The organism is Streptomyces griseoluteus (assembly GCF_004784465.1).
Taxonomy (GTDB): Bacteria; Actinomycetota; Actinomycetes; order Streptomycetales; family Streptomycetaceae; genus Streptomyces; species Streptomyces griseoluteus.
In genome coordinates this window covers 113,927-342,425 of record NZ_SRRU01000002.1, presented here as the reverse complement: position 1 = coordinate 342,425, position 228,499 = coordinate 113,927, and the positions used below count along the sequence as shown (strand labels likewise).

Genomic DNA, 228,499 nt, shown 5'->3' with positions numbered 1-228,499 from the left:
GGAGCGAGCGGGGCGTCGAATGCCCCGGCGATCTGCCCGAGCCGTCCGACCCGGACCTCGTGGCGCGCGCCCGCGCGGCCAAGGAGAAGCTCGGCAGCAAGGTCTTCGTCCTCGGCCACCACTACCAGCGGGACGAGGTCATCCAGTTCGCGGACGTCACCGGTGACTCCTTCAAGCTGGCCCGTGACGCGGCCGCCCGTCCGGACGCCGAGTACATCGTGTTCTGCGGTGTGCACTTCATGGCCGAGTCGGCGGACATCCTCACCACCGACGACCAGAAGGTCGTCCTGCCGGACCTCGCGGCCGGCTGCTCGATGGCCGACATGGCCACGGCCGAGCAGGTCGCGGAGTGCTGGGACGTGCTGACCGAGGCGGGCGTCGCCGAGCAGGTCGTACCGGTGTCGTACATGAACTCCTCCGCGGACATCAAGGCGTTCACCGGCAAGCACGGCGGGACCATCTGCACCTCCTCCAACGCCGAGCGGGCGCTGGAGTGGGCCTTCCAGCAGGGCGAGAAGGTGCTGTTCCTGCCCGACCAGCACCTCGGACGCAACACCGCCGTCCGGGACATGGGGATGTCCCTGGAGGACTGCGTCCTCTACAACCCGCACAAGCCGAACGGCGGACTCACCGCCGAGCAGCTCCGGGACGCGAAGATGATCCTGTGGCGCGGGCACTGCTCCGTGCACGGCCGCTTCAGCCTGGAGTCGGTGGAGGACGTGCGTGAGCGGGTGCCCGGTGTGAACGTCCTGGTGCACCCCGAGTGCCGGCACGAGGTCGTGGCCGCGGCGGACTACGTCGGCTCCACGGAGTACATCATCAAGACGCTGGAGGCTGCCCCGGCGGGCTCCAAGTGGGCCATCGGCACCGAGCTGAACCTCGTCCGGCGGCTGGCCAACCGGTTCGCGCCCGAGGGCAAGGAGATCGTCTTCCTCGACAAGACGGTCTGCTTCTGCTCCACCATGAACCGCATCGACCTCCCCCACCTCGTCTGGGCCCTGGAGTCCCTGGCCGAGGGCAACCTGGTCAATCGCATCGAGGTCGACCGCGAGACGGAGGCCTTCGCCAAGCTGGCGCTGGAGCGGATGCTGGCGCTGCCGTAGGGCTCCCCCGTACGACGAAAGGCCCGTCGGACACCCACAAGGTGTCCGACGGGCCTTTCGCCTGTGTGGTGCCGGTCAGACTCCGGCCGTCTCCGGCTCGTCCGAGCTGTCCGGCTCGGTCTCCGGGGCCCGCTTCGCCGCCTTCTTCGCCGCTCGGCGTTCCTTTCGCAGCTCCACCATCGCGTAGAGCGTCGGGACGAGGAGGAGGGTCAGGAGGGTGGAGGTGATCAGGCCGCCGATCACCACGACCGCCAGCGGCTGGGCGATGAAGCCGCCCTCGCCGGTGACGCCGAGCGCCATCGGGAGGAGGGCGAAGATCGTCGCCAGAGCGGTCATGAGGATCGGGCGGAGCCGGTGGCGGCCGCCTTCCACGACGGCCTCGACGACCCCGTACCCCTGCGAGCGGTACTGGTTGATCAGGTCGATCAGCACGATCGCGTTGGTCACCACGATGCCGATGAGCATCAGCATGCCGATCATCGCCGGAACGCCCATCGGGGTGCCGGTGAGGATGAGCAGGCCGATCGCTCCGGTCGCCGCGAACGGGATGGAGACCAGCAGGATCAGCGGCTGGACCAGCGAGCGGAACGTCGCCACCAGCAGCATGAACACGATGGCGATGGCCGCCAGCATGGCCAGACCGAGGTTCTTGAAGGCGTCGTCCTGGTCGGAGGAGACCCCGCCGATCTCGGCCGTGGCGCCCGCCGGGAGCTTCAGGGCCTTGATCTTCGACTGGAGCTGGGCGCTGACCGCGCCGGTGTTGTCCCCGGTCGGCTTGGCCGTGACGGTCGCCGCGCGCTGACCGTCGATCCGGGTCATGGACACCGGCCCGTCGACCAGCTTCACGGTGGCGATGTCACCGAGCTTCACCGCACCGAGCCGCAGGCCCTTCAACTGGGCCAGCGTGGCGGCCGGGCGGGCGGACCGTACGACGATGTCACGCTCGGTGTCGTCCAGGACGGCCTTGCCCGCCGGGACACCGCGCACCGACTGCGCGACCGCCGCGCCGAGCTTCTGCTGGTCGAGCCCGGCCGCGGCCGCCTTGGCGTTGGCGCGCACCGAGATGCGCGGCACGCTCTGCGCGAGGTCACTGGTGACGTCGGTGACGTCGTCCAGGCCGGCCACGGTGGAGCGCACCTTCTCGGCCGCCGTGCGCAGGGTCGCGGGGTCGGCGGCCTTGACCACGACGCTGAGGTCCTGGTTGCCGAAGGCCGCGCCCGCCGAGACGGTGGTGGTGCCCGCGCCGTCCAGCTTCTTCAGCCCGTCCTCCAGCTTCCGCTGCACGTCGGCGGCGGAGCCGGAGTCCTTCAGCATGATCTGGTACGACGCCTGGTTGGTGTCGGTGCCGCCGCCGAAGGCGGCCATGAAGCCGGAGGAGCCGACGGTGACCTGGTAGTCCTTGATGCCGTCGATCCCGCCGAGCAGCTTCTCCACCCGCTTGGCCTGCGCGTCGGTCGCGGCGAGGCTGGTGCCGGGCTTCAGCTTCTGCCTGACGGTGAGCACCTGCTGCTCGCCCTGGTCGAAGAAGTTGGTCTTCAGCAGCCCGGCCATGCCGAAGGTGCCGAACAGCACGACGACCGCGATCAGCAGACTGACCAGCCGGCGCCGGGTGGCGAACCGCAGCACGGGGACGTAGAGGCGCTGGAGGCGGCTGTCGGCCTCCTTCTCCTCGGCCCGGCGGCGGGCCTCCTCGGCGTCCTCGGGGGTGCCCTTGGGGGCGCGCAGGAACCAGTACGACAGCACCGGCACCACGGTCAGCGACACCAGCAGCGAGGCCAGCAGGGCGGCCGTCACGGTGATGCTGAACGAGCCGAACAGGGCGCCCACCATGCCGCCGACCAGGCCGATCGGCAGGAAGACGGCCACCGTGGTGAGGGTGGAGGAGGTGACCGCGCCGGCGACCTCGCGGACGGCGCCGAGGATGGCCTCCCTGCGCTCCTCGCCGTAGCCGAGGTGCCGCTTGATGTTCTCCAGCACGACGATCGAGTCGTCCACGACCCGGCCGATGGCGATGGTCAGCGCGCCCAGGGTGAGCATGTTCAGCGAGAGACCGCGCGTCCACAGCACCAGCAGCGCCAGCACCACGGAGAGCGGGATGGAGACCGCGGTGACCAGCGTGGAGCGGACCGAGGCCAGGAAGACCAGGATGATCAGCACGGCGAACAGCAGGCCGAGCGCGCCCTCGGTGGTCAGGCCGTCGATGGCCTTGGACACCTCGGGCCCCTGGTCGCTGACGACCGTGAGCCTGGCGTCCTTGCCGAGGTCGGCCCGGAGCTTCGGCAGCTGGTCCTCGACGGCGTCGGAGATGGCGACCGCGCTGCCGTCGTGGTCCATGGTGACGTTGACGGCGAGGCTGGGCTTGCCGTCCGTACGGGTCAGCGAGTCGGCCGGGGCCGGCCGCTCCGCGACGGTCGCCACGTCGGCGAGGCGTACGGGCTTGCCGCCCTGGCCCGCCACGCGCAGGTCCTTGATCTGGTCCAGCGAGGTGAAGCCGCCGCCGACCTGAACGGTGCGGTTGGCACCGTTCTCGTCGAAGGAGCCCGCCGGGACGGACGCGCCGCCCGCCTGGAGCGCCGGGATGAGCGCGGCCGGGCTGAGACCCGCCTTGGCGAGCTTGGCGTCGTCAGGGGTGACGGCGACCTGGAGGTCGCGCACCCCGGTGACCTGGACCCGCCCGACACCGTCGATGTCCTTCAGCGCCGGGACGACCGTACGGTCCAGCTTGTCGGCGAGCGCCTGCTGGTCGGTGCCGGAGGACGCGGCGAGCACCACGGTCGGCATGTCGTCGGTGGAGCCGGAGACGACCTGGGGGTCGACGGTGTCCGGGAGCTGGGCGCGGGCCCGGTTGACGGCCTGCTGGACGTCGGTGACGAGCCGCTTGGTGTCGTTGCCGTAGTCGAAGGACGCCATGATCACGGCGTTGCCCTCGCTGGCGGTGGAGGTGACGGACGTGACGCCGTCGACGCCCTGGAGGCTGTCCTCGATGGGCTCGACGACCTGCTTCTCCACCACGTCGGGCGAGGCGCCCTGGTAGGGGGCGATCACCGAGACCATGGGCAGGTCGATGGTGGGCAGCAGTTGCTGTTTGATCTGGGGTATCGCGATGAGTCCGAAGACCAGCGCGATGAGCGACATCAGGCCGATGAGGGCCCGTTGCGCGAGGCTGAACCGGGACAGCCAGGACATGGGACAGGGTCTCTCTTCTGTGAGCGGCAGAAGCTGCGGCGGGACGCGTCTGTGCGCCCACCCCACACCCTGGTCCATCCTCGGGGGCCGACCCGTAGCCCCCAGGTCCATTTCCGGGGCGGGCCGGTACTCCCCGCGCAGTAGGCCGGCCGGAGCTCAGTCCGACCTCGGGCGGACCAGCCCGGACTCGTAGGCGGTGACGACGAGCTGGGCCCGGTCGCGGGCACCCAGCTTGGCCATGGCCCGGTTGACGTGTGTCTTCACGGTGAGCGGGCTGACCTCCAGCCGCTCGGCGATCTCGTCGTTGGAGTGGCCGCCGGCCACCAGCACGAGCACCTCGCGCTCCCGGACGGTGAGCGCGTCGAGTCTGGCCAGCCGGGCCGGGTCGGGGGCCGGGGCGTCGGACTGGGCGAGGAAGCGGGCGATCAGGCCCTTGGTGGCGGCCGGGGACAGCAGCGCCTCCCCGCTCGCGGCGAGCCGGATCGCGGTCAGCAGCTCCTCCGGCTCGCTGCCCTTGCCGAGGAATCCGGAGGCGCCCGCGCGCAGCGCCCGTACCACGTAGTCGTCGACCTCGAAGGTGGTCAGGATGACCACGCGGACGTGGGCCAGGGCCGGGTCGGCGCCGATCATGCGGGTGGCGGCGAGGCCGTCGGTGCCGGGCATCCGGATGTCCATCAGGACGACGTCCGCGGCGCACTCCTTGGCCAGCCGGACCGCCTCGGCGCCGTCGGACGCCTCGCCCACCACGGCCATGCCGGGCTCGGAGTCCACCAGCACCCGGAACGCGCTGCGCAGCAGCGCCTGGTCGTCGGCGAGCAGGACGCGGATGGTCATACGGGCTTCCTCTCGGCTCCGGCGCGGGTCTGGACGGGCAGGATGGCATGGACGCGGAAGCCGCCGCCGTACCGGGGGCCGGTGGTGAGGGTGCCGCCGAGCGCGGTGACCCGCTCGCGCATGCCGAGCAGCCCGTGCCCGCCGCCGGTGCCGGTCGCCCCGGTGGCCCCGGCGCCGTCGTCCAGCACGCTGACCTCGATGTTCGGCCCGACCCGTACGACGCTGACCTCGGCCTTGGCGCCGGTCCCGGCGTGCTTCTGGGCGTTGGTGAGGGCTTCCTGGACGATCCGGTAGGCGGCCAGGTCGACGGCGGCCGGGAGTTCGGTGCCCTGGTCGGCGCGGGCCACCTGGACGGGGAGTCCGGCGTTGCGGAAGGTGCCGGCGAGTTCGTCGAGGCGGCCGAGGCCGGAGGCGGGCTCGGTGGGCGCGGCGGGGTCGTCGGACTGGCGGAGCAGGCCGACCGTGGCGCGCAGTTCGTCCAGCGCGGAGCGGCTGGCCTCGCGGACGTGCGCGAGGGCCTCCTTGGCCTGGTCGGGACGCCGGTCCATGACGTGAGCGACGACGCCTGCCTGCACGTTGACCAGGGCGATGTGGTGGGCGACCACGTCGTGCAGTTCGCGGGCGATGCGCAGCCGTTCCTCGGCGACCCGGCGCCGGGCCTCCTCCTCACGGGTGCGCTCGGCGCGTTCGGCGCGCTCCCGGATGGCCTGGACGAAGGCACGGTGGCTGCGGACGGCGTCGCCCGCGGTGGCGCCGATGCCGGTCCAGGCGACGAGGGCGACGTTCTCCTGCGCGTACCAGGGCAGTGGCCCGGCGAGCATGGCGGCGGCCGTCAGCACGGTCATGGTGAGCAGGCCGACCCGCCAGGTGGTGGCCCGGTCGGTGGTGGAGGCGACGGTGTACAGGGCGATGACGGTGGTCATCGCCACGGGGGCGCGGGGATCACCGGTTACGCACTCGATCAGCGCGAAGGTGCCGGTGGCGGCCAGTACGGCGAGCGCGGAGCGGCGGCGCAGCACGAGGGCGGCGGCGGCCAGGACCATCAGCAGCAGGCTCAGCGCATTGGGCGGCCGGGCGCCCCAGTCCACGCCGTGGTCGCCGTCCGGTGCGGCGAAGGCGCTGCTGATCATGCACAGCAGCACGGCCGCCGCGATGACCGCGTCGAGTGTGAGGGGGTGCGCCTTGAACTGGCACCGGGCGCGTCGGAGAGTGCTCACCCGGTGAACAGTACGGGTCGCCGGGAAAGTCCGGGTATAGGGACGACCGGGACGGGCCGGGGAACAGGACGTCAGGTGTCGGGCGGTGTTCGCCGGGGATACCCGTGGCGGACGCCCGCCGTTGGCCGGGCGGCCCGAGCCTTCTCGTCGGCATGCGGGCCGCCCGGACCGGATGCGTCGTCGTCGAAAGGCAGTGACCGTGCGCCCTCCCGCCTCCCGTCTCCTCCCCACCGCCACCGCCGTGGCCCTGCTGGCGGTTCTCGGCCCGGCCGCCACGGTGCACGCGGCGTCCACCGGCACCCCGACGATCAGGCTCTCGGCCGCCTACCTGTCCGGCGCCGTCGGCGCGAGTGGCGACCCCGTGGTCACGGTGACCGTGGCGCAGAGCGGCGCGGACGCCTCGGGGCTGACGGTGACGCCGTCCACCAGCAGCCGGAGCACGGTGGCGGGCACCGGGGACGTCCGGGTCACCGGCACCGGCGGCAGCCGTACGGTCGCGGTGACCGCCCGCGCCCGGGGGTACGCCGACCTCACGCTCAAGGTGACCGGCACCGACGGCAAGTCCGCCACCACGACCCTGCACTACGCGGCCTCCCCCGCCGTCCGGCACGCGGCCGACGCCCGCTACCTCACCGGCGCCTCGGACGCCTCCGCCGCCGTGGACGCGGGGGGCGGCTACGTCCTGGTGGCCAACGACGAGGACAACACCCTGCGCCTGTACGACGGCTCGGCCTCGGGCGCGCCGGTGAGGAGCTGGAGCCTGTCCTCCGCGCTGGGCGCCTCCAAGGAGGTCGACATCGAGGGCGCGGCCCGCGTGGGGAACACCGTGTACTGGACCGGCTCGCTCGGCAACAACAAGGACGGTGAGTACAAGGCGGACCGGAACACGGTCTTCACCACCACCCTCTCCGGCTCCGGCGCCGCGACCTCGGTGGCCTTCGGCACCGCCGGGCACAGGCTGCGGGACGACCTGGTGGCCTGGGACAAGGCGAACGGGGACCGGTACGGCTTCGCGGCCGCCACCGCCGACGGCCAGACCCCGAAGCAGGTGGACGGCTTCAACGTGGAGGGCCTGGAGTTCGCGCCCGGCTCCACCACCACCGCCTACGTCGGCTTCCGCGCCCCGCTGGTGCCGCCAAGCGAGGGCGGGAAGGCGCTGCTCGTGCCGGTGACCGACATGGACCAGGTTGCCCGCGGCGCGAAGGCGGCCTTCGGCACCCCGGTCGAGCTGGACCTCGGCGGTCTTTCGGTGCGTGACCTGCGCCGGAACGACAAGGGGCAGTACCTGATCGTCGCCGGGTCCTGGGCGGCCGAGGACAACAGCGCGCCCTACGCCCTGTACCGCTGGGACGGGGTGGCCGGGCACCAGCCGGTGAAGGTGCTGGACCTGCCCACGGCGGACGCGGGCGGCTGGGAGTCCGTGGTGTCGGTGCCCGACCTGGACGTGTCCGGCGGCCGGGTCCAGCTCATCACCGACGACGGCAGCGCCGACCTCTACGGCGACGGCACCCAGGCCAAGGACCTCGCCCACCCGGAGTGGCAGAAGTCCCGCTCCACCTTCTTCACGCTGGGCTGATCAGCCGGGGATCAGCCCGTCGTCGCTGAGCATCTCCCGGACCTCCGCCACGGTGGCGTCCGGGGCGGGCAGGATCAGCTCGGAGGGCTCCAGGGAGTCGTCCGGAAGCGGGGTGCCCAGCTTCCGGACGGCTTCCAGCAGGGCGTGCAGGGTGCGCCGGAAGCCCTCCTCGTCACCGCCCTCGACCTCGGCGAGCAGTTCGTCGTCCAGCTTGTTCAGCTCAGGGAAGCGGGAGTCGTCCAGCCTCACCTGGCCCTCACCCATGATCCGTACGATCACTACGGCCTCCTCGGCGCGGGTCCCGGCGGCGGGCTACTGCTTGTCGAAGCGGGGGGTGTCCTGCGGCTGCTGCTGAGCCTGCTGACCGCCCGTGCCGCCCTCGATGGCCTGCTGCCGGCCGGAGGAGCCGCCGGCCAGCTCGGCCTTCATCCGCTGGAGCTCCAGCTCGACGTCCGAACCGCCGGAGAGGCGGTCCAGCTCGGCCTGGATGTCGTCCTTGGCCATGCCGGACTGGTCGTCCAGCGCGCCGGAGGCGAGCAGCTCGTCGATCGCGCCGGCCCGCGCCTGGAGCTGGGCCGTCTTGTCCTCGGCCCGCTGGATCGCCATGCCCACGTCGCCCATCTCCTCGGAGATGCCGGAGAACGCCTCCCCGATGCGGGTCTGCGCCTGGGCCGCGGTGTAGGTGGCCTTGATGGTCTCCTTCTTCGTACGGAAGGCGTCCACCTTGGCCTGGAGGCGCTGGGCCGCGAGGGTCAGCTTCTCCTCCTCGCCCTGGAGGGTGGCGTGCTGCGTTTCCAGGTCCGTGACCTGCTGCTGGAGGGCGGAGCGGCGGGACAGCGCCTCGCGGGCGAGGTCCTCCCGGCCGAGCGCGAGGGCCTTGCGGCCCTGGTCCTCCAGCTTCCCGGACTGCTGCTGCAACTGGTTGAGCTGGAGCTCCAGGCGCTTGCGGGAGGTCGCCACGTCGGCGACCCCGCGCCGCACCTTCTGGAGCAGCTCCAGCTGCTTCTGGTACGAGTAGTCGAGGGTCTCGCGCGGGTCCTCGGCCCGGTCAAGGGCCTTGTTCGCCTTCGCGCGGAAGATCATCCCCATACGCTTCATGACACCGCTCATGGGCTTCGCGCGCCCCCTTCTGACGGACTCCAGCTCACCGATCCTGCGACAGAACCCACAGTACGGGCCCTGCCACCATTACCGCACCGTTCGGGGAGCGATGCGCTCCTCCCCGAGAACGAGCCCCGGCCCGGCCACTCCGGCGTGAGGAGTAGGTGATCCCCGGGGGTGACGCCCCGCGGGGTGTACGACTCGCCCGGGAAGCGTCCAGGACGTCCCCTCTGTACCCCGATAGACGTCCGGCGTTGCCGGATCGTTCCCCGAGGGACTGGGGTCCATGCCGGTGATGCCCGTACCCTTGGGTTTTGTGTTCCGTAGCCGTGCGAAGGAAGAGAAGGCACCCGCCGACAAGGCGCAGGTGACCGGCTCCATGCAGCCCCGCGACCCGCAGGCCCCCAAGGGTCGGCCCACGCCGAAGCGCAGTGAGGCCCAGACCCAGCGCCGCAGTGTCGCCAGTACGCCCGTGTCCCGCAAGGACGCCGCGAAGCGGCAGCGCGAGGACCGCCGTCAGGCCCTGGACCGGCAGCGCCGCGCGCTCGCCGGGGGCGACGAGCGGTACCTGCCCGCCCGGGACAAGGGGCCGGTGCGCAAGTTCGCCCGTGACTGGGTCGACTCGCGGATCAACGTGGCGGAGTTCTTCCTGCCGCTGGCCATCGTGATCCTGGTCCTCAGCGTGGTGCGGGTGCCCTCGATCCAGAGCATCGCGCTGCTGCTGTGGCTGATCGTGATCGTGCTGATCGTCGTCGACTCCGCCTTCAGCGGCTACCGGCTGAACAAGCGGCTCGGCGAGAAGTTCCCGGACGTCAACCGCCGGGGCGCGGTCATGTACGGCCTGATGCGCTCCCTGCAGATGCGCCGGCTGCGGCTGCCCAAGCCGCAGGTCAAGCGCGGAGAGCGGCCCTGAGCGCAGACGCCGCTCCCGGCACGGCGGCCCTCACGGGGCCGCACACGCCGGGCGAGCTGATCCGGGAGCGCCTGGTCACCCGGCAGCTGGACGAGCAGCTCGCCCGCGCCTTCTCCGTCGGGCGGCGGCTGCGGGTGCTCGACGTGGGCATGGGCCGGGGCGCGCAGGCGCTGCGCCTGGCCCGGCTCGGCCACCTGGTCACCGGGGTCGAGCGCGACCCGGAGCTGGTCGCGGCCGCGCGCGCGGCGCTGACCGGTGAGCCGGACGGCATCCGCGAGCGGGTCCGGCTGGTGCAGGGCGACGGCCGGGACACCGGGGTGCACTTCCTGCCGGGCAGCTTCGACGTGGTGCTGTGCCACGGGGTGCTGATGCATGTCGAGGAGCCCGACGCGCTGGTGGCCGGGCTGGCCCGGATGCTGGCGCCCGGCGGGCTGCTGTCCCTGCTGGTGCGCAACGGCGACGCCCTCGCCATGGGGCCCGGTCTCGCCGGCGACTGGGCCGGTGCACTGGCCGCGCTGGACAGCGCCGCCCTGCTCCCCCGTTCCCGCACCGAGGCCGACGGCGACAGCCCGCCGGCGCCCGCCCCCGAGGGCCGCGCCGACCGCCTCTCCGCCCTGACGGCCACCCTGCACGGCATCGCCGCCCCGCTGCACGCCTGGTACGGCGTCCAGGTCTTCGCCGGCCGTGTCCCCTCCGCCCCCGTCTCCCCCGACGACCTGGAGGCCCTCCTCGCCGTCGAGGAACGCGCGTGCCGCACGGACCCGTACCGGGGGATCGCGGAACTGCTGCATCTGTGCGGGGTGCGGGGCTAGGTCCTGTCTGACGATTCGCGTCGTCGCCCGAAGGGCGGCCGCGCGGCGAGTGGGGGTACCCCCTGCTCGAGCGGAGCCGAGAGCTTGGGGGAGCGTGCACGGTGTCGCGCGGCAGACAGGAATTGTCAGAAGGCCCCCGTCCCGTTCGGCCGTATCCGGCGGGCCCCTGTCTGTGACCCGTGGGGAGACTCGTCCATGGACGCTTCCCGTATCCGGGCCGGGCGCAGGGGTGCCGTGGCCGTCGTGCTGGTGTGCGCCGCCGTCCTCGGGGGCGGCTGCTCCAGCCCGGCGGCCAAGGCCCGGAAGGACGGGCCGCCGACCGCCCAGGCGGCGCTGCCGATGGCGGCGGACGACCTCCAGGACCAGTACCAGAAGGTCATCAAGGACGTCCTGCGCTCGGTCGTGCAGATCCAGGCGGGCCCGTCTCTCGGTTCGGGCGTGATATACGGCGACAAGGGCCACATCGTCACCAACGCGCACGTGATCGGCTCGGAGAAGACCTTCCGGGTGACCACGGCCCGCAGCGAGGACCCGCTGACGGCGACCTTGGTCTACTCCTATCCCGAGCAGGACCTCGCGGTGATCAAGCTGGACAAGGCCCCGGCGGGCCTGCACCCGGCGGTGTTCGGCGACTCGGACAAGGTGGAGGTCGGCCAGATCGTGCTCGCCATGGGCTCCCCCCTCGGGCTGGCCTCCAGCGTGACCCAGGGCATCGTCTCGGCCACCGGGCGGACCGTCAGCGAGCCGGGCGGCGACGGGAGTCCGGGCGCCACGATCCCCAACATGGTGCAGACCTCGGCCGCGATCAATCCGGGCAACAGCGGGGGCGCCCTGGTGAACCTGAACAGCCAGGTCATCGGCATCCCGACGCTGGGCGCGACCGACCCCGGAATGCAGGGCGGCGCGGCGCCGGGAATCGGCTTCGCCATCCCGGCGTCCATGGTGCGTACGGTCGCCGGGCAGATCATCGCCACCGGCAAGGTCACCGACTCGGGCCGGGCCGCGCTGGGCGTCACGGTCCGCACGGTGGTGGACGAGGGCTACCGGCCCGCCGGAGCGGCGGTGGTCACGGTGCAGCGGGGCGGCCCCGCGGCGAAGGCGGGACTCGAGGCGGGCGATGTGATCACCCGGCTGGGCGACAGCCCGGTCGACACCGCCACGGAACTCGCCGCGGTGCTGGCGGGGAAGAAGCCCGGCGAGAAGGTCACGGTCACCTACGAGCGCTCGGACTCCCGGCACAGGGCCGAGGTGACGCTCGGGGAACAGTGAGGGCACCCCGACGGGAGCGGGAGTGGTCCCGCCCCCGCTGGACCGGGGCTACACCGCTTCGGCGTCGAGGCTCATCGGCCCGTAGATCTCGGTGCCCTCCTCGAAGAGGCGCACCTGGTCCGCACCGCCCTCGAGCAGCGCCTTCCAGTTCTCGCCGACCCAGGACTCGGCGTCGCCCTGCGTGGTGAACTCCTCGGGCTCCACGGCGGGCGGGACCTCCGTCCCGTCGGCCTTCTCGAACCGCCACGTCCAAGCTGTCATGCGGGCCTCCTTCGATCCGACTCCTGCGGGCAGGGTATGCGGTCCGCGGCGCCGCCCACAGGACATCGTGGATCATCGTCCGCTCAGGTGGCCCGGTGCGCGGCGTCCGCCGGGACAGGCGAAAATCGGTTCCGTGGACGTCACTCTGCTCGGCACCGGTGCCCCCTCGGGACTGCCCCGCCCCGACTGCCCCTGTGCCGTGTGCGCGAGCGCGCTCGGCCCGGACGCGCGGGCGGCCACCGCGCTGCTGGTGGACGGGGCCCTGCTGCTGGACCTGACACCGGGCGCCGCCTTCGCCGCGGCCCGCGCCGGGCACTCGCTGGGCCGGGTCCGCCAGGTGCTCCTCTCCCACCCGCACGACGGGCCCGCCGTGGAGGTCCCCGCCGGACTCCCCCAGCCGGTCCGGGTGCCGGACGGCCGCGATCTGACCCTGCTGACGGGGCATCGGGTCCGGGCCCTGGCGATGGACGCGGGCGGTACGGGGTACGAGGTGACCGGGCCGGACGGGCTGAAGCTGCTGTACCTCCCGCCGGGCGGCTCCCCGGCGGGCCTGGAGCGGGTGGCGGAGCCGTACCACATGGTGCTGGCCGACATCGTGGGGCGCCCGGACGCGCTGGCCCGGCTGCGGGCGGCCGGCGGAGTGGGTCCGGCGACCGATGTCGTCGCGGTCCACCTGGACCACGACGTGCCGCAGGCGACGGAGTTGCCCCGGCGGCTGGCGGCGGCCGGGGCGCGGACGGTGCCGGACGGGCTGACGCTGGCGGTGGGCGCGTACGACGAGGTCCCGGACGTGCCGCGCCGGACGCTGGTGCTGGGCGGCGCCCGCTCGGGCAAGTCGGTGGAGGCGGAACGGCGTCTGGAGTCCTTCCCGGACGTGGTCTACGCGGCGACCGGCGGCACCCACGCCGGGGACCGCGAGTGGGCGGACCGGGTCGCCGCGCACCGCGAACGCCGTCCCGGCTCCTGGCGTACGGCGGAGACGACGGACCTGGTCCCGCTCCTCGCCGAGGACGGTCCGCCCCTCCTCGTCGACTGCCTCTCCCTCTGGCTCACCGACGTGATGGACGCGGTCGGCGCCTGGGACGACGCCCAGTGGGCCGACGGCGGCGAGAAGGCGCTGCGCGACCGCGTCCATGAACTGACCCGGGCGGTCCGCGAGACCCGGCGCACGGTCGTCGCCGTCTCCAACGAGGTCGGCTCCGGCATCGTCCCGGCCACCCCCTCCGGCCGCCGCTACCGCGACGAACTGGGCCGCCTGAACGCGGCGTTCGCCTCGGAGTGCGAGCAGGTCGTGCTTGTGGTGGCGGGTCAGGCGCTGGTGCTGCGGGGCTAGGACCGTCCTGGTCTGCGGGCCACGACCCGGTAGGTGTTGGCGAAGCGGGTCCGGCGGGTGAGGGGGCCCAGGAGGTGGTCCAGGGCGGTGGCGGCCCTCAGGGGGGCGCGCAGGGGGCGGGGGAAGGCCGTGGTGAGGTCCTGGGGCTGGTGGACGCGGGCCGTGGTGGTGACCGTGCAGCCCAGGGCGTGCAGTTCGGCCTCCAGGTTGGGCAGCGGGAGCAGGTGGGCGTGCCGGTGCGGGGGCCAGAGGGAGCCCAGGAGGGTGGCGTAGGCGCTGTCCGGGGCCGGGGCCTCGACGACGAGGTGGCCGCCGGGGCGGAGTACGGCCAGCGCGGCGCGCAGTTCGGCGCGGGGGTCGGGGACGTGGGCCAGGTGGTGGAGCATGCTGACCACGTCGTAGCGGGCGCGCAGCCGGTCGGTGACGCCGGGCGTGGTGAGCAGCCCCCGGTGGGCCTCCTCGACCCGGCCCTCGGCGAGCGCCCGTTCGACCCGCGCGGTGGGGTCGAGCCCGTCGAAGCTGGTGTACGGGAAGAACTCCCGCGCGGCCTCGGGGAAGTGGCCGTGCCCGGTCCCGACGTCGAGCCAGCTCTCGGGATCGGCCAGCCCCGCGAGGGCGAGGGCGCGGGCGGTGGCGCGGTGGGAGCGGCCGGGCGACGAGGGGGCGTCGGCGGGCGACCGGGGGTTCTGGAAGGCGTGGGCGCACGCCTCGCACTCGTCGAGGGCGACGGCTCGGGGTCCGCGCAGCCGGGTGCGCAGGCGGGCCGAGCCGCACCAGGGACAGTCCCCGCGGCGCGGGCCGGGGAACCGGTCGCTGACCTGCGGGGCGGAGGGCGGGGACGGCATGGCGGCTCCTGTACGGCATTTCGCGGTAAACCGGAACGTATGGGATGCCGATCTTGGGTGCAATGACGTGCGCCGGGCGTGGTGGCGGTGTGGCGCGGGGCGCCTCGCGCGCGGGCGGTACTGTTCCGCGAATGGACAGCCTTCAACTCGACGACTTCACCGATCTGATCGAGCGCCCGGACGGCGGCGTGCGCCGGGACGCCGAGGCGCGGCGGGAGCGCCTGGCCGTACCGTCCGGCGCGCTGGGCCGGCTGGACGAGCTGGGCGAGTGGCTGGCGGCCGCGCAGGGCGCGGTGCCGGTACGGCCCGTCGAGCACCCGAAGCTGGTCCTCTTCGCCGGTGACCACGGCATCGCCGCCCTCGGCGTCTCCAGGCGCCCGGAGGGCGGCGCGGCCGCCCTGGTCCGGGCGGTGCTGGAGGGCGCGAGCCCGGCCGCGGTGCTGGCCCGCCGGCTGGACGTGCCGGTACGGGTGGTCGACCTGGCCCTGGACTGCGACCCGGACGCCTTCCCCGCCGAGGTGACCCGGCACCGGGTGCGGCGCGGCAGCGGCCGGATCGACGTCGAGGACGCGCTCACCGCCGAGGAGGCCGAGGCGGCCTTCCGGGCGGGCATGGCGGTGGCCGACGAGGAGGCCGACTCCGGTACGGACCTGGTGGTGCTCGGCGATGTGAGCGTGGGCGGCACGACGGCGGCGGCGGTGCTGGTGGCCGCGCTGTGCGGGACGGACGCCTCGGTGGTGACCGGGCGCGGCGGCGAGGCCATCGACGACCTGGCCTGGATGCGCAAGTGCGCGGCGGTTCGGGACGCGCTTCGCCGGGCCCGTCCGGTCCTCGGCGACCAGCTCGAACTGCTGGCGACGGTGGGCGGCGCCGACCTGACGGCGATGACCGGGTTCCTCCTCCAGTGTGCGGTGCGCAAGCTGCCGGTGATCCTGGACGGCGTGGTGGCCGCGGCCTGCGCGCTGGTGGGCCAGCGGGTGGCGTTCCGGGCGCCGGACTGGTGGCTCGCGGGCCACGACAGCGGTGAGCCGGGCCAGGCGAAGGCGCTGGACCGGATGGCGCTGGAGCCGCTGCTGACCCAGGGCGTACGGGTCGGCGAGGGCGCGGGCGCGCTGCTGGCCCTTCCCCTGGTCCGCTCGGCCGCGGCGCTGGCCGCCGAGCTTCCGGAGCGGCCGGAGGCGGAGAAGACCGAGGAGCACCCGGAGTCCGCGGAGTCCGAGCAGAGCGTCTAGCCCGGCCGCGTCCCACGACGCCGATGAGCGCGGTTCACGGCAAATCCGGACATATGATCCCCGCTCATGGGAGATGCCCGAGTTGCCGACCGGTCGTGCGAGCCGGACCGACGGACGGAACCGGACCGGCGGACCGAGCAGCCGGGACGGCGGCCGGGCGGGGTGTCGTCCCGCCGGGCCGCCGCCGGTGCCGTCTGGTACCTGCGGGCCGTCGCGTTCGTCAACTTCCTCAGCGCGGTGTGGGTGTCGCTGGGCCAGGACGTGCGCCGCCACAACCAGGAGAACCTGTTCACGCCGTATCTGCTGACGGCCGGTTTCGCCTCGGGCGTGTTCACCGCGTTCCTCGCCATCACCATGCGGCGGCGCAAGCGGGCCGCGTGGATTCTCAACCTGGTGCTCAGCGGGGCGTTCCTGGCGCTGTTCGCGGTCGCCATGGCCTTCCCGGAGATCCGCCGCTCCCCGCAGAACTGGGTCTCCCTGGCACTGACGGCCGCCTTCGTCGCCGTCCTGCTGCTCGGCCGCCGGGAGTTCTACGCCAAGGGCGACCGCGCCAATCCCCGCCTCGCCACGGCCGTGGCCCTCGGCGGCGGTACGGCGGCCTCGCTGCTCGCCGCCCTGCTGGTGACGGCCACCAACCAGGCGCCGGACGCGGCCCGTTCGACGTTCTGGGAGCGCTGGCAGTACGGCACGGCGCGACTGGTGTCGGTGGCCACCGAGGAGTCCGGCTTCCCCGGCATCGACCCGCCCAACTGGGCCGACGTCAGCGTCAACGTGCTCAGCACCGCCCTCCTCCTCGCCGTCCTGTACGCCGCCTTCCGCTCCCGTCGCGCCGTCGACCCGCTCACCGAGGACGACGAGAAGCGGCTGCGGGAGCTGCTGGAGCGGCACGGCGAACGCGACTCCCTCGGCTACTTCGCGCTGCGCCGGGAGAAGAGCGTGCTGTGGTCCCCGACCGGCAAGGCGGCCGTCGCCTACCGGGTGGTGGGCGGGGTCAGCCTGGCCTCCGGGGACCCGCTCGGCGACCCCGAGGCATGGCCCGGCGCCATCGCGCCCTGGCTCGCCGAGGCGCGGGCCCACGGCTGGATTCCCGCGGTGATGGGCGCGAGCGAGGAGGCCGGGACCGTCTACGCCCGGCACGGCCTGGACGCCCTCGAACTCGGCGACGAAGCCGTCGTGGAGGTCGCCGAGTTCACCCTGGAGGGCCGCGCCATGCGCACCGTGCGGCAGGCGTACAACCGGGTGCGGCGGGCCGGGTACGAGGTGCGGATGCGGCGGCACGAGGACATTCCGGCGGCCGAGATGGCCCGTCTCGTGGAGCGGGCCGACGACTGGCGGGACGGCGCCACCGAGCGAGGCTTCAGCATGGCGCTGGGCCGGCTCGCGGACCCCGGGGACGGCCGGTGCGTGATGCTGGAGTGCACCGACGCCGGGGGCCGGCTGCGCGCCCTGCTGTCGTTCGTGCCCTGGGGTCCCGGCGGGCTCTCGCTGGACCTGATGCGCCGTGACCGGGACAGCGACAACGGGCTGATGGAGTACATGGTGATCGACCTCCTGCGCCGGTCGCGGGAGATCGGGGTCACCCAGGTCTCGCTGAACTTCGCCGTGTTCCGCTCGGTGTTCGAGCGCGGCGCCCGTCTCGGCGCGGGGCCGGTGCTGCGGCTGTGGCGCTCGCTGCTCAGCTTCTTCTCCCGCTGGTGGCAGATCGAGTCGCTGTACCGGGCCAACGCCAAGTACCGGCCCATCTGGGAGCCGCGCTTCCTGCTCTTCGAGAAGAGCGCCGACCTGCCCCGCATCGCCCTGGCGGCGGCCCGCGCGGAGGGATTCCTGGAGGCGCCGGGCCTGCCGAAGTGGCTGCACCGCAGACAACTGGAGACCCACCGGTGAGAGCGTGGGCGCGCGCCGAGTGGGGCCCGCTGTACGCGGCCCTGCGGACGGCGCTGCTCGCCCGCGGCCCGCTGCTCGGGGCGCCGCTGACGCTCGGCGCGGTGGGCCTGACCGCGCTGCTCCAGTTCGTGCAGAACCAGCCCTGGGGCTTCGCCCTGGTGGAGACGGCCGGCGCCGTACGGGCCGCCGACCCGCTGTGGCTGGCCCTGCTGCGCACCCCGCTCTCGCTGTTCGTGCCCGCCCTGGACCTGCCGGTGTGGGGCGCGCTGGCCCAGGTGCTCTGCGTGTTCGGCATCGCGGAACTCTCCCTGGGCCGCCGCCGCACCCTGCTCATCGCCTACACCGCCACGCTCGCCGGGACCTTGTACGCCCGTGCAGGCATCGCCCTCGGCCCGCACGCCCCCTTCGGCCTGCCCGCCTCGGACGCCCTCGTGGTGGACACCGGCCCGTCGGCGGCCGTGGTGGGCCTCGCGGTGTACGTCGCCGTACGGCACCACGCCCGCGTGACGGCGGTGGCGGTACCGGCGGCGATGGTGATCGAGGTGCTGCTCAAGGACAACCTGGCCGGCAAGGAGCATCTCGCGGCCCTGCTCGCCGTGGGCGCCCTGTGCCTGGCGGAGCTTCAGTCGCCCCTGGGCAGCCGGGCCGGGGACGGATCGGGCTTGCCGCCGATCCAGTCCTGAACCACCCGCTGGGGCCCCGCCCAGCGCCGGTCGTGCCGGTAGGCCCGCAGCAGGGACCGGGCGCGGGCACGCGGGCGCCGGCCGTAGAAACGCCGCGCCCAGAACGAGGCCGGCCGGGCCAGCCGGATGGCGCCCGCCAGGGCCAGCAGCGGCACGATCGCGCCGAACACGGCGGTACGGGCCTTGCCCTTGCTCAACGCGACGAGCGAGACGAGGAAGTTGGCGGTGACGAAGGCGATGACCTCGCCCCGGTCCTGCAGCTCGTCCTGCGAGAGGTCGTTGACCCCGAAGGGGGAGAAGCCGGCGAGCAGCAGCCCGACCAGCGCGGCGGTGACGACCACGACCTCGACGCTCTTGCGCCCCTCCGCGCTCCAGTACACGTCGTCCAGATGCAGGATCAGCGCGAACTCGTCCAGCACCAGCCCGGCGCCGATCCCGAAGACCACCGCGGCGATCGCGCCGCCCGCCCCGTGCCGGTCGCTGGCGACGGCGCCGAAGCCGCCGACGACGGTCAGCACCACACCGGGCACCACGTGATGGATGTGCACCCCGCCCGCCCGGACATTGCCGAACGGCCCCTTCCCGGCGCGGATCAGCCGGACGATGATCCGGGTGACGACGAAGGTGAGCACGAACGAGAAGAGGGCCAGCAGCAGCGGAAGCTTGCCCGGTTCCAGGATGTTCCGCTCCCACCAGTGCCCCATGTGCGCACTTTATCCCCGGCCCGCCGACCGGGCCCGGCGACAGCCCCGGTAGCCTGCGCCGATGCCCGAGACCCCGCCGCCCGACCCGCTCGACGGGCCCCGCTTCGCCTTCGGCACCCTCACCGTGATCCCGGTCCGGGTGCACCGCTGGGACCGGACGGCCGCGCGGGCGGGCATGCTGTGCGCACCGCTGACCGGACTGGCCGTCGGCCTCGCGGCGGCCGCGCTCGGGGTGTTGCTCCTGCTGCTGGGCGCGGGCCCGCTGCTCGCCGCCGTCGCCTCCGCCGCCGTACCGGCCGCGCTCACCCGCGGGCTGCACCTGGACGGGCTCGCCGACACCGCCGACGGGCTGGGCAGCGGCAAGCCCGCCGAGCAGGCCCTCGCCATCATGAAGCGGTCCGACATCGGGCCGTTCGGCGTGCTCACCCTGGTGCTGACGCTGCTGGCGCAGGCCGCCGCGCTCGCCGGGCTGTACGGCGAGTCGTGGGCGCGGGGCGCGCTCGGGGCCGTCGTCTCCGGGGCCGCGGCCCGGCTGGCGCTCACGCTGGCCGCGCGCACCGGGGTGCCGGCCGCCCGTCCGGAGGGGCTCGGGGCGGCGGTGGCCGGCGTGGTGCCGGTGCCGGGGGCGCTGGCGGTGGGGGCGGCGGTGACGCTGGCGGCCGGTGCGGGCGGGGCGCTGCTCGGGCCGTGGGAGGCGGTGCGCGCGGCGGCGGCCGTACCGCTCTGTCTGGTCCCGGCCGAACTCCTGCTGCGCCGCTGCGTCTCCCGCTTCGGCGGGGTCACCGGGGACGTGTTCGGCGCCCTCGCGGAGACCGCGGCCACGGCCGCACTGCTCGTGCTGTGCCTGGGAGGCACCGCCCCGCCGGCCGGCTGAGGACCGCAACTGTGCCGTACCCGGGGCCAGTTGTCCCACCCGCCCGACAGGGGTGCCCGGAGTGCGGGTGGCCGGGGTGGTCCTCGGCAATGAGCGAACGCGCGTACGCGCGTACTCTCGTGGCGGGTGTTCGCCGACAGGGAGTCGACCCACCCCTTGCGGCGGTCGCCCCTCGCGGACGACCGGCTTGCGCAAACGGCACCAGCAAACTTCACATCGGAAGCGAGATTTCACCACCGTGACTGCTCTGACTCTCAAGCCGGCCGCGGCGCCGGGCCCGCGGGCCGACGCGATCGTGATCGGTGTCGCCAAGGCCGGCACGGGCCCCGTCGTGGCGCCCGGCGCCGAGGCCGTGGACCAGGCGTACGACGGCGGGCTGGCCGGCGTCCTGAAGACCCTCGGTGCCTCGGGCGCCGAGGGCGAGCTGACCAAGCTGCCCGCCGCCGCCGGTCTCGACACCCCGCTCGTGGTGGCGGTGGGCCTGGGCGCCGAGCCCGAGGCGGACGCCGGGTACGACGCCGAGGCGCTGCGCCGGGCCGCCGGTGTGGCCGCCCGCGGCCTCTCCGGCACCAAGAAGGCCTCCTTCGCGCTCCCCGTCGACGGTCCGGGCGCGCTGGCCGCGATCGCCGAGGGCGTGCTGCTCGGCGCGTACGCCTTCGACGCGTACAAGGAGAGCTCGAAGGACGACAAGGCGAAGGACGACGGCGGCCCGCTCGGCGAGGCCGTGCTGCTGGGCGGCGAGGAGGGCGAGGCCGGTTACCAGGCCGCCGTCGACCGCGCGACGGCGGTCGGCGAGGAACTGAACCGCGCCCGCGACCTCGTCAACACCCCGCCGAACGACCTGGACCCCGCGGCGTTCGCCGCGATCGCGCAGGCCGCGGCCGACGAGCACGGCCTCACCATCGAGGTGCTGGACGAGCAGGCCCTGAAGGAGGGCGGCTACGGCGGCATCCTCGGCGTCGGCGCCGGCTCGGCGTCCGCCCCGCGCCTGGTGAAGCTGGCGTACCGGCACCCGGAGGCGGACAAGCACCTCGCCTACGTGGGCAAGGGCATCACCTACGACTCGGGCGGCATCTCGCTCAAGCCCGCCGGGCACAACGAGACGATGAAGTGCGACATGGCCGGCGCCGCCGCCGTGTTCGCCGCCGTCGTCGCGGCCGCCCGCCTCGGCCTCAAGGTGAACGTCACCGGCTGGCTGGCGCTCGCCGAGAACATGCCGTCGGGCTCCGCCACCCGCCCCGGTGACGTGCTGCGCATGTACAGCGGCAAGACCGTGGAGGTGCTCAACACCGACGCCGAGGGCCGCCTGGTGCTGGCCGACGCGCTGTGGGCGGCCTCCGCCGAGGAGCCGGACGCGATCGTGGACGTGGCCACGCTGACCGGCGCGATGGTGCTGGCGCTGGGCAACCGCACCTTCGGGATCATGGCCAACGACGACGCCTTCCGCACCTCGCTGCACGAGGTGGCCGAGGAGTCCGGCGAGCCGGCCTGGCAGATGCCGCTCCCCGAGCACCTGCGCAAGGGCATGGACTCCCCCGTCGCCGACATCGCCAACATGGGCGAGCGGATGGGCGGCGGCCTGGTCGCCGGCCTGTTCCTGCGCGAGTTCGTGGGCGAGGGCATCACCTGGGCCCACCTGGACATCGCGGGCCCGGCCTTCAACGAGGGCGGCCCCTTCGGCTACACGCCCAAGGGCGGTACCGGCACCGCCGTGCGCACCCTGGTGCGGCTGGCCGAGCAGACCGCCGACGGCGAACTCGGCTGACCCCGCGGGACGCCGCCGGGGGCGCGGACCGGGCCGGTCCGCGCCCCCGGCGTGAGGCGTCCGGCACGGACGTGGGGCGTCTCACACCCCGGCCCGGCGTCCGTCGCACCCCCGACAGGTGCAAAGATGGAGCCCGGCAGGACAGGGCCCCCACCACAGGGCCGAAGCATTGAGCGGCCGGACACCAGCCGCCTGCCGGTCATCGGAGACCGGCACAGGCGCACATGCATGGAGGACGTGACGTGGCGAACGACGCCAGCACCGTTTTCGACCTAGTGATCCTCGGCGGTGGCAGCGGTGGTTACGCCGCGGCCCTGCGCGGAGCGCAGCTTGGCCTGGACGTCGCCCTGATCGAGAAGGACAAGGTCGGCGGCACCTGCCTGCACAAGGGGTGCATCCCCACCAAGGCCCTGCTGCACGCGGGCGAGATCGCCGACCAGGCCCGCGAGAGCGAGCAGTTCGGCGTCAAGGCGACCTTCGAGGGCATCGACGTCCCCGCCGTCCACAAGTACAAGGACGACGTGATCTCGGGCCTCTACAAGGGCCTCCAGGGCCTGATCGCCTCCCGCAAGGTGACGTACATCGAGGGCGAGGGCCGGCTGTCCTCCCCCACGTCGGTGGATGTCAACGGGCAGCGGATCGAGGGCCGCCACGTCCTGCTCGCGACCGGCTCCGTGCCGAAGTCGCTGCCGGGCCTGGAGATCGACGGCGACCGCATCATCTCCTCCGACCACGCCCTCGTCCTGGACCGCGTGCCCAAGTCCGCGATCATCCTCGGCGGCGGTGTCATCGGCGTCGAGTTCGCGTCCGCGTGGAAGTCCTTCGGGGCCGACGTCACCGTCATCGAGGGCCTGAAGCACCTGGTGCCGGTCGAGGACGAGAACTCCTCCAAGCTCCTGGAGCGCGCGTTCCGCAAGCGCGGCATCAAGTTCAACCTGGGCACCTTCTTCGAGAAGGCCGAGTACACCCAGGACGGCGTGAAGGTCTCCCTCGCCGACGGCAAGGAGTTCGAGGCCGAGGTCCTCCTCGTCGCCGTCGGCCGCGGCCCGGTCTCCCAGAACCTCGGGTACGAGGAGCAGGGCGTCAACATCGACCGGGGCTACGTCCTGGTCGACGAGTACATGCGCACCAACGTGCCGACCATCTCGGCCGTCGGTGACCTCGTCCCGACCCTCCAGCTCGCCCACGTCGGCTTCGCCGAGGGCATCCTGGTCGCCGAGCGGCTGGCCGGTCTGAAGACCGTCCCGATCGACTACGACGGCGTCCCGCGTGTGACGTACTGCCACCCGGAGGTCGCCTCCGTCGGCATCACCGAGGCCAAGGCCAAGGAGATCTACGGCGCGGACAAGGTCGTCGCCCTGAAGTACAGCCTCGCGGGCAACGGCAAGAGCAAGATCCTCAAGACCGCGGGCGAGATCAAGCTCGTCCAGGTCAAGGACGGTGCCGTGGTCGGCGTCCACATGGTGGGCGACCGCATGGGTGAGCAGGTCGGCGAGGCCCAGCTCATCTACAACTGGGAGGCACTGCCCGCCGAGGTGGCCCAGCTCATCCACGCCCACCCGACGCAGAACGAGGCGCTCGGCGAGGCGCACCTGGCGCTGGCCGGAAAGCCGCTGCACGCCCACGACTGAGCCTTCGGCCCCCGGGCGCGACGACACAGACTTCCGCAATTCCTAAGGAGCAACAGAAACCATGGCGGTTTCCGTAACCCTTCCGGCGCTCGGTGAGAGCGTCACCGAGGGCACTGTCACCCGCTGGCTGAAGGCCGAGGGCGAGCGCGTCGAGGCCGACGAGCCGCTGCTCGAGGTCTCCACCGACAAGGTCGACACCGAGATCCCGGCCCCCGTCGCGGGCGTGCTGGCCTCCATCAAGGTCGCCGAGGACGAGACCGTCGAGGTCGGCGCCGAGCTGGCCCTGATCGACGACGGCTCCGACGCCCCCGCCGAGGCCGCGGCCCCGGCCGCCCAGGCCCCCGCCGCCGAGGCTCCGGCCCCGGCCGCCCAGGAGGCCCCGCAGTCCGCCCCGTCCACCGAGCAGGAGGCGCCCGCCCCGGCGCCGACCGCCGAGGCGGCCTCCGGCGGCGGTTCCGCCGAGGGCACCGACGTGGTCCTGCCCGCGCTGGGCGAGTCGGTCACCGAGGGCACCGTCACCCGCTGGCTGAAGTCGGTGGGCGACTCCGTCGAGGCCGACGAGCCGCTGCTCGAGGTCTCCACGGACAAGGTCGACACCGAGATCCCGGCGCCCACCTCGGGCACCCTGCTGGAGATCGTGGTCGGCGAGGACGAGACCGCCGAGGTCGGCGCCAAGCTCGCCGTCATCGGTGCCGCGGGTGCCGCCCCGGCCGCCGCCCCCGAGGCCCCGAAGGCGCCCGCCGCCGAGGCCCCGGCCGCTCCGGCCGCTCCGGCTCCGGCCGCCCCCGCCGCCCCGGCCCCGCAGGCTCCCGCCCCGCAGGCCCCGTCGGCCCCGGCGCCGCAGCAGCAGACCGCCCCGGCGCCCGCCCCGGCCCCGGCTCCCGCGCCCGCCCCGGCTCCGGCCGCTCCGGCCACCGCGCCGACCGCGCCGACCGCCACCCAGGCGACCGACGAGGGCGCCTACGTGACCCCGCTGGTGCGCAAGCTCGCCGCCGAGAACGGCGTCGACCTGGCCTCGGTCAAGGGCACCGGTGTCGGTGGCCGCATCCGCAAGCAGGACGTCATCGCCGCCGCCGAGGCCGCGAAGGCCGCCGCCGCCCCGGCTCCGGCCGCGGCTGAGGCTCCGGCCGCCGCGAAGAAGGCCCCGGCGCTGGAGGTCTCCCCGCTGCGTGGCCAGACCGTCAAGATGACCCGCATCCGCAAGGTCATCGGCGACAACATGGTCAAGGCGCTGACCGAGCAGGCCCAGCTCTCCTCGGTCGTCGAGGTCGACGTCACCCGTCTGATGAAGCTGCGCGGCAAGGCGAAGGACTCCTTCGCCGCCCGTGAGGGCGTCAAGCTCTCCCCGATGCCGTTCTTCGTCAAGGCCGCCGCGCAGGCGCTGAAGGCCCACCCGGTCATCAACGCCCGCATCAACGAGGCCGAGGGCACCATCACCTACTTCGACACCGAGAACGTCGGTATCGCGGTGGACTCGGAGAAGGGCCTGATGACCCCGGTCATCAAGCACGCCGGTGACCTCAACCTCGCGGGCATCGCCAAGGCGACCGCGGAGCTGGCCGGCAAGGTCCGCGCCAACAAGATCACCCCGGACGAGCTGTCCGGCGCGACCTTCACCATCTCCAACACCGGTTCGCGCGGCGCCCTGTTCGACACGATCATCGTGCCGCCGAACCAGGTCGCCATCCTCGGCATCGGCGCCACGGTGAAGCGCCCGGCCGTCCTGGAGACGGAGGAGGGCACGGTCATCGCCGTCCGCGACATGACCTACCTGACCCTCTCCTACGACCACCGCCTGGTGGACGGCGCCGACGCGGCCCGCTACCTGACCACGGTCAAGCAGATCCTGGAGGCGGGCGAGTTCGAGGTGGAGCTCGGCCTGTAACTCCCACGGCCTGTGAAGAAGCCCCCTGTCCAAGGACAGGGGGCTTCGCCGTTTCAGCACAGGTGAGCTGGACGTACTCAGGGGCGCGGGACTGTGCTGACATGCGGCTCCGCCGCGCGGGCGCGACCAGCCCCGGCACACCCGCACCCACCCCCAAACCGACACCCGCACGGCGAGACCCCTCGAAAACGCCCTGTGCAACTCGTCTCACCTGGGCAAAAGCCCCCCGATGCGCCGCACGGCACCCGCGGGGCCCCCGTATGGTCATAGAGCCACGCCCCTTGAAGAGGAGCCCCCCATGACCGCGCCCGTAATCCACTCGCTGCGCGAACAGATCCGCGAGCACATCGTGGAGGGCATCGTCAGCGGCCGCTGGCAACCGGGCGAGCGCATCGTGGAGCGAAGGATCGCCACCGAGCTGGAGGTCAGCCAGACCCCCGTCCGGGAGGCCCTCCGCGAACTGGAGTCCCTCCGCCTCATCGAATCGGCCCCCAACAAGGGCGTCCGCGTACGCAACCTGACCGCGGCCGACCTGGAGGAGAGCTACCCCGTCCGGGCCGGCCTGGAAGCCATCGCGGCGGAGCTCGCGGCCGAGACCCTGGCGGAGAGCTGCTCGGCCCTGGAACCCCACGTCGCGGCCCTCTACGAGGCCGACCGCGCCGGAGACGGCACCGGCCAGGTCCGGCACACCGTCGGCTTCCACCGCGAACTCGTCCGCGCCGCCGGCAACTCGGTACTGCTGCACACCTGGGAGGGCCTCGGCATCGAGGTCTTCACCGCCCTGTCGATCCGCTGGCTCGGCACCGTCCAGCAGTCCTACGCCGAGGAGCACGAGGAACTGGTGCAGGCGTTCCAGCGCCGCGACCCCCGGATCGCCGAGCTGGTGAAGGCCCACGTCCTGGGCTGCGCGCCCCGCCCCTGAGCGACACCCCGCTCACCTGGGAAAACAAGGCACCGCGTGCCTGGACGAAAGACACCGGGTGCCTACTTTCGCGTCAAGACCGGGTTTTCGCCCCCAAACCTTTGATCGATCATCGATCAGGGGGTTATTGTCACCGACGGACTTCTACCGAGTTCTCGCCCTGTCCTGCCAAAGACCAAGGGCAACCCCGAACCCTCACCCATGAGGGATCCCCCTTCGACTGAGGAAGGCGGCGAGATGACCGACCCCAACGCCATCCAGCCGAGCGCGCTCGACCAGCTCCCGGACCGCGACCCCGAGGAGACCGCCGAGTGGCGCGCCTCCCTGGACGCCGTGGCCAGGGAAGCGGGCCCGCACCGCGCCGCGTACCTGATGCGGCGCACGCTGGAGCGTGCCGAGGCGGGCGGTGTCGCGCTGCCGAAGCTGCTGGAGACGGACTACGTCAACTCCATCCCCACCGCCGCCGAGCCGGGCGTCCCCGGTGACGAGGCGATGGAGACCCGGATCACCGCGTGGAACCGGTGGAACGCGGCGGCGATGGTGACCCGCGGCAGCAAGTACGGCGTCGGCGGCCACATCGCCACCTTCGCCTCGGCCGCGTGGCTGTACGAGACCGGCTTCAACCACTTCTTCAAGGGCAAGGAGTCCCCGGACGCCGACGGCTCCGGTGACCAGCTCTACATCCAGGGCCACGCCTCCCCCGGCATCTACGCCCGCGCCTTCCTGGACGGGCGGCTGAACGAGGCGCAGCTGGACAACTTCCGCCAGGAGGCGGGCGGCAACGGCCTGCCGTCGTACCCGCACCCGCGCCGGCTGCCCTGGCTGTGGGAGTTCCCGACGGTGTCGATGGGCCTCGGCCCGCTCTCCGCGATCTACCAGGCGCGGTTCAACCGCTACCTGACCAACCGCGGCATCAAGGACGTCTCCGCGTCCCACGTGTGGGCGTTCCTCGGTGACGGCGAGATGGACGAGCCGGAGTCGACGGCGGCCCTCGCGCTCGCCGCGCGTGAGGAGCTGGACAACCTCACGTTCGTCATCAACTGCAACCTGCAGCGCCTGGACGGCCCGGTCCGCGCCAACTTCAAGATCGTGCAGGAGCTGGAGGCCCAGTTCCGGGGCGCCGGCTGGAACGTGGTCAAGACGCTGTGGGGCACCGCCTGGGACGAGCTGTTCCAGCTCGACACCACGGGCGCGCTGGTCCGCCGGCTGCGCCAGGTGCCGGACGCCCAGATCCAGACGTACCAGACGCGCGACGCGGCCTACATCCGCCAGGACTTCTTCGGTGCCGACCCGGCGCTGGTGGAGATGGCGAAGCTGCTCAGCGACGACAAGATCCTCGAGTGCTTCCACCTGTCGCGCGGCGGTCACGAGGCCCGCAAGGTCTTCGCCGCGTACAAGGCGGCCGTCGAGCACAAGGGCGCGCCGACCGTGATCCTGGCCCAGACGGTCAAGGGCCACACCCTCGGTCCGGGCTTCGCCTCCAAGAACGCCAACCACCAGATGAAGAAGCTCTCGGTGGACGAGTTCAAGGCGATGCGGGACCTGCTGGAGCTGCCCATCGCCGACAGCGCGTTCGCCGACGGGCAGGTGCCCTACGGCCACCCGGGCGCCGACTCCCCCGAGGTCCGCTACCTCCAGGAGCGCCGCGCGGCCCTCGGCGGTCCGGCCCCGGCCCGCCGGGTGCACCCCCTCGCGCCGCTGCCCGCCCCGGCGGAGAAGGCGTTCACCTCCTTCGACAAGGGTTCCGGCTCGCAGAACGTCGCCACCACCATGGCGTTCGTCCGCCTGGTCAAGGACCTGGTCCGCGACAAGGAGACCGGCAAGCGCTGGGTGCCGATCGTCCCCGACGAGGCGCGCACCTTCGGCATGGAGTCGCTGTTCCCGTCGCTCGGCATCTACTCGCCCAAGGGCCAGACGTACGAGCCGGTCGACCGCGACCAGCTGATGTACTACAAGGAGGCCAAGAACGGCCAGATCCTCAACGAGGGGATCACCGAGGCCGGTTCGATGGCCGACTTCATCGCCGCGTCCACCGCGTACGCGACGCACGGCGAGGCGATGATCCCGTTCTACATCTTCTACTCGATGTTCGGCTGGCAGCGCACGGCCGACCAGATGTGGCAGCTCGGCGACCAGCTCGGCCGCGGCTTCCTCGTCGGCGCGACGGCGGGCCGTACGACCCTCACGGGCGAGGGCCTCCAGCACGCCGACGGTCACTCCCCGGTGATCGCCGCGACCAACCCGGCCGCGCTGACGTACGACCCGGCGTTCGCCTACGAGGTCGCCGCGATCGTCAAGGAGGGTCTGCGCCGGATGTACGGCGAGGCCGCGCCGGGCGAGGACAGGGACGTCTTCTACTACCTGACGGTCTACAACGAGCCGATGCCGCAGCCGGCCAAGCCCGCCGTGCCCGGCATCGACGAGGGCATCGTCAAGGGCCTGTACCGGTTCAACACGGCCGAGTCCGCGGGCGTCACCGTCCCGGCGAACGCCCCGCGCATCCAGCTCCTGGGCTCGGGTACGGCGATCCACTGGGCGCTGGACGCGCAGCGGATGCTGGCCGAGGAGTGGGGCGTGGCCGCCGACGTGTGGTCCGCGACCTCCTGGTCCGAGCTGCGCCGTGACGCGATGGACGCCGACGCGGCCCTGCTGCGCGGCGAGGAGCGGGTGCCGTTCGTGCGGCGGGCGCTGCAGGGTGCCGAGGGTCCGGTCCTCGCGGTCTCCGACTACATGCGCCAGGTCCCGGACCAGATCGCGCAGTGGGTCGACCAGGACTGGTCCTCGCTCGGTGCGGACGGCTTCGGCCTCTCCGACACCCGCGCGGCGGCCCGCCGGCACTTCGGTGTGGACGCCGAGTCGATCGTGGTCGCGGCCCTGGCCCAGCTCGCCCGGCGCGGCGCGGTCAAGGCGGCGGCGGTGAAGGAAGCCCGCGAGAAGTACGGGCTGTGACCACCTGAGGTCCGGTGAAGGGGTACGGCGTGCTGCCGTACCCCTTCCTCCTTTTACCGTGCCGTTCCGCGTGCGGGGTGGGGGTGGAGGCCCGATGCTGGTGGCGTGATGGACGAGACGGAGTTCTGGGAGCTGATCGACGCCACCCGCGAGGCCGCCGAGGGCGACCCCGAGGAGCAGGCCGACCTGCTGGTGGACCGGCTGCTCCAGTTCGACCCGGACATGGTGCTGGACTTCGCCCGTCACTTCGAGGCCCGCTACAACCGCGCCTACCGCTGGGATCTGTGGGGCGCGGCCTCGCTCCTGATGGGCGGCGCGAGCGACGACGCCTTCGACTACTTCCGCTGCTGGCTCATCGGCCAGGGCCGCGAGGTCTTCGAGGGCGCCCTCCACGACCCCGACTCCCTCGCGGAGCTCCTCGACGAGTTCGACGACGAGATGGACGGCGACGGCGAGGAACTCGGCTACGCGGCGGACGAGGCGTACGAACGCCTGACCGGCACGGTGGCCCCCGACCTGGGCATCGCCCCCGCCCCCGGCGAACCCTCCGGCACCCCGATCGACTTCGAGAACGACGGCATCCTGGCGGACCGGTACCCAGCCCTGTGGGACCGCTTCAAGCCCTAGCGGGTGCGGCCCTGGAGGTGGGCTGCTTTCGCCCGGATCGCGGGGAGGGTGGCGGTGAGGGCGGCGCCGGGGCAGGTGGTGGCGTAGCCGGTGTTGTGGCCGGCTACGGCGGGGAAGGTGGCGGGGGTGCCCGTGCGGTAGCGGCTGAGACCACTGGTGGAGGTCAGGCGTACGCGGGCGCGGGGGTCGGTGCCGGAGAGGCCGAGCTTCCAGGCGGCGAGCGCGGCGATGGCGTCGGTCATGGCCGGGGGGACCCCCGCACCCGCGGTGAAGGTGCCGAGCGCCGCGATGCCCGTCGAGCGGTGGTTGAACCCCTGGGTGTGGGCCCCGGTGACCGCCCGGTCGGCACCTCCGGCACGTCCCTCGTAGATGGTGCCGCAGCGGTCGACGAGGAAGTTGTAGCCGATGTCGTCCCAGTGCCGGGCCCCGGTCTGGCCGGAGTACAGCGAGCGGATGATGCGCGGGGCGTCGGCGCAGTCGTAGTCGTTCGGCGAGGCGGTGTGGTGGACGAAGACGGCGACGACCCGGTCGTCGTAGCGCGGCGGGGGCTGGCGGCGCAGGGTGGCCCGGTCGAGCCAGGCGGAGCGGGGCAGGATGGCCGGGCGGGGCGCGCGGTGGGCGACGAGGGCGGCGCTCGGCGCGGGACGCGCGAGGTGGGCGGGGTGGGCGGGGTGAGCCGTGACGGCGCGCTCGCTGCCCCCTACGAGCAGCAGCACGGCGGCGACGGCAGTCAGGGCCGGCAGGACACCGGGCAGGCGCGCGATACGCCACGGACGCGTCCAGTTCATGATCCCACTGTCGGTCCGGCGCGGCGGGTCCGCGATGTGTGGTGTGCCACCCGGTGGAACCATCGTCCAGGTCCGGGGCGTTTCCGTGGGTACACGCCTACGGGAAGCCCCCGGGCGTACTACTGATCAGCGGGCCTGCCCCGTCCGTATTGGAGGGTCCGACAGAAAGGCGGCTTCGTGGATCTGCTCGACGTGCTGCTCGTGCTGGTGGTCCTGCTGTACGCGGCCTCCGGTTACCGGCGGGGGCTGGTGGCCGGCTGTGTCTCGCTGGCCGGCTTCCTGGGCGGCGCGGCGGTCGGCGTGTGGGCGCTGCCGTGGGTGACGGGGCTGGTGACGCGCGGTTCGGCGGCGGCCACCGTGATCGCGGTCCTCACCGTGCTGGTGCCGGGCATGATCGGGCACGAGCTGGCGGGCCGCCTGGCGCTCAGCCTGCGCAGCCGGATGGACCGGTCGGGCAGCGGCCCCCTGCGGGTGGCGGACGGCATCGGGGGCGCCGCGGCCAACGGGGTCGCCGTACTCCTCGTGGCGTGGGTAGCGGCGAGCGTGCTGGGCGCGGCGCCCTCGCAGACGGTGACCACGGCGATCCGCAACTCCGCCCTGCTGGGCGCGGTGCAGCGGGCGATGCCGGAGACCACCCCCGCCTGGTTCTCGCGGGCCACCTCCGCGCTGACGGAGGCGGGCTTCCCGCAGGTCTTCAACCCCTTCGAGAACGAGTCGACCGCGCAGGTGGCCGAGCCCTCCGGCGACAGCGTGACGCCGGCGGCCACGCAGGCGGCCCGGCGCAGCACGGTGAAGATCGAGGGCTCGGCGGGCGCCGAGGGCCGCGAGGGCAGCGGCTTCGTGTACGCCCCGCGCCGGGTGATGACCAACGCGCACGTGGTGGCCGGCATCGACAACCCCACGGTACGGATCGGCGGGGTCGGCCGGGTGTACCAGGCGCGGGTGGTGCTGTTCGACCCCGACAAGGACGTGGCGGTGCTGTACGTACCGGATCTGCGCGCCCCGGTGCTCCCCTTCGACTCCTCCGCCCGGCGCGGCGAGTCGGCGGTGGTCGCGGGCTACCCGCAGGACGGCAGCCTGGACCTCCAGGCGGCGACGGTGGCGAACCGGGTGCGGGCGACCGGCCAGAACATCTACAGCGACCGCACGGTCACCCGCGAGATCTACTCCGTCCGCTCCACCGTCCTGCCGGGCAACTCCGGCGGCCCGCTGCTCACCACGGACGGCCGGGTCTTCGGCGTGGTCTTCGCCCGCTCCACCTCCAGCTCCGAGACGGGGTACGCGCTCACGGCGGCGGAGGTCTCGGCGGACGCCCGGCGCGCGAAGACGGCGACGGCGCCGGTGGACACGGGTGAGCTGATCACGTCGTAAGGAGTAGGCGGCCGCCCTGATTCCGGGCCCGCGGGGCATGCTGGGATCATGGACTCTTCCCGAATCGCGGTGGCCGGCGCCTCCGGTCTCATCGGCAGCGCCCTGGTGCGGTCCCTCACCGACGACGGGCACCAGGTCGTGCGGCTGGTCCGGCGCGAGCCGCAGGGCCCGGACGAGGTCCGCTGGGACCCCCAGGAGAGTTACGTGGACGCGGCCGGGCTGGCCGGCGTCGACGCGGTGGTGAACCTGGCGGGCGCGGGGATCGGCGACAAGCGCTGGACGCCGGAGTACAAACGGGTGATCCGGGACAGCCGGGTGTTCGGCACGACCGCGCTCGCGGAGGCCGCCGCCTCCCTGCCGGAGCCGCCGCGCGTCTTCGTGGGCGGCAGCGCGATCGGCTTCTACGGCGAGACCGGCGACCGGATCACCGACGAGGACGCCCCGCCCGGCGAGGGGTTCCTGCCCTCGGTGTGCGAGGAGTGGGAGGAGGCGGCCGCACCGGTGCGGGAGGCGGGCGTACGGACGGTGTTCGTGCGCACCGGGCTGGTGGTGTCCTCCGCGGGCGGGGCGTGGGCCAAGATGTTCCCGCTGTTCAAGGCGGGGCTCGGCGGGCGGCTGGGCAGCGGCAGGCAGTACTGGTCGTACATCGCGCTGCACGACGAGGTGGCCGCGATCCGGCACATCCTGGACCGCGAGGACCTGTCCGGGCCGTTCAACCTGACCGCGCCGCACCCGCTGACCAACCAGGAGATCACCGAGGCGATGGGCCGGGTGCTGCACCGGCCGACGCCGTTCCCGGTGCCGGCGGCGGTGCTGCGGACGGCGCTGGGCGGGATGGCGGAGGACGTGCTGGGCAGTCAGCGGGTGGTGCCCAAGCGGCTGTTGGAGTCCGGGTTCCAGTTCGCCTTCCCCGGCATCGAGGACACGATCCGCGCGGCGGAGTAGTCCGGCGGCATAGGCGCGATCCTGACGGGCACCGAGCGGTCATGAACGTATGCGACCGCCGTGCGACCGTGCCCTGCCGGTGCGCGACTGGCAGTGACCGGCATTGACCCTAACCTCGACCCGAACTCGCGTATCCGGCGGGCCAGTTGAGGGCATGACCTCTCCACCGGCCGCGCAACCACAGGAGGGGCCTCGTGCTTGAGCCCGCGTACCAGGTGGACGTCGTCGTCGTGGGGGCCGGGGCCGCCGGACTCTCGGCGGCCCATCGGCTGACCAGCGCAGGAGTGACGACCGCAGTCCTGGAGGCCGCCCCGGAGGTGGGCGGCCGCATGTCGACCGAGAGGGTCGACGGCTTCCGTCTCGACCGCGTCGGACGGCCCCTGACCACCCCCGGCACCGAGCTGCGCACCGTACCGGGCCTGGAACCGCTCGCGCTGCGGCAGTTCGCGCCCGGCGTGCTGCTGCACCGGGACGGCCGCAGGCACCGCGCGGGCACCCCGGCACCCGTAGGGGGCGCAAGGGGCGCACTCCATGTGGCGCGCGCCCTGGCGAGCGCCCCCAGGGGGCCGGTCGCCGTGCTGCCCGGCCGGACCGGGACACCGGTCGGCGGGGCGTGGGACCAGGCCCGGCTGAACGCCGCGCTGGCCCGGATCGCGGCCACCCCGGTGGACCGGCTGCTGGCCCGCCCGGAGCAGGCCGCGGCCGACGCGCTGGCGGCGCGCGGGGTTCCCGCCCGTACCGTCGACGCCTTCCTGAGGCCGCTGCTCGCCACGCTGCTGTGCGACCCGGAGCTGACCACGTCCAGCCGGGGCGCCGACCTCGCCCTGCGAGCGTTCGCCGGGGGCCGGCTGAGCGTGCCGGAGGGGGGCGCGGAGGTACTGCCCGAGCTGCTGGCGCGCACCCTGCCGCCGGGTACCGTGCGGACCGGGGTGCGGGTCACCTCGGTCTCCACCACCTCGGTCACCACCGCCGAGCACGGCGTACTGCGCTGTCGCGCGGTCCTGCTGGCGACGGACGCCCGTGCGGCTGCCGAGCTGCTGCCGGGGCTCCGCGTCCCCGGCTTCCACCCGGTCACCGTCGTCCACCACACCACCGACGATCCGGGCCCGGCACTGTCCACGGGCACCTCGCTGCTGCTGGACGCGGACCGGGGCGGCCCGGTCGCGCACACGGCGGTCATCAGCAATGTCGACCCGAGCCGCGTCCCGGCCGGCCGCACCCTGATCTCCTCCACGGTGCTCGGCACCCCGCCCGAAGACGTGGACGCCGCCGTCCGCACGCACCTGTCCCGCCTGTACGGCACACCCACCAACCGCTGGGAAACCCTGGCGGTCCACCACACCCCGGACGCCGTCCCGGCCACCCGTCCCGCCTACGACCCCCACCGCCCGGTACGCCTCCTGGCGGGCCTCTACGTCTGCGGCGACCACCGGGACACCCCCACCCTCCAGGGCGCCCTCCACTCGGCCACCCGAGCCACCACGGCCATCCTGACGGACCTGGGAGCCACGGCGTCGATGCACCTGGCGGACCCCCCGGCATCGATGCCACGGGCGGCCTGACAGGGAGCCCCGGCCGACCCACCCGGACCGGGCCGGCCGGGCCCCCGCCCCTCCCCCGTGCGCGGGCCCGCGCCCCGGTGGGCCCACGCGCCCTGCCGGGGCCCACCGCGCAGCGATGACCACGGCCCGTGCACCTGGCGGGCCCCCGCGACGATGCCCGGCCGGCCCAGCCCCCAGGGGGCGCCTCCAGTAGCGGACGCCCCCTCTGTCGCTACCCCAGCGCCGCAACCCGCTCCCGGTACCCGCGGGCCGGGGCCGCGTCGCGGTAGGGCTCCAGGCGGCGTTCGAAGTCGCGGATGTACTCCACCGCGCGGACCGAGCGCATGTCGGCGGCCTGGGCGGCGGCCTCGGCGGCGAGGGTGCAGGCCTGGTCGAGGTCGCCGAGGCCCAGCCGGGCGGTCGCCAGGACGACGCGGGAGAAGAGCCGGCTGCGGGCGTGCGCGGCGGAGCGCAGCCGGAGCGAGCGCTCGGCGTGCTGGGCGGCCGCCCGGAACTGGTGGAGGTCCCGGTGGCAGTGGCCGAGCTCGTCGGCGAGCTGGGCCTCGTCGAAGAAGCGCGCCCAGTGCGGCACGTCGTCGCCGGGCCGGGCCGTCTCCAGAGAGCGTTCGGCGCGTACCAGCGCGCCGGTGCACGCCCGCGTCTCACCGAGGACGGCGTGCGCCCGCGCCTCCGCCGCGTGCAGCAGGGCCTGCACGACGGGCGCCGCGCCGGTCCCGACCCCCTGCTGGGCTACCCGCGCCAGCTGCACCGCCTCCCGCCCGTGCCCGAGGTAGACGGCCTGGCGGCTCATGGTGACCAGCACGTACGAGCCGTAGGCGCGGTCCCCGGCCGCCTGGGCGAGCCGCAGGGCCTGCACGAAGTACCGCTGGGCGAGCCCGTGCGCGGCGATGTCGTAGGAGGTCCAGCCGGCGAGCCGGGTGAGGTCGGCGGCCGCGCCGAACAGCCTGCGGCCGGTCTGCTCGGAGTAGCTGCCGCGCAGCATCGGCTCGCACTCGTGCTCCAGGTAGCGCACGAGCGCCTGCCGGGCGTGCCCGCCGCCGTACTGGTCGTCCAGCGCCCGGAACAGCTCCCCCACCGAGCGCAGCGCGGCGAGGTCCCCGCCGGTCACCCGGTGCCCGGAGGGGCGCTCGGCGGGGGGTGCGGGGGCGCGGGCGGGCCCGGCCTGCGCCGGTACCCGGACGGCAGGGTCGCGCGCCACCCGGTCGTCGGCCTTGCCGATCAGCCAGTCCCGGCTGGGCACGACCAGCCCCGCCGGCGTGAAGGCGATCTTGCGCAGCTCGGCATGGCTGCCCGAGTCCTTGCGCCACAGCCCGCTGACGATGTCGACGGCCTCCTCGGGCGTGCCCGCGAACTCCAGCCCGGCGTACACCGGCGCGCACGCGTCCAGCCCGAGGTCCTGGGCGGTGAGCCGGCGGCCGAGGCGGCGGGTGAAGACCTCGGCGATCAGCGCGGGAGTGGTCCCGCGCGGCTGCTGGCCGCGCAGCCAGCGGGTGACGGAGGTCTTGTCGTATCTGAGGTCCAGCCCGTGTTCCAGGCCGAGCTGATCGACGCGACGGGCCAGACCCGCGTTGGAGAACCCCGCCTCTGCGATGAGCGCGGCGAGCTGGCGGTTGGGGGTGCGCTGCGCGGGTCGGTCCGTCATGTGCGGTGCGGTCTCCTGCCTGACAGGCCACTGAGGTGCCGGGACGGGCTGTGAACAGCCCTTTTGGCCTCACGAACGGCGCGAATGTAGCGGAGAGTGAACAAGTGGTCGCACAGTTCCCCGTACATTCATCCGATCGTGTGAGGATTACCCGCGCGGCTGACGTCACCCGCCCGGACGTACAGTGGCGTGGGCGCCGTACGCGCCTGACAGACCCGACGAGGGGTGCCCGGCTTAGGGAGGCGCTTGCCGTGAGTGACTTGCGGTTCGTCCACATGGGGTTCGGCGCGGACGCCGTCGACTACCAGGAGGCGTGGGACGAGCAGCGCCGGGTGCACGCCGCCCGGTTCGCCGACGAGATCCCCGACACCGTGCTGCTGCTGGAACACCCCCCGGTGTACACGGCCGGCCGCCGCACCGACCCGAGCGAGCGCCCGCTGGACGGCACCCCCGTGATCGACGTGGACCGCGGCGGCAAGATCACCTGGCACGGTCCGGGCCAGCTCGTCGGCTACCCGATCCAGAAGCTCCCCCGCCCCGTGGACGTCATCGCCCATGTCCGGCGCCTGGAGGAGGCCCTGATCCGCGCCTGCGCGGAGTACGGGCTTGAGACCACCCGCGTCGAGGGCCGCAGCGGCGTCTGGGTGCTGGGCGACCCGGTCGAGCAGCGTCTCGGCGGTCTCTCCCTCGACTTCGATCCCCGGATCGCCGACGAGGAGTTCGACCCCCGGATGAACGGCCCGGAGTACGCCCCCTCCAACGCGGGCCAGCGCCGCGAGGACCGCAAGATCGCCGCGATCGGCATCCGCGTGGCCAAGGGCGTCACCATGCACGGCTTCGCCCTCAACGTGAACCCCGACAACCGCTGGTTCGACCGCATCATCCCGTGCGGCATCCGCGACGCCGGTGTCGCCTCGCTCGCGAACGAGCTGGGCCGGGACATCACGATCGAGGAGGTCGTGCCCGTGGTCGAACGCCACTTGCGCGAGGTCATGGCCGAGGCCGTCCTCGCCCCCAGGGTGATCGAGAAGCCCGCCGCGGTCTGATCCGGGAATGCGGCCTGCGTCCGCGAGGTTTTCGCCCCCGGTAGGACCCCATGAACACGGGCGTACCCTGGTGTACGCCGAAGAATCGAAGACTTACTTCGCAACAAGCAGGGAGCCGGTCGTGTCCGCAGTCGCACCCGACGGACGCAAGATGCTGCGCCTGGAGGTCCGTAACAGCCAGACCCCCATCGAGCGCAAGCCCGAGTGGATCAAGACGCGGGCGAAAATGGGCCCCGAGTACACCAAGATGCAGAACCTCGTGAAGAGCGAGGGCCTGCACACCGTGTGCCAGGAGGCCGGCTGCCCGAACATCTACGAGTGCTGGGAGGACCGCGAGGCGACCTTCCTCATCGGTGGCGACCAGTGCACCCGGCGCTGCGACTTCTGCCAGATCGACACCGGCAAGCCCGAGGCCCTGGACCGGGACGAGCCGCGCCGCGTGGGCGAGTCCGTGGTCACCATGGACCTCAACTACGCCACGATCACCGGCGTCGCCCGCGACGACCTGGAGGACGGCGGCGCCTGGCTGTACGCCGAGACCGTGCGCCAGATCCACGCCCAGACCGCGGGCCGCGAGGCCGGCCGCACCAAGGTCGAACTGCTGGCCCCCGACTTCAACGCGGTGCCCGAGCAGCTCGCCGAGGTGTTCGAGTCCCGCCCCGAGGTCTTCGCGCACAACGTCGAGACGGTCCCGCGCATCTTCAAGCGCATCCGTCCCGGCTTCCGCTACGAGCGCTCGCTGAAGGTCATCACCGAGGCCCGCGACTTCGGCCTGGTCACCAAGTCCAACCTGATCCTGGGCATGGGCGAGACCCGCGAGGAGGTCGTGGAGGCGCTCCAGCAGCTCCACGACGCCGGCTGCGAGCTGGTCACCATCACCCAGTACCTGCGTCCCTCCGTGCGCCACCACCCCGTCGAGCGCTGGGTCAAGCCGCAGGAGTTCGTGGAGCTGAAGGAGGAGGCCGAGCGGATCGGCTTCTCCGGTGTGATGTCGGGCCCGCTGGTCCGCTCCTCCTACCGCGCCGGGCGCCTTTACCAGATGGCGATCGAGAAGCGTGGTGACTACATCGCCGCCCAGGCGGTGTGAGCAAGTCGTGTGAAATCACGCACAAGTTCCTACTGGCCAGTAATGGCCGAGTCGACGCGGTCCCGTCCGTCCTCGCTGATGAGGGCGCATGGCGGGGCCGCGTCGGCGTGTACGGAACCCGAGCCGAGGCTTCACCACCGTTTGACCGGTCGGTCACGCACTGGTAACACCGAACAGTGACCCTGGAATCACGCCCCGTACACCACCCGTACCGAGGGGGGACCTCGATCATGCAGGCCGCACCCGTCCGCGCCACCGCCATCCCGTCCTTCGCCGTCGCCCTCCGCGCGGTCGAGACGCTGCTGCTTCAGGGCGGCCAGCGCACCGCCCGCCGCAACGCCTGGACCTCCGTCCTGGAGGACCGTCGCCGCGCCAAGGACCGGGTCGAGGCGCAGCAGTTCCTGGACCGCGCCGCCACCCGTCCGTAACCCCCGCCCTACGCCGGGCACCGCCGTCGAGAGTGCTCCCGCGGCCACGTAGACTCGTGAGCATGGCGAGGAAGGAAACCGCGGCGGACGCCGCGAGCGCAGGGCGACTGAAGCAGATCGCCCTCACGTACAAGATGACCCGCAAGGCCGACAAGACGATCGGTCTTGTACTCGCGGCTGTCGGGCTCGGCATTTTCGCCGTCCTCCTCGTGATCGGCTTCCTGATCGGGCACCCCGTCTACGGCGGCATCCTGGGTCTGCTGCTCGGTCTGCTGGCGACGGCGATCGTGTTCGGGCGCCGGGCCGAGCGGGCCGCGTTCGGGCAGATGGAGGGCCAGCCGGGTGCGGCCGCCGCGGTACTGGACAACATCGGCCGGGGCTGGGCGACCACCCCCGCGGTGGCGATGAACCGCAGCCAGGACGTGGTGCACCGCGCGGTCGGCAAGGCCGGCATCGTGCTGGTGGCCGAGGGCAACCCGAACCGGGTGAAGAGCCTGCTTGCGGCCGAGAAGAAGAAGATGAACCGCATCGTCGCGGACGTGCCGGTGCACGACGTCATCGTCGGTGACGGTGAGGGCCAGGTCCCGCTGAAGAAGCTGCGGACGACCATGCTGAAGTATCCGCGGGTGCTGACCGGCCCCCAGGTGACCGCCACCAACGACCGGCTGCGGGCGCTGGGCGACCTGATGAGCAACATGCCGCTTCCCAAGGGTCCGATGCCGAAGGGCATGCGGATGCCGAAGGGCGGCGGCAGGGGCCGCTAGTTCCTACGACATGAGAAGGGGCGCCCGGAGAGTCTCCGGGCGCCCCTTCTCATGTCTTCTCATGTCCGACGCCGCTAGATCCTGACCTCGACGGTCCTGGCGAGCCGGTCGTGCAGACCGCGGCCGTCGCGGTCCCAGACCAGCGCGGGGACGGCCAGGCAGAGCAGGAAGGTGCGCAGCAAAGCGCGCAGCGGGCTGACGGTGCCGGTCTCCAGGGCGACCACGCGCAGCCCGAACAGGCGCTTGCCCGGCGTGGAGCCGAGGGTGCCCACGGTGAGCGCGCTCATCGCGAAGAAGACGAGCAGGGCCCAGTTGCTGGTGGCCGGGGAGTTGCCGTGGGTGATCAGGCCGTATGCGATCAGCACGCACAGCCCCCAGTCCACGGCGAGCGCGCCGAGCCGGCGACCCGGACGGGCGATCGAGTTCGGTCCGGTCTCCGGCAGGCCGAGCTGCTCGCCCCGGTACCCGAAGTCGGCGCCCGCTTCTTCCATGGCCGCCCTGGGCCCGGAGAGCCACGACCCCATCACTTCCCTGTTGTCCACCCGACCACGGTACTGCGCCCGCTTTCGGGCAGTACGCGCAGGGGTGTGTCGGAGCTACGGTGTAAGAGTGGCTGGTTAACTTCTGCGAAACAAACGAGTCACGCCCGAGAAATCACCCGTCCCTAGGGTCGGGACCAGCGTGTGCCACCGCACTGGCCGCACGAGACGATCTACCACCCCGGCGGGAACGGTCGGGAGTAGGAGGAGCTGGATGTTCCAGAACGCCGACGAGGCCAAGAAGTTCATCGCGGACGAGGACGTCAAGTTCGTCGACGTCAGGTTCTGCGACCTGCCGGGCGTCATGCAGCACTTCACCGTGCCCGTCGAGGCGTTCGACCCGGACGAGGAGCTGGCGTTCGACGGCTCGTCGATCCGCGGCTTCCAGGCCATCCACGAGTCCGACATGGCGCTCCGCGCGGACCTGTCGACGTCCCGCGTGGACCCCTTCCGCCGCGACAAGACGCTGAACATCAACTTCTTCATCCACGACCCGATCACGGGCGAGCAGTACTCCCGTGACCCGCGCAACGTGGCGAAGAAGGCGGAGGCGTACCTCGCGTCCACCGGCATCGCCGACACCGCGTTCTTCGGCCCCGAGGCCGAGTTCTACGTGTTCGACAGCGTGCGCTTCAAGACCGCCGAGAACGAGGCGTTCTACCACATCGACTCCGAGGCGGGTGCCTGGAACACCGGGGCGCTCGAGGACAACCGGGGTTACAAGGTCCGCTACAAGGGCGGCTACTTCCCGGTCCCGCCGGTCGACCACTTCGCCGACCTGCGTGCCGAGATCTCCCTGGAGCTGGACAAGGCCGGCCTCAAGGTCGAGCGCCAGCACCACGAGGTGGGCACGGCCGGCCAGGCCGAGATCAACTACAAGTTCAACACGCTGCTCGCCGCCGCGGACGACCTCCAGCTCTTCAAGTACATCGTGAAGAACGTGGCCTGGCGCAACGGCAAGACCGCGACCTTCATGCCGAAGCCGATCTTCGGCGACAACGGCTCGGGCATGCACGTCCACCAGTCGCTGTGGTCGGGCGGCGCCCCGCTCTTCTACGACGAGGCCGGTTACGCGGGCCTGTCGGACATGGCGCGCTACTACATCGGCGGCATCCTGAAGCACGCGCCGTCGCTGCTGGCCTTCACCAACCCGACGGTGAACTCCTACCACCGTCTGGTGCCGGGCTTCGAGGCGCCGATCAACCTGGTGTACTCGCAGCGCAACCGCTCCGCGGCGATGCGTATCCCGATCACGGGCTCCAACCCGAAGGCCAAGCGCGTCGAGTTCCGCGCCCCGGACTCCTCCGGCAACCCGTACCTCGCCTTCTCCGCGCTGCTCCTGGCGGGCCTGGACGGCATCAAGAACAAGATCGAGCCGGCCGAGCCGATCGACAAGGACCTCTACGAGCTGGCCCCCGAGGAGCACGCGGGCGTCGCCCAGGTCCCCACCTCCCTCCCGGCCGTCCTCGACCGCCTCGAGGCCGACCACGACTTCCTCCTCCAGGGCGACGTCTTCACCCCGGACCTGATCGAGACGTGGATCGACTACAAGCGGACCAACGAGATCGCCCCGCTGCAGCTGCGTCCGCACCCGCACGAGTTCGAGCTGTACTACGACGTGTGATCGCCGCTGCCTGAACCCAGGCGCTGCCCCCGTCTCCTTCGTGGAGGCGGGGGCGGTTCTGTTTCACCAGGTCAGCGTCGCCGCAATCGGCAGGTGGTCGCTTCCCGTGCCGGGGAGGGTCCAGGAACGGTTGGCCTCCAGCCCCCGGTACAGGATCTGGTCGATGCGGGCCATCGGGAAGGTGGCCGGCCAGGTGAAGCCGAAGCCGGTGCCGGAGGTTCGCTGGGTCGAGTTCAGGTGGGCGCGGAGACCGTTGAAGGCGCGGTCGTCCCAGGTGCCGTTCAGGTCGGCCAGGAGGAGGAGCCGGGGACTGGGGTCGGCGGTGACGGCCTTCGTCAGGGCGGCGGCGCCGATGTCGCGGCTGGCGGTCCAGAAGCCGGTGCGGGGCATGAGGCGGACGGAGCCGAGGTGGGCCACGTAGACCGCCACGGGACCGTCCGGGGTGGTGACCGTGGTGTGCAGGGCCCGGTTCCCGGGGAGCTTCGCGGCGGCCGACTTGGTGGCGGCCAGCGGGCCGTAGTTCACGATGTCGATGGGGTGGGCGGCCGACAGGGGGAGCTTGCTCCAGAGGCCGACGGTGCCGAGGATCGCGTGGTACGGGTACGTCGACACCAGCGCTTTCTCGTACGACGGGGCTGTCTGCGGGGTCAGTTCCTCCAAGGCCAGGAGGTCGGCGCCGGAGGCGGCCAGGGTGTGGGCGGCGGCGGTCGGGTCCGGGTTGGTGGCGCCGACGTTGTGGGTGGCCACGGTGAGGTCGCCGCCCGGGCGGGACTTGTCGTGGAGCAGGCCGCCGAAGAGGGTCGTCCAGACCACGGCCGGCAGCAGGAGCGCGGTCACGGCGGAGAGGGAGCGGCGCCGGCATGCGGCGGCCAGGAGGACCGGGACGAATACGCCGAGCCACGGCAGGACGTTCTCCATCAGGCTTCCCAGGCCCGCGTGATCCGTGATCGTCGCGTGCAGCAGCAGGAGCAGGCCGAGCAGCAGCGCCAGCGCCGTCAGCACCGGGCCGCGCTTCCAGGGCTCCGGGCGGGCACAGGCGCGGAGCGCGTTTCGCATCATGCGCCCAGCCAAGAGGGCCCGGTGTTGCGGGGGCGTATGCGGTTTCCGATACGCGGACGATACGTACCACCTCGTAGCCTCGACGGCATGCGTGTGCTGATCGTCGAGGACGAGCCCTATCTGGCGGAGGCCGTCCGGGACGGGCTGCGCCTGGAAGCGATCGCGGCGGACATCGCGGGCGACGGGGACACCGCGCTGGAGCTGCTGGGGATCAACGCGTACGACATCGCCGTGCTCGACCGGGACGTCCCCGGCCCCTCCGGCGACGAGGTCGCGCGGCGGATCGTCGCCTCCGGCAGCGGGATGCCGATCCTCATGCTCACCGCGGCCGACCGGCTGGACGACAAGGCGTCCGGCTTCGGGCTCGGCGCCGACGACTACCTCACCAAGCCCTTCGACCTGCGCGAACTCGTGCTCAGGCTGAGGGCGCTGGACCGCAGGCGGGCCCATCACCGGCCGCCCGTACGGGAGATCGCGGGGCTGCGGCTCGACCCGTTCCGCAGGGAGGTCCAGCGGGACGGGCGCCATGTCGCGCTGACCAGGAAGCAGTTCGCGGTGCTGGAGGTGCTGGTCGCCGCCGAGGGCGGGGTGGTCGGCGCGGAGGAACTCCTGGAGCGGGCGTGGGACGCGAACGCCGACCCGTTCACCAACGCCGTACGTATCACCGTCTCCGCCCTGCGCAAGCGGCTCGGCGAGCCCTGGCTCATCGCCACCGTGCCGGGGGTCGGGTACCGCATCGACGCCGGGAGCGGGCGTGGTTAGGGCGCCGGGGCCGAGCGTCCGCCTCCGGCTCACCCTCAGCTACGCGGGCTTCCTCATGCTCGCGGGCGCCCTGCTGCTCGCCGCGGTATGGCTGTTCCTGCTGCGGTACGTGCCCGAGCGGGCGCTCATCGTGCCCTCGGGCACGCCGGTCAGGTACGACGTCTTCCCGGTCCGGTCCAACCTGCTACGCGTCTTCGCGCCCCGCGCGGCCGGGGTACTGGCGTTCCTGCTGGTCTTCGGTCTGGTCGGCGGGTGGTTCCTGGCGGGCCGCATGCTCGCGCCGCTGAGCCGCGTCACGGAGGCGACCCGCAAGGCCGCGGACGGTTCTCTCTCTCACCGCATCCGGCTGCCGGGACGGAGGGACGAGTTCCGCGAACTGGCCGACGCCTTCGACACGATGCTGGCCCGGCTCGACGCGCACGTGGCCGGGCAGCGGCGCTTCGCGGCCAACGCCTCGCACGAGCTGCGCACCCCGCTGGCGATCTCCAAGGCCCTGCTGGACGTGGCCCGCACCGACCCGGAGCGCGACACCGCCGAGCTCCTCGACCGCCTCCACGCCGTCAACGCCCGCGCGATCGACCTCACCGAGGCGCTGCTCCTGGTCAGCCGGGCCGAGCAGGGGTCCTTCGAGCGGGAGGACGTCGACCTGTCCCTGCTGGCGGAGGAGGCCACGGAGACGCTGCTGCCGCTTGCCGAGAAGCACGGCATCACCATCGAGAACTCGGGCGGGATCGCACCCACGGCGGGCTCGGCGGCGCTGCTGCTCCAGCTCACCATGAACCTCGTACACAATGCGATCGTGCACAACGTGCCTGGTCGGGGCCGGGTGTGGGTCCGTACGGCCGTCCGCCCCGACGCCGTGACGCTCACCGTGGAGAACACCGGCGAGCACCTCTCCCCCGAGCTGGCCGCGACGCTCACCGAGCCGTTCCGGCGCGGTACCGAGCGTGTGCACACCGACCACATGGGGGCCGGGCTCGGCCTGGCGATCGTGAAGACCATCGCCCACGCGCACGACGGCACCCTGACGCTCACCCCGCGCCCCTCGGGCGGGCTCCGGATCACGGTGGAACTGCCGGTGAGCGGCACCGGATGACGAGGAGGGCCGCCACCCCGGCCGGGGTGGCGGCCCTCTGCTGTCACTCTGTCGTGATCGTCAGGGGACGACGATCACCACGACGCCGCCGTTGTTGTAGCCGTACCCGGGGCCGAAGCCGTTGTTGAAGCCGTAGCCGGGACCGTAACCGTAGCCGTAGCCGCCGTAACCGCAGTTGCCCCACCAGCCGCAGCCGCGATTGGTCGGCACCTGGGCCGTGGTGGCCGAGGCCGTGCCGGTGGTGGCGATGGCTCCGCCTGCTGCCAGGAGGAGACCGGCGGCGGATGCCGCGACGAGGCGCTTGGCGCGGTGTGCATTCATGGACGTACCTTCCTTCCACCCCGCGTGCAATGCGACACTGCACGGTTCGGATGGCCGCGCACTCGGTGTGGGAGTCCGCGCGGTCGGTGGGCTGGCCGCCTTCGGTCGGCCGGGACGACGCTGCAGCGCGTCCCGCTCTGGGCACTCTCCCGATGCTAGGTGAGCACCTCTCGGTCGGCATCCGGAGCCGGAAAGGGTGCAACCTTTTCCGCCGCTCGCGCTTCCTACTCTCGGGGGATCATGGACCCCGTCTCCGGGAAGGGTTGCGTGACATGGCCGAGCAGGACGACTGGCAGCGGGAGTTCGACATCGGATGGGCGGACTCCGCCGAACACAAGGAGCCCTCCGCCCGGGCCCGCATGCTGGCGGCCCGCTGGAAGGAGAATCCCCCGGCCCCGCTGCCCTTCCGCGCCGACCCGACCCCGGTCCGCGGCTCCCGCCGAAGCTCATGGGTGTCGACGGTGGTGGTCCTGGGGTGCGTGGCCGCGGTGATCGTGCTGCTGGGGTGGGCGCAGATGAGGTCGCCCTATTAACGGCAGGGACCCGGCTCAGTGGCTGGAGCTGGACCGGCGGGCGCGGGCCGACTGGGGGCCGGAGCAGCGGGGTGAGCGCCGTACCCCGCTCAGCGCCCTCTGCCACCGCGACGGCCGGGTCCGGTACCGGGCCCTGGCCGAGGCCGCCGGGCACCCCGAGCTGTTCCCGCTGGTCGTCGTCCGGTGCGCCGACTGGGCCGAGCCGGTACGAAGCCGCGCCCGCGACGTGCTCGCCGAGATCCTCGACGCCGGGACGGCGCTGACCCTCGCCCCGATGATCCTTCGCGTCGCCGACCGGTACTGGGGTGACCACGCCCTCGGCCTGCTCGACGGCGTACTCCGTCAGGCACCCCGCGAACGGCTGGTCCCACTGCTGGTCTGCGGCGACCGCGCGGTACGCAGGTTCGCGTACCGCATGGCCGTCGAGGAGGGCAGCCTCTCCCCCGTGGAGCTGGCCCGCGCCGCCGCCGAGGACGAGGACGCGGTGATCCAGGGTCGGTGCGCCGAGGCCGCGCTGGCCGACGGTGCCCGTGCGGAGGTGGTGGAGATCCTGCTCGGCGGCCGGAATCCGCAGGCCAGGTCGGCCGGGGTGACCGCGCTGCGGCGGCTCGGGCGCGCGGAGCGGGCCGTGGAGTTCCTGGCCGACCGCTCGGCCCTGGTGCGGGCCTGCGCGCGGTACGTCGTACGGCAGCACGGCGTCGACCCCCTGCCCTGGTACCGGGCGCGCTGCGCGGAACCGGACGTGCGGCCCGGCGCCGCGATCGGGCTCGCGGAGTGCGGTGAGCGGGCGGACGCGCCGCTGCTGTGGGCGCTGCTGGAGCACCCGGCGCCGGGGGTACGGGCCCGGGCGGTGGCCGGACTGCGGACGCTCGACGCGGCGGACGTACGACGGCTGCGGCCGCTGCTGGACGATCCGGCGCCCGGCGTGGTCGGCGAGGCCACGCTCGCCCTGCTGCCGTCGGCCCGCGCGCTGCCCGAGGAGTGGCTGCTGTCCCGGCTGGACGCCGGGCGGCCCCGCTGGGAGCGGGTGTCGGCGTGGCGGCTGCTCGACGCGCACGGTGATGTCGTACGGCTCCGGGCGGCCGTGCCGCTGCTCGGTGACGCGGACGTACGGCTGCGGACGTGGGCCGACCATGCCGTCCGGCGGTTCGTGCGCCGGGAGCCCCGCGCGTGGTGGGGTCCGGAGGTCGTGGCGCTGGTCGAGCGGGCCGGGGCGGTGGGCCGGTGAAGCGGGGGAAGCCTTTGCCGCCGGCGGCCACCGGCATGGGCAACGCCGGGTGCACACTGGATCTGCGGGGGAGAGGTCGAGTATGGGGTGATGCGGGATGCGGAGCCGATTTCGCAGTGACCGTCGGCTGACCGTGCGGATGACGGTCACCATGTTTCTGCTCGGGCTGCTGTACGTGGCGTTCGTCGCCGCGCTGATCGTGCTGCTGAAGTCGTGGGTCCTGGTCGCGGTGCTGGTGGCCGTGATGTTCGTGGCCCAGTTCTGGTTCTCCGACAAGATCGCCATGTTCGCGATGCGCGGGCATGTGGTGGAGCGGGAGCAGTATCCCGAGCTGCACGCGGTGGTGGACCGGCTGTGCGCGATCGCGGACATGCCGAAGCCGGTGATCGCCGTGTCCGAGCTGGACATGCCGAACGCGTTCGCCACCGGCCGGAACCCCGGTCACGCGGTGGTCTGTGTGACCACCGGCCTGCTGCGGCGGCTGGAGCCGGCCGAGCTGGAGGGTGTGCTGGCGCACGAGCTGTCGCACGTGGCGCACAAGGACGTCGCCGTGATCACGATCGCGTCGTTCCTGGGCGTGATCGCCGGGCTGATCGTCCGGTTCATGTTCTACTCGCAGCTCTTCGGCGGTGGCCGGCGCGACCAGAACACCGCCGCGATCTTCGCCGCGGTGATCGGGGTCTCGGCGGCCGTGTACGCGATCAGCTTCCTGCTGATCCGGGCGCTGTCCCGGTACCGCGAGCTGGCCGCCGACCGCGCGGCCGCGCATCTGACCGGCCGCCCCTCGGCGCTGGCGTCGGCGCTGACGAAGGTGTCCGGCGAGATCGCCCGTATCCCGACCAAGGATCTGCGCACCGCGCAGGCGTTCAACGCGTTCTACTTCACCCCCGCGACCGGCAAGGAGCCGGGCATCGAGCGGATCTTCTCCACCCACCCGCCCCTGGAGCAGCGGCTCGCCCAGCTGGGCCGGATCTCCGCGGAGCTGGGCGAGGCCGCCGCCCCCGAGAAGACGGGCTGATCATTGGGTCTGCTGGACATCCTGCTGGGGCGTACGAAGCCGGTGGCGCCCGATCTCGATCAGCTCTTCGCGCTGCCCTCGGCGGCGATCACCCTCCAGGCGGCGGCCGGGTTCACCCCGACCGGCGCGGGGGCGGTGTGCTTCGCGACGGTGGAGGGCGCCGCGTTCGAGCAGACGCACCGGGAGGTACGGGCGCTGCTGGACGCCGACGCGGAGCGCGAGGGGCCGCCGGTGGAGCTGACCCAGGACGACTACGGGTACTCCTGGCTCAGCTCCCACCGCTCCCCCGAGCAGCTCCCCGAGCTGGTGAACGACCTCCACGCGGTGAACAGCTCGCTGGAGGCCAACGGTTTCGGCCCCCAACTGCTGTGCTCCCTCGCCGCTTTCGAGCGGGCGGACCAGGACGACGACCGCCGGCTGGCCCTGGTGTACCTCTACAAGCGAGGCACCTTCTACCCGCTGTGCACCCGCCCCGGCCACCAGCGCCGTGACAACGCCCTGGAGCTTCAGGTGGCGTCGGCGCTGGAGGGGGACCTGCGGATCGAGAAGGACACATCCCGGTGGTTCCCGCTGTGGGACGCGCCGGGGATGACGGGCTAGCGGCTCTTCTCCCGCTGCTGCCGCCGTGCCTCGTGGGGACGCTCCCGGCGGTAGCGCCGCTCCCACTTGGCCTGCCGGTCACGGCGGTCGCGGTAGGCGCGGTACGTCTCCGGGGGCGGGCCCCCTCCGGGCGGCGGGGGTGGTGGTGGCGAGCCACGGCCGCCCCTGAGGTACAGGCAGAGCAGGGCGACGGCGGCGAGCCAGTAGAGGTGGTTACCGATGCCGAGGACGGCCAGAGTGAGAGTGGCGGCGACGATGAGAACGCTCATGACGGAACCTCCTGGCGATTCAACGTACCGGCGCGGCTACTGTGAGTGCATCTCCTTTTCCGGATTCGGTTACTGTGAGTAAACATCAGGGCACGACTCAACTGCCATACCCTGTGCACGAGTTCACCGTCGACTGCGACGGCGAGCGCCTGAGCGCGGTACGCGCGGGAGACCCCGGCGCAGGCCCCACCGCCGTACTGCTCCACGGCGCGGGCACCGGCAGCAAGGAACGGCTGCTGCCCCTGTTGCCGGCCTTCGCCGAGCGGGGCTGCCACGCCCTGGCCTTCGACTTCTCCGGCCACGGCCGCAGCACGGGCCACCTGTCCGACCTCAGCCTGCGCCGCCGCTTCGAGCAGGCGGTCGCGGTGATCGACGCCCACGCCGGAGCCGGCCCCCTCGTCCTGGCCGGCTTCAGCATGAGCGGCCAGACGGTGGCGGACCTGGTACGGCACTACGGACGCCGGGTGGCCTCGGTGGGCCTGTGCGCACCGGGGGTGTTCGCGGCGGCCGCGTGGGACGAGCCGTTCGGCGACGGTACGGGCGCCTTCACCGAAATCCTCCGCACACCGCACAGCTGGCGGGACTCGCCCGCCCTGCCGGCCCTCCGCGCCTTCGAGGGCAGGGCGGTCCTGGTGACACCGGGCACGGACACGGTCATCCCGGCAGAGGTGACGAAGGCGATCGAGGAGGCACTGTGCGCGCGGGGGCAGTACTTCCGGCTCGAACTTCCGCAGGCTGAGCACCAGTTGGGACTGTGGCTCCGGGATTGCCCGGAGGGCGGGCGCGGGTTGGCGAAGGAACTGCTCAAGGGGCTGGAAGAGGGGGGCTGGTCGGCAACCCGACGCTGGCTGGCGCAAGCGGTGCCCGAGGGGCGCGCAGTGCACGCCTCCCGTCCACTGACCGGTGGCTGGTCGGCGCAGATGCGGGAGCTGACCCTGGACGACGGCACCAGTCTGGTCCTGCGCACCTTCGTGAAACCCTTCTTCCGACGGCACGCCCCTCGCATGCTGGCGCGGGAGGCAGCGGTACTGACGCTGCTGGCCGAACGGAACGACGTCCCAGCCCCCACCTTGGTCGCAGTGGACGGGGAAGCAGCCGATTGCGACCATCCGTCCCTGCTAATGACACGGCTGCCGGGCAGGGTGCGCGTGGACGGGGAGGAACTGCCCCGGCGGCTCGACCTGCTCGCCACGCAACTGGTGCGCATTCACGAGGTCGTAGCGCGACCGCGGGACCGGCCCCGCACCTACGAGGCATGGACCTCGGCCGAGCGTGTGCGCGCCCCGGAGGGAGAGGTGTGGGAGCGGGCGGTGTACCTGATCCGGCGTGATCCCCCGCCGTACGAGGGCCGCTTTTTGCACCGGGACTACCACCCCGGCAACGTGCTCTACACGGGGAAGGGCGACCACCTGCGGATCAGCGGCGTCGTGGACTGGGTGGAGACTTCCTGGGGCCCCGCCGACCTCGATGTCGCCCACTGCTCGACGGCCGTGGCCCTGCTGCACGGCCCCGAGGAAGGGCTTGCCTTCCGGGACCGGTACGAACGGGCGGGCGGCCACGGGCTCACGCCGGACCGGCATCACCTGTACTGGTGCCTGCTGGACGCTCTGGCTTACGCCCCCGACGCCGCCAAACTGGCCGGTCCATGGCGTGAGTTGGGCCGGACAGACCTGACCGCCGAGGAACTGGGCGCACGGTTGGAATCGTATGTACGAGGACTACTGGAACGCTACGACGACTGACCGGAGCCGGGCGCCCCTCGGGGGCGCCCGGGGGGTGGGGTCAGTGGAGCAGGGCGCGGACCATGCGGCAGGTCGTGGCGGACGGGGGGTGGACGCCTAGCCTGTCGGCGGTGTCGCGTATCGCCTCGTCGCGGGCCTGGGCCGGGAGGTAGACGCCCGAGTCGAGCAGGGCTATGGCGAGGCGCATGGCCTTCAGGCGGCGGTTGTGCGTCACGTACCACTCACGCGGCTGCCCGGCGGGCAGCGGACGCTTCATGGCGGGCGTGTACGGCGAGTCGAGCGGCACGGGCCGCCTGGCGGTGGACTGGGTCGGCGACGGCTTGTTCCTCAGAGCGGCAACGGACACGGACACCCTCCTGTGGCGAGCGGAGCACCCACCGGAACCCCCCGGCGAATCCTCTCGAACACTGCCCCCAGTCTACCGGCGGCCACTGACAACGGGGAGGGCGCGAAGGAGCATTGAATGCGCTGGTGGGACGGGGAATTGGCGTACTGTCACACGAGTGGCGCGAGGGGACCAGGAATTCGAACAGGCCGAGCGGCGCGTACCGTACCCGCATGGAGATCTGGATCAACCCCGCCTGTTCCAAGTGCCGTGGCGCGCTCGACGTGCTGGATGCCGAGGGAGCCGGGTACACCGTGCGGCGGTATCTGGAGGACGTGCCGAGCGCGGAGGAGATCCGGGAGTTGCTCGGGCGGCTCGGGCTGGAGCCGTGGGACATCGCCCGGACCGGGGAGGGTGTCGCCGGGGAGCTGGGGATGCGCCAGTGGGCGCGGGACGCGGAGACGCGGGAGCGCTGGATCTCCGCGCTCGTCGAGCATCCCGTACTGATCCAGCGGCCGATCATCACCGCCGAGGACGGGACGGCGCTGGTGGCGCGGTCGGAGGAGGCGGTGCGGGACGCGCTGGGGCGGGGCGGGCCAACTGCCGTATGACGTAGCTCACTTATCCGACGCGTGTCACCGTTGAGACACGGCGGCCGGGCCTCCCGTACATAGCGGCGTACGCTCCCCTACCCCCCTGGAGGCGCCGATGTCGCGCAGTAGAAGTCTCGGCACCAAGAAGAAGATCGCGCTGCTCGTCAGCGCCGCCGCGGTGGCGGGCGGTGGGGCCTTCGCCCTGGCGACCACCTCGAACGCGGCGCAGAGCCCGCAGGACGCCAAGACCCTGTCGTCCGCCGCGGACTCGACCGTGTGCCAGGGGTTCGCCACCGCCCTCGGTAACAACCAGAAGTTCATCGAGGGCCAGAAGGCGAACCCGGACGCGCAGTCCTCGGCCCGGATCGCCAACCGTGAGGCGGTCATCGAGCAGATCAAGGTCCAGCAGAAGGCCGCCGGCTGCACCGTTGGGGAGTCGGCTCAGGACTCCCAGGCGGGCAACCAGCAGGGCGCGGGCCAGCAGGCCGGTGGCGGGCAGCAGGCCGGTGGCGGGCAGAGCGCTCCGCCCGCCCAGAGCGCCCCGCCCGCGCAGGGCAACGGCGGTGGCGCCGCCGCCTCCGGCCAGCAGGTCTGCAACGGCTCCACCGTCACCCTCTCCGGCGAGGGCGGCGCCCCGGCCGCGTCCAGCAACCAGTTCCCGATCGGGACCACGCTGAAGGTCACCAACCTGGACAACAACAAGTCCACGACCGTCAAGGTCGCCTCGGTGTCCGGCAGTTGTGCCCTCCTCAACAACGCGGCCTTCGAGCAGGTCCGGGAGCCGGGCAAGTTCCTGATCCGCCGTGCCGTGATCGAGAAGGTGGGGTGAGGCGCCACGAGGTGAACGGAAACCGGTGAGACGACGGCCCGGACCGACCTGACGTCGGCTCCGGGTCGCTCCCCGGTCTCCCACACCCCGCACCCCGCACCGACGGGCGGGGTCCGTGACTCGCCGCCTTGCGCACCCACCCGCGCAGGAGGAACAGGCGGCGCCCCCGGACCCCGCCTCCGTCATGTCCGGCCACGGTGAGCCGCGACACAGAACCCCTAGGTAACACGGGGTTCACATACGGGCAATGATCGGGAAATCGGCTGTTGGCACGCTGCCGGACATATCGACGCGGTGTCCGTGCCGCGGCGTCGCGGCACCTCGTCTGCGCCCGAACCACCCCGAAGGATGTGTCCCCGTGACCTTCAAGGCCGAGTACATCTGGATCGACGGCACCCAGCCGACGGCCAAGCTCCGTTCCAAGACGAAGATCATCACGGGTGCCCCGGCCGGTCTCGACGCGCTTCCGGTCTGGGGCTTCGACGGCTCCTCCACCAACCAGGCCGAGGGCCACGCCTCCGACCGGGTGCTCAGGCCGGTCTTCACCTGCCCGGACCCGATCCGCGGCGGCGACGACATCCTGGTGCTGTGCGAGGTCCTCGACATCGACATGACGCCGCACAGGTCCAACACCCGTGCCGCGCTCGCCGAGGCCGAGGAGCGCTTCGGCGCCCAGGAGCCGATCTTCGGCATCGAGCAGGAGTACACCTTCTTCGACGGCACCCGCCCGCTCGGCTTCCCGGAGAACGGCTTCCCGGCCCCCCAGGGCGGCTACTACTGCGGTGTCGGCGCCGACGAGATCTTCGGCCGTGACGTCGTCGAGGCCCACCTGGACAACTGCCTCAAGGCCGGTCTCGGCATCTCCGGCATCAACGCCGAGGTCATGCCCGGCCAGTGGGAGTTCCAGGTCGGCCCGCTCGCCCCGCTGGAGGTCTCCGACCAGCTCTGGGTGGCCCGCTGGCTGCTGTACCGCACCGCCGAGGACTTCGGCATCTCCGCCACCCTGGACCCCAAGCCGGTCAAGGGCGACTGGAACGGCGCGGGCGCGCACACCAACTTCTCCACCAAGGCCATGCGCGAGGGTTACGACGCGATCATCACCGCCTGCGAGTCGCTCGGCGAGGGCTCCAAGCCGCTGGATCACGTCAAGAACTACGGCGCCGGCATCGACGACCGCCTCACCGGCCTGCACGAGACAGCCCCGTGGAACGAGTACAGCTACGGCGTCTCCGACCGCGGTGCCTCGGTCCGCATCCCGTGGCAGGTCGAGAAGGACGGTAAGGGCTACATCGAGGACCGCCGTCCCAACGCCAACGTCGACCCGTACGTGGTGACGCGTCTGCTGGTGGACACCTGCTGCGCCGCGCTGGAGAAGGCCGGCCAGGTCTGATCCCGCATGCCGGGAAGGGGCGCCCGCCGAACCGGTGGGCGCCCCTTCGGCGTACCCCCGGCCGGCAGCGCGTTTCGGCCAAGAAGGCGTCGAGGAGGCGTCCAAGGAGTGAGAGAAGGCTCCTGCGCGGCGCCCGCGTCTGCTTCAATGGGGCCATGGTCGGCATCCAGAACTTCGTAGCTACGGGTCGTGAGGACCTGGAGCCGTTCTGGCCTTCCCGTCAGCACGACGACTTCGACCGAGTGTGTTGCCGCGCGGCCACCGCGCGAGCCCTCTGAGCACCGTAGATCCCTGAGCGCCGTACACCACCGGCACCACGGACTACCCGGCCTCCGGCCAGCGCGTCACGACGAACGTCCCCCAGGCGTGCGCCCGACCACAGTCAGGGACGCCGCCTCGCCCGACGACACTCCTCGCGCGAAAGAGCTGACCTCTCATGGCGACCCACCGTCCTCAGTCCACCGCCACCACCCTCACCGACCGCCCCGCCGCCCCGGCCGGGGGGCCCCGGCACCGGCTGCGCGCCGTCGACCGGGACGAGGAGTGGCATCTGCCCTCCCCCGGCGTCGCGGAGACCGTGGCGGACCTGCTGCCGCCCGGCGCCACCTGGCTGCCCGCCCCGCCGCACACCCTGCCCGACCTCCCCGGCCGCCCGCCGATGGTCGGCTACCTGGTCCTGGTCCCCGCCGACCAGCGCCCGCCCTTCGCCCCGGTGGCCGTCCCCGCCCCGGCCGAGCCCGCCCCCGAGCCGGTGGTGCGGATCGACGCCGTACGCCGGATCGCCCATGTGAACGGCCGTGAACTCGACCTGACCTACCTGGAGTTCGAGTTGCTCGCCCATCTGGTGGCGCACCCGCACCGGGTGCACACCCGCGACCAGCTGGTCACCACTGTCTGGGGATACGGCCATGTCGGCGACGGCCGTACCGTCGACGTGCACATCGCCCGGCTGCGCCGGAAGCTGGGTGCCCAGTACCGGCACGCCATCCAGACCGTGCGCCGGGTCGGCTACAAGTACACGCCCCCGTCGGCCGGTTGAGCCGATCTGCTCTGAGCGGACGCGCGTGCCGCCCGCGTCCGCTCCGGGCATGATCCCCGGCATGAAGCTACTCGTGCTGGGCGGAACCGAGTTCGTGGGCCGGGCCGTTGTGGAGGCCGCGCTGGAGCGGGGCTGGGAGGTGACCGCGTTCAACCGCGGCAACCGCCAGCCCCCGCCGGACGTCAGGTCGTTGCACGGTGACCGCACCTCCCCCGAGGGTCTGGCCGCGCTCACCGCCGACGACACCCGCTGGGACGCCGTCGTGGACACCTGGGCGGGCGCGCCGAAGACCGTGCTGGACACGGCCCGCCTCCTGAAGGACCGCGTCGAGCGGTACGCCTACATATCCACCCGCTCCGTCTACACCTGGCCCTGGCCCACCCTGGGCGGCCTCGCCGAGGAGGGCCCCCTGGTGGAGGGCGCCGCCGACGCGGACGCCACCGACTACGCGGCCGACAAGCGGGGCGGCGAGCTGGCCGTCCTGGACACCTTCGGCCCCGACCGCGCCCTGCTGGTCCGGGCCGGCCTGATCCTCGGCCCGTACGAGAACGTCGGCCGGCTCCCCTACTGGCTGACCCGGATCGCGCGCGGCGGCGAGGTGCTGGCACCGGGTCCGCGCGACATGCCGATCCAGTACATCGACGCCCGCGACCTGGCCGACTGGCTGCTGAGCGCGCTGGACAAGGGGCTGAACGGGCCGTACGACCTGGCGAGCGCGCCGGGCCACACCACCATGGGCGAGCTGCTGGAGCGGTGCCGGGAGGTCACCGGCTCGGCCGCCGGGCTGCGCTGGACCGACCCCGCGACGATCCTCGCGGCCGGGATCGAGCCGTGGACCGAGCTGCCCGTCTGGGCGCCGCCGGACGGCGAGCTGGCCTGTGTGCACCGGGGGGACGTCTCGCGGGCGCTGGCCACCGGGCTGCGCTGCCGGCCGGTGGACGAGACGGTCGCCGACACCTGGCGCTGGCTCACCTCGATCGGTGGGCAGGTGCCCTTGCGGCCGGGCCGCAAGGCGCCGGGTGTCGATCCGGAGAAGGAGGCGGCCGCACTCGCAGCGAATTCCAACTCCCGCAGTTCAGAAGGCATTTCACCCGTCGAACGCGGGTAGACCTGGGAAATATTTGTGAGACCGGTGAACACCTCTGGGGCGGCGTGCGTATGGAAGGGCGCCGCTTCACTCCTGTCGGGCGCCTCGAAGCTGCCCCGCAAGGAAGTCAGAGGAGTTCCATGGGACGCAACATACGTAAACGCCGCTCGCCGCTGGCCGTGAAGGTCACCGCCGCATCGGCGGCCCTAGCGCTCGGCGGGGGCGGGCTGATCTGGGCGAACTTCTACGCCTCGGCTCACGAGTCGAACAATGACGCGTGGGGAGGCAATCGCACCAAGGCCACGTCCGCGCAGGTCGCCACGATCTCCTGCCCGGACGTCGGCCAGAAGCTGACCAACGTGCCGGACAAGGCCCGTACCGACGTCGCCGGTGAACTGTCCAACCTGGACCGGCAGATCACCGAGGCCTACCAGCGCCTGGCGACCACGCGGGACGCGCAGACCCGGGACGCGAGCTTCGTCCAGAACAGCATCCTGCAGCCGCTCAAGGAGCGCCGCCAGAACATCCTGGACCGGATCAAGCTGGAGATCACCCGCGTGGGCGGCACCGCCCCGGGTGACCTGGACACGCTGGCCAACTGCACCGGCACCCCGGCCGACCAGACCAACGCCGGCGGCCAGCAGGGCGGCCAGACCGGCGGTCAGCAGCAGGGCGGCCAGCAGCAGGGCGGCGGCCAGAACAACGGTGGCCAGCAGCAGGGTGGCGGTCAGCAGCAGGGCGGCCAGGGCAACGGCGGTCAGCAGGGCGGCAACATCGGCGGCCAGGCCGGCAACGGCCCCGTCGCGGCCGACTTCGTCGACATCACCAAGGCCCAGCCGAACGTGCAGGCCAAGCCGCGCCAGACCGGCAACGCCTCGCGGGGCACCTTCACCACGCGCTGCGGCGTCAACACCAACAAGAACCACAACACCGACAACGTCATCGTGGCGCCCGGTGTGAAGAACGGCGCGCACCACCTGCACGACTACGTCGGCAACCAGAAGATCGACGCGTTCGCCAGCAACGACACGTTCCTCCAGGGCGGTTCGAGCTGCCAGAACAAGAACGACCTGTCGTCGTACTACTGGCCGGTCGTCCGCGTCCAGGACGGTTCGCAGGACTTCGACCAGAACAACGACGGCGGCGGCAAGGAGGGCAACGTCGGCAAGATCCTGACGCCGGTCCAGGCGCAGATCAAGTACGTCGGCAGCCCCACCGGCAAGGTCGTGGCGATGCCGCAGTTCCTGCGGATCATCACCGGTGACGCGAAGACCACCACCAACGGTCTGGCCAACGCCAACGCGCACTGGAGCTGCACCGGGTTCGAGAACAAGGTCCAGCTCACCGAGCAGTACCCGATCTGCCCCCAGGGCAGCAAGGTCGTCCGTTCCTTCGCCTTCCAGAGCTGCTGGGACGGCCAGAACGCCGACAGCGCCAACCACCGCACCCACGTGGCGTTCGCCGACGCCAATGGCAACTGCCAGAACGGCTTCAAGGCCATTCCGCAGCTCACCATGCGGCTGGTGTACGACATCAAGCCGCCCACCATCGAGAACGGCCAGGTGAAGAACGCCTACGCGGTGGACGGTTTCCCGGAGCAGCTCCACAAGCCCTCCACCGACCACGACGACTTCATCGCCATCACGAAGAACGGTCTCGCCAACAAGATCGCCAACTGTGTGAACCGCGGCCAGAACTGCTCGTGATCCACGGCAGGTGATCCACAGCTCGTGATCCTCTGAAGACCCCCCCTCCTCAGGGGATCACGACAGAAGGCCGGTGACGGGAGGCTTCCCGTCACCGGCCTTCGCCGTGTGCCCACCGCGTCAGCCGGAGTGCTTCGCCCCGTGCCCGCTGTGGTCGGTGCCCACCTCCACCTCGCCGCCGAGCGTGCCGCGCAGGGCGTTGACCACGCCGTCGTCGCCCACCGCGACCCACTTGCGGCCGACGAGGTAGTGACCGCCGTAGTCCTTCGCGTCGTTGATCCACTCGCGCTGGCCCCGGTCGGTGGCGAAGGTGGCCAGGACGAACTTTCCGTCGGCGTTCTTGCAGAGCGCCTGGCGGATCTCGTCGGCGTCGGTCTGCATGTCCGGGCGGCACTTCACCTCGGCGGCCAGGCTCTCCAGACTGCCGGTCGCGGTGGCCGGCACCTTGGCGGTGTCGTCCTGGTCCGCGCCGCAGCCCGCCAGCGTCAGCACCACGGCGCCCACGAGCACCGCGCTGGTCATCCTCATCCGTTCCTCCGGTCCTGGTGGGATCGGGCATCCCGCACCCGAGCCCTCGCAACGGGTACGGCTGCGAGGCCGGACATGCTCAAATACCTCGATCCGTACGCCCGGTGCCTGCCAGAGTGGTCCGATGGGCCAAGACTGGGAAGAGCGGGTGGCGGCCGCCTGGGCCACCTGGGACACCTGGCCGGAGGACGACGCGGCGGGCTTCCGTGCCGTGATCGACAAGCTGGCCGACGAGTTGCCCGAGGACCACCCGCTGGGCCTGTTCGAGCGGGCCTGCGCCTTCGACTCGACCGGTCACTCGGCCGAGGCGGTGGGGCTGTACCGCGCGGCCCTGGACAACGGCCTGACGGAGGCGAACCCGTACAAGGCCCGCCGGACGAAGATCCAGCTGGCCAGCTCGCTCCGCAACATCGGTCACGCGGAGGAGGGTGTCGCTCTGCTCACCCCCGAACTGGACGCGCCCCCGGACGAGTTGAACGACGCGGTACGGGCTTGTCTGGCGCTGTGCCTGTCCAGCCTGGGCCGGGACCGCGAGGGGCTCTCGCTGGTGCTCGGCGCGCTGGCCCCCCATCTCCCCCGCTATCAGCGGTCGATGGCGAACTACGCCCGTCTGCTGACCGAACCGGCCTGATCGGGGCCGCACATCACCCGTGCGGCGGTGACCTACGCCCGTCTCGCTCGTTCTCCCCGATGTGCAGTCACAGGAAGTAGCCCAGCGTCACGCACCCGCCTCCTCCCGGAACCAGGACCCGGCCGTCGACGTCGGCCGGGCCGAGGCCGCGCTCGTCGAGCACTATCCCCGGCTGGTCCGGCTCGCCTACCTGGTGCTCCCGCCCGCTCTCGGCCGGAAGCGCCGGGTCCTGACCGCACACGCCCTCGCCCAGCGCGCCCTCCCGCGCGGCCGCAAGCAGCGCGCCCTGATCCCGGCCCAGTCGGCCGGCCGGGACGGCGACCCCGGCTACGACTTCGTCCGGCTCCGGGTGCTGCGCAGCGCGCTGGAGGCGTCCGAGCCGCGCAAGGGACTCCCCAAGCTGTCCCAGCTCCCGGCTCCGCTCCCCCAGGTGTGGGGCCTCAGACTCTTCCCGCGCTCCGGCGGCGCCGACGAACTCGCCCTGGACCAGAAGCTGTCGGCCCTCCCCGGCCCGGCTCGCGCCGCCTATGTCCTGCGCGGCCTGGAGGGGCTGGCGGACGACGACGTGCGCAAGATCCTCAAGGCCGCCGGGGTCACCCGCACCGAGTCCGCGCTGGCCGGGGCGAACGGCGTGCCCGCGCAGTACGCGCTGCTCGCCTCCCCCGAGTTCGACGCCTGCTCGCTCCAGGCCCGGCCCACCGATCTGATGCGCCGCCGCCAGCACACCAAGGCGGCGGTGGCCGCGGCCGCCGCGCTCGCGGTGGCCTGTGTACTGGTCGCGCTGCCCGGCGGCGGCTGGGGCCCGGACGGCGCCGCGGCCCCCGCGTACGCGGAGAACCCGGCCGCGGTGGCCGCGCTCGACCCCGCCAAGGTGCGGCGGGTGGCCCCGGCCGCGTGGCGGACCTCGGCCCGTACCGACTTCTCCGTCTGGCCCGCGCGCGGCCCGCTCACCGGCGACGACGGCCTGCTGCGCCGGGCGCTGGCGGTCTGGGCCCGCCCCGGCGCCACGGTCCGCGTCTCGGCCACCCCCGGCACCTTCACCGGCGGCCCCGCCGGACCGCCCCAGCTCCTGTACGCGGGCGATGTGGACGCGGCCCGCGTGGTGATCCTCTACGACGGTCTGCGCATCGCCCGCTACGCCGAGCCGAGGGACGGCACCGAGGGCGCGGCCCTCGACTTCGCCCGCGTGGACGGCGCGACCGGCGCCGAGGCGAGCGCGCTGGTGCTCGGCCGCTCCGACGGCAACGTCCGCTATCTGACCGCCCCTTGGGTGAAGAAGGCCGCCGGGCGGGACCTGACCAGGCCGGAGTCGGCGCCGACCGCGCTCACCCTGACCGACGGGGTCACCTCCCCGCTGGACAGCCCCGCGCTGCGGGCGGGCGACTGCACCTCCTGGACCGTGCTCCAGCTGACGGACGGCTCCGGCACCCAGCTCTCCAGCGACCTGGGCGAGCTGGTGCCCGCCCACCTCACCGCGGGCCGGCCGGGGTCGACCGGTGAGGCTACCGGGGCCGAAGGGCTGCGCGCCTGGGCGCCGTTCGCCTGCTCGCTGGCGGCCGAGCGGGCGGCCGGAGTGCGCGGGGTGAACGCGTGGGCGTTCGCCGAGCAGCCGCTGCCGGACGCGAGCGGCGACGGGCAATGGGTGTGCACGCGGGCCGAGACCTGGCGCGGCGACGGCACGGCCGCGCTGGCCCAGTTCCGTACGCCGGGCGGCCCGGCCGGGGCGGTGGTGGCCAGGGGCACCGACACCACGGCGTGCGGGCCGCGCGATCCGCACGTGCTGGCCGGGGTGCTGTGGAAGTCAAGCGGCGGCCACTGGTACCTGCTGGCGGCGGGCAGCCGGGGCGTGACCTCGATCCGGTCCTCGGGCGGGGTGACCGCGTCCGGCCAGGGCCAGTTGCTGGTGGCGAAGGCGGAGCGGGGTGCCCGGGCGCAGTTGACGGGCACCCTGGAGGGCGGCCGGAAGATCAACGGGCTGCACTGACCGGCACTGCTGACAGTTTGCCCAACAAGGTCGTGGACGGGGTTGACCGTCCCGGCCGACTCGACCGTGCTGGCGGCGGTGCGCCGGGAGCTGCCGGACACCCTCTACTCCTGCGAGCAGGGTTTCTGCGGGACCTGCCAACAGCGGGTGCTGGAGGGCGAGGTCGACCACCGGGACGAGCTGCTGACCGACGGGGAGCGCGACGACTCGATGCTGATCTGCGTCTCCCGCGCCCGGGGTGAGCGGCTGGTGCTGGACATGTGAGCAGGGCCGGGCGGAACCGCATCGTCCAAGTGTCGTTGCCGGTCGGTAAGGTTGAACCCATGGGTACCGGGGTTCGCCGCAGGATGGGCGTCGAGGAGCGGCGGCAGCAGTTGATCAAGGTCGCGCTCGACCTGTTCAGCCGGCGCTCGCCCGACGAGGTCTCGATCGACGAGATAGCGTCCGCCGCGGGCATCTCCCGCCCGCTGGTCTACCACTACTTCCCCGGCAAGATGAGCCTGTACGAGGCCGCGCTGACGCGGGCGGCGGAGGATCTGGCGGGCCGCTTCGAGGAGCCGCACGAGGGCCCGCTCGGCGCCCGGCTGCTCCGTGTGATGGGCCGCTTCTTCGACTTCGTGGACGAGCACGGGCCGGGCTTCTCCGCCCTGATGCGGGGCGGCCCGGCGGTCGGCTCCTCGGCCACCAACGCCCTCATCGACTCCGTGCGCCAGGCGGCCTACGAGCAGATCCTGTCCCATCTGGGGATCACCGAGGCGCCCGCCCGGCTGGAGCTGGTGGTGCGCTCATGGATCTCGCTGGTGGAGTCGACGGCGCTGATCTGGCTGGAGGGCCGCCGGGTGCCGCGCGAGGAGCTGGAACGCCAGCTCGTGCACGACTTCGCCGCCCTGGCCGCGGTCAGCGCCGCCTACGACCCCGAAATGGCCTCCGTAGTGCGCACGTTCGCACAGAACGAGCCGGGCGACAGTCCCTTCGCGGAACTCGCCGCCCGGCTGATCTCCCTGGCGTCCTGACCCGTTACCGGGTGAACACCGCCACGGTCCGCGCCGGGACCGTGAAGGTGCCCGAACCGGCCTCGTACGAGGCCGACTTGACCACGTCGTCCGAGCCGGCCGCCTGGACGGGGTGCAGGCGGTAGTCCGTGCCCGCGAGGGCGCCGATCCGCTGCTCCTGCCGCTCGGGCGTGGCGTTGAAGACCACGACCAGGCCGCCCAGGCGCATGGTGATCACGCCAGGCGTCTCGTCCTTGCCGGAGAGCGGGAAGGAGAGCCGGTCCTGCACCTGGGCGGTGGTGGCGAGGGAGAAGGCGTCCTCGCCGGTGCGGATGCGCAGCAGGTCGCGGTAGGCGGCCGAGGCGCCGGTGATCTGCGGGCAGCCGACCTCGACCGTGCTCAGCAGGGGCTTGGCGTACGGCCACTTGGACTCGTTGTCGGCCGCCGGGGGCAGCCCGCGCCCGAAGCCGTTGCCGTCGGCGCAGTTCCAGTGGATGGCGTTGAACCAGTCGCCGCTGTCGAAGGAGTTGCGGTCCAGCGACTTGGAGCGCAGCAGGTCGGTGCCCGCCTGGGACAGGGCCGGACCCTGGGAGAGCGCGGCCGTGGCCATCGCCAGCACCTGCATCCGGGCCCGGTCGGACGCGCTCGTCCCGGCCGGCAGCTTGAAGGCGAGGGCGTCGAACAGCGACTCGTTGTCGTGGGCGTCGGCGTAGGCGAGGGCGTCGCCGGGGGCGGCCGCGTATCCGGCGGGTGAGCCGTTGTAGTCGACCCCGGCGCCGGTGACCTCCTTGCCGTCGTTGTCGGTGAACCGGTATCCGGCGAGGTTGCCGGTCAGGCCGACCTTGATCAGGTCCTGGTAGTGCAGCAGCCGGGCCTTCTGCTCGGCCTCGGTGCCGTTGGCGGCCGAGGAGTTGGGGTCGGTGAACAGGCCGGAGGCGAAGCCCTGGACGCCGGGGTCCGTGTCGAAGGGTCCCCCGCCGCGCACGGCGTCACGGGCCCGGTCGGAGAAGGTGGCGATGCCGGTGCCGGCCATGTTCTTCTGCGTGGCCTGGACGAACCGGGCGTCGTCGGCGACCTCGCCGAAGTTCCAGCCCTCGCCGTACAGGATGATCTTCTTGCCGTCGACGCCGTCCTTGGCGACGGTCAGCGCGTCCAGCGCCTTGCGGACGGCCAGGATGTTGGCCTTGGGGTGGTGGCCCATGAGGTCGAAACGGAAGCCGTCGACCTTGTACTCCTTGGCCCAGGTGACGATCGAGTCCACGACGAGCTTGCCCATCATGGCGTTCTCGGTCGCGGTGTTGGCGCAGCAGGTGGAGTTGGCCACGCTGCCGTCCGCGAGGAGCCGCTGGTAGTAGCCGGGCACGATCCGGTCGAGCACCGAGGTGTCCGCCTGCCCGCCGGCCGCCGTGTGGTTGTAGACCACGTCCATGACGACCCGCAGCCCGTCCTGGTTGAGCGCCTGCACCATCTTCCGGAACTGCACGGTTCGCGCGGTGCCGTCCGGGTCGGTGGCGTACGAGCCCTCGGGGACCGTGTAGTGGAACGGGTCGTACCCCCAGTTGTAGGCGTCCTTCGCCGCGGTCTTCGCCACGCACTCCTGCTGCTTGGCGGAGTCGGCGGGGAAGGAGGCCAGGTCGCAGTCCGGGGTGGCCTGGTCGGCCTTCTTCTCGGGGATGGTGGCGATGTCGAAGGCGGGCAGCAGGTGCACGTAGGAGGTGCCGGCCCTGGCCAGCTCCCGCAGGTGCTTCGAGCCGTCGCTGTCCTTGTCGGTGAAGGCCAGGTAGGTGCCCTGGTCCCCCGCCGGGACGGTCTTGTCGGCCACCGAGAAGTCCCGGATGTGCAGCTCCTGGATCTGCGCGTCCCTCAGCGGCACCGCCTTGGGCTTGGTGAGCCCGGCCCAGCCCGCGGGGGCCAGGGAGCGGTCGGCGAGGTCGACGACGAGGCTGCGCTCCGAGTCGGCGGTCAGGGCGACCGAGTAGGGGTCGGTGACCGAGTTGGTGACGAGCTTGCCGACGCTGGGCGCCCACACCTTGACCACGTACCGGTAGGGCTTGCCCTTCCAGGAGGCGGGGCCGGTGACGGACCAGACGCCGGTGGTGTCGTCGCGGCGCATGGGCTTCAGGGAGCCGTCCAGCTCCAGCGAGACGCTCTGGGCGGTGGGCGCCCACACCGAGAGGGTGGGCCTGCCGGCGTGGAAGACCGGGCCGAGGCCGCTCTTGGTGGCGCTGGCGTACACGTCGTCCAGCACCCCGGCGATCTGCACACCGGTCGCGGCGAGCACCGCGCCGTTGGCCGCGCGCTGGGAGGCGACGAGCTGGCCGGTGAGGGCCTCGCGCACCCGGTCGCGGTCGCGGGGGTCGACGGTCCAGGCGGTGTAGTCCTTCAGATGCGGGAACCTGGCCTTCTGGGCGTCGGTGAGCGTGCCCTTCTCCAGCCGCAGCCAGCGCTCGTCGTCGCTGGTCAGCGTGGCGTCCTTGACGGCGATCGAGCCGTCACGGGAGTAGAGGAGCTGAGTGGAGGCAGCCCCCTCGGCACCGTTCCACGCGAGGGTGTCCCGGTCGATCCAGACCGCCTTGGCGGTGGTCAGGTCGAGCGCGGCCGCGCTGCCCTTCGGCTGCGGGAGAAGGTACTTCTCCTGGCCGCTCAACATCCACACCTCGTGGCCGTCGGCCTTGAGGTCGAGGGACTGGTCGGTGGGCAGGTCCTTCTCGTCGCCCTTGTGCAGGATGTAGCTGAGACTGGTGGCACCCTCGGTGAGCGGTACCTCGTAGACCGCGCCATAGGCGTCAGTCTTCACCGGCGTGAGGGGCTTCGACCAGTCGGTGGGGTTCGCGGCACCGGTCCAGGTGTGCAGGCCCCAGCCGTCGTAGTCGCCGTCGGCGCGGTGGTAGTGGAGTACGGCCTTGCCCTGGTCCTGGGCCGGGTGGTCGGGGCGCTCGGTCAGCACGTCGGGCTTGCCCTGCTCCAGCCAGACCTCACCCGTCTTCGTGACGTCGATGCTCCGGTCGGCGGAGACGTCCTTGTCGCCGTTCTTGTCGATGACCAGGAAGCCGACGCTGGAGGCGCCCGGCTTGAGCTTGACGTAGGCGAAGGCGCCGTAGGCGTCGCGGCCGGTGAAGGGGTGGCTGGCCGGCCACTCGGTGGCCTCGCCGTCCGCGAGGTCGCCCCAGGCGTACAGTCCCCAGTTCGCGTAGTCGCCGTCGGCCCGCTTGTAGTGCACCACCGCGTAGTCACGGGAGGCGGCGGCGGGCGGCTCGGGGACGGGCGCGGTGCCGGTGGCCGAGGAGGCCAGGGCGCTCGCGGTGCGGCCGGCGAAGTCGATCACCACGGCCTTGTACCGCAGCGCGGTCCCGGCGGGTACGTCCTTGCCGATGGCCTGGGTGACCTTGTACGGAGCGTGGTCCGCGGAACCCAGCGTCTTCCAGGGCCCGTTGCCGACCTGCGCGGCGAAGACGACCCGGTTCAGACCGCCGCCGCTCACGTCGGCGCCGACCTCCACCGTGCCGGTGGCTCCGGCGGCCGGGGCGGTCAGGGTGAGCGTGGGCCTGGTGGCGGGGGCGGCGGGGCGCCCGGTGGCCCGGTAGACCACGGCGGTCCCGGCCGGGACGGTCAGGGTGAGCCTGCGCCCGGCGTCGGTGCGCACGGTGCGCCCGGTGCCGTAGATCCCCCGGTAGGCCATGCCCGCCGAGCCGGTGGTGAAGGTGGCGCGCCGGGCCTCGCCGGCGTTGTTGAGAGCGACGACGTACTCGGCGCCGGTGCGGGCGTCGGTGCGGGTGAAGGCGTAGACACCGGCGCCGTCGGCCGCGTAGCGCTCGGTCTGCACGCCGTCGGTGAGGGCCGGGTTGGCCTTGCGGAGCTTGGCCAGGGTCGCGATGTCCCGGTAGAGCGGCGCCTTGGTGTCGTAGGAGTCTCGCGCGTGGGTGCGGGCGGTGCCGATCTCGTCGTCGTCCAGGTAGTCGGCGACCTTGGAGGCGAACATGGTCTGGCGGGCGTCCTTGTCGCCACCGGAGCCGGTGAAGCCCTGCTCGTCGCCGTAGTAGACGACCGGGTTGCCCCGGCTGAGGAACATGAGCTGGTTGGCGAGGCGGTCCTTGCGCAGGATCTCGGCGTCGGACGCCTTCGGGTCGTCCTGCTTCAGGAAGGAGCCGATGCGGCCCATGTCGTGGTTGCCGAGGAAGGTCACCTGCTCGTAGGCGTTGGCCTTGTCGGTCGTGTACTTGTAGTCGTCCCCGAAGACCCCGGCGAGCTTCTTGGCGCTGCCGCCCTGGGAGGCGTAGGCGCGGGCGGCGTCCTGGAAGGGGAAGTCGAGGGTGGCGTCCAGCCGCCCCCGGGTGACGTACGGGGAGGTCACCGAGGTGTCGGCGGAGTAGACCTCGCCGAACATGAAGAAGTTCTTCCGCCCGCGCCCGGCCGCGTACTTGTCCAGCGCGGTGGCCCACTGGGTCCAGAAGTCCATGTTCACGTGCTTGACGGTGTCGATGCGGAAGCCGTCGACGGCGAAGTCCCGCACCCAGCGCTGGTAGATCTTCTCCATGCCGCTGACCACCTCGGGACGCTCGGTCCACAGGTCGTCCAGGCCGGAGAAGTCGCCGTACTCGGCGGACTCGCCCGCGAAGGTGGAGTCGCCCCGGTTGTGGTACATCGCCGGGTCGTTGAGCCAGGCCGGGACCTTGCTCCGGCTGCGCACGGCCGGGGTGCGGGGGAAGGACGAGGCGTCCACGGCCGGGAACTTCTTCCGGCCGTCGGCGTAGTCGGCGTCGTCGAAGGGGCGGCCGTCCTTGGTCAGGTACGGGAAGGCGCCCTTGGAGAGGTAGTCGTAGGACTTCTCCCGGTAGTCGACGAGGTCGGCGGTGTGGTTGGTGATGACGTCGAAGAAGACCTTCATGCCCTTGGCGTGCGCCTTGGCGATCAGGCCCTTCAGGTCGGCGTTGGTGCCGAAGTGCGGATCGACCTGGGTGAAGTCGGTGATCCAGTAACCGTGGTAGCCGGCCGACGCGTCGGCCCCGGTGCCCTGCACGGGGCGGTTCTTGAAGATCGGGGCGAGCCAGATGGCGGTCGTGCCGAGGCCCTTGATGTAGTCGAGGCGCTGGGTGAGGCCCTTGAGGTCGCCGCCCTGGTAGAAGCCCTTGTCGGTGGGGTCGTAGCCGGTGCTCAGCCGGGAACCGGTCAGTCCGCCGCGGTCGTTGGAGCGGTCGCCGTTGGCGAAACGATCCGGCAGGACGAAGTAGAACTGCTCGCGGGTGTCGTCGTGCCGGGCCGGCTGGGCGGCCAGGGCCGCGTCCGACGGGGGCGCGGGCGGGGCCGCAGCGTGCGCCGCCAGCGGCGGTACGAGGGCGGCGGCGAGGGCCACGGCGACGACGGCCGCCGCTCTCCTCGGGACGGGGGTGCGGCGCGACCGGCGCGCCTGCCAACTCGGTCTCACGGGCACAGACTCCTTGCGCTCACGGCTCGTTCGGGTCCGGCCCCTGGACACGGCTTCGTTGCCGGACGCCGCGCGACCGTACCGCCGCCGCAAGCCTTGCTGCAAGACTCTTGAAACCCGAAGAAAGAAATTTCATCCCTGAACGACGGACGAACCGCCCGTATACGACGGGCGGTTCACCGATGAAGCATTCAACGACCCTTGGAGGGAGACTGCGTTCAGCAGCTCGACTTGCCCGCATAAAGCGCGAGCGCCGTGTTGGCGCCGAGGGTCGCGGTGAACTGGCCACTGGAGTTCACCGACACCGTGGTGTTGTTCTGCACGTTGCAGTACGTGCCCGCGGCCAGCGAGGTCTGGTAGGTGCGGGAGAGGGAGGAGGACTCGTGGTTGATGGCCACGAACCCCTTGTTCCCGCGCCCGAAGGCGATGGCGTCGTTGCCGTTGTCCCACCAGTTGGAGACGGCCTGGCCGCGGGTGGCGTTGCGGAAGGCGACCATGGACTTGATCTCCGGCCAGGCGTGCTGGCACTTCCAGCCGTCCTGCCAGCAGGCGTTGACCTTGCCCCCGTTGGGCGGCCCGGCGTCCGCGTCGGACCACTCGTAGCCGGAGTTGATGTCCGGTGCGCCGTAGGGGTAGGCCAGCATGAAGACGTTGGCCAGCGTGTAGTTGGCGCCGTCCTTGTAGTCGAGGGTGCTGCCGTTGCGCTCGGTGTCGTGGTTGTCGACGAAGACCCCGGCGACCGAGCTGCTCATGTACCCCCAGCCCTCACCGTAGTTCTTCAGGTAGGCGAGGTTCTCGTTGTTGAACACCCGCTTGAGGTCGTAGGCGTAGCGGAACTCCTGGACGTCGCCGTTGCCCGTGTACTCGGTGGGCTGGACGGCCTCGCCCGCGCCGTAGATGACCTCCTGCTTCCAGTACACGGACGGGTTGGTCAGCCGGGACTTGATGTTGGCCAGGTCCGCCGTGTCGATGTGCTTGGCCCCGTCGATGCGGAAGCCGTCGACACCGAGCGAGAGCAGGTCGTTCATGTACCCGGCGATGGTCCTGCGGACGTAGTCCTCGCCGGTGTCCAGGTCGGCCAGGCCCACCAGTTCGCAGTGCTGGACGTTGTAACGGTCCTGGTAGTTGCTGACCTGCGCGGTGCAGTCGTCGAAGTCGGGCGAGGAGTACAGGCCCGGGTAGTTGTACTTGGTGTACGACGAGCCGCCGGTGCCGGTGCCGCTGCCCGCGGACATGTGGTTGACCACCGTGTCGGTGACGACCTTCACGCCGGCCGAGTGACACGTGTCCACCATGCTCTTGAAGGCCGCCCGGTCACCGAGCCGGCCCGCGATTCTGTACGAGACGGGCTGGTACGAGGTCCACCACTGGGAGCCCTGTATGTGCTCGGCGGGCGGGGAGACCTGCACGTAGCCGTACCCGGCCGGGCCGAGCGTGGTGGTGCACTCACGGGCGACCGAGGCGAAGTTCCACTCGAAGAGGACGGCGGTGACGTCCTTGGTGCCGGGCGGGGACGCCTGCGCGGTAGTCGGGTACATGCCAATCGAGGCCGCTGCCGCGAGGGCGAGGGCCACGGGGAGGGTTCTGCGTGCCATGTGGGGGTTCCTTCGTCGTTGAAGGCTGTTGCCGCAGGACTGGATGCCCTTGCTGAAATGTTTCAGCAAACTTGCGGTGACGCAGATGTTAAAGGCCCGCTGCCTGAAAAGGCAGCGGGCCGTGGCAAGTTGATGCAAGAACTTTCAGAGAGAGGCTGTCAGCCCGCGGTCCACCAGACCGTGGTGTCGGCCGGGACCTCGGCCCCGGCGGCACTCTCGGCGATCTCCCCGCTGGCGAGCAGCACCCGCCCGTACGACGGGACGGTGACCGGGGCGCCGGTAGTGTTGGCGACGCAGGTGAACTCCCCGCGCCGGAAGGCCAGTACGCCCTCGGGTGCGGGCAGCCACTGGACGCCCGTGCCCGCGCCGAGCGTGGGCTGTTCACGCCGGGCGGCCAGCGCGGCCCGGTAGAGCTCCAGCGTCGAACCGGCCACGCCGGTCTGCGCCTCCACGCTCAGCTCGCCCCAGCCCGCCGGCTGCGGCAGCCAGCTGCCCCCGCCGCCGAAGCCGTACGAGGAGCCCTCCCGGGTCCAGGGGATCGGCACCCGGCAGCCGTCGCGGAAGCCGTCCTGGCCCGCGCCCCGGAAGTAGGCGGGGTCCTGGCGCACCTCGTCGGGCAGGTCGACCACGTCGGGCAGGCCGAGTTCCTCGCCCTGGTAGAGGTAGGCGGAGCCGGGCAGCGCCAGCATCAGCAGGGTGGCGGCGCGGGCCCGGCGCAGGCCGAGAGCGCGGTCCCCGGCGGTGCGGATCTGGGTGCCGAGGCCGGGCGGGTTGGCGAAGCGGGTGGCGTGCCGGGTGACGTCGTGGTTGGAGAGCACCCAGGTGGCCGGGGCGTCGACCGGGCGCATCGCGGCGAGCGTGCGGTCGATGACCTCGCGCAGCTGCTCCGCGTCCCAGTCGGTACCGAGGTACTGGAAGTTGAACGCCTGGTGCAGCTCGTCGGGACGGACGTAGTTGGCGGTCCGCTCGATGGTCGGCGTCCACGCCTCGGCGACGAAGATCCGCCCACCCGTCTCCCGCCCCCGCCCTTCTGCGGAAGGCCCTCCGGGCCCCTCCCTTTCCGCGTACTCGTCCAGCACGGTGCGCCACTGCCGGTAGACCTCGTGGACGCCCTCCTGGTCGAAGAACGGCATCACGTCGTTGCCCAGCAGCTTGAGCTGGTCGTGGGCGCCGAGGTCGGGCAGGCCCTCGGCCTTCACCAGGCCGTGCGCCACGTCGATGCGGAAGCCGTCGACGCCCATGTCCAGCCAGAACCTCAGGATGGACCGGAACTCGTCGCCCACCGCCGGGTGGTTCCAGTTGAAGTCGGGCTGCTCGGGCGCGAAAAGGTGCAGATACCACTCCCCCGGCGTGCCGTCGGGCTCGGTGACCCGCGTCCAGGCCGGACCGCCGAAGATGGACTCCCAGTCGTTGGGCGGGAGTTCGCCGTCCATGCCCTTGCCGGGGCGGAAGTGGTACCGCTCGCGCAGCGGCGAGCCGGGGCCCTCGGCGAGCGCCCGCTTGAACCACTCGTGCTGGTCGGAGGAGTGGTTGGGGACCAGGTCCACGATGATGCGCAGGGACAGCTCGTGGGCCTCGCGGATCAGCGCGTCGGCGTCCAGCAGGTTGCCGAACATCGGGTCGACGGCCCGGTAGTCGGCCACGTCGTACCCGGCGTCCGCCTGCGGGGAGGCGTAGAACGGGCTGAGCCAGACGGCGTCCACGCCGAGGTCGCGCAGATAGGGCAGTCTGGCCCGCACGCCGGCCAGGTCGCCCATGCCGTCGCCGTTGGAATCGGCGAAGCTGCGCGGATAGACCTGGTAGATCACCGCGCCGCGCCACCAGTCGCGGTGCTGGGCGGCGGGGGCGACGGCGGAGTCGTCGGCCGGGGCTGCGAGATGCTGCTGGCTCATGGCGTCCTTGGTGCGTGACGAGGTTCGGTTCGTTTCGGGCGTGGGTGCGGCGGGGCGTCAGCCCTTGGTGCCGCCCGCGGTGAGGCCGGTGACGAGGTTCTTCTGCACGAGATAGAAGAACACGGACACCGGTATCGCTATCAGCACCGCGGTGGCGGCCATGTAGTTCCACTGCGCGTCGTGCTCGCTGACGAAGGTCTGCAGGCCGACCGCGAAGGTGTACTTGGAGTCGTCCAGCATGAAGGTCGTGGCGAACGCGACCTCGCCGACCGCCGTGATGAAGTTGTAGAACGCGGCGACGGCCAGGCCCGGCCGGGCCAGCGGCAGGATCAGCCGGAAGAAGGTGCCGAACGGGGTGAGCCCGTCCACCCGGCCCGCCTCGTCGATCTCGAAGGGGATGGTGTCGAAGTACCCCTTGAGCAGCCACGCGCTGTACGGCACGGCGGTGGAGCAGTTGATGAGGATCAGCGCCCAGTAGGTGTCGATCAGGCCCAGCTCGCCGAAGATCTCGTACATCGGCACGATCAGGATGGCGATGGGGAACGCCTGGGTGAGCAGCAGGACCCACATCAGCGGCTTGTAGCCGGGAAAGCGCATCCGGGAGACGGCGTAGCCGGTGGTGGCGGCGACGAAGACGCCGATGAAGGTGGTGCCGAGCGCCACGATCATCGTCGACTTGAACCAGTCGAAGAAGCCGGTGTGCTGGAGGACGAAGGCGTAGTTGGCGAAGCCCGCCCGGCCGAAGATGCGGCCCGGGTGCAGGTAGTCGTCCTTGTCCGGGCCGAGGGACAGGAAGAACAGCCAGGCCACCGGGACCAGCGCGATCAGGCTCGCCAGGACCAGGCCGCCGTGCAGCAGGACGGTGCCCAGCGGGCCGCGCTCGCCGCGCCGGCGGGTCGCGCGGGGCCGGGCGGCGGCCGGTGCGGCGGCGGTGAGCGGGAGTCCCGGCGCGGTCTCGGGGGGTGTCGTGGTGCTCATGGCGGCGGCTCCTGCGGCGTCAGACGGCGAGCTGGTCATTGCGCTTCAGCCAGCGGAAGTAGAAGGAGGTGAACACGGTGAGGATCGACAGCAGCAGTACGCCGTACGCGGCGGACTGGGCGAAGTCGCGCGGCTGCTGTCCGAAGCCGAGGAAGTAGGCCCACGTGACGAGGATCTGGGCGTCCGGGGCGCCGGTCGGGCCGAACAGCAGGAAGATGATGGCGAACTGGTTGAAGGTCCAGATCACACCGAGCAGCACGACGGTGGAGCTGACCGAGCGCAGTCCGGGCAGGGTGACGTGCCGGAAGCGCTGCCAGGCGCTCGCGCCGTCCATCTCGGCGGCCTCGTAGAGCGAGGAGTCGATGGACTGGAGCCCGCCGAGGAGCGAGAGCATCATGAACGGCACTCCGCACCAGGTGTTGACCATGATGGCGGCGAACCGCTGCCAGAAGGTGTCCTCCAGCCACTGCGGCTGGGGCAGGTGCAGGGCGCCGAGGATCTGGTTGAGCACTCCGGAGTCGGCCAGCATGATCCGCCAGGAGAAGACGGTGACGAAGGTGGGCACCGCCCAGGGCAGCACCAGCAGCAGCCGGTAGACGGTGCGGCCGCGCAGCTTCTGGTCGAGCATCATCGCGAGGCCGAGCCCGATGACGTAGTGCAGGGTGACGCAGGCGACGGTCCAGAACACGGTCCACAGGAAGTGCGACCAGAAGCGGTCGTAGGCCGTGGGGCCGAAGAGGATGTCCTGGTAGTTGTCCAGCCCGATGAACTTGTAGGTGGCGTCGATGTGGTTGACACCGATGGTGCGCGCCGAGTTGAGGCTGTTGGCGTCGGTGAGGGTCAGGTAGACGCCCCGCACCAGCGGGTAGCCCACGAGGATGCCGAGCACGACGACCACGGGCGCGATCATCGCGTACGCGTACCAGTACCTCTGGTAGCCGTTCTTCAGGCGCTGCCCGAGACCGGGCCGGGGCGGCCGCTCACCGCTGCGCCGGCCGGTCGCGCGGTCGATGGCGACTGTCATGGTGCGACACCTTCTACAAGTTCGGGGGCGGGCTGGTCACAGGCCGGTGGCCGCCGGGTTCCCCCCATCCCCCACGGCGGGGGGAACCCGGCGGCCACACGGGCTCACTTGCTGAAGTCGGGCACCAGCTTGGCGATGGCCAGCTCGGCGTTGCTCAGGCCCTTGTCCAGCGGCTCCTTGCCCCCGGCCACCTTGGGCAGCTCGGTGTCCAGCGGGCCCCACAGGGAGCTGTACTCCGGCAGCGCCGGGCGGGGCTGGGCGGCGGAGAGCACGCCCTGGTAGCCGGCGATGCCGGGGTCGGCCTTGACCTGGGAGGTGTAGGCGTCGCCGCGGGTCGGCAGCGTGGAGTTCTTCAGCGCGATGGTCTCCTGGGACTTGGCCGAGGTCATGAACTTCACGAACTTCAGGGCCGCGTCCTGGTGGGCCTTGTCCGAGCCGGCGTAGACCGAGAGGTTGTGGCCGCCGGTCGGGGCGCCCGCCTTGCCGGCCGAGCCGGCCGGGACGATGGCGATGCCGAGGTTGGACTTGTCCTTGAAGGCCGAGCCCTTGTAGAAGTTCGTGATCTCCCAGGGGCCCTGGATGATCGAGGCGACCTTGCCGTTGACGAACGCGTCCTGGATGTGGGCGTAGGCGTCCGCGGTGGTGTCCGCCTTGTGCAGGCCCTTGCCGGAGAACGTGCTCTGCCAGGTGCCGTACGCCTTCTTCGCCGGGGCGGAGGCGACGGTGATCTTCTTGCCCGCGGCGTCGACGGTGTCGGTGCCCTCGCCGTAGAGGAAGCACTGGGCGTAGTACGCCTGGGTGGAGCCCCAGTAGCCGTCGACCTTCGCCTTGTCCTTGACCTTGGCGGCGTCGGCCTTCAGCTCGTCCCAGGTCTTGGGGGCCTCGGTGATGCCGGCCTTCTTGAACAGGGCCTTGTTGTAGACGAACGCGAGGGTGTCGGTGACCAGCGGCACGCCGTAGGTCTTGCCCTCGTACTGGGCCTGCTTGATCAGGTTGGGCTCGAACTTGTCCTGCTCGGCGAGGGCGTCGGTGCCGTCCAGCGGCAGGAAGAAGCCCTTCTTGGCGAAGGCCGGGGTCCAGCCGACCTCGGACCGCAGGATGTCCGGCGCGCCCTTGGAGCCGGCGGCCGTGTCGAACTTGTTCTGCGCCTGGTCGAAGGGCACGTTGACGTACTTGACCTTGATGTTCTTGTTGGCGGCCTGGAACTGCTCGACCAGGGCCTTGTACGTCGGCGCCTCATTGGTGGCGTTGGAGGTGTCCCACCAGGTGAGGGTCACCGGGCCGTCCGACTTGCTGTCGCCGTCGTCGCTCCCGCCGCACGCCGTCGCCGTGAGGGCGAGGGACGCCACGAGCGCGGAGGCCGCTATGCCACGCCGCATGAGTTCTCCTTGAGGGTGAAAAGCCCGAGATTGCAGGGGCGGCCCCGTCTGCCGCCACCCGCGTCGTGCCGACTGCGCCATTGCCGCGGCCGGGCGACTCGGAACGTAACAGCGTTGTAAGCGCCGCGAAAGACCTTGCAGAAAAAAAGTGCAAGAAGACGGCCGGGTTACCGTGTCGTGACCTGCCTCAGACCTTGTCGAAATACTGGTCTACCGCCGGTAGGCGGGTTGACGGACACTTGTGCAAGACTCTGCAAGCTCTTGCCGCGGGGGGCCGCCGCCGGGATCATCCCCTTGCGGCCGTGCGCCGGGCGGACAGTCCGGCAGGCACGAGCGACGACATACCCATGAGGGGCGAGGAGCGCGATGACGCGGCAATCCACGGCGGGCCGTTCGGCCGCCCGCGCACGGCGTCCCGCCGGTGCGCCGGGCGCGGTGCGGCCGGTACAGTCCACAGGCGTGACCACACGGCTTGCGGACATCGCTGCGCAGGCGGGGGTGAGCGAAGCGACCGTCAGCCGGGTCCTCAACGGGAAGCCGGGCGTCGCCGCCACCACCCGCCAGTCCGTCCTGGCCGCGCTGGACGTGCTCGGCTACGAGCGTCCGGTGCGGCTCCGCCAGCGCAGCGAGGGCCTGGTGGGCCTGATCATCCCCGAGCTGGAGAACCCGATCTTCCCGGCGCTGGCGCAGGTCATCGGCCAGGCGCTGACCGGGCAGGGTTACACCCCGGTGCTGGCCACCCAGACCCCGGGCGGCTCCACCGAGGACGAGCTGACCGAGATGCTGGTGGACCGGGGGGTGGCCGGGATCATCTACGTCTCCGGGCTGCACGCCGACACCACCGCCGACATGCAGCGCTACGAGCGACTGCGCGCCCAGGGCGTGCCGTTCGTGCTGGTGGACGGGTTCTCGCCGAAGGTGCAGGCACCTTTCATCTCCCCCGACGACCGGGCCGCGACCACGCTCGCGGTCACGCATCTGGTGTCGCTGGGCCACACCCGGATCGGTCTGGCGCTCGGGCCGAAGCGGTTCGTGCCGGTGCAGCGCAAGATCGAGGGCTTCGTCCGTGCGATGCAGGACCAGCTGGGGCTGGGCGCGGACCTGGTCGCCGAGGAGCTGGTGCAGCACTCGCTGTACACCCTGGAGGGCGGGCAGGCGGCGGCCGCCGCGCTCATCGGACGCCAGTGCACGGCCATCGTGTGCGCCAGCGACATGATGGCGCTCGGCGCGATACGGGCCGCCCGGCAGCTCGGCCTCGACGTGCCGCGCGACGTGTCGGTGGTCGGCTTCGACGACTCCCCGCTGATCGCGTTCACCGACCCGCCGCTGACCACCGTGCGCAAGCCCGTCCCGGCCATGGGCCAGGCCGCGGTGCGCACGCTGCTGGAGGAGATCGGCGGGACGCCCGCCCCGCACAGCGAGTTCGTCTTCATGCCGGAACTCGTCGTGCGCGGCTCCACCGCCTCGGCGCCGGGCGAGCGTTCGCGGGGCTAGGCCCCTGCCCGGCCAGGCGTTTTCGCGCAGAACATGCGTGGTGGTACCAGCCTTGGGATGATCTGTCGAGCGTCCCTTGTCTGGCAGACTTGGTAGCTATGAGTGACTCGACCGTGACAGGACCGGGCGGCCGCCGCGACGAGGTGGCCGTACCGCGGACCGTCACGGGCCTGGGCGCCGGCGGGACGCGGGCCCTGCGCGACCGGGTCCGCCGCCCCCGGCGCCCCCGGCTGTGGTTCGAGATCCTGCTGATCGGCGCGAGTTACTGGACGTACTCGCTGATCCGCAACGCCGTCCCGGAGCAGAGGCGCGAGGCGCTGCGCAACGCCGACGCGGTGTGGTGGCTGGAGCACCGCCTGGGCATCGCCGTCGAGGCGTCCGTCAACCACGCCGCCGACTCGGTGGGTTGGCTGATCATCGGCATGAACTACTACTACGCCACGCTGCACTTCGTGATCACCATCGGGGTGCTGGTGTGGCTCTACCGATGGCATCCCGACCGCTACGCCCCCATCCGGCTGGTGCTGTTCGCCACCACGGGCGTGGCCCTCGCCGGGTACTACCTGTTCCCGCTCGCCCCGCCCCGGCTGATGCGCGGCGGTCACTTCATCGACACCGTGATGGTGCACCAGACCTGGGGCTCGATGGCCTCCGGCGACCTCAAGCACATGTCCAACCAGTACGCCGCGATGCCGTCCATGCACATCGGGTGGTCGCTGTGGTGCGGGCTGACCGTGTTCGCGCTGGCCTCGGTGCCGTGGGTACGGGTGCTGGGACTGGCGTACCCGGCGCTGACGCTGCTGGTCATCGTGTCCACGGCCAACCACTTCTGGCTGGACGCGGTCGGCGGGATGATGTGCCTCGCCTTCGGGGTGGGCGTGGCCCGGCTCTGGTACGGGCGGTGGCCGCAGGTGCCCAGAGCCGTGCTCGGTGCCGGGGCGCCTCAGCCTGCGTAGAACAGCTCGTCCACGACCGACCGGGCCCGGCGGGCGGTACGGCGGTACGCGTCCAGCATGTCGCCGGCCCGGCCCTCGCCGTAGCCCAGGTAGCGGCCCACCGCCGCCAGCTCGCGGGGCTCGGTGGGGAAGGTGTCGCCCGCCCTGCCCCGGACCAGCATCACCGCGTTGCGGACCCGGCTGGCCAGTACCCACGCCTCGTCCAGCACGGCCGCGTCCTCCGCGCCGATCAGGCCGGCCTCGCGGGCCGCCGCCAGCGCCTCGCGCGTCCTCGGGGTGCGCAGGCCCTGCACCTCCCAGGCGTGCCGGAGCTGGAGCAGCTGGACCGTCCACTCCACGTCCGACAGACCGCCGGGGCCCAGCTTGGTGTGCAGCTTGGGATCGGCGCCGCGCGGCAGCCGCTCGGACTCCATCCGGGCCTTCAGCCGGCGGATCTCGCGCACCGCGTCCTCGTCCAGGCCGCGGGCGGGGTAGCGCAGCGGGTCGATCAGCGCCATGAAGCGGCGGCCCAGGTCCTCGTCGCCCGCCACCGGCTCCGCCCGCAGCAGCGCCTGCGACTCCCAGCCCAGCGACCACCTGCGGTAGTACGCCTCGTACGACTTCAGGGTGCGGACCAGCGGGCCGGACTTGCCCTCCGGGCGCAGGTCGGCGTCGATCAGCAGGGGCGGGTCGGCGCTGGGGAGCTGGAGCAGGCGGCGCATCTCGGCCACCACCTTGTTGGCGGCCTTCGCGGCCTCGTGCTCGTCCACGCCCTCTCTCGGTTCGTGCACGAACAACACGTCCGCGTCGGAGCCGTAGCCGAGTTCGTGGCCGCCGAACCTGCCCATGCCGATGATCGCGAACCTGGTCGGGAGGGTGTCGCCCCAGGTCTCGCGGACGACCGCGCGCAGGGTGCCGGCGAGGGTGGCGGCGGTGAGGTCGGAGATCGCGCTGCCCGTGCGGTCCAGCAGGACGCCCTCGTCGGACTCCGCCGGGGTGGTTTCCGTGCCGTACGAGCCGACGATGTCCGCCGCGGCGGTGCGGAAGAGTTCCCGGCGCCTCACGCCCCGGGCGGCTGTCACGCCCTGTTCCGCGTTCTCCGCCCGGTTCACCGCCGCGGTGATCTCCTGTTCCAGCTGGGCCCTGCCCCGGGGTTCCAGGCCGCCCGCGTCTCCGTCGCCGAGGAGCGCCACGGCTTCGGGGGCCCGGAGCAGGAGGTCGGGGGCCAGGCGGCCCGCCGAGAGGACCCTCGCCAGGTTCTCCGCGGCCGCGCCCTCGTCCCGGAGGAGGCGGAGGTACCAGGGAGTTTTGCCCAGGGCGTCCGAGACCTTGCGGAAGTTCAGGAGGCCGGCGTCGGGGTCGGCCGAGTCCGCGAACCAGCCGAGGAGGACGGGGAGGAGGGTGCGCTGGATGGCCGCCTTGCGGGTCACGCCGGAGGCCAGCGCCTCGAGGTGGCGGAGGGCCGCTGCGGGGTCCGCGTAGCCGAGGGCGACCAGGCGTTCCCTTGCCGCTTCCGCGCTCAGCCTGGTTTCGCCGGGGGCCAGTTGGGCCACGGCGTCCAGGAGGGGGCGGTAGAAGATCTTCTCGTGGAGGCGGCGGACCACTCCTGTGTGGCGCTTCCACTCGCGGCGCAGGCCCGCGACCGGGTCCGTACGCAGACCCAATGAGCGGCCCAGGCGACGCAGGTCTTCCTCCCCCTCGGGGACCAGGTGGGTGCGGCGGAGCTGGAACAGCTGGATGCGGTGTTCCAGTTCGCGCAGGAAGCGGTACGCCTCGTCGAGGCGGGCGGCGTCCTCCCGGCCCACGTAACCGCCCTTCGCCAGGGCTTGGAGGGCCTTCAGGGTGGTGCCGCTGCGGAGAGCCGGGTCCGTGCGTCCGTGCACCAGCTGGAGCAGCTGGACGGCGAATTCGACGTCCCTCAGGCCGCCCGGGCCGAGCTTCAGCTCTCTGTCGATCTCCGCCGGGGGGATGTTCTCCACCACCCTGCGGCGCATCTTCTGCACGTCGGGGACGAAGTTCTCCCGGTCGGCCGCTTGCCAGACCATGGGGGCCAGGGCGTCCGTGTACGCCTCGCCGAGCTCCTTGTCCCCCGCCACCGGGCGGGCCTTCAGGAGGGCCTGGAACTCCCAGGTCTTCGCCCAGCGCTGGTAGTAGGCGAGGTGGCTGCTCAGGGTGCGGACGAGGGGGCCGTTGCGGCCCTCCGGGCGGAGGTTCGCGTCCACCGGCCAGATCGAGCCCTCGACGGTGGTCTCCGAGCAGATGCGCATCATGTGGGAGGCGAGTCTTGTGGCCGCCTTCAGGGCCTTCGTCTCGTCCGTGCCCTGGGTGGGCTCCGCCACGAAGATCACGTCCACGTCGGAGACGTAGTTCAGTTCGTGGCCGCCGCACTTGCCCATGGCGATCACTGCCAGGCGGCAGGCCTGCGCGTCCTCGGGGGCGGCGGTCCGGGCCATGGCCAGGGCCGCGCGGAGGGTGGCCGTTGCCAGGTCCGCCAGTTCCGCTGCCGTCTGGGTCACGTCCGTGGTGCCGCAGACGTCCCTCGCGGCGATGGAGAGCAGGCAGCGGCGGTACGCCACTCTCAGTTCCACCGGGTCCGTCGCTTCCGCGAGGCCGCGTTCGAACTCCGTGACTCCCGGGTGCAGGTCCCTTGGTTCGTAGGTGACCAGTTCCTGCCAGTCGTGGGGGTGGCGGGTCAAGTGGTCCGCGAGCGCCGCCGAGGCGCCCAGGACGCCCAGGAGGCGGTCGCGGAGGGGTTTCGCCGCGATCAGGGTGTCCAGGAGTTCCCGGTGGTCCGTGGGGGCCGGCTGGGCCTCCAGCAGTCTCACCAGGCCGCGCAGGGCGAGGTCCGGGTCCGCTGTCGCGCCCAGCGCCTCCAGGAGGACCGGGTCCGCCTTCACCGGGGCCAGCTCGGGGCTGTCCAGCAGGCGTTCCGCTCCCGAGGGGTCCGTGAAGCCGTGCCGAAGCAGTCTGGTGAACGTACTGCTCCTGCGCCCCGGCGTCATCCGCGGTCTCCCCTCGGGATCAAGACGGTCCTGGCCAGAGCCTAACCGTGCCACCGGCCCGGCCTCGTGTGGCATCGGCCTCGCGTCGGCCGCGCCTCGTGCGGCGTCGGCCTCGCGTCGCCTGTGGCTCGTGGGACATCGGGCTCGCGTCGCCCGTGGCTCGCCACCGCGTCGTCGGGGGTCGGGGCCGCGCCGGGGGGTGTCCGTCCTCGGTCCGGCGACTTCTGTTTCCTCGATCCGCTGAGCTTGCCTCATCGCCGGCCGCTGCGGGCGGACACCCCCCGCCACGTCCCCTTGCCGCCGTTCGCGGGTGCGGCTTCGTGGGGTGTGCTCAGAGGTCGTCCGGCAGGACTCGGAAGTGGGTGTGCTTGCCGTTCAGGGGGCGTACGGTCATGAAGTCGCGCAGGTCTCTGGTGAGGACGGCGTTTTCCGGGGTGGGGTTCGCCAGGGTCAGGCGCATCTCGCTCACCCTGTTGGTGAGGCTGCACAGGATCGAGTCCGCCGCTCCGCGGCCGCTCCGCTGGTGGCCAGCCGGTGCACCGTTTCAGGGCCACGGGGGCTTGGTACAGCTCCTGTACCACCGGCTCCAGGGAGAGAGGGCTTACATGGTTACGGCCTATGCCGAGCTGCGGGGGCGAGGGCTTGAGGGCAGTGAGTCGCGACACCGGGTCCGGGCCACTGGGCCGCTGCATGGGGTGCCGGCTCGGCCTGCCGGGGGGAAGGCGTCGTGAGCGGGGCGCTGGCGCGGGGGTCCGTGGCTACTCGGCTGCCTGCTCAGGATCTGGAGAGGGCCCGGCGGTTCTACTCCGAGAAGCTGGGGCTGGAGCCCTTCGACGAGCGGCCCGGGGGGCTGCTCTACCGGTGCGGGGACTCGTTCTTCGCCCTGTTCCAGTCCACTGGGGTCTCCCCCGGCACCTTTACCCAGATGGGGTGGGAGGTCGACGACCTCGAAGCCACCCTCGCCGAGCTTCGGGGGCGAGGGGTGGTCTTCGAGGACGTCGAGGCTCCTGGGTTCCGGACCGAGAACGGCATTGCCGAGGTCCGGGGCAACTATCCGAGCAAGGGGGCTCGGGGGGAGCGGGCTGCCTGGTTCCGGGACAGCGAGGGGAATCTGATGGGGATCGGGCAGCCCGTCCGGTGATCGGCTCTACAGCACCGGCAGCAGGTTCTTCAGCTCGAACGCCGTGACCTCGCTGCGGTACTCCTCCCACTCCGACTTCTTGTTGCGGAGGAAGAAGTCGAAGACGTGTTCGCCCAGGGTTTCGGCCACCAGGTCGCTGCGTTCCATCAGGGTGAGGGCCTCGCCGAGGTTCTGCGGGAGGGGTTCGATGCCCATGGCTCGGCGTTCCGCGTCGGAGAGGGCCCAGACGTCGTCCTCGGCGCCCGGGGGGAGTTCGTAGCCCTCTTCGATGCCCTTGAGGCCGGCGGCCAGGAGGACGGCGTAGGCGAGGTAGGGGTTGGCGCCCGAGTCCAGGGAGCGGACCTCCACGCGGGCCGAGCCGGTCTTGCCGGGCTTGTACATGGGGACGCGGACCAGGGCCGAGCGGTTGTTGTGGCCCCAGCAGATGTACGAGGGGGCCTCGCCGCCCGCGCCCGCGGTGCGCTCCGAGCCGCCCCAGATGCGCTTGTAGGAGTTGACCCACTGGTTGGTGACCGCCGAGATCTCCGCCGCGTGCCGCAGCAGGCCCGCGATGAAGGAGCGGCCGACCTTGGAGAGCTGGTACTCCGAGCCGGACTCGTAGAACGCGTTGCGGTCGCCCTCGAAGAGGGAGAGGTGGGTGTGCATGCCCGAGCCGGGGAACTCCGAGAACGGCTTCGGCATGAAGGTCGCCTGTACTCCCTGCTCCAGCGCGACCTGCTTCATGACCAGGCGGAACGTCATGATGTTGTCCGCAGTGGACAGCGCGTCGGCGTACCGCAGGTCGATCTCCTGCTGGCCGGGGCCGCCCTCGTGGTGGGAGAACTCCACCGAGATGCCCATCGACTCCAGCATGGTGATCGCCTGGCGGCGGAAGTCCATGCCCACGTTCTGCGGGGTGTGGTCGAAGTACCCGGAGTTGTCCGCCGGGGTAGGCCGGCTGCCGTCCGTCGGCTTGTTCTTCAGCAGGAAGAACTCGATCTCCGGGTGGGTGTAGAAGGTGAAGCCCAGGTCGGAGGTGCGGGCCAGTGCCCGCTTGAGGACGTAGCGCGGGTCGGCGAAGGACGGGGAGCCGTCCGGCATCAGGATGTCGCAGAACATACGGGCCGTACCGGGGGCCTCGGCGCGCCAGGGCAGGACCTGGAACGTGGACGGGTCCGGCTTGGCGATCATGTCGGACTCGTAGACGCGGGCGAAGCCCTCGATGGCCGAGCCGTCGAAACCGATGCCCTCGTCGAACGCCTGCTCAAGCTCCGCGGGGGCCACGGCGACGGACTTGAGGAAGCCCAGCACGTCCGTGAACCACAGGCGTACGAACCGGATGTCGCGCTCCTCCAAGGTCCGGAGCACGAACTCCTGCTGCTTGTCCATCTTCCGCTTCCCCATCCTTGCTGGTCAGGCCGCCTGTCCGTGGTGCGACGGGAGGCGGTCGGCACCTGAGCATCCCACCACATCGGCGTTTCGCGCGCGTTGCGGACCTTGATCGGCCGGACGTCTCCGGGTTGAACGGCCCGCGCACACCAGGTGCACCTCTCCCATGCCCATCTTGCATGCTCACGGCCCCCTCCGTAACAAGTGGCCGCGAGCCCGCGCTTTAATTGGTATCCCAGATACCAATTAAAGGGAGCCCCGATGCTGTCCCCGTCTTCCGCCGCGACCGTCCGCGCCACCCTGCCCGCCGTGGGCGCGGCCATCGGCGAGATCGCCGAGCGGTTCTACGCCCGTCTCTTCGCCGCCCACCCCGAGCTGCTGCGGAACCTGTTCAACCGGGGCCACCAGGCGTCCGGCGCCCAGAAGCAGGCCCTCGCCGGTTCCATCGCCGCCTTCGCCACGATGCTGCTGGAGCACCCGGACCGGCGGCCCGACGCTATGCTCGGCCGGATCGCGCACAAGCACGCCTCCCTGGGCATCGCCCCCGAGCAGTACGAGGTCGTCCACGAGCACCTCTTCGCCGCCATCGCCGAGGTGCTCGGCGACGCCGTCACCCCCGAGGTCGCGGCCGCCTGGGACGAGGTCTACTGGCTGATGGCCCGCACCCTGATCGGCCTGGAGCGCGGGCTGTACGAGGAGAGCGGCGGGAGCGGCACGCGGGAGTGGGAGGTCGCGGAGCGGGTCCCGGAGACCGCGGACGTGGTCACGCTGCGGCTGCGCCCGGTGGACGGCGGGCCGGTGTCCGGCTTCCGCGCGGGGCAGTACGTGTCCGTGGGCGTCGACCTGCCCGACGGTGCGCACCAGATCCGGCAGTACAGCCTCTCCGGCGCCCCCGGTGCCGGGCTGCGGCAGATCAGCGTCAAGCGCGTCGAGGGCGAGGTCTCCGCCTTCCTGCACGCGCACGCGGCCGTCGGTGACCGGCTCACCCTGTCCGAGCCGTACGGCGACCTCGTGCTCGACGGCGACGACAGCCGCCCGCTGCTGCTCGCCTCGGCCGGTATCGGGGTGACCCCGATGGTGGCGATGCTGGCCTCGCTCGCGGCGGACGGCCACACCGGCCCGGTCACCGTGGTGCACGGCGACCGCTCCCCCGCCCACCACGCCCTGCGCGCCGACCACGAGCTGTACGCAGGCAAGCTGGCCGACTGCGCCTGCCACTTCTTCTACGAGCGCGACGCGGCCGACGGCGCCCGCACCGGCCTGGTGGACCTGGCCGGGATTCCGGTGCCCTCCGGCACCCGCGCCTATCTGTGCGGGCCGCTGCCCTTCATGCGGGCGGTGCGGGCGCAGCTCATCGGGAAGGGCGTGGCCCCGGCCGACATCCACTACGAGGTGTTCGGGCCGGACCTCTGGCTCGCGAGCTGAGCGGGCGGGCCGCCGACCATGCCCAGCAGCAGGGGGCCGGTGGGGTCGGCGACCATGTCTCCCACCGTGACCGGGTCCAGGGCGGCGTAGAACGCCTCCTGGGCCCGGCGCAGGGCACCGCGCAGGCGGCAGGCGGAGTTCAGGGGGCAGGGGGTGGGGCCCTCGCAGTCGACCACGTCGCCGTCGCCCTCGAAGACCCGGACGACCGCGCCGACGGAGGCGGTACGGCCCCTGTCGGTCAGGGCCAGTCCCCCGCCCCGGCCGCGGCGGGCCTCCAGCAGCCCGAGGTGCTGGAGTTCGGCGACGACCTTGGCGGTGTGGGTGTAGGGCACGCCCATGTCCTCGGCCACCTGCCGGGTCGTGGGGCTGGCGCCGCCGCTCACCGCGAGCCGCATCAGGACGCGCAGGGCGAGATCGGTGGAGCGCAACAGCCGCATACCGGAAGCGTAGGTAATACGCATCCGTGGTTCAAATTATCCGGTTGTCGTACCTGCCTGCCCACGGCCCGTTCTCCCCACTACGATCAGCGGGCCTCATGACCGCTCCGCGGAAGGACACGCCCCATGGGTACCGACCAGCACACCCCCGCCTCTCCGCGCGCCGCGCGCATAGAGGAGATGCGGCGCGCCGAGCGTGCCCGCGCCCGCCGCAACCGGGTGCTGGCCGTCGCCGCGAGCGTGGTGGTCGTCGCGGGGCTGGTCGTCGGCGGGGTGGCGCTGGTGCGCTCCCAGTCGGACTCGGGCAAGAACAAGGACACCGCCGCGAGCGGGGACGCCAAGGGCGGCTCCGGGCACTTCACCACGGGCGCGGACGGGGTGCGCACCTGGTCCGGCAAGCTGTCGCGCACCCACGTCGGCACCAAGGTGACGTACCCGATGCACCCGCCGGTCGGCGGGAACCACAACCCGGTGTGGCTCAACTGCAACGGCGATGTCTACAAGGACCCGGTGCGGGACGAGAACGCGGTGCACGCGCTGGAGCACGGCGCGGTCTGGGTGACGTACACGGACAAGGCGAAGAAGGCGGACGTGGACGCGCTCGCGGCCAAGGTGAAGCGGACGCCGTACTCGCTGATGAGCCCGTACGCGGACCAGGCCGCACCGCTGATCCTTTCGGCGTGGGGGCACCAGGTGAGTGTGAAGAGCGCGTCCGACCCCGAGGTGGACAAGTTCTTCGCCGCCTATGTGCAGGGCAAGCAGACCCCCGAGCCGGGCGCCTCCTGCACCGGCGGGGTCATGAAGTGAGGCGCGGGTACGTCGGGTTGGCGGCCGGGGGCGCCCTGCTGGCCGTCGTCGCGGCGGGGGCCGGGGGGTACGCGGCAGGCGGGGAGCGCGACTCCGTGGCCGTACGGGTGCCGGGCGCGGAGTCGGCGGACGCCGGGTTCGCGCGGGACATGGCCGTGCACCATCAGCAGGCCGTGGAGATGTCGTACCTGGTGCGCGACCGCACCGGTGACGAGGAGGTGCGGCGGCTCGCGTACGACATCGCGCAGACCCAGGCCAACCAGCGCGGGATGCTGCTGGGCTGGCTGGATCTGTGGGGGCTGCCGAAGGTGTCCGCCGAGCCGCCGATGACCTGGATGGGCATGGGTGACATGCCGCCGGGGCAGGACGGCGCGCTCATGCCAGGCATGGCCACCAACTCCGATCTGCGCAAGCTGAGTTCGCTCAGGGGGCGCGCGGCGGAGGTGTTCTACCTCCAGCTCATGACGGAGCACCACAAGGGCGGGGTGCACATGGCCGAGGGGTGTGTGGCCCGGTGTGCGGCGGGGCCGGAGCAGCGGCTCGCGCGGGGGATGGTGGACGCCCAGCGGTCCGAGATCCGGCTGATGGCGGACATGCTCAAGAAGCGGGGCGCACACGCCCGTTCGTGAGAGATCCGGATCAAGTCAGCTCTTTGCATGATTACTTGAGCTTCTCTTGACCTTTTGCTGCCCCTGACATGAACGGTTCATCAGTCAGAGTGGCCCCCATCGTGCGATCTCCACGCCGGTCGACACCGCCGCTTCACCGGCGCACATCCGCGACGTACCGACCACGACATGCATGCGAAACGCATCGCAGGGGGTTCTATGAGATCCAACCGCGCCAAGACGCGCGCCGGTGTGAGCATGGCGGCGACGCTGCCGATGATCGCCGGGGCGCTGGCGCTCGGCATACCCGTGGCCCACGCGGACGGCCCGGCGCGCGACGCGCTGACCGGCACCCGGCCGCTGTGGGCCACGGCGAAGGCGGACAAGGGCGCCGCGGCCGACAGCGCCCGCGTCAACGCCCGCGTCTACCTGGCCGGGCGGGACGCGGCCGGGCTGGCGGCCTACGCCAGGGCCGTCTCCGACCCGGCCTCGCCGCTGTACGGCAAGCACCTCAGCGCCAAGCAGGCGCAGGCCCGCTTCGGGGCCACCAAGGCCCAGGTGACCGCCGTCAAATCCTGGCTGAAGTCGGCCGGCCTGACAGTCACCGGGGTCACCGCGCACTACGTCGCCGTCTCCGGTGACGTGGCCGCCGCCGAGAAGGCGTTCGGCACCCAGCTCCACAACTACGCCAAGGGCGAGCGGACTTACCGCGCCCCGGCGAAGTCCGCCTCCGCGCCCGCCTCGCTCGAGGGCGCCGTGCTCACCGTGACCGGCCTGGACACCGCGCCGCACAAGTCGAAGCACGACGATCAGCTGCCGCCCCCGGACGCGGTGTTCAAGAACGCCGGTCCGTTCTCGAGCTACTTCGGCTCGAACACCGCGAGCAGCCTGCCGGACGCGTACGGCCACAAGATCCCGTACGCGATCCAGGGTTACACCGGCAAGCAGCTCCGCGCGGCCTACGGCGCGGGCCAGTACACCGGCAAGCACGTGCGCGTCGCCATCACGGACGCCTACGCCTCGCCGACCATCGCCTTCGACGCGGGCTCCTACGCCAAGAAGCACGGCGACGCGGCGTGGCAGACCGGCCAGCTCCACCAGGTGCTGCCGGAGAAGTACACGAAGACCAAGGAGTGCGGGGCGTCCGGCTGGTACGGCGAGGAGACCCTCGACGTGGAGGCCGTGCACGCGGTCGCGCCGAACGCGGACGTCACCTACGTGGGCGCCGCCTCCTGCTACGACGACGACCTGCTCGACTCGCTCAGCAAGGTCGTCGACAGCCACCTGGCCGACATCGTCTCCAACTCGTGGGGCGACATCGAGGCCAACCAGACGCCGGACCTGGCCGCCGCGTACGACCAGGTGTTCCAGTTCGGCGCGGTGGAGGGCATCGGCTTCTACTTCTCCTCCGGCGACGACGGTGACGAGGTGGCGAACACCGCCACGGACACCACGCCGGGCGTGAAGCAGGTCGACACCCCCGCCAACTCGGCCTGGGTGACGGCGGTCGGCGGTACCTCGCTGGCGGTCGGCAAGGGCGACACGTACCAGTGGGAGACCGGCTGGGGCACCGAGAAGGCCCTCCTGTCGGCCGACGGCAAGAGCTGGGACGCCTTCCCCGGCGCCTTCACCTCGGGCGCGGGCGGCGGCACCAGCAGGACCGTGCCGCAGCCGTACTACCAGCAAGGCATCGTCCCGGAGAAGCTGGCCACGGCCAACAACAAGGCCGGCAACCGCGTCGTCCCGGACATCGCGGCCATCGCCGACCCGAACACCGGCTTCCTGGTCGGCCAGACCCAGACCTTCCCGGACGGGACCCAGCGCTACAGCGAGTACCGCATCGGCGGCACCTCGCTGGCCGCGCCGGTGATCGCGGCCGTGCAGGCGCTGGCCCAGGAGGCGCGCGGCGGCAAGGCGATCGGCTTCGCCAACCCGTCGATCTACCAGCGGTACGGCAAGAAGGACGTCTTCCACGACGTCACCGACAACCCGACGGGCTCCGGCCTGGCGGTGGCCCGTACCGACTTCGTGAACGGTCTGGACGCCTCCGGCGGCCTGACCACCTCGGTCCGCAGCCTCGGCAAGGACAGCTCGCTGCACGCGGTCAAGGGCTACGACGACGTGACCGGCGTGGGCTCGCCCGCGAACGGCTATGTGCAGTCGTACAAGGGCCACTGATCCGCGGCAGCCGGTGACGGGGGCGTGGGGTGCCGGACACCTCACGCCCCCCATCGCGTCTGAGTGACGATTACACTGGCGGGGTGCCTCAACTTCGTCTCGCCCTGAATCAGATCGATGCCCGGGTCGGCGACATCGCCGGCAACACCGAGTCCGTCGTCCACCGGACCCGTCGGTCGGCCGAGGCGGGAGCGCATCTGGTCGCGTTCCCGGAGATGGTGCTGACCGGGTATCCCGTGGAGGACCTCGCCCTGCGCTCGTCCTTCGTCGAAGCCTCCCGCGCCGCCGTGCGCACGCTGGCCGCCCGGCTGGCCGAGGAGGGACTCGGCGAGGTGCCGGTGGTCGTCGGCTACCTCGACCGCTCGGCGACCGCGCAGCCGAAGTACGGCCAGCCGGCCGGTGCCCCGCAGAACGCGGCGGCGGTGCTGTACCGGGGCGAGGTGGCCCTCACCTTCGCCAAGCACCACCTGCCGAACTACGGCGTCTTCGACGAGTTCCGCTACTTCGTGCCCGGCGACACCATGCCGGTGATCCGGGTGCGCGGGGTGGACGTGGCGCTCGCCATCTGCGAGGACCTCTGGCAGGACGGCGGCCGCGTCCCCGCCGCCCGTTCCGCCCACGCGGGCCTGCTGCTCTCGGTGAACGCCTCGCCGTACGAGCGGGACAAGGACGACACCCGCCTGGAGCTGGTCGGCAAGCGGGCACAGGAGGCGGGCTGCACCACCGCCTATCTGGCCATGATCGGCGGCCAGGACGAGCTGGTCTTCGACGGCGACTCCATCGTGGTCGGCGCGGACGGCGCGGTGATCGCGCGGGCCCCGCAGTTCGAGGAGACCTGCCTGCTGCTGGACCTGGACCTGCCCGCCGCCGACCCGGACGCGCCGACCGGTGTCGTGGACGACGGTCTGCGCATCGACCGCGTGGTCCTCTCCCCCGACCCCGTGCCGCCCTACGAGCCGGAACACCTCGGCGGCTACGCCCAGCGGCTGGACGACGAGGCGGAGATGTACGGCGCACTGGTGACGGGCCTGCGGGCGTACGTCACCAAGAACGGCTTCCGCTCGGTGCTGATCGGACTGTCCGGGGGCATCGACTCGGCGCTGGTGGCGGCGATCGCGTGCGACGCGGTGGGCGCGGAGAACGTGTACGGGATCTCGATGCCGTCGAAGTACTCCTCCGAGCACTCCCGGAGCGACGCGGCCGAGCTGGCCCGGCGTACCGGGCTGCACTTCCGTACGGTCTCGATCGAGCCGATGTTCGACGCCTACATGGGCGCGCTGAGCCTGACCGGCCTGGCGGAGGAGAACCTCCAGTCCCGGCTGCGGGGCACGCTGCTGATGGCGGTGTCCAACCAGGAGGGCCAGCTCGTGCTGGCTCCGGGCAACAAGTCCGAGCTGGCGGTGGGGTATTCGACCCTGTACGGCGACTCGGTGGGCGCGTACGGACCGATCAAGGACGTCTACAAGTCCTCGGTGTTCCGGCTCGCCCGCTACCGCAACCGCGCGGCCGAGGAACGCGGCGAGACCCCGCCGATCCCGTCGAACTCCATCAGCAAGCCCCCCAGCGCCGAGCTGAGCCCCGGCCAGGTGGACACCGACTCCCTCCCGGACTACCCCGTCCTGGACGCGATCCTCGACCTCTACGTCGACCACGACCAGGGGGCGGACGCGATCGTGGCGGCGGGCTTCGACCGTGACCTCGTCGTGCGAATCCTCCGCATGGTCGACACGGCGGAGTACAAGCGGCGGCAGTACCCCCCGGGCACGAAGATCTCGCCGAAGGGGTTCGGGAAGGACCGGCGGCTGCCGATCACGAACGCGTGGCGGGAGCGGGCGTAGTCACTGGGGGCGGGCGCGCAGGCCGGCGTCGAGGGCGCGGGTCAACTCGCCCACCCGCCCACCGCCTTGCGGGGCGGCCGGGTAGCGATGGAGCACGTCGACCACGAGGGGTGCCGCCCGCCGCACCGTCCGCTCGAGGTGGCCGGCCGCGCTCTCACCGACCAGCTCGGCCGCCCTCGCCGCGTGGGCCCCGGCCCCGAGGATGTGCTTGACCTGCGTGGCCTTGGCCAACGGATGCAGATAGGCGGCCCCGGCCGCGGCCATCGCCGCCCGCGCGGCCTCCCGTGCGGCGGTGGAGTGGGCGCCCTGGGCCGCCTTGAGCGCCGCCCACGCCGCGTCGCGCAGCGCCTTCCCCCGCTCCCCGCCCCGCGCGAACGCCCAGGCGGCGCTGATGGCCTCCCGAGGCCGCGAGTCTTCGGGCTGATCCGCCTCGAAGATGCCCAGCACGGTCTCGGCGGAGGCCGCGGCGAAGGCGGTGACAGCCCGGAGATCGTCCTTGCTCAGAACGACGTCAGCACTCATCGCTCCCCCTCTCCCCGGTGAATGAACTCAGGTCGGCGTGACCGAACTTGAGGGTATGGGATTGCCGCGTTGCCGGCGCTCACGCGACAGGTGCGGCGTCGAGGCAGGCGACCGGCACACCCGATGAACGCGAGCCCGCCGCCCCGTTCTACGTTGTCGGCAGACACCGGCTGGTGAAGGCGGACGACGGCTGGCTGAATACTTCTCGACCCTCACGATCACCCGCCCGATGAGAGGACAAAGATGACTGTGTTACTCGCCCAGATCAGCGATCTGCACCTGGACGGCGGTGAGAGGGCCACCCGGCGCGCCGAGCGCGTCATGGAATACCTGCGGGCGCTGCCTCACCCGGTCGACGCGGTCCTGGTCACCGGGGACATAGCCGATCACGGCGCGGAGGCCGAATACGAGGAGGCAGCCCGCATACTGGCGGCCCCGTTCCCGGTGCTCACCCTTCCCGGAAACCACGATGTGCGCGCGGCCTACCGCAAGGCTCTGCTCGGCGAGGCGCCCGACCACGCCCCCGTCAACCGACTGCACGACATCTCCGGGACCGCCGTGCTGATGTGCGACTCCAGCATTCCCGGCCGCGACGAGGGACGTCTCGACGCGGTGACGCTCGACTGGCTGGACACCACTCTCGCCGGCCTGCCCCGGGACACCCCGGCACTGATCGCCTTCCATCACCCACCGGTCGAACTCCACCACCCGCTGGCCGACTCCATGTTGCTGGAACAGCCCGGACGACTGGCCACCCTGCTGGCGGCGCACCCGCAGGTCGTCGCCGTCCTGACCGGGCACGCCCACACGGCAGCCGCCTCGGCCTTCGCCGGCCGTCCCCTGATCGTCGGCCCCGCGGTCACCTGGACCCTGCGGATGCCCTGGGAGGGCGACGACCTCGCAGACCGGGACCAGCCACCCGGCATCGCCTTCCACGTCCTGGACGACGACCGGCGCCTGACGACCCACTACCGCGTCGTGCTCTGAGCAGGGACGGGTCCGTGAGCTGATCAGGGCGGTGGCCCGGTGTTCGCTGCACGTGCACCGGGCCGGGCCCGGCGCCCCGTGAACCACAGGGCAGCCCGCCGGTAGGGGGAAGGTCCGGCGGGCTGCCCGTTGGTGGTGCGGCAGTGGTCAGTGGACGGAGTGCTCGTCGAGGGGGAACGTTCCGCCGACGACGTCCTCCGCGAAGGACTTGGCCGCGTCGCCCATGACCTCGCGGAGCGCCGCGTACTTCTTGACGAACTTCGGGACCCGGCCCGAGGTCAGGCCGAGCATGTCGGTCCAGACGAGCACCTGCGCGTCGGTGTCCGGGCCCGCCCCGATGCCGACCGTCGGGATGTGGAGGACCCGCGTCACCTCGGCCGCCAGCTCCGCGGGGACCAGCTCCAGTACGACGGCGAACGCGCCCGCGTCCTGGACCGCCTTCGCGTCGCGCAGGAGCTGCTGGGCCGCCTCCTCGCCGCGCCCCTGGACCCGGTAGCCCATGGCGTTGACGGACTGCGGGGTGAGGCCGATGTGGGCCATCACCGGGATGCCGGACTCGACCAGCAGCCGGATCTGTTCGTGCGACCGCTCGCCGCCCTCCAGCTTGACCGCGCCCACCCCGGCCTCCTTGACCAGCCGGGTCGCCGAGCGCAGCGCCTGCACCGGGCCCTCCTGGTAGGAGCCGAAGGGGAGGTCGCCGACGATGAGGGCGCGGCTGGTGCCGCGTACGACGGCGGCGGAGAGCATGGTCATCTCGTCGAGCGTGACCGGCACGGTGGTCTCGTAGCCGAGGTGGCAGTTGCCCGCCGAGTCGCCCACGAGGAGGACGGGGATGCCGGACTCGTCGAAGACGGAGGCGGTCATCGCGTCGTAGGCGGTGAGCATGGGCCACTTCTCGCCCCGCTCCTTGGCGAGGGCGATGTCGCGGACCGTGATGCGGCGGGTGCCCTTTCCTCCGTACAGCGTCTTGCCGTCGGAGGGCTTCGTCTGGGCAGCCGAGAGCTGCGTCATGGCAACGGCTCCTTCAGTTCATCTCGAGGCGCCCTTTCGGCGTCCCCGGATCGTCTCCATGGTGGCACCTCGTGCCGGAGGTGGCCAGGGGGACCCCAGGACTCCGGTCCGGGAGGGCCCACGCAATGCCTCGGCAAAGGAATTCAGATACGAGACGGTGCCGTATTGAAATGGGCCTACGATCGGGCACATGACAACCTCCCCTGCCCCCCGGATACCGGAAGCCGTGCACCGGCGCCGCTGGGCGATCCTCGGCGTGCTGATGCTGAGCCTGCTCATCGTGGTGCTCGACAACTCGATCCTGAACGTCGCCATCAAGACCATCGCCACCCCGGCGCCCACCGGTCTCGGCGCCACGCAGAGCGAGATCGAGTGGGCGATCAACTCCTACACCCTGGTCTTCGCCGGCCTGCTCTTCACCGCCGGGCTCATCGGTGACCGGCTCGGCCGCAAGAAGGTGCTGCTCGGCGGGCTGGTGGTGTTCGGCATCGGCTCGGCGCTGGCCGCCGAGTCCGGCTCGCCGGGCCAGCTGATCACCTACCGCGCCGTCATGGCCCTCGGTGCCGCCTTCGTCATGCCCGCGACCCTGGCCGTGCTGATGAACGTCTTCGAGCGCTCCGAGCAGCCCAAGGCCATCGGCATCTGGGCGGGCGGGGTCGGCCTCGCCATCGCCATCGGCCCGATCACCGGCGGCGCGCTGCTGGACCACTTCTGGTGGGGCTCGGTCTTCCTGATCAACGTGCCCATCGTGCTGGTCGCCCTCACCCTGATGGTCTGGCTGGTCCCCGACTCCCGCGACCCCAGCCCCGGCCGCCTGGACCCCGTCGGCGTGGTGCTCTCCGTGCTCGGCCTGGTGCTGCTGGTCTACGGCATCATCAAGGGCGGCGAGCTGGCCGACTTCACCGACGCCAAGGTGCTGGCCACGATCATCGCCGGTGTCGTCGTACTGATCGGCTTCGTGGTTTACGAGAAGCACAGCGACCACCCCTCGCTGGACGTGACCTACTTCCGCAACAAGGTCTTCTCGGCCGCCATGGCCGCCATCGCGCTGGTCTTCTTCGCGCTGATGGGCGTCACGTTCTTCGGCGTCTTCTACACCCAGAGCGTGCGCGGCTACTCCCCGCTGGAGTCCGGCCTGCTGATGCTGCCGCTGGCCGCCGCCCAGATGATCTTCGCGCCGCGCGCCCGGCTGCTGGTCGACCGGTTCGGCAACAGGGCCACCACCACCGCGGGCATGCTGCTGATCGCCGCCACCCTGGCCGCGTTCGCGGGCTTCGAGGCCGACACGCCGATCTGGCTGCTGGAGGTCGTCTTCTTCCTGATGGGCACCGGCATGGCGCACATCATGACCCCGACCTCGGTCGTCATCATGCAGGCCCTGCCCCGCGAGAAGGCCGGCTCCGCCTCCGCGCTCAGCAACACCTTCCGCCAGGTCGGCGGCGCCCTCGGCATCGCCGTACTCGGTTCGGTGCTCGCCACCTCCTACCGGGGCGGCATCGAGGGCAGGCTCGGCGCGCTGCCGCCCGGCCTGCGCGACACCGCGGGCGAGTCCATCGAGGCCACCCTCGGCATCGCGGAGAAGCTCGGCCCGCGCGGCCAGGCCCTGGTCACGCCCGCCTACGACGCCTTCCTGCACGCCATGCACGTCACCGCCCTGTGGGGCACGGGCGTGGCGCTGATCGGGGCCGTCGTGGTCGCCGTGTTCCTGCCGGGCAGGTCCCCGGCCGCCGAGGCCGGCGAGCGCGAGCCGGAACTGATCAGCACCGGCGACTGAGTACCGGTACCCGGCGGGGGGAGGCTGCCGCTGCGGGAGAATCTTCCGCAGCACACCGAGAGGACGAGACGTGAGCCTTGCCGCAGACCGGCCCGCGCAGCCCGCCCCCGCCCGGGGCAGGCCCCGCAGCGAGGCCGTGGAGCGCGCCATCATCGAGGGCGTGATGAAGCTCCTGGAGGACGGCGTACCGCTGGCCGACCTCTCCATCGAGCGCGTCGCCCGTACGGCCGGGGTCGGCAAGGCCACCATCTACCGCCGGTGGAGCGGCAAGGAGGAACTGTTCGTCGACGTCCTGCGCACCGCCGAACCCCCCGACCCGGAACTCCCCGGCACCTCCATGCGCGACGACCTCGTCGTCCTGCTGGAGACCCTGCGCCGCCGGGGGCTGGCCAGCCGGTCCTCGGCGATCATGCACAACGTCTACGTCCAGGCGAAGTGCAGCCCCCGCATCTGGGCCGCCTACGAGGCGAGCGTCATAGCGCCCCGCCGGGCCCTCGCCCTGGACGTGCTGCGCCGGGGCCAGCGCGACGGTGAACTCCGTACCGACATCGACGTGGAACTGGCCAACGACATGTTCGTCGGCGCCATGCTCGTCCGCACCGTCCTGCGCCCCGACGCCGGCCTCCCCGAGGGGCTCGCGGAGGAGATCGTCGACACGCTGATCGCCGGCCTACGGCCCGTCAGGCCCCCGGCGCAGTAGCCCGGATGTGCGTGTTTCGTCACAGAAGCCCTCCGTGCGGGGGCTTCTCGGAACTGATGGCGCCGCCTCGCACGTCCTCGTCTTCCGAACGGCCGTCATGGGACGGCGGAACGGAGCCCGGCATCCCCTAGGGTCGTACAGACACACGGGGGGATGACGGAGTGCACGGCAGGCAGTGAGGCACGGTATGGCGCAGCAGGCGTACATGACGGAGACGGACAACGGCGGCTCGGGGCCCGAGCGACCAGTGTCCCGGCTTCGGCGCCTGGCGCACCGCCTGTTCGGCGGCTGGCGCGGCGATCGACGCATCTGGCGCCGGGGGCTGGTCACCGCCGCGCTCGCGCTGCTGCTGGCGCTGGTGATGGTGGTCCACTCGCGCATCCCGAACCGGCTCGGCAACCTCGGCAGCCTGATCGAGACCTTCCTGCCCTGGCTGGGCCTGGCGATCCCGGTGCTGCTGGTGCTCGGCCTGGTCCGCCGCTCCGCCACCGCGCTGATCGCGGTGCTGCTCCCGGCGATCGTCTGGCTGAACCTGTTCGGCGGGCTGCTGCTCACCGACAAGTCGGGCACCGGCGGCGACCTGGTCGTGGCCACCCACAACGTGAACGCCGACAACCCGGACCCGGCCGCCACGGCCCGTGACGTCTCCGCCTCCGGCGCCGACATGGTCGCCCTGGAGGAGCTGCCCGCCTCCGCCGTGCCGGTGTACTCCACCGCGCTCAAGGCCACGTACCCCTACCACGCGGTGGTCGGCACGGTCGGACTGTGGAGCAAGTACCCGATGAGCCAGATCGAGCCGGTCGACATCAAGCTCGGCTGGAAGCGGGCGATGCGCGCCACGGTCTCCACACCGCACGGCCTGGTCGCGGTGTACGTCGCCCACCTGCCCTCGGTGCGGGTGAAGCTGGAGGCCGGGTTCACCGCCCGGCAGCGCGACAAGAGTGCCGACGCGCTCGGCGAGGCCATCGCGGACGAGACCCTCACCCGTGTCGTGCTGCTCGGCGATCTGAACGGCACGATGAACGACCGCTCGCTCAACGCCGTGACCTCCCAGCTCCGCTCCACGCAGGGCGCGGCGGGCAGCGGATTCGGCTTCAGCTGGCCGGCCGCGTTCCCGATGGCGCGGATCGACCAGATCATGGTCAAGGGCGTCGAGCCGGAGAGTTCCTGGACCCTGCCGCGCACCAACAGCGACCATCTCCCGGTGGCGGCTCGTGTGAAGCTCGACATGCCGTCGTAACCCGCAGGAATACTGACCTTGAAAGACTTTGTTCCGTACGGGAACATAGAAGATTCCCCCTGAGCCCTGTACGGCACTTTCGTTCTGAGAGGTCCCCTCATGCCCCTGGCCCTGCTCGCCCTCGCCGTGGGCGCCTTCGGCATCGGTACCACCGAGTTCGTGATGATGGGCCTGCTGCCCGACGTCGCGGACGACCTGCACATCTCCATCCCGACCGCCGGGCACCTGGTCTCGGCGTACGCGCTGGGCGTGGTCATCGGCGCTCCGCTGCTGGCCGCGGTCACCGCCCGGATGTCCCGCCGCACGGTGCTGATCGGCCTGATGGCCGTCTTCGTCGCGGGCAACGCGCTCTCCGCGTTCGCCCCCGGTTACGAGTCCCTGCTCGCCGCCCGCTTCCTGAGCGGCCTGCCGCACGGCGCCTTCTTCGGCGTCGGCGCGGTCGTCGCCACCGGCATGGTCGCGCCGGAGCGCAAGGCACGCTCGGTCTCCCTGATGTTCCTCGGGCTGACCGTCGCCAACGTGGCGGGCGTGCCCGTGGCCACGCTGATGGGCCAGCACATGGGCTGGCGGGCCACCTTCCTCGGGGTCAGCGCCATCGGTCTGGCCGCGATAGCCGCGCTCGCCCTGCTCATACCGCGCGACCACACCCACGCCACCCCGGCGGGGCTGCGCCACGAGCTGGCCGCGCTGAAGTCCCTGCCGGTCTGGCTGGCGCTCGGTACGACGGTCGCGGGCTTCGGCGCGCTGTTCGCCGCGTACAGCTACGTCACCCCGATGCTCACCGACTCCGCCGGGTTCGCCCCGGCCAGCGTGACGCTGCTGCTGGCGCTGTTCGGCGTCGGCGCCACCGCGGGCAACCTGCTCGGCGGACGCCTCGCCGACCACGCGATGCGGGGCACGCTGTTCGGCGGCCTGGCCGCGCTCGGCGTCGTCCTCGCCCTCTTCCCGGTGCTGATGCGCGCCGAGTGGAGCGCGGCGCTCGGCGTGGCCCTGCTCGGCATGGCCGCGTTCGTCACCGGCTCCCCCCTCCAGCTCATGGTCATGGAGAAGGCCGCCGCGGCCCCCTCCCTCGCCTCCTCCGCCAACCAGGCCGCCTTCAACCTGGCGAACGCCGGCGGCGCGTGGATCGGCGGGCTGGCCCTGGCGGCGGGCTTCGGCGCGACGTCGCCCGCGCTGGCGGGTGCGCTGCTCGCCGTCCTCGGCCTGGGTGTGGCGGGCGTCGCGTACGGGGTGGACCGGCGACGGGCGTCCGCCCCGGCGGGCCGGCTCGTGGCGGCGCACGTTCCTGAGGCGCAGGAGCAGGTGCACCGCTGATTCCCGCCCGCTGACGGCCGGGGCGCGTGGCTAAGGGTGCGGCTTCTCGCCCCTCGCCAGCATCGCCACGTACTTCTCGATCCGGCGTGCCCGGGTCTCGGCCCTCTTGGCGTCCTGGACCCGGTACAGGATCGCGTAGCGGTTCTGCCGGTCCAGCGTCTCGAAGAACTCCGCGGCGGCCGGATCGGCGGTCAGGGCCGCCCTGAGGTCCTCCGGCACCGTGGCGGTCCTCGCGCCGTCGTAGGCCGCCTCCCAGCGGCCGTCCGCTTTGGCGCGGTCGACCTCGGCCTGTCCCGGCGGACGCATCCGGCCCTGCGCGATCAGGGCGGCCACCTTCTCCCGGTTGACCTTGGACCACTTGCTGCGCGGCGTGCGCGGGGTGAACCGCTGGAGCCACCACTGATCGTCGAACGTGGCCTTCTGGCCGTCGATCCAGCCGTGGCAGAGTGCCGCTTCGAGCGCCTGGGTGTAGTCCAGCGCCACGATTCCGGGGCGCTTCTTGCGCAGCTTGAGCCAGATGCCGGGCGAGACGGCGTGGTTCTCGCCGAGCCATGCCTCGAACGCCTCGGCGGATTCGAATGCGACGATCTCCAGGTCCCGGGTCACCCCGGCAGCGAACCACACCACCGACGGGGTGGGACAGCCCTGTCGGCAACATGTCGGTGCTTTGTCGGTGCCCCCTGGCATGGTCTTCCCCATGACGCGAATCGATGAGAACCCCGGCGGCGGCCGTTCCGCCGTGTCCGTGCGGGGGATGGTCAAGCACTACGGCGAGACCAAGGCGCTGGACGGGGTGGATCTGGAGGTCCGGGAGGGGACCGTGATGGGGGTGCTCGGGCCGAACGGCGCCGGGAAGACCACCCTCGTACGGATTCTGTCGACCCTGATCACCCCGGACGCCGGCGAGGCGCTCGTTGCCGGGTACGACGTGGTGCGGCAGCCCCGGCAGTTGCGCCGGGTGATCGGGCTGACCGGGCAGTACGCCTCGGTGGACGAGAAGCTGCCCGGCTGGGAGAACCTGTACATGATCGGCCGGCTGCTGGACCTGTCCCGCAAGGACGCCCGCGCCCGCGCCGACGAGCTGCTGGAGCGTTTCTCCCTGACCGAGGCGGCCAAGCGCCCCGCCTCCACCTACTCCGGCGGCATGCGGCGCCGCCTGGACCTGGCCGCTTCCATGATCGGCCGCCCGCAGGTGCTGTTCCTGGACGAGCCCACCACCGGCCTCGACCCCCGGACCCGCAACGAGGTCTGGGACGAGGTCAAGGCGATGGTCGGCGAGGGCGTGACCGTGCTGCTCACCACCCAGTACATGGAGGAGGCCGAGCAGCTCGCCTCCGAGCTGACCGTGGTGGACCGGGGCAAGGTCATCGCCGGCGGCCGGATCGAGGAGCTGAAGGCGAAGGTCGGCGGCCGCACCCTGCGCGTACGTCCCATCGACCCGCTCCAGCTGGAGCCGCTCGCCACCACGCTGGACGAGCTGGGCATCACCGGTCTGGCCACCACCACCGTGGACCACCAGACCGGCACCCTGCTGGTGCCGGTCCTCAGCGACGAGCAGCTCACCGCGGTCGTCGGCGCGGTCACCGCGCGCGGCATCACCATTTCCTCCATCGTCACCGAACTCCCCAGCCTGGACGAGGTGTTCCTCTCGCTCACCGGCCACCGCGCCAGTGCCCCGCAGGACGCCACGCCCGCCGATTCCCGCGAAGAGGTCGCCGTATGAGCGCCACCACGACCGTCCCGCCCGTAGCGCCGGCGGACTCCCGCATCACCCTGCGCGGCCACCTGCGGCACACCGGCGCCCTCGTCCGCCGCAACCTGCTGTGGATCAAGCAGGACCCGGAGTCGATGTTCGACGCGCTGCTGATGCCCGTCGTCTTCACCCTGCTGTTCGTGTTCGTCTTCGGCGGCTCCATCGGCCAGGCCCTCGGCGGCGGCCAGGACCAGTACGTGCAGTACGTCATCCCCGGCATGCTGGCGATGATGAGCATGACGATGTCGCAGGGCGTCGGCACCGGCTTCAGCCAGGACTTCAACAGCGGGGTCATGGACCGATTCCGCTCGCTGCCCATCGGCCGCGGCTCGGTGCTGTTCGCCAAGCTCGCGGTGGAGCTGGGCCGGATGCTGTTCGCCACGGCCGTGCTGATGGTCGTCGCCGTGCTGGTCGGCTTCGACATCACGAGCTGGCCGGGCCTGTTCGCCACCGTGGGACTGGCCACGCTGTTCGCGTCCTCGATCATGTGGGTCTTCCTCACCCTGGGCGTGGTGATGAAGAGCGCGCAGTCCGTGCAGGCGATGGGCTTCCTGGTGCTGTTCCCGCTGCAGTTCGGCTCGTCCATCTTCGCGCCGACCAAGTCGATGCCCGGCTGGCTCCAGGCGTTCACCGACTACAACCCGCTGTCCACGCTCGCCGACGCGGCCCGCGGTCTGATGGTCGGCGGCCCGGTCGCCCACGACCTGTGGGTCACGGTCGGCTGGTCGGTGGCGATCACCGCGGTGATGGCACCGGTCGCCATCCACAAGTTCCGCACCAAGACCTGACGTTCACCGGTGCGCAGTGCACCGCTTCACACCAGGGCGGTGGCCTCCACGAGGGAGAGGCCACCGCCTTCGGCGTACGCGGCGTCGAACGCCGTCTCGTCGAGCACTTCACGGATACGGGCCGCGGTGCGGTCGTAGGCCCGCTGCTCCACCTGCGGCCGCAGATGCCCCTCCGGCATCAGGGCCGACGAGGCGCCCAGGCAGCGGGCGGCGTCCAGGGCGCGGGAGCCGTCGGGGACGAGGGCCAGGGCGAGCGCCGCGACGGTGAGGCAGACGGTCGGCATCTGCGGGACGACCACCTCGCACAGCGAGTCGCCGGCCAGGTCCAGCGCCCGGCGCACGCCCTCCAGCGCGCGCTCGGAGTGCCCTTCCTCGGCGTCCAGCCAGGCTTCCTGGGCCAGGATCATGGTGTCGAAGACGATGAAGCGGGAGAGCACGAACTCCTCGCGCAGCAGGGTGAGCTGGGCGCGCGCCTCGGCGGTGCGCCCGGTGACCAGGAGCCAGGACGCCAGATGCATCCGGGCGACCGGCATGGCCTCGCTGTGTCTGCCGTCCAGTTCGTGCACGACCTCCTGCAGCAGCCGTTCGCCCCGCTCCTCGTCCCCCGCTTCCAGCAGCACATTGCCGAGGCGGGCGCCGAGGACGGCCATCTGGGCGCGGGCCCCGAGGTGTTCGGCGTGCGCCATGGCGCCCTCGTAGTCGGCGGCGGCCTGCCGGTACATCCCCTTGCGCTCATGGGCCTCGCCGCGCGCGGACAGTGCCTCGGCCAGCCCCCAGTCGTCGCCGAGGCGCCGGTAGATCTCCAGTGCCTCGTCCGCGTCGCGGGTGGCGTCGCCCGCCCACGTGGCCCGGTTGGCCAGCAGGTTGGCGCGGGTCTGGAGGGCGCCGGCCAGCTCCCACTCGTAGCCGGGCGTCTCCCGGCAGGTGCGCACGGTGGCGTCGGTGATCTCGGGCAGCCGGCTCACGCCGTGGACGAGCATCTCGGCGAACCACCAGAGCATGCCGGGCGAGCGGCAGGTCTGCGGCAGGCCGGGGCGGTAGACCTCGGTGACGACGGTCAGCTTGTCCCGCGCCTCCGGGCTCTGCCACGCCTCCATGTCGGTGTCCATGCAGGCCAGATGGGCCAGGTGCAGCCCGCGCCGGGCCTCGGCGAGGTCCTCGCCGGTGAGCGGGGGCGGGGTCTCGGTGCTGCGCCGCCACACCGGCTCGGCGGGCGCGGCCGGTTCCGCGAACGGGTCGGGGCCGAGCGCCATGATCTCCTCGCACCAGGCCCGTACCTCCATGCGCTGGTCGCGCATCTGCCAGTACCAGAGCAACGACAGCACCATGCACAGCCCCTCCTGCTCGTCGCGCAGGGCGACGGCGTGCCGGAGGGCGGTGCGCAGGTTCTCGTACTCCACCTGGATGCGGTCGATGGCCTCGCGCTGGTGGCGGCCGCGCAGCAACGGGTCGGTGGTGCGGGCGAGTTCGCGGTAGTAGGTCAGGTGGGCGCGCTCGGCGGCGGCGCGCTCGCCGCTCTCGTCGAGCCGTTCGGCGGCGTACTCGGCGACGGTCTCCAGCAGCCGGTAACGCATGCCGGAAGCGGCAAAAGGGGCGGCCACCACCAGGGACTTGTCGACCAGGGAGCCGAGCGTGTCCAGCGCGACGGGCCCGCAGACGGCCTCGGCGGCCGCCAGGTCGCAGCCGCCCGCGAACACCGACAGCTTGCCCAGGACCTCGCGTTCGCCGGCGTCGAGCAGGTCCCAGGACCAGTCGACCACCGCGCGCAGGGTCTGCTGGCGGGGCAGGACGGTGCGGCTGCCGGAGGTGAGCAGCCGGAACCGGTTGTCCAGCCGGTCCGCGATCTGACGAGGCGTCAGCATTCGCAGCCGGGCGGCCGCCAGCTCGATGGCCAGCGGGAGGCCGTCCAGGCGGTGGCAGATCTCGGCGCACGCCTCGGGGTCGTCGGCCACCGCGAAGCCGGGGCGGGCGGCCGCGCCGCGGTGGCCGAGCAGCCGCAGCGCGACCGGCTCGGGCAGCGGCTCGACCGGGCGCAGCAACTCGCCCGGCACGCCGAGGGGTTCACGGCTGGTGGCGAGGACGGTGAGGTAGGGGCAGTCGGCCAGCAGGCGCTCGGCGAGCCGGGCGGCGGCGTCCACGACGTGCTCGCAGTTGTCCAGGATGATCAGCATCCGGCGCCGCCCGCAGTGCTCGACCAGCCGCGCGACGGGGTCGCCCCAGCGGTCGGAGGCGGCGCGCACACTGTCGACGCCCGCGCCGTGCAGCACGGTCTCGCGGGCGCCGATGGCGGTGAGCACGGCCTGCGGTACGGCGTCGGGGTCGTCCACGGGCGCGAGTTCGGCGAGCCAGGCCCCGTCGGGCACGGTGTCCCGGACCGCCTCGGCGGCCTCGATGGAGAGCCGGGTCTTGCCCGCGCCGCCGGGCCCGAGCAGCGTGACCAGCCGGGAGCCGGAGAGGTCGGCGCCGATGGCATCGATGTCGGACTCCCGGCCGACGAACGAGGTCAGCCGGGCGGGCAGGTTGCCCGGCGCGGGCCGGGACGTGGCAGAAGCGGCGGGGGTGGCAGGGGCGGGCACCACCGGTTCGGGCGCGGTGTCGGCCAGCAGCTCGGCGTGCAGCGCGCGCAGCTCGGCGCCGGGGTCGGAGCCCAGCCGGTCGGCGAGGAGCTGCCGTACGTCCTCGTAGGCGGCCAGCGCCCGGGCGGTGCGGCCGGTGTCGCGCAGGGCGCGCAGCCGCAGGGCCTGCAAGGGCTCGTCCAGGGGGTGCTCGTCGCACAGCGCGGCCAGCTCGGGCAGGGAGGACTCGGCGTGCCCGAGGGCGAGCGCGGCGGTGTGCCGGGCGCGCAGCGCGTCCAGGCGGCGGGTCTCCCAGCGGGCGGCGTCGGAGGTGCGGTCGGGCAGGTCGGCGAGGACGGGACCGCGCCACAGGGCGAGGGCGTCGTCGAGGAGGGCGGCGGCCTTGGCGGGGTCGGCGTCGTCGAGGGCGCGGCGGCCGTCGCCGGTGAGCCGGTCGAAGCGGGCGAGGTCCACGTCGTCCGGGGCGGCGGTGAGCCGGTACCCGCCGTCGACGGAGGCGATCGCGTCCGCCCCGAGGGCCCGGCGCAGCCGCCCGACGAGCGCCTGGAGGGCGCCCGGCGCGTCGGCGGGCGGGTCGGCCCCCCACACCTCGTCGACCAGCACCCCGGCCGGTACGGTCCGCCCCGCGCGCAGCGCGAGCACCGTCAGCAGGGCGCGCAGCCGCGCCCCGCCGACGGGGACGGAGGTGCCGTCCGGACGGAGAGCCTGAGTGGTGCCGAGAAGCCGATAGCGCACGGGGTCCATTGTCCCTGGGGACGCACCCGCGGCGCCTCCGGGTTTCACCGGCGCGCGCACCGACGTGCCGGGCGGCCCGGAACCCGGCGGCGGGGCCGGGACGTTACCCCCGCATCACCGGTACGGTCGACCCTCAGCACTTATCCGTAGGCAGGAGCCCCATGACCACCGCCCTCTCGCGTGCCGGCGACCGCCGGATCAGTCCCGTGTTCGCCGGAATCGTGGCCATCGCGACGGTGACGGGCTGGGCGACCTGGACGGGGTTCGCGGCGCAGCCGGGGCTCGCGGTGTTCCTGTTCGTGACGGCCGCGTGGATCGTCTCGCTGTGCCTGCACGAGTACGCGCACGCCCGTACCGCCCTGCACAGCGGGGACATCTCGATCGGCGCCAAGGGCTATCTGACGCTGAACCCGCTCAAGTACACGCACGCCCTGCTGAGCGTCGTGCTGCCGGTGCTGTTCGTGATCATGGGCGGGATCGGTCTGCCGGGCGGCGCGGTCTTCATCGAGCGGGGCCGGATCAGGGGCCGCTGGCGGCACAGCCTGATCTCGGCGGCCGGTCCGCTGACCAACGTGCTGTTCGCGGCGGTGTGCACGGCGCCGTTCTGGCTGCACGCGCTGGACGGCGTCCCGCGCGACTTCCGGTACGCGCTGGCGTTCCTCGCGCTGCTCCAGGTCACGGCGGCGGTCCTGAACTTCCTGCCGGTGCCGGGCCTGGACGGCTACGGCGTGATCGAGCCCTGGCTGTCGAACGGGATCAAGCGGCAGGTGGAGCCGATCGCGCCGTTCGGCCTGCTGATCGTGTTCGCGCTGCTGTGGGTGCCCTCGGTCAACTGGGCGTTCTTCGACGTGATCTACACCCTGCTGAGCGCGCTGGGCGTGGACGGCGCCTTCTCGGACTGCGGCTCCTACCTGTACCGCTTCTGGACCGAGACCCCGCAGGGGTGCTCGCTCATCCCGTAGCGGAGCCGGTGCCGGTGCCGGACTTGGCCCGGTCGCGCCGGATCGCCAGGAACGCCATGTTGGACGTCAGGCCCGCCAGCAGCACCCAGACGATCCCCAGCCAGCTCCCCTGGACGAAGGACACGACGGCCGCGGCCACGGCGAGCACGCAGACGGCGAGGGTGACGAGGGCGATGCGGGGCATGGGGTCGGCTCCTGTCGGGGGACACTGCTACGCCGACCAGTGTCCCCCATCGGGCCCCGCCGCCGTCACACGTCGGTGACGCGGAGCCCGGCGTGCGCCTTGTAGCGGCGGTTGGTGGAGATCAGGTTGGCGACCAGTCCCTCCACCTGGTGGGCGTTGCGCAGCCGCCCGGCGAAGACGCCCCGCATGCCGGGGATGCGGCCGGCGAGGGCCTGCACGATGTCGGTGTCGGCCCGCTTGTCGCCGAGGACCATCACGTCGGTGTCGATCTCGTCGATCTCCGGGTCCTCCAGGAGGACGGCGGAGAGGTGGTGGAAGGCGGCGGTGACACGGGAGTCCGGGAGCAGCGCCTCGGCCTGCTGGGCGGCGCTGCCCTCCTCGACGGTGAGCGCGTAGGCGCCCTGCTTGTCGAAGCCGAGCGGGTTGACGCAGTCCACGACGAGCTTGCCCGCGAGGTCCTCGCGGAGCGACTTCAGGATGTCGGCGTGGCCGTCCCACGGCACGGCGACGATCACGACGTCGCTGCGGCGGGCGGTCTCGGCGTTCTCGGCGCCCTCGACGCCGTGGCCCAGCTCCGCGGCGGCCGCGTGCGCGCGGTCCGCGGAGCGGGAGCCGACGATCACCTTCTGGCCGGCCTTGGCGAGCCGGTAGGCGAGGCCCTTGCCCTGCGGTCCGGTGCCGCCGATCACGCCGACGGTCAGCCCGGAGACGTCGGGCAGGTCCCAGGGGTCCTTGGCGGGGGCCTTCGCGGGGGCGGATCCGCTCTGCTGTGCGCTGTCGCTGGAGGTCATGGGCCGACTCTACGTCCGTACCGGCGCCGCCACCCGGCGAGGGTGGGCCGTGTCAGGCGGTACCCGCAGGGGTGAACCGCGCGTGAACTGCGGTGCGGGAGCGACCGGTTGCGGCAGGATGCGGCCGCATGGACGCCGTACGGGTCGCGCTGCTGCGCGAAGTGCTCGCCGGGACCGAGTGGTTGGGCGCCACCCGGCGGTTCGCGGGGGTGCTGCGCGGCTCGGTGACGGCCCACGGCGGCGGCCTGCTGCTGGCGGGCACCGAGGAGTACGAGCCGTGGCACCTGGCCGCGCACCTGGTGGACGAGGCGGCCTGGTCCGGCACGCCCGAGCTGGCCCCCACCCTGGTCCGGCACCACGCCCGCCCCGGTGACCCGGCGCATCTGGCGGTGGGTCCCGGCCGGATCGCGGAGGCCCGGCGCGGCGAGACCCTGCTGGTGGTGGCGCCGGAGGAACCGGCCGAGCTGCTGGAGCGGGTGCACAGCGCACGCCGGGCCGGGGTGACCGTACTGGCGCTCGGGGCGGGCGGGAGCGAGCTGGCGGCGATGGCGCACGAGACGCTGGCGGTGCCGGACGGCGCGGAGCTGGACCTGGACAGCGTGCAGCACCTGGTGAGCGCGGCGGCCGGCGAGAACGCGGGGCCGCCCAGGGCCCGCCGGGGGTTTAGGGACCGGCTCTCCCGGCTGGCGGAGACCCTGACGGCGCCGCCGGCAGCGCCCTGGTGAGGACGCCCAGGTGGGAAGCTCTGGTGAGGAAACACGAAGCCGCCCCCACCAGCGGTGGGAGCGGCTCAGGGTCAACTCTGAAAGAGCCGCGTCAGTCCTTGTCGGACTCGTCGGGCGGGGTGTCGTGCCAGCGCGGGTCGTTCTCCCACTCGAGGTTGCGCTCGCGGGCGATCTCCATCGCGTGGCGCGCCTCGTCCGGGGAGGCGTAGGGACCCAGACGGTCCTCGCCGGGACAGTCGGGGCCCTCCTCGACCTTCTTGTGCTCCAGGCAGTAGTACCACTCGCCCGGCTTGCCCTTGGCGCGCTTCTTGAACACGGACATCGACGGCTCCTCTCGCCACCCACATGTTCCCCCATGCCCGCTGGTTAGACTCGCTGGCATGTCTGGCCAGTCGCTGCTCGTACCAGGGGAGCTCTCCCCCACCCGCCCGGTGCCCGGGAACATCCGCCGCCCGGAGTACGTAGGAAAGCCCGCGCCCGCGCCGTACACCGGTCCGGAGGTGCAGACGCCCGAGACGATCGAGGCGATGCGGACCGCCGGCCGGATCGCCGCGCAGGCCATGGCGGAGGCGGCGAAGATCATCGCCCCCGGTGTCACCACGGACCAGCTCGACAAGGTCGCGCACGACTACATGTGCGACTACGGGGCCTACCCGTCGACGCTGGGTTACCGCGGCTTCCCCAAGTCGCTGTGCACCTCGGTCAACGAGGTCATCTGTCACGGCATCCCGGACTCGACGGTGCTGAGGGACGGCGACATCGTCAACCTGGACGTCACCGCGTACATCGGCGGGGTGCACGGCGACAACAACGCCACCTATCTGGTGGGCGAGGTGGACGACGAGTCCCGCCTGCTGGTCGAGCGCACCCGCGAGGCGCTGAACCGGGCGATCAAGGCGGTCAGGCCCGGCCGGCAGATCAACATCATCGGCCGGGTCATCGAGTCCTACGCCAAGCGCTTCGGCTACGGCGTCGTGCGGGACTTCACCGGCCACGGCATCAACTCGTCGTTCCACTCGGGGCTGATCGTGCCGCACTACGACTCCCCGCACGCCACCACGGTCATCAAGCCCGGCATGACCTTCACCATCGAGCCGATGCTGACCCTCGGCACCCACGAGTACGACATGTGGGACGACGGCTGGACCGTGGTCACCAAGGACCGCAAGCGCACGGCCCAGTTCGAGCACACCCTCGTGGTGACGGACACCGGCGCGGACATCCTGACTCTCCCCTAGGGCGTCAGCGCCCCAGGGCGTCAGCGCTCCAGCACGACCCGGCCGCCCACCTCCACCCAGCCGTGCGGCTGGGGAGCGGTGAGGATCTGGGAGCCGCGGCCCTGGGTGATGTTGAGGGCGCGGCCGAGCCGGTCGGTGAGCAGCAGCGCGGCCGCGCCGGTCGCCTCGTCCTCGTCGATCCCGTCGTCCCGGCCGGGGAAGGCACGGGCCCGTACCCGTCCTGCCGCCTCCTCCTCCCACGCCCAGGCGTAGATCCACTCACCCGGCGGGGGCACCTCCAGGGCGTCGACCTCGGCGGCGCTCGCGTACTGGCGCAGGGTGCGCGGCGGGACCCACTCCGCGCGGGCCTCGATCCAGGTGAACTCGCCGTCCAGCCGGGTGCCGACCTCCCCGGCGGGTGTGACCAGTTCGGGTACGTCGAGCAGCCAGGCGGTGCCGACGCAGGGGTGGCCCGCGAAGGGCAGCCGGGAGACGGGGGTGTAGATGTCGATCACCCCGCGCTCGGGGTCGTCCACGAACACGGTCTCGCTGAAGCCGAGTTTGGCGGCGAGCGCCTGCCGGTCGTCCCGTCCGGGCATGAGCGAGCCCTCGCGGACGACGCCCAGTTCGTTGCCGTAGCCGCCCGAGGGGCCGCAGAAGACCCGGAGCACGTCGTAGTCAGTCACCGGTGCATTGAAGCATCGCGGGCGCTTGACCTGCTCTTTGCCATTGCTTGAGATCGTTTTTTGGACGCCGACATCAAGTCGTGTCTGTGATCTTTTCGTACCGTTCGAATCCGGTATCAGGCGGGGACGGACGGACTAAGGGTCGGGTAAGTTAGGCAAGCCTCACCGAACGAGCGGGCGGGTTCATGCCGCCCTGACCGCCTGGAGCCCGTATGCGAGCCGCCCGTCCGATCGCGATCGCCGCCACCGCGGCCGCCGCGCTGACCGCCCTGTCGGCCTGTACCGCCAAGAGCGACGCCAAGGGCGGCGACGCCATCCAGGTCACCGCCGCGGACACCAGGTGCGACACCTCCGCGAAGTCGGTTCCGGCCGGCCAGGTCACCCTGAAGATCGAGAACAAGGGCTCGCGCGCCACCGAGGTCGAGATCGTCTTCCCCGACGACCGGATCGTCTCCGAGAAGGAGAACATCGGGCCGGGCACCAAGTACACGCTGACCGCCGAGGTGAAGGCGGGCTCGTACGAGATCGCCTGCCGTCCCGGCATGAAGGGCCACGGCGTCCGGCAGAAGCTGGACGTGACCGGTTCCGGCAGGTCCACCAAGCGGAACCCGGCGCTGGACGCAGCGGTCGCCGGATACCGCGAGTACGCCCAGGACCAGGCCGACGAGACGGTCCCGCTCGCCGAGACCTTCGCCAAGGCGGTCCAGGCCGGCGACCTCGACGCCGCGAAGAAGGCGTACGCGCCCTCGCGGCTCGGCTGGGAGCGCACCGAGCCGGTCGCCGAGTCCTTCGGTGACATCGACCCCAAGGTCGACACCCGCGAGGACGGCCTGGAGGACGGCCAGAAGTGGACCGGCTGGCACCGGCTGGAGAAGTCCCTCTGGCAGGACAAGAAGATCGGCGCCGGGGACAAGAAGCTCGCCGCCGAGCTGGTCACCGACCTCAAGGACTGGCAGCGCCGCGTCGGCAAGGCCGAGATCACCCCGACCTCCATGGCCAACGGCGCCAAGGAGCTGCTGGACGAGGTCGCCACCGGCAAGGTCACCGGTGAGGAGGACCGCTACGCGCACACCGACCTGGTCGACTTCAAGGGCAACGTCGAGGGCGCGCAGAAGGCGTACGAGCTGCTGAAGCCGGTCGCCGCCAAGAACGACTCCGCGCTCACCGGTGAACTGGACAAGCAGTTCGCGGCGCTGGACAAGCTGCTGGACAAGTACCGCCCCGCCAAGGACTCCTACGACTTCGTCTCCTACGACAAGGTCGGCAAGGACCAGCGCAAGGAGCTGTCCGACGCGGTGAACGCCCTGGCCGAGCCGCTCTCCAAGCTCGCGGCCGCGGTCGTCAAGTAGGCACGGGAGCACGGGAGATGAACGAGAACGAGCGTGGCGGACCCTCGCGGCGCGCGCTGATCGGATGGGGCGGTGCCGGGCTCGCGCTCGGCGCCGCCGCGGCGGGCGGCGGTGTGGCACTGTCCCACGACGGCCCGAGCCCGGCGTCGGCAGGCTCGGGCGGCGCCGTGGAGTTCCACGGCCCCCACCAGGCGGGCATCGCCACCCCGGTGCAGGACCGGCTGCACTTCGCCGCGTTCGACGTGAAGACGGAGGACCGCGCGGAGTTCGTCCAGTTGCTCAAGGACTGGACGGCCGCGGCCCGGCTGATGACGGCCGGGAAGCCGGTCGGTGAGGGCGCCTACGGCGGGCTCGCCGAGGCCCCGCCGGACGACACCGGCGAGGCGCTGGGCCTGAGCCCCTCCCGGCTGACCCTCACGGTGGGCTTCGGGCCCTCCCTCTTCGAGCGGTTCGGCCTGGCCGACCGGCGCCCGCCCGCGCTGGCGGACCTGCCGAAGTTCCCCGGCGACAACCTGGACAAGTCCCGCACCGGGGGCGACCTCTGTGTGCAGGCGTGCGCGGACGATCCGCAGGTGGCGGTGCACGCCATCCGCAATCTGGCCCGCGTCGGCTTCGGCAAGGTCGCGGTGCGCTGGTCCCAGCTGGGGTTCGGCAAGACCTCCTCGACCACGCCGGACGCCCAGACCCCTCGCAACCTGATGGGCTTCAAGGACGGCACCCGCAACATCGCCGGCACCGAGACCGCCCGGCTGGACAAGCACGTCTGGGTGTCCGCGTCGGACGGCGACGCCAAGTCGGCCTGGATGACCGGGGGTTCGTATCTGGTCGCGCGGCGCATCCGGATGAACATCGAGACCTGGGACCGTGCTTCGCTCCAGGAGCAGGAGGACGTGTTCGGCCGGGACAAGGGCGAGGGGGCGCCGGTCGGGAAGGCGAAGGAGCACGACGCGCCGTTCCTGAAGGCGATGAAGCCCGACGCCCATGTGCGCCTGGCCCACCCCGACTCCAACGACGGGATCACCATCCTGCGCCGGGGCTACTCCTTCACCGACGGCACGGACGGGCTCGGCCGCCTGGACGCGGGCCTGTTCTTCCTGGCCTACCAGCGTGACGTGCGCGAGGGGTTCATCCCGCTCCAGCGGCGGCTCTCCGCGCACGACGCGCTCAACGAGTACATCCAGCACGTGGGTTCGGCGGTCTTCGCGGTCCCGCCCGGTGTCCGTGACTCCCACGACTGGTGGGGCCGGGCGCTGTTCTCCAAGGAGGCGTAGTCCGTGTTCTCCAACTATCTGATCGGTCTGCGCGAGGGTCTGGAGGCGTCGCTCGTCGTCTGCATCCTGATCGCCTACCTGGTCAAGACCGGCCGCCGGGAGGCGTTGAAGCCGATCTGGACCGGCATCGCCATCGCGGTCGCACTCGCCCTGGGCTTCGGCTTCGCGCTCGAATTCGGCTCGCAGGAGCTGACGTTCCAGGCACAGGAGGCGCTGGGCGGCTCGCTGTCCATCCTCGCGGTGGGCCTGGTGACGTGGATGGTGTTCTGGATGCGGCGCACCGCCCGGCACCTGAAGTCGGAGCTGCACGGCCGGCTCGACGCCGCCCTCGCCATGGGTACGGGCGCGCTGGTCGCCACCGCGTTCCTCGCGGTGGGCCGGGAGGGGCTGGAGACCGCACTGTTCGTCTGGGCGTCGGTGCACGCGGCGAGTGACGGCACTCCGCGCCCGCTGATCGGCGTCGCCCTCGGTATCGCCACGGCGGTGCTGCTGGGATGGCTGTTCTACCGGGGCGCGCTGCGCATCAACCTGGCGAAGTTCTTCACCTGGACCGGCGGAATGCTGGTCGTGGTCGCGGCGGGTGTCCTCGCGTACGGCGTCCACGACCTCCAGGAGGCGGGCTGGGTGCCGGGGCTGACGAACCTGGCCTTCGACATCAGCGACACGATTCCGCCGGACAGCTGGTACGGGACGCTGCTGAAGGGTGTCCTGAACTTCCAGCCCGACCCCACGGTGGTCCAGCTCACGGTGTGGCTGCTGTATCTGGTGCCGGTGCTGACGTTGTTCCTGCTCCCCTCCCGCGTCCCCGTCCGTACGGCCGGGACCGCGGCGAGCGCGGCGAAGTAGACGGCCCCTCGGGGGGCCGGGCGCTGCTCCCCTCCCGGTAGGGTTCCCCTCCGGGAAGGGGAGGGTGACGTCGCCTGATGAGCAGGGATCGCAGCGGTCGTGGGGCTCGCGGCCGGAACCGGAGGGTACGCATAGCGGCCTCGCTGGCCGCCTGCGCGCTGATGACCAGCGGGTGTGTCGTGGTGCACGGCGAGCGGGAGGTGCTGCCGGCGGCGAGCCGCGCGGAGGCCGCCCGCGCTCTGGCCCGGTTCACGGACGCGTACAACAAGGCCGACCGGGCCTTCGACTCCTCTCTCGACGCCGGGTATGTCACCGGCGCGTTCGGCGCGATCGACTCCGCGCGGCTGAAGGCGGGGCACGCGAACAATCCGGGCGGGAACTCCCGGCACACTCCGCTGACCCTGACCGACGCCAGGTTCACCATTCCGGCGAAGGCCGGCTGGCCCCGGTGGTTCGTCGTGGACGCCCAGGGCAACAAGGGGGGTTCCGCGCGGTGGTTGATGGTGTTCGTGCGGGACGGTCTCGGCGAGTCGTGGCGGGTGACGTATCTGACGCTGGTCCCCGCCCGGCAGGTGCCGAAGTTCCGGGTGGGGGCGGACGGCTGGGCCGAGGCCGTACCGGCCCCTGACCTGAGCTCGCGGTACGCGGCCTATCTGCGGGACGGGGGCAGGACGTTCGCCGACGGCCCGAGCACGAGCGGCTGGCGCGCGATCCGTGCGCAACAGGCCCGCAAGCCGGGGCTGGTACGCCAGTACATCGACGAACCGCTGACCCGCGACGCCTTCGCCCCCCTGGCCCTCCGTACGGCGGACGGAGGCACGCTCGTCTTCTTCGCCTCCCACCACTACGAAAAACGCACGGCCGCCGCCGGAACCTCCGTCGCCGTACCCAACCGGGACGTCCAGGCCCTCACCAAGGGCGAGGTGAAGCAGTCCCTGACGCTCGAGTTCGTCGCCAACCAGGCAGCGGTGGACCCCGCGGGCGGGGGGCCGGTGTCGGTGGTGGGACGAGTACAGGGGCTGACCGCCGCACAGGGCGAGTAGCCGGTCCGGCCGGAGGCCGCGGTGTTCAGTGGCGAGACGGCCAGGGGGTTGCGGCGTGGTGGTCGGGTTCCGTGCCGGCGTGGCGGGCGCAGGCGTCCGTCAGGGATTCCAGCAAGGTCAGGGGCTCGGGCAGGGCGTGTTCCGGGCCTCGGACCCAGCGGACGCCACGCGTCGGGGCGCCGGGGAGGCGGGCCGGGGGGACCAGGACGTACGAGCCCCGGCAGTGCCAGCGGAGGCCGGGGTGTTCGTCCATCGTCTCGGGGTGGCAGTCCAGCTCACAGGGCCACCACTCGTCCTCGTCCTCGGGCGTGCCCCGGGTCCGGGTGAAGAAGAGCATGCGCCCGTCATCGCTCTCGGCGACCGGCCCGACCTCCACCCCCTCTCCGAGCAGTCGATCGAGGGCAGTCCGCCCGGCGTCCAGCGGGACGTCGAGCACATCGTGGGTCATGCCGGTCGCGGTGATGAAGTTGGCCTCGGGCTGTTCACGCGCCCAGCGCTCGATCTGCGCACGGTCGGTGGTCGACTGGGTCTGCCAGGCGAAGGACACCGGATGCCGGGCGGGAGTGGGACAGCCGACGCGGTCACAGGAACACCCGTATCCCGGCGCGGGATACGCGGCAGGCGCCAACGGCAACCCGGCACCGGCGGTGGCGACCAGCATCGCCTCACGGCCACCGTCGTCGGCGGTCTCGTCCTTGGGACGCCGTCCACGCAGCCACTGGGAGATCCTGCCCTGCCGGCCGGACCGGCCGCCGAACGTCGCGCTCATCTGTCCCCTCGCCTCGCTGTGGTGCGGACAGCATGCCTCATCGTCCCATCATCCTCCGCCAAGGGGAGGCCGAGCACGGATATGAAGGAACCTGGCGAGACATACTTCACAATGAAGGGGTATGCGCGATTTTCCCCTTTCTTTGCCAGGGAAAGCCGTTCCAGGAACTAGCTGTCCCCCAGCGGCGGCCAGGCATCGCCCCACTCGGCGTCGCGGGCGGCCTTGTACAGGTCACCGTGCCGCTTGGTGACGGTCGTCCGCCGCAGTCGCTCATCCGCCTCGCACAGATCGAGCAGCACCTGACCCTTACGGATCTGCGGCCGCCGCACGATACGCGCGGGGGCCGGCTCGGCGGGCAGCCGCGTCGCGGCGACGTAGCTGAACTTCTCGTCCTCGTACGCCAGCGAACCGCCCTTGACCTGCCGGTGCAGCGAGGAACGGCTGACCCGCGCCGCGAAGTGGCACCAGTCCGTGCCCGGCACGATCGGGCACGCCGCGCTGTGCGGACACGGTGCGGCGACCCGGAATCCGGCCGCGATCAGCCGGTCGCGGGCCTCGATGATCCGCTCGTACCCCGCCGGGGTCCCGGCCTCCACGATGACGACGGACCGCGCGGCAGCGGCGGCCGCGTCGACGAGGGCCGCACGGTCGGGCTCGGACAGCTCGTTGAGGACGTACGAAACGGTGACCAGGTCGGTCTCCGGCACCTCCAGCGCCGCCCCGATCCGGGCCCGCCGCCACTGGGCACCGCGCAGCGCGGGGTGCGAACCGGCGATCTCCCGCCCGAGGGCGAGCGCGGGCTCGGCCCAGTCCAGCACGGTGACCGGGCGCTCCCCCTCCCAGGTGGCGGCCACGGCCCAGGTCGCGGCGCCGGTCCCGCCCCCGATGTCCACATGACTGCCCGGCACCCACCGGGGCACCGCGTCCGCGAACGCCTCCAGCGCCGCCCGCACCGCCTCGAACGTCGCCGGCATCCGGTACGCGGCGTAGGCCGCCACATCGGCCCGGTCCCGCAGAATCGGCGCGTTCGTCGGGGTGTCCCCCCGGTAGTTGCTGATGAGCCGCTCAACGGCGGAAGCCGCCTGCCGGGGCGGCAACCCGTCCAGCACCCCGGCAAGGGTGGAACGGAGCGTATCGGCGGCGGAGGCGAGGGCGTTCACCCGACGATTCTCTCAGGTGCGCGAACGCGTACGCGGGCCTGAGGCACTAGGCGTCCCGTACCGCCTTCGCCAGGCGGGAGGCCAGGGCCGCCCGGGGGTGGCTGTCGGGGGGCCGGCGGACCGGGTGGACCGTGTTGGCCAGCAGGACGAGGAAGGTGTCCGTCGACGGGTCGAGGACGAGGGACGTGCCCGTGAACCCGGTGTGGCCGGCCGCGCCGTGGCCCGAGAGGGTGCCCATGAACCAGGGCTCGTCGAGGGCGAAGCCGAGGCCGGGCGGGGTGAGGAGGAGTTCGACGAAGTCGGGGCCGAGGATGCGGGCGGGCCCGTACGCGCCGCCCGCGAGGAGGGCGCGGCAGAAGACGGCGAGGTCGGGGCCGGTGGAGAAGAGGCCCGCGTGGCCCGCGACCCCGCCCAGCGCCCAGGCGTTCTCGTCGTGGACGACACCCCGCAGCATCCCCCGGTCCGCCTTGGCCCAGGGCCGCCGCTGGTCCTCGGTGGCCGCGGCGTCGGGGCGGGGCCCGTAGGAGGTCGCCGTCATGCCCAGCGGGCGGGTGATGCCGTCGGCGATCAGTACGTCCAGGGTCCGCCCGGTGATCCGCTCCAGCACGAACTGCAGGAGCAGCATGCCGAGGTCGGAGTACAGGTGCTCCCCCGGCTTCGACGTCGGCGGCTCCGCCCGGAGCCGGGCCAGGCGGGCGGTGAGGCCGGGGTACTCGTACAGCGGGAGTTCGGGCGCGAGCCCGGCGGTGTGGGTGAGCAACTGCCGCACGGTGACGCCGTGTTCGGCCGCCCCCGTGAACTCGGGCAGATACGCGCCCACGCGGGCGTCGATCCCGAGGGTGCCCCGCTCTATCTGCTGGAGCGCCGCGACGGACGTGAACAGCTTGGTGAGCGAGGCGAGGTCGAAGGGGGTGTCCAGGGTGACCGGCACCCGCTGGGCTGGAGGCAGTTCGACACCGGTGCCGGACTTCGGGTCCCAGGCGGCGTACCGCACGGCCCACCCCGACGCCTCGGCGACCGCGATCACCGGCCCGCGCCCGGCCACCGCGACGGCCCCGGCCGCCCAGGGGTGCGCCCCGGCGGTGAGGGCGTGCAGGTCGTCGGTGAGGCGGGCCATCCCCGCGGGGTCCAGCCCGGCCCGCTCGGGGGTGCCTGGACGGAGTCTCGGTGCGCTCAGTGGTCCACTCCCTCCGGGCCCGCGCCCGCCTTCCAGGGACGGCACAGTCCCATGAAGCAGACGCCCGCGACCAGCGCGGCAGCCAACTGGACGACGGCCATCGGGACGGCGGTGCGCTCTCCGGCGATCCCGACGAGCGGGGAGGCGACCGCGCCGATGAGGAAGGAGGTCGTACCGAGCAGCGCGGAGGCGGAACCGGCGGCGTGCCGGGTGCGCAGCAGGGCGAGCGCCTGGGTGTTGGGCATGGTGAAGCCCATCGCCGACATCAGCACGAACAGCGCGGCGGCGACGGGCGCGAGCCCGATCTCGCCGAACACCCCGGTGGACATGAGCAGCAGCGCGGTCGCGGCCAGCACGATCACCGCGAGGCCGCAGGCGAGCACCCGGTCCAGCCGGACCCGGCCCACCAGCAGCTTGCCGTTGATCTGCCCGGCGACGACCAGGCCGACCGAGTTGAGCCCGAACAGCAGGCTGAAGGTCTGCGGGGAGGCGCCGTAGACCTCCTGGACGACGAACGGGGACGCCGAGACGTACGCGAACAGCGCGGCGAAGGCGAAGCCGCCCGCGAGGAGGTAGCCGGTGAAGGGCAGGTCGGCGAGGAGGCCGCGCATGGTGCGCAGGGACTCCTTCACTCCGCCCCGGTGCCGTTCGGCGGGCGGCAGCGTCTCGGGCAGCCGCAGCCAGACCAGGGCGGTGAGCACGGCCCCGATGGCGGTGAGGACGACGAACACGCCCCGCCAGTCGGTCACCCGGAGGATCTGCCCGCCGATCAGCGGCGCGACGATCGGGGCGACCCCGGATATCAGCATCAGGGTGGAGAAGAAGCGGGCCATGGCGACACCGTCGTACAGGTCGCGTACGACGGCCCGCGCGATGACGATCCCGGCCGCGCCCGCGAGGCCCTGCGCCAGCCGGAAGGCGACCAGCGTCTCGACGGTGGGCGCGAACGCGCACAGGGCGGTGGCGACGAGGTACACCGCGAGCCCGGTCAGCAGCGGGCGGCGCCGTCCCCACCGGTCGCTCATCGGGCCGACGACCAGTTGCCCGAGCGCCATCCCGGCCAGACAGGCGGTGAGGGTGAGCTGCACGGTGGCGGCGGGCGCGTGCAGGGTCCGGGTGACCTCCGGCAGCGAGGGCAGGTACATGTCCATCGCCAGCGGTGTGGTGGCGGTGAGCGCCCCGAGCATGAAGGTGACGAGCACCCCGCGCGGCCGCTCCGCGACTCCGGCCGCCCCGTGAGCGGCCTCCACCCCCGAAGCCGTCACGACATCCCGCTCACCCATACAACCCCTCCCAGCCAGAACCCCGGACAACGCCCACCATGGTCTCAGCTCCGGGAGGGTGGGGGGACGTGTGTACGAAGGTCTCCGACGGTGCGCCCGAACAGCAGGTTGCGCCGGAAGCGCCAGGCGGTGGCGGGGGGGCGCAAGGGGACCGGCGTGGGGTCGCGGCCCTCGGGGCGGGGAGAGCCGTCAGCGGCGGTGGCGGCCGCCCTGTTGGGAGGCGGCTTCCGTCGGGTTCTCCGGCGCTGGGGCACGGCGGCGGCCGCCCTGCGGGGGCACCGTCCCGGCGGTGGTGTCCGCCGCGCGGTCCCCGCGGCGGCCGCCCGGCGCCGCTTCGGCGGCAACGCCCGCCGTACCGGCCCGGCGACGGCGCAGCAGAGCCCAGGCGCCGGCGCCCAGAAGCGCCGCCGTGCCGGCCGCGCCCTCGGCGAGGCGGAGGGTGGAGGGGCCGGGCGGGGTGGCGGAGGCGTGGGCGGAGTGTTCGGCCGGGAGGGGGCTGACCGTCGGGCGGGCCGCCTTCGTGCCGCCGGGGGCGGCGAGCAGCCCGACCGGCCGGGCCGCGCGGCCCGCGCCGAAGCCCCAGTCGAGGAGGGCGGCGGTCTGTTCGTACACCGCGTTGCTGCCCTCGGCGGGGTGCATCACGGTGACCAGCAGGGTGCGGCCGCCACGGGTGGCGGCGCCGGTGAAGGTGTTGCCCGCGTGGCTGGTGTAGCCGTTCTTGACGCCGAGCAGCCCCGCGTACGGCCGCAGCCCCCACGCGCCGGTGAGCAGGCGGTCGGTGTTCTGGATCTGGAAGGTCTTCCTGCCGCCCGCCGGGAAGTCGGCGGTACGTGTCCCGCAGTGGCGCCGGAAGTCGGGGTTCTTCAGCCCGGCGCGGGCGAACAGTGTGAGGTCGTACGCCGAGGAGATCTGGCCCTTGTGGTCGAAGCCGTCCGGGCTGACCACATGGGTGTCGAGGGCGTGCAGGTACTCGGCCCGGGCCTGCATCTCGGCGACCGTGCGGGCGATCCCGCCGTTCATGTGGGCCAGCACGTGCACCGCGTCGTTGCCCGAGCGCAGGAACACGCCCTGCCAGAGCTGCTCGACGGTGTACGTGGTCCCGGCCTGGACGCCGACGAGGCTGGACCCGGACGGTATGTCGGTGAGGTCGGCGTCGGTGACCCGGTACCGCTGGTCGGGGGCGAACTTGGGCAGCACGGTGTCCGCGAACAGCATCTTCAGCGTGGACGCGGGCGCGAGCCGCCGGTGCGCGTTGTACGACGCGAGCACCTCGCCGGTGTCCCGGTCGGCGACGAGCCACGCCTGCGCGGTGAGCTTCTTCGGCAGCCCGGCCGCCCGTACCTGGACCCCGCCGAGCCCGAGCCGCTCACCGCCCACCACGCCGGTCCCCACGGATCTCGCCCCCGCGGATCTCGCCCCGGCGGCGGAGGCGGGGGCGGTGGCGGTCAGGGGGACGGCGGCCGCCGCGAGACCGAGAAGGGCACGTCGGCTGAGCGGGGTACTTTCACGCACCCGGGGACCGTACACCGGCTCCGGACGGCCCTTACCCGGGGGAGGTGTTTCCCCGGCCAGGACTTTGCACTGTCATGAAAGTCCGACGGCCGGGTCGTGCGGCAGCCCCGCCGGACCCCTGCCCCCCTATGCGTGACCTGTCTCGAACCGCGAGATCCGCCCGTCGTCGGCCACGGTGAACGTCCACCGGGTCCGCATCTCGCCCCAGGTGTCGTTGCGGTACCGGGCGACGAGCGCGCGTCCGCCGCGGGACTCGCTGTCGACCTCCAGATGACCGTGGCTGGAGAAGATCTCCTGGTCGATCCAGACGGCGAGGTCGCGGTCGGCACCGTCGTCGGCCATGGTCGCGCCGGGCGCGAGGAGGGACATGAAGCCTTCGCGGTCATGGGAGTTGACGGCGTGCACGAAGGCCCGTACGGCCGGGTCGCGCAGCTTGGCGGGCTGAATCGTCATGGCGTCAGGCTCACACCGCTCCCCGCGCCCTGCCACCGGACGTACCCCGCCCGCACCACCCGGACGCCCGGTCCGGGAGGCCGGACGGGGTAGCCGGTGCGACGGTGGACGCAAGGGAAAGGGAGTCACGATGACCTGTTACGACCGACGCGACGTGGGCCTGCTGCTCCTCCGGCTGAGCACCGGCGGGGTACTGGCCGCGCACGGTGCGCAGAAGCTGTTCGGCTGGTTCGGCGGCCACGGGCTGGTGGGCACCGGCCAGTTCATGGAGTCCGTGGGCTTCGCCCCGGGCAAGGCGAGCGCGACGGCTGCGGGGGTCGCGGAGGCGGGCGGCGGCGTCCTGCTGGCCCTCGGCCTGGCGACGCCCGTCGCCGGGGCGTCGGCGGCCGGCGCGATGGCGGGCGCGGCGGCCCTCCACGTCCCCAACGGCTTCTTCGCCCAGGAGGGCGGCTACGAGTACGCCGCCAGCCTCGGCCTCGCCGCCGCCGGCCTCGCCGTGACCGGCCCCGGCCGCCTCTCTCTGGACCATCTCCTCGGCCACGTCTTCGACCGGAACTGGATGGTCCCCGCGGCCCTGGGCGTCACGGCGGCGGCCACGGCCCTGGTCATCGGCGCCCGCAACCGCCGGCTGCGGGAGACAGTGATCACTGAGCAGGAAGTGCTGTTCGAGGAGTAGGTCCCCAGGGGGCCTCTCGGCGGCTGCCCTCGCGGTACACACGGCGGGAGGAACCGGACATGTGTCCGGCGGGCGCGATCGCGGGTGTCGTGCCTATGGTCGTGACATGTCCGTCTTCATCAAGCTCGTAGAGGTCGGGGATCCCGACGGATACACCGACCGCACCATCTGGGACGTCGCCTACGAGGATGTGGCGAACGAACTCAGCTACGCCTACGACCTGCACCCCAGCGGAGCTCTGAGGGTCGTCCGGGTGCCGGCCGGACTGCCTGCGGCAGTGGAGTCCGTGTTCGGTCCCGGAGTGTGGTTCAGGGTGCAGGGCCGCTGGCACGGGGCGGGCGGCTCCGATGCCTCGTGAGGGTGGCGGCTGTCATACGGCGAACGGGTAGGTCTCGGGAACCTCGCCTTCCCGCCATTCGGCCGTGCGCTCCAGGGGTTCGACCGCCCGGGTCTCATCGATGTGGATGACGCCGTCGAACTGGTCCGGCACGCGCGCGCGGAAGTAGTGGCTCTGCCGTTCGGTCTCGGGCCGGTAGATGACGCCGATCGCCCGCTCGAGGCGCGCCTTGCGCAGCGTGTCGGCGGCCAGGGGCGTCCGGTTGAACGGAAGCAGGAACTCCTTCTCGCCGGCCTGGTGGAACAGCTCCTCGACGCTGTCGACGAGTGCCGGGCGCACCGCTTTGCGCAGGACCGGCCCTCCCCAGTCGTCCGCGGCTGTCACCGTGCCGGTGTAGGTGGTGAAGCCCAGCAGGCAGCAGTCATCAGGGTGGGCCTGCCGCACCAACTGGCCGACGTTGAGCTCGCCGCGGAGCGCGGCTTCCGTGCCCCGGGCATCCCCGAGGTGGGAGTTGTGCTCCCACACGACGATCCTGGCGGGGCTGCTCCGCTGGTGGCTGAGATGCTCGGCGAGCGCCTCCAGGGTCTCGGCCATGTGGCGGTCACGCAGGTTCCAGGACGACACCTGCCCGTCGAACATCGTCCGGTAGTACTCGGCCGCGTTCTTGACCGTGCGCGCGTTCTGTTCGGCATAGAACTGGTCGTCCTCGGCGAGCAGTCCGTCCCGTCGTGCGTATTGCACCGCATGGCGCTCCAGTTCGACGAGTTGGTCCACGACCTGTCGCTCGCAGGTCTCACCCGCTCCGAAGGCGGCCTCGAACCCCCAGGCCTGGGCGTCGCCGTCGGTGTTGTAGTGATCGAAGCAGGCGTAGCGCTCGCGGGCCCGCTTCGCCGCCTCCGGATCGACGCGGTCCAGGTAGCCGATGACTTCCTCGATCGAGCGGTAGAGGCTGTACAGGTCGACACCGTAGAAGCCCGCCTTCGCGCGCTCGCCGCCGGAGACCCGGTCGTTGTGTTCCCGGAGCCATCCCACGAAGTCCAGCACCGCGGTGTTCCGCCACATCCAGGTGGGGAACCGCCGAAAGCCGCGCAGTGACTCCTCGGCCGTGACGTCGTCGCTGCGGTCCCGGACGTAGCGGTTGACCCGGTACGCGTCGGGCCAGTCGGCCTCGGCCGCGACCGCGCAGAAACCCTTCTCCTCGATCAGCCGCCGCGTCATGCGGGCGCGCGCCTGGTAGAAGTCGTGCGTGCCGTGCGAGGCCTCGCCGATCAGCACGAAGTGCGCGTTGCCCACCAGGTCGAACAGTGCCTCGTCGCTGGGCACGCCGTCCTCGACAGGGAATGCCTCGGCACTGATGAGAGCGACCTCGCTCACCCCCTCCTCGGCCGGCTCCGGGGGCCTGCCCGCCGCCCGGCGCAGCAGCTCCCGCACCTCCTCGTCGGTGAGCTGGTGGAAGTCCCAGTAGGACGCGCTGACGGCGAAGAACGGCGACGGGGTGGTGGCGCAGACCACGTCGTCGGCCATGTCGGCCAGCTCGCGGCAGCCCGACTCGGAGGCGGCAGGCACCGCGGCGACGCTCCGCGCCGGCCTGTGGCGGCGCAGGGCCTGGATCGCGGCGCGCATGCTGGCCCCGGTGGCAAGGCCGTCGTCGACCAGGATCACCGTGCGGCCCTCCAGCTCGGGCGCGGGCCGTCCCTCCCGGTAGGTCCGCTCCTGGCGCCGCAGCTCCCGGGCCTCCCGCTCGACCGCGCTGCGCAGCGTGTCCGGCAGGATGCCCAGGCCACGGACGACGTCCTCGTTGAGCACCACCACTCCGCCGTCCGCGATGGCCCCCATCGCCACCTCCTCCTGGCCGGGCACGCCGAGCTTGCGGACCAGGAAGACATCGAGTGGGGCTCCCAGGGCCGCGGCAACCTCGTACGCCACCGGAACACCGCCGCGCGGCAGGCCCAGCACGATCACATCGGGATCACCGCGGTAGCGTTCCAGGAGCTTGGCGAGAACCCGGCCGGCTTCTGCGCGATCACTGAACAGGCGGTTCGACATGGGTGAGCTCCTCGCGGTGTGCGGCGCGTGATCGAGGCCGGGTTCCGATGCGCGGCTCCCGGGATCACGGCGAGGGATGCACGGCTTTCGCCGTCATCGCTGTGTTGAGGTCATGCCCCAGTGCCCGGCACGTCGCACGAACCGGCCTCAGTCGACGGGCGAGGTCCAACCTTTTCGCTGTTTCACCGGCAGCGGTTCGCGCAGGACGAATCTGTGCCAATCGTACGTCCGGGGCCACAGGCCGGGCCGGTCACGCAGCACCCGGTCTGCCCCCGGGTCATAGGCGCCCTCCGCGCCTGTGCGCCAGCGACTTTTCAGGGACTTTCAGCGCTGCGCGAGGGGCTACCGAGGAACTTTTCACGGCGTGAGGCGGCAAGTCCCCGAAAGATCGGAAAGAGCCTCCGACGCAGGTCAGAGGCCCTTTCCGAGGTGAAGCCGCAGGTAGGGGCAGACGAGTCGGGCTGTACGCCGGGTTCTGTACCGGGGGCCCTCGCGGGCGTCCCGGTGACGGCCATCCATCTAGGGCCGGTGTTGCCACCGGCCTCGTGCGGTCTACCCGCGGACTCGGGCGGGCAGCCCTCGATCGTCCGCGCAGAAACACCGGGGTGTTTCCTTTTGACCTTGCTCCGGGTGGGGTTTACCTAGCTGCCCAGGTCACCCTGGGCACTGGTGGTCTCTTACACCACCGTTTCACCCTTACCGCGCGCCGAGGCGCGAGGCGGTCTGTTCTCTGTGGCACTGTCCCGCGAGTCGCCTCGGGTGGCCGTTAGCCACCACCCTGCCCTGTGGAGCCCGGACGTTCCTCGGGAAGCCCCGTGAGGGACTCCACGCGGCCGTCCGCCCGGCTCGTCTGCCGTGCCGACCATGGTACCGGGCCGGGCGGGCGGCACGGACCGGCGCCCGGGGCCCGTACGCTGGCGCGGAGGCCGAGAGAAGGAGTTGTCCGTGCTGGTCCTGCTGCCCCCGTCGGAGGGAAAGGCGTCCTCGGGCCGGGGTGCCCCGCTGAAGCCCGGTTCGCTGTCCCTGCCCGGTCTCGCCGCCGCCCGGCAGGCCGTGCTCGCCGAACTGGTGGAGCTGTGCGCCGGGGACGAGGAGAAGGCCCGCGAGGTACTGGGACTGAGCGAGGGGCTGCGCGGCGAGGTCGCCAAGAACGCCGGTCTGCTCACGGCCGGCGCCCGCCCGGCGGGCGAGATCTACACCGGCGTCCTGTACGACGCCCTCGGCCTGGCCACCCTGGACCCCGCCGCCAAGCGCCGCGCGGCCCGCTCGCTGCTGGTGTTCTCCGGCCTCTGGGGCGCGATCGGCGTCACCGACCGCATCCCCTCCTACCGCTGCTCGATGGGGGTCAAGCTGCCCGGTCTCGGCGCGCTGGCCGGGCACTGGCGGGCACCGATGGCCGAGGCGCTGCCCGGGGCGGCCGGGGACGGGCTCGTACTGGACCTGCGCTCCGCCGCGTACGCCGCCGCCTGGAAGCCCAGGGGCGAGGTCGCGGGGCGCACCGCCACGGTACGGGTGCTGCACGCGCCCACCCGCAAGGTGGTCAGCCACTTCAACAAGGCGACCAAGGGCCGTATCGTCCGCGCGCTGCTCACCGAGGGGGCCGCGCCCAAGGGCCCCGCCGAGCTGGTCGTCGCGCTGCGGGACCTCGGGTACGAGGTGGAGGCGGCGGCGCCGGAGAAGGCCGGGAAGCCGTGGGCGCTGGACGTGCTGGTGGACGAGGTTCATTGAGCGTTCACCGGGCCTCGTTGCAGTATGTGCAACGCTCGTTGCGCACACTGCGTCCCCTGGGCACGATGGCGTCCATGACCTCACCCGCGCCCTCCCCCGCCTCCGTACTGGACCTCGCGCCCGTCCTCCCCGTCGTCGTGCTCTCCGACGCCGCCGACGCCGTGCCGCTGGCGCGGGCGCTGGTCGCCGGGGGGCTGCCCGCGATCGAGGTCACGCTGCGCACGCCGGCCGCGCTGGACTGCATCCGGGTCATCGCCGAGGAGGTGCCCGAGGCGGTGGTGGGCGCCGGGTCGGTGATCACGCCCGAGCAGGTGAGCCGTTGCGTGGCGGCGGGGGCGCGGTTCCTCGTCTCCCCCGGCTGGACCGAGTCGCTGCTCGCCGCCATGCGGGAGTCCGGGGTGCCGTTCCTGCCGGGGGTGTCGACCACCTCGGAGGTGGTGGCGCTGCTGGAGCGCGGGGTGCGCGAGATGAAGTTCTTCCCGGCGGGGGCAGCGGGCGGTACGGCGTATCTGAAGTCCCTCGCGGGGCCGTTGCCCGACGCCCGCTTCTGTCCCACGGGCGGGATCGCGCAGGCGAGTGCGCCGGAGTATCTGGCGCTGCCCAACGTGGGCTGCGTGGGCGGCAGTTGGATGGTCCCGGCGGACGCGGTGGCCGCCGGGGACTGGGCCCGGATCGAGGAGCTGGCGCGGGGTGCGGCCGGGCTCAGGGACGCAGGTGGGACGTGTCGTTGAACAGCCGTACGCTCGCGTTCCCGTCGGCGTAGTACGCCACCGCCGACAGCGAGGCGGCCGACAGCTCCATCCGGAAGAGGGACTCGGGCGGGGCGCCCAGGGCGAGGCGCAGCAGGGTCTTGATCGGCGTGACGTGGGTGACCAGCAGCACCGTACGGCCCGCGTACTCGGTGACCAGCCGGGCGCGGGTCTGCTCGATCCGCTCGGCGGTCTCCGCGAAGCTCTCGCCGCCACCGGTGGGACGCGCCTCCGGGTCGCCGAGCCAGGCGGTCAGGTCGTCGGGGTAGCGCTCGCGGGCCTCCCCGAAGGTCAGCCCCTCCCACGCGCCGAAGTCCGTCTCGCGCAGCCCGTCGTCCACACGCACGTCCAGCCCCAGCCGGGCGGCGACGATCCCGGCGGTCTCCCGCGTACGGGCCAGCGGCGAGGCGACGACCGCCTGTACGGTCCCCCGCCGGGCCAGCGCCCCCGCCACCAGCCGTGCCTGTTCCCGCCCCACCTCGGACAACGCGGGATCACTCCCCCCGCTCCCGGAGAACCGCTTCTGCGGAGTGAGCGGCGTCTCCCCGTGCCGCAACAGCACGAAGGTCGCGGGCGCCCCGAGGTCGGGAGCCGCGCTCCAGCCGGGCGAGGAGGTGGTGGCGGAGGCGACGGTACGCGCGGCACGGGCGTCGCTCGGAGCGGCCTCGGCCGACTCCACCGGCTCGGACGCGGGCACAGCCCGGCCCCGGGCCAGAGCCGCCCTCGCGGCCGCCGCCCCCGCGCGGGCGTCCCCGGGGGGACCCTCGGGCTCAGGAACCGCCGGAGCCGGAGGCGTCCACACCTCGCCCTTCGCCCCCGCGTCCATCGCCTCGTTCGCCAGCCGGTCGGCGTGCTTGTTGCGTTCGCGCGGTATCCACTCGTAGGTGACCCGGCCGGGCGGGAAGATGCCGCGGGCCTCGGCGGCGAGGGGCTTCATGTCGGGGTGCTTGATCTTCCAGCGGCCCGACATCTGCTCGACGACCAGCTTGGAGTCCATGCGGACGGCGACCCGCGCCTCGGGGTCGAGGGCGTGGGCGGCGCGCAGGCCGGCGAGGAGACCGCGGTACTCGGCGACGTTGTTGGTGGCGACGCCGATGAACTCGGCGGCCTCGGCCAGGGTCTCCCCCGTGGCCGCGTCACTCACTGCGGCCCCGTACCCCGCCGGGCCGGGGTTGCCCCGCGACCCGCCGTCGGCCTCGACGACGAACTCCCGCACGCCCAGCGCTCCTTACCGGCCGACTACAGACCCGACTCCGCCGTGCGCACCAGGATGCGGTGGCAGTTCTCGCAGCGGACCACCGCGTCGCGCGCGGCCGCGCGGATCTCGCTGAGCTCGGTGATCGCCAGCTCCTGGCGGCAGCCCTGGCAGGTGCGGGCGTACAGCTTGGCCGCGCCGATACCGCCGCCCTGGACGCGCAGGCGGTCGTACAGCTTCAGCAGGTCGGCCGGGACGGACGCGGAGACGATCTCGCGCTCCTTGGTCACCGCGGCGGCCTCGTCGTCCAGCTCGCGGAACGCGGCGTCGCGGCGCGCGGTGGCGTCGTCGGACTTGGCCTGCACGGAGGCGACCCGCTCGGTCAGCTCGGCGACCCGCGCCTGGGCGGCCTCGCGGCGCTCCATGACCTCGAGGACGACGTCCTCCAGGTCGCCCTGACGCTTGGCGAGGGAGGCGATCTCGTGCTGGAGGCCGGTGAGGTCCTTGGGCGAGGTGACCGCGCCGGAGTCCAGGCGCTGCTGGTCACGGGTGGCGCGGCGGCGCACCTGCTCCACGTCCTGTTCGGCCTTGGTCTGCTCGCGGGCGCAGTCGCTCTCCTCGGTCTGCGCGGCCACCAGCAGGTCGCGGAGCTGGACGAGGTCCTTGCCCAGCGTCTCGATCTCGGCGTGCTCGGGGAGCGACTTCCGCTTGTGCGCGAGCTGCTGGAGGCGGACGTCGAGGGCCTGGACGTCGAGGAGTCGGATCTGGTCGGCGGGCTCGGCGTTCAGTTGGGGGCTCCCATGGGGCTAGTGGTGACGGGGGACGCCGCGTGGGCGGTCCAGGGGTCGGTGACCGTCTTGGACACGTGGACGCGGAGGCCCCAGTCGTGACGGTCGGAGATCTGGTCGAGTTCGGCCGCGGCCAGCTCGCACCAGGGCCACTCGGTGGCCCAGTGGGCCGCGTCGAGGAGCGCGAGCGGGCGCTCGGCGACGGACGCGCCGGCCGCGACGAACTCCGATGCGGGGTGGTGGCGCAGGTCGGCGGTGAGGAAGGCGTCCACGCCGGCCGCGCGGACCCGGTCGAAGAGGCTGTCGCCGGAGCCGCCGCTGACGGCGACCGTACGGACGACGGCGTCGGGGTCGCCGGCCACCCGGATGCCCTGCGCGGTGGCGGGCAGCCGTTCGGCGGCGCGCTCGGCCAGCTCGCGCACGGTCAGCGGGTGGTCCAGCTCGCAGATCCGGCCCAGGCCCCGGCGTCCGGCCGGGTCGTCGGGGTCGGGTACGAGGGGACCCGTGACCCTGAGGTCCAGCGCACCGGCGAGGGCGTCGGAGACTCCGGGGTCGGCCTTGTCGGCGTTGGTGTGCGCGACGTGCAGGGCGACGTCGTTCTTGATCAGCGTGTGCACGACCCGGCCCTTGGGGGTGCCGGCCGCCACCGTGGTGGTCCCCCGCAGATAGAGCGGGTGGTGGGTGACGAGCAGGTCGGCGCCGAGCCGTACGGCCTCGTCGGCGACCTCCTGTACCGGGTCCACGGCGAACAGGACGCGGGTGACCTCCTGGCCGGGGTCGCCCGTGACCGTGCCGACCGCGTCCCAGGACTCGGCCCGCTCGGCGGGCCACAGGGTCTCCAGCGCGGCGATGACTTCAGACAGACGGGGCACGAGGAAAGGCTACCTGTCCGTCCAGGGGGGCCGTACCGCTTACGGCGGCCCGGGCCCGGTACGCCCACACCCGCCCTCTCCTCAGAGGAATCGCTTCTGCGCCACCCGTATGTGTGAAGTGGTCCGGACCCGGCCCCCGGCCGTGCGTACGAAAACTAGCTTCGTCGCCGGAGGTGACCGAACCATGACGGCCTGTGCGATCGAATCCCCGTCGACCGGCGCGGAACACGAGGCGCCCACGACGCGGTACGCCATCACGGCGGACGGCGCGTACGCCGCCCGGCTCGCGCTGGACGGGGAGAGCTGGTTCCCGGAGCGCTGGACGCTGGACGGCCCGGAGCCGTACGCGGTGCCACTGCCCGGCGGCCAGCCGGAGGAGCCGGGTACGGAGGTGCATCCGATGGGGGACGGGCGGGTGCTGATCCACCGGCTGGTGGAGCGGCGGCACGCCTTCTCCCTGCTGTACCCGACCGGGCCCGGTACGGGTGAGCTGGCGGTGGGCGCGGTGGAGTGCGGGTCCGACACCCACGTCACGCTGCTGCCGCCCGCGCCGGGGGGCGAGCGGGCTTACGCGCTGGCGGTGTGCGAGACGTCCACGGCGGTGTGGCTGGTGGCGGGCGGTCCCGCCGGGCCCGAGCGGGTGGCCGAGGTGCCGGGGCGGTGCTCGGGCGGGGTCTGGCTGGAGCCGGCCGGGCGGATGCTGGCGCTGGACCGGGAGCTGGCGGGCCGGACCAAGACGGTCGTGGTGGACCTGGGGCAGGACGGGGAGGTCTCCCCGCTGCTGGAGATCGCGCCCGACAGCGACGACCGGCTGCTGCTGGCCGACCCGGACAGCGGGCTGGTGGTGATCTCCTCGGACGCGGCCTCGCCGGGGCAGGAACGACTGGGCTGGGGCGTACTGGGCAGCACCCTCCCGGTCCGCTTCCCGGGCGCGCTCCGGCTGCCGGACTGCACGGTGACCCCCTTCGCCATCCAGCCGGGCCAGGTCCTGACCCCGGAAACCTGTGCGGTGGCCCTCCGGGTGGACGGCCCCCTCGGCACCTGGATCGCCACCTGGCACCCGACCGACCTCCGCCTGCGCCACCTCCCGGCCCCGGAGGGCTGGCTGCCGTCCTCCGGCCTGTGGACCCCGGAGGGCGTACTCCGCCTCCCGTACTCGACGGCCCGGACGCCGTGCGGAGTAGCCGAACTGCACCCTCCGGCGGCTGCCCCGCCCCCCGCGGAGCCCGCGAAGGCGGAGGAACCGGAGACCCCCCGCCCGGTCCCCCTGCAGAAGGCCCCGCTCGCCGAGGCAGCCGCCGAGTAGCGCTGCCAGAACCCCGCGCGGCCTGGCCTCGCGTCTCGCCCCGCACGCCTCGGCGCTGCCGCCTGTACTCCGCCCCCCGGGGGTTGGTTAGACTCTCCCGGCTGCAAGACGATCATGTTGACGGGGTGAATGCTTCCGATGACCGAAGCCAGCACGACGCAGCCGCTGTCCGCGCCCGCGGATTCCGGGGTCTACGAGCCCGCATCCTTCTCCGCCGAGGCGGACGGGCACGGGCGGCACCGGGGACCGGTCGCGGACCGGGACGGGGAGAGCGCCCCCAGTGGGCGCCATCGCCGCCCGGGCGGCGGGACCGCCGGGACGGCTGTCTGACCGATACGGCGAGGGGCGGGGTACGGGCCACACGGCTCGCATCCCGCCCCTTCGTCATGGCCGGCCGTGACATTCGTACTGCCGGAGTCCGTACGTACGCCTCTGCCCGCGGCGGCGCCCCGCTCCTACCGTCGTAGGCATGACACAGACGCGATCCGCCCGGCGCGGGCAACGGTTCTCGTTCCCTACTCTGGAACGTCGTCCCGCCGACCGGCCGGAGGCGGTGGAGCGGGAGAGGCCTGAGGACACGGACATGACGTGGTGGGCACGGGCACGGCAGCGGCGCTCGGCCAGGTGTGCGCGGGGTGCCGGCCACGCGGGGCCCCCGCCGACCGGCTTCGCGCTGCTGCCCTGGCTGCTGATGGGACTGGGCTCGTTCTCCAACCTGCTCCAGGGCAAGGCGGAGAACCCGTGGATCGGCGGCCTGGGCCTGTTCGTCTTCAACTCCCTCTACGTCTATGTCACGTTCCGCGCCTTCGACCGCGAGAAGCGTCAGTCCCTCCCGACCCGGCTGGCCCTGCTGACCATGGGCCTGGTCACCACGGGGCTCGCGGTCGGCTACGGCGGCAACTGGCTGCTGTTCTTCCCCCTGCTCGGCCTCGCCACCGGCGCCACCCTGCGCGGCCGGCACCTCGGCAGGATCGGCCTGCTGCTCGCGGCGTACGCGGCGGTCCTCGCGGGCCTGCGCGAAGGCTGGCGGGAGGCGCCGAACATCGGGTACGCGACCTTCCTGTCCTGCATGGTCACGGCGGCGATCCTGAGCCTGTCGGAGGCGGTACGGGAACTGCGGGCCGCGCGTGAGGAGTTGGCACGGCGGGCGGTGGAGAAGGAACGGCTGCGCTTCTCCCGCGATCTGCATGACCTGCTGGGCCACACCCTTTCGGTGATCGTGGTGAAGTCCGAGGCCGCGCGGCGGCTGGCCGGGCGGGACCTGGACGCGGCGCTGGCCCAGATCGGGGACATCGAGTCGGTGGGCCGGCAGGCGCTGACCGAGATCCGGGAGGCGGTGACCGGCTACCGCGAGGGCAGCCTGTCCACCGAGCTGACCCGCGCCCGCTCGGCACTGGCGGCGGCGAGCGTGGAGCCGGTGGTACGGCAGTCGGGGGCGCCCCTGGCCCCGCAGACCGAGGCGCTGCTCGGCTGGGTGGTGCGCGAGGCGGTGACCAACGTGGTCCGGCACAGCCGCGCCACCCGCTGCGAGATCACCGTGGAGAGCGCCGGGGAACGCGTCCGCCTCACCGTCACCGACAACGGCACCCCGACGGCAGCCCCCGCCCCCGGCGGCACCGGCCTGACGGGCCTCACCGAACGCCTGACCACGGCGGGCGGTTCCCTGACAGCGGGCCCCGCCCCGACCGGCGGCTTCACGGTGACGGCCGAGCTGCCGGCGGCCCCGGTGGACCTGGGCACCGAGGACGCGATCCCGGTCGCGCTGGAGTCCTGACGGCCGTCCCGCCCCCTCGCTACCCTGGCGCGGTGAACGAGATCCGGCTCCTGCTGGCCGAGGACCAGGGGATGATGCGGGGCGCCCTGGCGCTGTTGCTGGGGATGGAGGACGACATCGAGGTGGTCGCTCAAGTGGCCGCGGGGGACGCGATCCTGACGGCCGCCCTGGAGCACCGGCCGGATGTGGCGCTGCTGGACATCGAGTTGCCGGGACTCAGTGGTCTGGACGCGGCGGCGCTGCTGCGGGAGCGGGTGCCGGAGTGCCGGGTGCTGATTCTCACCACGTTCGGCAGGCCCGGCTATCTGCGCCGGGCGATGGAGGCGGGGGCGGCCGGATTCCTGGTGAAGGACGGGCCGGTGGAGGAACTGGCGCAGGCGGTGCGCCGGGTGCTGGCCGGGGAGACGGTGGTCGACCCCGTACTGGCGGCGGCCGCGCTCAGCGCCGGACCGAACCCGCTGACCGGCCGGGAGTGCGAGGTGCTGACCGCCTCCGTGGACGGCGCGACGGTCGCCGACATCGCCGCCCGGCTGCACCTCTCGGAGTCCACCGTCCGCAACTACCTCTCCTCGGCGATCGGCAAGACCGGCACCCGCAACCGCGCGGAGGCGGTACGGGAGGCCCGGCAGCGCGGCTGGCTGTGAAGCGCTGACACCCAGTCAGAAACCCATCTGTCGGTCAAGGATTCGTTAGCGTCCCGAAGCAACGGAATAGTTTCCCGTGCATACGAGGTTCACCCAGCACGTATTCACGCGGGAGGACCCATTTCCATGACCCACACCACGCCCGACCACACCACCAGGGAAGCGGGCGGGGCCGTAGTCCCGGTGCTCGCCTTCGCGGGCATCGTGGTCGCCGTGATGCAGACCCTGCTCGTGCCGGTCATCAAGGACCTGCCGCAACTGCTCGGCACCGCGCCGAGCAACGCGACCTGGGTCCTCACCTCCACCCTGCTCTCCGGCGCCGTCGCCACCCCGATCATGGGCCGCCTCGGCGACCTGTACGGCAAGCGCCGGATGCTGGTCCTCAGCCTGTCCGTGATGGTGGTCGGCGCGCTGGTCAGCGCGGTCACCAGCCAGTTGCTCCTGATGATCGTGGGCCGCACCCTCCAGGGCTTCGCCATGGGCGCGATCCCGCTGGGCATCGGTCTGATGCGCGACATGCTCCCGCGTGAGCGGCTCGCCTCCGCGATGGCGCTGATGAGCTCCTCGATCGGCGTCGGCGGCGGTCTCGCGCTGCCCGCCGCCGCCCTGGTCGCCCAGCACACCGACTGGCACGCCCTGTTCTACGGCGCCGCCGGCCTGGGCGTGCTCGCCATCGGCCTGACCCTGCTGGCCGTCCCCGAGTCCCCGGCCCGCGCCAAGGGCTCCTTCGACCACCCGGGCGCCGCCGGCCTTTCCGCCGGTCTGGTGCTGCTCCTGCTGCCCATCACCAAGGGCAGCGACTGGGGCTGGTCCTCCGGCACCACCCTCGGCCTCTTCGGTGCCGCGCTCGCCGTGCTGCTGCTGTGGGGCGTGTACGAGCTGCGCGTACCGGCGCCGCTGGTCGACCTGCGCACCACCGCCCGCCGCGAGGTCCTGCTCACCAACCTCGCCTCGATCATGGTCGGCGTCAGCTTCTACGTCGTCTCGCTGGTCCTTCCCCAGCTGCTCCAGCTCCCCACCGCCACCGGCTACGGCCTCGGCCAGTCGATGGTGGTCGCCGGTCTGTGCGTGGCCCCGCTGGGCCTGACCATGATGTTCACCGCCCCGGTCTACGCCCGCCTCTCGGCCCGCTACGGCCCCCGGACGACCCTGATCATCGGCCTGCTGGTCATCGCGGCCGGCTACGCGGGCGGCCTCGGCCTGATGCACGCCGCCTGGCAGACGATCATCACCTCGATGGTCCTCGGCGCCGGCATCGGCCTGGCGTACTCCTCGCTGCCCGCGCTGATCGTGGGCGCGGTCCCGGCCTCGGAGACGGGTGCCGCCAACGGTCTCAACACCCTGATGCGCTCCATCGGCACCTCGGTCTCCAGCGCCGTCATCGGCATGGTGCTGGCCAACACCGCGCACGACCTGGGCGGCGGGGTCGCGGTGCCGACGATGCACGGCTTCCGGGTCTCCTTCCTGATCGCCACGGCCGCCGTGCTGGTCGGCCTGATCCTCGCGGTGTTCCTGCCGCGCACCCCGCGTCCGGCCGCGCAGCACACCCAGTTGCGGGCCAGCAGCCAGGAGGACGCGGTGCTGGAGCGTGCCGAGGAGGTGCTGCGCGGTTTCCGGGGCCGGGTGCTGGACGCCTCCGGCGCCCCGGTGGCCCGTGCCAAGGTCACGCTGATCGACCGCCGGGGCCGCCAGGCCGGCTCCACGCTCTCCGGCCATGACGGCGGTTACGCCCTCCCGGTGCCGTCCGAGGGGCCGTACGTGCTGGCCGCCCGCGCCGCCGGACACGGCCCGCTGGCCTCGGCGGCGACACACGCCGGGGACGAGCGCCCGGTCGAGCTGGACCTGCCGCTGCCGGGCGAGACCGTCACGGCGTAGCCCCGCGCGATTCCCCCGCCACCGCACCCCCCGTCGCTCCCCGGCGGGGGGTGCGGCAGCATGAGGCGCCGAGAAGGACGTACAGCCGAGAGGAACCTCCATGCCCGCCGCACCCTCCCCCAAGCTCTCGACTCCGGCCGGGCAGGGGGGACCCCCGCCGGAGATCCTGGCCGCGTTCGAGGCCGCGAAGGGGTTCATGCCCGTGGACGAGGGGCTGGCGCTGTACGCGGCGGCGGTGGAGGCCGGGCGGCTCGGGCTGCCGCTGCTGGAGGTGGGCACCTACTGCGGGCGCTCCACCGTGCTGCTCGCGGACGCGGCCCGCGAGGCGGGGGTCACCGCGCTCACCGTCGACCACCACCGGGGCAGCGAGGAGCAGCAGCCGGGCTGGGACTACCACGACCCGGAGACCGTCGACCCCGAGGTCGGCCTGATGGACACCCTCCCCGCCTTCCGCCGCACCCTGCACCGGGCGGGCCTGGAGGACCATGTGATCGCGCTGGTCGGCCGCTCCCCGCAGGTCGCGAAGGTGTGGAACTCCCCCGTCGCGCTGGTGTTCGTCGACGGCGGCCACACCGACGAGCACGCGAACGCCGACTACGCGGGCTGGGCCCCGCACCTCGCGCCCGGCGGCCTGCTGGTCATCCACGACGTGTTCCCGGAGCCGGAGGACGAGTTCACCGGCCAGGCGCCCTACCGCGTGTACCTGCGGGCGCTGGCGTCGGGCGCGTTCACCGAGGTCTCGGCGACGGGCTCGCTGCGGGTGCTGAAGCGCACCGGGGACGGTATCTGACGAGCCGTCAGGGCTGCGCGGGCCGGCCCGGTCCTGTCCGTTAGGGTGGCTGCGTGTCGTACGAAGGCCCGGAAGACGAAGCCCCCCAGCCGCGCTCCCGGCGCGCGCTGACCATCACGTTCGCCGCGCTGGTACCGGTGGCCCTGCTCGGCTGGCTGGGCTGGTCGGCACTCGGCGAGGAGCCGGACCGCCCGGCGGCCGCCGCGAGCCCGTCGGTGTCCGCGGCGCCGGGCGGCACGAGCAGCCCCTCGCCGAGTGCGGGCTCGCTCGCCGGGAAGGTCGTCGTCATCGACCCCGGCCACAACACCGGCAACTTCCGGCACACGGCCGAGATCAACAAGCAGGTCGACATCGGCACCGGCAAGAAGGAGTGCGACACCACCGGCACCGCCACCAACGCCGGTTACCCGGAGGCCGAGTTCACGCTCGACCTCGCCCACCGGCTGCGAGCGCTGCTGGAGAGGCAGGGCGCCACGGTCGAGCTGACCCACGACGGCGACCGCGAGTGGGGGCCGTGCGTGGACGAGCGGGCCCGGATCGGCAACACCGCCCACGCGGACGCGGCGATCTCGCTGCACGCGGACGGTTCGGCCGAGGGCAGCCGGGGCTTCCACGTGATCATGCCGGGCGCGGTGCACGCGGGCGCCGCGGACACCCGGCCGATCGTGGCCCCCTCCAAGAAGCTGGGTGCGCGGGTCGCGGGCGGCTACCGCCGCACCACCGGCGAACCCTTCTCCAACTACCTGGGCGACGGCACCGGGATGGTCACGCGCACGGACCTCGGCGGTCTCAATCTGTCAACGGTTCCGAAGGTGTTCATCGAGTGCGGGAACATGCGGGACAAGTCCGATGTGGCCCTGCTGACCAGCGGTCCCTGGCGGCAGAAGGCCGCGCAGGGGATCTCTGAGGGAATCGTGAGTTTCCTGCACGAGTCGTGACCGCCGGGCGAAACCGTCCGCACAGCGGATCACGCGGACGGTACTGTCTACCGACGACGAGACGACCTACGAAGGACCTGATGAAGTGAATATCCGATCCCTCACCAGAGGCGACGGCGTGGTGATCGGAGCGGCGCTACTGCTGCTCATCGCGTCGTTCTTCGACAACTTTTCGTACGACGACCTTCCCGGCGACGTCGACATGCCGAACCTCTGGGAGAGCGGCCCGGTCCTGCTCAGCGTCGTCCTGGCAGGTCTGATCGCCGCCGGGCTCGTCGTCGCCGCCCGCGCCCTGCCGCAGCCCCGCAAGGTCGCCGGTCTCGAACTCGGTGCCTTCGGCGTGGCGTTCGCGGTGTTCGCCGCGTGGAGCGCGCTGGGCAATGTGATCGACCCGGTCGGCGGCCTGGACAACATCACCGCCGGCTCCAAGTCGCCGAGCGCGGGCACCGGTCTGATCCTCGCGCTGGTCGCCACGCTGATCCTGGCGGGCGCCGCCGTCGCCACCCCGCTCGTCCCGGCGCTCCAGGCCCCGCTGATCCCGGCACCCAAGCCGGCCGCCCCGCAGCCCTACGGCGCGCAGCCGCCGCCCCAGGGTTACGGCTACCCCGGCGCCCCGGCCGCGTCCTTCGGCGGCCAGCCGCAGCAGCCCCAGGCGTTCGGCCAGGGCGCCCCGCAGGGCGCTCCGGCCCCGCAGCAGCAGGCGCCCGCACCCGACTTCTCGCCCTTCTGGTTCGCCGTCCCGGTGACCCGTCCGCTGTTCGCGGAGGACGGCTCGCCGAGCCCGGTCGCCGAACTGGCCCCCGGCACCTGGTACCTGGCGGTCGAGCAGCGCGGTGCCGCGCTGCTCGCGCAGACCCAGGACGGCCGTCGCGGCGTCCTCCAGGACACCTCGGGCATCCAGCGCGGCTGAGCCCCGCAACCGTCGTACGCGGCCCCCCGCCCCTTCCGGGCGGGGGGCCGCAGCCGTGTCAGCCCTTGGAGAGGTCCGAGGAGGACGGCACGTGGTCCGTGACCGGTGCGCCCGCGCTCGCACCCGCGCTCTTCACCTTGTTGATGGTGTCCTCGAACGCGCCCATCGCGTCCGTGTCGCCGCTGCGCAGCTTGGGCGGCAGGCTCTTCAGGCTCTCGATGCCCGCGGTGAGCGGGGCCAGCGCCTTGGTCAGGGTGGGGTCGCCCTGCGCGTTGTTCTGGGCGGCCTTGAGCCGGTTGTAGGCGAAGGCACCGGCGAGGCCGGCCTTGAGGAGGGCCACCTTGCGGCCGTCGGCGCCCTTCTTGAAGGTGCCGGCCCGCCAGGGCTTCACGATCCACTGGTAGGTCGCCCCGGCCGCGAGGCCCGCATTGGCGACGAACCGGGTCTTGGCGAGCTTCTGGCGTTCGGCGGAGGTACTGGGGCTCGGGGAGGCCGCGGCGGGGGCCCTGGTGCTGGTCTTGTGGTCACTGCCGCAGGCGGCGGTACCGGCCAGCAGGGCGCAGCACAGGATGAGCGCCACCCAGGTGCGGCGCAATGGAACGGGCACGCGGTCCTCCGGACGTGATTCCCCGAGCGGGTGTCTCTGGTCCGAAGCCTTGCCCGCCCTCCCGGCCGCCGCCAGCCGGGAGGCCCGTACGGGTCGTCGGGCCCGCTATTACGGGCCTGTGGCCGGTTTCAGGGGGCGTCCGGCGGCAATTCGAACACCATGTCTCGATACCACTCAGGCACCAACCAGGCCGGCCGTGTCATCGCCGTCGTAGCGGACGTGATGGCCCTCATCCTCGGTCTGTGGATCTTGATGTACCTGTTGGACGCGAACCGGGGCAACACCCTGGTCGAGTTCGTCCATGACACGGCCTCCTGGCTGGCCGGCTGGTCCCACGACCTGTTCACCTTCGACGAGGCGTGGGCCCGGGTCGTCGCCGGCTACGGACTGGCCGCCGTGGTCTACCTGTTCATCGGCCACGCCATCGCCGGCCGCATGCACCGCTGACGCCGGACGCCGGACCCGAGGGGCCCCCGCTAGTCGCAGCAGTCGGGGTCCAGGCCGCGGGGCAGCCGGTCGCCGCCGAAGACGGCGCCGGTCGCGTCGTGGCCGCCGAGGGCGGCGACCGCGAGCAGCAGCGAGCCGGCGGTCCAACTGGTCAGCTCCCGCGGCCAGATGGCGTCGTCGTCGAAGACGTAACCGGTCCAGTACAGGCCGGACTCGTCGTCGCGCAGGTGCTGGATGGACTGGAGTATCTCCAGCGCCCGGTCGGACTCGCCCATCACCCAGAGGGCCAGGGCGAGTTCGCAGGACTCGCCGCCGGTCACCCACGGGTTGGGCACGACGCAGCGCACGCCCAGGCCGGGCACGACGAAGCGGTCCCACCCGTCCTCGACGCGCTCCTTTGCCTCGGCGCCGGTGACGGCGCCGCCGAGCACCGGGTAGTACCAATCCATCGAGTACTGGTTCTTGTCAAGGAACCGCTCGGGGTGCCTGCGGATCGCGTGCCGCAGCGCGCCCACCGCCAACTCCCAGTCGGGCTGCGGTTCTTCGCGCTGCTCGGCGATGGCGAGCGCACAGCGCAGGGCGTGGTGGACGGAGGAGCTGCCGGTGAGCAGGGCGTCCGTGGTGGGGGTGCCGTCCTCGGCGCACCGCCAGCCGATCTGGCCGCCGGGCTGCTGGAGCCGGAGCACCCACTCGACGGCCGCGTACACGGTGGGCCACATCCGGTCCAGGAACGTGTCGTCCCCGGTGGACAGGTAGTGGTGCCAGACGCCGACGGCTATGTAGGCGACGAAGTTGGACTCGCGGGCGCGGTCGGTGACGTCGTCGTGGGCGCCGTCGGCGTAGGCGGCGTACCAGGAACCGTCCTCGTTCTGGTGGTCGGCGAGCCAGCGGTAGGCGCGCTCGGCGGCCGCGTGCTCCCCGGCCGCGTCGAGGGCCATGGCGGCCTCGGTGTGGTCCCACGGGTCGAGGTGGTGGCCGCGGAACCAGGGGATCGCGCCGTCGGGGCGCTGCACCGCGAGGATGCCCCGGACGGTGTCGGCGGCCTGCTCGGCGGTGAGGACCCCGGTCAGCACCAGGTGGTCGGTCCGGGGCGTGGTCACGGGGCGTCCGTCCCGGCCTCGTCGAGGCGGGGCAGGTGCGGCTTGGTGGCGTAGGCGACGAAGCTCTTGCCGATCAGCGGGTTGAGCGCCTGCTCGGCCACACGGGTGGCCAGCGGCTTCTTCATGATGTCCCAGACCAGCAGCTTGTGGTACGCCCGCACCGGCAGCGCCTTGTCGTTGTCGACGCCGAAGGCGCACTTGAGCCACCAGTACGGCGAGTGCAGGGCGTGCGCGTGGTGGGTGCCGTACGGCTTGAGGCCGGCGCCGCGCATCTTGGCGAGGAGTTCCTCGGCGCGGTAGATGCGGATGTGGCCGCCCTCGACCTCGTGGTAGGCGTCGGAGAGCGCCCAGCAGACCTTCTCGGGACCGTACCGGGGCACGGTGACGGCTATCCGGCCGCCGGGCCTGAGGACGCGGACCATCTCGGCGAGGACGCCCTTGTCGTCGGGGATGTGCTCCATCACCTCGGAGATGATGACGACGTCGAAGGACTCGTCGGGGAAGGGCAGCGCGAGCGCGTCGCCCTCCATCGCCGTGGCGGTGGCGCCCTCGGGGGCCTCGCCGGCCTCCTTCATCGCCGCGAACCACTTGGCGACCTCGCGGATCTCCTCCGCGTTCTGGTCGAGGGCCACGACGCGGGCGCCGCGCCGGTAGCACTCGAAGGCGTGCCGGCCGGCCCCGCAGCCGAGGTCCAGGACACGGTCGCCGGGGGCGAGCGGGAACCGGGAGAAGTCGACGGTCAGCACGTGGCCCTGCTTTCGGAGGAGCTTTCGGAAGGTGCCGCGGCACTCGCCGCGACGGCGACGGGGCGGCCGGGGACGGCTGCGGGAAGTGGTCTGACGCCCGGGCGGGCCCGGTCGATCTCCTCGCGGTAGCGGGCCACGGTGCCCTCGGCCGCGCGGGCCCAGGTGAAGCGGGCGAGCACCCGCTCGCGGCCGGCCGCGCCGAGCCGGGCGCGCAGTTCCCGGTCGCCGAGCAGCCGGGTGAGGGCGGCGGCGAGCGCGCCCGCGTCGCCGGGGGGTACGGCCAGGCAGGTCTCGCCGTCGGTCCCGGCGACCTCGGGAATCGCGCCCCCGGTGGTGGCGACCAGCGGGGTGGCGGTGGCCATGGCCTCGGCGGCGGGCAGCGAGAACCCCTCGTACAGCGAGGGCACACAGGCGACTTCGGCGGAACGGATCAGGTCGACCAGCTCGGTATCGGAGATGCCCTTGACGAACTCGACGGCGTCCTCCAGGCCGTACCGCTCGATCGCCTGGGCGACCGGTCCCTCCTCGGGGCGCTTGCCGACGACGACGAGGTGGGCGTGCGGCTGTTCGGCGCGCACCTTGGCGAGGGCCTCGACCAGGAACACCAGGCCCTTGAGGGGCACGTCGGCGCTGGAGGTGGTGACGATCCGGCCCGGCACCTCGGGCACGGCCGGACTGGGCGCGAACAGGGTGGTGTCGGCGCCGATGTGGACGACGTGCACCCGGTCCTGACGTACGCCGAGGTGGTCGACGATCTCCTGGCGGGAGCTGCCGGAGACGGTGAGCACGGAGGGCAGCCGGCGGGCGACGCGCTTCTGCATCCGGGTGAAGGCGTACCAGCGGCGCACCGAGAGGCGGCGCTTGAGGTCTTCGGCGGCGTCGAGTTCGAGCTGCCGGTCGACGGTTATGGGGTGGTGGATGGTGGTGACCAGGGGGGCGCCGAGGTCCCCGAGCAAGCCGTAGCCGAGCGTCTGGTTGTCGTGGACGACGTCGAACTCACCCTTCCGGGCGCGCAGTTGACGTCCGGCTCGCAGGGAGAAGGTGAGCGGCTCGGGGAAGCCGCCGGTCCACATCGTGGCGACCTCGAGCGCGTCGACCCAGTCCCGGTATTCGCCTCGCCCGGGGGTGCGGAAGGGGTCGGGCTGGCGGTAGAGGTCGAGGCTGGGCAGCTCGGTGAGGCTCAACCGGCCCGCGTAGTCGTCGTGTTCGTCGAGCACGGGGTAGGGCTGGGAGCCGATGACCTCCACCCGGTGGCCCAGGCGGGCGAGTTCCCGGGAGAGGTGGCGGACGTAGACGCCCTGGCCGCCGCAGAACGGATTGCCCTTGTAGGTGAGGAGCGCGATACGGAGCGGTCGCTCGCCGTCGGCGGCGGTGCCCGGGGGAGCCGCCTGACTGGCCTCAGCGGTCACTCTGGGCCCCCTTCTGCCTGCACGGTCCCGCGAGACTACGACGGGACGACAATCCGGAACAACTTTCGGACTTGATCATCCGAGAGGCTCTGAATCTACCGGCAGGTAGGGGCGCTGTGAGCAGTGGATCAGGTGATTCACGCCACGACCGGCGGCTTTGCGGCCCCCGGTAAAGTGGCCGGGTCGTCATACACCTGTACGGGGGGAAGCCGGTGCGATTCCGGCGCTGACCCGCAACCGTCATCCGGCGCCCCCTGGGCCCGGTGAGCCGGAACGCCCCGACGGGAGGTTGACCGGCTCACGTGCGGGGCGCTGTGCCCCGCACGGCACCGTCGAGGCATACGGGGCCGGGCCGCCGGGGTGGTTCCCGTGCGCGTCGGGCCCTCGCAGGAGAGGCAGTCGCCGACCATGAACGTCCGCCGCAGTGCCGCGGCTCTCGCCGCCATAGGCGTGCTGGCCGCAGCCGCGCCCGCCACGGCCGCCCCGTCCCCGAAGGTGACGGTCCCGGCCGGGCTGTTCGGCAAGGGCGACCCCACGTACGACGGCGTCTGGCGCCAGTCCCTCGCCCTGCTCGCGCAGCACACCGCCGGTGAGAAGCCCGCGGACCAGGCCGTGAAGTGGCTGACCGGCCAGCAGTGCGCCGACGGCGGCTTCGCCTCCTTCCGCGCCGACACCGGCGCCGCGTGCGGCGGCAAGGGCGCGCAGGCCGACACCAACAGCACGGCCGCCGCCGTCCAGGCGCTCGCCGCGCTCGGCGGGCACGACGACGTGACCGGCAAGGCCGTCACCTGGCTGAAGGCCCAGCAGAACAAGGACGGCGGCTGGGGCTACTCCCCCGGCGGCCCGAGCGACACCAACTCCACCTCCGTCGTGGTGGGCGCGCTGGCCGCCGCCGGTGAGAAGCCGGCCGAGCTGCGCGGCAAGGGGAAGACCCCGGATCAGGCGCTGGCCTCGCTGGCCGTGCCCTGTGCCCAGAAGGGCGGCGGGGCGCTCGCCTTCCAGCCGGACAAGAAGGGCAAGCTGGAGGCCAACGCGGACGCCACGGCCGCCGGCGTGCTCGGCGCGCTCGGCAAGGGCTTCGTCGTGGCGCCCGGCAAGGCCCGCGACAAGGCCCCCGCCTGCGCCTCGGACGGCAAGGCGACCCCGGCCCGCCTGGCCGACAACGCCTCCGCCCATCTCATCGGCGCCGTCTCCAAGTCGGGCCACCTGATGTCCGCGATGCCCGGCGCCGAGAACCAGCCCGACTTCGGCAACACCGCCGACACCGTGGTGGCGCTGGCCGCCGACGGCTGGACGAAGCAGGCGAAGGCCCCGTACGCCTGGCTGAAGAAGAACGCCGCGAAGTGGGCGCAGCAGAGCGGCCCCGCCGCCTACGCCCAGCTCATCCTGAGCGCGCACGCGGTCGGCGCCGACCCGCACGACTTCGGCGGGACCGACCTGGTCCGCGCCCTGGACAAGCTGGGCCCGGCCCCGGCGAAGCAGGCCGCCGCGCCGGAGAAGAAGGCCACCGAGAAGTCCGGCAACAGCGTGTGGTGGATCATCGGCGTGGGCCTGGTCGCCGGTATCGGCGTCGGCTTCCTGTTCAGCGGCCGGAAGAAGAACCGCCCGTGACCTCGGTCCGCCGTGCCGCGGCCGTGCTGGTCGCGGCCCTCCTCGTCCTCACCGCCGCCGCCGGGGCGCGGGCCGCCGGATACCGGTACTGGTCCTTCTGGGACCGTTCCGGCGACCGGTGGACGTACGCCACCCAGGGTCCGGCCTCCGAGCGCCCCGACGACGGCTCGGTGCGGGGCTTCCGGTTCGCGGTCAGCGCGGACTCCTCGGACGCGGACCGGCCGCGCGGCGCGGCGGACTTCGGCACGATCTGCGCGCGGACGCCCGCGAAGGCGGGCACCAAGCGGGTCGCGCTCGTTCTCGACTTCGGCACCAGGGCCGACGCTCCCTCCGGGGAGAGCCCGCCCGCCACGCGTACGGTCTGCGCCCGCGTCTCTCCGGACGCCAGCACCGCCGAGGCCCTGGCCGGGACCGCCAAGCCGCTTCGCTACGACAGCAACGCCCTGCTGTGCGCCATCGCCGGTTACCCGGCGCGGGGGTGCGGGGAGCAGGTCGCGGCGGACGAGAAGCCGTCCGACAAGGCAGCCCCGAAGGACGACGGCCCCTCCCTCGGTCTCCCCCTCGGCATAGGCGTCGTCGCCGTGCTCGGCGGGGCGGCGTTCTGGCAGGCGCGGCGGCGCCGGGATGCCTGACACCGGCGTCCGCGCCGCCCGTACCACCGTGCCCGTCCGCAGCCGGACACGCTTCGAACTGCACCCCGGCGCCTGGTGGTTGTGGTCACTCGGACTCGGCACCGCCGCCACCCGCACCACCAACCCGCTGCTGCTCGCCCTGCTGACGGCGGTGGCGGGCCATGTGGTGGCGGTCCACCGCTCCAGCGCGCCGTGGGCCCGCTCGTACACGGCGTTCGCCAAGCTGGCCGTCGCCGTGCTGCTGATCCGGCTGGCGTTCACGGCCGTGCTCGGCTCGCCGGTGCCGGGTACGCATGTGCTGTTCACCCTGCCCGAGATCCCGCTGCCCGCCTGGGCGCAGGGCATCCGGCTGGGCGGGCCGGTGTCGGCGGAGGCGCTGCTGTTCTCCGGCTACAACGGCCTGAAACTGGCGGCCCTCCTGGTCTGTGTCGGCGCCGCGAACGCCCTGGCCAGCCCGGCCAAGCTGCTCAAGTCGCTGCCGGGCGCGCTGTACGAGGCGGGGGTGGCGGTGGTGGTCGCGCTGACCTTCGCCCCGCATCTCATCGCCGATGTGCAGCGACTGCGCGCCGCCCGTCGTCTCCGGGGGCGCCCGGACCGGGGGCTGCGGGGGCTCTTCCAGGTCGGACTGCCGGTACTGGAGGGCGCGTTGGAGCGCTCGGTCGCGCTGGCCGCCGCGATGGACGCCCGCGGCTACGGCCGTACCGCCGAGGTGCCCGCGCCGGTGCGCCGTACCACGACCGCGCTCACCCTGGGCGGCCTGCTCGGGGTGTGCGCGGGCACGTACGGGCTGCTCACCGCCGAGGGCGGGGTGTACGGGATGCCGGTGCTGCTCGCCGGGGCGCTGGCCGCGCTCGCCGGGCTGCGCCTGGGCGGCCGGCGCTCGCCGCGCACCCGGTACCGGCCGGCGCCGTGGGGGGTGCGGGCGTGGCTGGTCGCGGGGTCGGGCGCGGCCGTCGCCGCGCTGCTCGCGCTGGCCTCCGTACGCGATCCGGGCGCGCTGCACCCCGGTGTCGTCCCGCTGGCGGCACCCGCGCTGCCGCTGTGGCCGGCCGCCGCCATCCTGCTGGGCCTGCTGCCCGTGCTCGTCGTACCCCAGGACCGCAAGGAGCCGTCGTGATCCGCTTCGAGGACGTCGCCGTCACGTACGACGGGGCGGCCGGACCGACCGTCCGGGGCGTGGACTTCGAGGTGCCCGAGGGTGAACTCGTGCTGCTCGTCGGCCCGTCGGGGGTGGGCAAGTCGACGATCCTTAACGCGGTCAGCGGGCTGGTCCCGCACTTCACCGGGGGCACCCTGCGCGGCCGGGTCACGGTGGCGGGGCGGGACACCCGCACTCACAAGCCGCGCGAACTGGCCGACGTGGTCGGCACGGTGGGCCAGGACCCGCTCGCGCACTTCGTCACCGACACCGTGGAGGATGAACTCGCCTACGGCATGGAGTCCTTGGGGCTGGCTCCGGAGGTGATGCGGCGCCGGGTGGAGGAGACGCTCGACCTGCTGGGCCTCGCCGATCTGCGGGACCGTTCCATCGGCACCCTGTCCGGCGGGCAGCGCCAGCGGGTCGCCATCGGCTCGGTGCTCACCCCGCACCCCCGCGTACTGGTCCTGGACGAGCCGACCTCGGCGCTGGACCCGGCCGCGGCGGAGGAGGTCCTCGCGGTCCTGCAACGCCTGGTGCACGACCTGGGCACCACGGTCCTCATGGCGGAGCACCGGCTGGAGCGGGTCGTCCAGTACGCCGACCAGGTCGTGCTGCTGCCCGCCCCCGGCGCTCCCCCGGTCCTCGGCGCCCCGGCCGACATGATGGCCGTCTCCCCGGTGATCCCGCCGGTGGTCGAGCTGGGCCGGCTGGCCGGCTGGAGCCCGCTGCCGCTGACCGTCCGGGACGCGCGGCGCAGGGCGGGGCCGCTGCGGGAGAGCCTCGCCGGTGCCGTGCCGGAGTCCCCCGGTCTCCCCCAGGTCACCGCCGTCCCGTCCCGCCGCCGTTTCCGGCGCTCCTCCCCCGCCGAGCCGCGGGTCGCCGAGGTGCGGGACCTCGCCGTACGGCGCGGCCGGGTCGACGCGCTGCGGGGCGTCGACCTGACCGTCGGTCCAGGCGAGACCGTCGCCCTCATGGGCCGCAACGGCGCCGGGAAGTCCACGCTGCTCGGCTCCCTGGTCGGGCTCGTCGCGCCCACCTCCGGTTCCGTCCTGGCCGGTGGGGCCGCCCCGCACCGGCTGAGGCCCGCCGAACTGGTGCGCCGGGTCGGCCTGGTGCCGCAGGAGCCGCGCGATCTGCTGTACGCCGACACGGTGGGCGCCGAGTGCGTCGCCGCCGACAAGGACGCGGACGCCGCGCCCGGCACCTGCCGGGCCCTGGTGTCGGAGCTGCTGCCGGGCATCACCGACGACACCCACCCCCGCGACCTCTCCGAGGGCCAGCGTCTCGCCCTCGCGCTCGCCGTCGTCCTGACGGCACGCCCTCCGCTGCTCCTGCTGGACGAGCCGACGCGCGGCCTGGACTACGCGGCCAAGGCCCGCCTGGTCGCCGTGCTGCGCGGACTGGCGGCGGAGGGGCACGCCCTGGTGCTGGCCACGCACGACGTGGAGCTGGCCGCCGAGATCGCGCACCGGGTGGTGCTGCTGGCGGACGGCGAGGTGATAGCGGACGGCGCCACGGCCGACATCGTGGTGTCCTCGCCCTCCTTCGCGCCCCAGGTCACCAAGATCCTGGCCCCGCAGCCCTGGCTGACGGTGTCCGAGGTACGGAAGGCGCTGGCATGACGTCTCCCGCCGTACGGGCCGTCCGGCTCGGCCCCCGTTCCGTCGCCGCGCTCGTGCTGGTCGGCGCGGTGGGGGTGGCCGCGTTCGGGTGGCCGTTCCTCGCGCCGCCGGACTCGCAGGTCAGCGCGCATGCCGAGGACGCGCCCTGGCTGTTCGCCGGGCTGCTGGTGCTGCTGGTCGCGGTGGTGGCGGCGACCATCTCGGAGTCGGGGCTCGGTCCCAAGGCCGTCGCCATGCTCGGGGTGCTCGCGGCGACCGGAGCGGCCCTGCGGCCGATCGGCGCGGGTACGGCGGGCATCGAGCCGATGTTCTTCCTGCTGGTGCTCAGCGGGCGGGTGCTCGGGCCCGGCTTCGGGTTCGTGCTCGGCTCGGTGACGATGTTCGCGTCCGCGCTGCTGACCGGCGGGGTCGGGCCGTGGATGCCGTTCCAGATGCTGGCGATGGGCTGGTTCACCATGGGCGCGGGCCTGCTGCCGGGCGCCGCCCGCCTGCGCGGCCGTTCCGAGTCGGCGATGCTCGCCTGCTACGGCTTTCTCGCGGCCTTCGCCTACGGCACGGTCATGAACCTGGCCGGCTGGCCGTTCATGGGAACCATGGCGTCGAACATCTCCTTCGACCCGCATGCGGCGGTGCCCGCCAACCTGGCCCGCTTCCTCGCCTACTGCCTGGCCACCTCCATGGGCTGGGACCTGGGCCGGGCCCTCTGCACGGTCGTCCTCACCCTGGCCCTCGGCCCGGCCGTGCTGCGCGCCCTGCGCCGGGCCACCCGGCGGGCCGCCTTCGAGACGCCGGTCACCTTCGACGCACCCGGTGCGTGAGGCAGCCCATATGACCGACGTCACCTACGACCTCGAATCGTAGACCGTTACGCCCGTTATGCACCTTCTTGCAACCCCTCTGACCTGGACTTTGAGAGCCAGGTCACACATGAGGGCATCCTTGGCGATCCGGCCACAACTAGTAAAAGGGGGTATTGCGGACGTTTCGGAAGCTTGGTTCTCTGGAGGCCGTCGCCAGGCGCCACGGTCCTCACGGGCCGCGGCGCCGACGCCTGCGGCCACCACGCGGAGCGTGCTGGAACGCGAACGGCGACCCATCGTCCCCCACGTAAGAGGTTTTCGTGTCGTTCTCCGCCATCCGCCGCATCGTCTCCCCGAAGAAGGCCGTCACCGTGGCCGCCCTGGCCGCCGGTGTCGCCGGTGTCGCCCTCGGCACCGCCCCCGCCCAGGCCGCGACCAACCCGGCGCCGTCCTCGGCGCAGTCCGTCGCGCACCGGATGATCCCGGACGCCGCGCAGTACAACGCGTTCAGCAAGATCGTCGAGCACGAGAGCGGCTGGAACGTCTCCGCCAAGAACAGCTCCTCCGGCGCGTACGGCCTGGTGCAGGCCCTTCCCGCCTCCAAGATGTCCTCGGCCGGTTCCGACTGGAAGACCAACCCCGCCACCCAGATCAAGTGGGGCCTGGACTACATGAACTCCCGCTACGGCAGCCCCGCCCAGGCGTGGAACTTCTGGCAGGCCAACGGCTGGTACTGAGCCGTCCCCGCCTGCGGGCCGTTCCCCCGCACCGGGCCATCCGGTGCCACGACCACCCACGGTCGACGGCCCACCCCCTTTCCTTCCCGCACCCTCGCCACCGCTCGGCGAGGGTGCGCGCGCATGTCCGCACCCCCGTGGTCCACTGGTCCGGCCCCCGCCCGCCCGACCGGAGGACGCGATGCCCAGGACGATGCGGCTCCCGTGGGTCCTGCTCGTACTGACCGTGGTGAGCGGGCTGATCGACGCGGTCGGCTATCTGGGCCTCGGCCGCGTCTTCACGGCCAACATGACCGGCAACGTGGTCATCCTCGGCTTCGCCGCGGTGGGCGCCCCCGGCTTCTCCGTACCCCTCACAGCCACCTCGCTGGGCTGCTTCCTCGCCGGCGCGGCGGCAGGCGGCCGGCTCACCTCCCGCGTCCGCCGCGCCACCCGGCTGACCCTCGTCGCGGAAGCCCTGCTGGTCGGCGCCTCGGCAGCCATCGCCCTGGCCTGGCCCGAACGCCCCGGCACCCGCTACGCCCTGATCGCCCTCACCGCGCTGGCCATGGGCCTGCGCAACGCCACCGTGCGTGCCCTGGGCGTCCCCGACCTCACCACCACAGTCCTGACCATGACCCTGACGGGCCTGGCCGCCGAGTCCCGCCTGGGCAGCGGCACCGCCGACCGCTCCCCCCGCCGCACAGCCGCGGTCCTCTCCATGTTCACCGGCGCCTGCCTGGGCGCCTGGCTGGTCCTCCACCACGGCCTGGGCGTCCCTCTGCTACTGGCGGCACTGGCCTCAGCGGTACTGGCGGTCCTGGCGCCGGACCGCGACTGACCCCGCTACTGCCCGCCGCCGCCCGGGCAGCCCTCACCCCGTGCGGCCGAGCCGAGGTCCGGTCTCCGTACGTAGACCACCACCTGAGCGCCCCAGACCCGCACCCGCTCGCACTCCTCGAAGTACTCCCTGAGCGTGCGGCGCTTGACCTCCTCCTGGGGGAAGGGGTCAAGGGGCTGGCCATCGGGGTCGGTCAGGGCGATCGCGCGAGGCGTGGCCAAGAGGCGGGACCGGATGGTGTCCGGGGGCAGCTCCGTGCCCTGGAGGGTGTGGGAAGCGGCAGGGGAACGGGCCAGGGCCACGTCGTGCAAGCGGGCGTACAGGGAGGGGTACGACAGCAGCCACTCGCGGCGGCGGGACGGCAGGAACAGCACGCCGTCGCCGGGGCGGGACAGCTTCCGTACGGTCCGGGCGACCGCCACCACGTCGTCCTTGCGGCTCTCCGGGGTCCGGACCGCCAGGGAGGCGGGGAGCAAGGCCAGGGCCAGCAGGCAGACGGCGGCCTTTTCGAGGTGCGCCGGCAACCGGTCCAGCGCGAGGCCGCCGAGAAGGGCCAGCCCGGTCAGGGCGTACAGGACGTAGCGGTCGACGTACCACGGCTTGAGCAGGGAGGCGGTGATCAGGACGCCGGGCGGGACGATCAGCAGGGGCAGGGCGAGCGCGGTCACCGTGCGGTCGGCCAGGGCCGGGACACGGCTCAGCAGCAGGCCCGGGGCCGATACGGCCAGGAACGCGAGCCACATGGCTGGGCTCGGGCGGCCCAGCCAGCCCAGCTGCTGGTCGGCCTGCCGGGCGCTGACCACCGCCAGCGGCGCCACCGCGACCAGTACCCCCGCCGCCGCCACCGCCCATCTCCGCCACCGCACCCCCAGCAGCCGCAGCGTCACCGCGTGGGCGGACAGCACCAGCGCGGCGAACTCGTGCACCCAGCACACGACCGCCAGCAACACCCCGTACCCCACCCACCAGCCGCGCCCGGCTGAGCCGATTCCGCGCAGGAAGAGGTAGGTCGCCCAGACCACCCCGGCGGTGACGAGGGCGTACGACCGCCCCTCCTGCGCGTACTGCTGGGTCGCCGGGAAGAGGGCGAACAGCACGCCCGCGAGAACGCCGCTCCGTGGTCCGGCGAGGCGGGAGCCCAGTGCCCCGACCCCGGCGGCGGCGAGGGCGGTGGCCAGCACCGAGGGCAGGCGCAGGGCGAAAAGGCCGCCGTCCCAGAGGGCGAGGACGCCGTGCATGAGCAGGTAGTACAGGCCGTGCACGGCGTCGATGTGGCCCAGCAGCGCGAGGAGTTCGCCGAGCGGACGGTGAGCCACCCGGTAGGTGACGGATTCGTCGCGCCACATGCTGCCGTGCCGGGTGAGCCCCCACAGCCCGAGGACCGTGGCGAGTACGGCGGGCACGAGCGCGGGTGCCGTGGAGCGCCGCTCCCGAGGGCGGCGCGGGGCGAGGGGGCGGTCGAGGTCTCGCGTCGGGGTGTGCACCCGCCTCAGCCGGAGCTGACCGGCTGCGACTGTTCCTGCGGCTTGCGCGGCCCCGGCGGCCGTCCGACCTCGCCGGAGGCGACGATTCCCCGGGGCCCCAGCAGCACGTACGCAAGGGCGAAGCCGCCCCCCACCACCAGTGCCCCGCCCACCGCGTCCAGCACCCAGTGGTTGGCCGTGGCCACGATCGCCGTGACGGTGAGCAGCGGATGCAGCAGCCCGAGCCCCTTCATCCACCAGCGCGGCGCGAGGATCGCGATCACCACCCCGCACCACAGCGACCACCCGAAGTGCAGCGAGGGCATCGCCGCGTACTGGTTGGTGATCGCGGTCATCGCACCGTAGTCCGGGTTGGCGAGGTCCTGAGCCCCGTGCACGGTGTCGACGAAGCCGAGCCCCGGCATCAGACGCGGCGGAGCCAGCGGGAACAGCCAGAAGCCGGTCAGCGCGAGCAGCGTGGCGAAACCGAGGGAGGTCCGGGCCCAGCGGTAGTCGACCGGGCGGCGCCAGTAGAGGACGGCGAGCACGGTCAGCGGGACGACGAAGTGGAAGGACTCGTAATAGAAGTCGAGGAACCCGCGCAGCCAGCCGACCCGGACGACCGCGTGGTTGACGGCGTGCTCGATGTCGATGCGCAGGAACCGCTCGGCGTCGAGCACCAGCCGCCCGTGGCGCTCGGCGGTCTCGCGCCCGAGTTGGTTGCTGCCCCCGGTCGCCGCGAGCCGCACCTGCGCGTAGGCCGCATAGGTCACGCGGATGAGCAGCAGCTCCAGCAGCAGATTGGGCCGGGTGAACGAGCGCCGCAGGAACGGCAGCAGCGGTACGCGTGCGAACCGGGCCGGGACCTGACGGGCGTACACGGTGGGCGCCGGGGCGGCGTAGTGCGGGGAGCTGCGCGGCAGGAAGGGGACGGCGGTCGCGGCGGCCAGCGCGGCGAGGAGGACGAGGTTGTCCCGCAGCGGGTACATCACCGGCGTGTTCGGCAGCATCATCGTCGGCGGGAGCGTGGTCACCAGGACCACCGCGACCGGCCAGACCGTACGGTCCGCGGCCCGCCTCCCGACCCGGCCGGCCACCGCGAGCAGCACCCAGAGGAGCTGGTGCTGCCAGGTCGTCGGGGAGACGGCGACGGCCGCGCACCCGGTGACGGCCACGGCGAGCAGGAGCTGCCCGTCACGGGCGTAGCCCACGGCCCGGCGCAGCGCGAGGACGGCGACGGCCGTGCCGAGCAGCAGGAAGAGCGCGATCTCCGGCGGGCCGCTGAGCCCGGACCGGAGCAGGGCGCCGTGCAGCGACTGGTTGGCGAGCGCGTCGGCGCTGCCGCCGAGGCCGACGCCCGCCATGTGGTGCACCCAGTAGGTGAGGGAGTCGCCCGGCATCGCGGCCCAGGCGAGCAGGGTGCCCCCGGCGAAGGCGGCGGCGGCGCCGAGCGCGGCCCGGCGGCGGCCGGTGAACCAGAGCAGCGGGGCGAAGAGCAGGACCGTCGGCTGGAGGGCGGCGGCGAGGCCGATGAGCACGCCTGCTGTGCGTTCGCCGCGCACGGTGAAGCAGCCCAGCAGGACGAGCAGGACCGGGATGACGCTGGTCTGCCCGAGCCAGAGGGTGTTGCGGACCGGCAGCGACACCATCAGGAGGCTGATGGCGACGGGGGCGGCCAGCAGGGCGGTACGGCGCCCCACGGGCCGGGGCAGCGCGCGGGCGACGACCAGGCCGAGGGCGACGACCAGCAGCAGTGTGCCGAAGGTCCAGCCCCAGCCGAGGGCCTGTTCGGCGGCGCGGGTGAGCGGCTTGAGGACCAGGCCGGCGAAGGGGGTGCCGGTGAACCGGGTGGAGTCGTACAGGGAGCCGTTGACGTGCAGGACGCCGTCCGGGCCGACCCAGGTCTCCAGGTCGGTGAGGCGCTGCCCGCTCGGGGTGGTGAGGACGAGGGCCATCTGCCGGGCCGCGAGGATCGCGGCGACCGCCCACAGGGCGAGCCGGGCGGCGCGGAGCCGGGCTCTGGGGCCGGCTCCGGCCGTCGCCAGGGTGTCCGCCGACCGTCCGCCGTGCTCCACGTCCACCACGCCTCGTGGCCTCCCGCCCCATCGCGTCACGGTGTGTCCGTCACCCATTTGTCCGGATGACGATAGTCCGAAGAGGGTGCGGTTTCGGCTCCGGGACGCGATATGGATCACATTTTTAGTGGGGATCATGCTCGACAAACAGGGCAGTCATACCAGCGTAGACGCGGTTTCTTTGCAGAAAGCAACGTCTCGCGCACAGGACGTAAGGGGCCGAAACCCTCCTATCGTCTCTTTTCTGCCTGACGCACGCCGTCGCCGTCGTCGTCCGGCGCTGTCCGTGTCCCCGTCGAAAGGCAGGCGAGTTCCGTTTTGGCCGCCACCGCTGTCAGTCCCCGTCCGAAGTCCCTTCGGGCCCCGAAGGCCCAGGCAGAGCCCACGGTCACCGACCCCGCGCTCGTCAAGCGTGCCGTCAAGGCCGCCGCGCTCGGCAACGCCATGGAGTGGTTCGACTTCGGCGTCTACAGCTACATCGCCGTGACGCTGGGCAAAGTCTTCTTCCCTTCCGGGAATCCGACTGCACAGCTCCTCTCGACGTTCGGCGCTTTTGCGGCCGCCTTCCTCGTCCGCCCGCTCGGCGGTATGATCTTCGGCCCGCTGGGCGACCGGGTGGGGCGCCAGAAGGTCCTCGCCGTCACGATGATCATGATGGCGGCGGGCACGTTCGCCATCGGCCTGATTCCGTCGTACGCCTCCATCGGCGTCGGCGCGCCGCTGCTGCTGCTGGCGGCCCGGCTGGTGCAGGGCTTCTCCACCGGCGGTGAGTACGCCGGTGCCTCGACCTTCATCGCCGAGTACGCCCCGGACAAGAAGCGCGGCTTCCTCGGCAGCTGGCTGGAGTTCGGCACGCTGGCCGGTTACATCGGCGGTGCGGGCCTGGTCACGCTGATGACGGCCCTGCTCTCCAGCGACGACCTGCTCTCCTGGGGCTGGCGCATCCCGTTCCTGATCGCCGGTCCGATGGGCATCATCGGCCTGTACCTGCGGATGCGCCTGGAGGAGACCCCGGCCTTCGCCGCCGAGGTCGAGAAGGCCGAGACCAACCGGCCGAAGGTGCCGCTGCGCGACATGCTCGCGGGCCAGTGGCAGTCGCTGCTGCTCTGTGTCGGCCTGGTGCTGGTCTTCAACGTCACCGACTACATGCTGCTGTCGTACATGCCGAGCTTCCTCACCAGTGAGCTGAAGTACGACGAGACGCACGGTCTGCTGGTCGTGCTCGGCGTGATGGCGCTGATGATGATCGTCCAGCCGTTCGCGGGCGCCCTGACCGACCGCGTCGGCCGCCGTCCGGTGATCGCCGCGGGCTGCGCGGGCTTCCTGTTCCTGTCGATCCCGGCCCTGCTGCTGATCCGCCAGGGCAGCCTGCTCGCCGTCGCGCTCGGCATGGGCGCGCTGGGTCTGCTGCTGGTCTGCTTCACCGCCGCCATGCCGGCCGCGCTCCCGGCGCTGTTCCCCACCCGGGTCCGCTACGGCTCGCTGTCGATCGGCTTCAACGTCTCGGTGTCCCTGTTCGGCGGTACGACCCCGCTGGTGGTCACCGCGCTGATCGGCGCGACCGGCAACCTGATGATGCCCGCGTACTACATGATGGCGGCCGCCGTCATCGGTGGCTTCGCGGTGTGGCGGATGAGCGAGTCCGCCGGCCGTCCGCTGCCGGGTTCGCCGCCCGCGGTGGAGGCCGAGCAGTAGGAGGCCTTATCTCCGGGCCAGGTGGGCGCGGGAACCGTACCGACGGTTCCTGCGCCCACTTCTGTCTTTCCGGGGGGCACCATGGACCCTGGCAGAGGCTTTGCGCAGACACTCGGGAAAGGCAGCACACGCATGAGCGAGTCGCAGCGGTGGGACGACGTCGACCTCTACTTCACCAGCCGGCTCGCACCGGACGACGACGTCCTGCGGGCCGCGCTGCGCGACTCGGAGGCGGCCGGGCTGCCGTCCATCGCGGTGACCCCCACCCAGGGCAAGTTCCTCCAGCTCCTCGCGCAGATCCAGGGCGCCCGTACGGTGCTGGAGATCGGCACCCTCGGCGGGTACAGCACCATCTGGCTGGCCCGCGCCCTGCCCGAGGACGGCCGCGTGGTCACGCTGGAGCACAACCCGGAACACGCCGACGTGGCGGTCCGCAACATCGCTCGCGCGGGCCTCGACCGGATGGTGGACGTACGGGTCGGCCCGGCCCTCGAGTCCCTCCCCAACCTCGCCGACGAGAACCCGGCACCCTTCGACCTGGTCTTCATCGACGCCGACAAGGCCAACAACCCGCACTACGTCGAGTGGGCCCTCCGGCTCACCCGCACCGGCAGTCTGATCATCCTCGACAACGTCGTCCGCGACGGCCGCGTGGCCGACCCCACCAGCACCGACCCCGCCATCACCGGCACCCGTACCGCCATCGACCTCATCGCCGACCACCCCCGCCTGACGGGCACGGCCCTCCAGACGGTGGGCGGCAAGGGGTACGACGGCTTCGCGCTGGCACGGGTGGTGGGCTGAGGCCCCCTTCCGCGGCGGACACCGACTGTCGGCCGGGCCGCCGCGCGACGGCTGCCGTGGGGCGCCGCCGCGCACACTCCGCCCCCACGGAGACGGCCGAGCCGAATCACCGAGCCGCAGCACCACCCGAAAAACCAAGCCCACGGGCGACCCGCCCCGGCGAGGTCACCAGGCCGGTGATCCACACGGTGCGCCGGGAGGTGCCGGGCGGCGGCCGGGACCGGGGCGGCGTCGGGGGCGGCGACCAGCTCGCCGTTCACCCGGAGCCGGAGCTTCTGCCGTAGTCCGGTCCGCGCGCCGTGCCCCGGCCGTCGGCGCCGGTCGTCCGACAGCTCCCCGCGGTCCGGATGGCGGGGGCGCCGTCCACCCCCTGACTCCACCGACCCCCCACCCAGCGCCCCGCCACCACCCCGCAGGGGCCGCGCCGGGCTGCGGGACACCGGGTGGCGGACAGCGCGCCGGGGAGCTGGCGCGTGCACACGGGCTCACGAGCCCCCGGCTCACGGGCCACCACTCCGCTGGGGCTCCCCGCAACGCCCCGGAGGGGGGCCTCACCCCGTGGAGCGGCGGGCTCCCCTCATCGCTGAGCCGACGGCAGCCACGCCTCATCGCTGAGCCTGCGGCGGCTATGCCTCGTGGTAGAAGCCCACGTTTACGCTGCGGGGAGCCGTGCGGTCCTGGACGACCACCTCGCCCGAGGCTCCCCGAGGGAGGCGGACGGAGCCGCCGTAGGGGACCGTCTGGGCGTATTCGCCGACCGTGAGGCGGACCTCGGAGGAGGGGTCGGGCTGGGAGCCGTGGAGCCAGGAGAGCTGCCAGCCGCCGTCGGGGCCGCAGAGGAACTCCAGGTGGACACGGGAGACGAAGAGCCAGTCCTCCGGGGTGACCAGCCGGCACACCGCGGCGTCCCGGCCCACGCGGAGCGCGGCGCCCGGTTCGCTGGGCGCCTCGGCCATCGTCATGCCGGCCGTGGCACCCGCTTCCTCGCCGGAGACGGCGGCCATGGTGAGTTCGAGCACGCGTGTTCCCCCTGAAGCCCCTTGGCGCGGACCCCTGATCGCCGCACCGCCGCCGCATGATAGAACGCCCGGCTCGTCCACGTCCGGCACAATGGGGGGCATGACCGAGCGAAAGCCACCGGGTGTCCCGTTCGAGTCGTGGGTCGACCACCAGATCAGCGCCGCCCAGCGCCGCGGCGAGTTCGACGAGCTGCCCGGCACCGGTAAGCCCCTGCCCGCCGGACTGGACAGCGCGTACGACGAACTCTGGTGGGTCAAGCGGAAGATGGCCCGCGAGGGCCTGGCGGTACTGCCCCCGTCACTCGCCCTGCGCAAGGAGGCCGAGGACGCGCTCGCGGCGGCTTACGCGGCACCCTCGGAGCGTGCCGTCCGGGAGATCATCACGGCCGTCAACGTCAAGATCCGGGACATGATGTTCCGTCCCCCGCCGGGCCCGCCGCTGGGCAAGAAGCCGTACGACGTGGACGAGGTCGTGGCCGAGTGGCGCCGCCTGAAGGGCACCGGCGCCTGAAACCCGCTTGCCCGCGCCCCGCGCCCCCCGCTGGGATGGTCCGCATGACGACGTGGACCATCGCCCCGGAACCGTACGACTCGCCGGTGGCCGCGGCCCTCTGGCGGGCGTACTACACCGAGGTCAGCGACCGCTGGTATCTGCTGCACGAGGGACACCGCACCGGCCCGGCCGAGCTGGAGCGGGAGATCGCGGCCCGCACGGGCGCCGAACTCGCCCCGCCGACAGGCGAGTTGCTGGTCGCGCGGTACGGAGGCGAACCGGCCGGCTCGGCGGGCGTACGCCTGCTCGACCCGGACACCGCGGAACTGACCCGCGTCTTCCTGTCCCCGCACACGCGCGGCCGGGGCGGCGCCGCCCCGCTGGTCCGCGCCGCCGAGGAGGCCGCCCGAGCCCTCGGCGCCCGCCGGATGATCCTGGACACCCGCACGGACCTGGTGGAGGCCCGCACCCTGTACGCCCGGCTCGGCTACACCGAGACGGAACGGCACAACGAGGACCCGTACGCCGAGCACTGGTTCACCAAGGACCTCAGCCGGGCTTCCGTACCTGCGGACGCTCCCGCTCGGAACCGCACAGCTCGGCGGTGAGTTCCTTCACCAACTGCACCAGATCCGTGGGCCGTCCGGGCCCCCACCAGTCCCCCAGCAGGTCGGACAGCGAGTCCTCGCGTGCCGTGGCGAGCCGCTCGGCGACCTCAGCCCCGGCCGGGGTGAGCGACAGCTCGAGCCCGTCACGCGCGGCGAGCCGCCGTTCCTCGACCTGCCGGGCGGCCGCCAGCACCGTGCTGAGCGGCACGGGAGCGCGCTCGGCCAGCACGTACGGCTCCACGGACCCGTGCTTGCGCATCCGCAGCAGCATCCAGCTCGCGGCGGGCAGCAGGTCGTACCCGGCGCGGGCGGTGATCTCCTCGTAGATCTCCCGCCGCCCCTCGCGGGTACCGAGCGTGGACAGCGCGCGGCACACCTCCTCGTAGGAGGAGCGGTGGACCGGGTTGGGCGGGATGGTCTCGGAGGCGTCCGGCGCGGTGACCGAGCCGCGCAGCCGGTCCTCCTTGAGGAACCAGGCCAGCACGAAGCCGAGGAAGGCGACCGGGGCGGCGTAGAGGAAGACGTCGGTGATGGACGAGGAGAAGGCGTGCAGCGCGGCCGGCCGCAGCGGGGGCGGCAGCGCGCCGATGCCGCGCGGGTCGGCCTCCAGCGCGCCGGGCGAGACGCCGGCCGGCAGCCGGACACCCCGGAAGGCTTCCGCGAGCTTGTCGCCGAGGCGGCCCGAGAAGACGGTGCCGAAGATGGCGACGCCGAAGGAGGCGCCGATGGACCGGAAGAAGGTGGCGCCGGAGGTGGCGACGCCGAGGTCCTGGTAGGACACCGCGTTCTGCACGACGAGGATGAGCACCTGGAGGACGAGGCCGAGTCCGAGGCCGAAGACGAAGAAGTACAGGCTCATCTCGAGCGTGGAGCTGTGTTCGTCGAGCTGGTGCAGCAGGAGCAGCCCGAGGGCGGTGACGGCGGTGCCCGCGACCGGGAACACCTTCCAGCGGCCGGTGCGGCTGACGATCTGCCCGGAGACGGTGGAGGTCAGCAGCAGTCCGACCACCATCGGCAGCATGTGCACGCCGGACATGGTGGGCGAGATGCCGTGCACGACCTGGAGGAAGGTCGGCAGGTAGGTCATCGCGCCGAACATGGCGAAGCCGACGATGAAGCTGATCACCGCGGCGAGGGTGAAGGTGCGGATGCCGAACAGCTTCAGGGGCAGCACCGGCTCGGCGGCCCGCCGCTCCACGGCGACGAAGGCGACCGCGAGCAGTACGCCCAGGACGGCGAGCCCGATGATCTGCGGGGACGCCCAGGGCCAGGTCGTCCCGCCGAGCGAGGCGACCAGCACCAGGCAGGTGGCGACGGAGGCGATCAGCAGGGTGCCGAGGTAGTCGATGGCGTGCCGGGAGGTACGGCGCGGGATGTGCAGGGCGGTGGCGATGACGACGAGGGCGACGATCCCGAGGGGCAGGTTGACGTAGAACACCCAGCGCCAGCTCAAGTGCTCGGTGAACAGCCCGCCGAGCAGCGGCCCGAGCACGCTGGTCGCACCGAACACGGCCCCGAAGAGCCCCTGGTACCGGCCGCGCTCACGGGGCGGGACGATGTCACCGACGATCGCCATCGACAGCACCATCAGCCCGCCGCCGCCGAGCCCTTGAAGTGCCCGGAACCCGATGAGCTGCGGCATGTTCTGCGCCGTCCCGCACAGCGCGGACCCGATCAGGAAGATCACGATGGCGAGCTGGAACAACCGCTTCCGCCCGTACTGGTCCCCGAGCTTCCCCCACAACGGGGTCGCCGCGGTCGAGGCCAGCAGATACGCCGTGACGACCCAGGACAGATGCTCCAGCCCGCCCAGATCGCTCACGATGGTCGGCAACGCCGTCGACACGATCGTCTGGTCCAGCGCGGCCAGCAACAGCCCGAGCAGCAGGGCCCCGATGGAGACGAGCACATTCCCGCCGACGTGCTCACCCCGGCGGACCTCTTCGGCGGCGCCATGCGTGTCCAAGGCCATGAAGACCTCCCAGCCCTCGGTTGCCTGCTCCCATGTTCGGCGGTCGAGGGGGCTGCGGCCTGTCGGGGGCGAGGGTGGCGGCCCCGGCTTGCGGGGGCGGTCAGCCGATGAGAAGGCGGATCGTGCCGTCCTCCTGCGGCTCCACGCGCAGCTCGGTGAGGTCCTTCACCAGCGCGTCCGGACCGTGCTGCCCGGCGCGCGGGCCGACGCCCACCACGCGCATGCCCGCCGCGCGGCCCGCCGCGATGCCCGCGCCGGAGTCCTCGAAGACCACGCAGTCGGCGGGGTCGATGCCGAGTTCCGCGGCGCCCTTGAGGAAGCCCTCGGGGTCGGGCTTGCTGGCGCCCACCGACTCGGCGGTGACGCGGACCTGGGGGAGGGGGAGGCCGGCGGCGGCCATGCGGGCGGTGGAGAGGGCCACGTCGGCGGAAGTGACCAGGGCGTGCGGGGTGCCGGTGAGGGCGGCGAGGAAGGCGGTGGCGCCGGGGACCTCGACCACGCCGTCCATGTCGGCGGTCTCCTCGGCGAGCATGCGGGCGTTGTCCGCGAGGTTCTCCTCGACGGGGCGCTCGGGCAGCAGCAGCGCCATGGAGGCGTGGCCCTGCCTGCCGTGCACGACGCTCATCACCTCGTCGCCGTCGAGCCCCTGGGCGGCGGCCCAGCGGCGCCAGATGCGCTCGACCACGGCGTCGGAGTTGACGAGGGTGCCGTCCATGTCGAGCAGGAGGGCGCGGGCGGTGAGAACGGCGGGTTCGGTGGCCATCGGCAGCTCCAAAGACGCGAGGGCCCCGGTCGAGGGGGCCCTGTGGGGACAGGACGTCCGGCGGGGGTCCCTGTCGGGGACAAGGCGGCCCCGCCCGCCGGTCAGGGGAAGCGGGCGGGAGCCACTTTGTTCCTCCACGGTACAAAACGCGGACGGCATCCCGCCACCGCGCCTCCCCCGAGGGTCTGCGGCGGGGCGCGGGAACCGGCCGGCGGGGGCGTCTCGGAGGTGGGGCCGCGGCCGCCCGCTCCACCGGCACCGCGTCCCCGTACAGGCCCTAGCCGGCGATCGCCTCGTACAGGCTCCACACGCCGAGGCCGATCATCAGCAGGGCCGCGATCTGGGTGATCAGACGCAGCGGCACCCGCTTCATCAGGGCCTTTCCGCCGACGATGCCGAGGCCGGCCACCGCCCACAGGCCGAGCACCGCGCCGAGGCCGACGGAGAGCGGGTCGTCGTAGCGGGCGGCGAGGTTGGCGGTCATGATCTGGGTGAGGTCACCGAACTCGGCGACCAGGATGAGCATGAAGCCCGTACCGGCGACCTTCCAGAAGGACTGGTCGGCGGGCTTCTTGATCTCCTCCTCGCCCTCGTCCTTCTTCAGCAGCAGCACGGCCGCGCCGCCGAGGAAGAGGACGCCGGTGAGGGCGTGCACGATCTGCTGCGGGAGCAGGGTCAGCACGCTGCCCGCCGCGACGGCGAGCACGACATGCACCAGGAAGGCCGCGGCGACACCGGCGAAGACGTACGACGCGCGGTAACGGGCGCCGAGGACGAGGCCGGCGAGCGCGGTCTTGTCCGGCAGTTCGGCGAGGAAGATGACGCCGAAGACGAGCGCCGTCACGGTAATGCTGATCAAGGTTCCTCAATCGGTCGGGGCCGCCCCGCCGAGAGTGCGCGTTTCACGCGTGAGACACCTCGGCACGGCAGCACATCGGGCACCCGCACCTCGAGGGCACGGGCGTGCACTGCTTGCCGAAGGTCTCGCTGGCGGGTCCCACGGGATTCCGCCTCCGGGCGCCGGCTCAGGCTGGCTGAGCAGTATGTCGACGGTCCGGCGAAGAGCTACTCCCCTTCTGCACCGCCCATGGTACGGGACGTGAAAGTTCCGTCATGAACCTTGTCGTGTCATGGACGCGTCACTAGCTTCTTACCGGGCGCTCACCCCACCGCAACGCCACCTGGCGAGCATTCCCCTGCCCGCGCGCCAACACCCCCACCCCACAAGGGAGTTCCCATGTTCCGCATGTCCCGATCGTCCCGGTTCTACGCGCGTCGACGGCTCGGTGTCGTCGCCGCGGCCACCGGTCTGCTCGCCTCCGCCGCACTTCTCAACTCGCCGGCCGCCTCGGCCGCCCTGCCCACTCCGGTCAGCGGCGCCACCGCCCGGAGCTACCTCTCGCAGCTCACCGTGGCCACCGAGAACCGCACCGGTTACAACCGGGACCTGTTCCCCACCTGGATCACGATCAGCGGCACCTGCAACACCCGCGAGTACATACTCAAGCGGGACGGCACGAACGTCACGACCGACTCCGCCTGCGTGGCGACCGGCGGCAGCTGGTACTCCCCGTACGACGGCGCCACCTGGAGCGCGGCCTCCGACGTGGACATCGACCACCTCGTCCCGCTGGCCGAGGCGTGGGACTCCGGCGCGAGCAAGTGGACGACGGCGCAGCGGCAGGGCTTCGCCAACGACGTCACCCGGCCGCAGCTCCTCGCGGTCACGGACAACGTGAACCAGGCCAAGGGCGACCAGGACCCGGCGACCTGGATGCCGGGCCTCACGTCGTACCGGTGCACCTATGTCCGGGCATGGGTGCAGGTGAAGTACTACTACAACCTCTCGGTGGACTCGGCGGAGAAGAGCGCGCTGACGAACTACCTGTCGGGCTGCTGACGGCGCCCCGCCCCCGCGCCTCCACGTCCACGGCTCGTCCTGGCCTCACCGGCCGGGGCGGGCCGTCGCCGTTTTCCGATCATGGCTGAATGTTGAACTTGCAAGTATGAGTGAGGCATACCTAACCTGGGCCCTCCCCCGAAAGAGGAGACCTCCCCCCATGTCCGCACGTCTCAACGCCGCCCAGCCGTACGCGCTCGGGCTCTTCCGCATCGTCATCGGCCTGCTGTTCACCGTGCACGGCGCCGCTTCGCTCTTCGGCGTCCTCGGCGGCGCGGCGGGCACCCACGGCGGCACGATCGCCGCCGGCAGCTGGCCCGGCTGGTACGCGGCGCTCATCCAGCTCGTCGCCGGCACCCTGGTCCTCCTGGGCCTCGGCACCCGCGGCGCCGCCCTCCTCGCCTCCGGCTCCATGGCCTTCGCCTACTTCGACGTCCACCAGCAGGCGGCCCTCTGGCCCATCCAGAACGGCGGCGAACTGTCGGTCCTGTTCTGCTGGACCTTCTTCCTGCTGGTCTTCACGGGCTCGGGGGCGTTCGGCCTGGACCGGCTGCTGGCCTCCCGGCGGGTCGCTTCGCCGGAGGGGGAGCGGACGCGGGAGCCGATAACGGCCTGAGGCCCGGTATCGCGATCGGCGCCCGGAGCTGCCGAGGCGACGCTCACGCGGCATCGACGACCCTGACCAGCCGTCAGGGCCCTGCGATCAACGAGTCGGGCGGGGCAGGGGTTCGGCCGGTGACGCCCGTGCTGGCACCGGACATGGGCCCCGGCCGCCCCGTGGGCGCGCCGCACGGGTGAATGGCGACGTACGGGGCGTTTCGACTCGACCGCCGTGAACATGTTGTGATGATCACCTGATCCCCCCATGAACCTCCCGTCACCGGTCAGGCGTACGCTGTATGGCTGTAATCGGGGGAACGACGGGGAGTAATCGTGCTGGAGAGCGTGGGGTCACTGGCGGCCGGTCCATGGATCTATGCCGTGGTGGCCGTCTCGGTCCTGCTCGACGTCTTCCTGCCGGTGCTGCCGAGCGGCGTCCTGGTCATCGCGGCGGCCACCGCGGCGGCGGCCGGTACGGGTGCGGCGGCGGGGCGGGTCCCGCACGACGTGCCGGACATCCTGGTACTGATCCTGCTCGCGGCCACGGCCTCCGTGCTGGGCGACCTGGTCGCGTACCGGCTGGCCTGGCGCGGCGGTGAGCGGCTGGACCGCGCCATCGCCCGCTCCCGGCGGCTGACCAACGCGCAGGAACGTCTCGGCGAGGCGCTCTCGCGCGGTGGGGGCGCCCTGGTGGTCCTCGCCCGCTTCGCCCCCGCCGGCCGCTCGGTCGTCTCCTTCTGCGCGGGCGCCGCCCACCGCCGCGCCCGCGACTTCGTCCCCTGGTCCGCCCTCGCCGGCCTCTCCTGGGCCGCCTACAGCGCGGCCCTCGGCTACTACGGCACCCGCTGGCTCGGCACCGCCTGGCTGGCGACAGCCGTCTCGGTCGCCGCCCTCACCGGAGCGGGCGCCGCCGCGGCGTACCTGATGCGCCGACGCCCCGCGGCGTCCTGAGCAGGCGTACACCACACCCGCGCGTGCCGGCCTCGGAGCCGTGTGCCCGCCGGAGCTACTCCTGCTCGTGGGCGTGCTTCAGTTCCGAGCGGGCCCGGACGCGGTCCGCTGCCGCTATCTCGGTCCAGTAGCGGTGGCCGGTGATGAAGACGGCCAGTTCGTGTTCGCGGCGGCGGAGTTTCTCGACCTCGGCCTGTTCGTCGGCGGTCCAGCCGGGGGAGGCGGGGCGTTCGATCTTGCGCCAGCCGGTGTCGTCGGTGAAGCCGTCCAGCGGCTCGACCGACCAGGGCAGCCGCTTGAGCAGGGCCGACAGCTCGGCCCTGATCTGATGCAGCTCCTCCTGCCCGGCGAGCAGGTCACTGGGGAATCCATGGGACGCAGACACACGGCAATGGTACGCCTGTTCGATTTTCAGTGGCGAGCTACGCCGGGCACTTCATTCGAACGAGTGGCCTCAGGCGCCGGCACCGCCCAGCTCCCTCACCAACCGGGCCGTCACCGGCACCGCCACCCCGCGCCGCTCCGCCGCGCGCAGCAACGCCCCGCCGATCGCGTCGAGTTCGAGCGCCCGGCCCGCCTCCGCGTCCCGCTGCATCGAGGACTTGGCCGCCGCCGGGAACAGGTCGTAGCGGGCGAGGGACCCGGCCGGGTCCACCGGGGCACCGCAGGCGCGGCCGACCTCCGCCGCCTCGGCCACCAGGGCCTGGAGCTCCGCGCGGTAGCGCGTACGGGCTTCGCCGATCGGCACCCCGTACCGCGTCGTGAGCAGGGCGAACGGGGCGAGGAACGCCATCTTGGCCCACAGGGCCGCCGTCTCGTCGTCCACCACGCGCGCCGTCACACCCGCCGCTGTGAGGGCCGAGGCCAGGGCGTCCACGCGGGGCCGTACCGTCCCCGCGCCCGCGAGGTCGATCTCTGTGAAGGGGCTGCCGTGTTCGATCACCACGCCCTCGCCGTCCCCGGCCCGGACGCGGGTGGACTCCACCCGGATCGTCGCGGGGGCGACTAGCTCGGGCGCGTACCGCGTACGCAGCGACGCCGGGTGTTCGACGCCGTTCAGCAGCGGCACCACCAGGGCGTCACCGAGCACGGCGGGCGGTACGCGGGTCAGGGCCGCGTCCAGCGTCGTGTGCTTGACGGTGATCAGGCAGGCGTCGACCGGCTCGCGCAGCTCGGTGTCCGCCGCCACACCCGCGTGAAAGTCCTCGAACTGCCCGCTGCGCACCTGGATTCCGTCCCGGCGCAGCGCCTCCGCCGTGCCCTCCCGCGCCAGGCAGATCACCCGGTGCCCGGAACGGGACAGCAGGGCGGCGAGAAGTCCGCCGACGCCACCGGGGCCGAGTATCGCCACCGTGGGCCTGTTCGTCATGAACGTGTCCTCTCCTGCGGTCGGCCCCGACATCCGGTGGCCGCCTCGCGCGATCATCCTTCACACGCGGCCCCGTTGGAGGAGACTTGAGACATGTGCCGGAGTATCAAGACGTTGCGGCCGCCCGTGTTGCCCGGTGAGGCCACCGAGGACGACATCCGCGCCGCCGCGCTGCAGTACGTACGCAAGGTCTCGGGCTTCCGGGCCCCCGCCGCCCACAACCGCGAGGCGTTCGACCGTGCCGTGGAGGCCGTCACCCAGGCCACGGCGGAGCTGCTGGACAGCCTGGAGGTACGGGGGCGGCCGGTACGGGCGCAGTAGCCGCTCCGGACAGACAAAACGGCCCCCCGGGACACTCCCGGAGGGCCGTCACAAGCCTCTGGCCTGCTACTTCTCGCTGTGGGCGCGGACGGTTTCGAACCGCCGACATCCTGCTTGTAAGGCAGGCGCTCTACCCCTGAGCTACGCACCCGCGACCCGGCGCGTGGCCGGGACGAGTCGACAGCCTACCTTGCCTCGGGCGGTGCCCGGCAAACCCCGGAACCCATGGCGGCGGGGGCGAACTGACCGGGCCGTGTGTTCGTCTTCAACGGGTGGGAGAATGACACCACCCAGGGCCAACCGCAGCACGGGAGAGGGATGTGACGGCGACACCGGGCACGTCAGCAGCGCAGACCCACCCGCACCCGCCGTCCCCCGTGCGCGACGCCCTCACCCTGATGAGCCTGCCCGTGCTGGCCGCCCTCACCATGGCCGCCGCGTTCGCCGGCGGCGGCACCCGGCGCTGGTTCGGCGGCCGTGCCGAGAGCCAGCGGGCCGAGGCCCAGGCGGCGAAGGACGCGGCCGCGGCCGCGTTCTACGAGCTGGACACCGCCCAGCGCGACCTGCGCATCTCCATCGAGACGATCTCCGCGGTCGACGACTCCCCCGCGGCCCGCCGTGCCGTCGCCGACTTCGAGGCGCTCGGCCGGCGCATAGACGAGGCGAGCCAGACGTACATCCAGGCCGTCGACGCCCGGGACCTCGACCGCGACGACCTCGACGCCGCCGCCGCGAACCAGGCCCGTACCGAGCTGACCGCCGCCAAGGACGAGCTGGTCCGGGTCAAGGGCGAGCTGGACCGCTTCTCCGCCTCCCTCGGCCCCCTCCTCGGCAGCGCCGAGACCCGGCTCGCCCGGCTGGCACCCGCGGTCGAGCGCGCCCGGCAGGCCCTGCTCGGCGCGAGCAACGCCCTGGACGCCGTACGCGAGAAGCGGCTCGGCGCCGATGACCTGGCCGCCCGCCTCGCCGCCCTCTCCCCCGAGCTGACCCGGCTCAACCAGGGCGCCGGGCAGCACGGGGTGGCGGCCACGCTGGAGCGGGCCGAGCGGGTGCAGCGGGAGGCCGGGGCGATCCGGGCCGAGGCCGAGCGGCTGCCGGAGCGCGCCGCCGAGATCGACCGGCGCCTGGTCAGCCTGAGCACCCGCGCCCAGGCCCTCACCACCCGCAGCGGCCAGGTCGAGCCGGTGCTGAGCGAGCTGCGGCGCCGGTTCGCCGCCGCCTGCTGGCAGGACCTCCAGCACGTGCCCGAGCAGGCCGCCGAGAACGTCCGCCAGGCCGAGCGCAAGCTGGCCGAGGCCCGCGCCGCGCGGGAGGCCCAGCGCTGGCCGGACGCCACCTCGCTGCTGTCGACCGTACGGGCCCTGCTGAACACCACCGACGAGGCGGTCTCGGCCGCCGGGGACCGGCTGGCCAGGCTGAACGCCGTCCAGAAGGACCCCCGGCAGGAGATCGAGCGGACCCGGTTCGCGCTCCGGGACGCCCAGCGGCTCGCCATGACGGGCCGCAGCGCGCCCGACCCCCGGCACGCCCGCCCGCTGGACGAGGCGGTGGCCCGGCTGGACCGCGCGGTCGCCGCGCTGGACAGCGGCCGGCACCCCGACTACTGGCACTTCCTCACCGAGACCGAGGCCGTACGCGGCACGGTCGCGCGGGTGGTCGCGCAGATCCGCGAGGAGCGCGGCGGCCCCGCGCAGTGAACCCGCCCGGCAGCGCCCCTGTTGCCGGTACCCGGGGTGCTGGTGAGTATTGAGGGGTACGGGACGGCCTCCGCACGCGCCCCCAAGGAGGCGACATGGCCGCACACGCAGTGCACTCGCGCGACAAGCAGTCCACCCGGCATCGCACCGTCTTCGACGAGCACCTGCCCGTCGACCACAAGCTGAACCGCGTCTACCGCGTCGGCGCGGGCCTGATCGGGCTGTTCCTGCTGATCTTCGGCATCCTCGGCCTGGTCGGCCACATCGGTGCCTTCAACGTCGGCAGCGACACGGTCGCGGGCCTGAACACCAACGGCGCGCTGAGCGTGCTCTCCATCTGCGTCGGCCTGATCCTGCTGGCGGGGATGGTGATCGGCGGCAACTTCGCCTCGACCCTGAACATGGTCTTCGGCGTGCTGTTCATCCTGAACGGCTTCCTCAACCTGGGTCTGCTGGGCACCGAGAACAACTTCCTGGCGTTCAAGATCCAGAACGTGTTCTTCACCTTCATCGTCGGCCTGCTGCTCATGACCTTCGGCATGTACGGCCGGGTCGGCTCGTCCCTCCCGCACGACAACCCCTACTGGCGCTCCCGGCACCCCGATGCCGAGCACGAGGACCCGGCCCTCACCACCCCGGACAAGCGCGCCGTCACCGGGCCGGACACGAAGCCCGAGTGACTCGCCCGCTCGCCGGGTCCGGCGGCTAACCTGTGCGCATGCCTCGCTACGAGTACCGCTGCCGGACCTGCGGCGACACCTTCGAACTCAGCCGCCCGATGGCGGAGTCCGCCGCGCCCGCCACCTGCCCCGAGGGCCACGACGACACGGTCAAGCTGCTGTCGGCGGTGGCCGTCGGCGGCTCCTCCGCCGCCCCGGCCCCCTCGGGCGGAGGCGGCGGCGGTGGCTGCTGCGGGGGCGGCTGCTGCGGCTGAGCAGGACATGAGTACGGCACCGGACGGACGTCCGGTGCCGTTTCGCCGTACTCCGCCACCGCTACGCCGGCAGCCGCGCCGGGACCACCGCTCCCCGCGCCGCCCGCAGGAACTCGCGGGTGATCCGCTCCCCCGCCAGCACGCCCCGCTCGGCCACCGCGCCGACCACGGGCGCGCTCCAGCCGCTGTCGGCGAGTTCGCCGTGGCCGGGGCGCCAGCCGCGGTCGGCGGCCAGCAGCAGGTCGGCGTCCAGATGCGAGTCCCCGGCCGCGAGCGTGAGCTCCGCGCCGGTGCGCCGGGCCACCTCGCGCACCGCCGCGCCCTTGGTGAGCGGCTGCGGAACCGCGTAGATCTTGCGGCCCTGGAGCGACACCGTCCAGCCTCGCTCCCCGGCCCACTCGGCCAGCTCGCCCACCCAGTCCTCGGGCAGCAGCTCCCGCTCGACCACCAGGTACGCGAACAGGTCCTCGGCCACCCGCTGCTTGCGCAGCCAGACCGGGTCGGAGGCCCGGCGCAGATGGTCGGTGATCTCGGCGAGCGGCGCGCACTCGTCGGCGAGGCGGGCCAGCACCGAGGCGTGCCAGTCCCGGTCGGTGACGCCGTCGACCAGGAGATGGCCGCCGTTGGCGCAGATCGCGAACCGGGCGGGCGGGCCGGGGAGGTTGATCCGCCCGTACTGGGTACGGGTGCGGGTGGTCGTCGGCACGAACACCGCCGCGTCCGCCAGTTCGGTCAGCAGGGAGGCCGCCGTCTCCGTCATGAAGGACAGCGGACGGGACTCGTGCACCTCCACACAGAGCAGCCGGGGCGCCCGGGCGTCGGGCATGGTGAGCGCGAGGGCACCCGCCGAGTAGATCAGCGTGCGGTCGAGGTCGCTGGCCACCAGTACCGGCATCAGACGTTCACCGCCCGGCCGTCGGCCCCCGTGGCACCGCGGGTGTACTTCGGGTGGATCAGGCCGACGCAGGTGTACGGCAGGCCATCGACCTCCTCCACCGGGACCCCGCGCTGTTCGGCGAGCAGCCGGACATGGTCGAGGTCGGCGCCCGCGCCCGCCTTGGCGAGGATCTTCCAGGGCACCCGGCGCAGCAGCACCCGCGTGGTCTCCCCGACGCCGGGCTTGACCAGGTTCACGTCGTGGATGCCGTACTCCTCGCTGATCCGCTCCACGGCCCGCCAGCCCTCCCAGGTCGGGGTGCGGTCCTCGGCCAGCAGTTCCTTGACGGCGGCGTCCACTTCGTCGCGGACCTCGGGGAAGCGGGCGGAGACGGCGTCGAGGAAGGCCACCGACACATCGGCGTCCGCCAGTTCGCGGTAGAACTTGGCGCCGTGGAAGTCGTCCGGGCCGACGAGGTCGGCACGGAGCACGGTGCGCGATATCAGGCCGGAGACCGTGGAGTTGAGGCAGGCGGAGGGTATGAGGAAGTCGTCGCGGGTGCCGTAGGTGCGCACGCAGGAGCCGGGGTCGGCGAGGACGGCGATCTCGGGGTCGAAGCCGGTGACGCCCTCCGCGCGCTCGAACTCCTCGATGGCGGCGGCGAGTTCACGGGTGATGGCGCCCTTGCCGGTCCAGCCGTCCACGAAGACGACGTCACGCGGGTCGTGGTGCGCGGCCAGCCAGCGCAGCGCGTTGGCGTCGATGCCCCGGCCCCGGACGATCGAGACGGCGTAGTGCGGGAGTTCGGTTCCGTACCGCTGCTCGGCCCAGCGGCGCATGAGCACGCCGACCGGCGTTCCGGCGCGGGCGAGCGAGACCAGGACGGGGGTACCGCCGCGCTCGGTGAGCACGGTCTCGGTGACCACGCCGACCGCGCGGGCGATCCGGTCGGCGGAGGCCTCCAGGGCGGCGTGGAACAGCGCCTGGTAGCGCTCGCTGGGCTGGTACTCCACCGGCAGCGACTCCGCGTAGTGCGCGCCGCCGTTCTGCACGGCCTCCTCGCGCTCCTCGGTGGGCGCCTCCAGGCTGACCGCGGACAGGTCCTGGAGCAGCCAGCCGACCTCGCCGGGCGCGTACGAGGAGAAGGCGGGGCCGCGGAGGGGCTCGGGCAGCATGGCCGGCCTTTCGGGAAGGTGGGGCTCGTGGGCGGGCACGACCGCGAGCAGGATGTGCGGGACGTGCGCCGCGAGCCGGGCGAGCAGGCCGTCCGGGGCGTGCAGGGCGGGGGTGTCGGCCGCGGAGTCGACGACGGCGACCACGGTGTCGAAGCCCGCGCCCGCGACGTTGTACGCGTACCGCTCGCCGGGGCCGTCCGCCGGGTCGTCGTGGGCGGGGAAGGCGAGCCGGGTGCGTATCGCGTAGCCGGGGTCGTCCACGGCGAGCACGGGTGAACGGGTGGTGGTGGAGTAGCGCACCTCCGCCGGGACGGCCCGCTCCAGCTCGGCCGCGAGCCGCAGCGGGGCGTACATCAGCTCCTCGAAGCCCAGCACCAGCACCCGGCGGGAGCCGTCGGGCAGCGCGTCGGCGATCCGGGCGGCCATGCCGGGCAGCGCGGCCTCCAGCCGGGCGCGATGGGCCGGGGTGAAGCCGTGCCGTCCGCCGTCGGGCAGCCCGGCCGGCCAGCCCAGTTCGACCCGGCTCACCTCGCCGCCCGGCACCGCGCCCGGCACGGCGTCGGCCCGCTCGTGCTCCGCGACCAGCGCCTGCCCCTTCTCCAGGACGCCCTCGGGCAGCCGTACGGTCCCGGAGGCGGCGGCGACCAGGTCGACGCGGGCGCCGATCTCGGCGGCGAACCCGTCCAGCCGGGCGGCGTCCTCGGCGGAGCGCATGTCGACCAGGGCGACGACCACATAGCGGCGCCTGGGGTGGCGGGCGTGCAGCTCGCGGATGGTGTTCAGGACGGTGTTGCCGGTGGAGAACTCGTCGTCCACCAGCACCAGCGGGCCGTCCCCGGCCAGCAGCGCCGGGTCCTCGGGGAGCAGCAGGTGGGAGGTGGCGTGGGAGTGGGACTCCTCGAAGCCGCCGGCCGGGGTGACCCCGGCGACCGGGCGGCGGGTGGAGTGCAGATACGGGGCGAGGGCGAGGCCGTCCGCGACCGAGTGGCCGAGGCCGGTGGCGGTCTCCGCGTACCCGAGGACTACCGCGCGGGCCGCCTCCGCGTCCCCGAGCAGGGCGCGGACCCGGTGGCCGAGGCGCACCCCGTGGCCGTGGACCACGGCGGGCGACTGCGGGACGTGCTTGCCGAGCACGTTGGAGACCAGCAGATGGGCCCGCTTGGGATTGCGGCGCAGTGCCATCCCCAGCAGGTCGGTCAGGTGCTCGTCGCCCTCCAGTTCGACACCGAGTCGCCGGGCGACCCAGGTGCCGGACCAGACGCCGTCGTTCACTGCGTTCTTCATGCGTTCCTTGCGGCTCGGGGCAGGGAGACGAGGCTCTGTGCCAGGAGGGGCTTGCGTGCGAGGGAGGGGTCAGCCGGTCACGCCGGCGGTGAGCAGGTCCACGAAGCCGACGTCCTCGTTGGCCACGCCGAAGACCTCCGCGCGCAGCAGGGTCCGCTCGGCCCAGGCGCGGTGCGGCTTCACTTCGTTCATCTTGTTCGTGTACGCGGACCTGAGGACTCCGCCGCCGTCACTGTCCGGCCGGAGGATGTCCGCCGCGTCGCTGAACTCCTCGTGGCTGACCACGGAGAGCGCGTGCACGGGAAGCACATGGGAGGGATGGATGCAGGTCTTGCCGAGCAGACCGTTGGCCTGGTCCAGGGAGATCTCCCGCAGCAGGCCGTCCATGGCGTGTTCGATCAGCTTCTCGCGCAGGCCGACGGCGCGCACCTCAAGGAAGGGGCTCGTCCTGAGCTGCGGCTTGAAGACGCGCTCGGGGACCCGGAAGTACTCCCACACCGGCCCGGTCACCGTGAACCCGCTGCCGTCGGCCCGGCCCAGCATGTTGACCACGTCACCGATGACGGAGGCGACGATCTGGACGTCGTACGCGGTCATGTCGGGGGCCCGGCGCAGGCCGTAGGAGGAGCAGAAGTCGGTGACGCCCAGGCGCAGTGCCAGGACCCGGTCGCGGTACTTGCCGACCGCGCGGGCGATGCCCTCCAGGATCTCCACGCGGGACTCGCGGTAGAGCAGCTCGGGCGACTCCAGCACCGGCATGGCGAAAAGCCGCCGTCCGCAGGCGGTCTCGGCGGCGCTCAGCGCCTCCAGGAAGGGGACGCCGCGCTCCTCGGTGAACTTGGGCAGCACGAAGCCGGACAGCAGCCGGACGCTGACGCCCAGGCGCCGGACCAGGTCGGGGATCTGGTCGGGCGTGCGCACCCGGACGAACAGCAGCGGCGGCTCGGCGCCCGTCCTGGCGAGCAGGGCGTCCAGCTCGGCGAACTGCCGGACCAGGTTCTCCTCACCGGCGGGCACGTCCTCGTCCGCGATGGAGTCCTCCAGGCACAGCACCATCGAGACGACGCCACTGCCCGTCTGCTTGACGATGTCGGCGGCGAGCCGGGGCCGGGTGGCCGGGCTGTACAGGGTGGCCCCGAGGGCCGCCGAGAGCACCTTGGCCGGGGAGTCGGCGGTGAAGGCGCACGGCTCCTGGTGGAAGAGACGCTCCCGCGTTTCGGGGGCGATGTGCCCGAAATGACGCATAGGACTCCTCAAGGCGCGCCGAGTCTGTGATTTCCGCAAAGGGTGGCCGGTAATAGTACGTAGAGACGCATGTCGGAGGTTCCCGGCCGGCATGAATTTCCGGTTACCCGTCCGTGTCGGGTGGAACACCCCCCGCATTGTCGTGGCCAGGACGGAGAAGGCAGGATGACCGCATGACGCACGCGATGCTGAAGGGGTCGAACGTCCCGGTGGACGCCGCCGCGGTACGGGCGGTGCTGCGCTGGACACCGGGGCAGGACGTCCCCGAGGTCGACGCCTCCGCGCTGCTGCTGGGCCCCGACGGCCGGGTGCGCTCGGACGAGGACTTCGTCTTCTACAACCAGCCCCGCCATCCCTCCGGCGCGGTGTGGGGGCTGGGCCGGAAGCCGGTCGCCGGTGGCCTGACCGACACCGTCCAGGTGGACCTGGCCGGGGTCGAGTCCGGGGTGGACCGCGTCCTGCTGGTGGCCTCCGCCGACGACGTCCCCTTCGACCGCGTCCCGTCCCTGTGCCTGCTGGTCTATGACGCCTCGGCGACCGACGCCGAGCCGCTGGCCCGGTTCGAGGTGAAGCCGGAGACCGGCGCGGAGACGGCGCTGATCTGCGGCGAGCTGTACCGGCGCGGGGACGGCTGGAAGTTCCGCGCGCTGGGCGAGGGCTACTCCAACGGTCTTGAGGGGCTCGCCACCGACTTCGGCATCTCGGTGGACGAGTCGGAGGCGGCGGCCGAGGAGCCGCGGCCGCACGAGTCCCGGTCGGTGCCGCTGCCCCCGGAGCAGCCCGTACCGCTGCCGCCGCTGCCCGCCCAGCCGCCGGCCTACGGTTATCCGCAGCCCGTCTCGGCCCCGCAGCCCGCGTACGGCTACCCGCAGCCCGCCTCCGCGAGCCAGGCCACCTACGGCTATCCCCAGTCCGTCCAGACGCAGGCGCCGCCCGCCTATGGCTACCCCCAGCCCCAGCCGGTGCCCGCGGCGGCCCCGCTGGACCCGGACTTCCGGCTGCCGCCGCAGGGGCCGCAGTTCCTCGGGCGCTAGCGTCCGCTCACCGGTCCGCCTTGGTCTTGTAGCCCCGGCCCCAGGTCAGGCCCCAGCCGTACAGCCGGTCCAGCTCGCCCTGGAAGCCGTAGACGAACTTCACCTCGCGGCGCACGACCAGCTCGCCCTTCACGTTCTCTATCAGCACCACCGCGCAGGAGCGGGCCTGCGGATGGCGTTCGTCGAGGCCGATCTCGATGCGCGGGCCGTTGCTCGGATACAGCGTGACCACGGCGTGGGTGCGGTCGAAGGCCGGGGTCTGGTCGTAGATGTACACGAAGACCAGCAGGCGTTTGATGGCGTCCCGGTGGTCCAGGTTGACGTACATCGTCTCGCCCGAGGCGGAGCCGAACCGGTCGTCGCCGCTGAGCTTGACGTACGGCGGGGCGTTGACGTCGCCCAGGTAGCCGCCGAGGGGCTGGACGACGCCCTTGGTGCCGTCGGCGAGTTCGTAGAGGCAGCCGAGGTCCAGGTCGACGTTGACCATGCTCTGGCCGTGGCCCATCACTTCCGGTGGTTTCAGTGCCTTGAAAGGGTGCCGGAAGAGGCTGCCGCGCTGGGGACCGCCGAGGTCGGAGGTGCGCATCCGCCAGGTCAGGTTGACCCGGAGGTTCCCGGTGGCCGCGCCCTGTCTGGTGAGGGACACCTGCTGGTGCCGCTTGGTCAGTTCGATCGCGTTGGACCCGGAGCTGCCCGAGTCGAAGTCGGCGGTGCGGCCGCCCAGCAGTCCGTCGAGAAATCCCATGTCCGCCCCCCTGGAAAAGTCGTCGGGGCGGCCGACCCGAGTCGGCCGCCCCATTCGAAGCGTTCCTCACCGAGCGGGATGCCACACCCCGCCACGTCCCCGATCTTGCCCCTAGGGGCCGTCAGACCCCGGAGGAGATCTCCGCCTTCTCGCTCGACCCGGTATCGCCGCCCGCGGCCGCGAGGGCACGGTTGCGGCGGACCGAGGACCAGAAGGACCAGGCGATCAGGACGACGCCGACCAGGCCGGTGATGACCTCGTTGATCTCGTACTGGATGGTGACCATGAGGATCACGGCCAGGGCGCCGATCGCGTAGTGGGCGCCGTGCTCCAGGTAGACGTAGTCGTCGAGCGTGCCCTGGCGGACCAGGTAGACGGTCAGCGAACGGACGTACATCGCGCCGATGCCGAGGCCCAGCGCCATCAGGACGATGTCGTTGGTGATGGCGAAGGCGCCGATCACACCGTCGAAGGAGAAGGACGCGTCCAGGACTTCCAGGTACAGGAACATGAAGAACGCGGCCTGGCCGGCCAGCTTCACCGCCGAGCGCGGCTTGCCGGAGCGGGCGGCCTCCTCCTCGGCCTCGTGCTCGGCCTCCTCCTCGGCCTCCAGCTTGTCCTCGAAGTACCCGGAGAGACCGCCGACGACCATGTAGGTGATCAGACCCGCGATGCCCGCGATCAGGACCGTCTGAGCCTTGTCGACATGGGCGCCGCCGTGCTGGTGGGCATGGGTGGCGAAGGTGAAGGAGGTGATCAGCAGGACGATCATGGCGATGCAGACGGACAGCATGTCGACCTTGCCGAGCTTGGCCAGCGGCCGCTCGATCCAGCGCAGCCACTGGATGTCCCGGTCCTCGAAGATGAAGTCGAGAAAGATCATCAGCAGGAACATGCCACCGAACGCGGCGATCGCCGGGTGGGCGTCGGTGACCAGTTCCTGATAGCGGTCCTTGTTGTTCAGCGCGAGATTGACGGCCTCGATCGGGCCCATCTTGGCGCTGACGGCGACGATGACGACGGGGAAGACCAGCCGCATGCCGAAGACCGCGATGAGCACGCCGACGGTGAGGAAGATCTTCTGCCAGAAGGCATTCATCTTCTTCAGGATTCCGGCGTTGACCACCGCGTTGTCGAAGGACAGCGAGATCTCGAGGACGGAAAGGATCGCCACGATGCCGAAGGCCTTCCACCCCCCGTAGAAGACCGCCGCGACCAGGCCGATCGCGGTGATCGCGAAAGACCAGCCGAAGGTTTTCAGAAGCACTGGCTACCCCATCATCTTCTGGGGGAGGTCTCCCCCGCCGCCGTACCCGGCTTTACGAAACGTTGACTCCGAAGTCTAGAGCGATGCCCCGGAGTCCGGACGCGTACCCCTGTCCGACCGCACGGAACTTCCATTCGCCCTGATACCGGTAGAGCTCGCCGAAGATCATGGCCGTTTCGGTGGAGGCGTCCTCGCTGAGGTCGTAGCGGGCGAGTTCCTGGTCGTCGGACCGGTTGACCACCCGGATGAAAGCGTTGGCGACCTGGCCGAAGGACTGGTTGCGCTCGTCCGCCATATGGATCGAGACCGGGAAAATGATCTTCTCGCACTGCGGCGGCACCCGGGAAAGATCCACCAGAATCGATTCGTCGTCCCCCTCGCCCTCACCGGTGAGGTTGTCGCCGGTGTGCTCCACCGAGCCCTCGGGGCTGGTGAGCTGGTTGTAGAAGACGAAGTACTCGTCCCCCAGCACCCGGTTCCCGGCGCCGCACAGCAGGGCGCTGGCGTCCAGGTCGAAGGGGGCGCCGGTGGTGGAGCGGGCGTCCCAGCCGAGCCCGATCATGACGTTGGTGAGATTCGGCGCGGCCTTGGAGAGGGAGACATTGCCTCCCTTGGCGAGCGTGACACCCATGCTGATCCTCCCCTGTGGTGTTCCTGGTTCTCCTGCGCCAACGGCGCCGCCCGCAAACGCGGAACGGCGCCGGAGGAGGTGCGAACCGTACGGCGTCAGACGTTGACGCCGAAGTCCTGGGCGATGCCACGCAGGCCCGAGGCGTACCCCTGGCCGATGGCGCGGAACTTCCACTCCGGGCCGTTGCGGTACAGCTCGCCGAAGACCATGGCCGTCTCGGTGGAGGCGTCCTCGCTGAGGTCGTAGCGCGCGAGTTCCTGGCCGCCGGCCTGGTTGACGACGCGGATGAAGGCGTTGCGGACCTGGCCGAAGGACTGCTGGCGGTTCTCGGCCTCGTAGATCGAGACCGGGAAGACGATCTTCTCCACGTCGGCGGGGACGGCGGCGAGGTCGACCTTGATCTGCTCGTCGTCGCCCTCGCCCTCACCGGTGAGGTTGTCGCCGGTGTGCTCGACCGAGCCGTCGGGGCTCTTGAGGTTGTTGAAGAAGACGAAGTTCTGGTCGCTGCCCACCTTGCCGGCGTTGTTCAGCAGCAGTGCGCTGGCGTCGAGGTCGAAGTCGGTGCCGGTCGTGGTGCGCACGTCCCAGCCCAGACCGACGATGACGGCGGTCAGGCCGGGAGCCTCCTTGGTCAGCGAGACGTTGCCACCCTTGCTGAGGCTGACTCCCACGGGTCCTCCATGTGGTGTCCAGGGGCCGACAGCCCCGTAGTGCATCGGATATGGGATCAACGTGCCGATCCTAGTGACGGGTTCCCGCGGCGCGCGGGGCCCTCACAGGGTGTCGAGCGCCTTCACGTAGTCCGTCAGGTCGCGGGCGTCGGGCAGCCCGTTGACGACGGTCCAGCGCACGGTGCCCGTCTTGTCCAGGATGAAGGTGCCGCGCACGGCGCACCCCTTGTCCTCGTCGAAGACGCCGTAGGCGCGGCTGACGTTGCCGTGCGGCCAGAAGTCGCTGAGCAGCGGGTACTCCAGGCCCTCCTGCTCACCGAAGACGCGCAGGGTGTGCATGGAGTCGTTGGAGACGGCGAGCAACTGGGTGTCGCGGTCGGTGAACTGCGGAAGGTTGTCACGCAGTTCGCAGAGCTCACCGGTGCAGACGCCGGTGAAGGCGAAGGGGTAGAAGAGCAGAACCACGTTCTTCTCGCCCCGGAAGTCGGAGAGCCGCACGGTGCGGCCGTGGTTGTCCTTGAGTTCGAAGTCGGGTGCCTCGTCGCCGACCTGGAGCGCCATCGTCCTGCATCCCTTCGCTGAGCCGTACGGGTGAGCGCGGGTCACTCGCCCGGTTCCACCCTACGCAGCCCTCACGCCGGGACCGCCGGGCGGACCGGGGAGTCCCGGTCCGCTCGGCGCGGCGATGACGCGTTCTTTCTAACGCTTGCCGGACTTGGCGGCCTTCGGCGTCGCCAGACGCGAGCCGCTCCAGTCCTTGCCGACGCTGACGCTCTTCGAAGCGGTCAGCCCTGCGGTGGTTGCGGCCTCCGAGATGTCGCTCGGCTCCACGTACCCCGTACGGCCGGTCTTCGGCGTCAGAAGCAGGATGGCGCCACCCTCTTCGATGTACGTGGTGGCATCCACGAGTACATCGGTGAGGTCTCCGTCGTCATCACGGAACCACAGCACAACGGCGTCGGCCACGTCGTCGTATTCCTCGTCCATCAGGTCGCCTTCGACGGCTTCCTCGATGGCCTCGCGGAGCTCCTGATCGACGTCCTCGTCGTAGCCGATCTCCTGGACCACCTGTCCGGGCTGGAACCCCAGCCTGGCGGCAGGGTTCGTCCGCTCCTCCGCGTGGTCCGCGGTCGCGCTCACGGGTTGCCTCCTGATCATGTCTTGGTGAATATCTGAGCCACGCGCGTGCGCGAAGCATTGGCCGTAGTCCACACGGGCGGGACGGATCGCGCAAGTACCCGGCCCTCCTGACCGCCGAAACGGTGACGTTCCGGGCCGCTTCGCCGCCACTTCTGGCACCGTATCCCGTTTCCCCGAGAACCACATCACACCGATGTGCCCCGTATGCGCACTTCGGAATCATCCGTCGATACGCCCATCGAACAACTTTGCCATGCCCGTCACACCGCGGGCGTATCGTGTCGTTTTGACCGGGCGGCGAGCCAGGTGGCCGACCGGGTGGCGAGCCGGGGGCACGGGGGAACGAAGAGCACCAGTGGATGACGTACCACGTTCCCCAGGTACACGATGGGGAACGGTGTAGGCAGGTCCCTCCGACAGGTAAGGAACAGCGTGGCTTCCGGTTCCGATCGCAATCCGATCATCATTGGCGGCCTTCCGAGTCAGGTTCCTGACTTCGATCCCGAGGAAACGCAGGAGTGGCTCGACTCCCTCGACGCCGCCGTGGACGAGCGTGGCCGGGAGCGGGCCAGGTATCTCATGCTGCGGCTGATCGAACGGGCCCGCGAGAAGCGCGTGGCCGTGCCCGAGATGCGCAGCACGGACTACGTCAACACGATCCCCACCAAGAGCGAGCCGTTCTTCCCCGGCAACGAGGAGATCGAGCGCCGCATCCTCAACGCCACCCGCTGGAACGCGGCCGTGATGGTCTCGCGGGCCCAGCGCCCCGGCATCGGCGTCGGCGGCCACATCGCCACCTTCGCCTCTTCCGCGTCCCTCTACGACGTGGGCTTCAACCACTTCTTCCGGGGCAAGGACGGCGGTGACGGCGGCGACCAGGTCTTCTTCCAGGGCCACGCCTCGCCGGGCATCTACGCCCGCGCGTACCTGCTGGACCGGCTCTCGGAGAACCAGCTCGACGGGTTCCGCCAGGAGCACTCCAAGTTCCCGGACGGGCTGTCCAGCTACCCCCACCCGCGCTCGATGCCGGACTTCTGGGAGTTCCCCACCGTCTCGATGGGCCTCGGCCCGCTCGGCGCGATCTACCAGGCCCGGATGAACCGGTACATGGAGGCGCGCGGCATCGCCGACACCTCGGCCTCGCACGTGTGGGCGTTCCTCGGCGACGGCGAGATGGACGAGCCGGAGTCCCTGGGCCAGCTCTCCATCGCCGCCCGCGAGGGGCTGGACAACCTGACCTTCGTGGTCAACTGCAACCTCCAGCGCCTCGACGGCCCGGTGCGCGGCAACGGCAAGATCATCCAGGAGCTGGAGTCGCAGTTCCGGGGCGCCGGCTGGAACGTGATCAAGCTGGTGTGGGACCGGAGCTGGGACCCGCTGCTGGCCCAGGACCGGGACGGCGTGCTGGTCAACCGGATGAACACCACCCCGGACGGCCAGTTCCAGACGTACGCCACCGAGTCCGGCGCCTACATCCGGGACCACTTCTTCGGTGACGACCACCGGCTGCGCGCCATGGTCGAGAACATGACCGACGACCAGATCCTGCACCTGGGCCGCGGCGGCCACGACCACCGCAAGATCTACGCGGCGTTCAAGGCGGCCAAGGAGCACAAGGGCCAGCCGACGGTCATCCTGGCCAAGACGGTCAAGGGCTGGACGCTGGGCCCCAACTTCGAGGGCCGCAACGCCACCCACCAGATGAAGAAGCTGACGGTCGACGACCTCAAGGGCTTCCGCGACCGGCTGCACCTGCCGATCTCCGACAAGGAGCTGGAGTCCGGCGCCCCGCCGTACTACCACCCCGGCCGGGACTCGGAGGAGATGCAGTACATGCACGACCGGCGCAAGTCGCTCGGGGGCTACGTGCCCACGCGCGTCGTGCGCTCCGAGCCGCTCGCCCTGCCCGACGAGAAGGCGTACGCGAGTGTGAAGAAGGGGTCGGGCCAGCAGTCCATCGCCACCACCATGGCGTTCGTGCGACTGCTGAAGGACCTGATGCGGGACAAGGAGATCGGCAAGCGGTTCGTGCTGATCGCGCCGGACGAGTACCGCACCTTCGGCATGGACTCGTTCTTCCCGAGTGCGAAGATCTACAACCCGCTCGGCCAGCAGTACGAGTCGGTGGACCGGGAGCTGCTGCTCGCCTACAAGGAGTCCCCCACCGGCCAGATGCTGCACGACGGCATCTCCGAGGCGGGCTGCACGGCCTCCCTGATCGCGGCCGGCTCGGCCTACGCCACCCACGGCGAGCCACTGATCCCGGTGTACGTCTTCTACTCGATGTTCGGTTTCCAGCGCACCGGCGACCAGTTCTGGCAGATGGCCGACCAGCTCTCACGCGGTTTCGTCCTGGGCGCGACCGCGGGCCGCACGACCCTGACCGGTGAGGGCCTCCAGCACGCGGACGGCCACTCCCAGCTCCTCGCCTCCACCAACCCGGCCTGCGTGGCCTACGACCCGGCGTACGGGTACGAGATCGCGCACATCGTCCAGGACGGGCTGCGGCGGATGTACGGCGGGGACGAGGAACACCCGCACGGCGAGGACGTCTTCTACTACCTCACCGTCTACAACGAGCCGATCCAGCACCCGGCCGAGCCGGCCGGCGTGGACGTGGAGGGCATCCTCAAGGGCGTCCACCGGCTGAGGGAGGGCTCCGGCGGGTCGGTCCCGGCGCAGATCATGGCGTCCGGTGTCGCGGTGCCGTGGGCGCTGGAGGCGCAGCAGATCCTCGCCGACGAGTGGGACGTCCGGGCGGACGTCTGGTCGGCGACCTCCTGGAGCGAGCTGCGCCGGGAGGCGGTGGCCTGCGAGGAGCACAACATGCTGCATCCCGAGGAGGAGCAGCGGGTGCCGTTCGTGACGCGCAAGCTCGGCGGTGCGGAGGGGCCGTTCGTGGCGGTGTCCGACTGGATGCGGTCGGTGCCGGATCAGATCGCGCGCTGGGTGCCGGGGCCTTACCAGTCGCTCGGCGCGGACGGGTTCGGGTTCGCGGACACTCGCGGGGCGGCTCGGCGGTTCTTCCACATCGACGCGCAGTCGATCGTGGTGGCCGTGCTGACGGAGCTGGCGAAGGAGGGGAAGGTGGACCGGTCCGTGCTGAAGCAGGCCATCGACCGGTACCGGTTGCTCGATGTGAGGGCGGCGGCGCCCGGCGCTGCCGGAGGAGACGCGTAGCGCTGCGCGGCTCGGGCGTGGCCGCGCGATCACCGTTCTGGCTTCGGTGATCGCGCGGCCGCGGGTCCGTCGTGGCTGGTCGCGCGGTTTCCCGCGCCCCCTACCAGCCGGCGAGTTTCAGATGTGGCCCACCCCTGCGCCCGCCTCCGCGTTCACGCCTCGGCGGGTCAGGAGGGCCACCAGGATGGCGACCGCCGCCACGCCCGCCGCCACCAGTGAGGCGAGGCTCATGCCGGAGATGAAGGTGTCGTGGGCGACGTCGGTGACCTTGGCGATGATCGCCGGGGGCATCTGCTTCGTGACCGGGGCGACGCCTACCTGGACGGCCTGGGACGCCTGGTCGAGCTGAGCGGGGGTCAGCGGGGGCAGGCCCGCGCCGGTCCAGTTGCCCGGGAGGTCGTTGTCGACCTTGGAGGCCATGACGGCGCCCAGTACGGCGGTGCCGAGGCTGCCGCCGATCTGCATGGCCGCCTGCTGGAGACCGCCCGCGACACCGGAGAGGGCCATCGGGGCGTTGCCGACGATGACCTCGGTGGCGCCGACCATGACCGGGGCGAGACCCAGGCCGAGCAGGGCGAACCAGATCGACATGGTCGCGCTGCCGGTGTCCGCCTTCAGGGTGGACATGCCGTACATGGCGATCGCGGTGAGCGTCATGCCGCCCGCGAGCGGAACGCGCGGGCCCAGCTTGGTGATGGCGAAGCCGGCCAGGGGGGAGCCGACGATCATCATGCCGGTGAGCGGGAGCAGGTGCAGGCCGGCGTCGACCGGGCTGAGACCGTGCACGTTCTGGAGGTAGAAGGTCACGAAGAACAGGCCACCCATGAAGGCGATGGCCATCATCACCATCAGCACCACGCCCGCCGACAGCGGGAGCGAGCGGAACAGGGTGAGCGGGATCAGCGGTTCCGCGACCCGCGTCTCCCACCAGGCGAAGACCACGAAGAGCAGCGCCGAGGCGCCGATGAAGCCCCAGGTGCGGCCGTCGCCCCAGCCCCAGGTGGGGGCCTTGATCAGCGCCCAGACCAGGCAGAACATGGCGCCGGACAGCAGCGCGATGCCGAGCAGGTCGAAGGAGCGCGGGGCGTTCTCCGCGCGGTGGTCCAGCAGGATCAGCGTGCCGAGCAGCAGGGCGAGCAGGCCGACGGGCACGTTGATGAAGAACACCGACTGCCAGTTCACGTGCTGGACCAGCACACCGCCGAGGATCGGGCCGCCCGCGGTGGAGGCGCCGATGACCATGCCCCAGATGCCGATCGCCATGTTGAGCTTCTCGGCCGGGAAGGTGGCCCGCAGCAGGCCGAGCGCGGCCGGCATCAGCAGGGCGCCGAACAGGCCCTGGAGGACGCGGAAGGTGACGACCATCGGGATGCTGTCGGACAGCCCGATGGCGCCGGAGGCCAGCGCGAAGCCGGCCACGCCGATGAGGAAGGTCTGCCGGTGCCCGAAGCGGTCACCGAGCTTGCCCGCGGTGATCAGGGCGACCGCGAGGGCGAGGAAGTAGGCGTTGGTGATCCACTGCACGTCGGAGAAGCTCGCGTGCAGGTCCTTGGCGATGGCCGGGTTGGCGATGGCCACGATGGTGCCGTCCAGGGCCACCATCATGACGCCCACGGCGACGGTGATCAGGGTGAACCAGGGGTGCCCGCGCAGTCCCGAGGAGGGCCGCGGCGACGCATCGGTGGGTGACCCGTCCTCCGGTCCCGTCTTGTCGATGGTGGTCTGACTAGTCATGTAATGAGGCTAGTGACAGTCGCTGACAGTTGACAAACACATTCACACGTCAGCGGCTGACATGTGACCGGTGTTCACCCGACCGCATACTCTGATCAGGAAGGACGTACAGGGAGAGGTCATGGAGACGCTGCGCGAGCGCAAGAAGCGGCGTACCCGCGAGGCGCTGGTGCGCGCCGCCCTCGAACTGTTCACCACCCAGGGCTACGAGCGCACCACCGTCGACGAGATCGCCGAGGCCGTCGACGTCTCGCAGCGCACCTTCTTCCGCTACTTCGCCGGCAAGGAGGACGCGGCCTTCGCCGTGCAGGAGATGACGGAGGCCCACTTCGTCGCCGCCGTCCGCGCCCGGCCGCCGCACGAGCCGCCGATGGAGGCGCTCAGGCAGGCCGTGCTGGAGGGCTGGGACGACATACGGGAGACCGTGGAGTCGGTCGTACCGGTCGAGCTGTATCTGCGGATGTACCGCATGATCGAGTCGACGCCCGCACTGCTCGCCGCGCATCTGCGCCGGTCGGCGGCGACCGAGCAGACCATCGCCGGGCTGCTCGCGGAGCGCGAGGGTGTCGACGTGGACGCCGACCCCCGGCCGCGGCTCGCGGTGGCGGTGTTCGCCGGGGTGATCCGGGTCACCGAGCGGCAGTGGAGCACCGGGGACGACTTCAGTCTGGCGGCCATCCGGGGGCTCACGGCGGCGTACCTCGATCAGGTGGGCCCGGCGCTGACGGGGAACTGGCGCGCGGCCTGAAATCGTTGGCGGAACGGACGAGATCGTTTAGAAAGATCGTTGGTGTCCCGGTCCCCGGCGCACGAAACGTGATCCCCGCCACTCGATTGACCCGAGACCCTTCCGTTCTCCTAGTGTGTCCTCCCAGTGACTTCCTTCGGCATTTCCCCCCAGCTCAGCGTGTGGCGCGCCCTGCTCGCCCTGGCCGTCGTGTTCGTGATGCTCGCGACCACCGGCTGGACGGCGCAGCACACCCACCGTGAGTCGACCGCGCTGCGGTCGTCCCTGTCCGCGTGGGTGCGCGACAGCGTGCACGGCAAGCCCCTGCCGGACCCGGCGAAGACCGCCCCGGCGAAGCTGGCCCGCTTCTTCGGCTCGCTCACCCCGTACGACCGCCACGACCTGGCGACGCGCTACCCGCTGGCGGTGGGCAACATGAACGGCGCCCCCGTGTCGCTGCGGTACGAGGCCAACCGGGTGGCGCTGGAGCGGGAGCGGGACGTGGAGTCGCGCCGCGTGCACGACAACCGGCTCAGTACCGCCGGCCAGCAGGACGCGGCCCGCCGGATGCACCGGTACGAGGCGCTGATGCGGCCCGATCGGCACATCCTCGCCTTCGACCCCGAGGGTTCGGGCCGGATCGCCGAGGTCTTCGGCGACCTGCGCCGGGCCCAGCGGATCTCCGTGGTGGTGCCCGGTGTCGACACCGACCTGCTGACCTTCGAGAAGTCCTACCGCCCCTACAGCGCCCCGGTCGGCATGGCCAAGTCGCTGTACTCCGCCGAGCGGCAGGCCGCGCCCGCGACCCGTACCGCCGTGATCGCCTGGGCCGACTACACCGCGCCCGCCGGGCTCGGGGTGGACGCGGCGACCGCGATGCGCGCGGTGGACGGCGCCGTCCGGCTGAACGCGCTGCTGCGTGCGCTGCCCGGCCGGGCCGAGGTGTCGATGTTCTGCCACAGCTACGGCTCGGTGGTCTGCGGGGTCGCCGCGCCCGGCATGCCCCGCCGGGTCAGCGACATCGCGGTGGCCGCGAGCCCCGGCATGCGGGCGCCCAGCGCCGCCCATCTGAACCGCACCGCGCGGGTGTGGGCGATGCGGGATGCCACCGACTGGGTGCAGGACGTGCCGTATCTGGAGGTCGGCGGGCTCGGGCACGGCGCCGACCCGGTGTCCCGCGCGTTCGGCGCGCGGGTGCTGTCCTCGCGCGACGCGCAGGGCCACGCCGGTTATTTCCAGCCGGGCACGGACAGCCTGCGCAACCTCGCCGAGGTCGGCGTGGGGGCGTACGGCTCGGTGACGTGCGCCGGCGCGGACGAGGCGTGCCGGGCCGACGTGCCGGACGCGCCCGCCGCGGGACGCGCGTAGAAACAGCAGGAAGTGCGGTCCGCGCGGGTGGCGACGGAGGGACAAGTGCCGCATACGATGAGCCGCATGGGTGACGTACTGGCGGGTTTTCATGCCGTCTGGGAGTTCGACTCAGACTCCGTGCTCATCCGGTACGAACGGGGGATACGCACACCGAAACTCTTCCAGGCGCTCGGTGAACGCCGGGTGCCGCTCGCCGCGCTGGAGGGCGTGAGCCTGGCCGAGGGCCGGCGGGGCACCGTCGTGCTGCGCCTTCAGCCGCGCGCCGGAGCCGACCCGCTGCTGGAGGCCGCGGCCGGCCAGCTTCCCGAGGGCCTGGACCCCTACCGGCTGGTCCTGCCGGCCGAGCGGGAGACGCTGGCCGAGTACTACGCCGACGAGCTGAAGTCCGCGCTGACCCGGTCCGGTCCCGCCGACCGGTATCTGATCGGCGCCCCCGAGGCACCGCTCCGCTTCAAGGCGTACGACGGGAAGGCGTCCTTCGACGGGACCTCGGTGCGTTTTCGCTGGTCGTGGACGGGGGCGTCGTCGGCGAAGTGGAAGGCGGGCGACCAGAGGTTCGCGGTCGCGGACCTCGGCGGGGTGGAGTGGCGCTCACCGGAGGCGTTCGAGGGGTACCTGCGGCTGCTGCCGAACGACCCCGCCGGCGCCGCCGACCCGGTACCGCCGGACCAGGACGCGGCGACCGTCGTCTTCGGGCTCGGCTACGGGCCGGTGCACGAGTCGCTGCCGTTCGCGGCGGCCGTCCTCGCGGCGGTACGGACAACAGGCGCCGTCCCCGCGATCCCGGCGGCGCCCCGGCGGGACCCGGCCGACATCGCGGAGCGCATCCGCCACCTGGGCGAGCTGCACCAGGCCGGTCTGGTGACCGACGAGGAGTTCTCCGCGAAGAAGGCCGAGCTGCTGGCGGAGCTGTAGAAGCTACTGCTCCCGGCCCGCCGAGGTGAACGTCATGTCGGCGTACCGGTCTCCCGCGACACGCGCGGCGATCGGCTCCAGCAGGGCCAGCTCCTCCTCGGTGAGGACGAGGTGCGCGGCGCCGGCGTTCTCGGTGACGCGCTCGGCCTTGCGGGTGCCCGGGATCGGCACGACCGGGAGGCCGTGCACCGCCGCCCGCTGGTGCACCCAGGCCAGTGCGACCTGGCCGAGGGTCGCGCCGTGCGCCTCGGCGACCCGCCGCACCGGCTCCAGCAGGGCCGCGTTGGCGGTCGCGTTGTCACCGGTGAAGCGGGGCTGGGAGCGGCGGAAGTCGCCGTCGGTCAGCTCCTTGGCGGCGTCCGTGAAGGCGCCGGTGAGGAAGCCCCGGCCCAGCGGGGAGTAGGGCACCAGGCCGACGCCCAGCTCGCGGGCGGCCGGGACCACCTGCGCCTCGATGTCCCGGCTGAACAGGGACCACTCGGACTGCACGGCCGCGATGGGGTGGACGGCGTGCGCGGTGCGCAGTTCCCCCGCGGTGACCTCGCTCAGTCCCAGGTGCTTGACCTTGCCCTCGCGCACCAGGTCGGCCATGACGCCGACGGTCTCCTCCAGGGGGACGTTCACATCACGGCGGTGCATGTAATAGAGGTCGATCACGTCGACGTCGAGCCGCTTGAGGCTGTCCTCGACGGCCTGGCGGATGTAAGGGGCGTCGTTACGGATGGTCCGCCTGCTCGGGTCGTCCGGCGGGATGGACAGCGCGAACTTGGTGGCGATGACCACCTCGTCGCGGTGGGCCTTGAAGAAGGGGGCGAGGAACCGCTCGTTGTCCCCGGCGCCATAGGCGTCCGCCGTGTCGTACAGCGTCACGCCCATGTCGAAGGCGCGCTCCAGCGCGGCCCGCGACTGCTCGGCGTCGGCCGGGCCGTAGCCGAAGCTCATGCCCATGCAGCCGAGGCCCTGCACGCCGGTCTCCGGGCCGGTCTCGCCCAGGCGTACGGACGGCATCGTGCGGTCGGTCATCGGGTGGTCCCCTCCGTGGCGTAAAAACCGATCTTCAGGTCGAGCACGGCGAGCGTGTCGCGCAGCTCGTGGATCCGGGCGAGCACGTCCCGGCGGGTCGACTCCAGCAGCTCGCGCCGCTCGTCGTAGGTACTCTCGCCCTGCCGCACCAGCTCGGCGTACCGGACCATGTCGGCCACCGGCATGCCGGTGAGCCGCAGCTTGGTGACGAAGACCAGCCAGTCCAGGTCGCGGTTGGTGTAGCGGCGCTGGCCGGTGTGCGAGCGGTCCACGTGCGGCATCAGGCCGATCCGCTCGTACCAGCGCAGGGTGTGCGCGGTCAGTCCGGTGAAGGCGACGACCTCACTGATCGTGTACCGGTCCTGCCCGTCGGGCCGGGGATGGCGCGGCGGGGGACCGGAACAGATGTCCTGGCCGGCCGCCACCGCCTGCGTGGTCTGCATCACCGTCATGCCCTCAACGCTATGACCTTCGAGCGCACTCCAAGCAAGCGGTATCCGGCAGAAATGGCCAGGACGGGAACCCGGGCCGGACGCTAGCGTGCCGCGCATGACTCTCGTACGCCGGGCGCTGCCCGAGGACGCGCCGGAAGTGCTGCGCCTGCGCCAGGTGATGCTCGACTCCGTCTCCGGGGGCCGTGACGCGGGGACCTGGCACGCGGAGTCCCTGCCGACCCTGCGCGCCCGGCTGGCCGACCCGGAAGGGACCTTCGCCGCGTTCGTGGTGGACCACCCGGAGCGGCCGGGGTCGCTGGCCGCGCTCGCGGTGGGGACGGCCGAGTACCGGATCGGGCGCGAGTCCAATCCGCAGGGTGTGGTCGGCTTCGTCTTCAGCGTGGCCACCGATCCCGGTACCCGGCGCCGGGGGTACGCCCGTGCGTGCATGGACGGGCTGCTGGCCTGGTTCCGCGAGCGGGGCGCCCGGCAGATCCAGCTCACCGCCTCCGCCGACGCCCGCCCGCTGTACGAGGCGCTGGGGTTCAGGCCCAAGCCGGACCCCTTGATGGAGCTGCGGGTGTGAGCCGCATAGGGTCGCCGGTATGTCGTTGCAGAGCCTGGCGCTGATCGAGAACTGGCCCGTCCCCACCGCCGCCGCGGGGGTGGTGCGGGCCGACGGGACCGTACTGGGCACGCACGGCCCGGCGGACCACCGTTTCCCGCTGGCGTCGGTGACCAAGCCGCTGGCCGCCTCCGCGGCGCTGGTCGCGTACGAGGAGGGTGCCGTCGAGCTGGACGAGCCCGCCGGGCCGCCCGGGGCCACGGTCCGCCATCTGCTGGCGCACACCTCCGGGCTGGCCTTCGACGAGCACCGCACGATGTCGGCGCCCGGCGAGCGGCGGCTGTACTCCAACGCCGGGTTCGAGCAGCTCGGCGACCACATCGCCAAGGCCACCGACATCCCCTTCGCCGAGTATCTGCGCCAGGCGGTGCTGGAGCCGCTGGGCATGACGTCGACCTCGCTGGAGGGCTCGCCCGCCAAGGACGGCGTCTCCACGGTGGCGGACCTGCTGCGCTTCGCGGCCGAACTCCAGGCACCCCGCCTGCTGGATCCCAGGACGGTCGCGGAGGCGATGACCGTGCAGTATCCGGGTACCAAGGGCGTACTACCGGGATACGGGCACCAGAACCCCAACGACTGGGGCCTCGGCTTCGAGATCCGGGGCACCAAGTCCCCGCACTGGACCGGAAGTTCGTCCTCCCCGCGCACCTTCGGCCACTTCGGCCAGTCCGGCACCTTCCTGTGGACCGACCCGGACGCCCAGGTGGCCGCCGTCGCCCTGGCCGACCGCGCCTTCGGGCCCTGGGCGATCGAGGCGTGGCCGGTCTTCACGGACGCGGTGCTGACGGAAGTCCGCGGCTGATCCCTAGGGACCCATCTCCCACACCAGCAGCTCCGCCGGCGTCACTCCCACCGCCGCCAGCCCCTCGGCGCCGGTGATCCGCGCCGAGTCGCCGGGGCCCAGCGTCTCCCCCGCGAGGCCGGCCTCGCCGCGCACCACATGGACGTAGAGGTGCGCGGCGTCCGGCATCGCCGTCCGCTCCCCCGCCGCCAGCCGCCGCACGTGCAGCATCGCGCCGGCGCCGGGCAGGGCGTACGGCGTGGAGTCGGCGATGCCCGGCACCACCTCGTACGACGGCTCCCCGCCGGGCTTCAGCGGGGCCAGCCACATCTGCACGAAGGTCAGCGGGACCGTGCCGTCGTTCCGCTCGACGTGCCGGACGCCCGCGGCCGCGCTGAGGTGCTGTACGTCACCGGGGCGGACCACGCTCTCGTGGCCGGCCGAGTCCCGGTGGGTCAGCTCGCCCTCCACGACCCAGGTGACGATCTCGGTGTGGCTGTGCGGGTGCTCGTCGAACCCGGCGCCGGGGGCGAGCCGTTCCTCGTTGCAGGCGATCACCGCGCCGAAGCGCAGGTTCGCCGGGTCGTAGTGCGGCCCGAAGGACAGGGCGTGCCGGGAGTCGATGCCCGCCTCCGGGTCTCCTCCGTGGTAACGCTCAGCGGCGCGCCGTACCTCCATCACGCCCCCACGGTAGTGCGCGCGGCGCCCGTGCCGCAGGCAAGTACCGGCCGGTGCGGAAGGGCGAGACGGACCCGGCGGCACACGCGCGCGTCCCGATAAGGCAGTCTTGTCCACGTGCCCGAACCCGAATCCCACCACAGCGACCCCGCGGTACCCGCCGTCCACCCGCACACCGCGACCCTGCGGCGGCTGGAGAAGTCCTCCGGCACGCTCGCCGCACAGGCCATCGCGCGGATGGACGACACCCTGCCGTGGTACCGGGCCATGCCCCCGGAGAACCGGTCCTGGATCGGGCTCGTGGCACAGGCCGGCATCGCCGCCTTCACCGAGTGGTTCCGGCACCCCGAGGCGCCTCAGGCCATCTCGACCGACGTCTTCGGCACCGCGCCCCGTGAGCTGACCCGCGCGATCACGCTGCGCCAGACCGTGGAGATGGTGCGCACCACCATCGAGGTCATGGAGAGCGCCATCGACGAGGTGGCCGCGCCCGGCGACGAGCGCGTGCTCCGCGAGGCGCTGCTGGTCTACGCCCGCGAGATCGCCTTCGCCACCGCCCAGGTCTACGCCCAGGCCGCCGAGGCACGCGGTGCCTGGGACGCCCGGCTGGAGTCGCTGGTGGTCAACGCGGTGCTCAGCGGCGAGGCCGACGAGGGCGCGGTGAGCCGGGCGGCGGCGCTCGGCTGGAACTCGCCGGAGCACGTCTGCGTGGTGCTCGGCACCGCCCCGGACGGGGACAGCGAGCTGACCGTGGAGGCGATCCGGCGCGCCGCCCGGCACGCCAAGCTCCAGGTGCTCACCGGCGTGCTCGGGGACCGCCTGGTGGTGATCGCCGGGGGCAGCTCGGTGCAGCCGCTGAGCGTGGCCAAATCGCTGATCGGGCCGTTCGCGCCGGGGCCGGTGGTAGCGGGGCCGGTCATGCACGACCTCCAGGCCGCGACCCGGTCCGCGCAGGCCGCTGCGGCCGGGCTGAAGGCGTGCACCGCCTGGCAGGACGCGCCCCGGCCGGTGCTGGCGGACGACCTGCTTCCGGAGCGCGCCATCGCCGGTGATCCCAGTGCGCGCGAGCAGTTGGTGGAGGAGATCTACAGACCGCTGGAGGAGGCCGGGTCGGCACTGCTGGAGACCCTGAGTGTCTACCTGGAGCAGGCGAGCAGCCTGGAGGGCGCGGCGAGGATGCTCTTCGTTCACCCGAACACCGTGCGCTACCGGCTCCGACGTGTGACTGACGTCACCGGCTGGTCGCCCTCCGATGTACGATCCGCCTTCACGTTGCGGATCGCCCTGATCCTGGGGCGGCTCACCGATGGGGAGTTCCAGCCCTAACCTTTTGTCGGGGGCCCACAAAAGCCATCCGAGTTATTCGTCCTTGTCCCCACGGGCGGCTCCGGCCGTCTCCAAGAGAGAGTGTGAGAGTGCTCGTACTCGTCGCTCCCGGCCAGGGCGCCCAGACGCCCGGCTTCCTGACCCCCTGGCTCGAACTCCCCGGTGCCGCCGACCGCGTCGCCGCGTGGTCCGACGCCATCGGACTGGACCTCGCCCACTACGGGACGCAGGCCGACGCCGAGGCGATCCGCGACACCGCCGTGGCGCAGCCCCTGCTGGTCGCGGCCGGGCTGCTGTCCGCCGCGGCACTGGGTGACATCGCGCCGGGCGCGGTCGCGGGCCACAGCGTCGGCGAGATCACCGCCGCCGCCTTCGCGGGCGTGCTGGACGACGTCTCCGCCCTGAACCTGGTGCGCAAGCGGGGTCTGGCCATGGCCGACGCCGCCGCGGTCACCGAGACCGGCATGTCGGCGCTGCTGGGCGGCGACCCGGAGGTCTCCGTCGCGCACCTGGAGAAGCTGGGCCTGACCCCGGCCAACATCAACGGCGCCGGCCAGATCGTCGCGGCGGGCACGCTGGAGCAGCTGGCCGCGCTCGCGGAGGACAAGCCGGAGGGCGTCCGCAAGGTCGTCCCGCTGAAGGTGGCCGGTGCCTTCCACACCCGTCACATGGCGCCCGCCGTCGAGACGCTGGCCAAGGCCGCGGCCGAGCTGGCCCCGGCCGACCCGAAGCTGACCTACGTCTCCAACAAGGACGGCCGTACGGTCGCCTCCGGCTCCGAGGTGCTGGAGCGGCTGGTCGGCCAGGTCGCCAACCCGGTCCGCTGGGACCTGTGCATGGAGACCTTCAAGGAACTGGGCGTCACCGCGCTGATCGAGGTGTGTCCCGGCGGCACCCTGACCGGCCTGGCCAAGCGCGCACTGCCCGGTGTACGGACGCTCGCCCTGAAGACCCCCGAGGATCTCGACGCGGCGCGCGCGCTGATCGCCGAGACCGCGACTCCTGCCGCTGACGCGGCGGGCGCCTGACAAGGAGCCCATGCCAATGGCGAAGATCAAGCCCAGCAAGGGCGCCCCGTACGCGCGCATCCTCGGGGTCGGCGGCTACCGCCCGACCCGGGTGGTGCCCAACGAGGTGATCCTGGAGACGATCGACTCCTCCGACGAGTGGATCAGGTCCCGCTCCGGGATCGAGACCCGGCACTGGGCGGGCCCGGACGAGACGGTCGCCGCGATGTCGATCGAGGCGGCGGGCAAGGCGATCGCCGACGCGGGCATCGACGCCGACCGGATCGGCGCCGTGGTGGTCTCCACCGTCTCGCACTTCAGCCAGACCCCGGCCGTGGCCACGGAGATCGCGGACAAGCTGGGCACCGACAAGGCCGCCGCCTTCGACATCTCGGCCGGCTGCGCGGGCTTCGGCTACGGCCTGACCCTCGCCAAGGGCATGGTGGTGGAGGGTTCCGCCGAGTACGTGCTCGTCATCGGCGTGGAGCGGCTCAGCGACCTGACCGACCTGGAGGACCGCGCGACGGCCTTCCTGTTCGGTGACGGCGCGGGCGCGGTCGTGGTCGGCCCGTCCCAGGAGCCCGCCATCGGTCCCACGGTGTGGGGCTCGGAGGGCGACAAGGCCGGCACCATCAAGCAGACCGTCCCGTGGGACCGCTTCGCCGTCGGCGACGTCTCCCAGCTCCCCCTGGACAGCGCGGGCAACGTCAAGTTCCCCGCGATCACGCAGGAGGGCCAGGCGGTGTTCCGCTGGGCCGTGTTCGAGATGGCGAAGGTCGCCCAGCAGGCGCTGGACGCGGCCGGGATCTCCTCGGACGACCTGGACGTCTTCATCCCGCACCAGGCCAATGTGCGGATCATCGACTCGATGGTGAAGACTCTGAAGCTGCCGGAGCACGTCACGGTCGCCCGTGACATCCGTACCACCGGCAACACCTCGGCCGCGTCGATCCCGCTCGCCATGGAGCGGCTTCTGGCGACCGGCGAGGCCAAGAGCGGCGACACGGCGCTCGTCATCGGATTCGGGGCGGGTCTGGTCTACGCCGCCACGGTCGTTACCCTCCCCTAGGCACTCCGTGCCGGGCCGCCCGGTCCGACACGGGGACAAATGCCACCTCATTGTCTGAACATCGAAGAAGGAGAGCGCCTGACATGGCCGCCACCCAGGAAGAGATCGTCGCGGGCCTTGCCGAGATCGTGAACGAGATCGCCGGCATCCCCACCGAGGACGTCCAGCTCGACAAGTCCTTCACGGACGACCTCGACGTCGACTCCCTGTCCATGGTCGAGGTCGTCGTCGCCGCCGAGGAGCGCTTCGACGTGAAGATCCCCGACGAGGACGTCAAGAACCTGAAGACCGTCGGTGACGCCACCGACTACATCCTCAAGCACCAGGCCTGAGTCACCCTCGGACCTAGCTGCTAGGCCCCGCCACCCGGCGGTGGCGCCGTAGATCCCGCATCTGTTGGAGAAAGAATTCCCGTGAGCCCGACCAATCGCACCGTGGTCGTCACCGGTATCGGCGCAACCACACCGCTGGGTGGCGACGCAGCTTCCACCTGGGAGGCCATGCTGGCCGGCCGGTCCGGCGTCAGCCGCCTGGAGCAGGAGTGGGCGGCCGAACTGCCGGTTCAGATCGCCGCGCAGATCGCCGTCGAGCCGGGTGAGATCCTCCCCCGGCCGCAGGCCCGCAAGCTGGACCGGTCCGCGCAGTTCGCGCTGATCGCCGCTCAGGAAGCCTGGAAGGACGCCGGTTTCACCGCCAAGGCCGGTGAGGACCAGTCCGTGAACCCCGACCGCCTCGGCGCGGTCATCGCCTCCGGCATCGGTGGCGTGACGACCCTCCTGGACCAGTACGACGTACTGAAGGAGAAGGGCGTACGGCGGGTCTCCCCGCACACCGTGCCGATGCTGATGCCCAACTCCCCGGCGGCCAACGTCGGGATCGAGCTGGGCGCGCGCGCCGGTGTGCACACCCCCGTCTCGGCCTGCGCCTCCGGCGCGGAGGCCATCGGCTACGCGATCGAGATGATCCGCACCGGGCGTGCGGACGTGGTCGTGGCCGGTGGTACCGAGGCCGCCATCCACCCGCTTCCCATCGTCGCCTTCGGCAACATGATGGCGATGTCCAAGAACAACGCCGACCCCGAGGGCGCGTCCCGCCCCTACGACTCGGGCCGTGACGGCTTCGTGCTCGGTGAGGGCGCCGGTGTGATCGTGCTGGAGTCCGAGGAGCACGCCAAGGCGCGCGGCGCCCGGGTCTACGCCGAGGCGATCGGCCAGGGCATCTCCGCCGACGCGCACCACATCACGCAGCCGGAGCCCTCGGGCAACGGCATCGCGCAGGCGCTGCAGAACCTGCTGGACTCGACCGACCTGAAGCCGGCGGAGATCGTGCACGTGAACGCGCACGCGACGTCGACGCCCCAGGGCGACGTGGCCGAGGTCAAGGCGCTGCGGAAGGTCTTCGGCGACGACGTCGACCACATGGCCATCTCCGCGACCAAGTCGATGACGGGTCACCTGCTGGGCGGCGCGGGCGGTATCGAGACCGTGGCGTCCATCCTGGCCCTGGTGAACCGCACGGCCCCGCCGACGATCAACGTCACCGAGCTGGACCCCGAGGTCAACGCGGACGTCGTCGTGGGCGAGCCGCGTCGGCTTCCCGAGGGCCGGATCGCGGCGCTGAACGACTCGTTCGGCTTCGGCGGCCACAACGTGGTGCTGGCGTTCCGCACCGTCTGACCCCAAGCACGGAGAAAGGCCCCCACCGTCCGGTGGGGGCCTTTCTCGCGTACAGACGTGACGGTGGCTCAGACCACCTGGTGGAGCCAGCGGACCGGGGCGCCCTCGCCCGCGTGGCGGAAGGTCTCCAGTTCGTCGTCCCAGGGCTTGCCGAGGAGCTTGGCGAGTTCGGCCTCCAGGTCGCTCTCGCCCTGGCGGCTGCGCTGGAGGGCGGCGCGCAGGCGGTCCTCGGGGATGAGGATGTCGCCGTGGATGCCGGTGACGGCGTGGAAGATGCCGAGGTCGGGGGTGCAGCTGTAGCGCTCGCCCTCGGCTGCGGCGGAGGGCTCGGCGGTGACCTCGAAGCGGAGCAACTGCCAGCCGCGCAGCGCGGAGGCGAGCTTGGAGGCGGTGGCCGCCTCGCCCTGCCAGGAGAACTCCGAGCGCCAGGTACCGGACGCGGCGGGCTGCCTGATCCAGTCCAGGCTGACGCGTGTGCCCAGCACCCCGGCGATGGCCCACTCGACATGCGGGCACAGCGCGCGCGGCGCGGAGTGCACGTACAGAACTCCACGTGTCGTCACCGGAACCTCCGGGCTGAGCGGGACATCTTGCGGGCTGGTCGAGCGGCCATGACGCGACGGCCGCGTTGATGGCGAGGCTACCTTGCGGGGATGCAAGGAGTGTGACGTACCGTCGGTCCCGGTGCCAGGAAACCTTCGCCATTCACCCAGGGGGACGCTTGTACGGGGGTGTGCCGTTCCAGCGGGGGCGGACGGGAACCCGCGCACGTTGTGATGGGTGGGCGCACCGACGGTCGGTGCGCGAAGGAGCGAGGAGACCTGCGGGGATGCGGAAACCAGGCCACCGGGCGCGGGCCGTCCTCGCCGTGCTGACGGCGGCCGTGCTGGCGAGCGGCTGTGACTCCGTCCGGGGCGACGACGGGGGTACGGGCGTGTCCCGGCCGTCCGCCAGGCCCTCCCCGGTGTGGAACGCGCACCCGGACTCGATCGCGGCGGTGGGCGACTCCATCACCCGCGGCTTCGACGCCTGCCAGGTGCTCGCGGACTGCCCGGAGGTGTCCTGGGCGACGGGCGCGGACGCCGGCGTGGACAGCCTGGCGGTACGGCTGCTGGGGCGGCAGGGCGCTGCCGAGCGGGGCTGGAACTACGCGGTGACCGGCGCCCGGATGGCCGACCTGCCCGGTCAGATGGCCGAGGCGGTGCGGCGCCGCCCGGAGCTGGTGACGGTGATGGTGGGCGCCAACGACGCCTGCCGCTCCTCGGTGTCGGCGATGACCCCGGTGGCGGACTTCCGCGCGGACTTCGAGCGCTCGATGGCGACGCTGCGCAAGGAACTGCCCAGGACACAGGTGTACGTGGCGAGCGTGCCGAACCTGCTGCGGCTGTGGTCGGAGGGGCGGGCCGATCCGCTGGGCAAGGAGGTGTGGAAGCTGGGCATCTGCCCCTCCATGCTGCGCGGCGCGGACGACCTGACCGAGGCGGCGACGGTGCGCCGGCAGGAGGTACAGCACCGGGTGGAGGCGTACAACGCGGTACTGGCCGAGGTGTGCGCGAAGGACGAGCGCTGCCGCTCCGACGGCAACGCGGTCTTCGACTACCGCTTCGGCACCGGGCAGTTGAGCCAGTGGGACTGGTTCCACCCGAGCCGGGACGGTCAGGCCCGGCTCGCCGAGATCGCGTACCGGACGGTCACGGAGCGCAGACCGTGACCTAAGGTTTCCCACATGGGCGAACTTTTCGGCACACTTTCCGACGGGACCCCGGTGCACCGCTGGACGCTCGAGCGCGGTGGGGTACGGGTCCGGGTGCTGTCGTACGGCGGAATCGTGCAGTCGGCCGAGGTGCCGGACCGGGAGGGGCACGCGGCGGACGTGGTGCTCGGGTTCCCCTCCGTCCAGGGCTATGTGGACCATCCGGGCCCGTATCTGGGCGCGTTGGTGGGCCGGTACGCCAACCGGATCGCGGGCGGCCGCTTCCCGCTGGACGGGCGGACGTACGCGCTGGCCCGCAACAACGGGCCCAACTCGCTGCACGGCGGCGACCGGGGCTTCGACCGGTACGTGTGGGACGCGGAGCCGGTGGAGCACGGGGTGCGGCTCAGCCGGGTCAGCCCGCACGGCGAGGAGGGCTTTCCGGGGCGTCTTGAGGTCTCGGCGACGTACACGCTTCAGGAGTCGGGTGCGCTGCGGATCGCCTACGAGGCGGTGACGGACGCGCCCACGGTCGTGAACCTCACCAACCACTCGTACTGGAACCTCAGTGGCTCGGGGCACGCGGGCGGTCATGAGCTGCGGCTGGCCGCCTCGCGGTACACGCCGGTGGACGACGGGCTGATCCCGGTGGGCGAGCCCGTGGACGTGACGGACTCGCGCTTCGACTTCCGCGTCTCCCGCAAGGTCGGCTCGGGGTACGACCACAACTACGTGCTGGACAAGGGCGTCACGCCGGAGGCCGAGGAGGTGGCCGAGCTGTACGACCCCGCGTCCGGGCGGGTGCTGACGGTGGCGACGACCGAGCCGGGCCTCCAGCTCTACACCGCCGACCACCTGGGCGCCCCGTTCACGCCGGGCGAGGGGATCGCGCTGGAGACCCAGCACTTCCCCGACTCGCCGAACCGCCCGGACTTCCCCACCACCCGGCTGGAACCGGGCGAGGTGTACCGCTCCGCGACGGTGTACGGCTTCGGGACGCGCTGAGCCGCCCCGGACAGCATTCAGCCCCGGTCCGGGTGTCAGGTTCCGGGACCGGGGCTGATGTCGACGGTAATCCGCGCCGGGCCGCCGGTGGCGCCGGATCGGGGGTCCGGGCGGGTTCTCCTACGAACCCTTCACTCCCGGGTCACGACTTCGCCTTGTCGCCCGCCGGGCCGGGTTCAGGCGGTGACCGGCTGGTCGCTCTCCGGCTGCTCCTCGGCGAGGGGTTCGCCGAGGAGGTCGCGGGTCAGCAGGGTGGCACCGGCGACCGCGCCGGGCATCAGGAACACCGCGACCACGGGGACCAGGAAGGCGAGGCCCAGCGGGACGCCGAAACCCCAGGCGAGCATCTTGCGGGAGCGCAGCAGGGCGAGCCGGGCGCGCAGGTCGACGTCCCGGCGCTGGAGGGCCACGGAGGTGAGTTCCTCGGTGAGGAAGAACCCGGTGACGAAGAAGCCGAGGACGGGTACGACGGTCTGGCCGACCACGGGCAGGAAGCCGAGCGCGAAGAGCAAAATGCCCCAGACGCAGGCCCGCACCAGGATGCGCAGGCTGTCGCGGGCGGAGATCCACAGGTCGCGCCACATCGGCCGGTCGGAGCTGGGCGCGGTCCCGTCGGGCGAGACGTCGGCGTCGGTGCGCTCGGAGAGGCTCTCGTAGAAGGGCTGGCCTATGAGCAGGGTGGCCGCGGTGAAGGTGAGGACGGCCAGCAGCAGGGCGAGGGCGAACAGCACGACGGTGAGGAAGCCCCGGAAGACGCCCTGCCAGGGACCGGACCAGTCGTCGGCGAACGGGGTCGCCCAGGTGACGGCGTCGGAGCCCCAGACCCCGAGGGCGACCAGCACGCCCACGTAGAGGACGAGGGTGATCAGGCCGGGCAGCAGGCCGAAGCCGTACTGCCGTCCGTGCTGGGCCACCCACCGCTGGCCGTTGAGGAGATGACGGAACCCCACCCCGAGATCGCGCATGGCGGGGACTTTACCCGCAGCGGGGTGGTTCAGGCGTCGAGCATGCGGCGGAGCAGGTCGCGCAGGGAGGAGCGCTCGGCGGTGGAGAGGCCGGCGAGGGGTTCGCGGGCGAAGTGCAGGCCCTCGCGGAGATCGCGGGCGACCCGCAGGCCCTCCTCGGTGGCGGCGGCGAGCTTGACCCGGCGGTCGGCGCTGTCGGGGCGCCGCTCGACCAGGCCGCGCGACTCCAGCCGGTCCACGATCCCGGTCACGTTGGACGGCTCGCACTTCAGCCGCTGGGCGAGCTTGCGCATGGGCAGCGGCTCCAGGGCGAGGAGGCTGAGCAGACGGGCCTGCGGTCCGGTGAGCGCGTGGCTGGCCGCGGCCTCCTCGTAGTCCGCGTAGAAGCGGGCCACGACGTCGCCGATCAGCTCGACGACCTCCATGGTCAGGGGGTCGGCGGAGCGGTGACGCACGGTGGGACGCGGCGGCGGGGTGGACATGCCGTCCAGGATACCGGGTTACTTGACATCATGAAATATTTAGGAGCATGGTTGTTTCAGGTACTGAAGCAGTTTGAGGAAGAAGGTCGCGCCCGATGTCCGACTCCCCCGCCCTTCCCGCCGTGAGCCGTGAGTGGCAGTTGCTGCGTCGTCCCGTGGGCTGGCCGAAGCCCGAGGACTTCGCGCTCGTCGAGGTGCCGATGCCGGTGCCCGGCGAGGGCCAGGTGCTGGTACGGAACGAGTACCTCTCGGTGGACCCCTACATGCGGGGCCGGATGAGTGCCGCGAAGTCCTACTCGGCCCCGTTCGAGCTGGGTGAGCCGATGCAGGGCGGCGCGGTGGGCGTGGTCGTCGCCTCCGACGTCGACGGCATCGAGCCCGGCGACCATCTGCTGCACTTCCTCGGCTGGCGCGAGTACGCGGCGGTGGACGCGAAGCAGGCCGTCAAGGTCGACCCGGACGCCGCGCCGCTCTCCACCTACCTCGGCGTGCTCGGCATGACCGGCCTGACCGCGTACGCCGGTCTGCTGCGCACCGCCGGGTTCAAGGAGGGCGACATCGTCTTCGTCTCCGGCGCGGCCGGCGCGGTGGGCAGCCAGGTCGGCCAGCTCGCCAAGCTCAAGGGCGCCTCGCGGGTCATCGGCTCGGCCGGGTCCGACGAGAAGGTGCGGCTGCTGGTGGACGAGTACGGGTTCGACGCCGCGTTCAACTACAAGGACGGGCCGGTCGGCGAGCAGCTCCGCGAGGCCGCGCCGGACGGCATCGACGTGTACTTCGACAACGTCGGCGGCGACCACCTCCAGGCCGCCATCGCCGAGCTGAACCTGCACGGCCGGATCGCCATCTGCGGCGCGATCTCGGTCTACAACAACACCGAGCCCGCCCCCGGTCCGAACAACCTCACCCGGCTGATCCAGACCCGCGGCCGGATCGAGGGCTTCCTGGTCGGCGACCACTACGACCTCCAGCCGGAGTTCGTCCGCGAGATCGCGCCCCTGGTCGCGTCGGGGAAGCTGAAGTACCGCGAGACGGTCGTGGAAGGCATCCAGAACACGCTGGAGGCGTTCCTCGGGGTGCTGCGCGGGGACAACACCGGGAAGATGATCGTCAAGCTCTGACCGGTGTCCTGCGCCGGCTGCCGGCCGTCGGACCTCGCGGAGGCCGCATCCCTGGACGTGGGGTGCGGCCTCCGCCATGTCTCAGCCCTTCAGCGCCGCCTCGTGCACGGCGGCGGCCAGCCGGTCGTTCTCCGGGGCCGCACCGCCGGGGTAGACGAAGCGGCGGCGGGTGTAGCCGTAGGCGAGGCCGCTGCGGGGATCGGCGAACGCCTGCGAGCCGGCCGCGCCGCAGTGGCCGAGGGTGCCGGCGCCGAGGAAGGGGTGCCAGGTCTCAGCCGTGCACTCGAAGCCCAGGCCGAACACCGCGTGGGCGCGGCACACCAGGTCGTGACCGGCCGAGTGCGGCTGGCCGAACTCGGCGAGGGTGTCGCTCTTGAGGAGCGGCGCCTTCTCGTCCACCTCACTGATCATCGCCGCGTACATCCCGGCCAGGCCGCGCGCCGAGGCGACGCCGCCGACGGAGGCGGGGCCGTTCGCGCGGACGGCGCGGTCGTTGGGCAGCGACTCCAGGTCGGTGGGGGTGGGGGCGTGCTGGTTCCGGGCGATGGACGGCAGGGTGTGCGGGCCGGTCCGGCGCAGTTCGGCCTCCGCCTGTTGGGCGGGGGTCGGCAGCATCGGCTGGGTGGCGCGGAAGCGGGGCTCGCGGGAGGCGGGCAGGCCGAGGTGGAAGTCCAGCCCGTAGGGGGCGCGGACGCGCTCCTCGTACAGCTCCTGGACGGTGTGGCCGGTGGCCCGGCGGATCACCTCGCCGGTGAGGGCGCCCATGGTCAGCGCGTGGTAGCCGAACGCGAAGCCGGGGCGCCAGAAGGGGCGCTGGTCGGCGAGGCGTTCCGCGAGCGCGCGGTCGTCGGCCAGCTCGGCCGGGCTGAAGCCGGTGTCGGTGCCGACGAGTCCGGCGCGGTGGGCGAGGAGGTCGCGCAGGGTGAGGGTGCTCTTGCCCTCGACGCCGAACTCGGGCCAGTAGTAGGTGACCTTGCGGTCCAGTTCGAGGGTGCCGTCCTGCACCAGGAGGGCGGTGACCAGGTGGGCGGCGCCCTTGGTACAGGAGAAGACGCCGTACAGCGAGCCGGCGTCCACGCCCTCGCCCGCCCACAGGTCGACGACCCGGCGGCCGTCCACGTAGGCGCACAACTGGCCCTCGTAGTCCGGCTGTTCACCGGCGACGAAGGCGGCGAACTCCTCCCGCACCGCCTCGTACCCCTCGGCGACAGTGCCCTGGACGGTGCTGTCCTGTGTCATCCGGTTCTCCTCAACTGAGCCGCTGCTCGCTGCTCCTCCTCGCACGGCGCCGGGTCCGGCCGGCGCATTCCGAGGTCGTGTACGGCGAGATGTACCTGTTCGACTCAACCGACGCGGGGCCCTGTTGGTGTCACCGTTACCCCGGATGGCGTACTCCACGGGGTTCGTATGACCGGTGAGGGGAAGCGGACGGGCGGCCAGGGTGCCGGGGGCGCCCGCCCGAGAGGGGGCGGGTCACCACGCGTCGCCGCCGGGATGGCCGCGCGTCCTTCAGCTGCACCACCACAGGAAGCGGTCGCAGGTCCTGGTGGGGGTGGGCTCGGGGGCGGGCTTGGCCGTGGTGGGGGCCGCCGTAGGGGTGGGGGTGGGCTTTTCCGGGGCCGGGTCGTCGGCGGCGGGGGCCTCGGAGTGCTGGGGAGTGGTGGCGGGGCTGTCGGTGGTGGGGGGTGTCGACGGGGACTCGGACTCGGTGGAGGACTTGGAAGGGGACGCCGAGGGGGAGTCCGAGGCGGAGGCGGAGGCCGAGGTGCTGGGGAAGGTGGACGCGCCTGCCGTGGCGTCGGTGACGGGGGCGCCCGTCCGGGCCGGGGAGACGGAGGCGGAGCCGCCGTCCGGGGAGGCGTCGCTGGAGGCCGGCCGGTCGAAGGAGAAGGGGCCGTCGGCACTGAGTTCGGCGAGGCTCAGGGCTGCGGCGGCGAGGACGAAGCCGGTGGCGATGAGGAGGGTGCGGCGTCTGCGACGGCGATGGGCCGCGGCCTTGCGGTCGCGGCGGCTGCCGTCGGGGGCCGGGTCCGGGTCGTCGTAGGGGTCCTCAAGATCCTCGGGGTCCGTGGGGTCCGTAGGGCCCGTGAGGTCCGTGGGGCTCGTGGGGGGCTCGTAGGTGCCGCGCCGGTCGGCCTGCCGGGGGACCTTCGGGGGTTCTGGGGCGGCTGGTGGTTCGGGGGTGGGGGCCGGGGTGTCCTCCCCGTGGGGCGCGGCGGGCGTCTCCTGCCCGTACGGGGTGGCCGGGTGGTCTTCCCCGTAGGGGGCCGCCGAGGCCTCCTGCCCGTAGGGGGCCGCCGAGGCCTCCTGCCCGTAGGAGGCGGCCGAGGCCTCCTGCCCGTAGGGGGCGGCCGAGGCCTCCTGCCCGTAGGGGGCTGCGTGAGTGGTCTCCCCGTAATAAGGAGTCTGGGGGCTCTGCCCGTAAGGGTCCGCCATGCTGCCGGAGGCAACGGTGGCGGTGGGCGCGACGGCGCTCAGGGCGGGCGCGCCGCAGCCGGGGCAGGCGAGAGCGCCGTTGAGGTGCCGTCGGCACGGGTGGCAGTAGTCCATGACGCGGGAAGACTAGATTCCACTCGGGTCACGTTCCTAGGTGCCACTGTGAAGGTTTGGTGCGGGAGAGACATCCGCGTACACGCCTTTGCCGGAACCGTTACGTGTTCGACCCATTGACACCCCCCACTCGCCCTCCCTACTGTCACGCCAGCATTTCGAACGCATGACGAAATTTCGAACACCGAGGGGTGGACGGGCGTGCGTATCACCGGAATCAGCACCCATGTGGTCGGCACACCGTGGCGGAACCTGACCTATGTGCAGGTCCACACGGACGAGGGGCTCACCGGCGTCGGGGAGACCCGCATGCTGGGACACACCGACGCCCTGCTCGGCTACTTGCGGGAGGCCGAGGCCAACCACATCGCGGGCTCCGACCCGTTCGCCGTCGAGGACCTGGTCCGCCGGATGAAGTACGGCGACTTCGGCCGGGCCGGCGAGATCGTGATGTCCGGGATCGCGGTGGTCGAGATGGCCTGCTGGGACATCAAGGGCAAGGCGCTCGGCGTACCGGTGTGGCAGTTGCTCGGCGGAAAGGTCACCGACCGCGTCAAGGCGTACGCCAACGGCTGGTACACCACCGAGCGCACGCCGGAGGCGTATCACGAGGCGGCCCGCTCGGTCGTGGCGCGGGGCTACCGGGCCCTGAAGATCGACCCCTTCGGCACCGGCCACTTCGAGCTGGACCATGAGCGCACCCGGTACGCCGTCTCCCTGATCGAGGCCGTACGGGACGCGATCGGCCCGGACACCGAGCTGATGCTGGAGATGCACGGCCGCTTCTCCCCCGCCACCGCGATCCGCCTCGCCCGCGAACTGGCGCCCTTCGACCCGGCCTGGCTGGAGGAACCGGTGCCGCCGGAGAACCTGAAGGCGCTGCAGAAGGTGGCCGCCAAGGTGGACATCCCGGTCGCCACCGGGGAGCGGATGCACGACCGGATCGAGTTCCGGGAGCTGTTCGAGAGCCAGTCGGCGGACATCCTCCAGCCGGACGTCGGCCACATCGGCGGCATCTGGGAGACCCGCAAGCTGGCCGCGGCCGCCGAGACCCACTACGTGCTGCTCGCCCCGCACAACGTGGGCGGGTCGGTCCTCACCGCCGCCTCGCTCCAGGTCGGCTTCAGCACACCGAACTTCAAGATCCTTGAGCACTTCAACGACTTCGCGGACGCGGAGATCAAGACGGTGGTGAAGGGCGCCCCCGAGGTGGTCGACGGCTACTTCCACCTCTCCGACGCCCCCGGCCTCGGCGTCGAGCTGGACACCGACGCGGCGGCCGAGTTCCCGCAGCAGCAGGCCCGGTTCGACCTGTGGGCCGAGGGCTGGGAGCGCCGCAGGCCGAAGGGGACGAAGTGAGCGTCCAGGTGGTGGTCCAGGCGCCGGGCGCGCACCGGCTGGAGCCGCACACACCCCGTACGCCCGGCCCCGGCGAGGCGCTGGTCGCCGTGCACGCGGTGGGGATCTGCGGCAGCGACCGCGAGCTGTACCGGGGCAACCGGGCCGCGCCGTACGTGCGTTACCCGGTGGTGCCCGGCCACGAGTGGTCCGGCACGGTACGGGAGGTGGGCGCCGGGGTGCCGGAGCGCCTGGCCGGCCGCAAGGTGGTCGGCGAGGGCTTCCGCAACTGCCAGGTGTGCGCCCGCTGTCACGCCGGCGAGACAACGCTCTGCGAGGCGGGGTACGAGGAGACCGGCTTCACCCGCCCCGGCGCGATGGCACCCACCCTCACCCTGCCCGCCCGGCTGCTGCACCCCCTGCCCGACGACGCCGACCTCACCGCGGCCGCCCTGCTGGAGCCCGCCGCATGTGTCGCGGCCGCCGCCCTGTCGGCCGACGCCCGGCCCGGCGAGCGGGTCGCGGTGGTCGGCACGGGGACGCTCGGCATGCTCGCGGTGCGGTTCCTCGCGGCGGTCTCCCCCGCCGAGCTGCTGGTGGTGGGCCTGGACCGGGAACGCGAGGCGCTGGCGAAGGAGTTCGGCGCCAACGGCTTCGCCGTGAGCGGTCCGGACCTGCCCGGCGGCTACGACGTGGTGATCGAGGCCGCGGGCTCCGCCGAGGCGGCGGTCACGGCCGCCGCACTGCTCCGGCGCGGCGGACGGCTGGTCCTCACCGGCATCCCCGCACCGGGCGCGGCGGGCCTGGACCCGGCCGATCTCGTCCTGCGGCGGCTGGAGGTACGCACCGTCTTCGGGGCGCCCCCGGCCGCCTGGGCCCACGCGGTCCGGCTGTTCGGCGCCGGGCTGCTGGACCCCCTGCCCCTGGTGTCGCACCGGTTGCCGCTGACCGAGTTCGCGCGGGCGGTCGAAGCCAGGGGGCCCGGAAAGGTGCTGCTGCTGCCCTGACGCGGGCGTACGCGCTCCCCCCGGGGGCTCGTACGCCCGAAGATCCGAACCTTGTCCGGCATACCGAACACGAGAGGCAGCCCGTGACCGACCTTTCCGCCCCGGCAGTCCGCCGGCCCGGTGAGCAGGCGCTCGCCGCTCTGGGGCTGGCCGCGCCCGCCCCCGACCCCGCCGACGCCTCCCCGCACCGCTTCCCGGACGGCGGGAGCTGGCGTACCGAGATCCCGTCGTGCGAAGGGCCCGAGGCGCTGGCCGTCGTGCTGGCCGAGGCGGCTCGGCTGGACGTGCCGGTGCACCGGGTCAGCCAGGGCAGCGGCGTCTGGATGCTCACGGACGCCGAGATCACCGAGATGGCCGGGGCGACCCGTGAACGCGGCATCGAGCTGTGCCTGTTCACCGGGCCGCGCGGCACCTGGGACACCGGCGGCGCGGTGCGCTCCGACTCACGCGGCGGGGGCCCGCGCGCCCGGGGCCACGACGCGGTGGCCGGCTGTGTCGAGGACGCGGTGCGCGCGACCGAACTGGGCGTGCGCTGCCTGCTGGTGGCCGACGAGGGCGTGCTGTGGGCGCTGCACCGGGCGCGGGAGTCGGGGGTGCTCCCGGCGGACACCACACTGAAGGTCTCCGCGCTGATCGGCCCGGTCAACCCGGTCTCCTACGCGGTGTTCGAGCGGCTGGGCGCCGACTCGATCAACGTGCCCGGCGATCTCACCCTCGCCCATCTCACCGAGATCCGCCGGGTGTCCGCCGCCCCCATGGACATGTACATCGAGGCGCCGGACGACCTGGGCGGCCAGGTGCGGATGTACGAGGTGGCCGAGCTGATCCGGCGCGGAGCCCCGGTGTATCTGAAGTTCGGCCTGTCGAAGGCGCCCGGCATCTACCCCTGGGGCGCGCACCTCCGCGGTGTCGCCCTGGACACCGCGCGGGAGCGGGTGCGGCGCGGCCGGCTGGTCCTCGACCTGCTCGCCCGGCACGGCGCCGACGGCGGCATGGCCCCGCTGGGCACCCGCCTCCCCGGCCCGCTGCACCGCTTCCCCATCACGGACTGATCCCGCACCACCGCACGGCCCGACCCGCTCAACGCCGAGACGAACAAGGACGGTTCCCCATGCGCGACCGGTACACCGCACGCCCCCGCAGAGTCGCTCTCGCCGCGACCGCCGTATTCGCCCTCACCCTGACCGCCTGCGGGCAGAGCGGGGAGGGCGGAGCCGAGGACAAGGGCGGTGACGCCAAGGGCGGCACCATCGGCGTCGCCATGCCGACCAAGTCCTCCGAGCGCTGGATCGCGGACGGCGCCAACGTCGTCAAGGACCTGCGCGCCAAGGGCTACAAGACCAAGCTGGTCTACGGGGAGGACGACCCGGACACCCAGGTCGCCCAGATCGAGAACCTGATCACCCAGGGCGTCAAGGGCCTGATCATCGCGGCGATCGACAACAAGTCCCTGAACAACGTGCTCCAGGAGGCCGCCGACGCCCATATCCCGGTCATCGCCTACGACCGGCTGATCCTCGGCACCAGGAACGTGGACTACTACGCCTCCTTCGACAACGAGAAGGTCGGCGAGCTGCAAGGCACGTACATCGCCCACAAGCTGGGGCTGGACAGCGGCAAGAAGGGGCCGTTCTCCATCGAGTTGTTCGCCGGGTCCAACGACGACAACAACACCAAGTACTTCTTCGGCGGCGCGATGAAGGTGCTCCAGCCCTACATCGACAAGAAGCAGCTCGTGGTGCGGTCCGGGCAGACCGCGCTCAACCAGGTCACCACGCTGCGCTGGGACGGCACCACCGCCCAGCACCGCATGGAGGACCTGCTGACCTCGGCGTACCGTTCCGGCCGGGTGGACGCGGTGCTCTCCCCGTACGACGGCATCTCCATCGGCATCCTGTCCGCGCTGAAGTCGGACGGGTACGGAGGGAAGGGCAAGCCGCTGCCGGTCGTCACCGGGCAGGACGCGGAGCTGGCGTCGGTGAAGTCGATCATCGCCGGGGAGCAGACGCAGACCGTCTACAAGGATCTCCGCAAGCTCGCCGAGGTCGCCGCGAACATGGTGGACGCCACCCTGGGCGGCAAGAAGCCCGAGGTCAACGACTCCAAGACCTACGACAACGGCGCCAAGGTCGTGCCCGCCTATCTGCTGCAGCCGGTCAGCGTCGACAAGGGCAACTACCGCGAGGTCCTGGTCGACGGCGGCTACTACACCGAGTCCCAGCTCAAGTGACGGCTCACTCCCACGACCTGGAAGGCGCGGCCATGGCGGGACCCGTTCTCGAGATGCGCTCGATCGTCAAGACCTTCCCCGGCGTCACCGCCCTGTCCGACGTCACCCTGACCGTCCGGCCGGGCGAGGTGCACGCCATCTGCGGGGAGAACGGCGCCGGGAAGTCCACCCTGATGAAGGTGCTCTCCGGGGTCCACCCGTACGGCAGTTACGAGGGCGAGGTGCTCTTCGAGGGCGAGGAGTGCCGGTTCCGGGACATCCGGGCCAGTGAGCGGCAGGGCATCGTCATCATCCACCAGGAGCTGGCCCTGGTGCCGTATCTCTCCCTCGCGGAGAACCTGTTCCTCGGCAACGAGCACGCCCGGCGCGGTCTGATCGACTGGACGGAGACCCTGCGGCACGCCACGAAGCTGCTGCGCCGGGTCGGTCTGGACGAGCATCCGGAGACCCGGGTCGCGGACATCGGCGTCGGCAAGCAGCAGTTGGTGGAGATCGCCAAGGCGCTGGCGAAGTCGGTACGGCTGCTGATCCTGGACGAGCCGACGGCCGCCCTGAACGACGAGGACAGCGGCAAACTCCTCGATCTCATCCTGGAGCTGAAGGCTCAGGGCATCACCTGCATCGTGATCTCGCACAAGCTGAACGAGATCCGCAAGGTCGCCGACTCGGTGACCGTGCTGCGTGACGGCCGCTCGGTGGAGACGCTGGACGTGCGGGCGCCGGGGACCACCGAGGAGCGGATCATCGCGGGCATGGTCGGCCGCGACCTCGACCACCGCTTCCCCGAACGCCCGCCCCATGAGCCGGAGTCGGGTACGGCCCCGGCTCTGGAGGTGCGCGGCTGGACCGTACGGCATCCGATCGACCGGCAGCGCAAGGTCGTCGACGACGTGTCCATCGAGGTGCGCCGGGGTGAGATCGTCGGCATCGCCGGGCTGATGGGCGCGGGCCGCACCGAGCTGGCGATGAGCGTGTTCGGCCGCTCCTACGGCCGGTACGCGGGCGGCACGGTGCTGAAGGACGGCCGGGAGATCCGTACCCGGACCGTGGCGGAGGCGGTGGGGCACGGGATCGCGTACGTCACCGAGGACCGCAAGCACTACGGGCTCAACCTCATCGACACCGTGCACCGCAACGTCTCGCTGACCGCGCTCGGCAAGGTGGCCCGGCGCGGGATCGTGGACGAGCACGCGGAGCGGCGGGCTGCGGAGGGGTTCCGTACCGCCATGAACATCAAGGCGCCGACCGTGCTGGAGCCGGTGGGCCGGCTGTCGGGCGGCAACCAGCAGAAGGTCGTCCTCAGCAAGTGGATCTTCGCGGACCCGGACGTGCTGATCCTGGACGAGCCGACGCGGGGCATCGACGTGGGCGCCAAGTACGAGATCTACACCGTGATCGGGCGGCTCGCGGCCGAGGGCCGGGTGGTGGTCTTCATCTCCTCCGAACTGCCCGAGCTGCTCGGCATGTGCGACCGGATCTACACCATGGCCGCCGGCCGGCTGACCGGCGAGGTGCCGCGGGCCGGGGCCACGCAGGAAGCGCTGATGCGCCTGATGACCAGAGACGAAGAGGTGACGCCATGAGCGCGGACGTGACGGCCCCGGCCCCGCCGGAGCGCGGCGGACCGCCCGCCGGGCCAAGCGTGCTCCGGCTGATGCTGGACGGTCTGCGCCGCAACATGCGCCAGTACGGGATGGTGATCGCGCTCGGCCTGATCGTGGTCCTGTTCGCGGTGTGGACCGACGGGGACCTGCTGCTGCCGCGCAACGTCTCCAACCTGGTACTGCAGAACAGCTACATCCTGGTACTGGCGATCGGGATGATGCTGGTGATCATCTCGGGGCACATCGACCTGTCGGTGGGCTCGCTGACCGCGTTCGTCGGGGCGTTCCTGGCGGTGCTGAGCGTGCGGCACGACGTGCCCTGGCCGCTGGCGCTGGTGCTGTGTCTGCTGGTGGGCGCGGCGGCGGGGGCGGTACAGGGGTATCTGATCGCCTATCTCGGTATCCCGTCGTTCATCGTGACGCTCGCCGGGATGCTGCTGTTCCGGGGGCTGACGGAGATCCTGCTGAAGGGGCAGACTTTGGGGCCCTTCCCGGACGGGCTGCAGAAGATCGGCAACGGCTTCCTGCCCGCGTTCGGCCCCGACACCGACTACCACAATCCGACGCTGCTGCTGGGTCTGGTACTGATCGCGGCCGTGGTCTGGCAGGAGGTCCAAGGGCGCCGCAGGCAGCGGGAGTTCGCGCTCCAGGTGCCTCCGCTGAGGCTGTTCGCGCTGAAGCTGGCCGCACTGGTCGCCGCGATCGTCGCCCTGACCCTGCTGCTCGCCAGCTACAAGGGCGCCCCGATCATCCTGATCGCCCTCGGCGCGCTGGTCGTCGGCTACGGGTATCTCATGCGCAACGCGGTCTTCGGCCGGCATGTGTACGCGATCGGCGGCAACCTGCCCGCGGCGAAGCTGTCCGGGGTGAAGGACAAGAAAGTCACCTTCCTGGTCTTCCTGAACATGGGCGTCCTCGCGGCGCTCGCCGGACTGGTGGTCGCCGCCCGGCTGAACGCGGCGTCGCCGAAGGCGGGCGTCAACTTCGAGCTGGAGGCCATCGCCTCGTCGTTCATCGGCGGCGCCTCCATGAGCGGCGGGGTCGGCACGGTGCTCGGCGCGATCATCGGCGGGCTGGTGCTCGGCGTGCTGAACAACGGGATGAACCTGCTGAGCGTCGGCACCGACTGGCAGCAGGTCATCAAGGGGCTGGCGCTGCTGCTGGCGGTCGGCTTCGACGTCTGGAACAAGCGCAGGTCGGGGGCGTGAGGGGCGTACGCCGGGTGAAGGAGGTCACAGCCAGGGTGAGTTGAACACCACCCCCGAGTCCTCCGTATGGATGGGTGGCCCGCGTCCCCCGCGCGGGCCACCCTTCGACGGAGGTCCCCTTGCCTGACAACGTCACGTCGTTGTTCCGCAGCACCGCCGCGCACAGCCCTTCGATGGCGGCGCTGGTGCGGGAGAGCGACGGTACGGGTCCGGTGGACTTCTGCATCCCGTGCAACCCCTACTTCCCGACGCCGGCGATGTTCGAGGAGATGGCGTCCCGGCTGCGCGAGATCATCACGTACTACCCGAGCAGTGCCGACACCATCACGGCCGAGCTGTGCCAGTTGCTCCAACTGCCGCCGCAGTGCGTGGCGATGGGGAACGGTTCGACCGAGCTGATCACCTGGATCGACCATCTGCTGGTCCGCGAGTCGCTCGCGGTGCCGGTGCCGACCTTCGGCCGCTGGACCGACCAGCCGATGGAGACCGGCAAGCGGGTCGACATGTTCCCGCTCCCGGAGGCAGGCGGTTTCGCGCTGGACCTCGGCCGGTACGCCGAGTTCATCCGGGCACGGGGGACGCGGGTGGCGGTCATCTGCAACCCCAACAATCCCGACGGCGGCTTCCTGCCCCGGCAGTCGGTGGTGCAGTTCATGGACGCGATGGCCGACCTGGACCTGGTGGTGATCGACGAGTCGTTCCTGGAGTTCGCGGACGCCGAGGCGGAGCCGAGTGTGGTGCAGGAGGCGATGCTCAGGCCCAATGTGATCGTGCTGCGCAGCCTCGGCAAGAACTTCGGGCTGCACGGCATCCGGTTCGGGTATCTGGTGGCCAACCCGGGCCTGGCGAACAAGGTCCGCTCGATGCTGCCCAAGTGGAACCTCAACTCCTTCGCGGAGTACGTGGTGTTCGCGCTGAAGCAGCACCGTGCCGAGTACACGCAGAGTCTGCTTCAGGTGCGGCGCGACCGGCTGGAGATGGCCAGCCAGTTGTCCGCGCTGCCCGGACTCACCGTCTATCCCTCGCAGGGCAACTTCCTCTTCGTACGCCTCCCTGTGGGTGCCGAGGGCACCCTGGTCCGGGACCGGCTGCTGACCGAACACCGGATTCTGGTCCGCGAGTGCGGCAACAAGATCGGTTCGTCCAGCCGCTTCCTGCGGCTCGTGGTACGCCCCGAGACCGACGTCCACCGCCTGGTGGCCGGCCTGGAGCAGGTCCTCTACGAGCCCGCGGTGCCCGAGCTGGGCTACAGCTCCGGTACAGCGGCGGTGGACCGCCTGGTCGGCGAGACGAACGGCGCCGGAGCCCGGCTGACCGCCTCCACCGGCTCCCCCGTCATCGCCGCCGCCCTGGCCGCCGGTGCCGGCATGCCGCTCCCCGCCGCCCCACCCCCACAGGGCGCCGGGATGCCGGTACCGGCGGCCCAACCGGGCCCCGCGCCCCAGCAGGTCCCCCAGCAGCCGGTGCCGCAGCGGGCGCCCGCGCCCGCCGCACCCCCGGCCCCGATGGCACCCCCGCCCATCCCCGCCCCCGCGTCCCCGTACCCGGCACCGGCCGCGGCGGCCGTCGCCCCCACCCCCATGGCCGCGCCCGTCCCCGCACCCGCCGCCGCCCTGGGCCCCACCCCACCCGGCGTCCCCGCCCGCGGGGGCCTCACGGCCGCCCAGGTACGCGGGATGACCGCGCCGGGCACCCCGGCCGTCCCCGCCACACCCGACTTCGCCCCGGCCTCCGCCTCCGGCTGGCCCAACGCCCAGAGCTGGCCGAACGCGGCGGGCGCGGGGGCACCGGCGCCGATGGGCTAGCGCGTCCGCGCGGTACTCACCGCCGCCCGGGCACCTGGGCACACCGGCCCCCGCCCGACCGGTCCGAACGGCAGCACCACCTGCCCCGTGGCCCACCCGGCACGCCCGCTCCCGGCACCCGCGCCGACCGGTACCGCTGGTCACCCACACCCTGATCCGCCGTCGTCGCCCACCACGGCCGCCCACGTCAGTGCCGGCGTCTGCATCCCTCCACCGGCACCCGACCTCACCGGCCCCCTGCCCACCCACACCCTGATCCGCCGCCACCCCCGGCTAAGGGCGCCGTACGCCAGTGCGAGCCCCCGTGTCCCCGTACCTCCGCGCTTTCCCCCCGCCTCACCGCGACGCCACACCCCCGTACCGGTTGATTCACCCCCGCCCCGAGGCCCCGTGGTCCGCCGCGAGCTGACGGGCCGTGGAGAATGGCCTCTGCCACGCTTCTTATGGGGGCCGACCGGAGGACGACCTTGGCGCTCAGCAGACGTACTTTCAGTGCCCTGACCGGCTGTGCCGCGCTCGGGTTCGCCATGGGCGGGAGCGGGGGGCCGGGGGCGCCCTCGGCGTTCGCCGCCAGAGGGGTGCCGACCGGGCCGGCGCCCGCGGCGCCGCGGGCGGACGGACGGCGGCACACCGTCGGGTTCGACCCGTACTCGCTGCTGGTGGACGGGCGGCGGCTGGTGGTGTGGTCGGGCGAGATGCACCCGTTCCGGCTGCCGAGCCCCTCGCTGTGGCGGGACGTGCTGCAGAAGATGCGGGCGCACGGCTTCAACGCGGTCAGCGTGTACGTCTCCTGGAACTACCACTCCCCCGCTCCCGGCCGCTTCGACTTCACCGGCGTCCGGGACCTGGACCTGTTCCTGCGCACGGCCGCCGAGACCGGGCTGTACGTCATCCTGCGCCCCGGCCCATACATCAACGCCGAGGTCGACGGCGGAGGGTTCCCCGGCTGGCTGACGGTGACCAAGGGCACCGCGCGCACCGCCGACCCCACCTATCTGCGGCACGTGGACGCGTGGCTGACGCAGGTGAACCGGATCGCCCGCCGGCACCTGTACACCCGGGGCCGGGGCACGGTCCTGCTGTACCAGCTGGAGAACGAGTACGACTCCCACGTCACCGAGCCGACCGGCCGGGCGTACATGTCCCACCTGTACAAGAAGGTGCGCGCGGACGGCATCGACGTACCCCTCTTCCACAACGACAAGGGCCGCAACGGCCACTGGACCCCTGGCTCCTTCGACACCGGTGGTGAGGAGGGCGGTTACCTGTACGGCTTCGACGGCTACCCCTCGCCCTCCCAGAACCCACCGGACTGGGGGAAGTTCGGCAAGGGCGGGCCGACCGGGGGCTCCACCGCCTCTCCGAACACACCGGGGTTCGTGCCGGAGTTCGGCGGCGGCTGGTTCGATCCGTGGGGCGGGGCCTGGTTCGACGGCAAGGGGTACCCGGAGGCCCGGCGCACCCGTGACTCCGCCTACGAGCGCCGCTTCTACCTGACCAACCTCGCCAACGGCCTCACCCTGCACAACGTCTACATGACGTTCGGCGGCACCAGCTGGGGCTGGCTGCCCGCGCCGGTGGTCTACACGTCCTACGACTACGGGGCGGCCATCGACGAGGCCCGCAACGTCACCCCGAAGATGGCGCCGATGCACCAGCTCGGCCATCTCTTCCAGCGCGTACCGGACTTCGCACGGCTGGACCGGGCCGCGGACGTGACGGTGGCGGGGCTGAAGGTCTACCACCTGGCCAACCCGGACACCGGCGCGCATGTGTACGTCACCCGCAACGACGGCACCGAGCCGGTCACCGCCGATCTGCCGACGAACACCGGGAAGCTGCGCATCACCGTCCCCGCCCGCGACGCCCGCATGCTGGCGACCGGACTGCGCCTCGGCAGGCGGAAGATGCGGCACAGCACCGCCCAGCCCGTGATGAGCGTGACAGCCGGCGCACGGGACGTCGCCGTGTTCGCGGGCCGCCGGGGAGACATGGCGGACCTGGTGCTGGACTGCCCGCAGGAGCCGAACGTCACCCGGCTGGACCCGGAGGCCGGCTGGGCGTACGAAGGCGGAGAGCTGCACGTCAGCGCCCCGCTCGGGGAGGCCGGCCTGAGCCGGGTGCTGGTGACCGGCGGCGAGACCGAGACCCCGCTGGTGCTGCTCTTCGCGGACGACGACACCTCGATGCGGATCTTCCCGTACGACACCCCCGCCGGGACCCTGGTGGTGTACGGCCCCGCGCTGCTGCGCCACGCCGAGGTGCACGGCTCGGAGGTGCGGCTCACCGGCGACCTGGACGGCGAGTCGGTGATGGAGGTGTGGGGCCCGCGCGGCGTCGACACCCTGGTGTGGAACGGGCGCCGGGTGCCGACCCGGACCACCCTGTCCGGCAGCCTGATGACCACCGCCCCGCTGCCCGGTGTGCCCGAGGTCCGCCTCCCCGAGCTGACCGGCTGGCGCATGCGCACGGAGAACCCGGAGGCGGGCCCGGGCTTCGACGACTCCAGGTGGCGCCGGGCGGACCGCACGGCCTCGTACAGCACCACCCCTGTCCCCAAGGGCGGCCCGGTGCTGTTCGCGGACGACTACGGCTTCCACTACGGGGATGTCTGGTACCGGGGTACGTTCAGCGGGAGTACCGGGATCGAGTCGGTCTCCCTCGCCTACAGTTCCGGTACCCAGGGACTGTTGATGGCCTGGCTGGACGGGGAGCCGCTGGGCACCCACCGCCTGCCGGTACCGGACAAGACGACCACCATCCGCAAGGGCACCTGGGAGGCGACGGCCACCTTCCCCGTCCGCCCGGAGCTGCGCTCCCCCGGCCGCCATGTGCTGTCGGTGCTGGTACGGCGCATGCAGCACGACCAGGACGGCAAGGGCGACGACACCCACAAGGCGGCACGCGGCCTGACCTCGGTGTCCTTCACGGGGGCGGCACCGAAGGTGTCCTGGCGGCTCCAGGGCGAGCGGGCCGTGGACCCGGTACGCGGCCCGCTGAACACCGGTGGCCTGTACGGGGAGCGGGAGGGCTGGCACCTGCCCGGCCTCCGCGACCGCGACTGGGAGCCGGTGACCTTCCCCAGGGAGGAGCGACGGCAGGGCGTCACCTGGTACCGCACCACCTTCCGGCTGTCGGTGCCGGGCGACGTGGACGCCTCGGTGGGGCTGCGGTTGGAGGACGATCCGTACCGGGCCTACCGGGCGCAGATCTTCCTCAACGGCTGGAACATGGGGCAATACATCAACAATGTGGGTCCGCAGCACACCTTCGTGCTGCCGAACGGGATTCTGCGCACACGTGGCACCAACACACTGGCGCTGGCGGTGCTGTCGGAGTTCACCACACTGTCCGGGCCCGGCAAGGTGGGCCTCACCCTCATGGGCGCGGCCGCGGGCGGTCTCCCGGTGACTCCGGTGCCCTCCCCCGGCCACTGAACGGTCGTACGCGCACGGGTGGTTCTCGGTTGAACCACACCCGCTGATCCGCATGACGTGGACACACCCGTGCGCGTACGCTCGGACGGTCCGGCGACGGCGCCGGGGCGAAGGAGGAGAGGGCGGCACATGGTCAGCGCGGACGCACGGGCGCGAGCGGCACGACTGGCCGCCCGACTGCGCCCCTCCCGTCCGGCCCGTACGATGCGCGCCCTGGCCAGGGACCTCGCGGCTGACGTGGCCGAGTCGCCCCACCCGCCCACCGATGCGCGCGGCATCTGCCGTGCCCTGTGCGCGGCGATGAGCGCCCGGCGCGGCGGACGGCCGGTGGAGCTGCGGTTCGAGCGCTTCCCGGACGAGATCGAGGTCACCGGGCTGTGGGTGGAGGTCCAGGACTTCGACCTGGTCATCGTGGAGGAGCGGGCCGAGGCCCTACAGCAACTCGTCATCCTCGGCCATGAGTTGTGGCACCTGCACGCCGGGCACCGGCACCACCCGTCCCTCGGCCCGGCCGCCCTGGCCCTCGCGGACGGGTCCGGCTGGGAGGGGACCGCGCTGACGGTGGCCGCCCGTGACGGCTCCCGCGAGGCCGACGAGGCCGCCGCGGAGGACTTCGGCCACCGCCTGGCCACCCTGTTCCGCTCCGGCCTGGGACGCTCCGCCGAGCCCCTGGACCTCGTACAGCGTTCCCTCGGCTATCGCGGCCGGGGCGGGGCCGCGCGGTGAGCACAGCGGTCATGGAACCCGCCGCCACCCTGCGGGACTTCTCGATCTCCTTCTGGATTCCGACGGCGGTGCTGGGCATCGCGCTGGTGATCAAGCTGCCCACGATCATCCGGCTGTGGCGGGACCCGCTGCTGCGCGCGGTCGGCGGTCTGCTGCTGCTGGCCTGCGGGGTCTTCGTGTTCTGCTCGCCGTCCACCATCGCGCGGGTGAACCGGCTGACCGGGGTGTCCAACATCTCGGCGCCCTGGTGCTATTCGCTGCTCACCGCGTTCTGCGGCTCCTGTCTGCTGCTGATCATCACCTGGCGCAACGGCCCCGACCGCTCGGCGGTCACCCGGCGGGCCCGGCGCTGGGTGGTGTCGGTGTACAGCGGGGTGATCGCCCTGCTGTGGCTGCTGTTCCTCCTGGCCGACGTGCCGGTGGAGCGGCTGCGGGACCTGGACACCTACTACGCCACCACTCCGTTCATGCGCGAGGAGATCCTGCTCTACCTCGGCGCGCACGCCCTGGCCTGCCTGATCACGGCGCGGCTGCTGTGGAACTGGGTGCGCGCGGAGGGGCTGGACGCCTGGCTGCGCTGGGGGCTGAAGCTGCTCGGCGCGGGCTACGTGCTCAACCTGATCTTCGACGCGGTCAAGCTGGCCGCGGTCGGCGCCCGCTGGGTGGGCGGTGACCTGGACTGGCTGAGCACCGACCTCGCGCCGCCGATCGCCGCGCTGTCCGCCATCCTGATCGCGGTCGGCTTCATCCTGCCGCACGCCGGCCAGTACGCGAGCGACCGCTGGCGGGTCCGCGTCGCCCACCGTCAGCTACGCCCGCTGTACGTGCTGATGCGCACCTCGGCCGGCGCGGGCGTGCCCTTCGTGCTGCGGGCGACCCCGGAGCTGCGGCTGACCCGGCGCGAGACGTTCATCCGGGACGTGCTGCTGCCGCTGGCCCGGCACCTCGACACCGCCCTCGGCGCCCGCGCGTACGAGGCCGCGCTGAGCCTCGGCCACCCGCCGGAGCGGGCGCGGGCGCTGGCGTCGGCGGTGACCATCCTGGACGCGGTCGAGGCGAAGACCCGGAGGCCCGAGCCGCCCGCGACGGCGGCCGCGCCGGACACCACCGACCTGCTCCAGGAGATCGGGCCCGTATCCCGTGCCCTCCGCCGTCCCGACGAGATCGCGGCGGTCCGTGCCCGTGCGGCCGCCGACCCAGCAGAGAGCGTTGCCGCACATGAGTGAAGTGAAGCCCACGGCCGTCGTGCTCGGCGGCTCCCTGGCCGGCATGCTCGCGGCCCGCGCCCTGGCCGCGACGGGCGCCTGTGTCACGGTGGTGGAGCGGGACGCGCTGCCCGCCGGGCCCCAGCCGCGCAAGGGGCTGCCGCAGGCACGGCACGTCCACCAGCTGTGGTCGGGCGGCGCCCGCGCGCTGGAGGAGCTGCTGCCGGGCGCGCAGGCGGCGTTGAGCGCGGCCGGGGTGCGCCGGGTGCCGATGACCACGGACATGGTGGCGCTGTCGGCGCACGGCTGGTACCGGCGCTGGCCGGAGTCGGCGTTCATGCTGCCGGCCGGGCGGGACCTGCTGGACTGGGTGGTCCGGGACCTGGTGCGGGCGGACGGCGCGATCGAGCTGCTGGACCGCACCGAGGCCCTCGCCCTCGCCGGCACCGGCCGTGCGGTGACCGGGGTGCGGGTGCGGGCCGACGGCACCGAACGCACCCTGGACGCCGCTCTGGTGGTGGACGCCACCGGGCGCGGCTCCCGTGCCGCGCACTGGCTGGCGGGGCTGGGCCTGCCCGAGCCGGAGCGCCGGGAGGTCGACTCGGGGCTGACCTACACCAGCCGGCTGTTCCGGGCACCGGAGGGGGCGCGGGAGGGCTTCCCGGTGGTCAACATCGAGCCGGATCAGCGGGGTTCGCGCATCGGGCGCGGTGGGGTGCTGCTGCCGGTGGAGGACGGCGGGTGGCTCGTCACCCTGATCGGCGCCCGCGCCGACCAACCGCCGTCCACCGGGGCCGAGTTCCTGCGGTACGCGCAGGAGGAGCTGCGGCATCCGCTGGTCGGTGAGCTGCTCGCCCACGCCGAACCGCTGACGGACGTCACGGTCACCCGGACGACCGCCAACCGGCGTCTGTTCTATGAGCGGTTGTCCGAGTGGCCCGAGGGGTTCGTCGTCCTCGGTGACGCCCTGTGCGCGCTCAACCCGGTGTACGGGCACGGCATGTCGGTGGCGGCCCGGTCGGCGCTCGTCCTGCGGGACACGGTGCTCCGGCGGGGCGGGCTCGGCGCGCCCGGTCTGGCCCGGCGGGCGCAGCGGGCGGTGGGCCGTACGGTACGCACCGCGTGGGACCTGGCGATCGGCTCCGATGTGTTCTACCCCGGCGCCACCCCGGCCGGCCCCACGGTCCGGGACCGGCTGGTCGCCGCGTACGTCGGCCGGCTGCTGCTCACCGCCACGGGCAACGGCCGGGTCGCGCGCCGGGTGACCGACGTGACCTCGCTGGAGACGGGTGCGGAGGCGCTGCTCGCGCCGCGCATGCTGCTGGCGGCCGCCGTGGGTCCGCTGCGCCCGCCCCTCGCGGGCCCGCCGCTGACGGCGGAGGAACGGAAGGCGGCGGGGCTTCCCTAGCCGGCCGCACGGGTCGACGCGGCAGCCGATCCCTTCCCTAGCCGGCGAACGGCGGCTGCGGCAGCCCCTCCCCCGCGTCCGGAACCACCAGCACCGAGCCCGACAGCGCCGTGGGCGCGGTGAGGCCGACGCGGGCGGTGGTGACGTACAGGTCGGTCAGGCCGGGGCCGCCGAAGGCACAGGCGGTGGTGCGCGGGACCGGGAGCCGGATCTCGCGGTCCAGAGCGCCGGAGGGGGTGTAGCGGCGGACCGCCCCGCCGTCCCACAGGGCGACCCAGACGCAGCCCGCCGCGTCGACCGTGAGCCCGTCCGGGAAGCCCGCGCCCTCCTCGACGACGGCCAGGGTGCGCCGGTTCCGGACGCCCTTGCCGTCGTGGTCGAAGACGTCGACGCGCCGGGTGGGGCTGTCCACGTAGTACATCAGCGTGCCGTCCGGGCTCCAGCCGATGCCGTTGCTCACGGTGGCGTCGGTGAGGATCGGGTCGGCGGTGCCGTCGCCGGTCAGGCGGGTCAGGGTGCCGCCGCCGGGGGCCTCGTCGTAGCGCATGGTGCCGGCCCAGAGGGAGCCGTCGGGGGCTACGGCCGCGTCGTTGGCGCGGCGGCCGGGGACCGGGTCGCGGTGCAGCCAGCGGAAGGCGCCGTCGGGGTCGAGGAGGGCGACGCCGTCGCGGAGGTTGAGCACCAGGCCGCCGTCGGCACGGGGCTTGGCGGCGCCGATGTGCTGGCCGGTGGTGCGGACCGTGCGGCGGCCGGTGGCGGGGTCGTAGGTGTGCACGCGGCTGCCCAGGACGTCGACCCAGAGCAGGCGGGCGGTGGCCGGGTCCCAGGTCGGGCCCTCGCCCAGTTCGGCCTGGGCCGCGACGGCGACCTCGTAGCCGCTCACGCCGCCTCCCGGTGGCCGAGCCGCCCGGAGAGTTCGGCGGCGCCCCGGACGGCGAGCGCCTCCAGCTCGGTACGGCGTTCCTCGCTCCAGCGGATCGTGGGCACCGAGATGGAAAGCGCGGCGACGACCCGCCCGGTGCGGTCGCGGACCGGGGCGGCGACGCAGCTCACGTCCGGGTTGGACTCCCGCCGCTCCACCGCGACGCCCCGGCGCCGGATCTCCGCGAGCGCCTCGCGCAGTTGGGCGGGATCGGTGAGGCTGTCCGGGGTCATCGCGGCCAGTTCGGCGCCGTCGGGGACGCGTGCGGCCAGCTCCTGAGCGGGCAGCGAGGCCAGCAGCATCTTGCCGACGGCCGTGCAGTGCGCGGGCAGCCGGCGCCCGGCGGCGGAGACCATGCGGACGGCGTGCGTGGAGTCGACCTTGGCGATGTAGATGACGTCGGTGTCCTCCAGCAGCGCCACATGGACCGTCTCGTCACAGGTCTCGGCGACGGTACGGGCCACCTCCCGGCCCTCGGCGGCGAGGTCGAGCTGCTCCGCGTACCGGCTGCCGAGCTGGTACGGGCGCACGCCGAGCCGGTACCGGCCGGGCTGTCCGGGTACCGGTACCAGGTAGGAGCGGGCGGCGAGGGTGGTGACCAGCTCGTGCACGGTGGTGCGCGGGAGGCCGAGTCTGCGCACGATGTCCGGCGCGGAGAGCGTGCCGTCCCCGTCGAGGAACAGCTCCAGGATGTCGAAAGCCCGCGTCACGGCGGGCACGAGGCGTCCCACGTCCGGCCTCCTTGCCTGCTCGTACGGGCGCGGCGGCCCGTGTTCGATACCCCGACCGGTGACCGGTGGGGCGAACACAGGCTAGCCACAGCGGGTCGGACGGGCAATGGCCGCCCGCTCGCCCGGCACCATGGAGGGTATGGCTCGCGACTTCTCCCTGGTGCTGCTGCGCCGCATGGCCGACCACAATCCGGAGCTGGCCGAGGACGCCCGCAGGCGGCTCGGCGCCTCCGCGACCGAGATGCGGGAGGCCAACAAACACTGGCAGGCGATGGCCCGTTCGCCCAGGTCACGCCCGGCCGTCTCCCGGTACCGCGCGATGCTGGGCGAGCCGGAGTCGGTCGAGCCGCGCCGGGTCGGCGACCTGGAGTGCGAGGCGTGGCGGTGGACGGTGTCCCTCTGGCCGGACCTGCGCTTCGAGCTGTTGGCCGGGCCGGGCGGGGCGGTCCTGACCGAGTGGCTGGTGCGTGCCCCCGACGCTCCGGCGCCCGAACTGAACACGCTGGAGGACCTCACCCCGTGGTCCTGCACCCTGGAGGAGGTGGCCCGCGCCTTCGCCCCGGCCCGCCCGGTCCAGGGCACCGCCCCGAGCCGCCAGGCACTGGCCTTCACCGCTCCGGACCTGGACGGGGTACGGCACGAGGTGGCCGCCGAGTTCACCTGGGGGCTGCTCCAGCGGACGGCCCTGCGGGACTGAGCCTCAACTGCCCTTCGCCGCCCGGATGATGAGCTGGGCCACGCGGGGAATCGACTCGGGGTGCAGGTCGAGGAAGAGGTGGGGCTCGATGAGTTCCAGCTCCAGCACACAGGGCTGCCCGTCCGCACCGTCGATGAGGTCGACCCGGCCGTACAGCAGCCGCTCGGCGCCACCGGGTACGGCCGCCAGTGCCCGTTCAGCCGTGTCCAGTTCACCTCCGGTCGGCTGCCACTTCTCCAACTTCGGGTGGGCGATCTTGTCGGCGTCGAAGGGCGTGCCGGAGACGAGGACGGCACCCTTGCGGCTGGCGTGCAGCAGGCGCCCGCCGAAGAAGTGCAGGGCCCGCTCGCCGTGTTGGTCGACGCTCCGCATGTAGGGCTGGACCATCGCGGTGAGGCCCTCGGCGTGCATCTGCGCCAACTGCCCTACCGCGCGATCGCGTTCCTCCGGTGTGTACCGGGCCGCGTACCGGGCTCCCGCGCCCGAGGCGGGCTTGATCACGTACTCGTACCCGGTCGGCAGGTCGGGCTCGGCGCCGGGCGGGAGGTAGCGGGTGGGGACCGTCGGCACACCGGCCGACGCCAGTTCGCCGAGGTAGCGCTTGTCGGCGTTCCAGTGGACCACGTCGGCCGGGTTGAGCAGCAGGGTGAGCGCGTCGACGCGGTCCACCCAGGCCAGGAACTCGGCGGGGCGCCAGATGTAGTCCCAGGTGGAGCGGATGAGGACGAGGTCGTAGCCGGCCCAGTCGGCCTCCGGGTCGTCCCAGAAGCGGGCCTCCGCGTCGGCGCCCGCCGCCCTCAACTCCGCGACCAGTCCATCGAGATCGGGGTCCTTGCTGGGCGCGGTGCCGGGATCGTAGGTGGCGAGGGCTATACGCGGCACGGCGGGCTCCCTGGTCGTCTGCGTCGGCTCGGTGATCGCGAGGCTAGCAACCGCACCGGAACCGGCACACCCCTGTTGACCTTCCCCTTCGGTGAAGCCCCAGCATCGGTGGCGAAGCGAGGAAGCGGCCTTTCGAGGGAGCCTGGACGGACATGGACCTGCTGACCATCGGCGCGTTCGCCAAGGCGTCCGGGCTCTCCCCCAAGGCCCTGCGGCTCTACGACGAGCTGGGCCTGCTGCGCCCCGCTCGCGTCGACCCGTTCACCGGCTACCGCTACTACGCCGTCGCCCAGTTGGACCGGGCCCGGCTGGTGGCGTGGCTGCGGCGGCTCGGCATGCCGCTGGCCCGGATCCGCGCGGTGTCCGTCCTGACCGGGGCCGACGCGGCACGGGAGGTCCGGGCGTACTGGGCGCGGGTCGAGGCGGAGACAGCCGTGCGGCGGGATCTCGCCGCGTTCCTCGTGACGGAGTTGACCGAGGCACCGGGAAAGGGACCCACCATGCTGGAACTGCGCTGCGCCGCCCACTCCGACCGGGGGCACGTCCGCCCCGCCAACCAGGACACCGTCTACGCCGGCCGCAGGCTGCTCGCCGTGGCCGACGGCTTCGGCCCGGCCGGGGCGCCCGCCAGCGGGGCCGCGGTCGAGGCGCTGCGGTTCCTCGACGAGGAGGACGGGCCGCGACCGGGCGACGTGCTGAACCTGCTGGCCGACGCCGTGCGGGGCGCGGGCGATGCCGTAAGGGACGTCACGGAGGGGGCCGGGGACGCGGGCACCACTTTGACCGCGCTGTTGTGGACGGGGTCGCGGCTGGCCCTGGCGCACATCGGGGACAGCCGGGCCTACCTGCTCCGCGAGGGCGGCCTGTTCCGCATCACCCACGACCACAGCGTGGTCCAGTCGCTGCTGGACGAGGGCCGCCTGACCCCGGCGGAGGCCGAGAGCCACCCGCAGCGGTCCCTGCTGCTGAAGGCCCTGGGGGCCGACCCTGACCTCCGGCTGCACGAGGCCCTGCCCGGCGACCGCTACCTCCTCTGCTCGGACGGCCTCACCGGGGTGGTCCCCGACGACAGGATCAGGGAGCTGCTCGCCGCCGCCCCGGACCCGGAGACGGCCGTACGGACGCTGGTCGACGCGGCCAACACGGCGGGCGGTCCGGACAACGTGAGCTGTGTGGTCGGGGACGTGGTGCCGCCGGTGGGGTAGGAAGGGGCTGTCGTACCCGGCAGCGAAGGAGTCCCGCGTGTCCTCCCTGTTCCCCGCCCTGACGGACCCACGGACGGCCGGAAGGACGGCGCTGCGCTTCGGCGCCCGGTCGCTGTCGTACGCGGAACTCGCCTCCGCCGCCGGGGCGGTGGCCGGGCGGCTGCGGGGCCTCGGCCGGGTCGCGGTGTGGGCGACGCCGGAGCTGGAGACCGCCGTGGCGGTCACGGGGGCGCTGCTCGCCGGAACGGCCGCCGTGCCGCTCAACCCGAAGTCGGGAGAAAGGGAGTTGGCGCACATCCTCGCCGACAGCGACCCGGCGCTGGTGCTGACCGCGCCCGGTGCCGAACTCCCGCCCGCCCTCGCGGACCTGCCCCGCCTGGAGGTCTTCGGCACCGGGCGGGTCCCCGAGGACACGTACGGGGACGAGGACCCGGCGCTGATCGTCTACACCTCGGGCACCACCGGCCCGCCCAAGGGAGCCGTCGTCCCGCGCCGGGCGCTCGCCGCGACCCTGGACGCGCTGGCCGACGCCTGGCACTGGACCGGGGACGACGTGCTGGTGCACGGGCTTCCCCTGTTCCATGTGCACGGGCTGGTGCTGGGCGTCCTCGGCCCGCTGAGGCGCGGCGGCTCGGTGCGCCATCTGGGCCGCTTCTCCCCCGAGGGCGTGACCCGCGAGCTGAACGACGGCGCGACCATGGTGTTCGGCGTGCCCACGATGTACCACCGGCTGGCCGAGGCCCTGCCGGCCGACCCGGAGCTGGCGAAGGCGCTCGGCCGGGCCCGGCTGCTCGTCTCGGGCTCGGCCGCGCTGCCCGTCCACGACCACGAACGGATCGCGGCGGCCACCGGGCGCCGGGTGATCGAGCGGTACGGCATGACGGAGACCTTGATGAACACCTCCGTACGCGTCGACGGCGAGGCCCGCGCGGGCACCGTCGGCGTGCCGCTGCCCGGTGTGGAGCTGCGGCTGGTGGAGGAGGACGGCACCGAGCTGACCGCACGGGACGGGGAGAGCGTGGGCGAGATCCAGGTGCGCGGTCCGAACCTGTTCACCGGCTATCTGAACCGGCCCGACGCGACCGCCGCCGCCTTCACGGCCGACGGCTGGTTCCGCACCGGGGACGTGGCCGTGCGGGAGGCCGACGGATACGTACGGATCGTCGGCCGGAAGGCCACCGACCTGATCAAGAGCGGGGGTTACAAGATCGGGGCGGGCGAGATCGAGAACGCGCTGCTGGAGCATCCGGCGGTCGCGGAGGCGGCCGTCACCGGGGAGCCGGACGCGGACCTGGGCGAGCGGGTGGTGGCCTGGGTGGTGCCGTCGGACCCCGAAGCCCCGCCCGCGCTCCCGGAGTTGTCAGATCATGTGGCCGGCCGCCTCGCCCCGCACAAGCGGCCCCGCGCACTGCGCCTGCTCCCCGCCCTCCCCCGCAACGACATGGGCAAGGTGATGAAGCGGGCGCTGACCCTCCCGGACCCGCTGACACTCCCCGGCCCCGAGGGCCAGTCCGACACGGCATAGTCGCGCCGGAATCCCCCATTCAGCGGCGCCCCGCCCGGCCCCCTCCAGAAGGCACCCGCGCCGGTGCCCGCGCAGGATCTCCAGTGAGGCCCGTCGAATCCGGCGGCCCGCCCATGGTCAGCGCACTCGGGAGGAACTGCCGTGACCGTCAGCCTGGAGCAGTTGAGCCGCTGCCACTTCGCCGTCGACCTGGGCGCGGCCCGCACCCGCGTCTATGTGAAGGGTGCCGGACTCGTCGTCGACCAGCCCTCGGTGGCGGCCGTGAACACCCGTACCGGCGCTCTCATCGCGGTCGGTGACTTCGCGGAGCAGATGACCGGGCGCACCCCGCAGTACATCCGGGTGGTGCGGCCGGTGTCCGGTGGCACGGTGGTCGACATCGAGATGGCGCAGCGGATGCTGCGGCACCTGATCGGCGACCGGATGCGCCGCGCCCTGCGCCGCAAGCCCCGGCTGCGCGCGGCGGCCTGCACCCCGCACGAGGCCGACCCGCTGGCCCGCCGGGCGACGATCGAGACGCTGGTGGGACTCGGCGCGCGCCGCGTGGAGCTGATGGACACCCTGATCGCGGCGGCCGTCGGCTGCGGACTCCCGGTGGAGCGCCCGGAGGCCTCCATGATCATGGTGTGCGGGGCGGCGGCCACCCAGGTCGCGGTGCTGTCGCTGGGCTCGATCGTCACCGCCGAGCGCATTCCGGTGGGCGGTGAGGCGGTGGACCGGGCGATCGTGCAACACCTGCGGCACGAGCACGAGTTGATACTGCCCAGCCAGTCGGTGCGCCCGCTCCAGATCGCCCTCTCGGACAACGGTCTGACCCCGCAGGGCCCGGTGTCCACCGAGATCCACGGCCGGGACGTCGCCACGGGCCTTGCCCGCAGCGTACGGGTGGACACGGCCGCGATGCGCGAAGCGATCCACACCCCCCTGCTGGCCGTCCTCGACGGCATCGGCAAGGTGCTGCGGGAGTGCCCGCCCGACCTGGTGGCCGACCTGGTGGACCGGGGCATCATGATGGTCGGCGGCACCGCGCTGCTGCCGGGCCTGGACAGGATGCTCCAGGAGGCCATCGGCATCCCGGCGCACATCGCGGAGCACCCCGACATCTGTGCCGTGCAGGGCCTGGGTGCCATGCTGGAGGGACGGATCGCCCCGCTGGTCCTGACCCCGCTGGCCGCCTGAAGCCCCTTCGATCGCTACGGCAGCCCTGGTCTCAGTAGGGCAGGACCCGCCCCGACGGCGTCCTGCGGTCGATCTCCTGGCCCCGCGGAGCCGCTGGCCGACGACTGACCCGCACGCGAATCTGACGCTCCACGTCACCCTCCTCCCAACCGACACCGAACACCGGTAGGAGGACGGTGCCCAGAACGCGACCGCCCCAAGCCCGCCCGGCCAAAAGAATGCGATCACCCCGTTCCCCGGCCCCACCGCCGGGGACCCGGCACACCGGGCACACAACCCCCGTACACACCCCTTGCATTAGAGTGCTGTCACTTCGTACGCCCGCCGCCCCGGAACCGGACGGCCGCCGTACCGGAAGTCACATCGTTCGTCCCGCGCCGCGCCGTCCGCCGCCGCGATGAAGGCGTGGAGGACCGGCTTCTACGGCGCCGCCGCCGTCTACATCGGCGGCAAGAACCGCGGCTGCGCCCAGCCCAACCTCACCGCGTCCTGGGTGAAGACGGTCAACTCCCAGGGCTGGAAGCTGGTCCCGCTCTGCGTCGGCGCCCAGCCGCCCTGCCAGAAGAGCGCCAACCCCGAGAAGATGACCGCCACCGACGCGACGTCCCTCGGTGCCACGGACGCCAAGGACGCGGTGGCCAAGGCGTCGGCGCTCGGCATGAAGCCGGGCAGCGCGATCTACCTCGACATGGAGCCATACGACACCACGGACAAGGCGTGCAACAACGCCGTGCTGTCCTACGTCCGTTCCTTCACCAAGACGCTGCGGGGCAAGGCCTACCGGGCGGGCTACTACGGCTTCACCAGCTCCAGCGCGAAGGCCGTGGCGACGGCGACCGACAAGACCGACCTGCCGGGCAACCTCTGGTACGCCCTGTGGGACCAGCAGAACACCACCACGGCCGACTGGCCCTGGGACCCGAAGGCGTTCACCAACCACAGCCGCGCCCACCAGTACATGGTGAACAGCAAGGAGTCGCGCGGCGGTTACACGATCATGGTGGACCGCAGCGCCTGGGACGCGCCGGTGGCGATCGTCGGCTAGGCAGCACGCGACGAGCCGCCGTGCGTGACCGGTCACGCACGGCGGCAACTTGACTGTCACACCTACAGGTTGAGCGTGATGGCCGCCCCTATGCCGCCCAGCCCGAGGGCCACGGCGGCCGGCCACCAGCCGCCCCGGCCCCACGGGAAGAACCGGTCGAGGGCCAGTCGGCCGGGGCCGATCGCGGCGATGCCCAGGGCCACCACGGTGATGCAGACGTTGTACTCCACCCCGCCCTCCGACTCCCACAGCCCGCCGCGGCCGGTGACCAGCGCCATCGCGTTGATCATGACGCCGATCAGCGCGGCGGCGGCCAGTGGGGTCAGCAGCCCGACGGCCAGGCCGAGGCCGCCGAGCAGCTCGGACAGCCCGCCGATGGCGGCGAAGACCTTCCCCGGCCGGTAGCCGAGGCTCTCGAACCCCTTCCCGGTGGCGGTGAGCCCCTGGCCGCCGAGGATTCCGAACAGTTTCTGCGCCCCGTGGCCCGCCATCAGCAGACCGAAGGTGAGCCTGATGAGCAGCAGCCCCCAGTCGGCGGCGGAACCGAGGGCGGGGCGGTCCGTGGCACGGTCGGGTCGGTAGGTGCGCGTAGTGGTCATGGGCGATGCTCCGAAGGCCCCCCACCTGGATCGGAAGGTACGGGCGGCTCCCCCCGCACCTTCCCAGGCTATTAGCGTCCGGCCTGCAGCGCGCCCCAGGTGGCCGGTCCGACCTGGCCGTCGACGCCGAGCGAGCGGCTGGTCTGGTAGTCCCGTACGGCCTGCTGGGTGCCCGGGCCGAAGTCACCGTCCGCCGTGATCGTCCCCCCGAGCGCGGCGGTCAGGGCCCGCTGGAGGCGCTGGACGGCGGCGCCGGTGCTGCCCTGGCTGAGCGCGGGCGTGGTGCCGGCCGAGAGCAGCGCGGTCCAGGTACGGGCGCCGACCACCCCGTCGGCGTCCAGTCCGCGGGCCTTCTGGAAGGCGGTCACGGCCGAGCCGGTCTTCGTGCCGAAGCTGCCGTCGACGGTGCCCGCGTCGAAGCCCTGCGCGTTGAGCAGCGACTGCGCGGCCGAGACCTGGGCGCCGGTGGAACCGGACCGCAGGGTGTCGTACGACGGGAAGCTGAGCTGGACCTCGCCGCCGCCGGTGCTGCCGCCGACCAGCTGCATGTAGTAGGTCCAGTTCCAGTTCGGACCGGGGTCGGTGTGGTCGTTGCCGGGCACCTCGGAGTGGCCGACGATGTGCGCGCGGTCCTTGGGGATGCCGTAGCGGGCGCAGATCGAGGCGGTCAGCGCGGCGGAGGAGCGGTACATCGCGTCGGTGAACCAGCTCGGGTTGTCGATGTACCCCTCGTGCTCGATGCCGATACCGCTGGCGTTGCCGGAGCGGGCGTGCCAGGCGGTGTCCTTCTCGCGCACCATCTGGGTGATCTGGCCGTCCGAGGAGCGCACCACGTAGTGCGCGCTGACCTGCGCCGCCGGGTTCTGGAACCAGCTGATGGTCCCGGCGTACGAGCCCTCGGTGACGTGGATGACGACCTTGCTGATGGCCGCCGTGCGGCCGACGGCGTAGTTGGCCGCGTTGGCCGGGACCCAGAGGGCGGAGGGGTAGTCGGGGCTCTGCGCGGCCGGGGCGAGGCTGCCGCGCTCGGGGGCGACCTCGCGGGCGGGGAGGGCCAGCTTCTCGCCGCCCTCGGCGCGGGCGGTGACACCCTGTGCGAGGAAGGTGTAGACGGTGTCCGCGTAGAGCCGGGCGGTGGCGGGGTCGGTGGCGCCGCCGTACCGGGCGAGGAGCGGGTACCAGGTGTCGGTGTCGCGCCGCTCGGCCGTGCTCAGTCCGGCCTGGTCGGCGTAGGAGCGCAGGACGGCGGCGCCGCCCCGGATGTTGGCGGCGGTGTCGCTGCGCAGTTCGCGCGCGGTGTCGCCGGTGAGCCGGGAGGCCAGCTCCAGGGTGTGCTGGCCGGGGTTGCTGACCAGGTGCATCACGCCGTAGCCGCCCGCCTGGCTGGGCAGGCCGTGGTGGCCGTCGAGGTGGGTCTCGCTGTAGCCGAGGGCGATCAGGAGGTCGCGCGGGACGCCGTACTCGGCCGCGGCGCTGGTGAAGGCGTGGGCGACGGGGCCCTCGGCTCTCGGCGTACGGGGCGCGGCGCCGGCGGGCTGCGCGGTGGCGGCGAGGACGGCCAGCGTGCCGAGGCCGGCGAGGGCCGCGCGGGCCAGGGGTATGCGGGGCATGGGGGTGTGACCTTCCGGGTGGGGGCGGTTCCGGGTGGGGACGGGCGGAGGCCGGGGACCTCGTGCGGTCCCCGGCCCCAGGGCTGCGGCAGGTCAGATGGTGCCGCTCTCCCACCACCAGGAGCGGCCGAGGTCGGCGCGGCTGTCGACGTGCTGGTGGTCGACGTCGTACCGCTCCAGGCCGGAGAAGCCGCAGGTCTCGGCCTTCTGGTAGACGGTGCGGTTGGAGACGCCGGGCACGTCGAGGTCGGCCGCGGTGCCGTAGAGGTGCATGCTGTCGCTGGCGCCGCCGATCTCGGCGTTGTGCGCGATGCTGCGGAAGCCGGAGTTGACGGTGATCGGCACGTTGCCGAGCTTCTTGCGCAGCGCCTCCAGCTTGTACATGCACCGGCGGGCGTTCTCCTTGACGGCGGCCGCGCTCACCTTGCCGCCGTTGAAGTTGCCGCTCGAACGGTCGTAGAACTCGCTCCAGTTGAAGTGCGCGGTCGAACCGTCCGACTGCTCCAGAGCGTTGAGCTGCGCCTGGGTGGCGGGCCCGGCGCTGCCGTCGGCCGAGAGTCCGTAGGCGGCCTGGAAGCGGCGCACCGCGGCGGCCGTGCCGGGACCGAAGTCGCCGTCGATGCTCACCCGCGACTGCGAGGCGGAGTCCGCCGCCCAGCCGGCCACCCGGATCTGCAGCTCGGTCACGTCGGCGCCGGTGGCGCCCTGGTTCATGGTCCGCGTCCAGTTGTACGCCTGCGCGCTGCCCGAGAGCAGGACGGGTCCGGCGAAGACGCCCGCCGTGGCGGCGAGGGTGCCGCGCAGGATGGTGCGGCGGTTCGGAGCGAAGGTCATCGTGAACTCCCTGGTGTCTGCGGTCAGAAACGTCTGCGGCCGAAAGGCGTCTGCGGTCAGAAGGCGAGCTGGAACGGGACGTTCTGGGCGTCGGTGTCGTAGGCGTGCACGCGCAGCTTGAAGCGGGTGCCGTCCTTGACGTCGGTCGCGACGGTCGCCCACTGGGGGCCGAACGTCGAGTAGGTGTTGTCGTGGTTGCACAGCGTGGTGTGGTCCACGAAGACGACGCAGGCGTCCAGGAAGCCGGTGGCCGAGCTGCTGAGCTTGATGTTGATGTCGGAGCAGCGCGAGGTGGTCGTGTAGGTGCCGTACTCGACCGCGGCGGTGGAGTACCGGTAGGTGAGGGACTTGGCGCCGCCGTAGCAGGAGGTGTCGGCGGCGGCCTTCTCGGGCTGGGCGACGGCCGGGGCGGTGGCACCGGCGGCGAGCAGTGCGGTGGCGGCGGCGAGGACGGCGGCGGTTCTCCGGGTGCGGGTCATGGTGGGTCCGATCACTTGGGGGCCCTTGTGCGGGAGCCCTTACGGGTGTCAGAAGGCGATCTGGACGCGCGCGGAGGAACCTTCGAGATCCACGCCGAGGGGCACGGTGAACGTGCTGCCGTCCTTGACGTCGGTCGCGATGGTCTTCCAGGTCCGGCCGACCTTGGTCCAGTAGTTGCACTCGCCGACGCGGGTGAACTTCACGCAGGCCCAGACGAATTCGGCGTCGCCGCCGACCATGCGGAGGTTGATGTCGGCGCAGCGGGAGGTCGTGGTGTAGGGGCCGAACTCGGCGGCGTCGCCGTAGTTGACGGTGACGGCACCGCCGTAGCAACTGGTCGCCGCCGAAGAGGCGTTGGCGGGGGCTGCCGACGCGGTGGCGGGCGCCGAGACGGCGAGGGCCGCGAGCAGGGCCGCCGCTGCGGCCGGGTGGGTGAGGATCTTCGCCATCGGGTTCCTTCGGTGTGCGGAAGGTACGGGTGGTGCCTCGGGGATCGGTGCGGCGGAGCGAGTTCATGCTCCGGTGTGCGCTTTCGGCTGTCATGCTCATTCGAACAGCGTCAAATAACGCCGGTAGAAAGGGTGTTGAGCTTGCTTCGCTTCCATTTCTCGGCGGAGGATCTGGCCAGGACACGGGTCGCCCCCGCTCCGCACGCCCTGTGGGAGATCGCCGCGAGCCTCCACCGTTTCCAGACACCGGCCGGCCGCTGGGCCTACGCGCACTGGTACCGCACGGCCCGTGAGCGGTTACGGGAGGCGGGACTGGAGAACGCGGTACGGCAGTTCCTGCTCCCGCTGTATCCGCGCGCGTCGTACTGGCCGGACTTCCTCACCCCGCTGGAGGGCGCCGCCGGCCTGGAGGCGGGGCTGAAGGCGATCCTGGCGACGCCCCCGGCCCAGGTGACGGCGGAGCTGGCGGCACTGGCCCGGATAAGACGCGTACCCCCGCACCTCGCCCGGCTGCCGGAGAAGGAGCCGCGCACCGAGCTGGTGAGCGTCCTGCGGGCCTACCACCGCGCGGTGATCGAGCCGCACGAGGAGTGGATGCACGAGGGCGTGCACACCGAGCGCGTCCGGCTGGCCCGGCACTCGCTCGACGGCGGCACCGAGGGCCTCCTGGGCGGCCTCGGCCCAGCGGTGCGCTGGCAGCACCCGCGGCTGGAGATCGGCACGTACCCGACGGAGCTCGACATCCGCCTCCAGGGCCGGGGCCTGCTGTTGATCCCCTCGTACTTCTGCTGGAAGGGCCCGGTCTCCCTGGCCGACCCCGCCCTGCCCCCGGTCCTCGCCTATTCCCTCCACCACGAGGCACCCCGCCCGACGGCAGGCTCATCCTCCCTGGAGATCCTCCTGGGCCGGGCGAGAGCAACGGTCCTCCGCGCGACCGCCGCCGGCGCCACCACCACCGAAGCCGCCCACCGCGCCGGCGTCACCCCCGCCACCGCCACCCACCACACCACCGCCCTCCGGGACGCCGGCCTCATCACCAGCCACCGCCACGGAAACTCCGTCATCCACACGCTGACCCTGCTGGGGGCGACGATGCTGAGCCGGAACGTAGGGGAGGGCGACGGGTGAAGCAGTGCCGGGCGGCCCGCGACTGGAGATCCCGGATCACCTCGGTAGGCGCCCCCAACGCATCTGAGGCGAGCCGCAGTTCATCGACCAGAGTCCGCCCGGTGTGCAGCGGCACGTCGGAGTTGAAGGCGACGGGAACGCCCGCCTCCAGGAAGGCGGGCAGCGGGTGAGCGGCCGGTCCCGGGACTGCGCCCAGGGCCACATTGGAGGTCAGGGAGACCTCCAGCAGGATCCCGTCCCGCGCCATCCGCCGCAGCAGGGCGGAGCCGGTGGCCGCCGACACCCCGTGGCCGATGCGCTGGGCGCCCAGTACGTCGAGCGCCCGCCAGATGTGCTCCTCGGGACCGAACTCCCCCGCGTGGACGGTC

Annotated in this window: 206 protein-coding genes, 1 tRNA gene, 1 other RNA gene and 2 pseudogenes (2 of these 210 cut by a window edge); 125 read left to right on the top strand and 85 right to left on the bottom strand. The window is 72.3% G+C overall.

Annotation, left to right across the window (positions count from 1 at the left end):
- Window positions 1-1,103: the 3' portion of a quinolinate synthase NadA gene (nadA, locus tag E5082_RS07005; RefSeq protein WP_135790400.1), read on the top strand. The gene continues 82 nt to the left of window position 1, outside the view; 1,103 of the gene's 1,185 nt are visible here — the last part of the coding sequence; its start codon lies beyond the left edge, outside the window; it ends in the stop codon at window positions 1,101-1,103.
- A 75-nt stretch (window positions 1,104-1,178) separates the two neighbouring features.
- On the opposite strand, the gene E5082_RS07000 is transcribed toward nadA, so the two are convergent.
- From E5082_RS07000 to E5082_RS06990, 3 genes are all read right to left on the bottom strand, one after another.
- A complete protein-coding gene (locus tag E5082_RS07000) occupies window positions 1,179-4,289 on the bottom strand; it encodes an efflux RND transporter permease subunit (RefSeq protein ID WP_135790399.1) in 3,111 nt (1,036 codons plus the stop codon).
- Window positions 4,290-4,445: 156 nt separating this feature from the next.
- A complete protein-coding gene (locus tag E5082_RS06995) occupies window positions 4,446-5,123 on the bottom strand; it encodes a response regulator (protein ID WP_135790398.1) in 678 nt (225 codons plus the stop codon).
- The gene (locus tag E5082_RS06990) at window positions 5,120-6,340 is read right to left on the bottom strand and encodes a sensor histidine kinase (RefSeq protein ID WP_135790397.1); all 1,221 of its coding nucleotides are present in this window, start codon (window positions 6,338-6,340) and stop codon (window positions 5,120-5,122) included. Before E5082_RS06990 ends, E5082_RS06995 begins: the two co-directional genes overlap by 4 nt.
- A gap of 172 nt (window positions 6,341-6,512) precedes the next feature.
- Here E5082_RS06990 and E5082_RS06985 point away from each other — a divergent pair, with 172 nt between their 5' ends.
- Entirely contained in the window at window positions 6,513-7,916 is a 1,404-nt protein-coding gene (locus E5082_RS06985; protein ID WP_373309985.1) for a DUF3616 domain-containing protein, read from the top strand.
- Here the strand turns inward: E5082_RS06985 and pspAA are convergent, their stop codons facing one another.
- Both pspAA and E5082_RS06975 read right to left on the bottom strand, forming a co-directional pair.
- Window positions 7,917-8,195 (bottom strand): PspA-associated protein PspAA, encoded by a 279-nt coding sequence (pspAA, locus tag E5082_RS06980; RefSeq protein WP_086695040.1) that lies wholly within the window; start codon window positions 8,193-8,195, stop codon window positions 7,917-7,919.
- Window positions 8,196-8,228: 33 nt separating this feature from the next.
- The gene (locus tag E5082_RS06975; protein WP_135790395.1) at window positions 8,229-9,026 is read right to left on the bottom strand and encodes a PspA/IM30 family protein; all 798 of its coding nucleotides are present in this window, start codon (window positions 9,024-9,026) and stop codon (window positions 8,229-8,231) included.
- 307 nt (window positions 9,027-9,333) lie between these two features.
- On the opposite strand from E5082_RS06975, the gene E5082_RS06970 reads away from it, so the two are divergent.
- The 3 genes from E5082_RS06970 to E5082_RS06960 all read left to right on the top strand — a co-directional run bounded on the left by E5082_RS06970 (window position 9,334) and on the right by E5082_RS06960 (window position 12,011).
- Entirely contained in the window at window positions 9,334-9,930 is a 597-nt protein-coding gene (locus tag E5082_RS06970; protein ID WP_086695042.1) for a DUF3043 domain-containing protein, read from the top strand.
- A 71-nt stretch (window positions 9,931-10,001) separates the two neighbouring features.
- Window positions 10,002-10,742, top strand: coding sequence for a class I SAM-dependent methyltransferase (locus tag E5082_RS06965; RefSeq protein ID WP_190045200.1), 741 nt, complete (start codon window positions 10,002-10,004; stop codon window positions 10,740-10,742).
- 195 nt (window positions 10,743-10,937) lie between these two features.
- The gene (locus E5082_RS06960) at window positions 10,938-12,011 is read left to right on the top strand and encodes a S1C family serine protease (RefSeq protein WP_135790394.1); all 1,074 of its coding nucleotides are present in this window, start codon (window positions 10,938-10,940) and stop codon (window positions 12,009-12,011) included.
- Between the two features lie 48 nt (window positions 12,012-12,059).
- On the opposite strand, the gene E5082_RS06955 is transcribed toward E5082_RS06960, so the two are convergent.
- A complete protein-coding gene (locus tag E5082_RS06955) occupies window positions 12,060-12,272 on the bottom strand; it encodes a hypothetical protein (RefSeq protein ID WP_135790393.1) in 213 nt (70 codons plus the stop codon).
- A gap of 133 nt (window positions 12,273-12,405) precedes the next feature.
- Between E5082_RS06955 and E5082_RS06950 the strand changes: the two genes are divergently transcribed.
- Entirely contained in the window at window positions 12,406-13,605 is a 1,200-nt protein-coding gene (locus E5082_RS06950) for a bifunctional adenosylcobinamide kinase/adenosylcobinamide-phosphate guanylyltransferase (protein WP_135790392.1), read from the top strand.
- Here E5082_RS06950 and E5082_RS06945 read toward each other — a convergent pair.
- A complete protein-coding gene (locus E5082_RS06945) occupies window positions 13,602-14,450 on the bottom strand; it encodes a class I SAM-dependent methyltransferase (protein ID WP_135790391.1) in 849 nt (282 codons plus the stop codon). The genes E5082_RS06950 and E5082_RS06945 overlap by 4 nt on opposite strands.
- A gap of 131 nt (window positions 14,451-14,581) precedes the next feature.
- On the opposite strand from E5082_RS06945, the gene cobT reads away from it, so the two are divergent.
- From cobT to E5082_RS32630, 3 genes are all read left to right on the top strand, one after another.
- A complete protein-coding gene (cobT, locus tag E5082_RS06940) occupies window positions 14,582-15,682 on the top strand; it encodes a nicotinate-nucleotide--dimethylbenzimidazole phosphoribosyltransferase (RefSeq protein ID WP_135790390.1) in 1,101 nt (366 codons plus the stop codon).
- 66 nt (window positions 15,683-15,748) lie between these two features.
- Window positions 15,749-17,566 carry a phosphatidylglycerol lysyltransferase domain-containing protein gene (locus E5082_RS06935; protein ID WP_229918675.1) on the top strand — a complete coding sequence of 606 codons (1,818 nt, stop codon included), beginning with the start codon at window positions 15,749-15,751 and terminating at the stop codon, window positions 17,564-17,566.
- Complete coding sequence (locus E5082_RS32630; RefSeq protein ID WP_190045178.1) at window positions 17,563-18,249, top strand: hypothetical protein; 687 nt, start codon at window positions 17,563-17,565, stop codon at window positions 18,247-18,249. Before E5082_RS06935 ends, E5082_RS32630 begins: the two co-directional genes overlap by 4 nt.
- Here E5082_RS32630 and E5082_RS06925 read toward each other — a convergent pair.
- On the bottom strand, window positions 18,189-18,953 hold the full coding sequence (locus E5082_RS06925) for a hypothetical protein (protein ID WP_135790389.1): 765 nt from the start codon (window positions 18,951-18,953) through the stop codon (window positions 18,189-18,191). The two genes, E5082_RS32630 and E5082_RS06925, sit on opposite strands and share 61 nt — an antisense overlap.
- Window positions 18,954-19,014: 61 nt before the next feature.
- Between E5082_RS06925 and E5082_RS06920 the strand changes: the two genes are divergently transcribed.
- The 7 genes from E5082_RS06920 to E5082_RS06890 all read left to right on the top strand — a co-directional run bounded on the left by E5082_RS06920 (window position 19,015) and on the right by E5082_RS06890 (window position 29,606).
- The gene (locus E5082_RS06920; protein ID WP_135790388.1) at window positions 19,015-19,827 is read left to right on the top strand and encodes an adenosylcobinamide-GDP ribazoletransferase; all 813 of its coding nucleotides are present in this window, start codon (window positions 19,015-19,017) and stop codon (window positions 19,825-19,827) included.
- Window positions 19,828-20,065: 238 nt separating this feature from the next.
- Window positions 20,066-21,592 (top strand): leucyl aminopeptidase, encoded by a 1,527-nt coding sequence (locus E5082_RS06915; RefSeq protein ID WP_135790387.1) that lies wholly within the window; start codon window positions 20,066-20,068, stop codon window positions 21,590-21,592.
- 242 nt (window positions 21,593-21,834) lie between these two features.
- Window positions 21,835-23,223 carry a dihydrolipoyl dehydrogenase gene (lpdA, locus tag E5082_RS06910; protein WP_135790386.1) on the top strand — a complete coding sequence of 463 codons (1,389 nt, stop codon included), beginning with the start codon at window positions 21,835-21,837 and terminating at the stop codon, window positions 23,221-23,223.
- A 61-nt stretch (window positions 23,224-23,284) separates the two neighbouring features.
- Window positions 23,285-25,108: a 2-oxoglutarate dehydrogenase, E2 component, dihydrolipoamide succinyltransferase gene (gene sucB / locus E5082_RS06905; RefSeq protein ID WP_135790385.1), complete on the top strand. Its 1,824-nt coding sequence runs from the start codon at window positions 23,285-23,287 to the stop codon at window positions 25,106-25,108.
- Window positions 25,109-25,406: 298 nt separating this feature from the next.
- The gene (locus E5082_RS06900; protein WP_135790384.1) at window positions 25,407-26,030 is read left to right on the top strand and encodes a GntR family transcriptional regulator; all 624 of its coding nucleotides are present in this window, start codon (window positions 25,407-25,409) and stop codon (window positions 26,028-26,030) included.
- A gap of 237 nt (window positions 26,031-26,267) precedes the next feature.
- The gene (gene aceE / locus E5082_RS06895) at window positions 26,268-28,979 is read left to right on the top strand and encodes a pyruvate dehydrogenase (acetyl-transferring), homodimeric type (RefSeq protein WP_135790383.1); all 2,712 of its coding nucleotides are present in this window, start codon (window positions 26,268-26,270) and stop codon (window positions 28,977-28,979) included.
- Window positions 28,980-29,087: 108 nt separating this feature from the next.
- A complete protein-coding gene (locus tag E5082_RS06890; RefSeq protein ID WP_167514014.1) occupies window positions 29,088-29,606 on the top strand; it encodes a DUF4240 domain-containing protein in 519 nt (172 codons plus the stop codon).
- Here E5082_RS06890 and E5082_RS06885 read toward each other — a convergent pair.
- Window positions 29,603-30,394: a peptidoglycan recognition protein family protein gene (locus tag E5082_RS06885; RefSeq protein ID WP_229918676.1), complete on the bottom strand. Its 792-nt coding sequence runs from the start codon at window positions 30,392-30,394 to the stop codon at window positions 29,603-29,605. The genes E5082_RS06890 and E5082_RS06885 overlap by 4 nt on opposite strands.
- Window positions 30,395-30,571: 177 nt before the next feature.
- On the opposite strand from E5082_RS06885, the gene E5082_RS06880 reads away from it, so the two are divergent.
- The 3 genes from E5082_RS06880 to E5082_RS06870 all read left to right on the top strand — a co-directional run bounded on the left by E5082_RS06880 (window position 30,572) and on the right by E5082_RS06870 (window position 34,272).
- Window positions 30,572-31,765, top strand: a complete 1,194-nt coding sequence (locus E5082_RS06880; protein WP_135790380.1) for a MarP family serine protease — start codon at window positions 30,572-30,574, stop codon at window positions 31,763-31,765.
- Window positions 31,766-31,813: 48 nt separating this feature from the next.
- A complete protein-coding gene (locus E5082_RS06875) occupies window positions 31,814-32,710 on the top strand; it encodes a TIGR01777 family oxidoreductase (protein ID WP_135790379.1) in 897 nt (298 codons plus the stop codon).
- 194 nt (window positions 32,711-32,904) lie between these two features.
- Window positions 32,905-34,272 carry an FAD-dependent oxidoreductase gene (locus E5082_RS06870; RefSeq protein WP_135790378.1) on the top strand — a complete coding sequence of 456 codons (1,368 nt, stop codon included), beginning with the start codon at window positions 32,905-32,907 and terminating at the stop codon, window positions 34,270-34,272.
- Between the two features lie 211 nt (window positions 34,273-34,483).
- Here the strand turns inward: E5082_RS06870 and E5082_RS06865 are convergent, their stop codons facing one another.
- A complete protein-coding gene (locus E5082_RS06865) occupies window positions 34,484-35,914 on the bottom strand; it encodes an NsdA family TPR-like regulatory protein (RefSeq protein WP_135790377.1) in 1,431 nt (476 codons plus the stop codon).
- A gap of 251 nt (window positions 35,915-36,165) precedes the next feature.
- On the opposite strand from E5082_RS06865, the gene lipB reads away from it, so the two are divergent.
- From lipB to E5082_RS06845, 4 genes are all read left to right on the top strand, one after another.
- A complete protein-coding gene (gene lipB / locus E5082_RS06860) occupies window positions 36,166-36,960 on the top strand; it encodes a lipoyl(octanoyl) transferase LipB (RefSeq protein ID WP_135790376.1) in 795 nt (264 codons plus the stop codon).
- 121 nt (window positions 36,961-37,081) lie between these two features.
- Entirely contained in the window at window positions 37,082-38,047 is a 966-nt protein-coding gene (gene lipA, locus E5082_RS06855; protein WP_135790375.1) for a lipoyl synthase, read from the top strand.
- Between the two features lie 230 nt (window positions 38,048-38,277).
- The gene (locus E5082_RS06850) at window positions 38,278-38,475 is read left to right on the top strand and encodes an SCO2195 family GlnR-regulated protein (protein ID WP_130334211.1); all 198 of its coding nucleotides are present in this window, start codon (window positions 38,278-38,280) and stop codon (window positions 38,473-38,475) included.
- Window positions 38,476-38,537: 62 nt separating this feature from the next.
- Window positions 38,538-39,239, top strand: a complete 702-nt coding sequence (locus E5082_RS06845; RefSeq protein ID WP_030807686.1) for a DUF4191 domain-containing protein — start codon at window positions 38,538-38,540, stop codon at window positions 39,237-39,239.
- Window positions 39,240-39,313: 74 nt separating this feature from the next.
- Here E5082_RS06845 and E5082_RS06840 read toward each other — a convergent pair whose 3' ends face one another.
- Window positions 39,314-39,781, bottom strand: coding sequence for an RDD family protein (locus E5082_RS06840; RefSeq protein ID WP_135790374.1), 468 nt, complete (start codon window positions 39,779-39,781; stop codon window positions 39,314-39,316).
- 211 nt (window positions 39,782-39,992) lie between these two features.
- Here E5082_RS06840 and glnA (E5082_RS06835) point away from each other — a divergent pair, with 211 nt between their 5' ends.
- The gene (gene glnA, locus E5082_RS06835; protein WP_030807690.1) at window positions 39,993-41,402 is read left to right on the top strand and encodes a type I glutamate--ammonia ligase; all 1,410 of its coding nucleotides are present in this window, start codon (window positions 39,993-39,995) and stop codon (window positions 41,400-41,402) included.
- Window positions 41,403-41,465: 63 nt separating this feature from the next.
- Here the strand turns inward: glnA (E5082_RS06835) and E5082_RS06830 are convergent, their stop codons facing one another.
- A complete protein-coding gene (locus tag E5082_RS06830; RefSeq protein WP_167514013.1) occupies window positions 41,466-42,458 on the bottom strand; it encodes an endonuclease/exonuclease/phosphatase family protein in 993 nt (330 codons plus the stop codon).
- 90 nt (window positions 42,459-42,548) lie between these two features.
- Here E5082_RS06830 and E5082_RS06825 point away from each other — a divergent pair, with 90 nt between their 5' ends.
- Together E5082_RS06825 and E5082_RS06820 are read left to right on the top strand one after the other, a co-directional pair.
- Window positions 42,549-43,223, top strand: a complete 675-nt coding sequence (locus E5082_RS06825; RefSeq protein WP_135790372.1) for a response regulator transcription factor — start codon at window positions 42,549-42,551, stop codon at window positions 43,221-43,223.
- A complete protein-coding gene (locus tag E5082_RS06820) occupies window positions 43,216-44,319 on the top strand; it encodes a sensor histidine kinase (RefSeq protein ID WP_135790371.1) in 1,104 nt (367 codons plus the stop codon). Before E5082_RS06825 ends, E5082_RS06820 begins: the two co-directional genes overlap by 8 nt.
- 60 nt (window positions 44,320-44,379) lie before the next feature.
- Here the strand turns inward: E5082_RS06820 and E5082_RS06815 are convergent, their stop codons facing one another.
- Window positions 44,380-44,640: a hypothetical protein gene (locus E5082_RS06815; protein WP_135790370.1), complete on the bottom strand. Its 261-nt coding sequence runs from the start codon at window positions 44,638-44,640 to the stop codon at window positions 44,380-44,382.
- A 272-nt stretch (window positions 44,641-44,912) separates the two neighbouring features.
- Here E5082_RS06815 and E5082_RS06810 point away from each other — a divergent pair, with 272 nt between their 5' ends.
- The 4 genes from E5082_RS06810 to pspAB all read left to right on the top strand — a co-directional run bounded on the left by E5082_RS06810 (window position 44,913) and on the right by pspAB (window position 48,019).
- A complete protein-coding gene (locus E5082_RS06810; protein ID WP_135790369.1) occupies window positions 44,913-45,173 on the top strand; it encodes an SCO2583/SCO2584 N-terminal domain-containing protein in 261 nt (86 codons plus the stop codon).
- Window positions 45,174-45,399: 226 nt separating this feature from the next.
- A complete protein-coding gene (locus tag E5082_RS06805) occupies window positions 45,400-46,401 on the top strand; it encodes a HEAT repeat domain-containing protein (protein ID WP_373309986.1) in 1,002 nt (333 codons plus the stop codon).
- 97 nt (window positions 46,402-46,498) lie between these two features.
- Window positions 46,499-47,419 (top strand): zinc metalloprotease HtpX, encoded by a 921-nt coding sequence (gene htpX / locus E5082_RS06800; RefSeq protein WP_135790367.1) that lies wholly within the window; start codon window positions 46,499-46,501, stop codon window positions 47,417-47,419.
- 3 nt (window positions 47,420-47,422) lie between these two features.
- Window positions 47,423-48,019: a PspA-associated protein PspAB gene (pspAB, locus tag E5082_RS06795; protein ID WP_135790366.1), complete on the top strand. Its 597-nt coding sequence runs from the start codon at window positions 47,423-47,425 to the stop codon at window positions 48,017-48,019.
- Here pspAB and E5082_RS06790 read toward each other — a convergent pair.
- Window positions 48,016-48,288 carry a hypothetical protein gene (locus E5082_RS06790; RefSeq protein ID WP_135790365.1) on the bottom strand — a complete coding sequence of 91 codons (273 nt, stop codon included), beginning with the start codon at window positions 48,286-48,288 and terminating at the stop codon, window positions 48,016-48,018. The two genes, pspAB and E5082_RS06790, sit on opposite strands and share 4 nt — an antisense overlap.
- Window positions 48,289-48,401: 113 nt before the next feature.
- Here E5082_RS06790 and E5082_RS06785 point away from each other — a divergent pair, with 113 nt between their 5' ends.
- Window positions 48,402-50,030: an alpha/beta fold hydrolase gene (locus tag E5082_RS06785; RefSeq protein ID WP_135790364.1), complete on the top strand. Its 1,629-nt coding sequence runs from the start codon at window positions 48,402-48,404 to the stop codon at window positions 50,028-50,030.
- A 40-nt stretch (window positions 50,031-50,070) separates the two neighbouring features.
- On the opposite strand, the gene E5082_RS06780 is transcribed toward E5082_RS06785, so the two are convergent.
- On the bottom strand, window positions 50,071-50,376 hold the full coding sequence (locus tag E5082_RS06780) for a hypothetical protein (RefSeq protein ID WP_135790363.1): 306 nt from the start codon (window positions 50,374-50,376) through the stop codon (window positions 50,071-50,073).
- 212 nt (window positions 50,377-50,588) lie between these two features.
- Between E5082_RS06780 and E5082_RS06775 the strand changes: the two genes are divergently transcribed.
- The 6 genes from E5082_RS06775 to E5082_RS06750 all read left to right on the top strand — a co-directional run bounded on the left by E5082_RS06775 (window position 50,589) and on the right by E5082_RS06750 (window position 56,999).
- Entirely contained in the window at window positions 50,589-50,966 is a 378-nt protein-coding gene (locus tag E5082_RS06775) for an ArsC/Spx/MgsR family protein (protein ID WP_135790362.1), read from the top strand.
- Window positions 50,967-51,063: 97 nt separating this feature from the next.
- Complete coding sequence (locus tag E5082_RS06770) at window positions 51,064-51,777, top strand: RlpA-like double-psi beta-barrel domain-containing protein (protein WP_135790361.1); 714 nt, start codon at window positions 51,064-51,066, stop codon at window positions 51,775-51,777.
- 358 nt (window positions 51,778-52,135) lie between these two features.
- Window positions 52,136-53,167 carry a glutamine synthetase gene (gene glnII / locus E5082_RS06765; protein WP_135790360.1) on the top strand — a complete coding sequence of 344 codons (1,032 nt, stop codon included), beginning with the start codon at window positions 52,136-52,138 and terminating at the stop codon, window positions 53,165-53,167.
- Window positions 53,168-53,603: 436 nt separating this feature from the next.
- Window positions 53,604-54,206: a winged helix-turn-helix domain-containing protein gene (locus E5082_RS06760; RefSeq protein ID WP_135790359.1), complete on the top strand. Its 603-nt coding sequence runs from the start codon at window positions 53,604-53,606 to the stop codon at window positions 54,204-54,206.
- A gap of 61 nt (window positions 54,207-54,267) precedes the next feature.
- Window positions 54,268-55,314, top strand: a complete 1,047-nt coding sequence (locus E5082_RS06755; RefSeq protein ID WP_135790358.1) for an NAD-dependent epimerase/dehydratase family protein — start codon at window positions 54,268-54,270, stop codon at window positions 55,312-55,314.
- A 119-nt stretch (window positions 55,315-55,433) separates the two neighbouring features.
- Window positions 55,434-56,999 (top strand): DUF1996 domain-containing protein, encoded by a 1,566-nt coding sequence (locus E5082_RS06750; RefSeq protein ID WP_135790357.1) that lies wholly within the window; start codon window positions 55,434-55,436, stop codon window positions 56,997-56,999.
- Window positions 57,000-57,119: 120 nt separating this feature from the next.
- On the opposite strand, the gene E5082_RS06745 is transcribed toward E5082_RS06750, so the two are convergent.
- Complete coding sequence (locus E5082_RS06745) at window positions 57,120-57,527, bottom strand: hypothetical protein (protein ID WP_190045179.1); 408 nt, start codon at window positions 57,525-57,527, stop codon at window positions 57,120-57,122.
- 124 nt (window positions 57,528-57,651) lie between these two features.
- Here E5082_RS06745 and E5082_RS06740 point away from each other — a divergent pair, with 124 nt between their 5' ends.
- From E5082_RS06740 to E5082_RS06725, 4 genes and pseudogenes are all read left to right on the top strand, one after another.
- Window positions 57,652-58,158: a tetratricopeptide repeat protein gene (locus E5082_RS06740; protein WP_135790355.1), complete on the top strand. Its 507-nt coding sequence runs from the start codon at window positions 57,652-57,654 to the stop codon at window positions 58,156-58,158.
- Between the two features lie 61 nt (window positions 58,159-58,219).
- Window positions 58,220-60,142 (top strand): hypothetical protein, encoded by a 1,923-nt coding sequence (locus E5082_RS06735; RefSeq protein ID WP_135790354.1) that lies wholly within the window; start codon window positions 58,220-58,222, stop codon window positions 60,140-60,142.
- Window positions 60,143-60,169: 27 nt separating this feature from the next.
- Window positions 60,170-60,406, top strand: a pseudogene (locus tag E5082_RS06730) (2Fe-2S iron-sulfur cluster-binding protein); the annotation flags it as partial.
- Window positions 60,407-60,465: 59 nt separating this feature from the next.
- A complete protein-coding gene (locus tag E5082_RS06725) occupies window positions 60,466-61,155 on the top strand; it encodes a TetR/AcrR family transcriptional regulator (RefSeq protein WP_135790353.1) in 690 nt (229 codons plus the stop codon).
- Between the two features lie 4 nt (window positions 61,156-61,159).
- Here E5082_RS06725 and pulA read toward each other — a convergent pair whose 3' ends face one another.
- The 6 genes from pulA to E5082_RS06695 all read right to left on the bottom strand — a co-directional run bounded on the left by pulA (window position 61,160) and on the right by E5082_RS06695 (window position 73,424).
- Window positions 61,160-66,556, bottom strand: coding sequence for a pullulanase-type alpha-1,6-glucosidase (gene pulA, locus E5082_RS06720; RefSeq protein WP_135790352.1), 5,397 nt, complete (start codon window positions 66,554-66,556; stop codon window positions 61,160-61,162).
- 218 nt (window positions 66,557-66,774) lie between these two features.
- Window positions 66,775-68,151, bottom strand: coding sequence for an alpha-amylase (locus E5082_RS06715; RefSeq protein WP_135790351.1), 1,377 nt, complete (start codon window positions 68,149-68,151; stop codon window positions 66,775-66,777).
- A 158-nt stretch (window positions 68,152-68,309) separates the two neighbouring features.
- Entirely contained in the window at window positions 68,310-70,043 is a 1,734-nt protein-coding gene (locus tag E5082_RS06710; protein WP_135790350.1) for a glycoside hydrolase family 13 protein, read from the bottom strand.
- A 57-nt stretch (window positions 70,044-70,100) separates the two neighbouring features.
- On the bottom strand, window positions 70,101-71,021 hold the full coding sequence (locus E5082_RS06705) for a sugar ABC transporter permease (protein ID WP_135790349.1): 921 nt from the start codon (window positions 71,019-71,021) through the stop codon (window positions 70,101-70,103).
- 19 nt (window positions 71,022-71,040) lie between these two features.
- Window positions 71,041-72,045, bottom strand: coding sequence for a carbohydrate ABC transporter permease (locus tag E5082_RS06700; protein WP_086692613.1), 1,005 nt, complete (start codon window positions 72,043-72,045; stop codon window positions 71,041-71,043).
- 104 nt (window positions 72,046-72,149) lie between these two features.
- The gene (locus E5082_RS06695; protein ID WP_135790348.1) at window positions 72,150-73,424 is read right to left on the bottom strand and encodes an extracellular solute-binding protein; all 1,275 of its coding nucleotides are present in this window, start codon (window positions 73,422-73,424) and stop codon (window positions 72,150-72,152) included.
- 459 nt (window positions 73,425-73,883) lie between these two features.
- On the opposite strand from E5082_RS06695, the gene E5082_RS06690 reads away from it, so the two are divergent.
- Both E5082_RS06690 and E5082_RS06685 read left to right on the top strand, forming a co-directional pair.
- Window positions 73,884-74,918 carry a LacI family DNA-binding transcriptional regulator gene (locus E5082_RS06690; RefSeq protein WP_135790347.1) on the top strand — a complete coding sequence of 345 codons (1,035 nt, stop codon included), beginning with the start codon at window positions 73,884-73,886 and terminating at the stop codon, window positions 74,916-74,918.
- A 98-nt stretch (window positions 74,919-75,016) separates the two neighbouring features.
- Window positions 75,017-75,874 (top strand): phosphatase PAP2 family protein, encoded by an 858-nt coding sequence (locus tag E5082_RS06685; protein WP_135790346.1) that lies wholly within the window; start codon window positions 75,017-75,019, stop codon window positions 75,872-75,874.
- Here E5082_RS06685 and E5082_RS06680 read toward each other — a convergent pair.
- On the bottom strand, window positions 75,862-78,855 hold the full coding sequence (locus E5082_RS06680; protein WP_135790345.1) for a bifunctional [glutamine synthetase] adenylyltransferase/[glutamine synthetase]-adenylyl-L-tyrosine phosphorylase: 2,994 nt from the start codon (window positions 78,853-78,855) through the stop codon (window positions 75,862-75,864). The genes E5082_RS06685 and E5082_RS06680 overlap by 13 nt on opposite strands.
- A 331-nt stretch (window positions 78,856-79,186) precedes the next feature.
- Complete coding sequence (locus E5082_RS32285; protein WP_167514003.1) at window positions 79,187-79,324, bottom strand: hypothetical protein; 138 nt, start codon at window positions 79,322-79,324, stop codon at window positions 79,187-79,189.
- A gap of 258 nt (window positions 79,325-79,582) precedes the next feature.
- On the opposite strand from E5082_RS32285, the gene E5082_RS06675 reads away from it, so the two are divergent.
- Complete coding sequence (locus tag E5082_RS06675) at window positions 79,583-79,996, top strand: VOC family protein (RefSeq protein WP_135790344.1); 414 nt, start codon at window positions 79,583-79,585, stop codon at window positions 79,994-79,996.
- A gap of 6 nt (window positions 79,997-80,002) precedes the next feature.
- Here the strand turns inward: E5082_RS06675 and glnA (E5082_RS06670) are convergent, their stop codons facing one another.
- Window positions 80,003-81,364: a type I glutamate--ammonia ligase gene (glnA, locus tag E5082_RS06670; RefSeq protein WP_135790343.1), complete on the bottom strand. Its 1,362-nt coding sequence runs from the start codon at window positions 81,362-81,364 to the stop codon at window positions 80,003-80,005.
- Window positions 81,365-81,625: 261 nt separating this feature from the next.
- On the opposite strand from glnA (E5082_RS06670), the gene E5082_RS06665 reads away from it, so the two are divergent.
- Entirely contained in the window at window positions 81,626-82,789 is a 1,164-nt protein-coding gene (locus E5082_RS06665) for a globin domain-containing protein (RefSeq protein WP_135790342.1), read from the top strand.
- Here E5082_RS06665 and E5082_RS06660 read toward each other — a convergent pair.
- Entirely contained in the window at window positions 82,750-83,226 is a 477-nt protein-coding gene (locus tag E5082_RS06660) for an RrF2 family transcriptional regulator (RefSeq protein WP_135790341.1), read from the bottom strand. The genes E5082_RS06665 and E5082_RS06660 overlap by 40 nt on opposite strands.
- A 126-nt stretch (window positions 83,227-83,352) precedes the next feature.
- Here E5082_RS06660 and E5082_RS06655 point away from each other — a divergent pair, with 126 nt between their 5' ends.
- The 4 genes from E5082_RS06655 to E5082_RS06640 all read left to right on the top strand — a co-directional run bounded on the left by E5082_RS06655 (window position 83,353) and on the right by E5082_RS06640 (window position 88,657).
- Window positions 83,353-84,033, top strand: a complete 681-nt coding sequence (locus E5082_RS06655; protein ID WP_135790340.1) for a DUF3105 domain-containing protein — start codon at window positions 83,353-83,355, stop codon at window positions 84,031-84,033.
- Entirely contained in the window at window positions 84,030-84,662 is a 633-nt protein-coding gene (locus tag E5082_RS06650) for a DUF305 domain-containing protein (protein WP_135790339.1), read from the top strand. The genes E5082_RS06655 and E5082_RS06650 overlap by 4 nt, the downstream gene beginning before the upstream one ends.
- Window positions 84,663-84,860: 198 nt before the next feature.
- A complete protein-coding gene (locus E5082_RS06645) occupies window positions 84,861-86,819 on the top strand; it encodes a S53 family peptidase (protein ID WP_135790338.1) in 1,959 nt (652 codons plus the stop codon).
- Between the two features lie 83 nt (window positions 86,820-86,902).
- Window positions 86,903-88,657 carry an NAD+ synthase gene (locus tag E5082_RS06640; RefSeq protein ID WP_167514002.1) on the top strand — a complete coding sequence of 585 codons (1,755 nt, stop codon included), beginning with the start codon at window positions 86,903-86,905 and terminating at the stop codon, window positions 88,655-88,657.
- Here the strand turns inward: E5082_RS06640 and E5082_RS06635 are convergent, their stop codons facing one another.
- Complete coding sequence (locus E5082_RS06635; protein WP_135790336.1) at window positions 88,658-89,179, bottom strand: putative immunity protein; 522 nt, start codon at window positions 89,177-89,179, stop codon at window positions 88,658-88,660.
- A 243-nt stretch (window positions 89,180-89,422) separates the two neighbouring features.
- Between E5082_RS06635 and E5082_RS06630 the strand changes: the two genes are divergently transcribed.
- On the top strand, window positions 89,423-90,166 hold the full coding sequence (locus E5082_RS06630; RefSeq protein ID WP_135790335.1) for a metallophosphoesterase: 744 nt from the start codon (window positions 89,423-89,425) through the stop codon (window positions 90,164-90,166).
- 147 nt (window positions 90,167-90,313) lie between these two features.
- On the opposite strand, the gene panB is transcribed toward E5082_RS06630, so the two are convergent.
- Window positions 90,314-91,177 (bottom strand): 3-methyl-2-oxobutanoate hydroxymethyltransferase, encoded by an 864-nt coding sequence (gene panB, locus E5082_RS06625; RefSeq protein ID WP_031179807.1) that lies wholly within the window; start codon window positions 91,175-91,177, stop codon window positions 90,314-90,316.
- A 190-nt stretch (window positions 91,178-91,367) separates the two neighbouring features.
- Between panB and E5082_RS06620 the strand changes: the two genes are divergently transcribed.
- The 4 genes from E5082_RS06620 to E5082_RS06605 all read left to right on the top strand — a co-directional run bounded on the left by E5082_RS06620 (window position 91,368) and on the right by E5082_RS06605 (window position 96,205).
- Window positions 91,368-92,951, top strand: coding sequence for an MFS transporter (locus E5082_RS06620; RefSeq protein ID WP_229918677.1), 1,584 nt, complete (start codon window positions 91,368-91,370; stop codon window positions 92,949-92,951).
- Between the two features lie 70 nt (window positions 92,952-93,021).
- Window positions 93,022-93,651, top strand: coding sequence for a TetR/AcrR family transcriptional regulator (locus E5082_RS06615; protein ID WP_190045181.1), 630 nt, complete (start codon window positions 93,022-93,024; stop codon window positions 93,649-93,651).
- A 187-nt stretch (window positions 93,652-93,838) separates the two neighbouring features.
- Window positions 93,839-94,891: an endonuclease/exonuclease/phosphatase family protein gene (locus tag E5082_RS06610; protein WP_135790334.1), complete on the top strand. Its 1,053-nt coding sequence runs from the start codon at window positions 93,839-93,841 to the stop codon at window positions 94,889-94,891.
- Window positions 94,892-94,990: 99 nt separating this feature from the next.
- On the top strand, window positions 94,991-96,205 hold the full coding sequence (locus E5082_RS06605) for an MFS transporter (protein ID WP_135790333.1): 1,215 nt from the start codon (window positions 94,991-94,993) through the stop codon (window positions 96,203-96,205).
- 30 nt (window positions 96,206-96,235) lie between these two features.
- Here E5082_RS06605 and E5082_RS06600 read toward each other — a convergent pair whose 3' ends face one another.
- On the bottom strand, window positions 96,236-96,829 hold the full coding sequence (locus E5082_RS06600; RefSeq protein WP_135790704.1) for a YdeI/OmpD-associated family protein: 594 nt from the start codon (window positions 96,827-96,829) through the stop codon (window positions 96,236-96,238).
- Window positions 96,830-96,902: 73 nt separating this feature from the next.
- Between E5082_RS06600 and E5082_RS06595 the strand changes: the two genes are divergently transcribed.
- Window positions 96,903-97,928 (top strand): ATP-binding cassette domain-containing protein, encoded by a 1,026-nt coding sequence (locus E5082_RS06595; protein ID WP_161200712.1) that lies wholly within the window; start codon window positions 96,903-96,905, stop codon window positions 97,926-97,928.
- Entirely contained in the window at window positions 97,925-98,746 is an 822-nt protein-coding gene (locus tag E5082_RS06590) for an ABC transporter permease (RefSeq protein ID WP_086692556.1), read from the top strand. Before E5082_RS06595 ends, E5082_RS06590 begins: the two co-directional genes overlap by 4 nt.
- Before the next feature lie 26 nt (window positions 98,747-98,772).
- Here the strand turns inward: E5082_RS06590 and E5082_RS06585 are convergent, their stop codons facing one another.
- Window positions 98,773-102,066: an AfsR/SARP family transcriptional regulator gene (locus E5082_RS06585; RefSeq protein ID WP_135790331.1), complete on the bottom strand. Its 3,294-nt coding sequence runs from the start codon at window positions 102,064-102,066 to the stop codon at window positions 98,773-98,775.
- A gap of 152 nt (window positions 102,067-102,218) precedes the next feature.
- Between E5082_RS06585 and E5082_RS06580 the strand changes: the two genes are divergently transcribed.
- Window positions 102,219-103,019 carry a site-2 protease family protein gene (locus tag E5082_RS06580; RefSeq protein ID WP_135790330.1) on the top strand — a complete coding sequence of 267 codons (801 nt, stop codon included), beginning with the start codon at window positions 102,219-102,221 and terminating at the stop codon, window positions 103,017-103,019.
- Here the strand turns inward: E5082_RS06580 and E5082_RS06575 are convergent.
- Together E5082_RS06575 and npdG are read right to left on the bottom strand one after the other, a co-directional pair.
- Window positions 103,009-103,203 (bottom strand): hypothetical protein, encoded by a 195-nt coding sequence (locus E5082_RS06575; protein ID WP_086692550.1) that lies wholly within the window; start codon window positions 103,201-103,203, stop codon window positions 103,009-103,011. The genes E5082_RS06580 and E5082_RS06575 overlap by 11 nt on opposite strands.
- Window positions 103,204-103,268: 65 nt before the next feature.
- Entirely contained in the window at window positions 103,269-103,994 is a 726-nt protein-coding gene (npdG, locus tag E5082_RS06570; RefSeq protein WP_135790329.1) for an NADPH-dependent F420 reductase, read from the bottom strand.
- Window positions 103,995-104,122: 128 nt separating this feature from the next.
- On the opposite strand from npdG, the gene E5082_RS06565 reads away from it, so the two are divergent.
- Complete coding sequence (locus tag E5082_RS06565; protein WP_086692546.1) at window positions 104,123-104,719, top strand: hypothetical protein; 597 nt, start codon at window positions 104,123-104,125, stop codon at window positions 104,717-104,719.
- Between the two features lie 91 nt (window positions 104,720-104,810).
- Here the strand turns inward: E5082_RS06565 and E5082_RS06560 are convergent, their stop codons facing one another.
- Window positions 104,811-105,041 carry a hypothetical protein gene (locus tag E5082_RS06560; RefSeq protein ID WP_135790328.1) on the bottom strand — a complete coding sequence of 77 codons (231 nt, stop codon included), beginning with the start codon at window positions 105,039-105,041 and terminating at the stop codon, window positions 104,811-104,813.
- Between the two features lie 58 nt (window positions 105,042-105,099).
- On the opposite strand from E5082_RS06560, the gene map reads away from it, so the two are divergent.
- A complete protein-coding gene (map, locus tag E5082_RS06555) occupies window positions 105,100-105,957 on the top strand; it encodes a type I methionyl aminopeptidase (RefSeq protein WP_135790327.1) in 858 nt (285 codons plus the stop codon).
- Between the two features lie 20 nt (window positions 105,958-105,977).
- On the opposite strand, the gene E5082_RS06550 is transcribed toward map, so the two are convergent.
- Window positions 105,978-106,622, bottom strand: coding sequence for a PhzF family phenazine biosynthesis protein (locus tag E5082_RS06550; protein ID WP_135790326.1), 645 nt, complete (start codon window positions 106,620-106,622; stop codon window positions 105,978-105,980).
- Window positions 106,623-106,834: 212 nt separating this feature from the next.
- On the opposite strand from E5082_RS06550, the gene efeO reads away from it, so the two are divergent.
- The 4 genes from efeO to E5082_RS06530 all read left to right on the top strand — a co-directional run bounded on the left by efeO (window position 106,835) and on the right by E5082_RS06530 (window position 111,131).
- Entirely contained in the window at window positions 106,835-107,971 is a 1,137-nt protein-coding gene (gene efeO, locus E5082_RS06545) for an iron uptake system protein EfeO (RefSeq protein ID WP_135790325.1), read from the top strand.
- Between the two features lie 17 nt (window positions 107,972-107,988).
- Window positions 107,989-109,242 carry an iron uptake transporter deferrochelatase/peroxidase subunit gene (gene efeB, locus E5082_RS06540; RefSeq protein WP_135790324.1) on the top strand — a complete coding sequence of 418 codons (1,254 nt, stop codon included), beginning with the start codon at window positions 107,989-107,991 and terminating at the stop codon, window positions 109,240-109,242.
- Between the two features lie 3 nt (window positions 109,243-109,245).
- Complete coding sequence (gene efeU, locus E5082_RS06535; RefSeq protein ID WP_135790323.1) at window positions 109,246-110,088, top strand: iron uptake transporter permease EfeU; 843 nt, start codon at window positions 109,246-109,248, stop codon at window positions 110,086-110,088.
- A gap of 77 nt (window positions 110,089-110,165) precedes the next feature.
- Entirely contained in the window at window positions 110,166-111,131 is a 966-nt protein-coding gene (locus E5082_RS06530) for an SCO2278 family lipoprotein (RefSeq protein WP_135790322.1), read from the top strand.
- Window positions 111,132-111,156: 25 nt separating this feature from the next.
- On the opposite strand, the gene E5082_RS06525 is transcribed toward E5082_RS06530, so the two are convergent.
- The 6 genes from E5082_RS06525 to E5082_RS06500 form a co-directional block, all read right to left on the bottom strand.
- Window positions 111,157-111,900: a bifunctional DNA primase/polymerase gene (locus E5082_RS06525; RefSeq protein ID WP_135790321.1), complete on the bottom strand. Its 744-nt coding sequence runs from the start codon at window positions 111,898-111,900 to the stop codon at window positions 111,157-111,159.
- A gap of 167 nt (window positions 111,901-112,067) precedes the next feature.
- On the bottom strand, window positions 112,068-113,060 hold the full coding sequence (locus E5082_RS06520) for a small ribosomal subunit Rsm22 family protein (protein WP_135790320.1): 993 nt from the start codon (window positions 113,058-113,060) through the stop codon (window positions 112,068-112,070).
- A gap of 46 nt (window positions 113,061-113,106) precedes the next feature.
- On the bottom strand, window positions 113,107-114,282 hold the full coding sequence (locus E5082_RS06515; protein ID WP_135790319.1) for a serine hydrolase domain-containing protein: 1,176 nt from the start codon (window positions 114,280-114,282) through the stop codon (window positions 113,107-113,109).
- Window positions 114,234-115,520, bottom strand: coding sequence for a multidrug effflux MFS transporter (locus tag E5082_RS06510; RefSeq protein ID WP_135790318.1), 1,287 nt, complete (start codon window positions 115,518-115,520; stop codon window positions 114,234-114,236). Before E5082_RS06510 ends, E5082_RS06515 begins: the two co-directional genes overlap by 49 nt.
- Window positions 115,521-115,709: 189 nt before the next feature.
- On the bottom strand, window positions 115,710-117,032 hold the full coding sequence (locus E5082_RS06505; protein ID WP_135790317.1) for a D-alanyl-D-alanine carboxypeptidase family protein: 1,323 nt from the start codon (window positions 117,030-117,032) through the stop codon (window positions 115,710-115,712).
- Between the two features lie 126 nt (window positions 117,033-117,158).
- Window positions 117,159-117,485 carry a nuclear transport factor 2 family protein gene (locus E5082_RS06500; RefSeq protein ID WP_135790316.1) on the bottom strand — a complete coding sequence of 109 codons (327 nt, stop codon included), beginning with the start codon at window positions 117,483-117,485 and terminating at the stop codon, window positions 117,159-117,161.
- A 130-nt stretch (window positions 117,486-117,615) separates the two neighbouring features.
- Between E5082_RS06500 and E5082_RS06495 the strand changes: the two genes are divergently transcribed.
- Together E5082_RS06495 and E5082_RS06490 are read left to right on the top strand one after the other, a co-directional pair.
- Entirely contained in the window at window positions 117,616-118,161 is a 546-nt protein-coding gene (locus tag E5082_RS06495; protein ID WP_135785688.1) for a DoxX family protein, read from the top strand.
- 106 nt (window positions 118,162-118,267) lie between these two features.
- Window positions 118,268-118,519, top strand: a complete 252-nt coding sequence (locus E5082_RS06490) for a hypothetical protein (protein ID WP_135790315.1) — start codon at window positions 118,268-118,270, stop codon at window positions 118,517-118,519.
- 12 nt (window positions 118,520-118,531) lie between these two features.
- On the opposite strand, the gene E5082_RS06485 is transcribed toward E5082_RS06490, so the two are convergent.
- Together E5082_RS06485 and rnpB are read right to left on the bottom strand one after the other, a co-directional pair.
- Complete coding sequence (locus tag E5082_RS06485; protein WP_135790314.1) at window positions 118,532-120,544, bottom strand: erythromycin esterase family protein; 2,013 nt, start codon at window positions 120,542-120,544, stop codon at window positions 118,532-118,534.
- Window positions 120,545-120,992: 448 nt separating this feature from the next.
- An RNA gene (gene rnpB / locus E5082_RS06480) (RNase P RNA component class A) lies at window positions 120,993-121,393 on the bottom strand.
- A gap of 96 nt (window positions 121,394-121,489) precedes the next feature.
- Here rnpB and yaaA point away from each other — a divergent pair.
- The gene (gene yaaA / locus E5082_RS06475) at window positions 121,490-122,272 is read left to right on the top strand and encodes a peroxide stress protein YaaA (RefSeq protein WP_135790313.1); all 783 of its coding nucleotides are present in this window, start codon (window positions 121,490-121,492) and stop codon (window positions 122,270-122,272) included.
- 74 nt (window positions 122,273-122,346) lie between these two features.
- Window positions 122,347-123,003: a bifunctional 4-hydroxy-2-oxoglutarate aldolase/2-dehydro-3-deoxy-phosphogluconate aldolase gene (locus E5082_RS06470; RefSeq protein WP_135790312.1), complete on the top strand. Its 657-nt coding sequence runs from the start codon at window positions 122,347-122,349 to the stop codon at window positions 123,001-123,003.
- Here the strand turns inward: E5082_RS06470 and E5082_RS06465 are convergent.
- From E5082_RS06465 to E5082_RS06455, 3 genes are read right to left on the bottom strand one after another with little or no spacing between them, the layout of a single operon-like run.
- Window positions 122,975-124,237 (bottom strand): bifunctional RNase H/acid phosphatase, encoded by a 1,263-nt coding sequence (locus E5082_RS06465; protein ID WP_135790311.1) that lies wholly within the window; start codon window positions 124,235-124,237, stop codon window positions 122,975-122,977. The genes E5082_RS06470 and E5082_RS06465 overlap by 29 nt on opposite strands.
- Window positions 124,238-124,260: 23 nt before the next feature.
- The gene (locus E5082_RS06460) at window positions 124,261-125,004 is read right to left on the bottom strand and encodes a zinc ribbon domain-containing protein (RefSeq protein ID WP_135790310.1); all 744 of its coding nucleotides are present in this window, start codon (window positions 125,002-125,004) and stop codon (window positions 124,261-124,263) included.
- A complete protein-coding gene (locus E5082_RS06455; protein ID WP_135790309.1) occupies window positions 125,001-125,876 on the bottom strand; it encodes a Nif3-like dinuclear metal center hexameric protein in 876 nt (291 codons plus the stop codon). Before E5082_RS06455 ends, E5082_RS06460 begins: the two co-directional genes overlap by 4 nt.
- A gap of 184 nt (window positions 125,877-126,060) precedes the next feature.
- Between E5082_RS06455 and E5082_RS06450 the strand changes: the two genes are divergently transcribed.
- The 7 genes from E5082_RS06450 (at window position 126,061) to E5082_RS06415 (ending at window position 134,113) form a co-directional block, all read left to right on the top strand.
- On the top strand, window positions 126,061-127,182 hold the full coding sequence (locus tag E5082_RS06450; protein WP_135790308.1) for a hypothetical protein: 1,122 nt from the start codon (window positions 126,061-126,063) through the stop codon (window positions 127,180-127,182).
- Window positions 127,183-127,765: 583 nt separating this feature from the next.
- Window positions 127,766-128,956, top strand: coding sequence for a sensor histidine kinase (locus E5082_RS06440; RefSeq protein WP_135790306.1), 1,191 nt, complete (start codon window positions 127,766-127,768; stop codon window positions 128,954-128,956).
- 32 nt (window positions 128,957-128,988) lie between these two features.
- Window positions 128,989-129,600 (top strand): response regulator transcription factor, encoded by a 612-nt coding sequence (locus tag E5082_RS06435; RefSeq protein WP_135790305.1) that lies wholly within the window; start codon window positions 128,989-128,991, stop codon window positions 129,598-129,600.
- Between the two features lie 126 nt (window positions 129,601-129,726).
- Window positions 129,727-131,475 (top strand): MFS transporter, encoded by a 1,749-nt coding sequence (locus E5082_RS06430; protein WP_135790304.1) that lies wholly within the window; start codon window positions 129,727-129,729, stop codon window positions 131,473-131,475.
- 100 nt (window positions 131,476-131,575) lie between these two features.
- Window positions 131,576-132,265, top strand: coding sequence for a class I SAM-dependent methyltransferase (locus tag E5082_RS06425; RefSeq protein ID WP_135790303.1), 690 nt, complete (start codon window positions 131,576-131,578; stop codon window positions 132,263-132,265).
- A gap of 53 nt (window positions 132,266-132,318) precedes the next feature.
- Window positions 132,319-133,203, top strand: coding sequence for an N-acetylmuramoyl-L-alanine amidase (locus E5082_RS06420; protein WP_135790302.1), 885 nt, complete (start codon window positions 132,319-132,321; stop codon window positions 133,201-133,203).
- Window positions 133,204-133,288: 85 nt separating this feature from the next.
- The gene (locus E5082_RS06415; protein ID WP_135790301.1) at window positions 133,289-134,113 is read left to right on the top strand and encodes a DUF5336 domain-containing protein; all 825 of its coding nucleotides are present in this window, start codon (window positions 133,289-133,291) and stop codon (window positions 134,111-134,113) included.
- Between the two features lie 58 nt (window positions 134,114-134,171).
- Here E5082_RS06415 and E5082_RS06410 read toward each other — a convergent pair whose 3' ends face one another.
- Window positions 134,172-134,720 carry a hypothetical protein gene (locus E5082_RS06410; protein ID WP_135790300.1) on the bottom strand — a complete coding sequence of 183 codons (549 nt, stop codon included), beginning with the start codon at window positions 134,718-134,720 and terminating at the stop codon, window positions 134,172-134,174.
- Between the two features lie 159 nt (window positions 134,721-134,879).
- On the opposite strand from E5082_RS06410, the gene E5082_RS06405 reads away from it, so the two are divergent.
- A complete protein-coding gene (locus tag E5082_RS06405) occupies window positions 134,880-135,167 on the top strand; it encodes a hypothetical protein (protein WP_086695702.1) in 288 nt (95 codons plus the stop codon).
- Between the two features lie 29 nt (window positions 135,168-135,196).
- On the opposite strand, the gene E5082_RS06400 is transcribed toward E5082_RS06405, so the two are convergent.
- Genes E5082_RS06400 through E5082_RS06390 form a run of 3 tightly spaced genes read right to left on the bottom strand, consistent with a single transcriptional unit; the run spans window position 135,197 to window position 138,422 of the window.
- The gene (locus tag E5082_RS06400) at window positions 135,197-136,267 is read right to left on the bottom strand and encodes a prenyltransferase/squalene oxidase repeat-containing protein (protein ID WP_135790299.1); all 1,071 of its coding nucleotides are present in this window, start codon (window positions 136,265-136,267) and stop codon (window positions 135,197-135,199) included.
- Window positions 136,264-137,013 (bottom strand): class I SAM-dependent methyltransferase, encoded by a 750-nt coding sequence (locus E5082_RS06395; protein ID WP_135790298.1) that lies wholly within the window; start codon window positions 137,011-137,013, stop codon window positions 136,264-136,266. The genes E5082_RS06400 and E5082_RS06395 overlap by 4 nt, the downstream gene beginning before the upstream one ends.
- Complete coding sequence (locus E5082_RS06390; protein ID WP_135790297.1) at window positions 137,007-138,422, bottom strand: glycosyltransferase family 4 protein; 1,416 nt, start codon at window positions 138,420-138,422, stop codon at window positions 137,007-137,009. The genes E5082_RS06395 and E5082_RS06390 overlap by 7 nt, the downstream gene beginning before the upstream one ends.
- Window positions 138,423-138,830: 408 nt before the next feature.
- Between E5082_RS06390 and E5082_RS06385 the strand changes: the two genes are divergently transcribed.
- From E5082_RS06385 to E5082_RS06355, 7 genes are all read left to right on the top strand, one after another.
- A complete protein-coding gene (locus tag E5082_RS06385) occupies window positions 138,831-140,033 on the top strand; it encodes an SCO2321 family membrane protein (RefSeq protein WP_135790703.1) in 1,203 nt (400 codons plus the stop codon).
- Entirely contained in the window at window positions 140,030-140,665 is a 636-nt protein-coding gene (locus E5082_RS06380; protein ID WP_135790296.1) for an SCO2322 family protein, read from the top strand. The genes E5082_RS06385 and E5082_RS06380 overlap by 4 nt, the downstream gene beginning before the upstream one ends.
- On the top strand, window positions 140,658-141,782 hold the full coding sequence (locus E5082_RS06375) for an energy-coupling factor transporter transmembrane component T (RefSeq protein ID WP_135790295.1): 1,125 nt from the start codon (window positions 140,658-140,660) through the stop codon (window positions 141,780-141,782). Before E5082_RS06380 ends, E5082_RS06375 begins: the two co-directional genes overlap by 8 nt.
- Window positions 141,779-143,428 (top strand): ABC transporter ATP-binding protein, encoded by a 1,650-nt coding sequence (locus E5082_RS06370; RefSeq protein WP_135790294.1) that lies wholly within the window; start codon window positions 141,779-141,781, stop codon window positions 143,426-143,428. Before E5082_RS06375 ends, E5082_RS06370 begins: the two co-directional genes overlap by 4 nt.
- Window positions 143,425-144,246: an ECF transporter S component gene (locus E5082_RS06365; RefSeq protein ID WP_135790293.1), complete on the top strand. Its 822-nt coding sequence runs from the start codon at window positions 143,425-143,427 to the stop codon at window positions 144,244-144,246. Before E5082_RS06370 ends, E5082_RS06365 begins: the two co-directional genes overlap by 4 nt.
- A gap of 302 nt (window positions 144,247-144,548) precedes the next feature.
- Window positions 144,549-144,965: an aggregation-promoting factor C-terminal-like domain-containing protein gene (locus tag E5082_RS06360; RefSeq protein ID WP_135790292.1), complete on the top strand. Its 417-nt coding sequence runs from the start codon at window positions 144,549-144,551 to the stop codon at window positions 144,963-144,965.
- Window positions 144,966-145,146: 181 nt separating this feature from the next.
- A complete protein-coding gene (locus E5082_RS06355) occupies window positions 145,147-145,785 on the top strand; it encodes a YoaK family protein (RefSeq protein ID WP_135790291.1) in 639 nt (212 codons plus the stop codon).
- A gap of 5 nt (window positions 145,786-145,790) precedes the next feature.
- Here the strand turns inward: E5082_RS06355 and E5082_RS06350 are convergent, their stop codons facing one another.
- A complete protein-coding gene (locus E5082_RS06350; RefSeq protein ID WP_229918679.1) occupies window positions 145,791-147,269 on the bottom strand; it encodes a glycosyltransferase family 39 protein in 1,479 nt (492 codons plus the stop codon).
- Window positions 147,270-147,274: 5 nt separating this feature from the next.
- Window positions 147,275-149,332 (bottom strand): bifunctional glycosyltransferase 87/phosphatase PAP2 family protein, encoded by a 2,058-nt coding sequence (locus tag E5082_RS06345; RefSeq protein WP_135790290.1) that lies wholly within the window; start codon window positions 149,330-149,332, stop codon window positions 147,275-147,277.
- A 309-nt stretch (window positions 149,333-149,641) separates the two neighbouring features.
- Here E5082_RS06345 and proP point away from each other — a divergent pair, with 309 nt between their 5' ends.
- Both proP and E5082_RS06335 read left to right on the top strand, forming a co-directional pair.
- A complete protein-coding gene (gene proP, locus E5082_RS06340; RefSeq protein ID WP_135790289.1) occupies window positions 149,642-151,018 on the top strand; it encodes a glycine betaine/L-proline transporter ProP in 1,377 nt (458 codons plus the stop codon).
- Between the two features lie 132 nt (window positions 151,019-151,150).
- On the top strand, window positions 151,151-151,822 hold the full coding sequence (locus E5082_RS06335) for an O-methyltransferase (RefSeq protein ID WP_135790288.1): 672 nt from the start codon (window positions 151,151-151,153) through the stop codon (window positions 151,820-151,822).
- Between the two features lie 626 nt (window positions 151,823-152,448).
- On the opposite strand, the gene E5082_RS06325 is transcribed toward E5082_RS06335, so the two are convergent.
- Window positions 152,449-152,841, bottom strand: coding sequence for a hypothetical protein (locus E5082_RS06325; RefSeq protein ID WP_135790287.1), 393 nt, complete (start codon window positions 152,839-152,841; stop codon window positions 152,449-152,451).
- A 100-nt stretch (window positions 152,842-152,941) separates the two neighbouring features.
- On the opposite strand from E5082_RS06325, the gene E5082_RS06320 reads away from it, so the two are divergent.
- Window positions 152,942-153,352 carry a DnaJ family domain-containing protein gene (locus tag E5082_RS06320; protein WP_135790286.1) on the top strand — a complete coding sequence of 137 codons (411 nt, stop codon included), beginning with the start codon at window positions 152,942-152,944 and terminating at the stop codon, window positions 153,350-153,352.
- A gap of 44 nt (window positions 153,353-153,396) precedes the next feature.
- Window positions 153,397-153,942 (top strand): GNAT family N-acetyltransferase, encoded by a 546-nt coding sequence (locus E5082_RS06315; protein ID WP_135790285.1) that lies wholly within the window; start codon window positions 153,397-153,399, stop codon window positions 153,940-153,942.
- On the opposite strand, the gene E5082_RS06310 is transcribed toward E5082_RS06315, so the two are convergent.
- The 3 genes from E5082_RS06310 to E5082_RS06300 all read right to left on the bottom strand — a co-directional run bounded on the left by E5082_RS06310 (window position 153,884) and on the right by E5082_RS06300 (window position 157,536).
- A complete protein-coding gene (locus E5082_RS06310; protein WP_135790284.1) occupies window positions 153,884-155,914 on the bottom strand; it encodes an MDR family MFS transporter in 2,031 nt (676 codons plus the stop codon). The two genes, E5082_RS06315 and E5082_RS06310, sit on opposite strands and share 59 nt — an antisense overlap.
- Before the next feature lie 100 nt (window positions 155,915-156,014).
- A complete protein-coding gene (locus E5082_RS06305) occupies window positions 156,015-156,677 on the bottom strand; it encodes an HAD-IA family hydrolase (RefSeq protein ID WP_135790283.1) in 663 nt (220 codons plus the stop codon).
- A gap of 277 nt (window positions 156,678-156,954) precedes the next feature.
- Entirely contained in the window at window positions 156,955-157,536 is a 582-nt protein-coding gene (locus tag E5082_RS06300; RefSeq protein ID WP_135790282.1) for a TMEM165/GDT1 family protein, read from the bottom strand.
- 387 nt (window positions 157,537-157,923) lie between these two features.
- Here E5082_RS06300 and E5082_RS06295 point away from each other — a divergent pair, with 387 nt between their 5' ends.
- The 3 genes from E5082_RS06295 (at window position 157,924) to E5082_RS06285 (ending at window position 160,128) form a co-directional block, all read left to right on the top strand.
- Window positions 157,924-158,577, top strand: coding sequence for an HNH endonuclease family protein (locus tag E5082_RS06295; protein WP_135790701.1), 654 nt, complete (start codon window positions 157,924-157,926; stop codon window positions 158,575-158,577).
- Between the two features lie 160 nt (window positions 158,578-158,737).
- Window positions 158,738-159,193, top strand: a complete 456-nt coding sequence (locus E5082_RS06290) for a DoxX family protein (protein WP_135790281.1) — start codon at window positions 158,738-158,740, stop codon at window positions 159,191-159,193.
- 317 nt (window positions 159,194-159,510) lie between these two features.
- Window positions 159,511-160,128 (top strand): DedA family protein, encoded by a 618-nt coding sequence (locus E5082_RS06285; RefSeq protein ID WP_135790280.1) that lies wholly within the window; start codon window positions 159,511-159,513, stop codon window positions 160,126-160,128.
- Window positions 160,129-160,183: 55 nt separating this feature from the next.
- Here the strand turns inward: E5082_RS06285 and E5082_RS06280 are convergent, their stop codons facing one another.
- Entirely contained in the window at window positions 160,184-160,513 is a 330-nt protein-coding gene (locus E5082_RS06280; protein WP_135790279.1) for a hypothetical protein, read from the bottom strand.
- Between the two features lie 69 nt (window positions 160,514-160,582).
- On the bottom strand, window positions 160,583-161,497 hold the full coding sequence (locus E5082_RS06275; RefSeq protein WP_135790278.1) for a ketopantoate reductase family protein: 915 nt from the start codon (window positions 161,495-161,497) through the stop codon (window positions 160,583-160,585).
- A 93-nt stretch (window positions 161,498-161,590) separates the two neighbouring features.
- Here E5082_RS06275 and E5082_RS06270 point away from each other — a divergent pair, with 93 nt between their 5' ends.
- Complete coding sequence (locus E5082_RS06270) at window positions 161,591-161,818, top strand: DUF2277 domain-containing protein (RefSeq protein WP_135790277.1); 228 nt, start codon at window positions 161,591-161,593, stop codon at window positions 161,816-161,818.
- Window positions 161,819-161,897: 79 nt separating this feature from the next.
- Here E5082_RS06270 and E5082_RS06265 read toward each other — a convergent pair.
- A tRNA-Val gene (locus E5082_RS06265) sits at window positions 161,898-161,969 on the bottom strand.
- Window positions 161,970-162,138: 169 nt separating this feature from the next.
- Here E5082_RS06265 and E5082_RS06260 point away from each other — a divergent pair.
- The 3 genes from E5082_RS06260 to E5082_RS06250 all read left to right on the top strand — a co-directional run bounded on the left by E5082_RS06260 (window position 162,139) and on the right by E5082_RS06250 (window position 164,449).
- Window positions 162,139-163,515: a hypothetical protein gene (locus E5082_RS06260; RefSeq protein WP_135790276.1), complete on the top strand. Its 1,377-nt coding sequence runs from the start codon at window positions 162,139-162,141 to the stop codon at window positions 163,513-163,515.
- Between the two features lie 95 nt (window positions 163,516-163,610).
- Window positions 163,611-164,195, top strand: coding sequence for a DUF4383 domain-containing protein (locus E5082_RS06255; protein ID WP_135790275.1), 585 nt, complete (start codon window positions 163,611-163,613; stop codon window positions 164,193-164,195).
- 38 nt (window positions 164,196-164,233) lie between these two features.
- Entirely contained in the window at window positions 164,234-164,449 is a 216-nt protein-coding gene (locus E5082_RS06250; RefSeq protein ID WP_086694161.1) for an FmdB family zinc ribbon protein, read from the top strand.
- A 61-nt stretch (window positions 164,450-164,510) separates the two neighbouring features.
- Here the strand turns inward: E5082_RS06250 and E5082_RS06245 are convergent, their stop codons facing one another.
- From E5082_RS06245 to E5082_RS06235, 3 genes are all read right to left on the bottom strand, one after another.
- Entirely contained in the window at window positions 164,511-165,344 is an 834-nt protein-coding gene (locus E5082_RS06245; protein WP_135790274.1) for an HAD family hydrolase, read from the bottom strand.
- Window positions 165,344-167,785 carry a phosphoribosyltransferase gene (locus E5082_RS06240; RefSeq protein WP_135790273.1) on the bottom strand — a complete coding sequence of 814 codons (2,442 nt, stop codon included), beginning with the start codon at window positions 167,783-167,785 and terminating at the stop codon, window positions 165,344-165,346. The genes E5082_RS06245 and E5082_RS06240 overlap by 1 nt, the downstream gene beginning before the upstream one ends.
- Before the next feature lie 69 nt (window positions 167,786-167,854).
- Window positions 167,855-169,030 carry an HpcH/HpaI aldolase/citrate lyase family protein gene (locus E5082_RS06235; RefSeq protein ID WP_135790272.1) on the bottom strand — a complete coding sequence of 392 codons (1,176 nt, stop codon included), beginning with the start codon at window positions 169,028-169,030 and terminating at the stop codon, window positions 167,855-167,857.
- Window positions 169,031-169,203: 173 nt separating this feature from the next.
- Between E5082_RS06235 and E5082_RS06230 the strand changes: the two genes are divergently transcribed.
- Complete coding sequence (locus tag E5082_RS06230) at window positions 169,204-170,064, top strand: TerD family protein (RefSeq protein ID WP_135790271.1); 861 nt, start codon at window positions 169,204-169,206, stop codon at window positions 170,062-170,064.
- Between the two features lie 7 nt (window positions 170,065-170,071).
- Here E5082_RS06230 and E5082_RS06225 read toward each other — a convergent pair whose 3' ends face one another.
- From E5082_RS06225 to E5082_RS06200, 6 genes are all read right to left on the bottom strand, one after another.
- Window positions 170,072-170,809: a TerD family protein gene (locus tag E5082_RS06225; RefSeq protein ID WP_086695835.1), complete on the bottom strand. Its 738-nt coding sequence runs from the start codon at window positions 170,807-170,809 to the stop codon at window positions 170,072-170,074.
- Between the two features lie 121 nt (window positions 170,810-170,930).
- The gene (locus tag E5082_RS06220; protein ID WP_135790270.1) at window positions 170,931-172,076 is read right to left on the bottom strand and encodes a DUF475 domain-containing protein; all 1,146 of its coding nucleotides are present in this window, start codon (window positions 172,074-172,076) and stop codon (window positions 170,931-170,933) included.
- Between the two features lie 52 nt (window positions 172,077-172,128).
- Window positions 172,129-172,707 (bottom strand): TerD family protein, encoded by a 579-nt coding sequence (locus tag E5082_RS06215; RefSeq protein ID WP_086695837.1) that lies wholly within the window; start codon window positions 172,705-172,707, stop codon window positions 172,129-172,131.
- A 95-nt stretch (window positions 172,708-172,802) separates the two neighbouring features.
- On the bottom strand, window positions 172,803-173,378 hold the full coding sequence (locus E5082_RS06210) for a TerD family protein (protein WP_086695838.1): 576 nt from the start codon (window positions 173,376-173,378) through the stop codon (window positions 172,803-172,805).
- Window positions 173,379-173,480: 102 nt separating this feature from the next.
- Window positions 173,481-173,939, bottom strand: a complete 459-nt coding sequence (locus E5082_RS06205; protein WP_086695839.1) for a peroxiredoxin — start codon at window positions 173,937-173,939, stop codon at window positions 173,481-173,483.
- A gap of 138 nt (window positions 173,940-174,077) precedes the next feature.
- Window positions 174,078-174,518 (bottom strand): DUF3052 domain-containing protein, encoded by a 441-nt coding sequence (locus E5082_RS06200; RefSeq protein WP_018545328.1) that lies wholly within the window; start codon window positions 174,516-174,518, stop codon window positions 174,078-174,080.
- 432 nt (window positions 174,519-174,950) lie between these two features.
- Here E5082_RS06200 and aceE (E5082_RS06195) point away from each other — a divergent pair, with 432 nt between their 5' ends.
- Window positions 174,951-177,698, top strand: a complete 2,748-nt coding sequence (gene aceE, locus E5082_RS06195) for a pyruvate dehydrogenase (acetyl-transferring), homodimeric type (RefSeq protein WP_135790269.1) — start codon at window positions 174,951-174,953, stop codon at window positions 177,696-177,698.
- 117 nt (window positions 177,699-177,815) lie between these two features.
- Here aceE (E5082_RS06195) and E5082_RS06190 read toward each other — a convergent pair whose 3' ends face one another.
- Entirely contained in the window at window positions 177,816-179,432 is a 1,617-nt protein-coding gene (locus E5082_RS06190) for an MFS transporter (protein ID WP_135790268.1), read from the bottom strand.
- Window positions 179,433-179,553: 121 nt separating this feature from the next.
- On the opposite strand from E5082_RS06190, the gene E5082_RS06185 reads away from it, so the two are divergent.
- From E5082_RS06185 to E5082_RS06175, 3 genes are all read left to right on the top strand, one after another.
- Window positions 179,554-180,180, top strand: coding sequence for a TetR family transcriptional regulator (locus E5082_RS06185; protein ID WP_086695842.1), 627 nt, complete (start codon window positions 179,554-179,556; stop codon window positions 180,178-180,180).
- A 126-nt stretch (window positions 180,181-180,306) separates the two neighbouring features.
- The gene (locus E5082_RS06180; protein WP_135790267.1) at window positions 180,307-181,527 is read left to right on the top strand and encodes an alpha/beta hydrolase; all 1,221 of its coding nucleotides are present in this window, start codon (window positions 180,307-180,309) and stop codon (window positions 181,525-181,527) included.
- Between the two features lie 66 nt (window positions 181,528-181,593).
- On the top strand, window positions 181,594-182,445 hold the full coding sequence (locus tag E5082_RS06175; RefSeq protein WP_135790266.1) for a DUF4429 domain-containing protein: 852 nt from the start codon (window positions 181,594-181,596) through the stop codon (window positions 182,443-182,445).
- Between the two features lie 3 nt (window positions 182,446-182,448).
- On the opposite strand, the gene E5082_RS06170 is transcribed toward E5082_RS06175, so the two are convergent.
- The gene (locus E5082_RS06170) at window positions 182,449-183,468 is read right to left on the bottom strand and encodes an aldo/keto reductase (RefSeq protein ID WP_135790265.1); all 1,020 of its coding nucleotides are present in this window, start codon (window positions 183,466-183,468) and stop codon (window positions 182,449-182,451) included.
- Window positions 183,465-183,920, bottom strand: a complete 456-nt coding sequence (locus tag E5082_RS06165) for a MerR family transcriptional regulator (protein WP_135790264.1) — start codon at window positions 183,918-183,920, stop codon at window positions 183,465-183,467. Before E5082_RS06165 ends, E5082_RS06170 begins: the two co-directional genes overlap by 4 nt.
- 97 nt (window positions 183,921-184,017) lie before the next feature.
- Between E5082_RS06165 and E5082_RS06160 the strand changes: the two genes are divergently transcribed.
- Window positions 184,018-184,488, top strand: coding sequence for a GNAT family N-acetyltransferase (locus E5082_RS06160; RefSeq protein WP_135790263.1), 471 nt, complete (start codon window positions 184,018-184,020; stop codon window positions 184,486-184,488).
- Window positions 184,489-184,507: 19 nt separating this feature from the next.
- On the top strand, window positions 184,508-185,329 hold the full coding sequence (locus E5082_RS06155; protein ID WP_135790262.1) for a serine hydrolase domain-containing protein: 822 nt from the start codon (window positions 184,508-184,510) through the stop codon (window positions 185,327-185,329).
- A gap of 3 nt (window positions 185,330-185,332) precedes the next feature.
- Here E5082_RS06155 and E5082_RS06150 read toward each other — a convergent pair whose 3' ends face one another.
- Window positions 185,333-185,986: a pirin family protein gene (locus E5082_RS06150; protein WP_135790700.1), complete on the bottom strand. Its 654-nt coding sequence runs from the start codon at window positions 185,984-185,986 to the stop codon at window positions 185,333-185,335.
- A 117-nt stretch (window positions 185,987-186,103) separates the two neighbouring features.
- Between E5082_RS06150 and E5082_RS06145 the strand changes: the two genes are divergently transcribed.
- The 5 genes from E5082_RS06145 (at window position 186,104) to fabF (ending at window position 191,064) form a co-directional block, all read left to right on the top strand.
- Entirely contained in the window at window positions 186,104-187,312 is a 1,209-nt protein-coding gene (locus E5082_RS06145) for a PucR family transcriptional regulator (protein WP_135790261.1), read from the top strand.
- Between the two features lie 89 nt (window positions 187,313-187,401).
- Window positions 187,402-188,340, top strand: a complete 939-nt coding sequence (locus E5082_RS06140; RefSeq protein ID WP_135790260.1) for an ACP S-malonyltransferase — start codon at window positions 187,402-187,404, stop codon at window positions 188,338-188,340.
- 16 nt (window positions 188,341-188,356) lie between these two features.
- Complete coding sequence (locus E5082_RS06135) at window positions 188,357-189,388, top strand: ketoacyl-ACP synthase III (protein WP_135790259.1); 1,032 nt, start codon at window positions 188,357-188,359, stop codon at window positions 189,386-189,388.
- A gap of 83 nt (window positions 189,389-189,471) precedes the next feature.
- Window positions 189,472-189,720 (top strand): acyl carrier protein, encoded by a 249-nt coding sequence (locus tag E5082_RS06130; protein ID WP_018545314.1) that lies wholly within the window; start codon window positions 189,472-189,474, stop codon window positions 189,718-189,720.
- An 81-nt stretch (window positions 189,721-189,801) separates the two neighbouring features.
- Window positions 189,802-191,064: a beta-ketoacyl-ACP synthase II gene (gene fabF, locus E5082_RS06125; RefSeq protein WP_135790258.1), complete on the top strand. Its 1,263-nt coding sequence runs from the start codon at window positions 189,802-189,804 to the stop codon at window positions 191,062-191,064.
- Between the two features lie 68 nt (window positions 191,065-191,132).
- Here fabF and E5082_RS06120 read toward each other — a convergent pair whose 3' ends face one another.
- Window positions 191,133-191,627, bottom strand: a complete 495-nt coding sequence (locus E5082_RS06120) for a DUF3145 domain-containing protein (RefSeq protein ID WP_135790257.1) — start codon at window positions 191,625-191,627, stop codon at window positions 191,133-191,135.
- Between the two features lie 266 nt (window positions 191,628-191,893).
- On the opposite strand from E5082_RS06120, the gene E5082_RS06115 reads away from it, so the two are divergent.
- Complete coding sequence (locus E5082_RS06115; RefSeq protein ID WP_135790256.1) at window positions 191,894-192,775, top strand: SGNH/GDSL hydrolase family protein; 882 nt, start codon at window positions 191,894-191,896, stop codon at window positions 192,773-192,775.
- Window positions 192,776-192,790: 15 nt separating this feature from the next.
- The gene (locus tag E5082_RS06110) at window positions 192,791-193,762 is read left to right on the top strand and encodes an aldose epimerase family protein (protein WP_135790255.1); all 972 of its coding nucleotides are present in this window, start codon (window positions 192,791-192,793) and stop codon (window positions 193,760-193,762) included.
- A gap of 176 nt (window positions 193,763-193,938) precedes the next feature.
- On the opposite strand, the gene E5082_RS06105 is transcribed toward E5082_RS06110, so the two are convergent.
- Both E5082_RS06105 and E5082_RS06100 read right to left on the bottom strand, forming a co-directional pair.
- Window positions 193,939-194,727 carry an EI24 domain-containing protein gene (locus tag E5082_RS06105; RefSeq protein ID WP_135790254.1) on the bottom strand — a complete coding sequence of 263 codons (789 nt, stop codon included), beginning with the start codon at window positions 194,725-194,727 and terminating at the stop codon, window positions 193,939-193,941.
- A 29-nt stretch (window positions 194,728-194,756) separates the two neighbouring features.
- Window positions 194,757-195,209: a MarR family winged helix-turn-helix transcriptional regulator gene (locus E5082_RS06100; RefSeq protein ID WP_135790253.1), complete on the bottom strand. Its 453-nt coding sequence runs from the start codon at window positions 195,207-195,209 to the stop codon at window positions 194,757-194,759.
- A 95-nt stretch (window positions 195,210-195,304) separates the two neighbouring features.
- Here E5082_RS06100 and E5082_RS06095 point away from each other — a divergent pair, with 95 nt between their 5' ends.
- Window positions 195,305-196,327, top strand: coding sequence for an NADP-dependent oxidoreductase (locus E5082_RS06095; RefSeq protein ID WP_135790252.1), 1,023 nt, complete (start codon window positions 195,305-195,307; stop codon window positions 196,325-196,327).
- Window positions 196,328-196,408: 81 nt separating this feature from the next.
- Here the strand turns inward: E5082_RS06095 and E5082_RS06090 are convergent, their stop codons facing one another.
- Window positions 196,409-197,566, bottom strand: coding sequence for a serine hydrolase domain-containing protein (locus E5082_RS06090; RefSeq protein WP_135790251.1), 1,158 nt, complete (start codon window positions 197,564-197,566; stop codon window positions 196,409-196,411).
- 270 nt (window positions 197,567-197,836) lie between these two features.
- Window positions 197,837-198,877 (bottom strand): SCO2400 family protein, encoded by a 1,041-nt coding sequence (locus E5082_RS06085; RefSeq protein ID WP_135790250.1) that lies wholly within the window; start codon window positions 198,875-198,877, stop codon window positions 197,837-197,839.
- 201 nt (window positions 198,878-199,078) lie between these two features.
- Between E5082_RS06085 and E5082_RS06080 the strand changes: the two genes are divergently transcribed.
- From E5082_RS06080 to E5082_RS06030, 11 genes are all read left to right on the top strand, one after another.
- Window positions 199,079-200,236 carry a mandelate racemase/muconate lactonizing enzyme family protein gene (locus E5082_RS06080; protein ID WP_135790249.1) on the top strand — a complete coding sequence of 386 codons (1,158 nt, stop codon included), beginning with the start codon at window positions 199,079-199,081 and terminating at the stop codon, window positions 200,234-200,236.
- Window positions 200,233-201,222 carry a zinc-dependent alcohol dehydrogenase gene (locus E5082_RS06075; RefSeq protein WP_135790248.1) on the top strand — a complete coding sequence of 330 codons (990 nt, stop codon included), beginning with the start codon at window positions 200,233-200,235 and terminating at the stop codon, window positions 201,220-201,222. Before E5082_RS06080 ends, E5082_RS06075 begins: the two co-directional genes overlap by 4 nt.
- An 83-nt stretch (window positions 201,223-201,305) precedes the next feature.
- Entirely contained in the window at window positions 201,306-202,274 is a 969-nt protein-coding gene (locus E5082_RS06070; protein ID WP_135790247.1) for a hypothetical protein, read from the top strand.
- Between the two features lie 59 nt (window positions 202,275-202,333).
- Window positions 202,334-203,452 (top strand): multiple monosaccharide ABC transporter substrate-binding protein, encoded by a 1,119-nt coding sequence (chvE, locus tag E5082_RS06065; protein WP_135790246.1) that lies wholly within the window; start codon window positions 202,334-202,336, stop codon window positions 203,450-203,452.
- A gap of 32 nt (window positions 203,453-203,484) precedes the next feature.
- Complete coding sequence (mmsA, locus tag E5082_RS06060; RefSeq protein WP_135790245.1) at window positions 203,485-205,035, top strand: multiple monosaccharide ABC transporter ATP-binding protein; 1,551 nt, start codon at window positions 203,485-203,487, stop codon at window positions 205,033-205,035.
- Entirely contained in the window at window positions 205,032-206,264 is a 1,233-nt protein-coding gene (mmsB, locus tag E5082_RS06055) for a multiple monosaccharide ABC transporter permease (protein WP_135790244.1), read from the top strand. The genes mmsA and mmsB overlap by 4 nt, the downstream gene beginning before the upstream one ends.
- 119 nt (window positions 206,265-206,383) lie before the next feature.
- The gene (locus E5082_RS06050) at window positions 206,384-208,069 is read left to right on the top strand and encodes a pyridoxal phosphate-dependent aminotransferase (protein WP_135790243.1); all 1,686 of its coding nucleotides are present in this window, start codon (window positions 206,384-206,386) and stop codon (window positions 208,067-208,069) included.
- A gap of 467 nt (window positions 208,070-208,536) precedes the next feature.
- On the top strand, window positions 208,537-211,506 hold the full coding sequence (locus E5082_RS06045) for a beta-galactosidase (protein ID WP_135790242.1): 2,970 nt from the start codon (window positions 208,537-208,539) through the stop codon (window positions 211,504-211,506).
- A gap of 129 nt (window positions 211,507-211,635) precedes the next feature.
- Entirely contained in the window at window positions 211,636-212,232 is a 597-nt protein-coding gene (locus E5082_RS06040; protein WP_190045184.1) for a toxin-antitoxin system, toxin component family protein, read from the top strand.
- An 11-nt stretch (window positions 212,233-212,243) separates the two neighbouring features.
- Window positions 212,244-213,458 carry an MAB_1171c family putative transporter gene (locus E5082_RS06035; RefSeq protein ID WP_135790698.1) on the top strand — a complete coding sequence of 405 codons (1,215 nt, stop codon included), beginning with the start codon at window positions 212,244-212,246 and terminating at the stop codon, window positions 213,456-213,458.
- Window positions 213,451-214,845 carry an NAD(P)/FAD-dependent oxidoreductase gene (locus E5082_RS06030; protein WP_135790241.1) on the top strand — a complete coding sequence of 465 codons (1,395 nt, stop codon included), beginning with the start codon at window positions 213,451-213,453 and terminating at the stop codon, window positions 214,843-214,845. The genes E5082_RS06035 and E5082_RS06030 overlap by 8 nt, the downstream gene beginning before the upstream one ends.
- Window positions 214,846-214,882: 37 nt before the next feature.
- On the opposite strand, the gene E5082_RS06025 is transcribed toward E5082_RS06030, so the two are convergent.
- Complete coding sequence (locus E5082_RS06025) at window positions 214,883-215,728, bottom strand: SMP-30/gluconolactonase/LRE family protein (protein ID WP_135790240.1); 846 nt, start codon at window positions 215,726-215,728, stop codon at window positions 214,883-214,885.
- Window positions 215,725-216,498 (bottom strand): IclR family transcriptional regulator, encoded by a 774-nt coding sequence (locus E5082_RS06020; protein ID WP_135790239.1) that lies wholly within the window; start codon window positions 216,496-216,498, stop codon window positions 215,725-215,727. Before E5082_RS06020 ends, E5082_RS06025 begins: the two co-directional genes overlap by 4 nt.
- A 139-nt stretch (window positions 216,499-216,637) precedes the next feature.
- Here E5082_RS06020 and E5082_RS06015 point away from each other — a divergent pair, with 139 nt between their 5' ends.
- Entirely contained in the window at window positions 216,638-217,195 is a 558-nt protein-coding gene (locus E5082_RS06015; protein ID WP_135790238.1) for a hypothetical protein, read from the top strand.
- 3 nt (window positions 217,196-217,198) lie between these two features.
- Here E5082_RS06015 and E5082_RS06010 read toward each other — a convergent pair whose 3' ends face one another.
- On the bottom strand, window positions 217,199-218,077 hold the full coding sequence (locus E5082_RS06010; RefSeq protein WP_135790237.1) for an ATP-grasp domain-containing protein: 879 nt from the start codon (window positions 218,075-218,077) through the stop codon (window positions 217,199-217,201).
- A gap of 152 nt (window positions 218,078-218,229) precedes the next feature.
- On the opposite strand from E5082_RS06010, the gene E5082_RS06005 reads away from it, so the two are divergent.
- From E5082_RS06005 to E5082_RS05990, 4 genes and pseudogenes are all read left to right on the top strand, one after another.
- Window positions 218,230-219,282 (top strand): MerR family transcriptional regulator, encoded by a 1,053-nt coding sequence (locus tag E5082_RS06005; protein WP_135790236.1) that lies wholly within the window; start codon window positions 218,230-218,232, stop codon window positions 219,280-219,282.
- 37 nt (window positions 219,283-219,319) lie between these two features.
- Window positions 219,320-220,807 (top strand): acyl-CoA synthetase, encoded by a 1,488-nt coding sequence (locus tag E5082_RS06000; RefSeq protein ID WP_135790235.1) that lies wholly within the window; start codon window positions 219,320-219,322, stop codon window positions 220,805-220,807.
- A 141-nt stretch (window positions 220,808-220,948) separates the two neighbouring features.
- Entirely contained in the window at window positions 220,949-221,986 is a 1,038-nt protein-coding gene (locus E5082_RS05995) for a rod shape-determining protein (RefSeq protein WP_135790234.1), read from the top strand.
- 379 nt (window positions 221,987-222,365) lie between these two features.
- Window positions 222,366-223,031, top strand: a pseudogene (locus tag E5082_RS05990) (glycoside hydrolase domain-containing protein); the annotation flags it as partial.
- A gap of 62 nt (window positions 223,032-223,093) precedes the next feature.
- Here the strand turns inward: E5082_RS05990 and E5082_RS05985 are convergent.
- The 5 genes from E5082_RS05985 to E5082_RS05965 form a co-directional block, all read right to left on the bottom strand.
- A complete protein-coding gene (locus E5082_RS05985) occupies window positions 223,094-223,630 on the bottom strand; it encodes a DoxX family protein (RefSeq protein WP_135790232.1) in 537 nt (178 codons plus the stop codon).
- A 71-nt stretch (window positions 223,631-223,701) separates the two neighbouring features.
- Complete coding sequence (locus E5082_RS05980) at window positions 223,702-225,240, bottom strand: N-acetylmuramoyl-L-alanine amidase (protein WP_135790231.1); 1,539 nt, start codon at window positions 225,238-225,240, stop codon at window positions 223,702-223,704.
- A 93-nt stretch (window positions 225,241-225,333) separates the two neighbouring features.
- Entirely contained in the window at window positions 225,334-226,074 is a 741-nt protein-coding gene (locus E5082_RS05975; protein WP_135790230.1) for a D-Ala-D-Ala carboxypeptidase family metallohydrolase, read from the bottom strand.
- A gap of 56 nt (window positions 226,075-226,130) precedes the next feature.
- Window positions 226,131-226,568: a hypothetical protein gene (locus tag E5082_RS05970; protein ID WP_229918704.1), complete on the bottom strand. Its 438-nt coding sequence runs from the start codon at window positions 226,566-226,568 to the stop codon at window positions 226,131-226,133.
- Window positions 226,569-226,601: 33 nt separating this feature from the next.
- A complete protein-coding gene (locus E5082_RS05965) occupies window positions 226,602-227,003 on the bottom strand; it encodes a hypothetical protein (protein ID WP_135790229.1) in 402 nt (133 codons plus the stop codon).
- A gap of 141 nt (window positions 227,004-227,144) precedes the next feature.
- On the opposite strand from E5082_RS05965, the gene E5082_RS05960 reads away from it, so the two are divergent.
- Complete coding sequence (locus E5082_RS05960) at window positions 227,145-228,131, top strand: helix-turn-helix domain-containing protein (RefSeq protein WP_135790228.1); 987 nt, start codon at window positions 227,145-227,147, stop codon at window positions 228,129-228,131.
- On the opposite strand, the gene E5082_RS05955 is transcribed toward E5082_RS05960, so the two are convergent.
- A protein-coding gene (locus E5082_RS05955; RefSeq protein WP_135790227.1) for an adenosine deaminase family protein crosses the window boundary here: on the bottom strand, window positions 228,064-228,499 show its 3' portion. Its footprint extends 533 nt past the window's final position; only the last 436 of its 969 coding nucleotides appear in the window; its start codon lies off the right edge, out of view; the stop codon is at window positions 228,064-228,066. The genes E5082_RS05960 and E5082_RS05955 overlap by 68 nt on opposite strands.

Bases quoted from the DNA above. Each gene is read 5' to 3' on its own strand.
- cobT (WP_135790390.1), top strand. From the start codon at position 14,582: ATGGACAGCCTTCAACTCGACGACTTCACCGATCTGATCGAGCGCCCG.
- aceE (WP_135790383.1), top strand. From the start codon at position 26,268: ATGACCGACCCCAACGCCATCCAGCCGAGCGCGCTCGACCAGCTCCCG.
- E5082_RS06850 (WP_130334211.1), top strand. From the start codon at position 38,278: ATGCAGGCCGCACCCGTCCGCGCCACCGCCATCCCGTCCTTCGCCGTC.
- E5082_RS06365 (WP_135790293.1), top strand. From the start codon at position 143,425: ATGACGTCTCCCGCCGTACGGGCCGTCCGGCTCGGCCCCCGTTCCGTC.
- E5082_RS06245 (WP_135790274.1), bottom strand. From the start codon at position 165,344: ATGCCGGTACTGGTGGCCAGCGACCTCGACCGCACGCTGATCTACTCG.
- E5082_RS06875 (WP_135790379.1), top strand. From the start codon at position 31,814: ATGGACTCTTCCCGAATCGCGGTGGCCGGCGCCTCCGGTCTCATCGGC.
- E5082_RS06115 (WP_135790256.1), top strand. From the start codon at position 191,894: ATGCGGAAACCAGGCCACCGGGCGCGGGCCGTCCTCGCCGTGCTGACG.
- E5082_RS06190 (WP_135790268.1), bottom strand. From the start codon at position 179,432: ATGACTAGTCAGACCACCATCGACAAGACGGGACCGGAGGACGGGTCA.
- E5082_RS06385 (WP_135790703.1), top strand. From the start codon at position 138,831: ATGAACGTCCGCCGCAGTGCCGCGGCTCTCGCCGCCATAGGCGTGCTG.
- E5082_RS06470 (WP_135790312.1), top strand. From the start codon at position 122,347: ATGACCTCACCCGCGCCCTCCCCCGCCTCCGTACTGGACCTCGCGCCC.
- E5082_RS06250 (WP_086694161.1), top strand. From the start codon at position 164,234: ATGCCTCGCTACGAGTACCGCTGCCGGACCTGCGGCGACACCTTCGAA.
- E5082_RS06655 (WP_135790340.1), top strand. From the start codon at position 83,353: ATGGGTACCGACCAGCACACCCCCGCCTCTCCGCGCGCCGCGCGCATA.
- E5082_RS06440 (WP_135790306.1), top strand. From the start codon at position 127,766: ATGACGTGGTGGGCACGGGCACGGCAGCGGCGCTCGGCCAGGTGTGCG.
- E5082_RS06240 (WP_135790273.1), bottom strand. From the start codon at position 167,785: ATGAAGAACGCAGTGAACGACGGCGTCTGGTCCGGCACCTGGGTCGCC.
- E5082_RS06975 (WP_135790395.1), bottom strand. From the start codon at position 9,026: ATGAGCGGTGTCATGAAGCGTATGGGGATGATCTTCCGCGCGAAGGCG.
- E5082_RS06495 (WP_135785688.1), top strand. From the start codon at position 117,616: ATGACCTGTTACGACCGACGCGACGTGGGCCTGCTGCTCCTCCGGCTG.
- E5082_RS06685 (WP_135790346.1), top strand. From the start codon at position 75,017: ATGAGTGACTCGACCGTGACAGGACCGGGCGGCCGCCGCGACGAGGTG.
- E5082_RS06225 (WP_086695835.1), bottom strand. From the start codon at position 170,809: ATGGGATTTCTCGACGGACTGCTGGGCGGCCGCACCGCCGACTTCGAC.
- E5082_RS06335 (WP_135790288.1), top strand. From the start codon at position 151,151: ATGAGCGAGTCGCAGCGGTGGGACGACGTCGACCTCTACTTCACCAGC.
- E5082_RS06040 (WP_190045184.1), top strand. From the start codon at position 211,636: ATGGTCAGCGCGGACGCACGGGCGCGAGCGGCACGACTGGCCGCCCGA.
- E5082_RS06305 (WP_135790283.1), bottom strand. From the start codon at position 156,677: ATGGCCACCGAACCCGCCGTTCTCACCGCCCGCGCCCTCCTGCTCGAC.
- E5082_RS06155 (WP_135790262.1), top strand. From the start codon at position 184,508: ATGTCGTTGCAGAGCCTGGCGCTGATCGAGAACTGGCCCGTCCCCACC.
- E5082_RS06005 (WP_135790236.1), top strand. From the start codon at position 218,230: ATGGACCTGCTGACCATCGGCGCGTTCGCCAAGGCGTCCGGGCTCTCC.
- E5082_RS06270 (WP_135790277.1), top strand. From the start codon at position 161,591: ATGTGCCGGAGTATCAAGACGTTGCGGCCGCCCGTGTTGCCCGGTGAG.
- E5082_RS06560 (WP_135790328.1), bottom strand. From the start codon at position 105,041: ATGTCCGTGTTCAAGAAGCGCGCCAAGGGCAAGCCGGGCGAGTGGTAC.
- E5082_RS06885 (WP_229918676.1), bottom strand. From the start codon at position 30,394: ATGAACTGGACGCGTCCGTGGCGTATCGCGCGCCTGCCCGGTGTCCTG.
- E5082_RS06635 (WP_135790336.1), bottom strand. From the start codon at position 89,179: ATGAGTGCTGACGTCGTTCTGAGCAAGGACGATCTCCGGGCTGTCACC.
- E5082_RS06105 (WP_135790254.1), bottom strand. From the start codon at position 194,727: ATGCGCGATCTCGGGGTGGGGTTCCGTCATCTCCTCAACGGCCAGCGG.
- E5082_RS06660 (WP_135790341.1), bottom strand. From the start codon at position 83,226: ATGCGGCTGTTGCGCTCCACCGATCTCGCCCTGCGCGTCCTGATGCGG.
- E5082_RS06290 (WP_135790281.1), top strand. From the start codon at position 158,738: ATGTCCGCACGTCTCAACGCCGCCCAGCCGTACGCGCTCGGGCTCTTC.
- glnA (WP_135790343.1), bottom strand. From the start codon at position 81,364: ATGGACAAGCAGCAGGAGTTCGTGCTCCGGACCTTGGAGGAGCGCGAC.
- E5082_RS06645 (WP_135790338.1), top strand. From the start codon at position 84,861: ATGAGATCCAACCGCGCCAAGACGCGCGCCGGTGTGAGCATGGCGGCG.
- E5082_RS06710 (WP_135790350.1), bottom strand. From the start codon at position 70,043: ATGAGCCAGCAGCATCTCGCAGCCCCGGCCGACGACTCCGCCGTCGCC.
- E5082_RS06605 (WP_135790333.1), top strand. From the start codon at position 94,991: ATGCCCCTGGCCCTGCTCGCCCTCGCCGTGGGCGCCTTCGGCATCGGT.
- E5082_RS06925 (WP_135790389.1), bottom strand. From the start codon at position 18,953: ATGGGGCACTGGTGGGAGCGGAACATCCTGGAACCGGGCAAGCTTCCG.
- E5082_RS06235 (WP_135790272.1), bottom strand. From the start codon at position 169,030: ATGCGTCATTTCGGGCACATCGCCCCCGAAACGCGGGAGCGTCTCTTC.
- efeB (WP_135790324.1), top strand. From the start codon at position 107,989: ATGAACGAGAACGAGCGTGGCGGACCCTCGCGGCGCGCGCTGATCGGA.
- E5082_RS05965 (WP_135790229.1), bottom strand. From the start codon at position 227,003: ATGGCGAAGATCCTCACCCACCCGGCCGCAGCGGCGGCCCTGCTCGCG.
- efeO (WP_135790325.1), top strand. From the start codon at position 106,835: ATGCGAGCCGCCCGTCCGATCGCGATCGCCGCCACCGCGGCCGCCGCG.
- E5082_RS06185 (WP_086695842.1), top strand. From the start codon at position 179,554: ATGGAGACGCTGCGCGAGCGCAAGAAGCGGCGTACCCGCGAGGCGCTG.
- E5082_RS06565 (WP_086692546.1), top strand. From the start codon at position 104,123: ATGGACGCCGTACGGGTCGCGCTGCTGCGCGAAGTGCTCGCCGGGACC.
- E5082_RS06375 (WP_135790295.1), top strand. From the start codon at position 140,658: ATGCCTGACACCGGCGTCCGCGCCGCCCGTACCACCGTGCCCGTCCGC.
- E5082_RS06090 (WP_135790251.1), bottom strand. From the start codon at position 197,566: ATGACACAGGACAGCACCGTCCAGGGCACTGTCGCCGAGGGGTACGAG.
- E5082_RS06815 (WP_135790370.1), bottom strand. From the start codon at position 44,640: ATGAATGCACACCGCGCCAAGCGCCTCGTCGCGGCATCCGCCGCCGGT.
- E5082_RS06900 (WP_135790384.1), top strand. From the start codon at position 25,407: ATGACCGCGCCCGTAATCCACTCGCTGCGCGAACAGATCCGCGAGCAC.
- E5082_RS06085 (WP_135790250.1), bottom strand. From the start codon at position 198,877: ATGGACTACTGCCACCCGTGCCGACGGCACCTCAACGGCGCTCTCGCC.
- E5082_RS06960 (WP_135790394.1), top strand. From the start codon at position 10,938: ATGGACGCTTCCCGTATCCGGGCCGGGCGCAGGGGTGCCGTGGCCGTC.
- map (WP_135790327.1), top strand. From the start codon at position 105,100: ATGTCTGGCCAGTCGCTGCTCGTACCAGGGGAGCTCTCCCCCACCCGC.
- E5082_RS06810 (WP_135790369.1), top strand. From the start codon at position 44,913: ATGGCCGAGCAGGACGACTGGCAGCGGGAGTTCGACATCGGATGGGCG.
- E5082_RS06740 (WP_135790355.1), top strand. From the start codon at position 57,652: ATGGGCCAAGACTGGGAAGAGCGGGTGGCGGCCGCCTGGGCCACCTGG.
- E5082_RS06775 (WP_135790362.1), top strand. From the start codon at position 50,589: ATGGAGATCTGGATCAACCCCGCCTGTTCCAAGTGCCGTGGCGCGCTC.
- E5082_RS06450 (WP_135790308.1), top strand. From the start codon at position 126,061: ATGACGGCCTGTGCGATCGAATCCCCGTCGACCGGCGCGGAACACGAG.
- E5082_RS06255 (WP_135790275.1), top strand. From the start codon at position 163,611: ATGGCCGCACACGCAGTGCACTCGCGCGACAAGCAGTCCACCCGGCAT.
- E5082_RS06530 (WP_135790322.1), top strand. From the start codon at position 110,166: ATGAGCAGGGATCGCAGCGGTCGTGGGGCTCGCGGCCGGAACCGGAGG.
- E5082_RS06490 (WP_135790315.1), top strand. From the start codon at position 118,268: ATGTCCGTCTTCATCAAGCTCGTAGAGGTCGGGGATCCCGACGGATAC.
- E5082_RS06310 (WP_135790284.1), bottom strand. From the start codon at position 155,914: ATGGCCTTGGACACGCATGGCGCCGCCGAAGAGGTCCGCCGGGGTGAG.
- E5082_RS06095 (WP_135790252.1), top strand. From the start codon at position 195,305: ATGTCCGACTCCCCCGCCCTTCCCGCCGTGAGCCGTGAGTGGCAGTTG.
- panB (WP_031179807.1), bottom strand. From the start codon at position 91,177: ATGACGCAGCTCTCGGCTGCCCAGACGAAGCCCTCCGACGGCAAGACG.
- E5082_RS06160 (WP_135790263.1), top strand. From the start codon at position 184,018: ATGACTCTCGTACGCCGGGCGCTGCCCGAGGACGCGCCGGAAGTGCTG.
- E5082_RS06130 (WP_018545314.1), top strand. From the start codon at position 189,472: ATGGCCGCCACCCAGGAAGAGATCGTCGCGGGCCTTGCCGAGATCGTG.
- E5082_RS06955 (WP_135790393.1), bottom strand. From the start codon at position 12,272: ATGACAGCTTGGACGTGGCGGTTCGAGAAGGCCGACGGGACGGAGGTC.
- E5082_RS06035 (WP_135790698.1), top strand. From the start codon at position 212,244: ATGGAACCCGCCGCCACCCTGCGGGACTTCTCGATCTCCTTCTGGATT.
- E5082_RS06945 (WP_135790391.1), bottom strand. From the start codon at position 14,450: ATGCCGTCCCCGCCCTCCGCCCCGCAGGTCAGCGACCGGTTCCCCGGC.
- E5082_RS06745 (WP_190045179.1), bottom strand. From the start codon at position 57,527: ATGAGGATGACCAGCGCGGTGCTCGTGGGCGCCGTGGTGCTGACGCTG.
- E5082_RS05980 (WP_135790231.1), bottom strand. From the start codon at position 225,240: ATGCCCCGCATACCCCTGGCCCGCGCGGCCCTCGCCGGCCTCGGCACG.
- E5082_RS06015 (WP_135790238.1), top strand. From the start codon at position 216,638: ATGGCTCGCGACTTCTCCCTGGTGCTGCTGCGCCGCATGGCCGACCAC.
- E5082_RS06610 (WP_135790334.1), top strand. From the start codon at position 93,839: ATGGCGCAGCAGGCGTACATGACGGAGACGGACAACGGCGGCTCGGGG.
- E5082_RS06165 (WP_135790264.1), bottom strand. From the start codon at position 183,920: ATGACGGTGATGCAGACCACGCAGGCGGTGGCGGCCGGCCAGGACATC.
- sucB (WP_135790385.1), top strand. From the start codon at position 23,285: ATGGCGGTTTCCGTAACCCTTCCGGCGCTCGGTGAGAGCGTCACCGAG.
- E5082_RS06935 (WP_229918675.1), top strand. From the start codon at position 15,749: ATGGGAGATGCCCGAGTTGCCGACCGGTCGTGCGAGCCGGACCGACGG.
- E5082_RS06865 (WP_135790377.1), bottom strand. From the start codon at position 35,914: ATGACGGACCGACCCGCGCAGCGCACCCCCAACCGCCAGCTCGCCGCG.
- E5082_RS06500 (WP_135790316.1), bottom strand. From the start codon at position 117,485: ATGACGATTCAGCCCGCCAAGCTGCGCGACCCGGCCGTACGGGCCTTC.
- E5082_RS06030 (WP_135790241.1), top strand. From the start codon at position 213,451: ATGAGTGAAGTGAAGCCCACGGCCGTCGTGCTCGGCGGCTCCCTGGCC.
- E5082_RS06355 (WP_135790291.1), top strand. From the start codon at position 145,147: ATGCCCAGGACGATGCGGCTCCCGTGGGTCCTGCTCGTACTGACCGTG.
- E5082_RS06985 (WP_373309985.1), top strand. From the start codon at position 6,513: ATGCGTCGTCGTCGAAAGGCAGTGACCGTGCGCCCTCCCGCCTCCCGT.
- E5082_RS06170 (WP_135790265.1), bottom strand. From the start codon at position 183,468: ATGACCGACCGCACGATGCCGTCCGTACGCCTGGGCGAGACCGGCCCG.
- E5082_RS06620 (WP_229918677.1), top strand. From the start codon at position 91,368: ATGACAACCTCCCCTGCCCCCCGGATACCGGAAGCCGTGCACCGGCGC.
- E5082_RS06680 (WP_135790345.1), bottom strand. From the start codon at position 78,855: ATGACGCCGGGGCGCAGGAGCAGTACGTTCACCAGACTGCTTCGGCAC.
- E5082_RS06750 (WP_135790357.1), top strand. From the start codon at position 55,434: ATGGGACGCAACATACGTAAACGCCGCTCGCCGCTGGCCGTGAAGGTC.
- E5082_RS06215 (WP_086695837.1), bottom strand. From the start codon at position 172,707: ATGGGTGTCACGCTCGCCAAGGGAGGCAATGTCTCCCTCTCCAAGGCC.
- E5082_RS06790 (WP_135790365.1), bottom strand. From the start codon at position 48,288: ATGAGCGTTCTCATCGTCGCCGCCACTCTCACTCTGGCCGTCCTCGGC.
- E5082_RS06595 (WP_161200712.1), top strand. From the start codon at position 96,903: ATGACGCGAATCGATGAGAACCCCGGCGGCGGCCGTTCCGCCGTGTCC.
- E5082_RS06315 (WP_135790285.1), top strand. From the start codon at position 153,397: ATGACGACGTGGACCATCGCCCCGGAACCGTACGACTCGCCGGTGGCC.
- E5082_RS06715 (WP_135790351.1), bottom strand. From the start codon at position 68,151: ATGGCACGCAGAACCCTCCCCGTGGCCCTCGCCCTCGCGGCAGCGGCC.
- E5082_RS05985 (WP_135790232.1), bottom strand. From the start codon at position 223,630: ATGACCACTACGCGCACCTACCGACCCGACCGTGCCACGGACCGCCCC.
- E5082_RS06700 (WP_086692613.1), bottom strand. From the start codon at position 72,045: ATGACAGTCGCCATCGACCGCGCGACCGGCCGGCGCAGCGGTGAGCGG.
- E5082_RS06770 (WP_135790361.1), top strand. From the start codon at position 51,064: ATGTCGCGCAGTAGAAGTCTCGGCACCAAGAAGAAGATCGCGCTGCTC.
- E5082_RS06890 (WP_167514014.1), top strand. From the start codon at position 29,088: ATGGACGAGACGGAGTTCTGGGAGCTGATCGACGCCACCCGCGAGGCC.
- E5082_RS06135 (WP_135790259.1), top strand. From the start codon at position 188,357: ATGGCGAAGATCAAGCCCAGCAAGGGCGCCCCGTACGCGCGCATCCTC.
- E5082_RS06485 (WP_135790314.1), bottom strand. From the start codon at position 120,544: ATGTCGAACCGCCTGTTCAGTGATCGCGCAGAAGCCGGCCGGGTTCTC.
- glnA (WP_030807690.1), top strand. From the start codon at position 39,993: ATGTTCCAGAACGCCGACGAGGCCAAGAAGTTCATCGCGGACGAGGAC.
- E5082_RS06425 (WP_135790303.1), top strand. From the start codon at position 131,576: ATGCCCGCCGCACCCTCCCCCAAGCTCTCGACTCCGGCCGGGCAGGGG.
- E5082_RS06205 (WP_086695839.1), bottom strand. From the start codon at position 173,939: ATGGCGCTCCAGGTCGGCGACGAGGCACCCGACTTCGAACTCAAGGAC.
- E5082_RS06575 (WP_086692550.1), bottom strand. From the start codon at position 103,203: ATGCCCCGCATCGCCCTCGTCACCCTCGCCGTCTGCGTGCTCGCCGTG.
- E5082_RS06830 (WP_167514013.1), bottom strand. From the start codon at position 42,458: ATGCGAAACGCGCTCCGCGCCTGTGCCCGCCCGGAGCCCTGGAAGCGC.
- mmsB (WP_135790244.1), top strand. From the start codon at position 205,032: ATGAGCGCGGACGTGACGGCCCCGGCCCCGCCGGAGCGCGGCGGACCG.
- E5082_RS06405 (WP_086695702.1), top strand. From the start codon at position 134,880: ATGTCTCGATACCACTCAGGCACCAACCAGGCCGGCCGTGTCATCGCC.
- E5082_RS06995 (WP_135790398.1), bottom strand. From the start codon at position 5,123: ATGACCATCCGCGTCCTGCTCGCCGACGACCAGGCGCTGCTGCGCAGC.
- chvE (WP_135790246.1), top strand. From the start codon at position 202,334: ATGCGCGACCGGTACACCGCACGCCCCCGCAGAGTCGCTCTCGCCGCG.
- E5082_RS06760 (WP_135790359.1), top strand. From the start codon at position 53,604: ATGGCGACCCACCGTCCTCAGTCCACCGCCACCACCCTCACCGACCGC.
- E5082_RS06630 (WP_135790335.1), top strand. From the start codon at position 89,423: ATGACTGTGTTACTCGCCCAGATCAGCGATCTGCACCTGGACGGCGGT.
- E5082_RS06585 (WP_135790331.1), bottom strand. From the start codon at position 102,066: ATGGACCCCGTGCGCTATCGGCTTCTCGGCACCACTCAGGCTCTCCGT.
- E5082_RS06705 (WP_135790349.1), bottom strand. From the start codon at position 71,021: ATGAGCACCACGACACCCCCCGAGACCGCGCCGGGACTCCCGCTCACC.
- E5082_RS06150 (WP_135790700.1), bottom strand. From the start codon at position 185,986: ATGGAGGTACGGCGCGCCGCTGAGCGTTACCACGGAGGAGACCCGGAG.
- E5082_RS06920 (WP_135790388.1), top strand. From the start codon at position 19,015: ATGCCCGAGACCCCGCCGCCCGACCCGCTCGACGGGCCCCGCTTCGCC.
- E5082_RS06590 (WP_086692556.1), top strand. From the start codon at position 97,925: ATGAGCGCCACCACGACCGTCCCGCCCGTAGCGCCGGCGGACTCCCGC.
- E5082_RS06665 (WP_135790342.1), top strand. From the start codon at position 81,626: ATGCTGTCCCCGTCTTCCGCCGCGACCGTCCGCGCCACCCTGCCCGCC.
- E5082_RS05975 (WP_135790230.1), bottom strand. From the start codon at position 226,074: ATGACCTTCGCTCCGAACCGCCGCACCATCCTGCGCGGCACCCTCGCC.
- E5082_RS06725 (WP_135790353.1), top strand. From the start codon at position 60,466: ATGGGTACCGGGGTTCGCCGCAGGATGGGCGTCGAGGAGCGGCGGCAG.
- E5082_RS06230 (WP_135790271.1), top strand. From the start codon at position 169,204: ATGACGCACGCGATGCTGAAGGGGTCGAACGTCCCGGTGGACGCCGCC.
- E5082_RS06275 (WP_135790278.1), bottom strand. From the start codon at position 161,497: ATGACGAACAGGCCCACGGTGGCGATACTCGGCCCCGGTGGCGTCGGC.
- E5082_RS06580 (WP_135790330.1), top strand. From the start codon at position 102,219: ATGACCACCGCCCTCTCGCGTGCCGGCGACCGCCGGATCAGTCCCGTG.
- E5082_RS06845 (WP_030807686.1), top strand. From the start codon at position 38,538: ATGGCGAGGAAGGAAACCGCGGCGGACGCCGCGAGCGCAGGGCGACTG.
- E5082_RS06110 (WP_135790255.1), top strand. From the start codon at position 192,791: ATGGGCGAACTTTTCGGCACACTTTCCGACGGGACCCCGGTGCACCGC.
- npdG (WP_135790329.1), bottom strand. From the start codon at position 103,994: ATGACCTCCAGCGACAGCGCACAGCAGAGCGGATCCGCCCCCGCGAAG.
- E5082_RS06525 (WP_135790321.1), bottom strand. From the start codon at position 111,900: ATGAGCGCGACGTTCGGCGGCCGGTCCGGCCGGCAGGGCAGGATCTCC.
- E5082_RS07000 (WP_135790399.1), bottom strand. From the start codon at position 4,289: ATGTCCTGGCTGTCCCGGTTCAGCCTCGCGCAACGGGCCCTCATCGGC.
- E5082_RS06100 (WP_135790253.1), bottom strand. From the start codon at position 195,209: ATGTCCACCCCGCCGCCGCGTCCCACCGTGCGTCACCGCTCCGCCGAC.
- E5082_RS06755 (WP_135790358.1), top strand. From the start codon at position 54,268: ATGAAGCTACTCGTGCTGGGCGGAACCGAGTTCGTGGGCCGGGCCGTT.
- E5082_RS06430 (WP_135790304.1), top strand. From the start codon at position 129,727: ATGACCCACACCACGCCCGACCACACCACCAGGGAAGCGGGCGGGGCC.
- E5082_RS06175 (WP_135790266.1), top strand. From the start codon at position 181,594: ATGGGTGACGTACTGGCGGGTTTTCATGCCGTCTGGGAGTTCGACTCA.
- E5082_RS06825 (WP_135790372.1), top strand. From the start codon at position 42,549: ATGCGTGTGCTGATCGTCGAGGACGAGCCCTATCTGGCGGAGGCCGTC.
- E5082_RS06695 (WP_135790348.1), bottom strand. From the start codon at position 73,424: ATGCGGCGTGGCATAGCGGCCTCCGCGCTCGTGGCGTCCCTCGCCCTC.
- E5082_RS06295 (WP_135790701.1), top strand. From the start codon at position 157,924: ATGTCCCGATCGTCCCGGTTCTACGCGCGTCGACGGCTCGGTGTCGTC.
- E5082_RS06510 (WP_135790318.1), bottom strand. From the start codon at position 115,520: ATGGGTGAGCGGGATGTCGTGACGGCTTCGGGGGTGGAGGCCGCTCAC.
- htpX (WP_135790367.1), top strand. From the start codon at position 46,499: ATGCGGAGCCGATTTCGCAGTGACCGTCGGCTGACCGTGCGGATGACG.
- mmsA (WP_135790245.1), top strand. From the start codon at position 203,485: ATGGCGGGACCCGTTCTCGAGATGCGCTCGATCGTCAAGACCTTCCCC.
- E5082_RS06320 (WP_135790286.1), top strand. From the start codon at position 152,942: ATGACCGAGCGAAAGCCACCGGGTGTCCCGTTCGAGTCGTGGGTCGAC.